Origin of the sequence: Nitrosopumilus sp. b3, from assembly GCF_014078525.1 — an archaeon.
Lineage (GTDB): Archaea > Thermoproteota > Nitrososphaeria > Nitrososphaerales > Nitrosopumilaceae > Nitrosopumilus.
The window spans coordinates 1-230,686 of sequence record NZ_MU078693.1 but is presented as its reverse complement, the minus strand read 5'-3'; the positions used below and the strand labels follow the sequence as shown (position 1 = coordinate 230,686).

The following is a 230,686-nucleotide window of genomic DNA, read 5'->3' as shown; positions in this document are numbered from 1 at the left end:
CCTCTTGATGGTTCTCCAAACTCTATGAGAGGATTAGATAGAGCAATTGAAATTGCAAAAGGTGGAAATGCTGAAATAACTGGATTTTATGTATTTCATTTACCATTAGCTGCAGGGATAAAGTATACTGCAAAAATGAAGGATGAAGCACAGAAAAAAGCTGTTAAAGCAATTGGTCCTGCAATGAATAAAACTCAAAAGGCTGGTGCCACATTCAAATACAAAACCGGTGGTGGTCATACTGGATCTGAGATTGTTAAAGCCGCAGAAAAAGGAAAATTTGACATGATAGTTCTTGGAGCACGAGGTATAGGAGGAGCTAAGGAGACATTCCTTGGAAGTACCTCAAATTATGTAATGCACAAAACAAAGATCCCGGTATTAATTGTGAAATAATTCATTTCTAATTTTTCCATTTTTTCACATCCTTGATATTCTGTAAGTAAAAACCTACAAGTATAAGGAATATGAAAATTAAATTTTGATGGTGTAAAAAATGGTAGAAAGTAATTATGATATTTTAGGTATTGTAGAAAGTTCAACGGAGAAGGAAATTAGAGATGCGTTTAGAAGATTAGCACTTCAATATCACTCAGATCGTGGGGGAGAAAACGATCAATTTATCAAAATTAAACAAGCATATGAAGACATCAAAATTGGTAAAAAATATCCTGACACTGATCTTGAAAAACTAAAAAATTCTAAAGTATATTCTGGTGATTCAGAAGCTGATATTAGACGAAAAAATCAGATTCTAGGTCAAGAATTATCAAAAGAAATGAAAACTGCCGAAGAATGGGCAGCAGCTTTGAACAGGTCAGGTGCCACTGGAACAAGACTATTTGGTTCTAAAACTCTGGGAGAAATTGAATTAGAAAGGAAAGCAAATGGTGCTCTATCAATTAAAGGGAATTTTATGGCTGGAAATCTAACTTATGATGGTCCAATAATTATGCAAGGAAGTGTTTCAAGTCCTTCATGGACTGAGGAATTTAAAACTAATATTCATCTGACTTCAGGAGATTTCAAATTTGTTGATCCTGTTGAAAATAAATACAGAATTGAAAATGGCGCTACAATTATTGCAGATAATGGAAACATTGTAGTTGGAAATGTTTTTGGAAGAAAATTCAAAGTTGAAGATCCACAAGGAAGAGTTGGTATTTTTCAAATCATTGAACATAGAACACATCTCTCTGCACCAAATGGAAAAATTATAGCTGAAAACCTTGTAAATTCAGTATCAATAGAAGCAGATACTGCTATTATTCTAAATGTAGAAGATGATGTAACAGTAACTGCACGTGAAATTTTATTTTATGGTGGAAAGTTTACTTATGATTCAACTATTGAATTAAAACAAGGTGGAACCATTAGATTCTTTGAAAATTTTTCAATTCAAGGATTAAGTGGTGATGCAATTATCAGACTTGAAAATGGAAAAAAAATTCGTCTGTTTGATGTAAAAACTAAAAAAATCAGAGACTTATCGGATGAATTTGTTACCAATAAAGAAAATTATGGTAAAGATGACACAATGGTTGGGCATGGATTTACAATTACTTATGATATGCTAGATAACCTTTCAAAGAAACCATCTAAAAAACAAAAAAGCAGTTGGAAATCTAAATTTGGATTATAAGAAAATTGATCATTTTGGTTCTAATTGGTTGTATACTTTAGCAAAAAGTCTATTTTCTTTCTAATTATCCCAATTTCCTTTTTACTTCATATACCCTATAATCATATTTTTGTTTCAATTCAGCCACAACTAATTCATCAAAACTGTATTCTGAAAAACTTTTTGAAATATTATTCATGTTCTCTCCAATCACTATGCTGTTTTTTGGACATAATGAATTAATCTTAAAACATCGATTCACTGTTGGGCCGAAAATATCACTAATATTTGAAGTTGTACTCTCAGCAACTTTGACAGAGCCATATGTCAAACTAATTTTATAATCAATTTGAGGCATATTTTCAGCTTTGAGTTTCTCTTGTAACTTTTCATGTGATTCAATCATTGATAAGCAACATTCAAAAATATTTTTCAAAACTTTTTGATCTGCAATATTTACATTTGGGAATCTAAACATTAGAGCATCACCAATGTTTTTTACCACTTCACCATTATACTCTCGAATAATTTTTGCCATAAAGTTTAGGAAAATTTCATATAACTTTGTAACATCTTGATCAGATAATTTAGATGAAATTCTTGTCGAGTCTGACATGTCAATCACCCCAACACAATCATTTTGCTCGTGCTGAGAAAATTTTAACAGCATATCGCCTTCAAGTTGTTTGATTACCTTCTCTTTGCGTTTAATCTCAATTATTGAGTCTTGAAGCTTTTCAGCCATTGAATCAAATGCATGAGACAATTCACCAATTTCATCGCCTGTATTAATCTCAGTTCTTACATCAAAGTCTCCACTTGAAATTTTATTTGCAGCATTTTTTAATTTAGTTAGTGGCCTTGATAGTGATTTAGAAATACCAAAAGCTACAATTCCCATTATTATTGTAATTACTATTCCTGTTTCTAGTATTCTCTCTTGTAGAATTATTATTGGTTTTTCAACTTCTGATTCGTCAATTTCTGCAAGTAAAGTAATTCCTAAATCATCTGCACAATATGATGAACCAAATATTGGAATTCCTCTATAATCTTTGTAAAACCCAATGTATTCTTCACCCTCGTTGAAGCATTTTTGAACTGGCAAAGTATCTACTTTTTGTTCAAACACAGCATTTTCAAAAAATCTAGATTCCGATAACATCATAAACTTGTCATTTACGATGTACACTTCCCCTGTTTCTCCCAATCCACTTCTACTAATCAAAACATTATCTATTGATGCTGTCCTCATTCTTGAAATGATTACACCAATTGGTTCATCTCCTTTTTTACTATCACTTGCAACAATTGGTGAAACAACAATCATTTTTTTACCAGACTCTGCTGGTTCAAATTCTATAAAAGATTCTTTTTGACCTCTTTGAAAAAATGGATCATTAGTGAAATCTTCATCACTATTTGCTCCAAGAGAAAAGAAAACTTTTCCATTAGCACCAATAATTTTTACATCTTCAAACCCAATGGAAAATCCAATAAGCTTCTGAAAAGCTTGAATCTGAATTAAAAAATCTCTACGATTGTTTTCTTTTAATTCTTGAAATTCATTTTCAGAAGATTGATTCATTTGTGAAACTAAAAGTTGAATCATTGGATCACTTGCAAGAATATTATTTTGATCAATTCTTGATTCAAAAAGAACCCTAAGTGAATCTCCGCGCACACTTGATTCTCCTAATAATTGATCTCCTGCTCTTTGTTTTAGTATTTGATCTGCATAATTGAAACTAAGAAATCCTGTAATTGAAAGAGCAACAACTGATACGATCATTACCAAAAAAATTAGTTTTTTACCAAGATTGATTGAAATTACCATTTTAACTCTACATTCATTTTATGTTAATATGAAACCTTCTACAAATCTTGAGTTAATATATTTGGGTTAATTCTTTGATTTGATAATTACTTCTCATCGATGAAAATTAAATCAAGTATTTATTTAATGAGCTAATAATTTTAAAATGTGAAGTTTTTAATATTTTCAATAATTTTTACAATTTTAGCCTCAATTCCTGTCGTTTCTGCAGATGAGTACATTATTGATATTCCACTAGGAGCATATAATCCAGAATTAAACACTCCTGCTGAAGTATGGTATGATCCACCACAACTATACGCCACAGTAGGTGATACAATTACTTGGTATAATGATGACAAAGAAGGTCATACTGTTACAAGTGGAGAAGGATCTGGGAGATTTGGATGGATGAGTGATAACTTTGGAACTCCAAATGGAATTTTTGATAGCGGTAGATTCATGCCAGGAGAATCATGGTCATACAAATTTGAAGAATCTGGTACTTTTTCTTATTATTGCACTATTCATCCATGGATGGAAGGAGTGCTAATTATTGAAAAAGAAATTCCAGATTATCCACATGATGCAACTGGTGCAAAAATAGATTTTCCATTATTACAATATACACCAGATTTATCTTTGGAAGTTAATCTATCATGGGATCCACCTGTGATTAAAACTCATGAAAAAATACAATTTGTATATCAATTCTATGATCCTCAAACGAATTCAAATCTAGCAGAAATGAAATACAATTTTGTAATATTTCAAAATGGAAAAGAGATTTTCCGAGATGAAGGACTAAGTCAGATTGGAGGTGATTACAGAAATTTTGTTTTCAGTGAGTCTGGTTCAATCATAGTAAGGATTGAGGGAATTCATACTCCCTCTATATTTGCAGAAGAAAGTGTAACTGTCTTTGGAGATGTACAAAATAAAGAACAAAGATCAGTTGATTTTACTACTGCAGTTTATGATAATCCAAAAAAAACATCTCATGAAACCTATCACATTAAACCTGCTCAAAGACTTACCACTTATTACGAATTAATGCTATTCATTATTCTAATTCCAGGCATTCTGTTTATTGGAGCGTTGATTTGGTTAAAGAAAAAACCAAATATTTCACAGGAAAAGACTGGTTCTGTTAAAATCTAAAATAATAAAAAGAAATTAAAAATTGATGAATTAATCTAATCGATTAATTCAGTCCAACCTTTGACGAAGACTGAGTTCTTGTAGAGTGGAACTGGTTGTCCAACAGTAAAGTCCATTGGTCTCATCCAAAAGATTGCTTTTGTTGGGCATACACCGATGCATGCACCATCAGAAATACATCTTTCTGGGTAGAAAACAAATGCTTTACCTCTCTTCCAGCCTTCAACTGGTTTTACTCTAAGGACATCTGGACCTAATGTTGTACAGATTTCTACACATAGTGCACATCCGATACACATTTGTTCGCTGATGTCTGGAATAATTCCTACTGGCATAACAGAATTCAATCTTGATTTCTTCTTAATATAATTTGCCTTAGAATTTCTTGTTATAACGGCGTTTCAAATTTTATAACGGCGTTTAAAAATCTGATCGCAGTTGTATCAGAGTTTTTGATGTTCTATTATGAATGATTTGCGATCATTTTCTTTCAAACTAGTAAAAATCAGATTGCTTTGATTTTTTTTAATAAAATAGACACCTGTTTTTCCAGATTTAATAATCTGCTTTCCTCCTGGCGAAATGATCCATCCGACATTTTCTTTCTTTCTTGCCATTCCAGAAATGACAATTGATGAATTTGTTTGATTTGCCAGTGATGATAGAAGCATAATGCATGAATTTACAAATCTTGCAGATTCTAGATCATCAAACATGTTGTAAACTCCGTTAAATGAATCAATCACAACCAGAAATTTTTCCGTTGAAACTTTGGAGATAATTTCAGTTAATTTTTCTTCCCAGTTTTCTTTCTCAGGATGAAAAATTATTACATTATTATTTTTTGGGATCATACCAGATTTAACATAACCAGTGTAAAGTAAATCCAAGTCTACAAAGATAATCTGATGTTCGATAGAATTGATTAATCTATAAAGAAATTCGGCTTTGTGAAAAGGTTCAGAGCACAAAACTAAACTTGGAATATTTAGCTCAAACTCATTTTTGATATGTGCCAAATCATTATCTACAATTAACTCAGGATTTTTATCCAACACCACTTTAGCATTTAACAGATATAATAATGAATTTAACTTCAAAAGATATTTCTAATGATTTTCCAGATTCAAATAAAATCTATCTCAATAATGCATCAGTATCCTTGATGCCCACTCAAAGTATAGAGGACATGAAAGAATTTTTAATCTCATACAATTCAATTGGCCCTGATTCAAAGGATTCAGAGCCATTTGTAATTGAAAAACTACAAAATGTTAGAAAAATAATTGCAAAAATAATTTCGTGTCAGCCTGATGAGGTAGTTCTTACTCAGAGTACAACTGATGGAATAAATTTTGTAGCAAATGGTCTTTCTTTTGATGAAAAATCAAATATAATCATTCGTGGAATGGGACATGAACATCATGCAAATTATTATCCCTGGATTAAACTCAAAGACAAAATTTCTGTAAAAAATCTTACTATCGATAAAAATGGTTTTTTCGAATTAGATGATTTAAAATCTCTAGTTGATCAAAACACAAAACTAGTTGCTTTGAGTCATGCATTATACAATACTGGCTCGATATTACCTGTAGAAGAAATTGCAAAAATTCTTGATGATAAAATTCCATTCTTTATTGATAGTGCACAAACTGTAGGATGTTTAGGTGAAATGGATGTATCAAAGATAAAATGTAATTTTATGTCATTTAATGGCTCAAAATGGCTTTGCGGACCAATGGGTACTGGATTATTTTATTGCAATAGAAGATCAAGCGAATTACTGAAACCTATGACTATAGGAGGTGAATCTGCAATAATTTATGATGAAACTAATCTTGCTTTCAAAGAACTTCCCGACAAATTTCAAACTGGTTTTAGAAATTATGTCGGAATAGTCGGCTTGGAATCATCTGCAAGGTATTTGATGAAATTTGGTTTGAATAACATTAGACAAAAGAATCAGTACTTGTCAAATATGTTCAGAGAAGAATTATCAAAAATTCCTAATATTATTTTGTATGGACCTGATGATCCAAACGAAAGAACAAGCATAGTATCTTTTAATGTGAAAGGGCATGATTCCCAAAAAGTAGTAGATAGACTTGAAAAACAAAATATTATTTTAGCGGTTAGGGAAATTATGGAGCAAAAAATTATCCGAGTATCTCCTCACTTTTTTAATACTGAATCTGAAATGCTTCAGGTAATTGATGAAATAAAGAAACTATAGATTTTCTTGTTCTTCTATGACCATCATGGTCAATGTTGATTGAACTTTATTGATTTTTCTGATCTTGTTAGTGATAATTCCACGTAGTTTTTCTGCATCATCAGATGTCAATTTTAATACAATATCGTATACGCCATAGACACCTTGAACCTCATATTTGATATCCCCATCAGCTAGAATCTGTTTTACTTCGGCAATTATTGATTCATCTGAACCTAAATCAGAATTTAATAGAACATATGCAGTAGGCACAGGATGATTTTCATCAAAGAGTATTTAACTTTTCATAGTTCATAAATTGATTAATTACCAGTAGTTTCTATTGATATGAAACCAATAGATCTTACACTTACAATTTCAAAATCTATCCCAAGTTTTCCCGGTTCCCCAAAACCTCAATTCATTTTATGGTCTGATATCAAAGATGATGGATACAATCTTGAATTATTGTTCCTAAGTTCTCATACTGGAACTCATATTGATGCACCATATCATTTTGTTAAAAATGGAATCAAGATACATCAAATTCCTATTGATAGACTAGTTGGAAAAGCCATTCTAATAAAACTCAAAAAAACTAGAAACTGCCCTATTACAAAGAAGGATATTATTTTATTTGAAAAAAAAACTGGAAAAATTCCAAATGAATCATCGATTTTCTTCTTTACAGAATGGCAAAAAAATCTGACAAAGAACAATTATTTTACTGAAAATCCGGGACTGGACAAATCAGCTGCAGATTATCTTGTAGCAAAAAGAATCAATCTTGTTGGAATAGATTCTCCAAGTATAGATCTAGGAAAAGATGAATCATTTACTACTCACCATATTTTCTCAAAAAATAATATTCTGATAGTAGAAAATCTAACAAATTTGAATAAGATTCCTTCTAGGGAATTTAATTTTACAATTCTACCACTAAAACTAAAAGATGCAACAGGCTCACCTGTAAGAGCGGTAGCATCATAATTTTATTCAATATTTCGCAATGCTAAAAATACAGCAGTTTCCTATTACTCATATGAGCAAACCTGGGAATTTATGGAGAAAAGTTCATGGAAAAATTACAAAAAAACCAACAAACTTTTCTTGGTTGATCGAAGAACAATTAGCTGGTTCGGGATTTCCCACAACTTTTGATGAATTTAATTGGCTTTTAGATCAAGGAGTAAAATCAATTGTAACTATGACTGAGAATTCATTACCAGATGATTGGATAGAAGATATTGGTTATCTTCATGTTCCCACACCTGATCTAACTGCCCCTGATATGGATAAAATTGATTTAGCAGTGGATTTCATTCATGAACAAATTAGCAACAATCAATCTGTAATGGTTCACTGTGCAGCTGGAATGGGAAGAGCAGGAACAATCCTTGCATGTTATTTTGTAAAATATAAAAAATATGCAGCAAAAGATGCAATTAAAAAAATTCGAGATGAAAGACCTGGTTCTATTCAATCTGAAGTACAAGAACTAGCTATTGGTTTTTATGAAAAACATGTAAAAAATTAGTTCTTAGACAAATTCAGAAACTAATTTTCCATCTACAACTTTAATTTTCAAAGTTTTATTTTCTTGGAAAATCATAGTTAATCCTCCGTCTGAATCAGGATCTTCAACTTTTACAAGTTCTAACATTTTGATTGCATCAAATTTTTCCATTCATATCACCTATTCTGGAATTGACACGGTCTCAATTTTTCCATCAATTGCTTTGATGAACAAAAACCTGTTGTCTTTGAAGATAAAGGTAATTCCGTCTTCTTTATCAGGTTCTTCAACTTCAAGAATTGGTTGTCCTAACAGACCATCATATTTTGCCATATTGAATCTCTCAAAAAGTTCCTTATATCCCTAATTGACCTTGATATTTTTTTATAATAACCGTATTTCTAGGCATGTTTTTCAATAAAATTAGAATACAGAATTAATTTTCTACATATTTGGATAGCAAATGATACTTTGTTAAGTAATTTTTATAAATCTCAATTGTATTTTTACCTCTACTTGGAGTGACACAAAATGAGTCAGGAAGTTACTGCATTAACAAATCAAGCCAAAGAATTTTCAGTCACCCTCCAAAGTCTCCAAAAAGAAATCTCAAAGGTAATTGTAGGCCAAGACAAAATTATTGAAAAATTAATTGTTGCATTGTTATCTCGGGGACATGTTTTACTTGAGGGAGTTCCTGGTTTGGCAAAGACATTACTCGTCCAAACAATGTCTAATTGCATTAATTCTCAGTTTGTTAGATTGCAATTTACACCTGATCTTCTCCCTGCAGACATTTTGGGAACTAAAATCTATGATCATGCCTCAACTTCATTTAAAACAATCAAAGGTCCTATATTTTCAAATTTCATACTTGCCGATGAAATCAATCGTGCACCGCCAAAGGTTCAATCTGCATTACTTGAGGCAATGCAAGAGAACCAAGTAAGTATTCAGGGAGAAACGTATCAATTAGAAAAACCATTTTTTGTAATGGCTACACAAAACCCAGTTGAATCTGAAGGAACATACAAGTTGCCTGAAGCTCAGGTAGATCGTTTTATGTTTAAAATTCTAATTTCCTACCCAACAATAGAACAAGAATCAGAAATTATTCAAAGATTCACTGAAGGAATTTCATATCAACCAGCAAAAATTCTATCGAATGAAAAACTTTTAGAAATGCAAGATTTTATACCTAAAATTTATGCTGATGAAAAAGTTAGAACATATATCACACAAATTGTAGATGCAACAAGATTTCCAAATAAATATGATCTACAACTTTCTGAACTAATTGAATATGGTGCATCTCCAAGGGCATCATTATGGTTAACCATATCTGCAAAAGCAAATGCATTTTTACAAGGAAGAGGATACGTAATTCCAAAAGATGTACAAGACGTAGTTAATGATGTATTGCGACATAGAATTATTTTAACTTATGAAGCAGAGGCAGATGAAGTCACAACAGATGAGATCATAAAAAAAATTATTGATAAAATTACAATTCCGTAATATTAGAATATTTTCTGGTGAGAAAATGCTCCAAACAAAAGAAATGTTAAAAAAAATTAAAAAATTAGATATTAAAACAAAACAACTAGTAGATGGAATAATTACTGGAAATTATAATTCTATTTTCAAAGGACAAGGAATTGAATTTTCTGAAATAAGGGATTATAGAGCAGGTGATGATATACGAGCAATAGATTGGAAAGTTACTGCCAGATTTAATCATCCTTACATCAAGGAGTTTATCGAAGAAAGAGATTTGCAAGTATATTTTATTATTGATATTTCTGGTTCTGGAAGTTTTGGTACAAACATCTCAAAAAAAGAAAAATCTGTTGAGATAATTGCTAGTCTAATGTTTGCAGCACTTCGAAATAATGATGGTGTTGGAATTTTTCTGACTACAGAAAATGTTGAAAAATTCATTCCAGCAAAGAAAAGAAGAAAACACATCATCCAATTATTGGATTTTCTGACCACTTTTACGCCTAATTCTAGGAAAACTAACCTCAAAAAATCACTTGAAGAAATATCAAAAATAATTAAAAGAAAAAGCATTGTCTTTGTAATCTCTGATTTTATTGATAATAGCGATTATCTTAAACCACTCAAACTACTACGAAGGCGTCATGATGTAATTGCTTTGAGAATAATTGATCCTAGAGAAAGAGAGATTCCTGATGTTGGGATGATAGAGCTAGAAGATGAGGAGACAGGTGAGCAAATTCTAGTAGATACATCAAATGAAGAATTTAGAAATTCATATTCAAGATTGATATCTGAAAACGATTCAAAGTTTCAATCTAGTATGATGAAGATAAAAGTTGATACCGTTCCCTTATTGACCGAACAAGACTATTCAACATCACTGAAAAAATTCTTTAAGAAAAGGAGTAAGTAAAAATGGCAGGATTTGATAATCAATATGTTCTAATTTTTCTTTTGGTTATACCTGCATTATTTTATTTCTACAATAAAATTCTAACAAAAAAGAAAAAAGCAGCAATACAATTTAGCAATTTATCATTTATCAAATCTGCATTAGGAAACAAGAAGAAAACTAAACGAGACTCTTTGTTGTTTTACATATCAATTTCAGTAATTGTATTGATGATAATTGGATTTGCAGATCCTCATATCCCATTAGAACAAACTAAAGAGGGTGTGAACGTAGTTCTAGTGATTGATAATTCTGGAAGCATGCAAGCAGAAGATTACCCTCCTAACAGATTGGAATCTGCGAAAAAATCTGCTGAAATTTTACTAGATTCTCTTCAACCAAAAGACAATGCAGGTATTGTAACTTTTGAAACAGGGGCTACCACTGCTGCATATCTAAGTCCATACAAGGATAAGGTGATAGATAAACTCAGAGATATTCTGCCAAGGGAAGGCAAAACTGCAATAGGTGATGGATTGAGTCTTGGAATTGATATGGCTATATCCGTACCAAATAAGCAAAAAGTAGTCATCCTCCTCAGTGACGGTGTTAACAATGCAGGAGTGATTACTCCTAGTGAGGCAGTTGCATTTGCCAAATTAAATGACATTCAAGTTTACACCATTGGTTTAGGTTCAGAAAATAAGGTAGTTTTGGGATATGATTTTTTTGGTAGGGCTCAATATGCAGAACTTGATGAAACAACCCTTAAGACAATAGCTGAGAATACTGGTGGAAAATATTTCAAGTCAATAGATTCTATGACTCTTGAAAACATCTACAAAAATATCAGTCAAGATATTAAACGAGAGCAAGAAGATACCAGCATAAAAGACTGGTTCTTTGCAGCATCACTTGGATTGTTCTTTTTACAAATCTACATGAGATATGGTAAGGGGAGAATTATTCAATGAGCAAAATATGTTTATTATTTTTATTATTTTTAATTGAATTTCCATTTGTATTTGCAGAAGACATTGTGATGTCTGTTGAACAATCACAGTATTATTTCAAGATTGGAGAAAATGCTGTAATTCCTCTGGAAATTCAAAATAATTTCAATCAACAAATATCTGGCATGCTACAATACACTATAACTCAACAAATTAGACAAGCAAACACACAATTTTCAAGCTCTAACACACAAGCATCTATGTTTACCGTTAATGAAGGAACCCAGATAGTTTCATTAGACTTTGGAACTAGTACCTCACCTGCTATTCTTTCAGTAAATCTGAATTTCATTTACAATGATGGAAATCAAATGAATGTCTCCTTTGATCCAATCACAATTCATTTTGTTACAGATGAATCTCAAAAAAATAACGTACAAAATAAAATGCAAAGCTCATCTCAGCAAGGAGCATCTGCTCAGAATAACCCCTCAAGTACACAACAATCTCTTCAACAAAAATTAGATCAGATAATGAATCAACCGTCTCCTATAGCCCAAGATCCACAACAAAGACTTCAAAATAATCAATTAGCACAAGACAGCAATGCTTTAAAAAAAGAAATTCAAGAGCAATTACAAGAAGAAAATAGCCTCAAAAAAACATTTGAAAATCAACTTGCATCTGCTAAAGATTTTCAAAAATCTCATCATGAACTTTTGAAACAGGGATACAACGTAACTGGTGGAAATCTGAATCCTAGTTCTGATTCAACAGGAGATTTTGAAGTAAATTATCAAAATGAGCAAGGAAAATGGGCAAAAATTGAGGGAAGTATGATAAATGGAACCATAACTAAGATCCAAAAGCAAACTCAGGAAGAACAAGAAGGATTATTAGCTAAACTCAGAGCAGATCCTACTTTTCAAGACTATGAGAACCAATTGATTCAAGATACATTTGTAGAGCAGAATTTAGAATTTATTTTTGATCAAAACATGACTTCTATCTCATTAGTTTACAAAAATGATGAAACACAGACTGCAACAATTGTAGCAGATTTTAAAAATGATGAATTGGTAAACATTCAACTTGAGAAACCATGGAAAGATTACTCACATCTGTATCCACTTTTGATACTCGTACCTGCAGGTATCATTGCATATTTTCTATATGAAAAATTAAAAATTAAAAAGAAAATTCCCTCAAAGCCCCCCATTTCTAAAGAATCAAAAAAATTTGATTATGTCTTAGAATCAAATAATTTACTAATTGAGGCAAAAGATAATTTCAATAAAAAACAATACAAAGATGCTTATGGTAAAGTCAGTCAAGCAATCAGACTTTTCTTGAGTTATGAATTAAAATTAAACAAGGAAATTACAAACGAAGATCTAATATCCCATCTGGAGAATAGTGTTTATCCTATATCTGATATTAGATATTGTTTTCAACTTTCAAGCTTAGTTGAGTTTGCAAAACTTGATGCAACTGACGAAGATTTCAACAAAATGATTAGTATTGCTCAACAACTTTTTCATAGAAAACATAACAACCTGAAAAAATAATCAAAATACTGCTATAGTTATTTTTAGTAAATATTCAAACAGGTCCTAATTGATTGTGATTTCAATTTCACTAGAATTATTCTTGATACTACCAGTTTCTGTATAGTCATGCTTTTGCCATGATGCAAATGCCTCAGCGCTAATCTTGTGCTTGCCTTTTCCTAAATCTGAAGCTTTGAATACAAATTTCTCATCAAAGTCAAAAAGTTCTTGCCTTACCTCTTCTTCAGTTAGTCTGATAAATGGCTCAAAATTTTTGGCTACCTGGACCCAAATTCTTCTATCTTTCATTGGATTGACTAGTTTTGGATTTCTGGTCCAAAAGATTGATGCCTTTCTATAGGTATCAATGGTCCTGCCTAATTCCTTCTTTCTGAATCCACCTGATGTCAATTTAATACCATATTTCATTTTGAAAGAAACATCATTGTTATTGTAGGCTTTAGTCCAATTTGCTTCATTAAACGCATTTCTGAGGTCTCCTTCAACTGAAAATTGTACATTAATCTCCACATTTTCATCAGATGAGTACTCATCCTTGGAATTTACTAGTTTTATCTCTGAAATCTTACTTTCTGCCATTCCTACCGCTCATAATGATTTATATCCGCAATAAGTGCTTTTTCTGAATACATGAACGCACAAGTGATCAGTTCTGAACCAAAAGAAATCAGCCTTTCTATCACTGAGACTGATATAGGAATCTTATACATTATTCAACATGAACTCCTAAAAGGATCAAATATTGATTTTGCAGGAGTTATAGTAAAACATCCCCTTACCAATGAATGCTGGATGAGAATTAACTCCAGTACAAAACCTCTGGGAGAAATTAAAAAAGCAACAGATTCCGCAATAAAAATGGCAGAAGAGTTCAAGCAACTATTTAATTCTAAAATTAAGGTAAATTAGATTGAAATTTTGCCCCAAATGTGAGGTCAAATTAAAGAAGGGTACTTCTGGTCTTGAATGCTCAAAATGTGGCTACATAGAAGGACAAAAAGTAAAAGAGACAAAAAAAATTGTTGAAGAAGAAAAAGAAGATTTTTCACTTTTAGCTTTTGAAGGAGATGAAGGAGAAGATATTCATCCAACAATCAAATTAGAATGTGAAAAATGTGGTCATGATGAGGCAGTTTGGTGGATGTTTCAAACTAGAAGTGCAGATGAACCTACAACAAGATTTTATCGCTGCCAGAAATGTAAATACACCTGGCGAGATTACACATAACGTTTAACTGGAACTTTAAGTCAAGAAAATTGATTTGACTTTTGGAGCAAAAACAAGTGGTTCTGATGATCTAAAGGCAATCATATCTGCAATATCTACACTTGTTGAAGAAGCTACTTTTGTTGCAACAGCAGAAGGAATTACCTTCAGAGGGATGGATCCATCTCATGTCGCTTTAATTGATATTTCTTGGCCAAACTCTGCATTTGAAAAATATGAATGTGATAGTGATATTAAATTTGGAGTTAGAATTGATGAATTTTCAAAACTTATCAAAAGAGCTGACAAAAAAGATAGCATAGAGATTAGCATCTCTGAACAAAATATGTTACTAGTTACTGTTGGAAAAAATAAAAAATACAAAATGCGTTTAATTGAAAGTTCTGCAACAGATACACCATTACCAAAAATTCCGTATGATTCTAAAATAATTTTATCCTCCTCAAAGTTTGATAAAATTCTCGGCGATGTGCAGGTAGTATCTGATTATCTAACAATCCATACATCTGATTCTAAGGGTGACTTTTCAGGTAAAGGAGATTCCGGAGAGGTAGTGATAGATTTGGATAAAGAAGATGAAGAGATTGAAGAAATCTCCTCAAAAGAAGACAGTATTGGAACTTACAGCCTTGAGTATCTGAATCCTGTAGTAAAGGCAGTAGGTACCACTGCAGGCTTTATCACATGTGAGTTTTCAAGCGCAAAACCTCTCAGAATTGAATTTAAGGTAGCAAATATTGGCAGAATTCACTTTTACTTGGCCCCACGCGTGGAAAGTTAAAGCATTTAAAGATTAACTAATTCAGGTACTTTGAATTGAGACTCGTAATAAAATATGGCGGAACATCAATCTCTGCTACCAAAGACATTCAAGCAATAGCTAAACAGATTAACTCTTTATCAAAGAAACATCAAATTGTAGTTGTTTGTTCTGCTATTAGTGGAACAACTGATGATCTAATAGAGATATCTGAATCAATAAAAAAAGAAAATAAATCAAAAGCTGAACAACTTGCATCAAAGATTACAAATCGACACAAACAGTTAGCAAAACAGACAATCAAAAAATCTGATCTACAAAAAAAATTATTAAGAAAACTAGATGAAGATTTTTCAGAACTTCTTGCTTTAATTGATGGAATGGTATTACTTGGTGAGGTTACATCAAGATCAATGGATTATCTCATTTCATTTGGTGAAAGACTATCGATAAAATTAATCTCAGCAGCAATCAATGATTCAGGAAAAAAATCAATTCCTCTTACTGGAAAGGAAGTTGGAATAATCACTGATTCAAATTTTGGTGAATCAAAACCATTAATGGATACTACCAGACTTAGAGTATCAAAGACTGTAGATAATTTATTCTCAAAGAAGATTGTTCCTGTAGTGGGAGGATTTGCAGGTGCAGATCAACACGGACATGTAACTACATTTGGTAGAGGTGGTTCAGATTATTCTGCAACAACTATTGGTTCTTGTATAAAGGCAGATGAAATTTGGTTGATGAGTGATGTTGACGGACTAATGACTGCTGATCCAAAAATAGTAAAGAATGCAAAATTACTAAAAGAAGTTTCATACATTGAAGCAGTTGAGATGGCTATGTTTGGTGCCAAGCAAATTCATCCAAGAACCTTTGAGCCCTTACTATCAAAGAAAATTCCAATGAAGATTAGAAATTCATTTAATGTCAAAAATGAAGGTACCTTAGTAACTGTATCACCATCAGCATCAGTAAAAAATACTGTCAAATGTGTAAGTAATATTCAAAATAATGGACTAATTGATATTCGAGGTGGCAGTATGGTTGGAACTCCTGGAACTGCAGCAAAAATATTTGAAACATTAGCAAAATCTGGCATTAATGTAATGATGATCTCACAAAATCCATCCGAATCAAGCATAACAATTGTGGTAAAAAATACTGATCTTGATAAAGCAGTCAGTGCACTAGAGATGGAATTATTGGGAAAAATTATCAAAAAATTGGAAATTACTACTAATGTGGCCATTATTGCATTGATAGGTTCTGGAATGAGAGGAACAGTTGGAGTAGCATCAAGAGTATTTGGAGCAATTGAGAAAAATAAAATCAACGTATCCATGATAACCCAAGGTTCATCAGAACTAAATCTTGCTTTTGTTGTTAAAAATTCTGATACAAATGCAGCAGTTCGAGCACTGCATAACGCATTTGAACTAGACAAAATCAATTGAGACAAAATCATTTAAGGGCATAAACCAAAATAGATTTATTGAAAAAACTAATTGCTGTTTTGTTAATTGGAGTTTTAGCCATTGGTCTCATTTCACTTTCTTCCATTTCTGATCAGTTTGCAGATGCAGGTTCAAGAAAAAAAATCCATTTCACTCAAACTATAACCTCTTCTCAAGATCCTGGGCTAGGACATGAGAATCATCAGTTAGCACTAATTCTTTCTCCAAATGAAGGAACTTTGTATGATGGCTCTATGACATTTACCTCAAGTTCACCTGTTCAGATAGTTGTTTTACATGAAATTAATCCTCAAGATTCAAAAGGACAGCCAACATGGACTGTTGATGGAAAAACAATTTATGGATTATCTCTAATTGATTTACAGGAAAAATCCGGATCTTTTGAGTTTACAGGAGCTGCACTTGCATTACATTCTCCAACATCAAAAGAATTTACTTCAACTGTAAGTGTTGATGGATGGATTAGAGGACAGCCTACTGAAGTGATTATGCAAAAAATTGAATTAGAAAAAGAAGAACCATCATCACTACTTTCAAGAACTAATGTGCCTGCTACCATTCCAATGCATAAAGGAATCTACAATGGAAATCAAATTCTTTACATCATTACAGATGGAAGTGATAAAGAATATGCAAAAGAATTATCTGAAAAACAAGAATGGAATGTAGAGGTAGCACCTGTAATTGCAGATGTTCCTAAAGATACACTACAAAAAATATTCATTTTTAAAAATGGAGTAAAAGGTGATGGAATCTATGGATTCCAAGATGAAGTATTTTCTAGTACTCCTTCACAAGAATCTGAATATAGTGCACTAAATTCTGTAATTGAAGTTACCTGGAAAAAAGGTCAAAAAGAAATAGTATTTGAATCTGCTACCGATATTATTGATGCTCAAGAAAAAGGTAGAATAGAATTTAATGAAACAGGAATAGTACTAAACTCTCCACAGATTACTTGGCCTGATGGACAGATGAAGATACGTTCTGACAAAGAAATAACTGATGATATGCCATATGGTGGGGGACAAATAATAGAAATCAATGAAGAAGAATTGACAGTTACTTTTGTTGCTCATAGAGGTTGGGGACCTGATGGAAGAACAATTTACTACATTGTAACTGATGCTACTCCTTTAGGACCTGCAGAGACAATGGGTGTTGTATCATCTCCAAGTTCTGCAAATCTGATTGCACATTCTGGAGCAGTAGATCTTTTCCAATTTAAAAATGGAATTAAAGGTTCTGGTCCATTAGGATTCCAAGCAGGAATTGCGGGTGCATCCCTTGATGATAAAAATTACAGTCCGATGTGGCGAATTTATCTAGTTGAATGGAATAATCCCGAATCAGCAAAAATTTTGGAGACAAAATCAGATATTGATGCATTTCGTGCTGATGGTTTACTTTCAGTTAGTATTGCCAGACCACTAAACAGTGATCATATAGTTAATTGCCCATTCATAGATCCATTCCAATAACATATTCCACTAAACGGATAAATTACTTGGCAGAAAAATTATTCTTAATTGACTGGTAAACTCAACATTGTTGGTGTTGGCCCCGGACATCATGATCACATGACATTTAGAGCCAAAGAAGTAATTGAAGAAAGTGATACTATTGTTGGCTATGAAACCTATGTAAATTTAGTACAAGATCTAATTGAAGGCAAAACAGTATATCGTTATGCAATGACACAAGAAGTTGAAAGAGCTCACCAGTGCATTGATCTTGCAAAGTCTGGAAAAATTGTTTCACTTGTATCAAGTGGAGATCCAGGAATTTATGGAATGGCTGGATTAATTTATGAAACACTTGCAGAATCTAACTGGGATCCTAAAGAAGGTCTGCAAGTAGAGATTGTACCAGGCGTATCGGCACTAAATTCATGTGCATCAATTATTGGCTCACCTCTTATGACTGATTTTGCAGTAGTTAGTATGAGTGATCTATTAGTTCCATGGGAAGTTATTGAAAAAAGAGTTGAAGCAGCAGCTCAAGGTGACTTTGTAATTGTTATTTACAATCCTGCAAGCAAAAAAAGAATTCATCAATTACAAGATACAAGAAAAGTTCTTTTAAAATATAGAAAACCTACTACCCCTGTAGCAATAATTAAAGGAGCATTTAGAGAATCTGAAACAATTGAAATGACTGATTTGGAAAATCTACCTAACCACTCTGACAAATTAGGAATGATCAGTACTGTAATTATTGGTAATTCATCAACATATACTTACAAAGATTTAATGATTAACCCAAGAGGATACAAATCAAAGTATAATTTAGAAGAACAAACTAATCCAGATCTTAAAGTCTAATAGCTTTTCTTAATTGCTTCATTAACTTCTTCACTCAGATTTAGCTTTTCTCTAATTGGAGAAATTACTTTCACCAAATAATTTCCAACAGTTTGTTTCAAATCTCCTGGGTGTAGTTTCTTTTGAGCAAAATCTGCTTCAAGTTGTTCATATTCAAAATATGATACATTTCCACCAAATTTTTCAGGTCTTTCAACTTTCATCTCATTAAAATCATGAAAGATTATAGTTCTTGAAATTTCTAACAATGGGTTATTTTGAATATTTGCTTCCTCACACCAGGCTTTGCTAATTTTTTTCTTTATTTCTTCATCTGAATTATGAATAAAAACCCCAGAATTTGGATCAGATTTACTCATTTTACCTAATATTTGAGAATCATTAGTGTCTGCAGGTTTTGAAAGTCCAGGTAACAGTTTGTGATGTACCGCTACAGGAACCTTCCATTTCATTTTGGGAAAAATTTCTCTAACTAACATGTGAATTTTTCTTTGATCCATTCCAGCATGTGCAATATCGACATCTAATGAATGGATGTCTACTGCCTGCATTGCAGGATAGAGTAATTTAGCAAGATCTATTTTTTTATCATCTTCAGAGCGTCCCATTATTGTAAGAGTTCGCATAGTTCTTGCAATTGACATATGTTTTGTAAATTTTACAAGTTCAGACCAATACTCAGTTTTTTCTTCATACAATTTTGAGCCTAAGATAATTTTTGCATCAGGACATACTAACTTGAATGCATCTTGATAATATTTTGAGACTTTTGATATTGTTTCCCAATCCCCTCCAAGTTTATCATTAATTAGCGTGTGCCAATCTGCAAGAAATATTGTACAGTTTACTCCAGCTTTTACAAAATCATTAATTTTGAAACCTGTGCTGATTAAACTACCAAGATGCAAAAATCCTGAAATTTCAAGACCAATGTAGTGTTTTGGTGATGAATTTGATTTGAATAACTCGATTAACTCATCATGAGTGACAACTTCTTCAGTTGGTGGTTTTTCAATCAGATCTACTTTTTCTGTAATATCCAAATCAAAACAAGTTTTATGATCTAAACGTATAAAGTTATTCAAAAAATTTAGACGACTTTGGAAACTTTGAATATGGGATGTCTTTGTTCCATATATGACTCTTGAAGATGGATTAAATCTAATTGAAAATTACAAAAAAGCACTTCAAAAATTTCTAGATACGTTACCTGAGCAATCAGTACAACTAGGTTCAGAAATGGTAAAAACACTTACAATGAATTCAAAAAATGAAATTGCAAACTTGGATGCAATTGAAAAAGCACTCAAAAAACCTGCAAAATATGAATCAGGTTTGTCAGAATAATTTCTGAACCCTACTTACAATTCTTTTTGTGTTTTCTCAATTCATCTTGAGTGTCAAATTCAGTTCCACACACTCGACACTTTTCTTTTTTCTTATTGTGTGCTTTTTCTTGATGCTTCTTTAATCTTTCAGAATCAGGAAGAACTGTTCCGCATTTTTTACATTTTAAATCATTACTACTAGAACCAAATAACCCCATACTGAAAATACTCGTTCATACTAGAAATAGTTTTTATGAAAAAATCTTAAACTCACTATTCTATTCCTGATTCATCTAGACTTTTCCGTGGTTTTATGCTAAGATAAAATGCATGGGTACTGATTATAAACGCCGCAAGAAATACCTTGGTTGCAAAAACCAAATTCCATGGTCTATCAGGATCTGGATAAGCAACTGATAATCTATCTATATCTGGAACCATTCCATCTACAATCCCTGCCGTAATTTGTGCATTCAATACTGTAAAATTGTATATCACTTCATAAAGTGTAATTATTGAAAATCCTAAAAGCATTAACTGAAGTAATGCCATCTTTGTTCCAACAATTTTATTTCCTGCAGTTCTTCTCCAACCAATTCTTGAAACACAATACCATCCAATTATTGTAGAAAAAAATATCCATGTGGATACTCTTGCAAAGTTTTCAAACGGAATTGTAGTATTATGAATTGCTTCTCCCATCACATATGTTCCATTTTCAATCCATTCTATCATTGTAACATACACTCCAAATACTAGAGTGGATAACATAATTACTCCACAAACATAGAAAATATACAGATAGACTTTGTAGCCTGAATCTGTTTTTTCAAGATGACGTGGTTTCATAATGCCGTTTGCCAATTTTTGAAATATAAAAATTCATGTTTCACCGATGAGATTTATAGACTAGTTATAAACAGCATTACTGTTGAAGATTGCAATTAACATCCCAATTGTAGGTAAAGAAGAGATATCTGCAGTCACTAATATTCTCAAAAATGGCGCTTTAACATCATCTGCTAGTCAAGGTGGAAAACATGTTCAAGATTTTGAAAAAACTGCTGCCTCTTTTGTAAAATCCAAATACGTTATTGCTGTTAATTCAGGTACTGCTGCACTACAAGCCGCACTACACGCATTAGAAATTAAAAAAGGAGATGAAGTTTTAGTTCCGTCGTTTACTTTTGTTGCAACTGCAAATGCTGTTGTCTCAACTGGAGCTAAACCAATTTTTGTTGATATTCTAAAAGAAAATTATACAATTGATCCTGATGATTTAGAAAAGAAAATTAATAAAAAAACTCGTGCTATCATACCTGTTCATCTTTATGGTAATGTGGCAAATGTAGAAAGGCTTTCTGAAATTTCAAAAAAACATAATATTCCAATTATTGAAGATTCAGCACAATCTTTAGGTTCAACTTACAAAGGTAAACATACAGGAACTTTCTTTGATATGGGTTGTTATAGTATGTATCCTGCAAAAGTAATGACTGCTGGTGAAGGTGGTTTTATTGTTACTAATAATAAAAAACTTCGAGATAAATTACTGATGATTAGGAATCATGGAATGGTTCATGGATATGATACTAAGATTTTTGGACTTAACTTACGATTACCAGAAATAAATGCTGCAATTGCAACTGTTCAAATGAAAAAACTTTCGAACTTTTTAAAATCTAGACAGAAAAATGCACAACTACTATCAAACCTAATATCTGATCTAAATGTTATTCTTCCAAAACAACGAAAAAATGAAAATGTGAATTGGTATCTCTATACAATTGCAACTCAAAACCGTGATAAAGTTTTGAAAAAACTAAATGAAAATGGGGTTGGCGCTGCATCTTACTATCCAATCCCAGTTCACAAAACACCATATTACAAATTAAAAACAAAGCTTCCAATTACTGATTGGGCAGCATCTCATGTAATTTCATTACCAATTCATCCAGGTGTCACTAAAGCAAATATTGAATTTATTGCAAAAACCCTACATGAAATACTATGAATATCATAGCAGAGGCCATTGGAGAACTCTGTAAGGTAGTTTTACCTATACCTGTGGAGTATTTTAAAGGAAATCCAAATTCATCCATAGCTATTTGCACCCTTTCAAGCATGAATTTGCTCAAAAAATTCTCCAATTCTGAGATTTTAAAAGATATTTCTATAGTGGGGAGACTCTTAACTGAAAATAAAGGAATTGATTCTATCATTGAATATGTAAACAATCATCAAAAAATTAACACCATTGTTGTTTGTGGAAAAGAAGTTTGGGGACATAAATCTGGTCACTCGTTATTTGAATTACACAAAAATGGAATTGATAAAAATAATAGAATAATTAATTCATCTAGTCCGGATCCTTATCTTACAGTTTCTAGATTAAAAATAAAATATTTTCAAAATAATGTGAATCTTGTAAATTTAATTGGCGAAACTGATTATGAAAGAATTGTATCTAAAATCAAATTCACTTAATAGCCATTTCGTTGTCTTTCTCTATTGATTTCATTTTTCTTTTTGTATTCATCTACAATATCATCAGGTGTAAGATCAAGCTCTAGTGATGCTTGAACAACAAAATGCCAAATATCAATTAATTCCTCTCTTGCTTCAGATTCATTAAATTTTGTTGGTGTTTTCCACCATTTCCAATTTGTAGTTCTTTGAAGTTCTACAGCTTCATGCATTATTGCAGTACACAATGCAGAGACCCTGCCTTCAGAATCTTTTGGATATCTATCTAAATTCATCATTTCAGATAGACCTTTTTGAAGTTTGAATATTGTATCTAGTCTATCTTCAGACATTTCTTGTGTCAAGGATGAGTTATTTTGAGAAATAATTGAACTTAAGTCTTTTTAGAAGCGGATCATTTTTTCATAAATTTTAATTCGCTTTGAAATATCTCCATTTTTGATCCCAAGTAATCCATCTAATCCGTATTTTTCAACTGCAAAAGATCCTAATACATTTCCGTACACTACTGCTTTTTTTATTTCAGAAATACTAGTAGATTTTTTACTTGCAAGATATCCTATCATTGCACCTGCAAAAGAGTCTCCTGCACCTGTAGGATCTACTACATCCTCTAAGGAAAAACCTGCTGTAGGAAATATCACATCATCATAAAACATTAGCGAACCATGCTCTCCTTTTTTAATAATCACGTATTTTGCTCCCCATTTCATCATTTTTTTAGCACATTTTATCAAATTGAATTCTTTTGTAAGAAGTTTGGCCTCTTCATCATTAATGACAACTGCATCAACAGCTTTAATCATTTTAATCACTGCATCTCTTTTTGTAGAGATCCAAAAATCTATCGTATCACACATAGAAAATTTAACATTATCAAATTCTTTGATTAATGACGTATTTTGTTCAGGATCATTATTTGCTAGATACACAAATTGAGATTTTCTGTAATCATCGGGTACACTTGGTTTAAAATCAGCTAATACATTTAATTCTGTTTTCAAAGTTGATCTAGTGCTTAATGTATCGTCATATTTGCCATCATAGCGAAATGTTTTACCATTTTTGATTGTTAATCCCTGTAAATCCAAATGCTTTGATAGTATCTTATGGTGATCTTTAGGAAAATCTTTGCCAACTACAGCAATTAATCCTGTGTTTACAAAATTGCTTGCTGATATTGCAGCAAAAGTTGCTGCTCCTCCTAAAACATTTTTTAATGTTTTTTTTGGTGTTCTAATTGTATCAAGTGCTGTAGAACCAAAAACAGTAAGCATTTACAACGAAATTAATTTTGATGTATAAATTCTCTTGCCTGCTCTTCTGTTGGATAATAAACAAATGGTACATCAATAGAAGTAATTATCAAATCATATTTTGTTATACCTGTAATTTTTACTGATTCGGATTCTTCATTATTGGAATCTGTATGAAAAGTTCCTTTTACAAAACTACTGTCTAATGGGTGTAACGTAAAAGGTTCTAACTTTCCTTTTCCAATCATTTCATTATTTGAAATCACAAAAAATTCTGTCTCACCTGCAGTCATTAATAATAATGATGGATTCTCAAATTTTAATTCGATATTATAGTTTGAACTACTTTCATTTTCATCTAATAACTCACTTTGTGCAACACTGACTCCAATTTGTGATGCAGAAGCATACTGTGAATACCCAAAAATACTCATGGCTAAGACAAAGAGAACTAAAAGACCACCTTTTTTTGATGATTTCATGACTAATTTCAGAAAAATTACATTTTAACTCAAAAGGGAAAAAATACCGATAAATTGTGTAAAAGTTTTGATCTAATCTCTAAGCTCCTTAGAGCTAACAGAATAAATCAAAATTAAATGATTATTTTATGATGGCTAGAATTAAAGTAAAGCTAGGTGAGAATGAAATTGAAGTTGATTCTAGAGATTTCTATGTTGATAATCAGACATTAGGTGAAATAATTGATAATATTTCAAATCATTTACCAGAAAATCAAGCAAAAATTGTATACGAAACAGAATCTGCCCCAAACCCATCTGAAACTGAGCAAGTGGCTCAATACGGTTTAGAATATTTAGATAATGCTGAAGCAAACGAGCCAGAATTTGATGAACCAATATCTATCACCTCAAATGAAATTAAATCAAAATTAAGAATTCTAGAAACAAGCAGATTTTTTGATTCCCCAAGAACAGTAACTGAAACAGTTCAACAACTTAGAGAATATGGCTGGTCTGCAAGTCCATTAGATGTATCAACTGCTTTAGCCAAGATGGCATCAAATAAAGAAATAATGAAAAATTCATATCAAAATAGGACTCGCTATTTTAATGAAGAAGCATTAGTTGCTAACTAGAAAAATTACATTTCTCACAATTAGAAAAAGTTTCGCCATCTAAATGATCAAAATGTGTATTGCATTCATTACATGTATGATGCATGTCAAAATACCCATCCTTTTCCACTTCACCTATCTGATTAGATTCAAGATCTGTACTCTTACACTTTATACAATGACAACCACATTCAATTTTCATGATTTGTATCCGATATTCATGTATAGATGGAATACATATACAAATCATTGGAAAAGAAACGAGAAATTCCTATAGAGATTGATGATCATTTCAAGCTTTTTGGAAAAGAGCCATGGGAGGTAGATTATGGTGAAAAATGCCCTGTCTGTGATGTTAGGATTGATGAATATGGTTTTTGCTCGTGTGGTTCTAGTGGAGATTAACTTTTCTAATTAAAGGAGCAATTACAATAACTAAAAACCCAATTGCCAATGGTGCTAATATTGAAAATTCAGGAACTGCAGTAGTCCCAATAATAGTAACTTCTCCAGTTGTTTCAGGTCTTATGTTAAGCCATACATGAGTTCCATTATTGATATATTCATGAAAATAAATTTTCTCATCATCAAGAAATACAGCATATGGTCCCCATAACAATTCTAATGGAATTATTGTTGTAACAAATCTATTTTTTTCAGAGACATCAAATGTAATACTTTTTGTTGGTTGATCAAATGTAAAATCATTTATTTTTGAATAACTTCTAATTTCAACTAGAAATTCTTTATCTTCCCATTTTATGTTTTGATAAATTTTTGGTTCATCAAGAGAATACTCCAAAACCATTTGACAACCATGACATGTAATTCCTTTCTTTTCATCCAAATACACTGGCCTTTCATTTGCAAAGATCAAATCTGCTTCTTCAGGTAAAATAAAAGAAGTGGTCTCAAGATATCTGAAACTCCAAGTCCATACATTGTCTTTTTCAGTAATTGCATGCTCTAGATCATATTCTACAATGGATCTGTTTTGAGAAGGAAAAATTAGTACTCCTGTATTATCTCCAATAACTGAGAATTGTTTTTCTTCTCCTTCTTCATCTGTAACTGTGATATTTGAAACAGTTCCATAAATTAACTCAATTTGCTTTGGCAAATTTGCTGGACTAACCACATGTTTGACATGAACATCTCCAACTGAATTTATGACTATTTCAACTGATTTTTGTGAAGCCTTTTCACCAAATGAAATCTGTGCATCAACTGTGGGAATAACTGATATTATTAGAAAAATTACTAAAAATCCACAAATCTTACTATTCATTTATTCCACTGTTACATGAAGCATTTGTGCTTTTTCTAAAGGACAATCATTGCCATCTCTTTGAAGATTAACAATTTTATCTGCAACATCCATACCTTCAGTTACTTCGCCAAACACAGTATATTGTTTATCTAAAAATGCACTGTCTGAAGTAACTATGAAAAATTGTGAACCTGCACTATCTGGATCCTGTGATCTAGCCATAGAAACTATGCCTCTTAAATGGGATCTTGAATTAAATTCGGCCTTGATATTGTATCCAGGTCCTCCCATTCCCCAGGAACCTTTGTTGTCTGTTTTTGTATTTGGATCTCCTCCTTGAATCATAAATCCAGGAATGACTCTATGGAATAGAGTACCATCATAGAATCCATCTTTAGCCAATTTTTCAAAATTTCTAACTGTTTCAGGAGCTAATTCAGGTAGAAGTTTAAATGCAATATTACCAAAATTAGTTTCTATATTCACATTGCTCAATAGGACTCTTTTATCGTCTTATCATAAGAGTCTTTTGTGAAATTTATTTTAAAAATCATAATTAATATTTTAACTATGTTGAAAATTTCATATCTATCTGTACGTTTTTCGTTGATGAATTAATTTGGTTGAGGACTTTGAAAAAAATAATTATTTGTAAAAAATAAAATTCAAATTTTTTATATGATGATTTTTAGATTTCATAAAGTTATAGTCTTATATAGAACAATTAAAGTTTAGAATCTGTTGAATCGTACAAACCAAAGCACGATAATTAAAGAAGCAATTAATTCTTATCTTGACAAAGGGGTAACGGACAAACAGGATATCTACACCAAAGTAGTTGATGAGCTTGGTGTTCCAAGACCAACTGTAAGAAGAGTTGCAAGAGATCTTAGAACTGAATTATTGCAAAAAATCCAAATCTTACAATCAGATATGCCCAAAGTATCTAGTACCACTGAAGAAGACGAATAAATTCGGCTCCTTTTTCTTTTTAATTCTTATATTATTTTCTGGTATTCATCATTACTGTTATAAATAATGAATTTTTTAAATTATTATGGGATATTTGGGAAACCATTTGGCCACTGTTTCCACAGGAATTTTTGCAGCAGTACTTACAGGACTTTGGGCTTTTTGGGATTTATCACCAGTTCTAGATTTTGTCTTTCTTATGGCAGTTCCAATAACATGGTTCATGACTTTTACATGCTGGATATCTCAAAAAAGTACTGATTACATGCACAGTCATGGCTCATCTCATGCTCAAACAGAAAAAAAAAGCTTGAGTAGCACACAAACCATTCAAACTTCAACTAGTGGTAATCAAATTGGTCTTTCAGAAATCAAACAAGTTCAATCAGAATTATCTGCAGAACTTAACACTCTCAAGGAGTCTGTTAAACTCAAAGATGGTGAAATTGAAAGATTAAATCAAGAAATTTCAAATTTACAAACACTTGTTCAAATTGAATCATTAAAAACAGAATTAGCTAACCTGAAAATGTTAGCCTCTAAAAGAAAATAATTCATTTTAGTCTACTTTTTGCAATGTGAGCATTCTATACCGTGATTTTCCTTACAACCAGGACAACTAACTGCACCTCCAAAATGACATTTGCAAGAACATAATTCAGTTGGATCTTTTTTTACACTCACTAATTATGAAAAGTAATGTTAGTATTTGATTCTTCCAATTTTGAGTAAATTCACTAAATTAGATCACAAAAATCTACTATCACAAATTTTATCATAGTAAAATTATTCCTTAAAATTTCTAAATAATTATTGGTAGAATGCACATATGACTAATAATAAAATTAATTTAGATTTAAAAAATTCCTTGTTAGAATTAATTTCTCATTTTTTTCTAAAGAGATCAATACAAGTATTATTAATTTCCCATAATTCAAATCACATTAATATTTAATTTACAATTTAGACTGTTTTCATAAATCTATTCTCAAAAAAATTTAAAATATTATGTTCATATAGTAATTCAACATTATTTTTTTACTAAAAAAATTACTATGTGAAAAAATTAATCTAGATGTAATTTAGAGGCAATCTCTAAAGTTTCATCTACCATTTCTTTTAATCTATTTTGTGCATCTTCATCTGATACAGCGTTTTCATTAATCGATTCTGTGGTTAAAAATACTGCCTTTGGATTTGCTATTACTCTAAAATATGATAATAATTGAGTGATTAAATTCTGTACGTTAACAAAACCAATATTTCCAGAAGCCAAAATTGTTATTCCAGCAACCTTTCCGGCAGTTTTTTTATAATTAATGTACTCAAACAGATTTTTTAATGATGAACTAAAAAATGAATTGTAGATTGGTGAACCAATCAACCACACATCTGCATCCATAATGTCATTTGCTGCAGTCTTTGTGGGCTCATTATACTGTTCATCTGGTCCCTTATAGCATTCTATTTGGCCTTCTGATAGATTAATCAATTTTGTATCTTGATTTTTTGATTTTGCATACTCGTAAACATATTTCATAATAATTTGCGTATTGGCATTTTTTCTTGGGCTACCTGAAATAACTATAACTTTCATGTATCAAGCAATTTGTTTTTGTATTTAAGTTTCAAAAAATTTTAAAATTAACGGGCTTGGAGGGCTTCGATCCCTCGACCTGTAACTTAGGAGGCTACTGCGCTATCCATGTTGCGCGTCAAAATGACTCTGCGCCACAAGCCCAGCAAAAAAAATACTCTTAATTATTTAAGCGTAATCGAGATTTTCATTTATCATTTTCTTAATACTCATCCAGTCTTTGTTTTCTTTTTCATTCCATTTTTCAAAATAAACTACATCTTTCAATTCAAGTCTTGGTAGCCATCCAGCAGCTTCAAGATCTGGTTTTTCAGCAAATTCATCAACATATCCTAAACACAAGTAAGCAACAGGAATAACATGCTCAGGCAATTCTAGAACTTCTTTTAATACTTCATTTGATAAAATACTTACCCATCCAAGACCAACACCTTCTGTTCTTGCTGATAACCATAAATTTTGAATTGCACAGCAAACACTGTATAGACCTGCTTCAGGAATACTTGATCTGCCTATCACAAATGGACCAAATTTTGTAGGATCATATGTTACACATACATTTACTGGAGCTTCTGAAATTCCTTCTAACTTGAATGAAAGATACTTTGATCTTTTTGGTTCATCAATTAATTGTGACGAGCGTTTTTTTTCTTCCTGAAAAGATTCTTTTATCTTCTTTTTTGTTTGATTATTTTTAATTAAAATAAAATTCCATGGCTGTGAAAATCCAACAGATGGTGCATGATGCGCAGCATGAAGAATTTTTGATAAAATCTCATCTTCAATGGGTTTAGAGGTAAAGTGAGATCTAACATCTCTTCTTGAATAAATTGCCTTATAGAAGCCTAGTTTTTCCTCTTCAGTAAAATCATCTGTCAATGTATTTCTCCTTCATTCTTCTTTTGTTAAACGTTAATAATGTCAATCTTTAGTTTTGTACTTCAATGGGCCGGTAGTCTAGCTGGTTAGGATACCGCCTCGACACGGCGGTGATCGTGAGTTCGAATCTCACTCGGCCCACTTTTAATAACCAGTCTGAAATTCATTTTCTGCTTCACTCCACGAAGATTGAGTAATGATAGTTCCATCGGCACTAAAACTTGTGATTTTATTATCTATCATTGCTTGATATATTTCTGAATTAATATCTCCTTTACTTAGAAGAAATATGTTTTTCAAAGGAATTTCAGCACCTGAACTAAACAAAGCTCTTCCAGGTAAAGAAATATCTGCTGTTGAATATAACCCTGAACCCAGTAAAGTTCCATCTCCATAAAGATTGTATTCTATAACTGAAACTGTGAATGTCTTATCACTGGGGTTTTTTATTAGAAAAGTAACACTGAACTTTGCTTGATTATTTATTTCATTTACATCAATTAATTCAACATTGGTTAATTCTATCTCAACTTGATTGAGTTCATCATTATCAAGACTAGCATAGAAAACAATTCCTCCCATTAATGCGAAAACACCAGCTACTGCTGCATAAACTGTCATCTTGCTTTGAAGTGCCATTCCAACGTAACAGACTATGTACAACTAAAAAACGTTGTCAAGATCCAAATACATAATATTTAATCAAAGATATCATTATCTATGACAGCACTAGAACAAGCAATTCTAACATGGATTCATCTTGTTTCAGCTGCAATATGGGTAGGAGGTTCACTTTTCATTGGAATTGTTTTCTCTCCACTTCTCAAAACAATGACAAATTCAATAGAAGAAAGAATGCAAATTATGATTCGTGTTGGAAGAAGATTCAACAAAGTTGCTGTTCCATCATTAATAATTTTGATGGCTACGGGATTATACAGTTCACATATGTTGCTTGGTAAACCTGAGCTACTTGTAGCTACAAGCTATGGGACATTCCTAATAATCAAAATTATTCTTGTTGTTGGGTTAGTTGTTACATATGCAATACATGTAAGGGTAATTCGTAAAGATGTTGAAGAAAAAATTATGTCAAACCAAATGTCAGAACCCCAAATTCAAAAATTAAGAAAAAAGATCATTATTCTTGGAGAAATTACCGTCGTTTTGTCAATTGCAATTTTATTTTTTGCATCTTTACTTGATGCTGGAGTTTGAAACTCCCTCAATTATCACTTCAAAGCCATTGTCTAATTTTCCAATTCCATATTTACATCCTGTAATTTTTGATGTTACAAACAAATTTGTTTCTAGATGTTTTGTGATTTCTTTTACCAAAAATGTTGTTCTTCCAGGGCATAAACTTGCAGGAACTACAAGCATATCAGCTAAATTCGTATCTATTCCTTGTGTTTTTTTAATAAATTTCTCAAAATTCAAATCAAACCTTTGCGTTTTTTTATCAAATAAACAATCAACTCCGATTATAGAGTTCTCATCAATGCTGTAAATTAATAGAGATGCTCCAGAATCCATAGCTTCTTGATTGGTAATTTCTACTTCAACTTTAAAACCTTCATTGGTAAATTTATTTTTCATTTGCTGAATTTCTCTTTCAATTATTTCAATTGCAATTTTTGAAAATGTACAAATTATTTTTACATTATTTGTTTTCCTTTTTGCAAATGATGTTAATTTTAGTTTCGAAGGAAAAACCTGTAATTTTATTTCTCCACCTCCCTTTGGATAGTAACCACGTTTAATTAATTCTAGAGAAAATTTTATTCCCATTCTAGAAAATGCTTCTTTTAGAACATACTGTGTATAATCAATGCAAGGACTCCAGAGAACATCCGTTCCACCCTTAATTGTTAAACTTAGTTTTTTTTGAGCAATTGCAACTACTGGAATTAAAACTTGTAAAATTAAAGATATACTTCCAGCAGTTCCAACATCTTCACTTAATTCTAAACTATCAATGTCTCCTGGAATAAATTTTAATTCTGTAGAACCAATCCCCGCACCAATCACTTTTGCATTTGAAATTTTTTGAAGAATTCTAATAGATGTTAGATGTTGTGGTCTTAATCCAGAAACTTTTCTATTTTTTCTTATGTTTTCTAAATGAATTGATTGTTTTGTAATACATGCAAGTGCAATTGCTGAACGAATGATTTGACCTCCTCCTTCTCCATGACCACCATTAATTTTTAAAAAATCCACAAATTTTTACATTCAATACTCTTTATGATACTTTTTTTACACTGGTATTTTCTACATTTTTGTATGAATGGATTGTTAATAGGGAGATTTCAGCCCTTTCACTTGGGTCATCTTGAAGCTTTGCAGTTTGCACTATCTAAAGTTGATAAATTATGGTTAGGTTTAGGTAGCTCAAACAAGTCTCCAGAAAAAAATAATCCATTTTCTGCTGAAGAACGTAAAGAAATGATTTTATCATCAATTGATGACTCTATGAAAAATAGAATTGAAATTTATTTTATTCCTGATTTGGACAATCATATAAAATGGATAGAAAAAATCGATTCTATTGTACCAAAATTCGATATAGTTTTCTCAAATGATGAATTAACAAAACATCTGTATTCAAAAAGAACTGTTCAAGTTATTTCTATTCCATTTTTGAAGAGGGATGAATTATCTGGAACCAATATACGAGATCTAATTGCTAGCGATCAAAAATGGGAACATCTTGTTCCTGAAGGTTCAAAAAATTTTTTGATTAACACTAGTGCTAATGAGCGTTTGAAAAATCTCTAATTATAAATAAACCCCATATGATATTGATTGTAGATTACACATGGAATATCTTTCAATGCTTCCTGGTCCAACAAATGTACCTAATCGAGTGATGAGGGCTATGCTTGCACCAATTATTAATCACAGAAGTGATGATTTTGTTGAACTCTACACTGATGTAGTAGACAAAACTCAACAAGTGTTTGAAACACAAAATGATATCGTAGCTTTATCCGCATCTGGAACCGGTGCAGTAGAAGCTGGCGTTGTAAATTTAGTTAAAAAAGGTGATAAAATCATCATACCTGTCAATGGAGAATTTAGTAATAGATTATCCCAGCTAATTGAAGGACAAGGAGCTAATGTTGTTAAACTTCAAACTCCACCAGGAGAAAATGCAACTTTTGATCAAGTAAAGGAAGCATTTGATAACAATAAAGATGTTAAAGCATTCTATGTTGTCCACAATGAAACTTCTACAGGAACCATGGTCAATTATCTTGATAAAGTATCTGACTTGACATCCAGAAATGATGCATTCTATGTTGTAGATTCTGTTTCATTACTTGGAGGTGCTCAACTACCAGTTGATAAATGGAATATTGATGTATGTATGACTGGCGCACAAAAAGCAATTGCTGCTCCACCCGGTATTTCACCAATTTCTGTTAGCGCTAAAGCCAAAAAATACATGATGGAAAATCCACCACCTACAATGTATTTCAATTTAGCCAGATATTTCAAATATTATGATGAGGAAAAACATACACCTTTCACACCAGCACTTCCACTGCTTTATGCATACAGGGAAGCATTATCAATAATGTTAGAAGAAGGATTACAAAATGTCTTTAAACGTCATAAAGTTTGTTCAGATGCATTATACTCTGGTCTAAGTGCAATGGGTCTTTCTCCATTTGCAAAAGAAGAAGATCGTTCAATCTCAATTGTTGCATTGAATTATTTGGATGGACTAGAAGACAAAACTTTCAGAAATACACTTGCTGATAAATTCAAGGTTTTAGTTGCTGGTGGATTTGGTAATCTTAAAGGTAAAGTATTCAGAGTTGGATGTATGGGAGAAGTAAGTCCGTATCATGTAATGAGAACCATTTCTGCAATTTCATCCACCTTAGCTATGATGGGATATGATGTTGATGCTAAAGCAGGACTCAAAACTGCAGAAGAAAAACTAAAAGCTCTCTAAATCCTGTTAACTTAATATAAGGAAATTCGAGAACGATCCCATTGACTTTCGATAAAGGTTCATTAATTCTAGTCGATTATACTGCTAAAGTAAAAGATACTGAAGAGATTTTTGATACCACTATCGAGGAGGATGCAAAAAAACATTCTATCCATGAACAAAACGTAAAGTATCAACCAAAACTAGTTTCAATTGGTGAAGTTTCTTATCCAGTTTTAAAAGGATTGGATGAAGCACTTGCAAAAACTTCTGTTGGAGATAAACTCACAGTTGAAGTAACACCAGACAAAGGTTTCGGTGAAAGAGACTCTGGTAAAGTTAGAATGATTCCACTTAGAAAACTAGGTGAGGATGCAGAGAAAGTTTCAGTAGGTGACACAATTGAAGTTGATAATAAAAGAGGAATAATCCGCTTTATTGGTTCTGGTAGAGTCCAAATAGATTACAACCATCGGTATGCTGGAAAAACTATCTTATTTGATGTCAATGTAATTAAATCACTTGATTCTCCAAATGACAAAATTGATGGAATTCTAAAAAATAGATTGCCTGTTGAGGATACAAAAATTTCATTTGAATTAAAAGATAAAGAAACTAGCATCACAATTCCTGAAGAAATTTTACGTGCTGATGGTTTACAAATAATGAAACACTTTATTCAATTAGATATTTTCAAATTTGTTCCAACATTAGAAAAAGTGAATTTCGTTGAAACACATGTTAACAAACAAACTCAGGAAAAGAAAGTAGAAAAAACCACTGAAAAAACCACTGAAAAAACCACTGAAAAAACCACTGAAAAAACCATTGAAAAAACACCCGAACAAAAAACCGCTTAAATCACTTTAGTACTTTTCGCAAGATTCATTGCCTTTCTTTCTGTCATTTCTATCTCTTTTAGAATAGTATATCTTTCAGGTCTCAAGTCTTGTGCAATTACAAGTGCATCAATAATTTGATCTTCTGTTAAGCCAATCTGTTTTGCAGTTGTTGGGGCACCAAGGTCTTTGAGAGTCTTTACAATTTTTTTCCAATCTTGACCTTGAAGTTTTGAAATCAAAATAGATCCTAATCCACATTTTTCACCATGCAATCCTTTTCCTGGTGCAATCTTGTCTAATGCATGAGAAAAAAGATGTTCTGCTCCAGAACATGGTCTGCTACTTCCTGCTATACATGATGCAACCCCTGCACTAATTAGAGCCTCTACAATCACTCTTGCATCAAGTCCTTTTTTGGCATATTTACTTGAATTCTCCATTACAATATTTGCACTCATTAGAGCCAGATCTGCTGAATATCTACCATAATACTCTCCAGTTTTTTCATGACCTAATTGCCAATCTTTTACAGCAATAATATTTGCAATTAAATCTCCACATCCACTTGAAAGTAATCTGGTAGGGGCTTTTTTTATAATATCAATATCTACAAAAACTCCCAAGGGGGCACTTGCTATAATTGAATGTGGCTTGTCTGTTTTAACTGAAACAAACGGACTTGCCATTCCATCATGTGATGCTGCCGTTGGCACACTCACAAACGGTATATCCAAATTAAAAGAAACCATTTTTGCAGTATCAACAGAACGACCTCCTCCAATCCCTGCTACAATATCACTATGATCTTTTTTGACGTCTTTTTCAATTTTATTTAGACTCGTAATCATATTATCTTTTGATAAATGCCAAACGAACTGAATTTTTTTTGATTTCAATGATTTCTCAATTTTTTCTTTGAGAATTTTTTTTACATGAATTCCTGAAATTAGAGATACTTTCTTCGGTTTCGTAAGATTGTGGAGAAAATCACCAAATTCGGAGATATTTTTTTCCCCTACTACAATCTGTCTAGGTAATTCCATGGTATGTGATTGCATGCGATCTTGATTTTTTGTCATTATTTATGATTTCAAGTGATCAAAAAGTTATTTAAAAGGGTGAGATGCCATTCACTTTATCTTAAAAGGTGTATTTTTGTCAAATAATGTTGAAGAAAAAATTCTGCACGGGACTACCACTGTAGGTATCAAGGCTAAAGATGGTGTTGTATTATGTGCAGATATGAGAGCCAGTGCAGGCTATTTTATCGCAAATAACAACACTATGAAAATCCAGAAAATTGATTTACACGCAGGATTGACACTGGCTGGTGGTGTTGCAGACGCACAAAATATTGTTGATATTTTACGTTATCATTCCAATCTTCATAGAGTCGAAAAACAAGGACCAATTTCTATTCATTCACTTTCAAGACTTTGCTCATTGATATTCCATCAAAACCGAGGTTATCCATTCATGGCTGATATTCTGGTTGGTGGTTATGATGCAAATGGTCCTGCTTTATTTAATATTGACATGTTTGGTTCGGTTGAAGAAAAATCATATGTTACTACTGGTAGTGGATCACCAGTTGCCTATGGTTTACTTGAAGAAGAATATAGGGAAGATCTTACAGTCGAGGAAGCAAAAAAAATAGCTCTCAGAGCTGTAAAAGCTGCAATTGTTAGAAACATTGGAACAGGCGATGGAATTAACATCGCAATAATGGATAAAGATGGATTCCGTCTTTTGACAGATGAACAAAAGAAAGCAGTTATCGAACTTTAGTGATTTAATGCAAAGAAAACAACAACAAAAAGAATTACCTCCTAGTAGCCAGAATATAATGGCAACCATACTGCAAAGTATTCCAAAAGAGGCAAGTGTTACAAAAATAGAATACGAAGGTCCAAGAATTGCACTTTATACAAACTCTCCTAGATATCTTATGGAAAATAATGAAACAATTTCAAATCTTGTGAATATTATCAAAAAAAGAATAGTTGTAAGAACTGATGAATCAATTAGAAAACCTGAAGATGAAGCTAGAAGAATTATTGCAGAATGTGTTCCAGAAGAAGCAAAACTACAAGGAACAATATTTGATACTGCTACAGGTGAAGTATCAGTTGAAGCAAAAAGGCCTTGGTTGTTACAAAGAAATGCAAAAGAATTCAATCATGCTGAAGTAACAGAAAAAATGGGCTGGAAATTACGTATTAGAAAAGCTACAACTATTCCCTCAAGAACCATTCAAACTATCAATGCAACCCTCAAACAATCATCTGCTGAGAGAAGCAAACAACTCAAACAAGTAGGTGATGAAATTTTTCGACCTCGATTATCTCAAAGAACTGAAGTTTCTCTTTATACCCTTGGTGGCTTTGGCCAAGTTGGAAGATCCTCACTATTACTATCTACTCCTGAAAGCAAGATCTTAATTGACTGTGGAATTAATCCAGGTGCACGCTCCCCAATGGATGCCTATCCTAGATTAGATTCTCTAAATATCACTCTAGATGAACTTGATGCAATAGTCATTGGACATGCACACTTGGATCATACAGGATTTTTACCTGCTTTGTGCAAATATGGTTACAAAGGCCCAATCTATTGTACTGAACCAACTTTACCTATGATGAATCTGATTCAATTAGACGCAATCAAAGTGGCTGCTGCTCAAGGCAGAACCCCAATTTATTCTGAAAGAGATGTAAAACAAATCATGAGACAGACTATCACATTACCCTATGGAACTGTAACTGATATTTCTCCTGACATTAAACTGGTTCTTGCAAATGCAGGTCACATTCTTGGTTCTGCGTTATGTCATTTTCATATTGGAAATGGAGATCATAACTTTGTTTATTCTGGAGATATTAAATTTGGAAAAAGTATTTTGTTTGAAGCTGCAAGCTGGAATTTCCCTAGAGTAGAAACACTATTGATAGAAAGTACATACGGTCTTAAAGAAGACATTCAACCAACAAGACAAGAGGTAGAATCTGCTTTCATTAATGCAGTAAACAATACTTTAGCAGATGGAGGTAAAGTTTTGATTCCAATTCCAGCAGTTGGACGTGCACAAGAAATCATGATGGTGATTGATCACTATATGAAATCAGGAGAAATGATTGAAGCGCCAGTATTTACAGAAGGAATGATTTCTGAAGCATCTGCGATACATGAATCATATCCTGAATATCTTGCAAGAGAACTAAAACAAAAAATCTTAGAGACTGATGATAATCCATTTGATTCAGAATATTTCACTAACATTGAACATGGTGATGCTAGAGAAGAACCAATGAGAGAAAACTCACCATGTATTATTTTGGCAACATCTGGAATGTTGGAAGGAGGGCCTGTTTTAGAATATTTCAAAAATATTGCACCTGATAAAAAAAGTAAAGTCTTATTTGTTTCATATCAAGTTAATGGAACTTTAGGAAGAAGAGTTCTTGATGGTTCTAAACAAGCAACCATGTTAGGAAAAGAAGGTAAAGTAGAAGTTGTCACAATCAATTGTGGTGTTGAAAAACTAGATGGATTCAGTGGTCACAGTGATTATAACCAATTAATGTCATTTGTACAAAGATTGAGACCAAAACTTAGACGAGTACTTGTTAATCACGGTGAACGTAAAAAATCAGAAAATCTTGCAATGAACATTAGACGAATGTATAGAGTACCAGCTCATTATCCTCAAATTCAAGAAGCAATAAAATTATTTTAGATCGTACTCTGGTTTCCAAATTTTTATGTTAGATGGAGCAACAATAATTCTCTCTTCACCTAATCTTGCAATATCTGCATTAGCAGCTTTTGCAATAGAATACAGCTCTTCAACAACTTTTCTTAATTGGTCCACATCCTTCTGAGCTAAGGGAGTGACTCTTAAAATCAAAATCATCTCCTTTTTGATATCTTCTTTTATGGAATGAACATCGCTGATATCTCTAATCGTTATAGCCTTGAGATATGTTGGACTTTCTTGTTTTTGCATCCTATTGAAAATCTGATCTACTCCTTCAAAAACTCTTCTTTAGTTACGACTAATTTTTTTAAAAATTCACGCCTACATTCTAAATTTAATGTAAGATTCTTCTTTAGCACATTGAGAGATTACTTCTTCAATTAACTCATTATTTTTTACTGTAACAACACAATCTTGATTTTTTGGAGCATCTGAATATCTTAGTGTAACAGAAGCTGCAAACTTTACATGAGATTTTGAATTATTACCTCGTAAAATTGATACTGGTCCTAGATGATCTTTTGCTTCAAGTAAAATATCTCCAGGTAACGCAATTGCTTTTATCATTTCATTTTCATCTTTGTTTCTTCCAACAACAAATTTTGTTTCTTCATCTAATCTGAAATGTCTGCCAATTTTTAACAAATCAATATCATTTATTGTTGGAGTTTCAACATGTTCAAACAAATCTTTAGCTTTAACCCCAAATTGTGGTTCTGTTAATAGACAACCACCTCCTGCATTAGGTGGATTTTCAATTCCATATTTTTTTGCCATTTCTAATTGATTTCGTCTTGTTCTACCTCTTATCATTCCAAGATCTTCTCTTTTGATCAATCCCTCTTTTTCTGGATCAGTTTCTGGAAGTAATCCAGCTGATAATGGTCTTACAATTTTTCCAACTAGACCTGATTCTTTTTCAATAATACTTAATGAAGGTGCATGTTGACTCATTGGACGTTGTCCTAATACTTCACCTGATATGATAAACTCTGCACCAATTTCTTCCATGTGTTTTTTTGCAGCATCAAACATCATAGTTCTACAATCAACACACGGATTGAAACCAGCACCAATTCCATGTTTTGGATGCTTTAACATCTCAATGTATTCATCACCGAGATAGACAGTTTTTAAATTAACATTTAGATCATCAGCACGTTCTCTAATTTCAAATCCACACCCTCTTCCACAATCAAAATCACAAAATGGTGTTTTTATTGCAACAGCTGAAACATCAAATCCCTGTTCTTGCATCATACGTACTGCAAGCTGACTATCAAGACCTCCTGATAGTAATGCAACAACTTTTTTCTTTTCTTTTTCTTCTGTCACAGCGATCAACTTTAATTTTCCATATACAAACTTTACATCATACATAAATTGAGAATGTGAGTGTTGTTCTTGTATGAAAGATAGAAGAAAGAATCTTCTAAAATTTGCTCAAAAGATCGATTGTGATACATTAGTAACATTTGAGCCTGAAAATTTGTTTTATCTGACTGGATTTTGGGGTGAAGCAATTGGATTGCTAGAAAAAAATGGAAAAACCACAATCATTGCTCCAGAGTTAGAAATAGGAAGGGCACGAGAAGAATCTGAAGATTGTGATGTTATTACAGCAGAACGTGGAACAGGCTTGATTTCTTCTTTAATTGATAAAATCAAAAAAAATCGAGTTTGTACTGATTGTCAAAATTATTCTGTAATGATGTCTTTGAAAAAATCAATTCCAAAAATCAGACCATCAGTTGAACCATTTTACAATTCACGCATTATTAAAGATGAAAAAGAAATCAAAACTCTCAAAAAAGCATCTAAAATTATAGATGAAATGTTCGATATTTGCTCAGAAAAGATGAAAGTTGGTCAAAAAGAATCTGAATTACAAACAATTCTAATGACATATGCAATGGAGCAAGAAATGTTTGACACTGGTTACAAATCTACCCTTAATCCACTGATAATTGCTGGTGGTCCAAACGGTGCACTTCCTCATGCACAAGTAACTCAAAGAAAATTCAAAAAAGGTGATTTGGTTGTAACTGATCTTACGTTAAGATACAAAGGATATGTCTCTGATGCTACTAGAACTTTTGCACTTGGAAAAGTTTCACAACAAGCAAATGAAGCATATGAAATTGTAAAAGAATCACAAAAACTTGGTCTAAAAGCTGTAAAACCTAATGTATATTGTAAAGATGTAGATCTTGCTTGCAGAAAATACATTGAAGATAAAAATTTTGGAAAATACTTTATTCATTCCACTGGTCATGGTATTGGATTAGAAGTACATGAACTACCAACCATTTCTTACAGAAGTGAAACAAAATTAGAAAAGAATATGGCAATTACTGTTGAACCAGGAATTTACATTGAAAACAAATTTGGGATTCGTATTGAGGATTCATTGATTGTTAAAGAGAAACCTGTTGTAATGCATAAATTTACAAAAGATTTAGTTCAAATTTGAGCCTAATCATAAAAATCTACTAAATCAATTATATGTTTTGAATCTTGATTGTTTGATGTAATTTTTCCTAAACTTTTATCCACATTCCAATCATAATTTAATTCACCTTTGTAAGATTTGAAATTCAATATTATGTTGTATTCCTCACCATTAATTTTTGATATGGCTAAATCAACTATAGTTTTTTTATGATCAAAAATTTTCTCATCAGGATACTCTTCACTAATTTTATTAGTTATTGCGTCCATTACAGTCAAGCCAAAATCATTCGGTCCATTATAATTCATTAAAAGATCCAATACCTGTCTTTCTTCAGATGTGAGTTCTGGAAAACTACTTTCAAGGTCCCCTTTTGTTAATTCCGGAACTACAAATACAATAAGCATTGCAATCAAAGCAAGATAAATCGGAGCTCTTTTTTTGAGAAATGATTTAAAATCATTCTTTTTTGGCTTTCCTTCTTTTTTCTTTTCTTTTACCATTTCTTGAATCCTAATATTTTGCAGTTAAAATTAAAACTTGCCAAGGAAATAGAATATTCCCATCTTTCTTTGTATATTGAGATGTCTTTTCTTTTACCATCTCTTTCAATTCTTTTCTTTTAGAAGATTCTAACTCATCAAGTTTCGTTTTCAATGGTTTAGCTACGTATTTGATATAATTTTTCCAGTAATCCTCAAATTTTCCAGGACTATAATGAAAAACAAATTCTTTCACTGAAATTTTTGAGAATCCTGCTTTACTAATTTCTTCTCTTAATGCAGATTTTGTACCAAATCTATCAAGATCTGGAGATCCCGGTGGAATATAATCTGGAATAAACTTGGTTACAGAATCTAAAATATTGCTAAAGAATGGAACTTTTTCTCTTTTACCATGAACTGAGATTCCAATTTTACCTGATTTTTTAAGGCTATTTCTCATATTTTTTAGTGCTTTACTTGCATTTGGAAAGAAAAATAATGCATATTGGCATGTAATAATATCAAATTTTTTTGAAAAGCTAAAATTTTCAGCATCAATGTTTAAAAAATCTAAATTAGATTTTTTTCCATTCCATTTTCTTGCAATATTAATTGCAGTACTAGAAGTATCAGCGCCTATAACATATCCTAAACTACCCACTTTTTTCCTAATTTCTTTTGTAACAACTCCAGTTCCAGATGCAACATCCAATACAGAATCCCCTTTGCTAATGTTTACTAATTCTACTAACTTTGAAGTGCTTTGAAAAGGACCTTCACTCACACTTGCCCATCTTTTATGATAACGTGGTGCAACCTCATTCCATATACTCATGTTTCTTTTTTTGTATTCCAATGATTTTGGATTTAACAACTTTGACTATTCCATTAAATCTGATTTTAATGTTCGTCCTGTTTCATGAAAATATTTATGCTCAATTTCTTTTAATGTTTTTTCAATTTTAAAACTGTCAGCATGCTTCTTGTTCTTTTTTTCTCTAAATTCTTTGTATTGTGAAATTAATTTTTTCAGCTCAGAGTTTTTCATTTTAACTTTTTTTCAATTTCTTTTCTAATTAATTTTACAATCTTTTCTTTCTTTTTCAATCCTGAAGATACGATTTTCTTATTATCAATAATTAATATCTGATTATAATCAGGATTTTTTTGATATTTAATTCCAATATCATTTGCAATGATAATATTTGCATCAACATCTTTTAGCTTTTTTTTGGCAGATTTAATTAAAGCACTTTTTGAAATATTTGATTCAGCTTTGAATCCAATAAGTATAGCATCATTCTGAAATTTTCTTACCAGATCTATGATTTTTGGAGCCTTTTTGAGCCTAATTGTCAGAGATTTTTTGTCGCTTTTTATTTTGGATTTTGATACATTTTCTGGAGTATAATCTGATACAGCTGCTGCCATAATTACAACATCAAATTTTTTCTTTAACTCATTTTTAACAACATCAAACATTTCTTTTCCTGTTTTCACATTGATTATTTTAGCACCCTTTGGTGGTTTTTCATTCCCTGGTCCATAAACAATAGTAACTTTAGATCCTGCAGAAATCAACTCAGATGCTAAAAGAACTCCAGTTTTTCCGGAACTAAGATTTGTAACTACTCTTACTGGATCTATGTATTCTAGTGTAGGACCTGCAGTCATTAACACTCTTTTATTTTTTAATCGAGATGTGAATCCAAATTTACTTAAAACAATATCTAAAACATCTTCTGGTTCTGGAGCTTTTGCTTTTCCTTCAATCATTTGTGGACTAAGAAATTGAATTTTATTTTTTAGAAATTCAATATTCTTTTTAACTGCTAAATTATCATACATTGATTCATGCATAGCCAAACACATTAGAATTGGAATCTTTGAACCAAATCCTACTGTAAGAACTGTTGATACAGGTGTATCATCAATTCCATTAGCAAGTTTTCCAAGTGTATTTGCTGTTGCAGGATATACAATTATCAAGTCTGATTGTTTATAATCGGCTAATTTGATATGCTCTAATTCACCAGTAAGTTTTGTTATGACTTTGTTTCCAGTAGCCCATTTAAAATAATCTGGTTGTATCAGTTTTGTAACTGCATTACTTGCAACACATGTGACATCAGCACCATGTCTCATCAATAATCTTGCTAATTCTATTGCTTTGTAAGCTGCTACACTACCTGCAACACACAGAACTATCTTTTTACCTGAAAGCTCCACACCTTTTGATGAAACGATATCCAGTGATGGATGATCTTTTTTCTTAACCACCAATTTGCTCACGTAATTTTTCTAACTCTTCCTCCTCCATCGAAAACCAATTTTCTTCTGCAGGAAACGTGCCTGAAATTACATCATTTTTGTAATCTTTTAATGATTTCACAATATCTTCAGACAAATTCATGTATCTTTTAGCAAATTTGGGTTTGATTTTCTCGTACATCCCTAGTAAATCTTGGACAACTAGTACTTGCCCATCACATCCTACACCTGAACCAATTCCAATAATTGGCACACTTACTGTTTGAGAAATTATTTCTGCAACTTCATGACTGACCATTTCTAGGGCAATACTGAATACTCCTGCATCTTCAAGATCTTTTGCATCTTCAATTAACCTCATTGCAGCATCTTTTGTTTTTCCTTGAACTTTGTATCCTTGTGAAAGTGTAGTTGTTTGTGGCTGAAATCCGATATGTCCCATAACTGGAATTCCAACATCTACAATGGCACTAATTGTTTCGGCCATAATAGAACCTCCTTCAAGCTTTACAGCATCAGCTCCTGCTTTGATTAATTTACCAGAATTATTGATGGCATCTTCAATGCTTGCTTGGTATGACATAAATGGTAAATCAGATACTAATAATGAATTTTTTCTTGCTCTACTAACTGCTTCAGTAAACATACACATTTGATCCATTGAAACATTGAGTGTATTTTCATATCCCAACATTACCATCCCTGCACTATCGCCAACTAGCAGTACATCAATTCCTGCTTTATCACAAAGAGAAGCTAAACTATAATCATAACTAGTAATAACTGAAATTTTTTTCTTTTCTTTTTTCATATTGATTATGTCTTGAACTGATTTATGCAATTCTTGCTCTCCTTGTTAAATTATTTTTTATTTGAATAATATTTTCACCCAAGTTCTTTTTATTATCAAATTCATCTATAATTTTCTGAAGACTATTCGTATTTTTCTTTGAGAGTTTTTTACATTCTTCAATTAACAAAACTATTCCACGAGTTACATTATCCACAATTGTTATGTTTGCAGTATGTGAAGTTCTAGAAAGTGGATTTAGATCAAAAGTGATCACAATCTTCCCTGCATTTCTTAGTGCCATTGTTCTATCTCCATCTTCTAAAGGGACAACAACTACATCTGCTGCAAAAATTCCATTTTTATCAACTATTCTTCTTGCAGAATCAATTCCATGTAATTTTGTAGAAGAATTGGGATTTGAACCTAAAATTTCTTTTGCACCAGATTTTTTGAGTGTGTTAATGATTGCCTTTTTTCTGATTTTATTTGCATAAAACAAATTTACCTCAAGTTTAGCCTTGATTTGCTTTGATAGTTTGACAATATCTTTGGGGCACAGTGCTGCTATATTTCCATTAACTGAAATGACCGGTCTTTCAGCAAGTAAAAGTTGCGCAGCTGCAGCCCTAATTGCATTTTTTGCAAGTCTTCCTGTTTTTTCTCCTAAAAGATAATCAAAAGCCTCACCCCTACCTTGAGCAAGTAATCCTTCTTTTGCAACCAATCCATTTTCAAATCCTTTTACAAGTTTCTCCCGAATAAATAATGATTTAGCTCTTGGATGTGATTTTGGAATTAAAGACATGTAATTTCAATTAATTAAAAAGAACTCGTGCTCCTTGATTATCTAATTCTGATTTGATAATTATTCCCTCTGGATATTTCTGTAAAATATTCAAAACAATACTTTCTTTTTCTTTAGGAATCATTGAAAAAACTGTTTCACCAAATAATGCAATTCCACATTTAATTTCATTCTTAGATAATTCATCAACTAATTTTTGCATTCTTGGAGTCATAACATCAACATATTTAGCAAATTCTAATGACATATCTTGAAAATGCTCGTAGTTTTTTGATTCTAATAATTTGTTTACCATTTTTCCACCAAGACCATTGATTTGAGACAAACGTTCTTTGATGAATTTATTTGTAGAAATTGGAGAAAAACATATCATCATAATTACAATTTTATCTGTAATTATTTTTTCAACACTTCCAATTCCTGGCGCTCCAGGTTTAATACGAATTTCAAAACCTCCATGATATGATGCTAAAACATCTCCGAGCCCTGTTTTACAATTTACTTCTGCATTATGTGCTATTTGTCCAATTCTTTTTTTATCTAATTTTGTATTAAGAGCTTGATCTAATGCATAAGATAGTGATAAAGCAACAGCGCTACTAGAACCTAGACCATATCCTACTGGTATCAATATTTCATGTTCAATATCAAAAAACTTATCAGAAAATTCCCCAAGCTTTAAGAATTCATTTAAGACATACTCTGACACATCAGTTTTATCTGATTGATGCCCTTTTGTTGAAATGCAAAAATGTGATTCTTGATTATTTTTTGTTTCAATTTTTACTCTAGTAGTTACTCCTTGTTTAATGGAAAAACCTGCACCCATAGAACCCAGATGCTCTAAATCTTGATGAGGGTCCTCTATGTGTGCTGTAAAAAAGCCTGTAATGTGAGCGGGACAAAATGCCTTAGCCTCCATTGATCTGAGTTTAAATTTTACACAAAATATAAGAATATGCTTTAAATTAATTAAATTAGTATAAATTGACTAAATTCATTCGACGCCTACAAAAAATTGGAAGTACCATCCTAGTATCACTTCCAAAAGAATGGGTTGATGAAAATAATCTAGACAAAACTAGTCAAGTTGAACTGGAAACTGGACATGATAGCATCTCAATATCCCTTAACAAAGAATCTCGTCGAACAAAAGAACTAGTAATATCCTACCCATTACCAAAAGAAGAAAATATAGTAGCTGACATTACGGGAGCTTATCTTTTAGGATATGATGTATTCAAGATTAATTCTAAATCTAGTATACCTGGAGAAGATAGAGAAAAAATTCGTAATTCAATGAGACGATTAGTAGGGATGGAAATTATTGAAGAAGATGCATCTCATATTGACATGCAATTTCTTTTAGATGCAACAACCCTTGATCCTCAGAAAATTCTAAAAAGAATGAGTTCAATTGCACTTGGAATGTATGACGATGCATCAAAAGGATTGATTTTAGAAGATAAATCCAATTTGGAAACACTATCAAAACGTGATGTTGAAGTAAATCGCCAATATTTTTTATTGGTTCGTTTAATTCGTAGTGCACTAGTTGATAAAAAATTAGCTAATGCATTTAATTTAGAAAATATTGATGTTCTTGATTATAGAGTAGCAGCCAATCTTCTTGAAAATGCGGGAGATTCTATTGTTGAACTTTCAAATTTCATTTACAATTCATCTTTATCAGAAGAACATTCAAAAAAGATTTTTGATATTGTAAAAGATTTTGGAATATTTGCAGAAAAATCAATTGATGCATTTGCAAAACCTGATAGACTCTTAGCCATTGAAGCAATATCCTTACATAAAAAATATGAACAAAATCTAAGTAGATTAAGATCTACATTAGGTAATAAAAAACAAATTCCAATTGAATTTCTTGATTTAGTATACATGTATGAAAAGATTGCACAATCTTGGGCTGATGTTGCCGATCTTGTAAAACCAATTTACAATAAATAGCTAGTAAAGTTTCTTTTTTGCAGCATATGTCAGGACTGCACATATTGTTTTTGAATCTTGAATTTTTCCAGTTTTGATCATTTTGATCAATTTCTTCAAATCCATTTTTACAACAGATAAAATCTCATCATCGTCTAGCTTCAAATCCGCAATTTTCTTTAATCCCGAGGCTACAAAACAATGAATTACTTCTGTATTATATCCAATTGAAGGATAGTAAGTAATTAGATGTGTCATTTTTTTTGCTCTGTATCCAGTCTCCTCTTCTAATTCTCTAAATGCACATTTTACTGGCTCTTCTTTTTTTTCTAATGTTCCTGCAGGAATTTCTAAAACATACCCATGTGGAAATCTATGTTGCTTCACAAGAATAACTTTTTTTTCTTCATCAAATGCAAGCATTGCTGCTGCACCTCTATGCTCTATCATTTCACGTTTTACTTTTCTTCCTTCTATTTTTCCATCATAAACACTAAGACCTAAAATTTTTCCTTCATAGATCTTCTCTTTTCTCATTCTAAATCTTATAATTTGTTATTATTTAATTTGTTTGATATGCTAGATGTAATTTAGATGATTTCTTAAAATCCTTAATAGCTTTTTCTAACCATTTAATATGGAATGAAATTTTTTTTGGAATGAACAAATCTGCTGATTTTACATTTTTTACAGTTCTAACTTTTTGTGTTATTTCATCCATTTTGAAAATATTATCACTATACATAAACAAAACAATTTGATTTTTAGCAATAAATGGAATTTGTAAATATGATTTTGAAAATATTTTATTCATTTTCTCAAGTGTCTGCTTAAGATCTCCATTAATCCATGTAAGTATTGCATGTGGAATGTAATTTTTAATTTTTGTAGGGTCATAAATTATTGTAAATTGAACTCCATCATTTTCTTGTAATTTTTCAATGCACCTTGTAATTGTTTTTGTTGATAAATTTGTCCTTTGAGCGATTTTTTCAATTCTTGATCTAGGATCTTTGATTAATTCTTCTATAATTTCTAAATCTGTCTTTGTAAGATTTGCATTAAATCCTGGATTTTCTGCCTCAAAAATTGATAAAACTCTAACGTCTTTCATCAATTTATTTGCCAGCTGAATTTTTTGTTTCATATTCTCTTTTACTACAATACTGCAAACAGTGATTCCGCCTACACATAGTACAACAAAAAATGGTTCACCCACAAGACTGATCTGTTCTAAAATTTCGTCAATGTTTTCTCCTGACACAACAAAATACAAAACTCCATAACCCAATACTGGAGGCTCAACTTTTATGAAAAATTCTTCTATGATCTTTTTTTCTTTCATTTTTTTAATTCTAGCTCGTACTGCTCCCCCAGAAATTCCTAATTCAATTCCAATTTGCCTGTCTGATTCCCTACAATTATTTAATAATCTACTTAGGATTTTCATATCTAAATTGTCCATTATATCACCTAAAACCTCTCAATAAAATACAGAATCTACTAATATGATATAAAACTGTCTATAATGTTAGCACTATTCATCAAATATATTAAATATTAGACTATTTCATTGATTTTGTGGAATATCGGCTACGATTAGCAAAAAGAATGCTTTTCAACAAAAAGGGCAGTCTAATAGGTGCTGTATTGGCAGTAACCATTGGAATTTTAGTTATTCATGTAAACTTTGTAATTTTTCAGGGACTCTTTGATGCCATAGTTCGAGATATCAGCGATTATCGAAATGGAGATATTCTTGTAACTGATGACGCAGATTTTATTGATAAATCCGATCTATCCCTTGTAAATTGGTTTGAGAGAATTCCATATGTTGAAGCTGCAACCCCGCGGCTTTCATCGACGGCAGAAATGAATATGACTAAAAATGGAAAATTAATTGAAGAAACTAGAGTTCCAATTGTTGGCGTTGATCCTTTTAGAGATATTCTGGCATCTACTGTAGCTCAGACTGTAAAAGATGGTTCCTATGTCTTCTCTAGAAATTCTATTGTGTTAGGATCAAATGTTGCAAGAGATCTTGGTGGAGCTCAAGTTGGAGATAGTGTCAAAGTTCTCGTAGTTGATAGATATGGCCAAGATCAAATTCGAAGATTTACTGTTTCTGGAATCGCACAATCACCTGGAGGTCAGGGGTTTGATTATACAGCTGTTGTACATATTGATACATTACGTGATATGATGAATAGACATGGTGATTCAGGATCATTAATAGTAAAACTCAGTGATCCCTCAAAGGCATTTGAAGTAAAAGAATTCTTTTTACGATCATTCCCAAATGATGATTTCATTGCAGAAACAATTGAAGAATCAGCAGAACAACAACTAGCTGGTTTTAGATCAGGTATTGCAATGATTAACATGATTGGATATTTTGGAATGATGTCCTCAGCGTTTGCCATTGTTACAATTCAGATGATGTTAGTTAATGGTAAAACAAGAGAAATTGGTGTAATGAGGGCAATAGGAGCTAAAAGAAAAGATATTCTCATAATTTTTATTTTCCAAGGAATGATAATTGGAGCAATAGGAGCTGGAGTTGGAACTGCCACAGGATTAGGTTATACATTTTATGCAAAGGAAACAAAAATGTCATTTAACAACAGTCTGCCTCTAGAAGTATCATATAATTGGGAAAAAATCATTCAAACAGCCTTAACCTCATTTATTCTTGCAATTATTGCATCATTGTATCCGTCTTATAGGGCGACTAAATTATTACCAGTGGAGGCGATGAGAACTGTCTAAGGTACTAGAAATTACTAATCTATCCAAAATTTATGGTGAAGAAGAAAATAAAGTAAAAGCTCTTGATAATGTTTCTTTTTCAATAGAAAAAGGAGAGATTGTCCTCATAGTTGGAAGCTCAGGTTCAGGAAAATCTACATTACTTAACATGATTGGATTATTAGACCACCCTACAAATGGAAAAATTTTCATTGATGGAGTTGATACTACAACACTTGATGACAATAACATTTCATCCTTTAGAAATAAAAAATTAGGATTTATTTTTCAATTTTCAAATTTGTTGACTGATCTTTCAGTTCTAGAAAATATTTTACTACCAAGGCAAATTGCAGGTACAAATCACACCGCAGAAAATGATGCAAGAGATTTACTAAAGGCAGTTGGATTAGAAGATCAAATTAATAAACGTGCAAATAAAATTTCTGGTGGGCAAGCTCAAAGAGTTGCAATAGCCCGAGGATTAATTAACAAACCTTCCATAGTTTTAGCTGATGAGCCAACTGGAAATCTTGATTCTGTCACTTCAAAAACTATTGTTCAATTAATGAAATCAATGGCCAAAAATCTCAATCAAACATTCATTATAGTAACTCACGACAGAGAACATTTTGGTGATGTTGACAGGGTTATCACAATCAAAGATGGCAGGGCATTTGAAGGTGATCAACCATCAGAGATGGAGGTTATTGCAAAATGATTCTAAAAATATTGTTTGCACTCTTTGTAATTGGATTAATGCCTTTTATTTTTGAAAACTCCTATGCTCAAATAAAATCTGGAGGGTTTGGTGATTCTCCATTTGAGCGAGACTTTGGTGATGTCAAATTTTTAGATGCGTATTTTGGTACCATTAATGATAAAATCGAAATTGAAGGAGGAGATAGTAATGTTCCATTTACAGTGGTATTTGCAAATGTAGGAACTCAAGATATTACAGGGATTCGTGGGCAATTGTCATTACCATTAGGATTCTCAGCATCTGATGGCCCAGGCTCAATTATTTTTGCAGATAGCGACTCTAATTCATTAGCTGGAGAAAACTTTCATCTTACATTTTTTGTTAATATCGACAAAAATGTAAAAATTCAGCAGTATCCTGGGACCGTTAAGGTAGATTATTCTAGATTACGTGAGTCTGGAGTAAGAACTGCCTTTGCTGATTTTAATTTTAAAATCACAGGTGATAGCATAATTAATGTTAGAGCATTAGAACCATTTCTTACATCATTACAAACAAACAATGTCTCAATTGAAATTTCAAATGATGGAACAGCACCAATCTCTGGAGTAGATGTAGTTGCAGCAAATACTCAGACTGAACTTCCATCAACATCAACTTCTACTACAAATGTTGAAAATGTAGTTATTCTTGAATCAAATTGGGATGTCGGGCAAATTAATCCGAAGACATCAAAATATCTTACAGCAACTGTATACGTTCCAGAGGGATTGAAAGGAGATACCTTAAGAATTCCTTTGTTAATTTCATATTATAATCCACATGGGGATTTAAAACAGATCTCAAAAATTGTTGATTTTTACATTAAAGGATTAATTGATCTCACAGTTTTCAATGTAGAAGTTATTGAATTATCTGACACCCAAATGGTAGTTGGAGAAATTATTAACGAAGGAAATCAGGATGGATTATTTGGATTTGTAACTGTTGAACCTCGTGGTGATTCAAACATACTTTCCAATACTCAATTCATTGATGAAATTGAAGTTGATGCACCTGTTCCATTTAACGTTCCAATAGAATTTGATGGTGAACCAAGATATGGTGAACATGAAATTACAATTACTGTAAGATACAAAGATAGTACAAGAGATGAGGTATTTTTAACACATGATACAACCATCTTTGTAAAAGAACTAACAAATGATAATGAAGGTGGTCCTGACTTGACCATGATTTTAATTCCAATTGCTTTGGCAACTGGTGCTGGAATCTTTATTATTCGTAGGCGTAAAAAAGCCAAAATTGAGGCAAGTTAGAGATTAATTTTTAATTATACTGGGAGAATTAAGGTCAGTTCAAATTGAGGTTAAGTATTCTTGTTTTAATTGCAGCTATTGCAATAGGCAGCACAGTAATTATTTTGGGTTTTTTAACAAATCACGAATATGTTGAAATCTCTGATCAATATAAAAAATTAGAAAATTACAAAATCGAATTAGAAAAAATAAATCAACAGAATCAACAAATTCTAGAAGATTTACAAAAACAGATTGAAAATTCTGATGATACCTCCCTGGAACAAATTCGTAAAGAAATTGATGTAGCAAAGCGTGTTATTGAAGATAATAAAGCAGAACTTGAAAGAGTAATTGAAAGACTATCCCAAATAGAACCTACGACCTAAAATACTGATTCCATTTTTGGGAAATTTACATCATAATTATATCAAATCTAAAGAAAACCCATTTGGGTATGGCAAAGGGAATTTTTCTATTTCTAGCTGGTAGTATAGTTGGATTTATCACAACACCTCTTCTTTGATATATTTTGAAATTTTCTTAATTCATATAGTTACAAAGAATATTTTTCTTAATGGAGACTCATCAAAAATTATCAATAATTGGAGCAGTTTTACTTGTAATTACTTTTTTGATAAATTACTATCACCAACAAGTTCATCCTGATGAAGAGCTAAATTATGCATATGTTACAGGCATTGCGATGTTAGTTGCATTCTCAATTAGTTTTGTAATGTTTACAAAAGATAGATTAAACTCTTAAGATTACTATATCAAAAATCAAATAGATGGTGTAAGGTCTCTTTTAGGGAAAAAGCCTCCATCCTATCTATTTGTTGAAAATACTTTTAATTTGAATATAAGACACACGTAGAAATTATCAGTGATCTCTAAATATGATTTTACAAAATCTAATCTAACCGTCACCAAAGTACAATTCGTTTTTGGTCTTAGGTTACATTACTTTCAAGACCGTAAGATTATAAGCAATTACTAGATCTTGCGAATATGCCTGGGGATGAGATTGAAGTCCCAAAGGAATTGCGAGAATTCATGCTAGAAGGAGCGGAAGAAACATTCCTTGGACAAAAAAATGGAGCCAACAAGCAATATCGTTATGGCAATTTACACATTAGAGAATATGATGAAAAATTTTTAGTTCATACTGATAAAATTGATCCAAGAAAAGATCCAGTTGGACATTTAATTTATGATGCACCAGAGATCTTAATTGGTTTAGCATGTGCAATTTTTGGGGGATCACAAATTACAAAAAAACTAAACAAAAATTCAAAAAAGAAATCAATTACAGCAGGATTACTTTCATCAATAATTAGTGGATATCTTGGATATACAGCAACTAAAAAAATTAAAAAACATGTGGAGTAAATAATGACAACTGCAAGAACAATCCATGTTTTAATCAAACTCTTACCGTCAATACTTGCATTACGTAAAGATCGACAAAAATGGATTCATCATGAAGGAAATGAAATAGATTTAGAACAATTTAGAAAGAATGCACGTAAAGTACTTACCACATTTATCTCACTAGGACCTGTCTACATAAAATTAGGACAATGGCTTTCTTCTAGAGCAGATATTTTACCTCAACCATATTTAGAAGAACTATCAAAACTTCAGGACAGTGTTCCTGCAGCACCATTTGATCAGGCAAAATCAATTATTGAAAAAGATCTTGGTCCAATTGATAAGAAATTTGATCAAATAGATCCTAAATCAATTTCTGGTGCATCATTAGGTCAAGTATATCGAGGCTCCATTTCTGGTAAACAAATTGTTATCAAAGTCAAAAGACCTGGAATTGAAAAAATTGTCACAGAAGATATCAAAGTTTTAAAAAAAATCCTTCCATTAGCAATGAGGTTTGTTGATCCCAATTTGCGTTATTCTGCAAAAGCCATGCTTTCTCAGTTTATTGAAACAATCCATGAAGAAATGGATTATACCAATGAATCAGAAAATCTCAAAAAAATTAAAAATGATTTATCAAATAACAGCAAAGTTGTTGTTCCTTCAGTATATGATGACTATTCATCAAAAAACATCCTCACGATGGAATACCTTCCAGGAATTAAAATAACTAATGTTGAAGCCCTAAATGAGAAGGGAATTGATAGGCAAAAACTCGTAATTGATGTCCATAAGGTATTCTTTACGATGCTTCTAAAACACTCCATATTTCATGCTGATCCGCACCCAGGAAACATTTCAGTCACTGATGATGGTAAATTGATTCTGTATGATTATGGAATGGTGGGTAGATTAGATAATGAGACTAGGTTACGATTGATTCGACTGTATCTTGCATTAGTTGAGAAAGATCCTCCGAGAACTGTAAATGCAATGAATGATCTTGGAATGCTCACTCCTGATTTTAATCGGTCAGTAATTGAAAAAGGGATTGAACTGACTGTTCGTGCAATGCATGGAAAAAAACCTGATGAAATGGAAGTGGAAAGTTTGATGGAGCTTGCAAACAAAACTATGAGTAAATTCCCCTTCATTCTTCCAAAAAATTTGGCTTTGTATATGAGGATGGCATCAATTATTGAAGGAATTTACAAAACACACCAAGTTAATTTCAAATTTGTAAAAATTGTAAGGGAAATTTTAGAAGAAGAAAGTCTCATCAAAGATGCATACATTGAAGAAATCAAACGTTCGTTTGATAGATTCGCAAAATCAATTGATGCTACAATTTCTATAGCACCTGAGCTCAAAAAATTCCTTGATGAAAATAGATCATTGAATCTCTTAAATGCAAAACCTAAATCTAATGTTTTACTTTCTGGAAGTATTCTTTCGGCAGCAATTTTTATCGGCTCATCTGTTTTATATGCTACAAATGAATCCATTGGAATTACTGGAATGATTGGTTCATTAATTATAATGAGTGTATTTGCAATTTTTAGAAAACGATAACTATTCTATTTTGATATCTTTTCCATGTTTTTTAACAGGAACAATAATTGTCAAAACCCCTTGTTCATATTTTGCAGAATTGACAGACTCCTCTCCTTCTTTTAACTCAATTGGCAATCTAATTTTTTTATCAATTATGTTTGGTCTTTGATTACAGATAACACTGTGCTTATCTTTTTCAGGAATTTCTTTGCATGCCTGAATTGAGAGAATATTTGCATTGATAGATAATTTGATATCTTTTTTTTCAAATCCTGGAATATCTATCACTACTGTTAATTTATCATCATCAAGATGCATATCTACAGGAGGCAAAACAAATTCATAAAATTCTCTTGACTTGTTTCCAATTTCCTTCATCATTTCATTTGCCATTGATTTTACTAATCCCATTTTGAGGTATATGCTCAATTTTTGGTTATAAACCTTGATAGATTTTTAATCAATTAATTTCTCTGTTTTGATAACTTATGATTATTGTAATAGAAGGTGGAGACCAGGCAGGAAAGTTAACTCAATCAACTCTACTAGAAAAAGCGCTAAAAAAAAGAAAGATCAAAACTAAACTATTTCATTTTCCTGACTATAAAACACCCATAGGACAAGAAATAAGAAAATATTTGGATGGAAAAAGAAAATTTCCTCCACAAGTAATTCACTGTTTGTTAGCTGCAAATAGATGGGAAAAACTCCATGAAATCATAGTAGCACAAGAAAAAAATTCTATTTTAATTATGAATCGCTATTATCACTCTAATCTAATTTATGGAATTGCTAATGGCTTGAAACCTAAATGGCTTGAGAATCTTGATACAGGTTTACCAAAAGCTGATCTTGTAATTTTGCTTGATGTAACACAAAAGGAATCATTCCATAGGCAAAAAACTCACCGTGATAAATTTGAAAAAAATGAAGAATTCTTGCAAAAAATTTCTAAAATCTATAGAACTACAGCAAAAAAGAAAAAGTGGAAAATAATTGATGCCTCAAAATCTAAACAAGAAGTACATGAAGAAATAATGAAAACATTTTCAAAGAAAATTGGATTATGAAAAAAAATTATTCAGACATTATTGATCCTATTCATGATTTTATTCGTGTATATGATCATGAATTATCAATTATTGACAATCCAATTTTTCAAAGATTAAGACGAATAAGACAACTTTCAGGAGCCCATTTAACATATCCTGCAGCTCAGCACACAAGATTTGAGCACTCCTTGGGTGTAATGCACATTGCAAGTCAAGCAGGTAACGCATTAAATGAAAAAGGAATTTTAAAATCAAATGACATTGAAATTCTTAGATTATCTGGACTCTTACATGATATTGGACATGGCCCGTTTTCCCATCTTTTTGAGGAGATTATTCAGGAAAGAAAAATTTCTCATGAAGATTTTGGTAAAGAAATTATTTTAAAATCTGAAATTGGTGATATATTATCCAAAAATGGTTTTGACAAAAGACTTGTTACTAAAATTGCATTTGGAGATTCTAAATTTCAATATCTAAATGAAATTGTTTCAGGTGCACTTAGTGCAGACATGATGGACTATTTACTTAGAGATGGTTATTTTACGGGAGCTGAGCATGCAAAAATTGATCATAAAAGGATTACACAATCCCTTGATGTACATAAGAAAAAATTAGCTTTAGAACGCTCAGCACTGTATTCCTTTGAATCTATGATGCACTCAAGATATCAAATGTTCAAGGCTGTATATTTTCATAAAACTGTAAGAGCAGCAGAAGTAATGTTACTGGAGGCATTAAGATTATCTGATGATGAATTTGGTTTTACTACTTTTAATCTCCATGAATTTGTAAACCTTACAGATGAATACGTTTTATCCAGTCTTATTTCATCAAAATCTACAAAATTAAAACGTGCTAGACAATTTGCTCAAGACTATCAAAATCGAAAATTACTAAAATGTGTATTTGAGAGAATATTGACAAGTCAAACAAATCTTAAAAAAACCAGAACTGATGAACTCAGATCTGAAATTTCTAAAAAATCCAAAGTACAAGAAAATGAAATCTTTGTGGATAGCTCAGTAACCCCATCAATTCCACTAGCACCATCAAAAAATGAGTCAAAATCCATAATTCTCATTTCAAATGAGGATGGTAGATCATCTGCCAACGAGATGCCAATATCAGAAATTCCAGTTGTTTCTGCAATTTCAGGCTTTATGAATATCCTTAGAATTTATACTCATGATAAGAACAGAAAGAAAGTTGAAATTGCCGCAAAATCAATTATTGGAGATCTAAAATGAAAAAAAGAATTGTAATTAAATTATCAGGCAAGATTTTTGGTATAGATAATGCCAAAGTCTTAAAAGATTATGCAGAATTCTTAGTAAAAATTAGCAAGACTTGTCAGCCTATAGTTATTGCTGGAGGAGGAAATATTGCCCGACATTATATTTCTCATGCAAGATCTTCTGGTGCAGATGAATCAACTCTTGATGAATTAGGAATTGAAATTTCAAGGCTTAATGCAAAATTACTGATTTATGCCCTAAAAAATAAAGCATATTCTCATCCACCAACTACATTACAAGAAGTCAGACATGCTGTAGATGATGGATTAATTGTTGTTGCTGGTGGTTTACATCCTGGTCAAAGCACTAATGGTACTGCAGCTTTGATTGCTGAAAAAGTTCAGGCGGATCAATTTCTCAATGCAACTGATGTTGATGGGGTATATGATAAGGATCCAAATAAATTCAAAAATGCAAAAAAATTCCGACGCATTGATCTCAAAAATCTGAAAAACATGCTTGTTCATGAAGATTCAGTTGCTGGAGGATATGATTTGATGGATATTGTAGCCTTGAAAATTATAGAGCGATCCAAAATTAAAACCAGAATACTCAAAGCAACTCCAAAAAATATTGAAAATGCCATTAAAGGTGGAAATATAGGTACAGAAATTATTCTTGGTTCTAAATAATTACTCAGTTTTCTGGTTTTGAATTGTTGGTCTTGATTCAGACCAAATCTGAATCTCTTTTTCTGGATATTCCTCAATTCCCGTATCTCGAAGTTTTTTGTAAATTGATAAGGCTTCTTCTTTTTCTACGGCCTTTGATTGTGCCTTTGTAAATCCATCTTTGTCTACTATTACTGCTACATGTCCATCTGGGGAATTAATTACTGCTGTAAACTCTTCCTCTCCAACAGGATGAAATTTTCCATCAATTTTTTTGGTAGTTAGTGTTAACATTGCAAATCCAGCTACATCAAACATCTTCATTTGTGATTTACTAGCTCTTAGTTTTCCTTGCTGAACTGCTTGAAAGTATTGCATTATTTTTTTCTGGCTCCAATGGTATAATAACTATCTCAACATTTAAGATATCAAGAGGAAATAGAAAAATAATGAATCCTAAAATCTTTGTTGGTGTTGCAGTTGCAGCACTTGCAGTAATATTGGGTAGTATTCTTTTAGTCGGTCCTACAATGCAGGTTTCATCTTCAGAAAATATTCCTACTAATTCTCAAATTGAATTGGTTAAACCTCTTGAAGTAGAATTGGAAGACATTTCAGTTTCAAAAATTTCAGAACGTACCGCAACAATTGAGATTGCATTTAAAATTTCAAATCCTAATCCCCGCTCTGTAATAGTTCAAACCATGGATTACCAATTATTTGAAACGGGATATTCTGAAAATGAACAAATTTCAGGCGGTGAAATTGGTAGCAGGCCTGAAGGAATGGTAGAATTTGGCTCAAATTACTATACTCTTCTAGGAGAGAATTCTATTGTACTTAGAGATAAAATAACCTTGAAAAATACTGGTAATACTCCAGAACTATGGAGTGACTTTGAGGATGGCACAAATACATGGAAAGTTTCCGGTACAGTCTATTACAATCTTAGTTCAATGACTAGTGGACAAGAAAATCAACTTGATTTTGAGTTTACAAAATAAACTGTTATAGTATCATAATATTCCAAAATTATGATATTTTGTTTTTAGAGAAAAAATATTGGCAAAGTTATAAAAGCTCGTAGAGTGGTTTTTTATCAAATGGCAGAAGCAGGTATGGCCGCATTTGGCGCAGCAGCAGGAGTCGCAATTGCACTAGCAGTAGTGTGTTTCGCTCTTCGTGGTAAAGGACATCCAGAACCACTCGATTAACCAAAAGGAATTTTTCCTTTACAATATTTTTAATTTATCTAACTAATCTTTGTCGCCCATTCCTAACATCTCAGCTAGGGACACCTGTTTGGAATTCTTCTTTTTCATGTAACATCTTTCATAATATTGGCATTCAGAACATTCAGTAGATGGCTCTAAGATTGGCAATTTTTGCTCTTTTAGAAGATCATTTAGAACTCTAACTCTTCTAATTATTTCTTCAAACATTTTTTTATTTCGTGTAAGTGAGAATGTTGTCTCTTTTCTATCTCCCGAGATATACACCACGACTCCATCTTCCTTGTCATATATCCACATACATGCATTAAGATACAAAACGTCATTTGCTAGAGGATTTTCCAATTCAGTTGCTGCTGGTCTGAATAAAAGTATAGTATCATCTACTATCATATCGACTTGCCCCTTTAGTTTGATGTCCTCTATAGCAAATTCTTTAGGACCACTTCCGTATTCTAATTTTCTTAGTAATCCTGAAAGAAGCTCATTGAATCCCCGTCTTTCAATCTCTTGTGGATCTACCCTATCATAATAGGAACGTCTGAGACATTGAACCACTTCATGCAGATGAATAGTCTGAATATCCTTTGAATCAATTTGAATTTCTAACTCTTTTCCTATTGATTCAACTGCGCTTTTGATAACCTTTCGAAAATCCCTGTCCCCCATCATGACATTTTACCTTCTTTCATGATCCCTTTTAGTCTAGCTCATCAATTTGGTAATAATTTTTGAAATTCTTCCTGAAAATGCTAATATCACAAAATGAACTCCAAAACCAATTACTGCGCCTATGATTAATTCGCCTGTAAGATAGTAAATACCCAAGAAAAGTCCTAATGGTGGTAATGTGAAAATCATTGCCAAAAATGAACTTACCCAAATGAATCTGACTAAAACTTCAGTTGAAACTTCAGTTTTTTTCTTTGGAAACTTAAACATACTATATTTCCTATTCTTCTTCTAGGATTAACTTTGACATAGTAGTTTCAGTTGGTATTTTTTGTTCAACAGCAAAAGCAATTGCTGCTAGATTTCTAACTTCAAACGAAGTCAATTTAGTAATTCCAACAATTGTTGCAAAACTAAACATCTTTGTGAATGATCTAAGTGATGAACTGTATATTGCCATCTCAAATGCTCTCTCAAATTCTGCAATAGCATCTAATTCATTTTCTACTTGTGGTACAAGATCCTTGTATTTTGTACTTGATAATTCATTAAATGCATCTCTTACAGTAGCTGCTGCCATCATTCTTCCAAGTAGTTCTCTTGCAGGAGGACTGGTATTGATTATTAAATCCTGGATTTGCTCTTCTTGCAATCCCCAAAACTTTCCTCTAATAACACTCAAAATATTGTAAAAGTCAATATCCATTGAAACTAGTTTGGTAGCTTCTTTGTCAGAATAATTTTTCATAGCACCTGCAAGATGTTGATATAATATTTTATCAAAATATGTGTCAAAAATTTGCACATTCTTTTTTTCATTGTACAATGCTGCAGCCTTTGCAATCTCTTCTCCAAATTGAACTGAATTCAAACTTGCAACAGCTTCTTCAAGATCTTTTGAAACTAATGCTTTAATCACAATGTCTCTTTGTTTGATTAATTCTTCAGCATGAAGATTAACGTGAGTTTCAAGCTCTTCTTGAGATTTACCTAAGACTTTGCCTTTAAGAATTAATTTTAGATTTGATATGATGAATTTCATATAGTATGCATCTAACACTCCTGAATTTCCTGATGTCTTAGCAATAGAGTAATGAATATCTGCTAATTTACTTCTAAGGGCTGACTCTATACTTTGTGAAGAATATGGTTTTTGCACATCTGCCACAGCATCAGCATATACTGTGTTCTTGATTCTAGTCATTAATTCTTCTAAATCTCTTGATTCGGCAAGTGTTTGAAAATCAGCCTTTGTAAGTAATTTGCCTCTTTTACTGTATGCTTTAACGGAGGCATAGACATTCTTTGAACCGCCCATTTCGATCAATCTCAATAGGCAACTGATTTTAATGTTTGGCGATCTATACCTGAGAACTAATCCTAGGTAATCTTATCTAAAAATATTATGGCATCATCTTTTTCTTGCTTTGATAGTTTAGAAAAAGCCAAAAGAATCTCTTTTTGAATTGCCAATGATTCATCAGAAATATCCCTTAATTTTGAGAGATCAAAAGGGAGTAATTCCTCAATTTTATTATCGCAAAATGCCTTGACATATTTTTGAAAAATAGAGTAAGTAAAATTGGGACTTGTTTGTAAAAGATTCACCAAAATTCTCTCAAATTCTTTTTCAGAAGATTCGGACTGGGAAAAAAACTGTTTTAGCAAATCTTCTCTATTCTTTATTTCACTAATTGATAGTGCTATCAAAATTCCTTTTTTTGTTAAATGATAGTATGGAATTCCTTTTTCTTGAAGCGCCTTTGGGCCTCTTTTTAGAGGGAGTCTGCCGTCTTCTTCTGCAATTTCCATTGGAAGTAAAATTTCATCCAGATCTCGAAATATCCCTGAATAGATATTCTTCCAGGCAATACCATGTTTTTTTGCAATTCTTTGAGAAATTCCTGTACGTGTTCTTTCTGCAGGATTTGCATTACTTCCAAGAATCGTGATGATCGCTCTTTGTCTATTAGCCTCTCCTGTTAAATCGTCACCCTTTGTCTTGAATGTGTCAAAAATTGCTAGTTTCGTGTTCGATTTAACTTTCATTTACTTCCCCTTATCATAATTTTCATATTTTATGTTACTATCAGAATATACTAAAATATAATAATTTACTTTTTTGATACCTTTCCAGTCTCCAATGCTTAAATAATTTTCAATTTCGATAAATTTAATGAATTCTAGGAACTACAAGTATGCTCTATTACTTGTAGCCGCAGTATCAATCACAGCAGCAGGTGCTATGTCACAAGCATATGCACAGCAAGTTGAGGATGGTATGGACGGATATGTAAAGGGAACCAGTGGAATTTACACTGGTAACCCTAACGAATGTTGGTATGAAGAAGATGGCAGCATGCTACCTTGTAAAATAGATACAGGTGATACAGCATGGATGCTAACTGCAACTTCATTAGTACTCTTCATGTCCCCAGGTGTCGGTTTCTTTTATGGCGGATTAGCCAGATCAAAGAACATCGTCAACGTACTTGGTATGACCTTAATCGTAATGGGTCTAATGTCAGTACAATGGGTTCTATGGGGTTACTCACTAGCATTTGGCGGAATTGATTCAGATGCAAACTTGTTTATGGGAAATCTCGATTATGTCGGATTTAACATGGTTTCACCATACGCACCATTAGGTGAAGCAGGCGCATGTGGAGACACATGGTCAGCGGCTTACCAGATGAATGCAATGGTGGAAGGCGATGTTTGTAGTCAAGGTTGGCCTGGTACAGTACCTCACCAACTATTTGCAATGTTCCAAGCAACATTTGCAATTATCACACCAGTTCTAATCATTGGTGGATTAATTGACAGAATCAAATTCAGCGCATTAGTCATATTCGTACTCTTATGGGGAACCTTCGTTTATGATCCAATAGCACATTGGGTCTGGGGAGGCGGATACATAGGAGGAGGTTCAATAGATCTCGATCCAGACTTATCACCTTCATATGCATTAGACTTTGCTGGTGGTACTGTAGTACACATATCTTCAGGATTCGCTGCATTGGCAGGTGCCTTAGTCCTTGGTAGACGACTTGGATATGGCAAAGTTCCAATGGAGCCACACAACATCCCAATGGTAGTCCTCGGCGCAGGAATCCTATGGTTCGGATGGTTTGGCTTCAACGCAGGAAGTGAAGTTATGGTAGACGGCATTACCGTCAGCGCATGGACTGTTACAAATACAGCAACTGGTATGGCTGCAGTCACTTGGGTGCTCATGTCTTGGGCACATACAGGAAAACCAAGTGTCGTAGGAGCTGCATCAGGAGCAGTAGCAGGATTGGTAGCAATCACACCAGCCTCTGGTTGGGTAGGTCCAATGGCTGCGATTATAATCGGTATTGCAGCTGGTACAATTTGTTATGCAGCAATTGCATTCAAGAGTGCACGCAAATGGGACGACGCATTAGATGTATGGGGAGTACACGGAATGGGTGGTCTTACAGGTGCAATTTTGACTGGTACATTGGCTAGTCCACACATTTGGGATACTGGAGACGGTATCGGTGCATGGACCGGAACTGCAGAAGGAATGGAACAGCAAGCAATCAGCATCATCGGTGCTGCAATATCAATAGGCTATGCCTTTGGTGTTACTATTGTAATCCTGAAAGTAATGGATGCCGTATGGCCTGGCGGAATCAGAGTCACTCCAAAAGAAGAGGAGATTGGTCTCGATTTGGCACAGCATGGCGAAAGAGCATACGTAAACGAATAAGAAAAACCCTTTTCTTTTCTTCTTTTTATTATCCAACCCAAATCAATTTAGATTTGATCATTTTACCCAAATCATGTTAATCTCTACAACTGATCTAAATTCAATTCTTGATGATCCTAATGTAATCATAGCTGACACTCGTTCTTTCAAGGAATATTCTGAAGGTCATATACCTGGAGCGGTTCATTTGGATTTATTTGCATTTCATTGGATTGATACAACAAAACAAGGAATAGAAAATTTTAACAATCAAACTCAAAACCTTCTTTCAATTCTTGGAGTAACCCCAGAAAAAAAAGTCATTTTTTATGATTCTGTTTCTGGAATGCTCGCAGCAAGAGGAGTTTGGATGTTGATGTATTTTTCTCATGAACAAGTATTGATGTTGGATGGTGGGATAACAAAATGGACAAAAGAAAATCTGCCACTTGAGACAAAACCCAATGGTTTCAGACCATCAAAGTTTTCAGGAAAAATTAATCCAGATATTATTTCAGGATATGAACACATCAAAAATAATCTTGATAAAATTAAAATCCTTGATGCTCGCTCAATTGCGGAATATGATGGAAGTATGATTAGAGCTGCTCAATCAGGGCATATTCCAAATGCTATCAATCTTGATTGGAATCAAAATATCAATGATGATGGTACTTTCAAAAATAATGAACAATTATCCAAAATGTATGATTTTCCAAAAGATTCAGAAATTATCACTTATTGTCAAGGTGCGTATAGGGCTGCCAATTCCTTTCTTGCTTTGAAAAAACTTGGATTCAAAAATGTTCGAGTTTACCTTGGCTCTTGGGGAGAATGGGGAAACAAACTAGAATTACCTGTGGAAAAATAATCTATGAGTAAAGATATGAAAATTTTTCTCTATATTGTAATTCCAATTTTTGCATTTTCTGTAATATTTGTAAATGCCTTTTTTGGTCATTTGATTTTTGCATCAGAAACTCAGCAGGTAATAAACAAATATTCTGTATATGTTCATTTACTATCAGAATGGCAAAGTGATTCAAAGAATATTATTTTTGAGGTGACAAACTCTTGGCACAAATCCAATAAAGATTCTGAAATAAATCATGTATTTGATGCAGAATCAAAAGAATACAATACAAATCAACTTCAAGAAATTAATGGTAAATCATTTGTTGAATTGAAACACGAATTTAGTGAATGCCAAGAAGATTGGCAACCCATGCTCTATAGAAAAGCAGTAGATGCTGTAAGACATGAAATTGAATATATTCAAGGAAAGCAACTAAGTTCAGATCCAGACATCTCATTATATCCAAACGTTGAAAACACAAATTATGATAATTTAGAACAACAATTAAAAATTAAAAATGGATATGCACAATTTTTCCCTATATGCACATCTAAAGAAATAACATCATATGATTATAGTGTAAAAACTGATAACAAAGATTTAGGGTTTGATGTGTATTTTGTTTCATCATTTGAACAACGTGAAAACTTTGCCAATTCTCAGTTTTACTCTTATACTGAATTAGGCTGCTTTGGACAAAACAAACAAAGCTTTAGTGGCTCTTGTAAAAATATTAAAAAAGATAGTGGATTATTGGTGGTATTGCCTGATGAGCTAAAACCATGGACTACCAAAGTCACAGTAAATCTTTATGAAACCAACTAAAGCATTTTTTAATTTATTTTCTTTTCCAGATGAATTGATTGTAAATTAACTCTGGTCTAATCTGTCTGAATGGTTGGGAACCACCAACATACCATTTTGTAAAGAATTCATACAAGTGCAATCTGAGTGACTGGATATACACAATCAATCCTTCAATCATCATAATTCCTAAGTTACCGCCGATGATCATAGCCATTGCTCCTCCTGATGCAGCACCTCCTAATGATGAAAATGCATTATTTACAGTCAACAGCAAAGCCGCATGTACAAGTAACATAATTCCAAGTCGAGCGTAGCTAATTGTATGAGCTAAACTTTCAACCGTTTTTCCTAAGAGCACTTCCATAATCACACTAGCAGGATCTGCTCCATCTTCTGGATGCTTCTTTGCATGCATCACACCTCCAACCATCATGATTACCATTGATGCAATTACAATGATTACGGAAATTCTTGTAATAATCCAAACTTGTGCCCAATCACCTAAGAACATTGTAACCCATGGAACTGCTTCGGTGTGGACTTTGGAATACATGTTCATGACATCATATTGTGAACCAATTGCACACATCATGATAACTACAATTCCGCCGTAAAGTGTAATGTTTGGAATTGCTTCAGTAAATACTACCATCTTGTGTCCTTCTTTTAGTAATCTGATTACACGTAGAGCCATTGCCCAAACTAAATGTACAATTCCGATGAATAATGAAACTTTGAGGATATTGATTACTTGTTCAAATGTTAATTCAGCAACGCTGAGAATACCAACTATCCAACTAACAGAATGCAATGCACCTCCTTTCTCTAATAATCCTTCAAATGGACCCATATGATCAAGATGATATCCAAACGCTTCTCCTGCACCAACACCCGCTATGGCAGCTGATGCGCCAGAGATTGCAATTAGCATTCCCCATCTTGACAGCTCACCTTGTCCTTTGAACTTGAATAGTAATCCAAGTGCCATTAGTAGCAATCCGTGACCCATATCCGCAAACATCAATCCATAAAATATTGGCCACATCAAAGCAATCATTGGAGTTGGGTCTGGTTCTCCTGACTTTGGAATACCTTGACTTTTTGTAATTACTTCAAAAGTTCTAACGAATTTTTTATTATCAAATAATGTGGGAATCTCTTCTCTTAATTTTGGATCTGTAATGTCTTCTACAACTGACATCCATTGTTTTGTGGACTCTGTGAATTTTCCTTCCATTTTTTGTGGAATAAATCCTTGAATTACTGCAAAGTTTTTTGTCCCGCCTGGCTTTCTCAACGTCTCAAGCACATCTTTTGCAACTAGTGCTTTTTCATGCAGAGAAAGAATATCTCGTCTTACTTTTTTTGTTAATTTTGCTAAATCTTTTTTGATTGATGCTTGTTTTGCTGTTAATTCCTTTATTTTTGATTCTGCAAGTTCGTATGCCTCACTAGGAATTTGTGGAAAACCCTCTGGAATTTTGAAAATATTGGAATTAAAACTTCTTAGAACCTTTAGAACTTTCTCAGAATCAGCAGTATCTGAAATTATCAGAATTGCAGATTTTTCCTTATTTTCTAAATCATACTTGTAAATTGTAATACCCTCAAGTGAGCGACTAATCTCATCAAAATCAGCAGAATTTATGACAAATAAATTAGTGAAAAAATATTTCATTAAACCAAATCCAGAAAGATCCATCTTCATTTTTCTGATTACTTCTAGTGTGTCTTTGAGTGAATTGTATTCTTCAATTGAAACTCTAGTGTTTGCAGCATCTTCTAACAACTTTGCAGGTTCGTCAATAATTGATGGTGCCTCTTTACTTAACTGCTCTACCATCTCTTCAATTTCATTAATTTCATAATCCTTTTTCTTGATTACAGTACCCTTGAACAAAATCTCCATAATTCCTACAGTTAGTGGAATTCCCATTCCTTTTATGACATCATCAATTGATTGGTAAGTTTGTTGAGCCTTTAGTAGAAGATCATCAATTTCTGGAGTTACTAAATCATTAGCAGAATCTATTTTGTGATACCACTCAAACTCTGTTAATCTAGAAATTGCTTTAGGGGACTCACTTCTAGGTAATATGACGGTTCCTAGTTTTAGATCGGCTGTTCCCAAGACAAATTTTGGGTGTTTTCATTGAGTTTAATATCTTTCTGATTGTATCTTTCCCAAACATTAAAATCCATTATGGGTCAACGGCACCCATTGGCATCTAATTCGGCTTTAGAAACTACGATTGACAAAATTCTCAATAACACTGAAAAAGATATCCTTTCAAACATTAAAACAGCACTTGGCGAATCTCAGCAAAAACTAGAGGATTCTATACCAAAATTAGAAAGTGAATACGATAAAATTATTTCAGATGGTAAAAAAGAGGCTGATAAGATCGAAAAACAGATCATTGGAAGTTCTGATATTGAGGCCAGAAATAAACAACTCACAATATTAGAAGAGGCAGTTGAAAAGGTCTTTTCAAAAGCACTTGATGAAATAGCAAATACTGATAGAAGTGGCGATTATTCAAATTTGATTAAAACAATGTTAGAAGAATCAACTCAAATTTTGGGTACTACTGAAATTACAGTTTTTACAAATGCTAAAGATAAGGATGTAGTACAATCTTCACTATCTTCATTCTCAGGAGCTGAGTTATCCCCTAACACAATTGATTGTCTTGGTGGAATTATAGTAAAGTCAAAAGACGGTGCCATGACATTTGATAATACAATTGATGCAAGAATTGAACGCCTGAAGCCTTTAATAAGGAAAGACATTGCATCAAAATTCGGAGTAGGAAATTAGATGGCAGCTCAAGGTAGAATTGTGTGGGTAAGTGGCCCAGCTGTAAGAGCAGATGGTATGTCTGATGCAAAAATGTATGAGACTGTAACTGTTGGTAATTCAAAATTAGTAGGCGAAGTAATTCGTTTAACTGGTGATGTCGCATTTATTCAAGTTTACGAGTCAACAAGTGGATTAAAACCAGGTGAACCTGTTGTTGGTACTGGAAACCCACTTAGTGTATTATTAGGTCCAGGAATTATTGGACAACTTTATGATGGAATTCAAAGACCACTGAGAGAATTATCAAAAGCTTCTGGGTCTTTCATTGGAAGAGGTATCACAACTACTCCAGTAGATATGACAAAAAAATATCACTTTGTTCCAACTGCTTCTAATGGCGATGTAGTTCATCCAGGATTTATCATCGGCACTGTTCAAGAAACTGATCTTATTGAACACTCCATCATGGTCCCACCAGATCATCCAGGTGGTGTAATCTCAAATTTGGTATCTGAAGGTGATTATGATTTAGAAACTGTACTAGCTACTACTGAGAAAGATGGACAATCCATTCAACTCAAAATGTATCACAAATGGCCTGTACGAAAACCACGTCCATACAATAAAAGATATGATCCTACAGTTCCATTACTTACAGGTCAACGTGTTATTGATACATTCTTCCCAATTGCAAAAGGAGGAACTGGTTCAATTCCTGGTGCATTTGGAACAGGAAAGACAGTTACATTGCACCAAATTGCAAAATGGGCAGATTCTCAAGTTGTAGTCTACATTGGTTGCGGTGAAAGAGGAAATGAAATGACTGAAGTTTTAGTTGAATTCCCACATCTTAAAGATCCACGTAGTGGAAAACCACTTATGGATAGAACCGTTCTTGTTGCAAATACTAGTAATATGCCAGTAGCAGCAAGAGAGGCTAGTATCTATACTGGTGTAACAATTGCAGAATATTACAGAGATATGGGAAAAGACGTTGTACTTGTAGCAGATTCAACAAGTAGATGGGCTGAAGCACTCAGAGAAATGAGTGGTAGATTAGAAGAGATGCCAGCAGAAGAAGGTTATCCATCATATCTTGCATCAAGATTAGCAGAATTTTATGAAAGAGCAGGTCGTGTTCAAGCAAGTGGAAGTCCAGAACGTGACGGTTCAGTTACTTTGATTGGTGCTGTATCTCCATCTGGTGGTGACTTTACAGAACCAGTTACAACTCACACAATGAGATTTATCAAAACTTTCTGGGCTTTGGATGCAAAACTTGCATACTCTAGACATTACCCATCAATTAACTGGATGAACAGTTATTCTGGTTATCTTGCTGATATTGCAAAATGGTGGAGTAAAAACATTAGTGAGGATTGGTTTAACATAAGAAGTGAGACATATGGTATCTTACAAAGAGAAGACACACTAAAAGAAATTGTCAGACTCTTAGGACCTGAAGCACTACCTGATGAAGAAAAGTTAATTCTTGAAGTTGCAAGAATGGTAAAGATTGCTCTGTTACAACAAAACTCATTTGATGATGTTGACACCTATTGTAGTCCTGAAAAACAATTCAAATTAATGAAATTATTAGTTGACTTTTACAACAAAGGACAGCAAGCACTCAAAGAAGGAGCAGCGCTATCTGATATACGTGAATTATCTGTAGTTTCAAGTATACTCAAAGCAAGAATGGATATCAAAGATGATGAGATGCCAAAACTTGATCAATTAGATAAAGACATGCAAGAACAATTCAAATCAATTACAGGAGTTAAAGTTTCAAATTGACAACAGAAGGCGGAGTTCAATATAGTAAGATTGCAGAAATTAAAGGTCCTCTGGTTGTAGTTGATGATGTTGAAAATGCAGCATTTGATGAACTAGTTGAAATTGAAACTTCTGATGGCGAAAGAAGATTAGGTAAAGTTCTCGAAGTAGGAAACGGTAAAGCAATTGTCCAAGTCTTTGAAGGAACAACTGGATTATCAATTTCTGGAACTAATGCAAAATTTGTAGGTAAAGTAATGGAAATGCCAGTATCCAAAGAGGTACTAGGTAGAGTATTTGATGGATTAGGCAGACCAAAAGATGGGCTACCAGATCCAATCGCTGATCAATTTATTGACATTAATGGTGAACCAATGAATCCAGAACAACGTGAATATCCAAAAGATTTCATCCAAACTGGTGTATCTGTAATTGATGGATTGATGACTCTGGTTAGAGGACAAAAACTTCCAATCTTTTCAGGCTCTGGTATGTCTCACAACCTTTTGGCAGCACAAATTGCAAGACAAGCAAGTGTTGTAGGTACCAGTGATGACTTTGCAGTAGTCTTTGCAGCAATTGGTGTGCAATACAGTGAAGCAGAATATTTCAGACGAAGTCTTGAAGAATCTGGTGCATTAAAGAGGAGTGTTCTATTTCTAAATACAGCAGATGATCCTGCAATTGAAAGAATCATTACTCCTCGTGTAGCATTAACTGTTGCTGAATATTTGGCATTTGAATTGGGAATGCACGTTTTAGTTGTAATTACTGATATGACAAACTATGCAGAGGCACTAAGAGAGATTAGTGCAGCAAGAGAGGAAGTTCCTGGAAGAAAAGGATATCCTGGTTATCTCTATACTGACCTTTCAACACTTTACGAAAGAGCAGGAAAACTTAATGGCAAAAAAGGAAGTGTAACACAAGTTCCAATTTTATCAATGCCATCTGATGATATCACCCACCCAATACCTGACCTTACCGGTTACATTACCGAAGGACAAATAGTAGTTGGAAGAGATTTGTTTAGACAAGGCGTTTACCCTCCAATCAATATTTTGATGAGTCTTAGTAGACTAATGAAAGACGGAATTGGTGAAGGAAGTACTAGGGATGATCATAGTGAAGTTGCAAACCAAGTTTATGATGCATATTCAAGAGCACAAGAAGTAAGAGCATTAGCAGGTATTGTAGGTAAAGCAGGACTAACTGAAATTGACCTCAAATACATGGATGTTGGTGATACTTTTGAAAAAGAATTCCTTACTCAAGCAACTGATGAGAACAGAACTATCGAAGAAACACTTACTCTAATGTGGAAGATTGTATCAAAATTACCAAAGAATGAGATTACTAAAATTAAAGATAAATTCGTAGATCAATATTACAAGGAAGAGTAACTAAATGTCATTTGGACAAAACGTTGCAGCAACAAAAATTGAGCTTTTCAAATACAAAAAATCAACTCAGATTGCTGTAATGGTTCAGCAAATTTTAGATGATAAGCGTAAAGTTCTCCTAAAAAATATTGAAGAGATGATTCAAGAAGCTTCAAAAGCTAGAGGTGGAATCTGGGAACCCTTGCAAGATATCTACAAATCTGTTAACGAAGCATATCTTGCACTTGGTACCAACACCGTTGATTCTGTTGCAGAATCAACTCCACCGGTAATGGAAGTAGAACTACACGTTAGAAGAGTAGTTGATGTAAAAATTCCTGCACTTACAGTTACTGAAAAAGATACAAAATCAATGCCATATGGATTTGCAGATACTAACTCTTCAATTGATAGAGCTTCAAAACAAATCAAAGAATTAATGCCAAAAATTTGTAAAGCTGCAGAATATGAAAACTCAATTTTTAGCCTTGCAAAAGCATTAGAAAAGACTCAAAAATTGTTAAATGCTCTTGAAAATGTAATTATTCCGCAATACAAAGATAACATTCGATTTATTTTGTCTACTCTAGAGGAAAGAGAAAGAGAAGAATTCGCAAAGTTAAAAAAAGTGAAAGAAAAGATGGAGAGTGGAAAGTAATGGGAAAAGAAGAAATTAAAAAAGTACTTGAAAATTCAAAAAAAGAATTAGATGCAGATTATGATAAATTTGAAACATCTATCAAAGACGAATTGAACTCTTTCAAAAAGAAAGCACTAGATCGAATTTGAGACAATTACCTCATCATGATTTAAATATGGACCTAGAGGAGCCACAACATCAATGAAAACTATCGTCATGTTACTTTTGGCAGCATCAGCAATTTCAATTCTAGGTTCAACTGGGGTTGCATTTGCTCAAGAAGATGGTGCATCTAGTGGCGACTCTATGAAACTCCTCGGTGCTGGTCTAGCATTTGGTATTGCAGCAGGTGGAGCAGGAATAGGTCTTGGCCAAGTAGGTGCAGCAGGTCTTGCAGTCATTAGTGAGAACCCAGCTTTACAATCTAAGGTGTTCATCTTCGTAGGTATGGTCGAATCAATTGCTATCTACGGTATAGTTATGATGTTTATCATCTTAGGACAATAGTCCTACAACATCTTTTTCAAATTTTTGAATTTTTTAATTAATTATATTTTAGCTTATTTACATCTAGAACTCTGGCACAGTATCTGCATTTGAGCACTCTTCCGTCTTTGTCAATTACATCCATTATGGATTCAATGTGTTCTGTACTGTTTGTAATGCAGTCAGGATTTGAGCAACGAAATATTCTGTCAATCTCATTTGGAAGTGATACCCTTCTTTTCTCTACAAGCTTGAAATCCTTTATCATGTTGATTGTTGCTTTTGGTGCAATTACTGCAAGTTTGTTTGTGTCGTCATCTTTGAGAAATTTATTTTCAATTTTTATGATGTCTTTTTTCTTAAATTTCCCACTTGGAACATTTAGTGCTATAGTTATTAATTCACCGTCTCCACCATCAATTCTTAATGCGCTAAGAACCTGAAGGCCCTTACCTCCATCAATATGGTCAATTACAGTGCCTTCTTTGATTCGTCGAACCATAAGTTCGGACTGTTCCATCAGAATACTTTGTATAGTCACCTGTATATATTATTGAAAGAATGAACCAGTTCTACCAAAAAGATATCATCTCAATTAAGGACTTTGAGAAGGAATCACTAGAAACAATATTTTCAGCAACCAACAAAATAATGCAATTAGATCCTGCTGACAGAAGAGAGATATGTAAAGGTAAAACTTTGGGGTATTGTTTTTATGAACCAAGTACTCGTACACGACTCAGTTTTGATGCTGCAATGGCATCTATTGGGGGAAATTCCTTAGGAATTTCAAATGTATCTTCATCCTCAACTCAAAAAGGTGAGAGTCTTGCTGATACTGTAAGAATTATGTCGATTTATTCTGATGTTTTGGTATTGAGACACACTTTGGATGGATCTAGCAGATTTGCAGCTGAAGTTTCTGACAAACCTGTAATTAATGCAGGTAGTGGAACTGAGGAGCATCCAACTCAGGCAATTCAAGATTTATTCACAATCAAAAAAGAAAAGAAAAAGATTGATGGTCTAAAGATTGGAATTGTAGGTGATCTTAAATATGGACGAACAGTTTACTCATTACTTTATGGACTTGGAAATTATGATGTTGATGTCAGATTAATTTCTCCGGAATCATTGAAAATTAGATCTGATTCTGTTTATGAAATTAAAAAGAGATTAGATTTTGCAGAATCAACTGACATTACAGAAACAATAGACGAACTTGATGTTCTCTATGTTACAAGAATTCAAAAGGAGAGATTTCCTGATGAAGAAGAATATCTCAAAGTTAAAGGAAGCTATGTAGTTGGATTAGATTTGATTAAGCAGATGAAAGATGATGCAATTGTAATGCATCCACTTCCAAGAATTGATGAAATTTCACCAGATGTTGATAAAACAAGGCATGCAAAATACTTTGAGCAAGCTGAATATGGAAAATATACTCGTGCAGCCATTTTGGGCTTGACACTTAACGAAAATGAATTTTAATTTATTTTAAAATCCGTATTCCATATATCTAGAGAGATTTCAATAGAACTGTTGACACAAACTAAAGTAATTCCAATTTTTCCATTAGACTTAGTTTTATTTCCACGACAAGAACTTCCACTTCGAATTTTTGAGCCACGATACAAGCAATTAGTTGATGACTGTATGATAGGTGATGGTCAGTTTGGTGTTTGTCTTCTTGATGAAAATAATACTGTAAATGGTTGGAATTCCCCTAAATTAGTTGGAACTATTGCAAAAATTACAAAATGTGAGGATGTTGAGATGGATGGATTACAGCTTCACATTGAAACTATAGGAAGAAATTCATTTAAAATAAAAAAAATCATACCTCCATCTATTTCCCAACCTGAAAACTATGATCCACTTTCAGTAGAAGGACATCAGGAAATTTCTAGCATTCATGAAAAAATTGGAACAGAAGAAAAAATGTACATTCAAGCAGAAGTTGAAATGATTCCAGAAATTGATGAAAATATTTCATTAGAAAAATGGGAGAAATTAGTTGAATTGTGGAAAAAGAAAATTGTAAGGCAAGCATTACCGCAAGTTGTTGAACCTCATGCTTTAGATCATGTATTAGAGCAATACTACCTAACTACTGAAACACCAACTGTTGATTACATCTATTCATTATCTGCACTTGGTGCAAAAGATCCAAATGAACTTCAACCCATTTTGGAGGCCACAACCATGGATGAATTAATTCAAAGCGTAGAAGAATTACTGACAGTAAAATAACCCTTGAATGTCTGAAATTATGTTGTCTCTGAAAAAATATTCTGCATTTGTTATTGTGATGTGTTTACTATTCCCTGCAGGCAGTGTATATGGACATGGATTTGGAATTGACACGATTTCTTCAGTTAATGTTCAAGGAAAAAATTTGTCAATTTCAGTGGAGATGCCAATGTATTTTGAAAATGCTCAAGAGCAAATCACAATTACTGCAACTGAAGATGATACAAAAGAGAATGCAAAAAATGTTACATTTCTCATTGGCTTATTTCATAAAAATGAAATGATTTTTAGAAATTATTTTTTTGCCGATAATGGAGTATTGGAAATTAAAGTAAATCCTACACAAGATGAAAAAATCACAATTCATGGAGAACAAGATTCGCTACTAGGAGCATGGCATGGAACAGAATCAAAACCAATTGAAATTACAGGCCCATTGTTTACGTCGTCTGGTATCTATAATTTTGAGATTGAAATAAGAACTATTGATGAACCCACAAACATCATAGAGAATGCGGGTGTCTATAATGCTGATTTGAGCCTAATTGAGACTGTCTCTTTCATGCAAAAGGATTCAGAAAATAATGATGTAGAATTTAGATCAAAATCCTATTTTGATTCAATTTCAAATTTCAAGTATGATTTTAAGGCTAAAGAAGTTACATTTGAAATGCCATTTGATTGGAGTGAAAAACAATTATCGCACGTTTCAGTAGTTCATGTCGAAACTCATTTTCCAAAAGATTTTGTAGAGTTTCTGTCTCCTAGCTATTCTGCATATGTAAATGACATTGAATTATTCAAATCTTCAGTATCCGTTGACGATTACACTGAAGACCATGAAAGAATAGTTCACCTTGTAATGTTGGAGGATCATTTACGATTTTTGAAAAATGAAATGAAAAAAAATGATGAACCATTACCAGACAATATGAGTTTTAGAATATCTGCTAGTACAGACACAGCATTTCCATTAGAGGCTTTTACAAAAAGTGAGGACTTTAAAGTAAATCTTTCGTGGGATCCATTAGAAGTTGAACCAGGGATTGATACTAATTTTATTTTTACAATTAGGGATGGAAGGACAAATGATCCATTAAGAAATTCTGATTATACATTTGTATTAATTCAAAATGGAAAAGAAATTCATCGTGTATCTGGTACAGCCCAAGTTGGAGGTGAGTTTGAAAAATTTACATTTGCTGAAGATCAAACTGGTCCAACAATAATTAAATTTGAAAACATTAGAAATTCAGGACAAGAAACAGAGTTTGCTCTAGTTGTTGTACCTGAGTTTGGAACTATAGCAATGATGATTCTTGCAATTGCCCTTATTGGGACTATTGCATTAAGAGGAAAATATCCTACTTTATCCCTGTCTTGAGTGAATTTCTTAGTAAATCTATAAATTTCTAGGCTCAAAAATCACTTTTATAATTATATATGAGTTTCTAGTGGAACTAATGGTCATACCTTGGATAAGAAGGAACTGCGTAAAATTGTCGGTGATGTAAGAAAACAAAATTCCATATTTTCTAACAAATCATTTCTTGATAGTCTGATGGTTCCAAATTCAATAGTTGGACGAGAATCAGAATCAAAAAAATTAGTAGACTATTTGCTTTCATATGAAAAGGGCCTGGTTGTTCCGCTAGTTTCAATTTATGGTAGAAGCGGATCTGGAAAATCAACCATTGTCAAATTCGTTTGTGAAAATTTAGATTTAGATTTTTGTTATGTAAATTTCAGAAAAGCAAAGACCGTATTTGGATGTATCAACCTAATCTTATCTGAGATGGGACATCCCAACCTAAAAAATGCCCAAGGAATAAACTCTGCATTTTTAATTTTGGAGGGATTGATTAAAGAGACACTTGAGAAATCTGGAAACTCTCTATTTGTTTTATGTCTTGATGAATTTGATACACTATTTTATGACAAACGAGGCAAGCCTTCAGACTTTGTTTACAAACTTGTCGTCCTTGTAGAAAAACTCCGTACATTAAAAAAACACATGTGTATTGTAACAATATCAAACAAAGTGTTATCTGAATTTAATTTAGATGACAGAGTCATATCTAGAATTGGCGCTTCGGAGATTTACTTTGATTCTTATTCTCAAAGTGATGTGCTAAAGATAATTCGTAATAGGGCAAAAAAATCATTTTTAAAAAAAATAGATGATGACGTTTTGCAGCATTGCGCCAATATTAGCTCAGAAGAACACGGTGATGCAAGACGTGCAATTGATCTTCTTAGGACCAGTGGCGAGATAGCTGGAATTGAAAACAAGAAAATCTCAAAGAGGCATATAGATGAAGCAGTTTCCCAGCTACAAAAAAATCAGATAACTACTATAATTTCTGGTGGCTCGTATCATTTCAGGCTTGCGTGTGCTGCACTATCTAGGCTCACATATGTCAATGATGAAGGATGGCATAGCACATCTGATCTATTCAAGCAGTATCAACAAATTATCTCCTCTGATACTAGGCAGATATCTTACAGACGATTCTCAGAGATGTTAGTTGAATTGGTAAACTCTGGCATTGCAGTATCAAAAACAGAATCCAGGGGACGACATGGGTATGGTAGCCAATTCAAGCTTTCAGTTGATCCTGATTTGATTGGTAACTCTTGTTTTCCTGACTGGTGGCCTAGTGTTGTAGAATCAAAAAAGAGAAAAGATGATGCAATTAGAAGTATGAAAGCACTCAAGTCGCTTTCTTTTGGAAGACGTCGTTCACGATTTGGTAACCTATATGGTGATCTTGGATTGTGAAAAGTGCAACATGGTTGCTGGTTAACTAAACTCCTAAAACAAAGATTGATCTGTGAATTACATATCATCAATATGTTTACATTTTAAATGACCAAATCCTAATTTATTGCCTGACGATGATGATTTGCCAAAAGATCTTGCACACATTACACCTGCATACAAACGCGCATTATGGGTTGTTGTTTTAATCAATGTAGGCTACGGGATTGCCGAAATAATTGGGGGATTCTTGGCAGATTCTCAAGCACTAAAAGCTGACGCACTTGATTTTCTAGGTGACGGTTCAATCACATTTTTGGGATTGCTTGCAATAGGATGGGGTTTGAAATTACGTGCTCGCTCAGCTTTTTTACATGGAATCTTTCTAGGGGTAATGGGAATTGCAGTACTTGGTTATACAATATATCGCACACAAGTTCTGCATGTTCCAGAAGCTGGAATGATGGGAGTCTTTGGATTTGGTGCACTTTTGATAAATGTACTTGCTGTTATCATATTGCTTCCACATAGAAAGGGTGACGCTAACGTTCGTGCAGTATGGCTCTTTAGCCGAAATGACGCACTAGGTAATATTTTGGTAATAGTTGGTGCAGGTTTTGTCTTTTTGACAGGAACCTCATACCCTGATCTTATAGTAGCTGGAATAATTGCAAGTCTCTTTTTACAATCATCATTCTCAATAATTAAAGACGCTAGAAATGATCTAAAACAATCTAAATCAACGTAATCTGAGGATTCCTATTCTATCATTTTAGAATCATCAATGAAATATGGTATATACTTTAAATTTAACAAAAATACTATCAAAAAAGTATGAAAAATGCATTATTTTCTATAATCTTAATTTTTGCTATTGCTACAATTTCACTATCGTTACTTTCTGAACAAGTCATGGCACAAACCATGATGAGTCCAAGACAACAAATGATGATGGGAACAAACCCAAATCAAGTCACATGTGCTGATGGTCTAGTACCAATGATGAAAAATATGGGGATGACTGCATGTGTTAATCCTGATAGTTATCTGCGATTGGCAGATAGAGGATGGGGCAATTGGGATATGAATATGATGACAAATGATCCTCAACAAATGCAACGTGTAATGAATAGTATGCTAAACAATCAGCAAACTGGAAAACTTTGGTATGATGTAATGAAAAATGATCCTCAGCATTTGCAGACAATGACTGATCAAATGAAAACAACCATGATGAACAATCCTCAGATGATGAGTCCTATGATGAATACAATGATGGATGATCCAGAACTTCGTCAACAAATGATGGACATGATGACACAACACCAACCAATGATGCAGACAATGCGAGGAAATAGCACTATGATGAATATGATGATGGGCGGTTCAATGAATCATGGAATGATGGGAATGATGGATGATCCAGAATTACGTCAACAAATGATGGATATGATGATGAACAATCCTCAGATGATGCAAGACATGATGAACAATGGAATGATGATGAATATGATGAATGGTAAAATGATGACTGGAAATATGATGGGCAACATGATGATGAACAATAACATGATGGGAAATAATATGATGAATGGTAACATGATGGGTTCTGGAATGAACCAAGGCATGATGGGTAACAACATGATGAACAATAACATGATGGGTAATTCTATGATGGGCAAAGGAATGATGATGGGCAACATGATGGGAATGAATCATGGAATGATGTCAAATATGAATAACATGAGTACTATGGGAACTGCAATGAATGATCCTGAACTAAGACAACAAATGATGTATGACATGATGAATCATCCACAAATGATGTATGATATGATGAACAATAATCAAATGATGAACATGATGAATATGGGAACTATGATGAACAGTAATTGGACTATGAACAATCCACAAATGATGAATAACATGATGGGTCAAATGATGAATGATCCTCAAGTAATGCAGAACATGCATGATATGATGTTAAACAATCCTTGGCATATGCATGGAATGATGGACAACATGATGAGTCCAATAATGAATGCCATGATGGATGATCCTAAATTACGTCAACAGATGATGGATAACATGATGATGCACCCTCAGATGATGAATAACATGATGAATAATCAACAATTTATGCAACAGCTGATTCCGTAATCTTGGAATCTAAGAAAAAAGTATTTGTGGCCAGTGCAATTATAGTAGTAATAGTAATTGTAGCAATAACTCTGGATGGTGCCTCCATTGTTTCCGAACCGATTGAAAACACTGACAATTCTAAATCAACTGACTCACGAATAATTGATTGGCGTCATGTTCACGGTGTTGGTATAGATCCTGAAGATAGTTCTATTTTGTACATTGCAACACATGGTGATTTCTATCAAAGTATCAGTGGTTCTCCTCCTGTCAAGGTAGACAAGGTAAGAGCTGATTATATGGCATTTAATGCACCTCCAATTCCAGGCATTCCACTTTATGCAAGTGGCCATCCATCTACTGGGGGAAATACTGGATTGATCAAAAGTAATGATGGCGGAATTACTTGGGAGCATGTTTCAAATGTTATAGAACCTCCTGTTGATTTTCATGCAATGGCAATAAGCAAACAAACCCCAGAAATGATAATTGGGTTTGATAGTGGTGCAAGAGGCTTGTTCAAAACTATAGATGCTGGAAAAACTTGGGACACTCTAGAATATCCAGAATACATTTCTGCACTGGCAATATCACCTAATAATTCTGAACTAATCTTTGCAGGAACTGGCAAAGGAATCTTCAAATCAGAAAATGGGGGAAAAACTTGGATTCAGCTTGATGCATATAGGGATTTGGCTGTGTTTGCATTGGCATTTGATGATGATGGGAAACTGTTTGCGTCAGTCAAAACATTCGGTCTTGTACAATCAGATGACCTTGGTGATTCGTGGGAAAGCTTCCAGCATGTTGATCTTACAGTTACAAGCATAGCTGCAGATTCACAACACAAAGAAATCTACGTTGGAGGTTATTCATCTGAAGGATTCCAAGAAGTCTATAAAATAAAATATGATTCAAGCTCTTATGATCAGATTGGAACCAACAAAGGATTGAAATAATTGAAATCTTAACGTGGCCAATAAAACATGATTGCAACCCCTATCAAGACAATCACAGAACCTATAATTTCAAATCTGTCTGGCCTTTTTTTGTCAATCCAGTATCCCCAAATAATTGAGGATACAACAAAGATTCCTCCATACGTTGCATAGACTTTACCAAACTCAGCAGGTTGAAATGTCATGATAATACCATATGAAAATAAAATCAAACCCCCCATCACTCCAAATATTATTCCTCTATCGACTCTCAACCATTTCCAAACAAGATATCCTCCACCAATCTCTAATAGTGCTGCAAAAAAGAAAATACCTAGACTAGATGCTACTTCGATCAAACCTTCTCTCCCTTTCTTGGATAGTAGAAAATTATTGCAACCCCAATCACTGCAATTATTGTTCCAATAATGTCATAGGTATCTGGTGGTACACCTGCAATTAACCATCCCCATAAAATTGCCATTACAATAAAGACTCCTCCATAAGCTGCGTAGATTCTGTGAAAGTGGGTTTTCTGAAACGTTGGAACTATTCCGTACAAGAATAACACAAAACCACCAATTGCACCTAACATCCAACTAAAATCCTCACGCAACCAAAGCCAGACTAGGTATCCTCCACCAATCTCGCAAAGACCAGCTAGAACGAACAAGAGAATTGAACTGAAAAAATTCTTTGATTTCTCACCCATATCATTTCAATAAACTACAATTACAATGCATTTTGAAATTACCTTTCTTTGTAGCCCATTTTAGTATAGGAATAATTGCTGTACGTAATTCCTTTCCTCTCTTTGTTAGAGTATATTCTACTCGTGGAGGAATTTCATTAAATGCTTCTCGTGAAATAATGTCTTCTTTTTGAAGTTCCTTTAGCATTGACGCTAGAGTTGAGGGACTGATCCCTTTCAATTCTTCTAAAAGATCATTATATCTAAGAGAACCATGATTACCAATCTCATTTACCAATAATAAAGTCCATTTCTTACCAATCGTTTCAATTACTCCATCAAGTGGGCATAAACAAACTGCATTACTATGATGATTCAAAGTCACTACACTACTTCGAACTTTGGATGTTAAATACTTTGAATTTTGTAGTAATCCATTGCAAATTCAAAGTAACAAGTCAGAATTAGGATTGACAATACTAGTAATAATTCTCAGTGGGGCGTCTACAAGCTTGCTATTGCTTCCACCTTTAGGAATAATTTCTTATGCAGATTTTAGAGACGTGGCAATAATTCCATCAGTTGTAATCATATTTGCAATAGGGATACTTGCACGCTCAAAATATCCTCGATTGACAAGTAGATTGTTCAAGGGAATGGTGGCTGGAGCTATAGCCTCATTTGCACTTGAGGCAATACGAATCCCTGCGTACATGCTTACAAAATGGATTCCAATGGATAGCATGATTTCATTACCTGCACTATTACTTACTGAAAAAATTTCTTCATTATCTGAAGTTAAACAAGTAATCATGCAGTCTGGTGTTCCGATGAATTTGTATCATGCACCAATAGACATATTTTTTGTAGGTGGTTTGTGGCATTTTTGGAACGGAGCTACATTTGGAATAATCTATGCATTAATCATTGGAAAAGGAAAGTGGTGGTATGGAATGATCTGGGCTGTAGTAATTGAAATAACTATGATGATGGCACCATACTTGATAATGATGAAAGGTGCATTTGGTATGGAACACATGGATGGTTACAATATTTTTGTAGTTACATTGATTGCACATTTGGCATTTGGTGCAATATTGGGAATAATCGTACAGAAATGGAAAAAAGATTCTATATCTATTACTGATTTAGGAAAGGGGAAACAATGAAATCAAAGAAAAAGCAATTTTGTGGTTATTGCCCTGAAGACAAATGTCTACTTGATTGCAAAATATGCAATCCCAAGTTTGGCAAGGACTGTAGTTATGACTGTTAAATTATAGTTAGGACTAACATGTTAAATTCTCTTCATCATTTAACATATTCCAAAAGTCAAATGCAGTGTATTGTTCTGATACTACATATGGAATCCCAATAATTGTGGTTTGAAATTGTGTTACTACATCCATCTTTCTAGGATCGATTCTAACGGTATTGTCACTACCACTAAACAAATGATCAAAGTGCATAAAAAGAGTTTGCGAATACTCTATTGAATCCGAAACATATTCTCCATTTGCTTTAACTATTGAATTTGGATTGATGGTTGCAGAATCAATTACATAAGTGCCTAAAAGTTTTTTTTCAAAATAGATCAGTATGTCCAACTCATTAAAACTTGCAGGAATCCATGAGTTGTTACAGATATTGATTTTAGTATCTACAGCATACAATGAAAAAAATCTAAAAAGATTATCGATTCCACCAAATTCAAGTTGTTCTAAAGCATAGACATTCAATAATGAATATCCTACTGTGCCAAGTATGACTATAATTGCAATAAAACTAATTATTTTTTGTTTTTCCATATCTATCCAGTAGGATTCATCAGTATTGCTCGTTCATTAATTTTAGAGTCATAAGTTCCAACTACAATATCCCCTGCTTTTGCATCACATGGACCAATATTTACAGAGAATCCATCAAAGGATTCGGCAATACATCCGTCAGCAGTATTTGCAATCACTTTGACTTTTTCAGTTACTTCATCAGGTGCAACATACCAATTTAGATATCCAACTAATGAACCTGCTACTCCTACTATTGCAATTACAAGAAAAATTGTAAACTTTGAGTTTTCAAACAATACCACGAATAGAAAAAACCAGTATAATAATTACAGATATGTTTTATGGTTGTACTAATTTAATATTCTAAAAAATCTGATATTCTAACAGTTGTTGACGAAAAACATTACATTAATCATCAAGATCCATTAATCCGTGCTCACTTTCTATTTGAACTGTACAATGGATTATACCAAATTTTTCATTCATTCGATGATTGATTTTTTTTAAGATTTTATCTGGTTGCTGTAATGCCTCTTGTTTTATTTTTATGTGAACTGTCATTGAAAAAAGATTCGAAGTTAATGTCCATATGTGAAGATCATGTACTTCTATAATTTCTTCTATGTTCAAAAGATCTTTTGTTATGTCTGATACTTTGATCTCTTCTGGCGTACCTTCCATGAAAATATGAAGACATTTTTTACACAATATTATTCCAGAACGTAAAATAACTAATGCAATGCCAATACTTACAACTACGTCAACTATAAAGTTATTAGATAACATCATTATTACTGCACCAACTATAACTCCGATAGAAGAAAGAAGATCACCTAATACATGAAGATAAGACCCATGTACATTTAGATTTGAATGACTATGTTTTTCAAGTCTTTTAGCCATTATGATGTTAGCAACAAAACCTACACTGGCAAAAATTATTAGTATTATTGTATCAATTTCTGGTGGTTCAAAAATTCTTTTGTTGGCTTCAATTATAATAAATACTGATGTTGCAACAAGTGAAATTCCATTTACAAACGCTGCAATAATTTCGGCTCTGTGAAATCCAAATGTAAGTGCTGAAGTGTGTTTCTTTTTTGCTATTCTAAAAGCAACTAATGAAATTCCTATCGCCACAAAATCTAACATTACATGAAATGAATCAGCAATAAGGGCTAAGCTATTTGATAGTATGCCTCCCACAAATTCAAATACAAATAATGATACTGCTATGATAAAAACAATACTGAGATGTTTTTCTACATCTGAATGTATTTTGATCAATTAGTACCTGAATGTATTTTCATATTAAAATCAGATGATCCTTACTGAAACATATGATGATACTACCACGTCTTGTAGTTGTATACTTAACAGAATTTTATAATCTCCCTGATGTGCTTTTTCGTCAACGATTATCAAAATTGGGATCTTCACCATCCTGTCTGAAATTTGTGTTGGTTCTGGGTTTGTTTTGATTTTGATTAATTCAGAATTTGAATTTCCAGATAAAACTAAATCAATATTCTGATTTGTTTGAGGTATAGCGGTAACAAAGATTTCTTTTTGTCCTCCTTGTTTAATTGCAATGATCTCCTTTTCTATCTCAAGTGAAATCGGAATTGTAATCGAAGTGTCTAAGACCCCAATGTTATTTTCTACCCATTCTGTAAACCAAACTTGTTTATCTTTGAAGGCAAACCCAAAACTTTGAGACAAACCGCAGTCAGTTAAATCCCCGCAATCTGACCAACTAGGATTTTTTGATGGAATATCGTATTCTATTAGTGATTCAGAATCTGGATCAAACACTGCCAATCTGTTCCCTGTTTGTTGATTAAACCACATTTTTCCGTCTGAATCAAATGCATTCCAATATGGACGAGTAATTGGCGTTTTGATTAGTCCTGAGGCATTTCCATAAGTCAAAACTGATGGCTTTGATGTGACAAATTCTATCACTTTTTTATCCTCTGGATTGAACTTGTAAAATGAATTTCCTGCAGTATCTGCAATCCAAATTCCTCCTAATGGTCCAATCGCAACACCATTTGGAGCTTGAATTGACTCTGGTAGTGTATATTGCTCTACTTTTTGTGAAATGGAATTTGTTTTAACAAGAATTATTTCTTTTTGATATTTCCACATTACAAACCACATATTTCCTTCGCTATCAACAACTGCCTGACTTGTGAAGAACCCCTCTGGAATTGAAAGAGTGGAATTTGTATATTGTCCCTCATCTAATTTTTCATGATTTAAAACAACCATTTGATTTCCTGTGAAATCATTAATTACAAAATTATCATTGTAAAGAGCAATTTTTTGGGGAAATGCTTTTTTTGTTTTACCTTTAATTTCAAACTTTGAATATGTTTCATCTGGAATAGAAAATCTCCATATTGCTCCATACTTGTCATCTGTAAACCAAATCTCATTATCATCTGTATATGCAATTCCCCACATCATTGATGCACCATTCAACGACCACATTTCGTTTTGATACTCTGTAAATTCTTCAGATTCAGGATCAAACATTGCTATTTTTCCTGTATTAGTTTGTGTAAACCATATTTTACCTTCAGGGTCGGCAATTATGGAAAGGGGTTGAGTACAAGGAGTTGGGATTTCAAATTCTTTGATATATTGATTTGTTTTAGCTTTTGAGCTTCCACAATGTTGCTCTCTTTCATCTAGAGAATATTTCTCAGCAGGAGTTACTACAATTTCTGTTTCATGCTCATCATTGTCTTTTTGAGTTTTGGTTGATTCATCAAATACTGTAACTGATAGTGTCACTATAACTAAAAATGCAAATCCAATGACAAAATAAATTGGTTTTTTCACATATCAAACAAACTTCGATCAGTTATAATTGATAAGTATGTTCTATCATTGTACTAATGGATACATCTGGTATAACTATAGAATTTTTGGGAATATTTTTTATAAACTTGTTAAATCAGGATTGTGGTATTGATGGAACCTGATGATTTTCTTAGAGATGAGTATGCTAGATTAATTCTCAAATCAACAACTACCTACAAACCTGTCTCTGAGATACACAAAGAAACTGGAATACCTCTTGGTACAATTTATCGTAGACTAGAACTTCTCAAAGACGCTGGATTATTACAGGTTGCAGGATATATTGAAAATGGTGTTAAAGTGAAAACTTATCACAACAAACCTAGAAGATACCATGTTTCAAATCCTAGAATTTCACGAATTTTGGAAATTATTCAAAAAAACCCTGCTATTTCATATCGAGACATACAAAAAATATCTGGATATCCTTTTGGTACTTTATCTAATTCCTTGTCTAATCTAGAAAAAGACTCTAAAATTACTGTCAAACGTTTCACAAGAAGAACTCATTATTTTCCCTCACACATCCCATCTGCTGAATATCCTGTGTTAATTAATTTAAGAAAAGAAACAGCAAAGAAAATTATAATTTTTCTTGCAGAAAATAAAAAAGGTACGTATGCAGACTTTAGAAAATGCACAAACAGAGCTCCTTCTACGATTTCTATTACCCTAACTAAGTTAATTGAAGAAAAAATAATTAAAAGAATTTCTGATTTCACACCTTATTTTATTTTAGAAGAACCACAATTTGTACAGAATATCTTGGCCAAAATTTCTCCAAGTAATACTGATAAAATGAAAGATAGATTTGCAGATACCTTTTCTTATTTCTAGTCTGATCTAAAAACACCTATTATGAAAAAAGACAGCATTACAAGAATTAAACTATGGGTGACATAACCGTGTATGCCATACGAATTTTCAAAAAATGGGTAAAACAAATTAACCCATGATGTACTTTCAGCTATTGTAATTGCAACAAATGCACAAAATACCATTAACAATCTTGTACTTTTAAATTCTCTATATGTAAGAAATCCTAATACCGATAAGAACGAACCAAAAATCAAACTGACAACGTGAATTGCGTAATATCCTCTCTCTGACAAATCTATTTTCTCAAATCCTATTGGAACTGAAATAAAAAGAACTGCTACTGCCACTATCAAAAGAACATTTGTTTTATCTTTGATTGAAAGTGTTGGCTTTTGCAATATGTTTTTCTAAAGTTATTTTATTTTAAATTCTTTGGAACAATGATAAAACAATCTCATCATTAATTAGAGTTGAAATAAATAAATTATTCATGAGTATGTTTGAAAAAAACTATAGAGCATATGCCATACATACTCTTTTTTTTACCTCTGTAGTCTTTTTGTTAGTAATTGGTAATGGTAAATACTCTCACGCTGAAGACTATACAATTAGTATTCCGTTTGGAGCCTTTAATCCTGAACTAAATACGCCTGCAGAAGTCTGGTATGATCCTCCCATACTCTCTATTCATGTTGGTGACTCTGTAACCTGGGTAAATGATGATCGTGAGGGACACACAGTAACAAGTGGTGATGGTGCTGGTAGATTTGAGTGGATGGATACAAAGGAATTAGGAGAGCCAGATGGAATATTTGACAGTCAGCGGTTCATTCCAAATGAATCATGGACATATACATTTGATAAGGCAGGAACTTTCAATTATTTTTGCATAATCCATCCTTGGATGAGTGGCGTGGTAAATGTACAACAAACTATTCCTGATTACCCTCATGATGCAAAAGGCAATAAAATTGAAACTTTCCCATTAATTCAGTTCACTCCAGATAAGTTAATAGAATTTGATCTTACTTGGGAGCCAAACATTATCAAGACTTTTGAAAAAACAACATTTGTTTTTCAAACTTATGATGCGTTAACAAATTCCAATCTGGACAAGATGAAATATGACATGATAATTACCCAAAATGGTAAAGAGATATTTCAAGATTCAGGTATTACCCAAGTTGGCGGCGATTACAGAAATGTAATTTTTGAGACCTCTGGTCCTATAGAGATAAGATTTCAAAATATCGTAAGCGGTGGAACTTCAGGTATTGATAGTGCTGCAAGAGAATCTGTAACCCAATCTCTCTTTCGTACTGTTGTATTCTCTACAATAGTATATGACAATCCTGAAAAGTTTAGTGCAACCGAAACTATGGTACAACCTGCACAGAGATTAGATATCTATTATGAATTGCTAGTGGCAATAATAACAGTTCCTGCATTAATGCTATTGGGAATTGTCATTTACATGAAATTCAAAAAACCTGATATACGTTCACAGGGGATGTCCACCCCTATCTAGCATTATGGAATTACACACTGAACGTCGACTTGTCAGATATGCAGTGATTGTTTCTATAATATGTGGAGTATCGTGGATGACTATATGGGAACTTTCAAGTCTCATGGATTCTCAAAATGATGTAAATTTAGGCACACAAATAGCAGTTTCTGGATTTGGCGAGATAACTTTGTTTGATCCACATAAAGTGGGCTTGTTTTCTGCAAACGTCTATCAGGATTCACAACTAGGATTTCAAATATCAAAACCAAATGATATCTGGGAAATTCATTCTGTACTAGATGATCTAAGTTCAGATGTGTTGGTCTCATTGAAGACTAAGGGGTTTCTTGATGGAGTATATGTGGAACAAAATCATGACAGACGATTTATGGTGACGGTTTTTGATATACAACAAGAAAATTTCTCACTTCATGATTATATTGATAATCAAATTGCTCTAATGGAATCCAAAAATGCAATAATTCCATTTGAACAAGTTTCTCCCCAAAATGATTGGGCACTTTTTGCTGTAGAGATATCTGATATCACGAATCAATATGGAGAACAGATGTTATTTCTAAAAGACAATAGATTGTATATGCTACAATATTCTGGAACATCTCCTCAATCGCTTAGCTCTGATCAAAAAGATGACTTTAAACAAATAATGGATTCATTTGAGGTAATCTAGATGATATATTCAACTCCACTTACAGCAATATTTCTAATTGTTTGTTTAGGATTTTCTGTAAATTTAGCATTTGGACATGGGTTGGGAGGAGAGATGCATCCTCCAACTACTATTGGAGATAGAGATGCAACACTTTCAATAGACATTTCTCCTTCTACATTTGATCCTAAAGATCCTGAGAATTTTATTACATTGAAATTATTTGATTCAAAAACTGAAGCAATAATCGAACATGTCACATTCATTTTGGAATTAAAAAAAGACGGAGAGAGAATTTTCAGATATATGTTCCATGATGAATTTGGAAATCTCAACTTTCGTGTTATTTCCAATGATTCAGAAAATATCGATGTAAAAGGAGTCCCAGAACCACTATTAGGAGGTTGGATGAAAGGAAATGACCAACCTCTTACTCTTACTGGACCTATTTTTACTTCGGGTGGCCTCTATGAGTATAAAATTGAGGTACTAACTGTTGATTCTGATACGAATATCTTAGATGTAAGAGTGGAATTGGAAGGTGCAATCAGTCTTGCAGATGTAAAATCCTTTAAAGCGACTGACTCTAAAAATCAGTCTCATGATGTGCAAATTATCTCATATTTTGATACAATAAAGAATTTTGATTTTAATTCAAACCAAATGAGCTTCTCAATGCCCTTTGATTGGAATCAAGACTTGGAACAACTAAGTGTGGTTCACGAAGAAATCAGAGTTCCAAACACCTTTGGAGAATTTCTATCTACAAAATACAATTCTTATGCTAATGGAATTTTACTGCATGAAGATGTTGTAACTATTGATGACTATTCATTTGATGATAGAACTGTTCACATGGTGATTAATCGTGAACTAATCAAACAGATTAAGGATGAGGCAACTAAAAAATCTGATTCTCAAATAGATTTCAGACTGGAGACAAGTGACAAAGTCCAGTTTCCATTAGAGTTTACAACTCCTGATATTAGATTCAAAGTATTCTTGTCTTGGGAACCTGAAATTATTAGAGCAGGTGAAGAAGTAACATTTTTTGTTGATTTTCAAGAATTATTCAGTGATAAAACTAAAAAACTTGCAGAATATGATCTTACAGTAATTCAAAACGACTCTGAAATTTATAAAAAGCGTCTTACTGGAAATGTAAATTCTGATACTCCTAACTCACATACTATAACATTTGATTCAGAACACTCTGGAGCTGCAAATCTGTTTTTTTCAAACATTGATGGTAATTCTCTCTCAAAGGGAAATTTTATCATAGTGATTGAACCTTCGTCAAACTTACAAGAAGCTAAAATCTTTGATTCTGACATTCCAACTTGGATTAAGAACAATGCCAGTTGGTGGGCTGAAGATTCCATTGATGATGAGACATTTGTTCAAGGAATACAATTTTTAATTAAACAAAACATCCTACAAGTTCCAGATACTATTCGACAAGAATCAAACTCTAGTGATATTCCTTCTTGGATTAAGAACAATGCTGGATGGTGGGCTGATGGACAAATAGATGATGAAGCATTTGTTCAAGGTATTCAATATTTGATCAAAAATGGAATTATTGTCAGAAGTTGATTTGTACAAAAATATGGCGGAATTGATATGAATTTTTGTAAAGGTGTTCGCGAACGGTTTTAAGTTAAGAATTTCAATTGCAAAAAAACAAGATATGATGATAATCCAAAACAATGTCTTGTATGTGGAGTTTACATAAAATACCCTGAATGTTATGTATTGGGAAAATAAAGTAAGATAAATTATGTTGTGATGTTGTAGTAAATAAAAGACTATGAAATTCAGATCTTTCAAACATGCACGGGACTACGTACAAAGTTTACAATTAAAAAATGAACGAGAATGGATTTTATTTTGCAAATCAAACAAAAAACCTAGCGACATCCCTTCTGTACCAAGACAATATTATACAAATGAATGGAAAGGATTGGGAGATTGGTTAGGTACATACACTATAGCACCACAAAACAAAAAATTCCGAACTTTTAAAAAAGCAAGAAAATTTGTTCAATCACTTAATTTAAGAACTTATTATGACTGGTTAGATTTTTGCAAATCAAACAAAAAACCTAGCGACATACCTTCTGTGCCAAGACAATATTATACAAATGAATGGAAAGGATTTGGAGATTGGTTAGGTACATACACTATAGCACCACAAAACAAAAAATTCCGATCTTTTAAACAGGCTAGAATTTTTGCAAGGAAATTAAAATTGAAAAATCATCTTGAATGGGTTCAATATTCTAAAACCCCTAATTTTCCTGTAGACATTCCAAGCACTCCAAATAGAACCTATCAAAACAAAGGATGGATTGGATGGTCAGACTGGCTTGGAACTAAAAAGAAATCACTACAAAAAAATTCTTAAAATTAAATAGTCCGGGCTTGTATAGAAAATATCTAGAAATCTCCACTGATTCAATATTTCTATGATGTACTAGATCTAATTATCTTGTCAATTGACAAGTCAAATTGGTACTTTAAGCAGATCCACCAAAATATTGATGAAAAAAACAATGTATTTTTTTGAAAAATTTGATGAAAACATTGTCTAAAGAGGAATTATTATATAGGAATCGTAGTCACCGGTGCTTAATGAATAGAAGAATAAGCACACTCTTTACAATTGCAGCAGTAGCTGTAATGGGTGCAACTCTATTCGGAAGCACATACACACAAACCCAGATTGCTGGTCAATCTCTTGATGCCTCTAAAATGGATGTCAATGTTTATGATCAAATTCGCAATATGGGCGGTTTACAGCTTGTAATGCCTCAAGCATTCGCAGAAACTGATTGTGGTGTTCTAGAAAGTTCTGGTAGAACAGTAGTCAACTTTGATTTGACTGGTGAAAGTGTTGAACTTCCAATTATGGGAGGAAAAACTTACAACGCCATGACCTTTAGTGGACAAGTCCCAGGACCAACACTAAGAGTTACACAAGGTGATGTAGTCAAAATGACACTTACAATTCCAGACGATGAAGTTACTGGACACGGTAACGACATGCACGCATCACAAATTTCTGCAAGCGCTTTTGAGTCTGTCAATCCTGGCGAAACAGCACAGTATTGTTACATCGCAGAAGCAGCTGGTGTCTTCAAATACCATTGTTCTGGTGTCAAACTAATTGGCATGGACCAACACGTACTTTCCGGCATGTACGGAATTGCAATCGTTGATCCTGTTGATGGATACAAGAAATTAATGGTTGAGAAAACCAAAGTTGATGGTAGCGGTGAAGTGTCGCTAGACAGAAAGTTCTATAGTGCAGATGCATTAGAGTTCCAACTCCAATACAACCAATTGTACCTAACACCTGAAGGCAACTATGATGCCGGAGCAATGTTCAAGCATCATAACACTGCAACAGTTGTTAACGGAATGCAATTCGGTTATGTACCAAACATGGCTCATAACTTACTCGTCAATGGCGATGTAAACAAGAACATCTTTGTTGCACAACCATGGAATGGAATTGAACACAAGCAATACCAATCACAACTCTTGTTTGTTGAAAATGATCAACACGTGAGACTCTTTATCGAGAATGCTGGTAACGAACCAGTATTTTTCCACATTGTTGGAGAAATCTTGGACAGAGTAGTTCAAGGTAACAGAGTACAATCCGCAGCAACTGAAACATGGTTGATTGGCGGTTCACAGAATGCAATTGTTGACTTGGTCTTTGATGAACCAGGTGCATACGCAGCAGTAAACCATGATTATGCAGCAATTTACACTGGCGCAGCTACAGTCTTTGTAGCAGGTGATCCATTTGGCTTGAACCCAGTTCTAGTTGAGAAAGGAGTTATCCCAGCACCAGTAGCATCTTATGCATATGCTTTAGGCAATCCAAGTGATGCTGTCCCACCAATGGGAAAGAACAGTATTGCTCATCCTGCACTAAACATTCACGGTTTATACACTGATGAAGTAGCTTCTGAAATGCAAGCAAGTGGCGATTATGTCGCATTATGGGAAGTAATTCCTGTAGTAGCAGAAATCCTTACTTCTTGATCTTTTAACATCTTTTTTTTCTTTTTATTTTACTGTTAGTAGAATACAATGTTTAGTATTGTTTCAAATATTTTCTAATTGGTGATTTTATAGTTATAATGATTGGAGTTTTGAGTATCGAAATTTAGATTTTGTTGACTCTGAAATTCATGCAACAGTTAGAAAAACTGGATCAATTCCAGTTGAAGTTGTTATGGCTGATGTAAATGACAGAATCTAACCCGCAGCTGTAGAATCTGACAGATTCCTAGAACGATAAAACGCAGGCATTCTTGTTTAGTATTTGACAAAAGAATTAGAGATTTGGTAAATTTAACAAGTAACACTACCAAAATTCATCAGAAATAAAATCTCGTTAACTAATTCTTGTTTTTCAATCTTAAATTCATACTCTAAAAAAATTAAAAACCTGGCATCTCAAGACTTTGTTCTTGAGCAAATTCTAACATGTAAAATTCGATATATCCTCCTGCCAAAAGAAGTGCTAGCATAATTCCAATTTCTATTGCCGTTGGTTTGATAAGTGGAATGAGATTAATTTTTTTATAAATTACTCTGATCAGAATAAAGCTTCTAGAGATTCCCATTGAATATGCAACAAGTTCCATTAATCCAAAGGGGGATAAGAAAAGAATTGAAAGTGGTGGAATGCTTTCTAGTTCAGGTGTTGTGGCAGATATTGCAGCAAAGGCAAATCCCGTTGACCATGAAGAGAAGAGTCCCCATGCAACTCCAAATCCTGGAATAAACATTGGTAGAGCAATTGTTGTATTATGTACAAAAATTCCAAATGCATCAATATTTGAAACAAGTTCTTCGAATTCATCCATGAAGATATTTGCTTCATCTTCACTTACATCTGACATTGAGCCAATTTGATATGTGACAGAAAAAACCCCTAGAAAAATGAAAAATAAAATTATTCTGATTTTATTCACATTGTAGTTCTCAGTTGATTGTATTAGAGGTTTATGTTGATGAGTTGTTTGAATTAAATCTATTTTTTAAAATCATTTCCACAAAAAATTAGTACAACAATAAAACGTAGTGAATAAATATTCAAAAAAACTATTACTAACAGTGAAATTTTTTTTTGGAAGATGAATCTGTAAAAAATACAATCAACGATTCAAAAAATATTATGATTAAAAAATCAACCCTCCAATCAGACCCAAAACCTTTCCTTTGTGATCACGCAACCACTTCCATACAAGATATCCTCCACCAATCTCGCAAAGACCTGCTAGAAAGAATAACAGAATTGAAATGAAAAAATTCTTTGGCTGTTTACCCATTTAATACCAAAATGGAATAAAGATTCTATATTATAACTAATTAAGATTAATTGGTTGGAATCAAAGAAAAAGCAGTTTTGTGGTTATTGTCCTGAAGACAAATGTCTCTTAGATTGTGAAATTTGTAATCCAAAGTTTGGTAAAGAATGCAAATGTGATTGTTAGGTTCTAGCACTACTATTTGTCAAGTTCCAATCGTGCAATTTCTACAAACTCTTCAATTGATGCATCACAGATTTCTATGGAGTGATTTTCTTTTAGGCAATTTTCGATTTGAAGTGAAACAAGATCTTGTATTTTTTCTATTCTTTGAGGATCCGATTGCGGGTTATTGATAGAATATGCACTGTATATCACAAAGGATATTACAAATACTAAAACCCCAATTATGATAATTTTAACTGCCATGAATAGATAATTTTTTTATGAACTTAAGAGTTTAGTGTTTAAAAAAACTAAACCCAAGTTCCCTCTATGTTTTTCTATTCTCAGTTAAGGATCTAAATCGTATGCGAATCCTAAATTATATTGCATCCTAGATGTTTCAATCTTGATTGTTGGTGCATAGGCCAACTACTGTAAAATGATTGTTTGTCTGTGAACCAAGAGTTCTGATCTGACTTGATTACGATCTTTGAAAGCTTAATTGTCTCTACAATAAGATGAGAATTAGAAGTGAAAACAAAATGAAATTCCTAATTATTGTCTCAATAGCAATTGTTTGCTCAATAACTGATTGTTGATAGTTTTTTGGTCGAGTCTTCAGATTCAGAAAAATTACAAAATTCAAATAATGAATGTACTAAATATTGACAATATGGATACATCTAGCCGTGATTTGGAAACGTTGGGATAATACATACAATCAACATGGTAGTGAAGAACAAAAACAAAACTGGTTTGATGTAGAACATTAATGATATTGCATTACAATTGTAAACTGAAAATAATAATAAGTTCTAAACCTAATTTTTGATCTTGAAAAGATATTTTGTGGTGATTTTATTAATAATCATCGGATTTGCAACATATGCTGTTTTTCTGACATCATCTAATGTCTCAATTGTAACTAGTAAAAATTTTGGAACCATTACTACGTCGTTAGGTTCTCCATTTTTGGGTTCACCTGTAGCACCCATTACACTGATTGAGTTTGGAAACTATCAATGTATGGAATGTCAAAAATGGTTTCAAGAAACTAGACCATATATAATCGCAAATTATGTTGAACAGGGAAAACTCAATATGATTTTCATAGATACACAACTTACAAAAAATACCCCCTTTGCTTCTTTTGCATCATATTGTGCTAATGATCAAAAACAATACTGGAATTATCATGATGTATTATTTCGTGATTTTGCAGAAGACAAATTTGATGTTGATCGTCTTAAACAATATGCAATAGATCTTAATTTGGATTCCAAATCATTTGAAGAATGTCTAGATTCTAAAAAATATGAAAAAAAGGTAAAATATAGCACATATGAGGCAAAAAAGAATGGAATTAATAAAATCCCAACATTCATAATGATAGATTCAGATGGTAATTATGAAAAAATTGTGGGATTGCAATCCTTATCTATATTTGAAGAAAAGATAAACTTGCTTCAAAATTAATTTAAAATAAATAGTATCAAAAATTGATTGTGTTATTTGCTAATACATTCTGTTTACATTTGTAAATATCCTGATTTATTTATCATAGACTATTTTTTTCAAATGTAAATATTACAATCTAAGTATGTCCATTTCCTAAAATAAACAATGCTGAAAAATACAACCTGTGTGAATGTGTACAAAAAATTCATTAATACTTGTAGGAGATGATAATATAGAATAAACTCAACACTCTCCAAGTTATTTTATCTAATTTAGGAATTACACTTCATTCCAGTGTACAATCAATAGCTTGTGCTGATTAATTTTTTTCCAACAATAATTAATCTCATCATTTCAAAAATTTTTTTTATTTTACACTAGTTAAAACAATACAGCAGTAGTAAATGATCACTACTGCTGAAATGAAGACTATGCAATAAATGCATAATCAGATTACAATGACAAGTTTTTTATGTCTACATAAAAATGTTCAATCAATGAAAATGCAAACAAATATTGTGTTTCTACTTGCAGCTGTTTCTGTATCGGCTATTATGTTAGGTACTCCAACAGCTTTTGCACAAGTAACAATCGAACCTGCTGTAGGTTCTGGCGCACCAGGTTGTGAAGAAACTGCAGATGGATGTTACATTCCAAGTACTGCAACAGTTGATGTTGGTGGTGTCGTAATTATGACAAACACTGATAGTGCAGCACATACATTCACATCAGGAACTCCAGATGGTGGACCTGATGGAATATTTGATACTAGTCTACTAATGGTAGATGGTTCATACGAATGGAGTCCAGATACTGTAGGTGAAGTACCATACTTCTGTATGGTTCATCCTTGGATGCAAGGTTTGATTGTAGTGCAAGAGGCAGGTGCACAACCAGCAACTTCAGCTCCTTACTCACTAGATGACATAATTGCAGAAATTCAAACAAGTGATGGTGTTGCAAATGAAGTAATGACAATTGATCTTACTCTTACTGACTTAGACGGTAATGGTGTAGAACATATTACTTACAACATCAAGGCTTTACAGGATTCTCAAATTGTACTAGATGAGGAAGGACACATGCACAAAGGAACTTTGACAAATAGTCATACTACAACTCCTTTGTCAATGGATGCTTCAGATTCAATGCCTGTAAATATTACCATTGAATCTGTGGGATTTGGTCATGATGAATTGTATGTTACCAGCCCTGGAGAAATCACTACAAAACAAGTAGTACCTGAGTTTGGTACAATTGCTGTCTTGATAATGGTTGTTGCAATCACATCTGTAATTGTAGTATCTGCAAAATCTCGACTAAGTTTAATGCCAAAACTTTAGGCAATACTCTTTTCTTTATTCTTTGTATCTATTTTATCATCAGATAGTAAAAATCTCTATGGACTTATTTTGAAATTTTTATTAGTTTCACAGGCCTAATATCTTTGATACCTCATAGAAGAAGAACAAATTGGAATATTGACTCCCGTATTAATAATTGGGTTTGGACTTGCAGTTGGGATCCAACATGCATTTGAACCAGATCACATATCTGCAATAAGCACTCTCATATCAAAATCTAATCTCAAACAAAAATCAAGAAAATAACTTATCCGAAAATCTGTTTCCAAATCATCAATACTTGGAGCATTTTGGGGTAATGTATCAAATCAGTTTGGTTGGACATCTGTTTAAAATCTAAATTGATAACCTCCTTGAAGAATTTAAATTAATCCTATGTTCAATTTTTGTAATTGTAAAGTATATGAATTAAATATCCACTAACGTTATTTTGATTATGGTTAATTACGCACATCCCGAAGTTTTAGTTGATACTGAATGGGTATCACAAAATCCCCCAAATGAAAATAGAAAATTAGTAGAAGTTGACTATGATCCCGTTAATGGATATCAAAAGGGTCACATTAAAGGCGCAACTCTGATTTGGTGGAAGCGTGACATTAATGATCCTGTTACAAGAGATATAATCGGTAAAAAACAATTTGAGGACTTGATGGCTAAAAATGGAATTACAGCTGATACTGAAGTAATTCTATATGGCGATTTTAACAATTGGTTTGCAGCATTTGTTTTTTGGGTTTTCAAAATTTACGGTCATGAGAATCTCAAAATCATGAATGGTGGAAGAAAGAAATGGGAATTAGAAAATAAAGATTACACAACTGATGAACCACAATTGCCCCCAACAAAATACATTGCACAGCCTCCGGATGAGGGACTAAGAGCTTATCTGTTTGATGTAAGTCGTGCATTAGACAAAGAAGATACTGTGATGGTTGATGTTAGATCTCCTGCAGAATTCACTGGTCAAATTACAGCTCCTCCAGAATATCCAATGGAGCATGCACAAAGGGGTGGACATATTCCTGGAGCAAATAATATTCCCTGGGCAACTGCAGTCAATGATGCTGATGGAACTTTCAAAGCAGTCGAAGAACTAAGACAAAACTATGAACCAAAAGGTGTTACTCCTGATAAAGATGTAATTTGTTATTGCAGAATTGGAGAAAGATCTTCTCACAGCTGGTTTGTGCTAAAATACCTACTTGGATATCCTAAGGTTCGAAACTATGATGGTTCTTGGACTGAATGGGGTAACATGATAGGAAATCCTGTGGAAAAATAAAAACAATTTATTTTTCAGAATTCCACATTACTGAATCTCCAATTTCAATATTGTTCATCATAACAAACCCTGCGTTGACTTCCAGTACATATTTTGAAGGAAGTTTGGAAGGATAACTTGGACAAGTTTCAGTTTTACATGGTTGTACGTTTTCTTTAATGTCAATTATTCTAAAATCAGTATCAATAAACAACATATCTAATGGAATCAGAGTATTCTCCATCCAAAACGATCTCTTCTTTTCACTTTCATACACAAATAACATGCCATTACCCCAGTCTAAATCCTGTCTAAACATTAGTCCCTTGATTTGTTCTTGAAGTTCGTCTGCAATTTCTGCCTCTACCAAAATCATTGAATTTTTTGATTGTATTGATAATATTGCTTTATCTTGAATATATGAAGGACTATTGATTATTTCAGTACAACTTAAAATTCTAATTTTTTTATCTTGAGATGAACAATCAGACATAATTCCAATTTTTAATGATCCAAAAACAATCCCTACAGTAATGATGATAAGTAGAAAAAATTTTCCACGTGATAGATTTAGTTTTTGATAGATCATGATGTATATTAAAACCAAAAAATCCTAATTACTTTTTCAAATTCATATTGTCTGCCATATCTAATTGCGCAGACAGTTCTGCAGAACTTGGATTTCCATATGTAACTAAAATTCTGTTATTTTCATTACCCACATAATCTTGAATGTTATTGATAGGTTCTCTATTTACAAAAAATTGCCAAGAGTTATTTTCATCTGAACAAAACTCATCACCTTCAAAAGAGATACAATTATCATCAAATCGGAATCCAAGAGTTTCTAAAAAGTATCCTACTGGAACACCTGTAGCATGTCTATGAATGGTGTATCCTTCCTGTCCTTCAAAATGCATCAACCTATCGCGTACCTGAAAATCTGTGGTACTGAAATCCATAATCTCTCCATTTATCATTGCCATTATTCCTTGGTGAGAATGTTCACTTCCCAATACGCCTATTCCTGATGGAGGAACTGGGGCATTACTCATGTTTTCAGAAAACACAAAAGCAGAATAGCCTACAATTGCTACGACGGCACCCAGCATACCAAACATGATAATTTTACTCTTTAGTTTTTTGTTAGCTAAATCTCTTACATGATTTTTTCTATTCTGCACTCTTTCTTTTCTTGCCTGTTTTCCCACAGAATTTCTAAAAAAATTTAATATTAAACAATAGTACTTTACAAATGAAAGATTTGAATCAAACAAAGAAACAGTTTTGTGGTTATTGTCCTGAAGACAAATGTTTGTTAGATTGCAAAATATGTAATCCTAAAAAGGATAATAACAGTAACTGTAGTTGTTAGATGTGATGATTTTGCATAAACAAACTCTCAAACTAGTTTATTCTAATATTTCCTCTTGGATAATTTCTAGTTCTTTATTCTCTGTTCTTTTCATATTCATGTTGTCTGCTAGAGATTTCTTATTCTTTGAACCATTTTTTGCGTTCCAGCTTCCTGTAGATTGGATTCTAAGCTTTGTTCTAATCATAATAGTTTCAGGGCTTATTGCACTAGTTACTAGTTTAGCTGTTTTTCAAATGAGTACGATAAAAGTAAATTCTAAGAAGACTGGAACAGGAGTAATCGGTTCTGTGATTGGTGTAGGTGCAGGAATATGTACTAGTTGTGGGCAAATAGGATTTACCATAATCTCAACATTTGGAGTTGTAGGAGCAACATCACTATCATTTCTAACAGAATATGAGATTCCGATTAGATTAATTGCCATAGCAATATTGTCTGGCACATATTTTGTCATGATTAATGGAATCACAAAAGGATGTAAAGTAAATCTGAACAACAATACAATGATGAGATGAAAGATGTTGGAACACTATTCTTAATCAAAAAAACTTTACAATTGTAAAGTCCTGTAATTATATTTCTTGAGAAATTGCATATTGTGTGAAAGATTTTGAATTTATTGAAGATAAAAAATCAGATAACCAAATTACTGTAAACAAGTCAACGTTTAATCGATTAATTATGGCAATTGTTGCAGTAGCTGTTGTTTCTGCATTTTTAGGTGGCTATGTAGTTGGGGGAGAAACAGCAGAACCAAAAGAAGTCATTGTTAGAGAAGCCGTATGAAAGGAAATCCTGATGCATCAATTAGTATTATTGAATTTTCTGACTTTCAATGTCCGTTCTGTGCAAAGTTTCATGAAACAACCCTTCCGCAACTAGAACAAAACTATATTTCCACAGGAAAGGTAAATTTTGTGTACCGAGACTTTCCAATCCAGAGTATTCATCCAAATGCGATTCCTGCTGCACTTGCATCAGAATGTGCTGATGATCAAGGAAAATTCTGGGAGATGCATGATGAGATCTTCAAAAATCAGAGAATATGGCAAGATCTAGAAATTCTGCAATCTGTAGCCCTCTTCAAACAATATGCATCTAATTTGGGACTTGATGAAAATGCTTTTGACTCATGCCTAGATTCTGGAAAATATCTTAATGAGATTACAAATGATCTTAATGATGGTCGTGCATATGGTGTTACTGGAACTCCTGCATTCTTTGTTGGAAATGAAAAAATTGGATTTACACATATTACAGGCGCACAACCATATTCTACATTTCAGAGAGTCATAGATGGACAGCTTAATCAATAATCATGGAATCACACCAATTTGACTTTACAAATGTAAAGTCAAGTTCATAAATATCTAGAGATGGTAAAGATTCTCATGCCACATGAATTAGATGACGTAGATATTGGTATTGTGACATCACTACAACAAGATGGGAGGAAATCATTTAGACAGATTGCAAGAGAACTTAACATTAGCACCCCTACAGTACAAGCTAGATATCAAAGATTACTCAATATAGGATTAATAAAATCAGTTTCTCCTGTAATTGATTCTTCTAATGTTATAGATGGACAAAAGAAACAACTCCAAACATGTGATTGTCATGAGTCTCATGATGTAGATTTAAAATCAGGAATGTCTGTAACTATGAAATGCGATTTGTGTGATGGTCCTATAGGGGATAAACCTCATGTTTACAAATTTGCAAATTTTGAGAGATTTTTCTGTTGCAATACCTGTAAAACTCAATACAAGGAAAAAAACAAAGGACGAATTCAATCTATTATAGAAAAAGATAAAGGAAAAAACTGATTTTACAAATGTAAAATACCATTGTTATCTATCTCATAATTTACAATCTATGTGTATTAGATTGTTTTATTCGGTTAATAATAGATCAAAGATTTTGCTTGGAGGAGTAGTGTTTAGTATTGTTTTGCTGTCTGGAATATCCGTCGTGCTTCTGTCACCAGTTTTAGCACAAGACAATTCCTACTCCTCTGAGAATCTACAAACTACAATTGAATCCTCAAAAGATCTTTCCCTTATTGAAATCTTTGAACGTTCAGAATTTGGTGTAGTGAGTATTACTGTAACAAAAACATCTCCTTCTGGTGGTAATTCTAACAGTGTAGGCTCTGGATTTATCTTTGATAAAGAAGGTCATATTATTACAAACAATCATGTGGTAAAAGACACCAAAAAAATCGATGTGACTTTTATTGATGGAACTTCATATCGTGCAGAGATTATAGGTACAGATCCTTATGCTGATATTGCAGTAATCAAAATAGATGTGAATTCTAAAAAACTCTATCCTATTCCAATAGGAGATTCATCAAAACTCAAGGTAGGGGAGCAGATAGCAGCAATTGGTAATCCATTTGGGTTATCAGGTTCAATGACTTCAGGAATTGTGAGTCAATTAGGAAGGTTACTTCCATCAGGTTCTGGGTTTTCAATTCCTGATGTAATTCAAACAGATACTGCGATTAACCCTGGAAATTCTGGAGGACCGTTACTTAACATGAAAGGAGAAATAGTCGGAGTTAACACTGCAATCTATTCTAATGATGGTAGTTTTTCAGGTGTAGGTTTCTCTATTCCATCAAATGTTATTTTAAAAATTGTGCCTGTATTGATTAAAGAAGGAGAGTTTCAACATCCGTGGGTTGGAATATCTAGTGCAAACATTACTCCTGATCTTGCAGAACTATTGAATCTACAAGATGCAAAAGGAGTTTTAATTATGACTGTAGTAAAAGATAGTCCTGCAGATAAGGCAAATCTTAGAGGTTCATCACAAACTGCTACTGCAGATGGAATAGAGTATATCATAGGTGGAGATATTGTATTGTCAATTGATGGAAAAGAAGTACGAAAGATTGATGATATTTTGACTCATTTACAACGTGAGAAAAATGTTGGTGATACACTAAACCTTGGAATACTACGAGACGGAAAATCAATTAATATAACTTTGACACTTGAAGAAAGACCTGAATCATAATATTTTGGCATTCAAGTATTTTGTAATATTTTTTTCATGGCTTTAATTGTAAACTTTAGCATTGCAAATGCTGAAACTGTAAGTATTCCTAAATGGGTTTTTACAGTACATAATTTTTGGATTGAAGAAAAAATTTCTGATGATGAATTTACTACCATGTTAAACTATCTAGAAAAACAAAATATAGTTGATCTCATTTTGCATAAATCCTATGATGTTAAAACCAACTTTTTACTTAGTATGATGCAAAACCAAGATACCCAACGATTTGTATCTTGTACTGATGGTTGGTATGTAACGGGGTATTTTGTACCTGTAGAGAAAGATTACTCTGATGAATTTATCATAATCAACATTGGTGAAACACAACGAGAATTTCGACAAGATTTTGTTGATGCAATAAAGATAGAAGGTTGGGGAAAAACATTATCTGGAGATTATTTAGGTTGGTATGATAATTCCTTTCACATAAATGAAACTGCATTAGATCAAAATGGACAACCACTTGTTGCAGGTATGATAGCTGTCGATAATACCATAATAGATAGGGAAACTGAATTAATAATCTCTACACTCCCAGAACCGTGGAACGAAATCATTCTTATTTCTGCAGATGAAGGACCTGCAATCAAAGGAAAACATATTGATTTGTTTACAGGAGAAGGAAAACTAGCTGAAAATGAAACTTTTCGTGTTACTGGTTATGATAACAAAGTATGCAAATAGTTATGATAGTTTTTTGAACAATTCTTGTTTTTTTGGAACCCCTGTGAATTCCAGTTTATCATCAATTACAATTCCAGGTGCAGTAAAAATTGGATATTTTTCCAAATATTCTGGTTTTTCTGTAATGTCAATTACATCATATGATACTTTCATTTCATCTAACATTGTTTCAACAACTTTACAATTACCACAAGAAGGTGTTGTTAGAATTTCGATTTTATGACTCATTTTCAAAATGCTCGGGATTGTTTTCAAATGCCCATCTACAACTAGCACAACAGAATCGATATTCCTTTCCTTTGTAAGGAAATACTTCACCTTTCTCCCCAACTTCCATTCCACATACAGGATCTTTCATGCATTCACTCCCCTTATTCTTCTGACTGAACGTACAAAAAGTGGACTAAGGATCAAGACTGCCAACAAAGCACCATAAAATATTTTGAAGTCTCCCTTAACATGTACGTGCTCATGATCATGCTCATCCATCTCAAACTCTGATGGAATTGGAGTCATTTCAATTATACTGTTCCATCCCTGATGGATAAATGTCTCCTCATACCATTCATGACCTTCTGGAAGACCATTAATTATCAAAAAGGCACCAATAACGATCAGCATCCATCCAGAAGCCCTTTCAATTGATTCTCTTTTGAGTGTAAGACTCTTTGTTGCATTGATTCCAATTACTGCAAGAACTGACATCAAAATCAAAGGAATTGCTCTTCCTACTCCATGCACAACTCCTAATGATGCACCTACCTCTATACTTCCAGTCCCTGCAATGTAAATCAAAAGCCAATAAAATAATGGATTAGGACAACCTACTCCTGCATTTCCAAGTAACAATCCCATGAAAAATGATTTTGTATATTCTCCACGATTCTGTATGAACTTTGGAGTTCCTGAATATGACGGCAGTCTAAGAGAAATTATTTTTAGTTGAGATAAACCAAAAACAAAGGCTGCTATTCCTGCAATCAAAAACATTGCAGTTGATGCTTGATCTAATGATGCACTTTGCCCAATTGCAGCAATTGCCATTCCATAAGCTGCTATAGTAATTGTTAGACCTACACCAAAAAGTAATGCCATACTCAAACCTTTCTTGTAACCTTGACCCATACTTAGTGGAACAATAATGAAAACAAGGGGTAATGTACATGGTAGAACAATCATTGATAAACCTGCAACATATGCAATAACAATCCATGAAAGATACGTTGTATGCTCTTTTCCTTCAATTGTAAAAGTTGTTCCAAGCGAAAAAATTATTCCAAGAAAAATTAATGAAAACAATACAAATGCAATCATTACCATTGATTTTTTTGCAATTACAACTGAAGACATACCTCATATTGTTTTAGTTTGATACTTAATTAGTGGACTTTACAAATGTAAGGTACTAATCAAATACCTAATTTTGATTATGACATGGATTCAATTATTTTCTCAAATACTGGATATGGCTGTGGTCCAACAATTTTCTCTTGAATGCCATCAGGACCAACAATGAAAAATGTAGGAGTGCCTGTTACTCCATTTCCCTGTGCCTCATTTGTGTTAAATTGCACACGTTTTTGATATTTTGCCGAATCTAGGCAACTGACAAACAAATCCATATCCAATCCTAAATTGTAGGCGTATCCTTTTAGACTGTCTGAGTTTGCCCAGCCACTGTCAATTGATAATTGATTTGAATACAAAAATCCATGATAATCCCAGTATTTTTCTTGTTCTTCTGCACAGTAAGTTGCTATTGATGCAGGAACCGAATCTTTGCCTAAGAATGCAATATCTACAAAAATCAGTTTTGCTTTTCCTGTTTCAATGTAATTAGTTACAATGTCGGGTTTTGTATCTAGAAACCATTTCTTACAACTAGGACATTGATAATCTCCAAATTCAATTATGGTGATTGATGCATTAGAGGAACCCATAATTGGTGAACCAAGCGAGGTATCAACAGTACCAATTTGTCTATTCATATCAAGATTAATGGATTCTGAATTTGTAGGTATTTGATAAAATAATACCAGTGCTACTAAAACAACTACAATACTTACAGCAAATATAATTTGCTTAGGTTTACTTTTCTTACTCTTTTTCATGTTTGCCATATTTTAAAAATTGAACATACTTAATCTCTGTACTTTACAAATGACAAAGATACTAGAACCTACTCTTTTCTACAGTAATTGTTCCTGTCATCCATGGATGTGGTTGGCAGTGATAAGAAATCACTTGTTCTTCAGTAAATAGAAATTCGTATGTATCGCCTGGCTTTAACACTCCCGTAGATCCAAAGTCTCCGCTATATACGTCAGATTGACGATGATCTGGAGTTACAGTATGAGCAGTATCATCATTATTCTGCCAAATCACTTTGTTTGTGAATCCCAATAAAACAGTAGGTTTGTTTGGAACATAGTTTTCATTTCCTTCAATTACAGCACCAGGAACAATTTCAATGATAAATTCATCTTCAGGATTCAAAATATGTTCAGCCACGGATGGTTTTGCCAAAGATTCAGGAAGGTAAAATGATGTGTAAAATACTACAGTTGCAGACATGCCAATAATTAATGCAAGCATTCCAATCCCATATGCATGACTAGATGTTGGAGTATCCAATATCAAATTTGATGAATTAACATATTTAATGTAAATACTTTACAATTGTAAAAATTATTTCCAATAATGATTTTTTCTTACAAATGTAAACTATATTCGTTAAGTATCTTTTTGATTTACACAATATATGCTTGATAACTTAGCGTTAGATTCAACATGTTATTGAGCAAATAAATTTTGAAGGGATTTTTGATCCTTATCCTAGAAGGGATCTCCCTTCAAATCTATTTTCTTTAGATTTTATCTTTGTAAAATACATGTCTTTAATATTTTTCAATTTATTGTTGGCACATTTAGTTAAAGGCGGGATTAAGTGAAATTTTTGAAGTTACTGTAAACCGACTTCAGAATTAATACCACACACAATTTCTTTCACTCTGAATTTCTTTTCTGGCCTTATTACCTCTAGGTGTGGTTCTTAGTTTTACACTACAGCAAGGACACCGGATACCGAGATATTTTAGAAATTCTTCACATACTGGACATCTCTTCTGTCCAATATTGTATCTGTGTTTACCTTTGTATCCTACAGCTTTGTATTTGATACATACTCCTTTACACACATTTGTCATCTTATTGTTCAACATTTTTGTAGATATTTAACAACTGGACTTTACAGTTGTAATTTTCTCTATTTGTATAAGATATGTTGAAAAATTAAAATGATACTGAAATAAAAAGAAAATGTTGAAATCTCTTACAATGTTTGGAATTTTGATTGTTTTTATTTTTGCAATGGGGATAGTTTCTTCAGCAGAGGCACATCCTCATGCAACCATAGATCTAATGGACTCTCATTCTCATGAAATAGGAGATAAAGGACTTCAAGAAAATTTTCTAATACATACATTTGAGCAAGTAGTATTTTCAATAGTTGATTTTGTTAATGGCATTTTATCTAGATAGAAATTATAAATTAAAAAACTTGGAAAGGGATGTTAATTATTTTATCTCATTATCACCTCCTTCCAAATACTTTTGAATTTTTTGCATCTCTTTACACTGGTCTGATGTTTCAGCATTGTTTGATTTAAGAATATGATATACTTAGATTGGGATCTTTACATTTGAAAAAGTTAGTTTGGGATTATTAAATTCAAGACTTTACATTTGTAAAATCATTCAAATGAATTTTATGTACATGTATTCACATTAAACTAGAATAAATGAAATCTATGCTTGGTGTAACTATTGGAATAATTTTAATCGGTATTGTAGGAATGCTTTATTTGCAAAATAATTTAGATGAGAAGCCTGAAAAAATATTTTTTACATTACAAGGAGATAACACTGTAAATTCTATCCCGAATGAAAATAATTGGATTGCAGGTGAAAAAATGACATATGTTTCTGCAATCAAAAACGGTCTTTTGGTTCTTGCAACAAGTAGTGCAAATGATACTGTTTTTGCGTTTAATGGCGAAACAGGAGAAAGCATAGACACATTTCTAGTTGGGAAAACTCCAAAAGGTGTTAAAATCCGTCCTGATGGTAATTTTGCATTTGTTGCAAATGAAGGATCAGATTCTATTTCTGTAATTAATTTAATCTTGGGAAAAATTCACACTGAAATTCCTGTAGGTAAAACTCCTCACAACATAATTTTCAACCCTTCAAGTGATCTTGCATTTATAACATTACAGGGTGAAGATAAGATTGCAATTGTAGATGCTAAGAAATTTGAATTAATCTCAACAATACCTATAGAAGGACTACCACATAATTTGGATATTTCTCCTAATGGCAAATTTCTTTATGTTACACGGATTGCAACAAACGATGTTGCGGTTGTAAATTTAGAAAATCAACAAATCATTGCAGAAATTCCTGTTAGTGCTGGTCATCACGGAATAGATATATCTCCTGATGGTAATAGAGCATATGTTTCAGGAATTGCAAGTGATGTTATCACAGTTATTGATACACAGTCCTTTGATGTTATTGATCAAATTAAGGTGGGGAATGGTCCTCATGGTCTAAGAACTAATTATGATGGTTCTATACTTTATGTTGCAATATCACAAACAAATGAAATTGTAGAAATTAATACAAACACATTAGAAATTATAAATTCTAGAAAAACAGGTAATGTCCCATTCTGGGTTGCAATACCGGGTAATCCATAAGAAAATAATTATGTGTATAGAGTAAATTTATACATTTAAAATTACTGTAACCAATTCGATTCTATCTTCTTAAAACATTCATAATTTTTTTTTGAAATCTAGTATATTGTAAAGATGTTAAGTATTAAACAATTGAAATCACTTCAGAAATTTTCAAAAATTAACTCTATTCAAAGCGCAACAAGTTTTACAGTGTCCATGTTCTTATTTGTTTGAAAATCTTTTGTAATCGTAGACACCTTTTCAGCATCACCATTTATCAAAAAGAGCTCCATGCATTTTTCTTTCTCAATTTTACTATGAAGATGTGTTGTGATTAAATCCTCAAAATTATGTGTAATACCTGAAACCACATGATCAAACTCATCATTGTGAACAACCAAAAGAATTGCGTGGATATTTCCTGACAAATCTTCCTTTTGCTTTTCTTCAGATACAAATGATCTGATTCCAGCTCTGATTGCTTCAGACCTACCTGAAAACCCCATAGTTTTTTGTAATTTGTCTAATTCTGATAGAATCTCATCGTTTAGTGAAATTGAAACTATTGGCATATGCCTAATGTTATTAATTATCTTATAAGTTTAGCAATTAATCTTATTAAGATTTTATAGATTTATTAATAATCTGGAATGAACTGCAATGTGAATATTCAGGTAAAGATGGCAATAATTGCAATAACAATCGTAATTCCATTAAGCTCAATTGCTGTATATGGAACTGAATCAAATCAGCGATTTGCAAATATTGATAATTTAAAACTCCAAGTCATTTCATCGTTTTATCCTCTTCATGAATTTTCACAAAATGTAGGAAAAGAAAAAGTTGATTCAATTTTACTTGTTCCTGTTGGAGTGGAACCTCATGATTGGGAACCCACTGTTAAAGATGTTCAAAGGATGCAAGCAACTGATCTAATAATTATCAATGGAATTGGTTTTGAAAATTGGGTTGATGATTTAGAACAAGCAGGTTATACCGGTGAGATAGTTGATACAAGTAATGGAATTTTAATTAAAACTCATGAAGAAGAAAATCATTTAGAAGGTGATCCACATATTTGGTTAAATCCTGTCTATGCAAAAATTCAAGTACAAAATATTGCAGATGCTTTTTCTAATGCAGATCCAACAAATCAACAATTTTACCAATCAAATGCTGCAGCATACATAAAAGATCTAGAACTACTTGATTTAAAAATTAGAAATGATTTATCAAACTGTAAAAATGATTTTATAGCTTTTCATGATGCATTTTCCTATTTTGCAGATGAATACAATCTGAAACAACATACAATAATTTCATCAAATGATTCACATGGAGAGGCTACTGCAAAAACATTAGAAAATATAATATCTACAGCTAAAAAATTAAACATTAAAGTTATCTTTGCAGAAGAAAGTGTTGATACTAGGACATCTAAAATAATTGCAAATGAAATTGGCGGCGAAGTCTTGGTGTTATCCCCATTAGAGACTTCATCTGATGGGACTTACATTTCTAAAATGACTAAAAATTTTGAAAATCTAAAGGAGGCGTTATGTTGAAAATAGTTGAAATTGAAAATCTAACTGTTCAATATCCTGATGTAAAAGCTCTTGATGATGTTAGTTTTGAGGTTAATCAAGGAGATTTTTTAGGCATAATAGGCCCTAACGGTGCTGGTAAATCTACTCTTTTTGATTCCATGCTGGGATTAAATACAAAGTACAAAGGAACTATCAAATTTTTTGGGGAGGATATTAGAAAATCAAAAAATTATCTAAAGGAAATAGGATATGTGCCACAAAAACCAATTTTTGAAAAAAACTTCCCAGTAACTGTAACTGATGTTGTAAGAATGGGATTGAGAAATGAATCTGATGAAAACAAAATTGATAAAATTCTACAACAATTATGGATACACGAACTGCGAGACAGAAGAATTGGTGATCTATCTGGAGGTCAACAACAACGTGTGTTTATAGCCAAAGCCCTGATTTCAAATCCAAAAATTTTGATTCTTGATGAACCTGTAACTGGAATTGATCAACAAAGTATTGATTTGTTTTTCAGTATTTTGCGTGAACTAAACTCTAAACAAAAAATTACTATCATTTGGTCATCTCATGATTTGGATGCAGTAAATCAATTGGCAAATCATGTTGCCTGCCTAAATAGAACACTCTTCTTCCATGGAAAATCTGAAAAATTCTTTTCAAATGATGAACTGGTAAAACAATATTCTGAAGCCTCAATGCAGGAACATATGCATCATCACTAAATCATGTCTCTAGAAATCCTCACTTTCAGTTTTATGCATAGAGCATTAATTTCAGGAATTGCAATTGCAATTCTTTGTTCGGTTGTTGGATTATTCCTTGTTTTAAGACGTTATTCATTATTTGGTGATGCAATAGCCCATTCATCATTTGGTGGAATTGCTATAGGATTGCTAGCTGGAGTCTACCCGCTATGGACTGCATATGGTGTTTCAATTGCAAGTGCATTAATTATTACAAAAATTAAAGACAAATACAATATCTCTGGTGACGCATCAATTGCTGTACTTTTATCTACTGGGATCGCAGTTGGTCTTGTAATTATTGGATTATCAGGAGGCTTTACGATTGATATCTTTAGCTTTCTTTTTGGGAGTATTCTTCTTGTTAGTGTAGATGATACTGTTCTAATTTTGTCATTAACAGGTGGAATTTTAATCGTAATTTTATTGCTATATCGTCAAATTCTTTATTCAACATTTAATGAAGAGCAGGCAAAAGTAAGTGGAATTCCTGTTGAGAAAATAAATTATTTGATTGTATTTATGGCAGGAATTACTGTTGTTACATCAATACAACTTGTAGGGGTATTACTAATTTCAGCTTTGTTTGTAATTCCTAATGTTACAGCAATAATGTATGGGAAGGGATTCAAGCAAACTGCAATTATCTCTATGAGCTTTTCTATTTTTTCTGTAGTTATAGGTATTTTACTCTCATACATATTTGATATAACTCCTGCAGGAACTATTGTTTTATTGGCAATCAGTTTACTTGCAGGAACTATGGGAATAAAATCATCTGGATTATTATCTAAGAATTAATCAAAGAATTCAATCTTCTTTTATCCTGAACACTCTTTACAAAAAATAATGACGTTGCAATAATACCTAATGCAATTAGTGGAGATGCTATTTCTGTATACTTTAATTCAAAACCATTTGTTTTTTGAATTTGTGATTGAATAATTGGAGTTTCTGTAATTTTTACAGTTCCAATTTTGTTTGATTGTTGTTCCACAAACCACACATTCTTGTCTCCATCTGATGTCATAAATTGAACAAATGATGATTCAGTTGGAATTGGAACTTCGATCAAATTATTGTTATCTGGATCATATACTCCAAGACTATCTACTGTATGTTGTGCAAACCACACATTTCCATATTTATCAAATGCCATACCAAATGGTAATGCTTCTTTGTCTGGAACAGAAACCCTATCAAATGATTCTAAAACTGGATTGAATCTAGCAATTCCCAATCCTGTGTGCTCTGCAATCCAGATATTTCCTTCATGATCAAACAATAATGCCTCGGGACCTTGCAATGGTGGATCAGCTGAGAATTCCCTTACCTTGCTATTTTCAGCATCAATGTATCCAATTTTCCCTGTACCAGTTGTTGTATACCATATCTTCCCATCATCGTCAATTGCTAGAGCAAATGGTAATGATTCTTTTTCTGATAAGACAATTTCTTCAAATTTATCCAATTCTGGTGAGTATTTTACTATTTTATCTTTGTTGATTATTGTAATCCAAATGTTCCCATCAAAATCTGCCTGAATGAAAAGTGGAGTATTTTGTGAAATCACTGGATCTAATTTAGGAATAGGTTTTGTAGTAATTTCTTTAGTGTGAGGATCTAGAAATCCAATTTGGTTTCTAGGCGTATCTGTAAACCAAATGTTTCCTTTGTTGTCTTGTGTTAGAAATGTTGTAGTTAACCCATCGAAAGAATATGATGAAAATTCTTGAGTTTCAAGTGAAAATTGCCACAATCTTGGAGCTGATGCATCACTAATCCAAATAGAATTACTTCCATCATACAATGGATAGAGTGGTTTTGCATCCTCTGGTAATTCGTATTCTATGATTTGTGTTTGAATATTTTCTAGTCTTGGTTTTACAAGTAAATTCAAAAGCTTGGATTCGTTTGCATTCTCTGATCTTTGAGCTTCAATCTCTACTAACCATTCTCCTGAAAATCCAAATGTTAATTCACCTTGAAATTCCATTGGACTATCTTTACCTTGTTTAGTTAATTTCATAGGAACTTCAATTGGTGAAATACCTTTTGAGGGATTAGAAAGTTTTACTTTAATTTGATTTGAATCATGAATTTGGTTTCCATCAAAGTCACTAACTTTTACCATAATTGTATTTACTCCACTAGAAAATGGTGTAATATCCACATCAAATTTCACATTATCTGTAAACTCAATGGTTTGAAATCTGTAAATAATTTCTTGAGCATCAACTTTTTGAATTTCACCAGCAGGTAATGTTCCATTTGCTAACAGTGCAACTACTCCAAGAAGAATAACCCCTAAAGCAGCTTCCACCTTTAGTGATCTTTTTAATTTTTTATGGACAAAAATTTCCCCTGACTGAAAATTCTTTTCAGCCTTTTTCTGAACTTTAAACTGCAATAATCCTCCCAACCCAATTATTATTCCTGCAATAGCAATTTTTAGAATAATTAGTTGGCCATACACAGATTCTGTAATTAATCCTACATCACTTTCTAATAACCACATTAGAGTTGGGCCTGTTATTATTACAATTCCTACTGAAATAATGAATGCAATTGAAAATCTAGGAATTAATACCAGGCTCATCTTTTCTTGATTTTTTTCTTTTAACTGTGAAAATGTTGGAAGCAATGTAAAAACAAAATAAATAATCCCTCCTATCCATACTGCTGCAACTAAATTATGTACGTAATCCAATGCAAGTGCGGCTATTTGGCCACTTGCAGCACCATGTCCAATCAAACTTGTAGTTGAAATTAATGCAAGCGAAGCTACTAACATTGAAATCTGATTCTTTTTTGATAGGATTTTTTTCCTATCCATTCCAAACCAAATACCAAGTAAAATAATTGTAATAATCATCCTAGCTAACCATATAGTTCCAAAGTCTGTTTGAATGGCATTAAATGGGGATGTTTCTAACCTGATGGTTTGAATTGCTATCATTAGAATATCTGAAATGAAAACAAGCACCAATCCAATCCCTGTAATTGACATGAATTTACCATGGTGGAAATTTTCAATCTTTTCTAACTCTTCTTTGATTATCTGTTTGTTTTGTGTTCCCCAAATAATTAGTGATGCAATTACTGCACCTAAAACAATAGTTTGACCTACTAACCCTGGAAATCTTGCACCAGCTTCTGGCAAAAATACAAGTTCTCCTTGACTCTCTTGATCTAACAAAGAAGGATTAATTATTACATCTCCAACTGCAAATTGAAATGCACTTGGAACTAGATGACCGTCAACTTTGGATAAAACTTTAGTTGACGCTGTGTATATTCCATCTTCTAGTGGTGGGGTTGTAACGATTAACGATAATTCATTTTCATAATAAGCTGTATCTCTATTATCGATTTGATTTCCTTCACTGTCAAAAACTTTGATTTCACTAAAGTCAATGTCTACTGGTTCTGAATAAAATACAATTACTTGAGTAGTTCCCGCAGGGGCATTTGATGCTAAACTGGGAATAGTTTCTTCTGTAAATGGATGTGCTGATACAAATGGTATGGATGTAATTGATAAAATTACTAAAACTAAAAGAAATTTTTTCATTTGATCTTATGAACAACACTGATAATTTAAACAGTTTTCATATGTTCGTTATTTGTACCAATTCACGTAAAGATAATAATGTGTAATAGTAGTATGATAACTGTGAAAATAATAATTTTTGGATTTCTTGCATTAGTGTTGAGTATAGGAATGATTTCTACTTCTTTTGCACATACTACTGTTGAAATTGATAATTACAAAATTGAAGCAGGATGGGAAATAGAGCCTCCAGTTGTAGGAATTAGAAATGATCTTATCTTTAAAATTACTGAGCCTGGAGATTCTGAGGGATCATACAAGGGAGTAACTAATGTCTTCAAAAATGTTGAAGTTACCGCAATGTATGGTGGAGCAACCAAAAAAATTGATATAAATTCCGATCCTAGACCTGGATACTATTTTTCACCAATAATTCCAACTAAAACTGGAAGTTACATTATGGATTTTAAAGGTGACATTCGAGGTACGACTATTGACATAAAAATTCCAGTTGAAGATGTAGAGCCAACTGCAGTTTTAGATTTTCCTCCTACAAGTAGTCAAGGAACCTCTGATATCACTGCACTAAAAAATGCAATTTCATCTATTCAACAAGATGTATCTAAACTAAAGTCTGGGGAAACTTCTGTGCAATCTGATGGTGGTGCGGCTTATGACTTTGCAATATTTGGACTATCAATTGCAGCAGCAGCTATTATCTTGGCAATAATTGCTTTAATAAAAAGAAAATAGAAAAAGAGGATTCCTAAAATCTTGGAATGACTCTAGATTTTGCAGTTACTGCAACTATGCTTATGATTGCAACAGCTAGTACCATCATTGCAATTGTACCAAATTCTGGAACAACTTTTGCTGATGCTACTTCACCCATTGGTCCTGTCCAATCTGCTTCAGAACCAGGAGGTCCAATACCAAGAGAAACTATTTTGATGTCAATTGGATTTTCATCTGAACCAACGGCATCTACCATGTGACTTGCAGTCATTTCCATGGCATGTGCAGTTTCTTGTAGGACTGTTTCACCATTTTGCATTGCAGTTATTTCATAGTTGACATGTAATGTACTGAATTCAAGATCAACTTGAGTTCCGCCTTTAACAGCTGAGTCGGTAATTGTTACCATTAATTCTCCAGCCATGCCATCTTCTTCTGCTTCAACTTCTTGTACTACAATCAAGCCTTGCATCCAAGGATGAACCATGCAGAAGTAATTGATTTCACCAACTGTATCTGGAGAATATTCAAATGAATTTCCTGCCATTAACAGTCCGGTATCAAATTCACCACTGGGACCATCTTCAGGAGTTCCTGCTGTGAATGTATGTGCTGCTGTATCAGTATTTGACATTATTACTTTGCCGCCTACATCAACAGTTGCAGTACTTGGAATGTAACATCCCTCTGCAGTATCTTCACATCCTGGAGCTCCAGAACCTGCTGCTGTCTCAATTGTGACTTCTGAGTGATCTGCAAAAGCAGCTGGTGTTGTTGCAACAATGCCAGCTACAATAGCAAATAGTACGAAGAAAGAGCAAATTGCTTTAGTCTTCATTAGATTGAATACTTGCTCAGATACATAAAAACCTCACTGGAATTCCCAGATATAGTATTAGTCTTTTCTAAACTGGTACAACTTTAGAATACCAAATGCTGGAATTCCAATATACATTCCAATGTTTAGTAGGACTATGGAGATCCCATATCCTAACATCTCTCCTTCGGAATCAATATTTGCGTGATTCAATAATGATAATGATGTCAACATAGGAGTAAGTGTTATTTTCATAATTTCTTTGAAAACTGGTTGTTCTCTCTCAAAGTCTGCAACCGCTGGTGAAAATGAATAATAGAATTGGTTGAATGTACTCATAAATGCCATTCCAGATTCTGTTGATAGAATGGTATTATCTCTAAGTTCTCTTAGTTGTTGAACTTGTGGTGCAAGTTCAGAACCATATGTTGCAGTTGCAATCAGACATCCACCGTTCTCTCCATTAACTTCGTTCTCAGGTGGTGAAATTGGTTGAGCATTAGCCTCGCCAACTGCAATGTCAAAAGAAACTGTCTCAGGTGGAATTGGTTGGAACAAAATTCCTTCAACTACAAAGTCCATAGAATATACTCCTTCTCCTAGATTGAATTCAATTGGAATCTTTACAGAACCTACCGATGTATGTGTTAGTGGAATTGGTCCAAACACTGTTTCATCATCTTTTAAAACAGATACTGAATAATCAATATGCTCTTGGATTTTTTGTGTTTGAGGATTAATAAAATCGATATTAATTTTGGTTTGAATGTTTGGTTGTATTTCATCATATGTTAATTTAACATCTAATGTTCCTTTTTCAGTTGGAAGTGTTTGTGATTCAGCAAATGCTGGTACCAATAATAATGGAATAAACAGTAACGCAAATAGATATTTCATATTTTATTTCTGAGAGTCATGAATAAAAGTTATACCCATTTTATCAAAAAAATTCTCAAGCATAGAAATCCTATATCATCTTTAAATATGGAAATATCAGAATTTTAGTATTGTACAAGTTTGCATTATTAATTACAATTATTGGCATTTTTACAATCTCTGCAGTTGTTCCTGATGCTTTTGCACATGGACTTGGAGGTGATCAAGCTGCCCCTATTTCATTTGGTGATATGGAAGTAACTGTACGTACACAGCTAAGCCCATCTGATATTACCGTTGGAGAAGTTGATTCAGCAAACATGCAAGTACGCTTCTTTGATACATTAACTGACAAAAATCTTGACAAAGTAACATACAGAATAGAAGTTTGGCAGAGTGGCGAACTTTTAGCTAGAAATCTATTTTATGACATGGATGGAAGATTAGATGTAAAAATTAAACCAAAAGCTGATTGTAATAAAGATCTTCTTGAAGAATGCTCCATCTATGGAGGTTCAGAACATGTTAGTGCTCCAGGTGCATTATTTGTTCATGGTGAAGCATGCACTGATGATAATTTAGACATATGTGGAAGACCGTCAATTACAGGTCCAATTTTTGTAAAGGGTGGATTATACAAAATTAGAGTTGACATTGAGGCTGCTACGAGTCCCAGAACAGTACTAGCTAATTTACTAAGTTACGAAACATTTGTCAGTGTTGCACAAGAGCAAGACTTTTTCATAAAGACTGCTAGCGCTGAAGAAATTCCAGTTATAATAAAAACATACTATGATGATGTTGACAACTTTAAGTTTGATACCGCTGATGATTCAATTTCATTTGATATGCCGTTTGATTGGAGTCCATCATATGTTGACTTGGTTCAAGTAGTACATGAAGAAGTACGAGTACCAAAAACATTTGCTCCTTATGCAGAAGGAAAACAATTCAAGGGATATGTAAATGGTGTAGAGATTGATCAGCGAGCATTACTAAATGATCCATATTCATATGAGGATACAAACATTGTTCACTTTCTAATTACAAAAAATGAATTACAAAAAATCAATGAAAAACTAGGTCCAGGAAACTATGATAAGCAAAAAATGGATTTGAAGCTTGTTCCATTATCTGAAGCATCAACAAGTTCTACAGAATTTTATCTGGTAGATACTGAAAACTTTGAAAAAGTTCCAACCACTGTAAAAATTTCATGGGATGGAAAATATGGTGCTAATCAAGAAATTCCATTTGAATTTGCATTCTTTAATGAAAATAAAGACCTTATCAGAGATATCAAGTATGCATACTTTGTTTTTGATGAATTCGATAATGAAATAGCCAGTAATGTTGGTCAAAGTTCTACCGAACTTGGTATTTCATCAACTGAAGGAATCGATGTACAAAGAATATTTGTTCCATCTCAAGGACAAATTAGAGTTGATGTTAAAGTTTTAGGAACTGGATTAGATTATAATCCAAAATATGCTGGAATTGGAACTGCGATTATTGAAATAGGTCCAGGTGCACCTGTATCTACACCTACAAAAGCTGCCATACCTGATTGGATTAAAAATAATGCAGAATGGTGGGCAGCAGGACAAATTGATGACAATTCATTTGTTCAAGGAATCCAATATTTGATTAAAGAGGATGTTCTAAAAATCCCTCCAACAACACAGGGATCAAGTTTAGGCTCTAGTGAAATTCCAGCATGGATTAAAAATAATGCAGAATGGTGGGCAGCAGGACAAATTGACGATGATTCATTCATTCAGGGAATTCAATTCTTAATTAAAGAAGGAATCATGAGAATTCAATCATAGGTTTTTAAATAAATTCTGTTAAGTGATAGTATAATGAAAGACATCAATGACATAATGCCCAAAGTTCCAAACATGAAATGGGGAGCTTTGATGAATACACCACCTACAAATGATAAAGTTGAAGAGATGAACAAAATTTTCCCAAGTAACGGTAAATGGCATACTGTCTTTGAAGAACAAGATCTAATCACAATTGACGGAAAAGAGATTCGCAAAAAAGATCCCAACAAGTGGACCTAGTTTGAAAAACCAAACATTACTTTTACTTTTATTATTTCCAGCTCTACTTGCATTAACATTTGATAGTGTATATGGCCATGGAGTCGGTAGCGAAACCTTCCCTCCTGAAGAACTAGATGGTAGGTTGGTCACACTAGAGGTTTCATCTTCCCAAAGTGACCCAACTGCTAATGATGATCAACAAATATCAATTTCATTCATTGATTTTGATTCAAAAATTACTCTAAGAGATGTCACTTTTTTGATAAAATCACAACGTGGAGAACAATTTCTATTTGAGCAAGAATTCAAAGCTGATAATGGATTCCTAGTTTTCAATTTTGTCTCAGAAGATAGAGATTCTATATTAATTGAAGAAGAAAATGGAGGAAACTTGTTTGGCTCATTATTAGGATTAGATAGTAGATTGATTCATGTCAAAGGACCAAAACTCAGTGAAGGAGGTTTATACAAATTTGATGTCACAATACTTACAGCAGATGGATATTCAAAAAAATTAGCAGAGCCACTAGTTTTTAATGCTGGAATATCAATTGCACAAACCACTCAATATGATTTCGTTGATGAAAATTTTGGCGAACAATTCATTCAGGTAATCTCATACTATGATGAGATTTCTAATTTCAAGTATGACTCAAATTCAAGAGAAATTAGCTTCTCCATGCCATTTGAATGGAGTCTATCTAACATAAATCAAACATCTGTAGTACATCAGGAAATTGTAGTTCCCAAAAACTTTGGTGATTTACTAGTATCTGGATATGATATGTACATTAACCATGTTAAAATTTCTGAGGATGTTGTAAACATTGATGATTTTTTCTCTGAAGAACGTGTAGTGCACTTTATCATATATCAAAGAGAACTTCTGAATGTATTTCAATATAATCAAAATGAAGACAGAATGAATTTTATCATTAAACCAGATCGTGATTACACTCATTTAAGCTCAGTTACTGAAAATGGACAGTTTAGAGTTTTAGTTTCTTGGGAGCCAGAGAACCTAAAATCTAATTCTGATGCAAAAATAATTTTTGATATTACAGATATTTTCTTAAAGAATAGACCCGTTGCAACAGAGTATGAATTTTCAATGACTCATAATGGTAAAATAATTTATGAACAAAGTGGAATTAGCAGTGATTCAAAAGAAGAACACAATGTTGCAGAATTTGTGATACCACAAGATGTCTCAGGAATTGCATACCTGAATTTTAAAAATTTAGATAACAATGATCTTGCAAAATCAACCATTCCAATAATAATTGATAGAGTAACTGATGAAATTTCAATTCCTGATTGGATTAGAAATAATGCATTATGGTGGTCTGAAGAACAAATAGACGATAATACATTCATCCAGGGAATTGAATACTTGATCAAAAACAATATCATTGTAATTCCACAAACACAACCAGAATCATCAACATCACAAGAAATCCCACCATGGATTAGAAATAATGCAGCCTGGTGGGCAGCAGGGCAAATTGATGACACAACATTTGTTCAGGGATTGGAATTTTTGATTCAAAAAGGAATCATTCGTGTCTGATCGATTCTTGTTCGAAAATTGAACCAGTCGCTTTAAATCTGAAAAACAGTAATTTTGATTACTTTGTTTAGGCCTGAAAAAATAGTTGAAAGAAAATCTACATTATTCTCAATTGTAGTAACTGGTGTAATTGCAATTTTAGCACTGCCTATAATCATCCCACATCTTTTACATGGATATCATCTTGTTCACATTTTCTTACATATTGGAGGAATTACACTATCTGTTTTTATTTCTGTGTTAGCAGGAATTGCATATTACAGGCTACGAACAAAACGTCTCCTACTAAGTGCTATAGCATTTACCACCTTTATCGGAGCAGAAGTTGTTTTGCTAGTAGATGCTACCTGGCCAAATATCTACGATATTGGAGACATGTCATTTTCTGAGGTAGGACATTTATTGACATTTGTAACATTGGGATTACTAGCATTAGGAGTGTTTAGAAATGACTGATAGAGATTCCAAATTACAACAAATCATTGAAGAAAATCCTGGAATTCAATTCCGAGAGATTATGCGCTCATCTGGATTAAAAAATGGCGTGCTTAGTCATTATCTTGGAAAATTAGAAAAAAACGGAATCATCAAAGTTATTCGTGGTCCACGCCAAGCAAGATTCTATCCCCCTCAAATTACTGAAGAAGAGTCTATTGTGATAAAAGCATTAAGAAAACAAACTCCACGTGACTTGTTACTTGCATTAATCAAAGAAGACGGCTTAGAGTTTAGTCAATTGGTAAAAGAGGTTGGAAAATCACCATCAACTGTTTCATTATATCTCTCACAAATTGTAGATGATGGACTAGTTGAAATAAAACTAATTCATCTCAAAAAGAGATATTATATTAAAGCAAAAGAGCTCATAGATAAATTAGTTGAAGACTATAGACCAAGCTCAATTGAGAAACCGACATCTGGATTCGAAGATATCATCAACTCTTTCTAATTCTACTCTTTGCATTTTTGCAATTGTATCTTTTTGCCTAGTAATGTTTTTTCCAGTTGCTCATGCTGATGTTTTCATACCTGATTCTGAATACGCTGGCTATTATGATTATGAAGGAATTTACACCGTTGTTGGTAATGTTAAAAATCAAAATGATTTTGCATTAATCCCAACGATCACTATATCAATAATTGACGATGAAACAAAAATCACCAAGACCCTTAATCACGTTCCAATTCCTCCAATGACTGACATTCCATTCAAACTAAAATTTCCAGAGATTAATAGTAAAAATCCTGATGTATTAAAAGCAGAATTAAAATATATCAAGACTGAAAAATCTCCAATTCCCATACAAATTATCTACGATAAAACTTTGATAACTCATGATGATGGTCATGTCACTGGTAGAATCATAAATATTGGAAATCAAACTGTATACAATCCCAAAATCTTTGCAATTGTACATGGATATGAAAAATACATCTTAGATGTTGCTCAAAACATTGATCGTATTGAAAAAATCAAACCTGGAGAAATTCTAAACTTTACAATATATCCTGATCCATCTGTTTCTGAACCCGTTCGCTTTTACTCTTGTTTTGCACCTGTAGATACTACAGTAATTCCTGTTACTACAAAAAAAGATGATGGGAATTTTGATTTCAGATATGACTCTGGTGCATGGTATTCTGCTGCAAAATTTGATGAAACAGGAACTATACTTAGCATCAAAGGATACAATAGCTATCCATTGGAAACATATGCAAACTTTGAATTTCCACCAATTTCTGGGAATGAAAAATTTTCTGTAACTCTAAATGATGAACCTATAGAATTTATTCAAAGCATTGATGAGATGGGATTTTGGCATGTTGCATTCAAAGTTGGGCCAACCTCACAAGGAGTTTTGAAAATTTCAGGCTTTGAAAAAGGATTGCCTCCAGAATTCCCAAAAATCCCACAATGGATCAAAGTAAATACAGAATGGTGGATTACAAACCAAATCTCTGATTTAGAATTTCTTGAAGGAATAGATTTTTTGTTTGAAAAACAAATAATTTCAGTTCCTGAACGAGATGTACTTTCTGAATCTCAATGGAAAATTCCACAATGGGTAAAAGTCTCTGCTGGATGGTGGTATGAAGAAAAAATCTCTGATGATGATTTTTTAAATATAATTGAAAATCTTGTTCAAAGAAAAATAATTGTTGTATAATTGGTACATTCGACGAATATCCCAAATCTGTTTAATAAAAAAACTAAGAATTATTTTCAATGCAAACAAAAACAAATGTGTTAGTATTTTCACTAGCTGCAATTCTTTCTTTATCTGTTGTTGCAATGGGAGAACTCCCTCAAGCAATAGCAGACAAAGATTATGATGATGGTGAGAAAAAACTCAAATTCAAGAAAAAAGCAGATTTCACAGCTGACTGTGCTCAAGTTAATACTGGAGTAGGAACAGATTGGGGATGTGAAGCCTCATTTTGGCTTGACAAAAAAGGTGAAAATCTAAAGTACAAAATCCGTATCAACAATATGGATTTGACTGGATGGCAAACTATTGACGATGTTGCCGATAATGTTGGAAAAGTTCATCTTCATACTGATGCTGATGGTCATGTCCTAAATGTATGGAAGGCACCGATAGAAGATGATGCACAAATGAAAGCAATACCATCAAAGGGTATTCTCAAAGGCATCTATGATGATAGTGATGTTACATCTGATGAAGATGCAGCAGCAGGTAACATTGGCCATCATGATACATCAAAACCACTAACTGCAAATCTTGATGATTTATGCAATGGTAGTTTTTTTGTAATGATTCATGAAGCAACAGGTCCCGGTGTTCTAAAAGGATATCTTGATACAACAAAACAAGGCGAAAAAGTCTGTAACAAATTAGGTTTCTAAAACCTTTTTTTCTTTAGTTCATCCTACGAATGTACCAATTTTGTTTTTATCTATTCTGAAATAGCATTACTATACAGGCCATAGTTAGGTGAGAAACGTTGGAGTAATCTAGTTTCTCATCTTATTTTTTCAAAATTGAATAATCTTATTATACAAATTTCTTTCAAACAAAATTACAAATGTTTCCATTAAGAGATGAGAATCCAACTGCTCCTGGATTTCGACCAACAGTAACTTATGGATTAATCATAATCAATGTTATAGTATTTTTTATCGAAGTTGCCTATACTGGACAATTCTTTGATTTTACAAATCAAAATGCATTTAATCTGTTTTATAATTGGGGTGCTGTTCCAAGCTGCATTACAGGATCAAGTGTATTGAATATTGATTTTGGTTCTGGACCAATTAGTGTTTCATGTCCTCAAGAGCCCTACTTTTCTTTACTTAGTTCAACTTTCTTGCATGGTGGTTTGATGCATCTTGGAGGTAACATGTTGTTTTTGTGGATCTTTGGAGACAACATTGAATACAAATTTGGAAAAATAAAGTATCTTGGAATTTATTTAATGTGGGGAGTTGTAGCTGGCTTAATCCACATTGCTGGTGATACTAACAGCGCTATTCCTGCTGTTGGTGCATCAGGTGCAATCTCTGGAGTATTGGGCGCATATCTGATTATTTTCCCAAGAGCTAAAATTCAGACGTTTCTTATGATGGGATTCTTTTGGAGAATGCTGCATATCCAAGCTAAATGGTTCTTACCTTTCTGGTTAGTTTTTCAAAATTTATTGCCATTTTTCATTGGAGGATTCGGTGTTGCTGGCGGTGGTGTAGCATATCTTGCTCACATTGGTGGATTTGTTATAGGATTGGCAACAGGATATCTCTACAAAAAAACTCACAATTCAGAGTTTACCTATGGTACAAGATATGGATACAGACCAGATTATTGAACGAATAAATCTCCGAGTTAATTTAAAATTTCCATGCCGTTGATTACAGTATCAATGTATCCTGGTAGGACACAGGAACAAAAAGACGAGTATGCAAAAGCAATAACAAAATCTGCAGTAGAAATTCTAAAAACAAAAGAAAGTCACGTAATTGTTGTTTTTGAAGACAATCCTAAAGAAAATTGGTTTTTAGCAGGAAACCAACTTTAATTATTTTTAAAAATAATTGACTGGAAAAATTCCCCCAGTCCGGGATCGACATACACACTATGATCGGTTTGATTTCTTTTATTAAAATCAGAATATGAAGAAAATGGTACATTTAGCGTTTGTACCAAGAGTTTATCCTTTTATTGTGATTCAATTAATCAATTACATGAAAGTAGCTGTTGTTCAATTCAAAGCATCAACTAAAAAAGAAGACAATCTGAAAAAAATCCTTTCATACATTTCAAAAGCAACTGCAAAAAATGCAACACTATGTGCATTTCCAGAATTTATGATGTTTTACACAAACTCCTCACAAACTTCTAAACAACTTGCAAATTTAGCTGAAACGATAAAAGGAAATTTTGTAACAGCCATTTCAAATGCTGCAAAAGAAAATCATATCCAAGTTGTAGGCTCATTTTATGAAAAGAGTAGAAAGAAAGATCGTGTGTATGATACTTCGTTTGTAATTGATAAATCAGGTAAAGTAATCTCTACATATAGAAAAATTCATCTCTATGATGCATTAGGATTTAGAGAATCAGACAAAATGACATCGGGTTCTAAAATTGCAAAGCCTGTAAAGACATCGATTGGAAAAATTGGTATGATGATTTGTTATGATTTGAGATTTCCAGAGATGTCAAGATCTTTAGCTGTTGCAGGTTCTGAGGTATTAATTGCACCATCAGCTTGGGTTAAGGGAAACATGAAAGAGGAACACTGGATTACAATTAACAAAACTCGTGCAATAGAAAATGGTTGCTATGTCATTGCACCTGATCAAGTTGGAAATATCTACTGTGGAAGAAGTTTAGTAGTTGATCCATATGGAAAAATCTTACTTGACATGAAAAAGAAACAAGGAATAGGTTTTGTAAATATTGATTTGAACAAAGTAAGACAAACACGAAAAGTTTTACCATTGCTTAAAAACAGAAGAACAGATGTGTATACTACTTTGAAGGCTTGACTAATCTGCTTTCACAATTAAAATTTGAGCATTGTTTAGTCCATTTTTGATTTCTTGAATAACGAAAAATTACCATTGGCCATCTACAAACATCACATGGATTTTTTGTTGCTCTAAGTCTTGCTTTTTGTAATAATGGTGAGGATGCCTTGCATCCACCATAAAAGTTTGAGCAACCCATGAATCGTTTCCTTGTAGTTCTGGATCTAATTACCATTAGCTGCCCAAGATTGCACTGAGGGCATGAAACAAGTCCATTTTTTGGAGAATTTGTTCCAAGAATAATGTATTTTTTCTCTTTTGATGACCAAGAAAGATACCCGTTTGAATCTAAATACTGTATGATCTCTTTTTTGAAGATGCTGGTTTTGGATTTTGTAGTTTTTGCAATGTGTCTAACAACGGGCTTTTTGACCTGGACTGTTCGAAGTGATGATCTCTTTGATGGTTTCTTCAATGATGAATTTACTAAAACGATTTTTATAGGGACTTGGGTCAGTGACATTTGTGGAAAAGGTCTGCGTTCTTGGTGCTGGTAGTACCAAATATGGAAAATTATCTGAAAGCATTGCTGATATCACTACTCAGGCATCAGTTGCAGCCATAGATAGCGCCGGTATTTCTCCAAAGGACATCAAAGCATCTTACATTTCTAACGTCTTTGGTGTTGCTGACAAACAGGTCCATATTGGTCCTGTCTTAATGAGTAGATTGGGAATTCCAGATAAACCATCATTAACAATAGAGTCTGCATGTGGAAGTGGCTCTGTATCTTTTAGAGAAGCATATGCCAATGTTGCAGCAGGATTTTATGATTGTCTGCTAGTTACTGGTGTTGAAAAAGTAACTCACACAGGAACTGAATGGACTACAACTTACTTTGCATATTGTTCAGACTTTTTTTATGAAGGTCAAGCTGGTGCATCATTTCCTGGATTATTTGCATCAATGGCAAGAGCATATCTCAATGAGTTTGATGCAACTGAAGAAGATTTTGCAGCAGTTGCAGTAAAGAATCATGAGAATGGTTTTCTTAATCCAAAAGCTCACATGCAAAAGAAAATTACTATTGATGATGTAATGAAATCTGCAGTAGTTGCAAGTCCTCTAAAACTTTATGATTGCTGTCCTTTCTCTGATGGTGCAAGTTCTGTTATTCTTTGTTCTGAAAAGTTTGCAAAAGAACATGGTGGTGACTATGTTGAAGTGATCGGTTCAGGAAGAGGTGGTTCACCTGCTGCATTGCAAGGACGTGAACACATGACAACTATTCCAAGTACAAAGATTGCAGCAGCAGACGCATACAAAATGGCAGGAATAACTGCCAAAGATGTTGACTTTGCAGAAGTACATGACTGTTTTACAATTGCAGAAGTTGTTGACACTGAAGACTTGGGATTCTTTGAAAAAGGTAAGGGTATTCAAGCTGTTCGTGAAGGCAGAACAAAATTAAATTCTGACATTTCTATTAATCCATCAGGTGGTCTTAAATCAAAAGGACATCCAATTGGCGCAACAGGTGTTGGACAAGTAGTAGAAGTATTTGATCAACTAACTGGAAAAGCTGGTGAAAGAACTGTTAAAGATGCAAAAATTGGTTTAACTCATAACTTTGGTGCAACTGGTGCAAGTTGTGCAGTTCATGTATTCCAAAGTGTATAACATGACTATTGAAGAACAACTAATTGAATATGCCAAACAAGGCAAACTCTTAACTCACAAATGTACTAAATGTGGCTATCTTCACTTATCCACTGCATATTATTGCCTAAAATGTGGCAGTCAAGGATTTGAAGATGTAATTTTAGATGGTGTAGGCACAATTGCCACATACACCATAATTACCGTAGCACCTGCAGGCTTTGAAAAATACACTCCATACGCCTTTGTTGTAATGAAACTCGATGACTCTGATTTGAGAATTTCTGGATTTATGGCAGGAATTGCAACCCCTGCAGATCTTCCAATTGGAACCAAAGCCAAAATTACTGGTTTTGAGGATGGATGTGGAATCATCATTAAAAAACAGTAAAATAATTTGTTTGAATTATTAAAAAAAATCATAATTGATTCTTAATAATTTTGCATAACTGATCATCTTCATGTCTGTAGAAATTACATGTGGAAAATGTGGAGAGAAGATCACAAATATGAAAATGTTAAAATCGCTAAAAGATGTTTTGAATCCAACTAATGGCAAATGCCCATCATGTGGACAGAAACTTTCTACATCAGAATTCTCACTTGATGTTCAAGAAAAGTGATCTAAAAAGATCTTAAAGTGGATCATTTTTTTAGTTTTTTTTAAAAAAATACCATTTGAGTTTCAAATTATTGATCTGTAAATTACAAAACTGATCCAAAATGTTCAGAAATGATCTCGACACAAGTCTTATTTACTCCTTAGTCAAGAAAAAAAACATGAAAATGAGTGATGAGGATTTAGAATTAGATATTGATGTTGGATTAGATGAAGACGATGACGATGATCTAGAATTAGAATCTGACATGGACTCTGACTCTTCACCAAAGCGAAGTGGTATTTTACAATCTACATCAAAACGTGTCAGAATGATCTTCTCTGTCATGGCTAGTCCTAACAGAATTGATATTCTCAGAATCCTAAATTCTAAAGGACCATTAACTTATTCAGAGTTAAAATCTCTGGCCGGATTCAAATCCAAAAAAGAGAGTGGTAAATTTGCATACCACTTGAGAAAATTACTCAGACAATCACTTGTTGCACTAAACAAATCTGAAAGACGATACACCATTACAAATCTTGGAAAACTTGTTTTGAGTTTGGCAAGACAAATCGAGGAAAGATCAATTATTGAAAGTGGAAAAATGTATGTTAGAACATCACACCAATCAATTGAGGAATTTAATTCACACAAAATTATTCAATCACTAGTTCGTGAAGGAAGCCTCCCATTGGAGCTTGCACAAAAAATAACTGAAGAAGTTGAAAATAGAATTTACAAATATCAGACTACCTATCTTACAGGCTCACTTATCAGAGAAATGGTAAATTCTGTTCTCCTTGAGCACGGTCATGAGGAATATAGGAACAAACTTGCACGCCTAGGCCTGCCTGTGTATGATGTCCAGGAGATGATCTCTAATCTAGATAATGTGGACAACGGTGCTGAAGGACTTCTCTTTAACACAGGACAAAAAGTATTTGCTGAGCATCTGCTTACAAACATCCTACCAAAAGATGTAGCAGACTCTCATCTTTCTGGAGACTTGCATATCACGAATCCTGGAATTTGGTCTATGATTCCTGATACAATATTTGTAAACGTAAAAGAATTAATCGAAGATGGAATTAATCTTGGCGGAAAATATCTTGATGTATCAAGAATTCCTGCATCAAAACAACTAGATGAGATTACAAGCTCATTATCTATTGTTATTGCACTTCTTTCAAAAGAGGCTTCACAAGAAGTTGTAATTGATGGCTTGGTGCAATTATTCACAAAACATTCAAAGTCACTTCCAGAACTAGAACAAAAACTCACAGATGCATTTGCGACTGCATCTACAACTGCAAAATATAACAAAACAAGCACAAAGGTTTCAATTAGATTGCAATTAGGAACTGATGCAAAAATAATTAATTCAATTATTAATGCATACAAAAATTACACAAAGATAACTCCTATTCCAAAAATTGGTTTGATAATTGATGCAGACAAAGGAAAAATTACTGATATTTCCGAATCAATAGCTGAAATTATTTCTATTGGCGGACACGTAATGTTTGCAAAGGGTCAAACTTCTAGCTCTGGTGTTACAAATGGATCTACAAAAGTTACAGCCCCACTTTCAATAAATTTGGAATCTGTTTCAATCAATCTTCCAAGACTCGCATTTGAATCAAACAAAGATGAAACTTACTTTAGAGCAAGATTGGCATTATTAATGAAGCCTGCATTAGCATCTATGGCATTAAGAAAGAAAGAGATCTCAGATCTTACAAGAAGAGGACTAAACCCAATCCTTGCAAAGAACACACAGTACATGCAACGAAGTTCAGTTTCACTTGTTGTAAATCTGGTAGGACTCAAAGAATCTGTCTTTAACATACTTGGATTCCAAGATAACAAAGAAGGACGTGATATTCTTCATAAGGTAATTGAAACTGCAGTTGATGTTGGATCCAAAAAAGGCAAAGAGTTGGGTGATACTGTTGCAATTTGTATGACTGAAACTGAAGCATCTACTCGTTTTGCTACTTTAGATGGAGAAAAATATGGCAAAAATTCTGCCTTAAATTCAATGGAGGGTGATTCTTATTCCCAAGGAATAGTGATTAATGCCTCTGAAATTGCCACTTTTACTAACAAAAGTGAGCCTATAGCCGAGGCAAACAAGCTCTCAAAAATTCTAAGTGGAGGATTACTAGTAACTTTACAAATTGACAGTGATGCAAAGGTTGCAGATATCAAAAAATCACTAGAGAAAACAGCAGCCCTTACAACTTCTTTCAAGCCTGTAAGAAAAATTGCAATATGTGGTGAATGTGGATTTAAGGATGAGCCATTTGATGACAAGTGTCCCAAGTGCAAGTCCCCATACGTTGTCTGAAATTCGTAAATGAAAAACTAGTTACGATCATTTTCAATTCTTTTAGATCATAATTCGATGTGGCGATCTTCGTTGAAACTGTAAAAGTTATGCCAATATGAATTTCATAGTAGCGGTGTTAAAAAAATTGACTCATTAACGGGACAAGATCAAAACTTTTCGAGCACACAAGTTATATCCACATTAATTCTAAGCATGGAGGGGAGATTATATTGGACAATTCACAAATTGAAAATACGATCAGTGAGATCCGTAAGCGCAGTGGCGCAGTAACGGCTTTCAATCAAAATAAAATTTCAAATGCCATATTCAGGGCATTGGCCGCCACCTCTAAAGCCGATCGTGGTATGGCAGATCAACTAGCAGAGAATGTAGTAAACAAACTAGTTGAGCAAGGATTTACAAGCAGTAGGACGCCTACTGTTGAGGATATCCAGGATATTGTAGAATCTACTTTAATTGATAGTGGAAATAGCGATATTGCAAAAGCATACATTGTTTACAGACATGAGCGAAGAAAGCTAAGAGAGGAGAAAATGAAGGTCTTGAATCTAAAGACCCTTGATCCTGTTTCCAAAAAGTTTGATCTGAATTGTCTTAGAGTTCTAGCATCTAGATATCTTTTCAGAAATTCAAAAAATGAAATCATTGAATCACCAACTCAAATGTTTGAGCGTGTTGCAATCCTGGTGGGAATCGGTGATGTTCTCTATGATTCACAAGTCTTTGACAAATCAGGAAATATCAAACAAGATATTGAAGAAGCAAACTCGTATCTTGAAAAACTAGATGCATTTGATTATAAATTCAAAGTAGGAAATTATTTCCTCAACAAATGGCATTTTAGATCTTTAATCAACCACTACGTAACTCTAGCAAACAAAGGTCAAATGAAAGTTAGCTTCAAAGATCTTTTGACATTACTAGCAGCAAAGAAACTTGATAGTTATGCAGACAAAATCACCGAATACTTTGATTTGATGGTTGCACAAGACTTTCTACCAAATTCACCAACAATGATGAATGCAGGTGGTAGATTAGGCCAACTATCTGCGTGCTTTGTACTCGGAATGGAAGATGGAATGGAACAAATCATGAAATCAACTTCTGATGCAGCATTAATCTTCAAGTCAGGTGGAGGTGTAGGAATTAACTATTCTGATCTTCGTGAGGAAGGCGATATTGTAGCATCCACTTCAGGTGTTGCATCAGGACCAGTATCTTTCATGAATATCATCAATACTGTAACTGAGGTAGTCAAACAAGGTGGAAAAAGACGTGGTGCAAACATGGGAATTATTGAAGCATGGCATCCTGATGTTGAAAAATTCATTACAAACAAAACAGAACCCGGTATTTTAGAGAACTTTAACGTAAGTGTTGGTATCTGGGAAGACTTTTGGCATGCACTAGTCAATACTTCTGATGGCAACTATGTTTTACGTAGTCCACGTGATAAAAAACCCGTAAAAGAAATCAATGCACACCAGCTAATTGATCTGATTGCACTTTCTGCATGGAAGAGCGCAGAGCCTGGATTGATCTTCTTTGATCAAATTAACAAGTACAATGTATTTGCAAAAGCAAGAAAAGCACCCCTAAGGGCAACAAACCCATGTGGTGAACAAAGTCTCTATCCATACGAGTCATGCAATCTTGGTTCTATCAACTTGGTAAATCTTGTAAAGAGACAAGCAGATGGAACTTATGAATTTGATTGGCAAAGATATGAAGAAACAATACGAAAGACAACAAGATTCTTGGATAACATAATTGATGTCAACACATATCCAGTACCAGAAATTAGTGTAGCATCAAAAGAATCAAGACGTATTGGACTTGGGGTGATGGGAGTAGCTGATCTCTTATACAAACTAAAAATCCCATACAATTCCCATGAAGGATATGAGCTACAATCAAAACTATCTGAAGCCCTGTCATACTATTCAATGGAGGAGAGTGTTGCCCTTGCAAAATCTCGAGGTGAGTTCCCACTCTGTTCTAAAACAGAATATCCAGAAGGTAAGATTCCTATTTCTGGATACTATGAGAAACCAAAAACATCTCATTCATATGAATGGGATCCACTCATTGATAAAATCAAAAAACATGGTATTAGAAATGTCTTGACTACAACTGTAGCTCCAACTGGAACACTCTCAATGATTGCAGACTGTTCTAACGGAATGGAACCTGCATTTGCACTAGTATTTGAGAAGAGAGTAACCGTTGGAAGATTCTTCTATACAAACAAGATTCTAGAAGAAGCTCTCAAAGAAGCTGGTCTATACAATGATGAAATTCTTGAAAAGATTGCAGACAACTATGGTTCATTGAAAGGATTAGATGAGATTCCTCAATGGATGCAAGATGTCTTTGTTACAGCAATGGATATCCATTGGGCTGATCATCTGATGGCTCAAGGTGTATGGCAAGACTGGATTGGAAATGCAATTGCAAAAACAATCAACATGCCATATGATGTAACAGTAGAAGATGTAAAGTCTGCATATCTACTTGCACACGAACTAGGACTAAAAGGAATGACTGTTTATCGTGACGGTTCTAGACACAAACAAGTCCTTCACATGACAAGCGAAAATGCAACAAAGATCTTTGAGGTATCACCAAGTGCATACATGACTGCTTTTGTGACTGAAAATATCACAAATCCATACATAAAATCTCAAGTCAATGCATCACTTGCATTAAAAGTCCATGATGAAGAAATAACTATGGAGCCTCTCAAACATGAGGAGGTTTCAGAAGATCGTCTATGTCCAACATGCAAAAACTCTCTAGTCTTTGTAGAAGGTTGTAGTATCTGCATTGAATGTGGATACAGTGGTTGTACTTCTGGATAGAAAACAGAATCACAACTTTTTTACTTCCTTTTTATTTTGAATTCATGTGGACAAGAAACTTGTAGGCATAATTGCAGGCATAGCAGTAATAATTGCAATTGGAATAACAGTTTTAGCAATACCAAATTCTCAAATCACTCCACAAGAAACTAATGAAAAAATTGGCCTTGTAGTTAATTCTCCAAGTCAATCAGTTACACTACAAAGCCTGGATCAAATTTACTCCGAAGCTGCAAGCTCTGGTATTGGAAGAAGTAATGTCTATCTTTTTTGGAATTTAGTTGAACCAGTACGTGGAGAATTTGATTGGAAACAATCAGACGCACTAATGAGCTTTAATAAAAAAAATAATCTAAAAGTTACTCTTTACTTTTCTGTAATTAATGGTGAAACACTAGGACCATTCCCAAGTTGGATTGGAAAGCCACCAATCATCTCAATTGGGGAAGACAGAGTTGTTAGTGTGCTTGATGCGATATTATCAAGATATGATATCATTGATACCGTAATTCTTTCCGGTCAGACAGAATCTCAATTCAGATTTAATGAACAAAATATACCTGTATACAAGGAATTATTCAACGGAGTTTATGAAAAAACTAAAGAAAAACATCCTGATGTCAAGATTGGAAATTCATTTGCCCTACATCAAGTGATAAACAAAAATCTAAGATATATTGTGACTGATTTGGCCATGGGTGACTTTGTTGCATTCTCTTATTCACCAGTTGATACTCTAAATGACATTGTAAAAACTCCGCAGGAAGCAAAAGAAGATTTACAACAGGTTTTTGATTTGGCAGGAGATAAAAAAGTAGGAATTTTTGAACTTAGCTGGAGTACCTCTGATTTTGTTGGAGGAAATTCTACAGAACAAACAGAATTCTTAGAAAAATCATTTGAATTTTACACTGAAAATGAATCTGAATTAGAATTTTTTACTTGGTATAGGCAATATGACAGACCTGATGGAACATGCCTATTTGAAGAACATGAAATTGGTGAGGACAAATTATCGGTTGGTGGTTCCGGTTTTGGAAGCAGTGAGCATGTAATTGAGAGATTAAATCAGTATATCTGCAGCGCAGGATTGATCAATAGCGATGGAACACCAAAACCTGGTTGGATTGAATTTAAAAATCAAATAGAAATGATAAACTAAAATGATTTCTTTAGTTCTATCAGAATCTTCATTGGAACTAGTACCTTATGAACTACAAGATCATCCTTCAGTAATTTCCCATGCAAGAAAACTTGGTAAACATCCTTCAGAAATTTTACTAGATAATTCATGGCATTTTGCAGCTATGAGAGGAATTGAAAATGAAATGAAGAGAGGAAGGCCTGATTTAGTCCATTTTTCAATTCTTGAGGCCACTACCATTCCATTATATCTTAAAAACAAAATAAAAATTTACATTCATACACTTGATGATAAAGTAATTTACTTTGGTCAAAATGTCCACATTCCAAAATCTTATCATAGATTTGAAGGAGTAATAGAAAAACTCTATCAAGATAAAAAAATTATGCCAAATAATGAAGTACTGCTAGAAATTAAAGAAAAAACTTTTTCAGAACTCCTTGATGAAATTAATCCATCCAAAGTAATTGGTTTTTCTACAAAAGGAAAACCTGGTTCATATGAAAAAATTGCAGATAAGATGTCTGATGATTCCTGTATTGTTGTAGGGGGATTCCAGAAGGGACATTTTTCTAATTTTATTGAAAACAAAATCACTGAAATGTATTCTGTTGGCGATGAATCATTTGAAGGTCATGTTGTAGTTGCCAGACTACTTTATGAGTGCGAAAAAACCATTTTTATGTAGGACCGGAAATTTTCATTCTGTTGCAGTCATAGTATAGCCTGGTTAGTATTCGGGGTTTCCAACCCTGTGACGCGGGTTCGAATCCCGCTGACTGCATTTTTACATTATAATGAGAACTAATTTTTAGGTCCAATTTCAGACAGTATTGTGAAATCTGCCGTACGAAAAATTGCAATGGAGAGAATGCAAATTCTTATAGAAAATGCAATAACTAATGCAAAAACAAACCCAAAGCTTTCTGAGCGTCAAGCATATATTGCTAGAAGAATAAGTACTAGACATAAAATTCGAATGCCTTATGAACTTAGGATGGTTTTTTGTAAAAAATGCAAGTCATTTATTGCCCCTGGAATAACTTCTAGAATTAGACTAGGTAGAGCTTCTGTTAGATCAATTAGAATTACATGCAATCTTTGTGGTCACACTTATCGCAAAATTATATCTGATCCTATTTGAAAATTTGTTAATACAATCAATTTTCATTTATTTTTATAATATTTTTTACTCAAAAAATAATTTCTAAAAAAATACACTGCAATTAATATATAATTTGAATACAAATCTTGTATGAAAATTAAAACACGTCTTTTTATAGGATTTTTGTTAATAGGCGGTTTTGTTGGGTTAATGGGAATCATTTCCATTTTTCAATTACAGGAAACTTCTGAACATCTTAATTTATTGGATGACAATCTAGACACACTAAAGACATCTGAAAGATTACTGTTACATGCAAATAAAATACAATATTATGATGAGGTGTTAACTCAATCTGCTCGAAATTATGCATTCACTGGAGATGAAATATGGGAAAAAAGGTATTTTGAAATAGAACCATTATTGTCCGAAGAATTATCTGGAGCATTAGATTTAGGAAACAATATTGAAAAATCTTTTTTTTCTTCAGTAAATGATGCTAATTCCAATCTTGTAAATCTAGAATTAGAAGTAATTGAATCTGTAAAAAATGGAAATTTGAAAAATGCTATTTCAATTTTAGAATCTCAAGAATATAAGAGCAACAAAGAAATTTATCAAAAAAGCCTAATGAAATATCTTGAAAATAGAAACTTAGAACATACATCAATAATGGAAGATTCAACTACTGATGTAGACATATCTCTGGAAATTATTTTTGAAGATATTTTATTTGGTATTTCATTTCTAGTGATATCCATCACCATAACTGTTGTAGGTTTCCTTGTTTTAGGATATTTCCTTTCACAATCCATTCTAAAACCAATACTAAAACTTGAAAATGCCTCCAAACAAATTATTGATGGAAATCTAGATGTAAAAACTGGTATTTACTCAAAAGATGAAATTGGTGAATTATCTAGATCTTTTGAATTTATGTTAAATCATTTAAAGAAAACTACTGATATTGAAACTCAATTATCATTACAACATAACTTAAGAAAAGCATTAGATGAATCTTCAATTGTAAGTATAATTGACAAAAATGGAAAAATCAAATATGCAAATGATAAATTTTGTCAAGTTTCAAAATATTCTAAAGATGAGCTTATTGGTCAACGTCAAGATATTCTAAGATCCAGTAAAATCCATCCCCCAAGTTTCTATGCAGATTTGTGGAGTGTAATTTCCAAGGGAAATATCTGGCATGGTGAAATTTGCAACACTGCAAAAGATGGAACTTTGTTTTGGAATGACACAACAGTTATACCATTTTTAGATAAAGAAGGAAAGATATCTGAATATGTTTCAGTTAGAAAAGATATTACTGAACAAAAAAACCTCACTAAAAAATTACTCCATGCTGAAAGATTAAGTGCTATAGGAGAACTATCATCTAGAATGTCTCATGATATAAGAAACCCTCTTTCAATTATACAAAATGAATTTGAGTTATTAAAACGAAAAAAGATTCTTGATGAAAAGCAAATAGAAAGAGTTACCACTTCAATAAATAGAATTACTCATCAACTAAATGATGTCTTAGATTTTTTGAGAGATACTCCGGTAATATCAAAAAAATTTAATCTTTCAAATCTTTTAAGTAAAGTTTTATCTTCACTTAATGCACCTTCTGGAGTAAAAATCAAAACATCAGGTGATGAAATTTTTATGTTTGGTGATGAAAGTAAAATGAATGTTGTTTTGGTAAATCTAATTTATAATGCAATTCAGGCTGTTGAAGAATCTGGAGAAATAGATGTTTTCATATCAAAAACCAATACGGAAATAATTATCAAAGTAACAGATTCTGGTCCTGGAATTACCATCAAACCACTTGAAAAAGTATTTGATCCATTAATCACATCAAAGCAAAAAGGAACAGGATTAGGACTTGCAAGTGTAAAAAATATCATAACTCAGCATAACGGAACTATTTCTGTAAAAAATAACCCAACTACCTTTATAATTAAAATTCCACAAAAAGAAGAGAATGACAACAGTAGTAATAGTTGATGATGAAATTGCATTAATTGAATTATTTTCTGATTTGTTTAAATTAGAAAATATTGATGTTGTAGGAGTCGGATATGATGGAAATCAAGCTGTGGAATTATGTTCAAAACATAACCCTGATTACCTTCTATTAGATTTGTCAATGCCTGAATTTGATGGATTTTATGCCCTTGAAAAATTACAAAATTCTACTACAAAAATAATTGTTACAACTGGATTAGTTGAAGAAAACATTTTGAATCAATTAGATCAATTCCCAATACTATCAATACAAAACAAACCTGTTAATTTTGATGAAGTTTTGAAAGTAATGACCCCGATCTGAGAAATTCATGGTAAATTATCTTGAATACGCTAGATACATTACCTCAATGATTTATAAGACGATTATCGATTTTTGCACTTTATGGCAAAGGTATACGATGTACCATCAGATGTATTGATAAAAAGACTCGCAGAAATTCTAAAGAATGAAGATATTCCTGCACCTACTTGGATTCCCTTTGTCAAAACTGGGGCTCATGCTGATAAACCCCCACAAGAGAGAGACTGGTGGTATACTAGATGTGCCTCAATTATGAGAAAAATTTACTTTCATGGTCCAATTGGAATTAATGAATTAAGAAAAGATTATGGTGGAGGTAAACCATCTGGATACGGTGCAGCACATCACAAAGATGCAGGTGGTGCAATCATTAGAAATGCTATTCAAGGATTAGAAAAACTTGGTTATTTAGAAAAGGTTGAGAAGAAAGGTAGAATAATTTCTAAACATGGAATGCAAAAACTAGACAGATTAGCTACTGAAATACTAAAAGAACTCATTGTTGAAAATCCTCAATTGAAAGTTTACACATAGATTCAAAATGAGTTTCCCAGAATCTAATGAAGAATCCCCTTACGATAATAAGAATAATGATCCATCTGCACAAAAAGAACAGATTCTAAAACAAATCCTTTCACCTGAAGCAAGACTGAGACTCAATAATATCAAAATGGTAAAATCCGAATTATCTGATCTAGTTGAACAGTATTTGATCGGAATGGCAACCCAAGGTAAACTTCCTGGCCAAATCTCTGATGATCAACTCAAACAAATATTGCTCTCAATTCAGCAACCAAAACGTGATTTTAAGATAAATCGTGTCTAATTCAGAAAAAATATAATTATAGGTAGCGTGTGGCTTATTTCATGAAAGCCGTAGTATACAATGAATATGCACCAGATGATAATTATGCTAAAATCCTCAAAGTCCAGGATATAGATGAACCAAAACCAAAAGCAGATGAAGTAGTCTTTAAAGTCAAATCTGCTGCTCTAAATTATAATGATATTTGGGGAATGAGAGGAGTACCTGTAGCTGTTCCATTACCACATGTTTCAGGTTCTGATGCAGCTGGAGACGTAATCGCAGTTGGTGAAGATGTTAAAAATATCAAAGTTGGAGATAGAGTTGTATCTCATTCAAACATGTCTTGCAGAGTTTGTAAAGCATGTACTGATGGACGAGAATTTGATTGTGTTAAAAGAACCATTTGGGGATTTCAAACTGGTCCAACATGGGGAGCTTTTCAAGAAGTTACTCACTTACCTGAAGTCAATGTCTCAGTTATTCCAGAAGGCGTATCCTATGATGAAGCAGCGGCAGCATCTATGACTATACTTACTTCTTGGCACATGTTAGTTGGTAGAGCCAAAATTACTCCCGGACAAACTGTCTTAATTATGGGTGGTGGTTCTGGAGTTGGAAGCTTTGGAATTCAGATAGCAAAATTATACAATTGTGATGTTATTGCAACAGCAAGCCCTGACAAACTAGACAAATGTCTGGAACTTGGAGCTGATTATGCAGTTGATCATAGAAAAGAAGATTGGAGTAAAGAAGTCTTTAAAATTTCTAAAGAACTTGCAAAGAAAAAGGGTGAAGCACCAGGAATTGATCTTTCCTTTGATCATATTGGTGAAACACACTGGAACAAGCAACTTCAACTTCTAAAATATGGTGCAACACTAGTTTCATGTGGCGCAACAACAGGATATGATGCAAAAACTGATCTAAGACATATCTTCTTTAAAGGAACTAACATCTTGGGTTCAACACAAGGAACCAAAGCTGAATTAGATCAAGCTCTCTATTGGATGAGTCAGGGTAAAATTAAAGCCGCAATTGATTCTACATATTCCTTTGAGCAAGCAGCAGAGGCACATACAAAGATGTTAACCGGTAAGGGACTCTTTGGCAAAATCTTAATGAAGCCTGAAGGCGCTTAATCATTTAATGACACAGCTTTTCAGAAGCCTCATTTTTGTTCCTGGGAATAATCCCAGATTTCTTGAAAAAGCAAAAAAGCTTCAAGCTGACATTGTTTGTTTTGATTTAGAAGATTCTGTTCCAGATGACAAAAAAGTTCATGCAAGAAAATTAATCAAATCTGCATTAAAATCACGAAAATCCTACGAGTCTTCAATCTTTGTGCGTACAAATTCCCCTACTTCGGGAAAAATTCCTTCAGACCTCAAAGAAGTAATTCAAAAAGGAATTGATGGAATTGTGATTCCAAAAGTAAACAATGTAAAAGAAATGAAAAAAATAGTAAAAACACTATCAGGATTAGAAAAATCAAGAAAATTAAAACCAATTCAAATTATTCCTTCTATTGAATCTGCAGAAGGTGTAGTTAACACGTATAACATTGCATCTTTTGGTAGAAGAGTCTCTGCAGTAGTCTTTGGAGTTTTTGATCTTCTCAATGATTTAGGTGTTGAATATACTAAAGAAGCAAAAGGTGCTTCCTATTCGAGAACTAAAATACCCGTAGATGCACATGCTGCAGGAATTATAGCAATAGATGCTATTTGGCAAGATCTCAAAGATTCTAGTGGATTTGAAAATGACTGCAAGCTTGGCAAAAGTTTAGGTTATTCAGGAAAAAGTATTATACATCCAGATCAAATTCCTGTGGTACACAAATTATTTCATCCAAATAAAAGTGAAATTTCATGGGCAGAAAAAGTATGCAAAGTCTATCTTGAATCAACAAAGAAGGGTAAAGGAGCTACTACTGTTGATGGAAAAATGATAGATGAGGTTCATTTTAAACAAGCAAAATCTCTTCTTGAATTAGTAAAGTAATTACTTTCATGCATCTATTGAATCAAGAATTACTTTCATGCTGGTACTTTTTTCCATCATTTTCTGAGATATGATTCCATTAACGATAGTTTTCCCTTTTTTAATTTCTAAATTAATTTCTTGAAAAACACATTGAAGCTTTGATATTTTTTTACTTTCACTCAGTATTTTACCCGTTTCAATAATTAATCCATTGATTATCATATTCTCAATTTTTCTATATCCTGATGTTTTAGGAGCTTCAGATTCCTTCAAGATTTGTGGAATAGTAAATTCTTTTTCTAATAGAGTTGTAATTATCTTTCTTGAATCATTCTCTCCAAAAAATCCTAAGATTAAATCTGATAAATTGGAATCTAATATAGTGACAAAATACTTTCCATCTGTTTTTTTTATTCTAAGTATTTTATTAATACAATCTCTTTCAAATTTATTAACATCGAGATTTGAATTTTTCTTCAAAACAGAACTAAATTTTTGAAAGTGTTCAATTGAAAGCTTTATTGACATCCCATGCTCTAAAAATAATTCACGTTCTACTTTACTAAGAAGTTCCATATCCATCTCTTTCTTTATTTCAGATGATAAAGCATTGGAAACTAGTCTATCAATTCCTCCCATATGGGAATTCTAAATTATGGAAAATATTAAAGCACTCCTCTTTTTACTACCGTCAATGTCAAAATCTGTTATTGTTATCGATGATGATGAAGATACAGTTAGACTATTTACTGAATTTCTTGAAGAAAATGGAATTAATGTCATTGGAAATGGATTTAATGGAAGTACAGCAGTTAAACTATTCAAGGAAACTAAACCTGATGTTGTATTAATTGATCTTAACATGCCTAATGGCAGTGGTTTCTATGCGATAAAAAAAATTCAAGATATTGAACCCAAAGCACGAATTATTGCTGTTTCTGCAGATAGTGATTACACTACTGAGGAAAAACTAGAAAAGCTAAACATACCTCTAATTCAGAAACCGTTCAAAATGGATAAAGTAATTTCTATTATTCAAAGCTGATCCCACTTTTGGAACATTTCACATAGTGTTATATTCTAATTTTCATAAATTTTTTCATATGAGTAAACGTGTAACAATAATGATTGATGAAGATCTTGATAAGAAATTGCGACTTCGTCAAGCAAAATTGATTCAACAAGAGCAATCATCATACAGTTATTCCAAAGTATTGAATGAGACCCTTCGTAAAGTTCTAAAATAATCCCATTCTTACTCTGCATTTTTCTATAGTCAGAATAGGTTAAAGATAATGATTTTCATAATAATATTGTAAAATGATTGATCTTTTAGATCCTACAAATGTGATTACTAGGATGTTTAATGCGAAAAAGTATGAGGAAATGTACAATTATTGTAAAAATCTCTTAGAAAAAACTCCTGATGACATGGTAGCACTTCAGAACATTTCATTGTCTCTAATTTATCTAAAAAAATATGAGGAAGCAATTGAATACTGCGATAAGGTTCTGCAAATTAAAAATTTGGATACCTATGCATTGAAAAACAAGATCTATGCCCTTGAAAATTTAAATCAATATGAAAAAGTTTTAGAATTATGCAAACAAATTCTTTCTACAAATCCTAAGGATATATGGACACTAAATAGCATGGGTTTATCACTCAATGAATTAAATCAACATCAAAAAGCACTTGAATGTTATGAAACTTCACTATTAGTTGATCCAAATGATGTGACAGCTTTGATGAATAAAGCCATATCTCTTAGTCATCTTGGAAAATACCAAGATGCAATTGAATTTTATGACAAGGCTCAGGTAGTTGATCCAACTCTTAAAGAAATCCCACGTGCAAAATCTAGATTATTTGAAAAATTAGGGATGGAAGATGATGCGTTTTTAGCTGCACAAGGTGTTTTAAACAAAGATATGGCAAAAATTAAAAATGACGCTAAAGAAAATGATTCTACTGTATTTCATCAATTTTGTGAGGATGAATTTAATGAATATAATTCAAAGTAATTTATACAAATAATATCAATCATCTAAATCATTTTATACGTATATCTAATAGTAAATTTTGATGTTTACTGGTATTGTTGAAGGAGTTGGCAAAGTTGAAAAGATTTCAAAAAATACCAAAAATCGAAGTGCAATTGAGATGACTGTGAATCTTGGGAAACATTCTAAGGGATTAAAAACTGGTCAGAGCGTTGCTCTTAATGGTGTCTGTCTTACTGCTACAAAATTATCTAAATCTAGCTGTATTTTTGAAATGATTGAGGAGACTACAAAAAAAACAGACCTTGGTAATCTAAAAGTTGGTGGAATTGTAAATATTGAAAGAAGCTTAAAAGCAGGTGAGAGACTCGAAGGTCATTTTGTTTTAGGTCATGTAGATGGTGTTGGTATAATTAAAAAAATTATGAAAAAACCAAAAGAAGTTCAAGTTTGGTTTGAAATTCCAAAAAAATTATCAAAATATGTTGTAAAAAAAGGTTCTATTGCTGTAGATGGAATCAGTTTGACAGTTGTAGATATCAAAAATACTCTAGCATCAGTTTCATTAATTCCTCACACCATTGAGATTACAAATTTTCATACAAAAAAAATTGGCGATAAAGTTAATATTGAAACTGATATTCTTGGAAAATACATTTTAAAATAAAGCCAATTATCTACCAATTTAGTGGTAATTACCAATTTTTTAGTAAACTTTATAATCAGAATAACGACATTTTCTCGTATGTCTCTAGAATCAGCACTACAATCGCTAAAGCGTGGCGAATTTGTTCTTTTATTTGATTCAGCTGGAAGAGAAAATGAAATAGATATGGTAGTAGCTGCAGAATTTGTTACTCCTGAGCATGTAGCACGAATGCGTCAACATGCTGGTGGATTACTATGTATTGCAATTGATAATAACTTTGCAAAATCTCTTGACTTAAAATACATGCATGATATTCTTGCTGATTCTTCAATCTCAAATAAAGAAATGATCATGGGTTTGGCACCATATGGTGATCATCCGACATTCTCATTATCAATTAATCATTATCAAACTTATACTGGAATTACCGATAAAGATAGGTCATTAACAATTAGAGAAATGGCAAATATCTTTAATGTTGAAAATAAACAGAAAAAATTTGCTTCATCATTTAAAACTCCAGGACATGTTCCGTTATTGATTGCATCTAAAGGATTATTAGCTGCACGACAGGGACATACTGAAATGTCAGTTTATCTTGCTCAAGTTGCGGGTTTGACACCTGTAACAGCAATTTGTGAAATGATGGATGCTGAAACATATTCTGCATTGTCCGTAGACAAGGCAGAAAAATTTGCAAAACAAAATGGGATTCCATTAATTGATGGAAAGGAACTTTTAGAATACGCTAAGGTGCATTAGCTTTGAATATTGCAATAGTAGTTTCGGAATTCAATGAGGAAGTGACATCTAGGATGCTTGCAGTAGCTCAAGAAAAAGCTAAATCACTAAAGTTGAAAATATTACATACATGTACTGTTCCTGGTGCTTTTGATATGCCTATAATAGTAGATTCATTATTGCAAAAAAATGATGTGGATGCAGTAGTTACTTTGGGTGCGATAATTAAAGGACAAACAAAACATGATGAAGTAATATCACATTCTGCTGCTCAGGCATTAACCTCTTTATCAATAAAATATCAAAAACCCGTTTCTTTAGGAATTTCTGGTCCAGGAATGCAGGAAAGACACGCCTATGCTAGAATAAGACCTGTTGCTGAAAGAGCAGTAGAAGCTGTAGTGAAAATTTCAAATGAATTAAAGAGGATTGAAAAATGATTCAACTCAGTATACTCAAAATTATTGGATATGGTCCTTGGACTTTGACATTAGGCAGTGATAGAGAGCATGAATTACAGATGCTTCAGGCATCACTCTACAAAGAAGTACAAAAATTATTTTCTGAAAAAAACTGCCTAGTTTTTCTTAATCGAGCTGATGAATTTTTTGTAGTTTCTAATGGACTTGGTTTAGATGAGCATCTTGAAATCCAAAAAATTCTTGAAAAATCGTTTGATATTAGATTAGATATTTCAATTGGATTTGGAGACTCTCCTTTTGATGCAAATTTAAAAGCATATGATGGAAAGAAAAATAAAATTATTCTAAACCAAGAGCATAAAATTTTTGGATATGTAAACAATTCATCTGATTCAAAAGTCACAATAATGCATTTGGATGTAGATGATCTCTCTTCACGAAGAAAAAGTAATTCACCATATGAAATAACAACAATAATTTTTGGATTGTTTTACAAAATGTCACAATATTTTCTTGAAAAAAATTCTCTAACATTTTTTATGGGTGGAGATAATTTTATGGTAGTTGCAAGTGATGATGGGAAAAATTCTGTACAGGAATTCATTAACATGATAAAAAATAATGATGATATTTCTCTGAATTGTGGAATAGGAATTGGACACACTAGTAGAGAAGCCGTAAAATTCGCCACAAAATCACTTGATACTATACGTGAAATTCGAGATTCAGGAAAGGAAAAACCTGAAGTTTATGAATTATCATGTTGATAAAAAATATTAGCGTATTACAAGGATCAGAGTTAGATTTTATTCTAAGAACCAATGTAAAAATTGAACATAATAGTTTCAAAAAAATTCAATCAAAAATTCAACCAGATACAAACGAAGAATGTATCGATGGAGAAGGTCTATTATTAATTCCAGGTTTCATTAATGCACATACACATATTGGTGATTCTATTGGAAAAGATGTCACACTCAACAGTTCGGTGGATGAAAAAATTCATCCTGTGTTTGGAGTTAAATCAAAAATTCTAAAAAATACTTCACAAGAAAATTTATCAAATTTTATGAAAAATACATGCCATTCAATGCTTCGAAAAGGAATAACTACATTTGTAGATTTTCGCGAAGGTGGATTAGATGGAGTAATTTTACTCAAAAAAGCATTATCTGATGTACCAATTCACTCTATAATTCTAGGAAGACTGGATTTTTATCAAAAATCTCCCGAAATTAGAAAAAATCAGCCTTTACCAGCAGACAAACTTGCCGTTCTTGATGAACTTCTCAGACAATGTGATGGAATTGGTATTAGTGGAGCTAATGAGAATAGTACTTCAGTTTTAGTTCAATACTCAAAAACAACAAAACTTAGGGCTATTCATTCCTCAGAAACTGAACAAAGTGTTTCTAAATCAAAGAAAATCACGGGAAAATCTGAAACAATTCGAGCCTTATCCATGAAACCTCATTTTCTAGTTCATATGACATTTGCCTCAAAAAGCGATCTAACTAATACAGCAAAAAAAACTCAAGGGATAGTAATTTGTCCCAGAGCTAACTCTTCACTTGCAGAAGGAATTCCTGATATTGTAATGATGCAAAAAGCAGGATGTGTCTTAGCATTAGGCACAGATAACGTGATGATAAATTCTCCAGACATGTTTAGAGAAATGGATTTTCTTTGGAAAGCAACTATGGGAATTCATAAGAAAAGAATTGATCCAAAAGAAATTCTTAAAATGGCTACAGTAAATGGAGGCAAAGTTTTGAAAAAAGATATTGGAATTATTGAAAGAGGGAAAATTGCAGATTGCATATTTCTTGATAAACATACTATAGATTTAGAACCCATGCATAACCCGTATGCTGCTATTGTTCATAGAGCATCAGAATCTGCAATTAGAGCAGTCATGATAGGAGGAAAAATAGTACATGGTAAAATCTAGACCCCATGTAACTTTGAGTGCTGCAACATCTATTGATGGAAAAATTGCTACTGATACAGGAGATTCAAAACTATCATCAAAGCAAGATAGTGTTAGATTACACAAACTAAGATCTCAAGTAGATGCAATACTTGTAGGAAAAAATACTGTTTTAATTGATGATCCTATGCTAACTGTTCGCCACATTAAAGGTAAAAACCCAATTAGGATTATTTTAGATTCTAAAGGAAGTATATCTAAAAATTCAAAAATAATTCAAACAAGTAACAAAATACCAACAATTATAGCTGTATCACATCAAATTAGTAAATCAAATCTTGATAAACTCAAAAAATTCCCTATCGATATAATTGTTGCAGGAAATGATTCTATTAATATTAAATTATTATTAAAAAAACTTTCAGATAAAAAAATTAAATCAGTTTTAGTTGAAGGAGGTGGAATCATTAATTGGGAATTTATAAAATATGATCTTTTTGATGACTTGATTATTACTTTGTCCCCATTTCTAATTGGAGGAAAAAATGCTGTATCTCTAATTGAGGGAGATGGTTTTAAAAAAATCTCAAATTCACCTAATCTACGTCTTAAACATATCAAGAGGCTCAAAAACCACCTTGTGTTGAAATATTCAAAAGTGTAAGTTATTATAGTTTCTTTGAAATAAAATTACAAGAAATTGGCAGTAAAAAAGAAAGCTACAACAAAAAGAAAAACTACACCAAAAAAGAAGGCTGCACCAAAAAAGAAGGCTGCACCAAAAAAGAAGGCTACTAAATCAAAAACAAAAAAACCAGCATTTGGCGGATATGCAATCAGTTTTGCAGGTCGTAAAGAAACTGTAGAACAAGTATTTGGCAATAAACCAATTGCTCCAAGTGAAATGACCAAAAAGATTTGGGCATTTGTAAAATCAAAGAGCCTCTCTAATCGTTAAAATGATTTGTTAACGATTAATCGTTAACTAATTTCTATCTTTTAATTATTTTTTAAAATAAATAAGATATAGATATTGGATTTTCTCTAAAATAATTATGTCCACAGCATCATTACGACGAGATCATGATTTGATAGAAAAAGTGATCAAAGCAATGGAATCTACTATTGAATTATTAAATGATGGTAAGCAAATTCCAGAATCAATCTTGCTTCCTGTAATAGATTTTTCAAAAAACTTTACTGATGTTTGTCATCATACTAAAGAAGAAAAGTCATTGTTTCCTGCATTAGAAAAAGCTGGAATGCCTAGTAATATGGGTCCTATTGCAATGATGTTAATTGATCATCAGCGTTCACGAGAAATTGGAACTGCAATGGAGGAATCTGCTAAAGTATATCTTTCATCAGGAGATTCTACAAAACTAATCAGTGACATGCAAAAATATGTTGAACATGTAACAGAACACCTCTGGAAAGAAAATAATAGATTATTCATGATGGCAGAAGCACGTTTACAATATGTTTCCAAAAAAGTTGATGACGAACTAAATGAAATTGAAAAAACTCAACTTACTGATTTGGGAAAATCAAGAGATCATTATGAGAAATTGGCTGAAAACCTTTCACATGATTTGTCAGAACAGGGTAGTTAGATTTGTCTAGTAAATTTGGTCAAGTAATGGGAGTTAGAAAATATGTTAATGGTGATATTGAATTAGATTTTTACCATGATGATGAAATTATTGAATATCGATATTCCTCAGATCCGAGTAGATTGGGAAATTTCCCTAAAGAATTAGCTGAAACATTGGCTAATACACTGGCTACAGATATTTGTGTTGAAATTTTCTTTGGTGAAGATGGAAATCCAACTTATGTCGAATTAGAAGAATGTGAGGATGATGATGATGAGGATGATGATGAGGATGATGATGATGATGAGGATGATGATGATGATGAGGATGATGATGATGAGGATTAATCTGCCTAAACTTAACCCTTTTCTAATGTAAAATCTATTCTACGTAATGATGATGTGTTAGATTATCGTAAAATCTGACCGATTTTAAATTTACAAATTCAAGCATTCCGTATCTTGATAGTTCTCTTCCAAATCCACTATGTTTTATTCCGCCAAATGGAATTCTAGGATCTGAAATTACTACATTATTTACACTTACAATTCCTGAATCTATTCTTCTTGACATTTTATCTGCCTTAGCAAGATCTTTTGTCCATATACTGGCACCTAAACCAAATTCACTTTCATTAGCTAATTTGATTGCCTCACTCTCATTTTCAACTACTGTGATAGGCGCTACTGGTCCAAATGTTTCTTCTGTTGCAATCCTCATGTTAGGTTCAATGTTTTTAAGAATTGTTGGTTGATAGAAGAATCCTTTTCCATCAATCTCTGAACCTCCTAAAAGAATTTCGGCACCTTTTTGTTTTGCATCCTCTACAATTCCGGAAATTGTTTCTAAACCTTCTTTGTTTGAAATTGGTCCAATATCAGTTTCTATGGACATAGGATCTCCTACTTTGAGTTGAGATGCTTTTTTGATAAATAATTCAGTAAATTCCTCTGCAATGTTTTTTCCCACAAAAAATCTTTTTGAGGCTACGCAACTTTGACCACAATTGATGAATCTTCCTTTAACTGCACCTTCAGCTGCTTTTTCAATTATTGCATCATCTAATACTATGAAAGGATCACTTCCTCCTAATTCTAACACACATTTTTTCAAATTTTTTGCAGCCCTTTCTCCAACTTTTGCACCAGCGTTTGTACTTCCAGTAAAAGTAACAGCATTTACATCTGAATCAATTAGATTATTTGCAGATTCTACACTTCCTACTACTGTTTGGTATATTCCATCAGGCATTCCTGATTCAGTAAATGCTTTCTCAATTTCAATTCCTGATTGCATGGTTACTCTGGATGGTTTCATTACGATAACATTTCCTGCCATTAAACATGGAGCTGCAAAACGTAATGCTTGCCAATAGGGAAAATTCCAAGGCATTATAGAACCAATTACTCCTAGTGGTTCAAAAGTCAGAAAACTCTTTCTTGCATCTGAGCTTAAAACCTCATCAGATAGAAAACTATCTCCATGATCTGCATAAAATTCTAATGCCCATGCACATTTTTCAACTTCGCCAATTGATTCTTTGAGGGCTTTACCCATTTCCGATGTTGCAACTTTTGCAAGATCTGTTTTGTGTTTCTTTAAATATTCTACTAAGTTGTAAACATAACTCCTTCTTTTTTCATAGTCTTTTTTCCATTCAGGAAAAGCTCGTTTAGCTTTTCTAACTAGATCATGTACTTGGTTTTTATCCATTGGAGTGAAAGTCTTAATATTCTCACCTGTTGCTGGATTTACCGTAGTTATTTGGCTCAAGGATTTTTCAAAGAATTTCTCCTATTTAATCTCTAACTTATTTTTTGATATTTTTTGATAAGTTAGAAAGTGTTTTTGAATAGGAATCCATCATTGTATGAATGAATTCTTCATATGATTTCATGCCTGAAATTCTCATTTGAGAATACCATTTTAGATAATTATCATAATTTTCAATTTGTTTTATTGAAATACTACTAAGAAAGTCTGAATACTTTCCAAGACTTTTCAAAAAATTCGGATCAATATTCAATTTATCAAAAAACTCCTTTTCTGATAAAACACATGTACCAAAAATATCATCTATTGCACGAAGATATTCTTTGTACATGTCTGAATATATTTGAAAATGTGAGGGTATTTGAGATTCTAATTCATTGATAATTTTTGATGTATTTCCTTTCCAAACATTACAGATGGATATTGAATCATCTTCAGGCATACTCATAATACTCTGATTTTGTATTTATCATTATACGCATCTAATCAAAATGTCTGCTGCATATCTTTTTTTATCTCATCAATTTTCTTCGAATATGCTTTCTTAGATTTATCATTTTTCTTGAGATTCAAAACATTGCCACATGAAGGACATTTGAACATCCCATCAAGTGCACTCTCAAATGTTACTCTTGGGCAATCTTCATTTCCACAATGATAAAAGTCAGAAGCATTTTCATAATCTAATCTTTGCTGTAATCTTTCCTCGATTTTCTTTTTTTGGTTTTCAATGAAATGTTCAACCTCTTCTCTTCTAGTTCTCCATCTGTAGACAAACCATCCTTTTCTCTCATCTTTAACTCTGATTCCGGTAATTAGTGATTTTCCAAACAAATCATACAATACTTTTCTTACCATATTGATTCTAAGACCTGTAGAGCTTGCAATTTCCTCATCAGTTGCATCTTCGGCTTTGAGTAATGATCTTGCAACTTTGAGATACTCATCTCCTCCGATCATGGAGGCGATTCTAACAAAAGGATCTTCATATTTGTCTACCAACTCTAATGACTCCTGATTTTCTACTATTAATCCCTTGTTTCTTTTACTTGCACGTTTTTACCATTTTTCGTGGGTATGATCTTTCTTTTTGCATTTGGAAAGTCCTTCTCAAATTGTTTACCTTTTTGAATACGATCTAAGAGAATTGCCAAAGCACTAATCTCTGAATGAGGTTGACTTCCAACCCCCACATTGTAGTCTGCTAATTCATAAATCTCTCTTGGAACTTTTTCAGCCCCAACAACAATTAACAAATTCTCTTCTTTTTGGAGTTCCTTTTGAGCATTGTTGATATTTTGACCATACATTGAAAGGTGAACAACTTTGAAGCCTTCTTCCTTTTTCTTTTTAACAACTGATTTCCATTTGTCAATAAACTCTATTTCGAATTTTCCTCCCCAAGTTCCATTGATTTTTTCTATAGTATCCTTAATCTCTGGATTTATTTCACTCATGAAAATTCTTTCTGCACCAAATGCTCTTGAAACAAGTGCAACATGAGTTGTTACTCTATCATCTCTAACTAATCGCTGTCCGATTCTTACCACTTCAATAACCAAGTGTATCTTTAACTCCTAAAGCTGAATTTTTATTGAATTTGTATGAATTATGACTATCTGAAATATTTTTTATTAGTTTTTTCAACTCCTTTACATTTTTACCTGTTTTTGCTGAAACTGAAATCAGTTTTTTATTTTCAGATAAATTAAGTATTTCAATTTTTCGAATAACTTCATTTTGTTTTAACAAATCATTTTTGTTTAATACATAAACTATCTTATCTTTCTGAACACCCAATTCACTCAACGTTCGCATACAACTAGAAAATTTCTTTTTTAATTCAAATACAGAATCACTAATATCAATTACTAGAATAATGATGTCTGTGTATGTTAGTTCTTCTAATGTTGATTTGAATGCATCAATCATGTATGCAGGTAGTTTACTGATGAATCCAACTGTATCTGCAATTAAAAATGGTTCCTGTTCAATTGTTACTCTTCGTGTTGTAGTAGTTAGTGTTGTAAACAGTTCTTTACTTTGAGCTCTTGATTCACCTGTTACTTTATTAAACAATGTTGTTTTTCCTGCAGATGTATATCCTGCTAGAGAAATAGTTTTGAATCCCATTCTCTTTCTTCCTTGTCTATGAAGTTCTCGTTGTTTTCCTGCTTTTTCAAGTTTAGATCTTATTGTCTGCATTCTATGTTTGATATCATTATAGTACACATCTACCTCAAACTTTCCAATTCCCATAAAACCTGGTTGCTCTCCCATATTTGCTAGACGAACTTTCTCTTTTGCTCTAGCCATCTCATATCGCAATTGAGCTAATTTTACTTGTAATTTTGATTCAGCACTGGATGCTCTACTTTCAAAAATCTCAAGAATTAACCCTTCTCTGTCCAAAATCTCTCGATGTAATGCCGAGGCTAGATTATAATTTTGACTTGGCTTTAAAATTTCATCAAATATGATTACATCTGGTCTAAGTTTCTCTGATATTTCCTCTAGTCTCTCTAAAACTCCACCACTAATTCCATACTTTGGTTTTTGTAGGAAATCTTGTTGGATGATGTGAACTAATTCATATCCTGCAGCATCACATAGTCCCTTAGCCTCGTTTATCGAATCTTCCTTATCATATGTGATTAAAATTGCTGATTTCATTTCTTTTCAATCTTAACCTATATCTGATAATCATTCCGTTTTTTTCAATACTTTTTCAATATTCATATTCAATACAATTTCTGCTATATCACTAGCATATTCAGAAACTCTTCTAATATTCTCAGACATTCTTCTTATCCTATAAATTTCCTCATCATCTTTCAATGATTTTGAAGCATCCCTTACTTTTTTCTCATATTTGGCAATCTCAGCTGTTTTTTCAATAGTTTTTTCTGCTTGTACATAATCTTCTTTGAATAAAGCCAGACATGATTCATCCAATACTGATAAACAAAATTCATTCATATCTTGAAGCTTATCTAAAATCTCTTTTTTAACTGGTTTTTTAAACTCTAAAAGATCTTTTGCAATAAATGATGCGTGATCTCCTGCCCTCTCAATATTTTTTACAACCAGTCTGTATCCAAGACAATTTCTTGCATTTCTGAATCCCATCTCTTTTAGCATATGTTCATTTTGTATTGCTATCTTTAATTGACGAATAATGTAAAATCCAAATCTATCTACTTCATCATCTGTATTGATCACTTCTTGTGCCAATTCTAGATTATTTTCTTTAACAGCTAAAATTGCATCGCTAGACATTGATTTTGCCAAATGTATCATTCGCTTAAAGGCACCATCAACTGATAATTCTAATAGGTTTACAAGAACTTGAACTGTTATTCCTCCGCTAGAATCAGAAATAATTTCTGAACCCATTAGCATTCTTTTTACTGCTTCTTTTACAGTATTCCTTTGATTGGGACTTAATCTACCATTTTTTGGTTTAACATTAATTGTCTTAAATCCAAGAAAATACAACGAAATTAATTTTCTAATAATTGAGGAATCTTTTTCTTCTCCATCTATTTCAATTACTGCATCATCTTTTTTTTGAATGCGAGATTCAAATTTTGGAGGATATAGTTCTAAAGTTGATGACCCTTTTCTTACCATCCTGATTTGATCCCCTTGTTTTAGCCCTAACTCCATAATCCATTGTTTTGGAAGTGAAACTATGTAAGATGATTTCCCAGTAAATTGAATTTTCCTTGTTTCCTCTCTTTCTTCCATATTCTAAAGAGATTAAACCCATCTATATAGTTTAAAAGTTGTAATATGGTTTAACATTGAACTAATATTTAGAATAAAAAATATCATGGGTATGGAACAAATTCTTAAACTTCAGTATTCGCTTGATGCATTATTTGGAAATGGCGTTTCAAAGCATCTACCAAAAAATATTGAAATGACATTTTCACGAAAGACTGGAAGAATACGAACTGTTTTACATGATGGAAGAATATTGTGCACTTTGAGAATAGATGGTGGTTTAGCAATTAGCCCTTACTTTGCACAAATTTTACTAAAAAGTAAAGCATTCAAAGAAAATTGTGTTGAGATTAACCAGGATGCTGCACCTTTTGTAATGGAAGGCAAATCGGTATTTTGTAAGCATGTGATTTGGTGTGGAAATAAAGTAAGAATTTCTGCTGATACTCCAATATTGTTTAAAGACAGAGTCATTGCAGTTGGCAAAGCTGTCTTATCCCATGAGATGATATCTGATTTTAATAGAGGTGTGGCAATTAAGGTCAGAGATAGTTTAAAAAGTCCTAAAGGGGAAATAGAATCATGATGCGTGGAGGCGGAAATCGCGAAATGCGAAGGATGATGGATAAGATGGGTCTAGATATGAATGAATTATCAAATGTTCAAGAAGTTATAATTAAGACTGATAAAAAAGAGATCATTATCACAAAACCTGCAGTTACTGAAATGAAAGCAAAGGACAACTCAATTTTTACAGTAACTGCCAATAGCTATGAAGAAAGAGAATTAGAGGTTCCAATTTACTCTGAAGAGGATATTCAACTTGTTAGCCAACAAGCTGGAGTTGATGAAGAAAAGGCTAAAAATGCTTTAGAGGAAGCCAAGGGCGATCTTGCTAGAGCAATCTTACTTTTAACAACTGGATAATCTCAATCTTTTATTATTTTGTGCCTAAAAATCAACTAAAAATGAATGATTTAAGTATTGGATTTATCGAATTTGAGGTATAATGAGTAGTATGGCTGAATCCAAAGTTACCGGAATTATCAAATCCCTAAATGCCTTGGAAGATGATTTAGATTCTTTAAACAGCAAAGTTGGTGATATGAAAAAACAATTGAATCTAAAAGCTCAGAATGAAATTGATACATTATTAGAAAAGACTAGAGAAATGGCTACAAAGGAAGCTGAAGTAATAATTAACGCATCTAAAGAAAAAGCAACTTCTGAATCTTCAAGAATTTCACAAGAAGGAGAGGCTAAATTATCTGAAATCCAATCTACAATTGATGCCAATTTTGATGAAGCAGTGAAACATGTGGTGTCAACTGTTTTGAAGGCATAAACCTAAATTTCATATTTCATAAAATTGCTTATAGATCCCTTACTCAATACCCGTATTGGAATTGCTACTACATATGGTAAACCCTACTATAGATTTTCAACATACCTTAAGAAACTAGAATTGTCTTTTGATTCAATACTACCTGAGGATATCTCTGGTTATTCTGGACATCTAATTTTCACTACCAAGAAAGAATCCCCCAAAAAATGTAAAAAACTAATACTACATGAGGATATCTTTGAGCATCATTCAACTGTAATTAGAGGTATAATGATACAAAAACTAAATCTAGATTTTGAAGATGAAATTTTAATTTTAGGAATTGATCCGGGACAAAGAATTGGTTTATCTGTTTTTTATTATGGACAAGAAATTGAGAGCTCTTTTCATTTATCTGTGGAAGATCTTATTTTCCATATTATTCAAATTTTGAGTGGTCTAAGAGCAAAAAGAAAAATCATCAAAATTGGAAATGGAAATATGGAAATTGCCAAAAAAATAGTTTCAATGCTGAATCTAAATTTCTGTTCATCCTTTGAATTAGAATTTGTTGATGAAAGTAGAACTAGTTTAAAAATCAAAAATTTTAATCAACGTGGGAAACGTGATATGCTTTCTGCAAAATATATCTCTCAGCGAAATGGTTTTAGACATTCAATACTACCTCTATCAATTACTGGCTGAAAAATCAAAAATTTATTGAATTTTTTGATTAATTCATGAATACTTAATTTGTGTAGTGATGAAAGTATGATGATTTTTTCTAATTTTTTTATTTTTTATGCTATTTCATGAAATTTTTTCTTAAACAACTATATGTGTACATATTATTTTTTCAAAAATCAAGGTTTTGAAATAAGCTATACATATTTATGGCAGATTTCTTGGTTTTTTTTGCAACTAATTCTGTTGATCGTTACATAATAGATAATTATTACAACTTTTTAATTTTTTATTGTAATTATTATCGATCCATGCTTATATAGTTATGATTTCTATATTAAAATACCAAGATGACTTGTAAAGGAATTTGTGTTAGATATAAGGCTCAAAAGCCTGTTGGAACCGGAAGATATGCTTCAGGACAACGTCGATGCCAAATTTGTGAGATTTTCATCAAATGGGAAGGACTTTGGTGTCCATGTTGTGGATATAGACTAAGAACAAAACCACGTAATCTAAAATACAAAGCAAAATTACGTGCTAGAGTTGAGGCTGATTCTATTGAAGCTAAAGCAGTTGCTGATACCCAACCAGAAGAAATTGAAGTTGAAGTAAAAGCAAAAAGTAAATCAAAAGCAAAAACTGCAAAATCCAAAGTTGCAACAAAAACTAAAGAAAAAACTCCATGCAAACACTGTGAAAAACTATTTGTTTATCCAGATAAACATGAAAAGAACTGTAAAAAGAATCCTGAGGTTAAAGTTGCATCTTCTCATGCGAATGAATCAATAGCAATAAAAGCATAAGACTTGTTCATAGCTTATTGAACTCTCCAGATGGATTTTTCCAGAAAACGGTAAATTTGGAGAGCCGTAACTTCTTTTTACAAATTCAAAAATTTGAAAATGGATATTTTATTTCAATAACTGAAGGTTCTAAAAAAATTGGTTCAATTGTTGCTTCTTTAGCCACAGGACCCACCCCAATTACTACTACTGTTATTCCTGCAAGAACTGACTCTCTTTTCTTAAAACTCGTAGCTGAACGCATAAGTACTAGAATGCGAGGAATTGCTTTAGTTTCAGTATTCATTCAAAAAGAACTGGAAACAGATACTGCAAAAGCCTTAATGTCTGAAATTATGGAAATGATTGAAAATGAGTGATTTAAGAAATTATATTTCTCAAGTTAAAAAGATTCACGATCTCAAAACTGTAAAAACAAAGGTTTCGACCAAATATGAGATTGCTGGAATTACTGCTAAAGTTGATGGCTCATATGCTGTTTTATTTGAAAATATTAAAGAAAGTAATTTTCAATTAGTTGCCAATTTGGTTGGAACGAGAAAAAGATTTGCTTTGGTAGTTGGAGGAAATGAAAATAATATCCATGAAAAAATTATTGCGGCAATTAAAAAAGCTAAAAAACCAAAAATTATCACCTCGGGAAAATTCATGGAAAACAAGTCAAAAAATTTGCTTTCCATGCCTATTGTAACTCATTTTGAAAAAGAATCAGGTCCTTTTATCACATCTTCTGTAGCATATGCCAAAAATCCTGAAACTGGAAAACAAAACTCCTCATTTCATAGATTAATGCCAATTGATAAAACTCATTTTTCTATCCGAATGGTTGAAGGACGACATCTTCACAGGTGTTTTGTTGATGCTAAAGAACATGGGGAAGATCTCAAAATCGCAATTACTGTAGGTGTTCATCCAGCAATTTCTATTGCAGGTGCATATCAAGCTGAATGGGGAAAAGATGAGATTGATATTGCAAATTCACTTTTGGGTGGAAAACTAACTTTAACAAAACTTCCTTTTTCAGGATTGAATGTACCATCAGGTTCAGAATTTGTAATGGAAGGAAAAATTCTTCGCGATAAAACTCATCCTGAATGGATGGTTGAAATGCTTCAAACATATGATCATAAAAGATCTCAACCTGTTTTTGAACTTGAAAATATGTTCTTTAGAAATAATCCTATTTTTCATGATGTTCTTTCGGGATATTCTGAGCATAGATTACTTATGGGAATGCCAATTGAATCAAAGCTAAATGGTGAACTGAAAAAATCTTTTCCTCAAACACTACAAGTCTCTATGACTAATGGTGGATGTAATTGGCTACATGCAGTTGTTCAAATTAAAAAGCAAAATGATTCTGAACCTAAAAAAATAATCAAAAAAACATTTGAATCCCATCGTTCATTAAAACAAGTAACTGTAGTAGATGAAGATATTGATCCAAATAGTGCAGAATCAGTTGAATATGCAATGGCTACAAGATTTCAGGCTGACAAAGATCTAGTAATTCTTAAGAATGTACGTGGCTCAAGTCTTGATCCTTCAAGTGACCAAAAAAAATTACAAACTGCTAAAATGGGAATTGATGCAACGCGTTCTCTGTCTAAACGTCCAGAAGGTTTTGAATTGGCGAAAATCCCAAAAATTGATAAAATTAACCTAAAAAAATATCTCAAATAAACAAATCAACTGATTAAATTAAATTGGATGAACAAAAAATCATTTTGAATTAAAATATGTCCCCAGAAGAAACCCAAATCCGTGAAAAAAGTCCTTCAGAATCTCATGCAGAAGTAATTGTTAGGATGTTCCCTTCTGATGCAAATCCTGCAGGAAATGTGTTTGGTGGTGAAATTTTAAAGCATATTGATATGGTTGCAGGAATTGTAGCTCAACGACATTCTCAATCAAATGCAGTAACTGTTTCTATGGATAGTGTTAATTTCCTAAAACCTGTATTTGTTGGAAATGTTTTAACATTGAATGCAAGAATTAACTATGTTCATAATTCCTCAATGGAAATTGAAGTTCGTGCAGAAGCTGAAGATATTGTAACTGGGATAAGAACACTTACTGGAACTGCATTTGTAACATTTGTGGCCCTTGACAAAAATGGAAAACCAACACATGCACCAAAATTGGCCCTCAAAACAGATGAAGACAGAACAAAATTTGAGGAAGGCAAACTTCGAATGGAAAAACGTCTAAGAAACCGTCAAAAATAAACTTCGATTTTCTATAGATCCATTTAAGAATAGCATAAACTATCAATAGTTATTGTCTGAACAAGATAAAAATAATGAATGGGATTCTTTGTGGCAAGAATATACAAAGTCACTTGAAAACTGGAAAACCGTTTATGAACAAATACAAAAAGCAAGTAGTGACATGCAAGAAAAATTCAACCAAGTATGGGATAAGGCTACAGTTGAATCTAGTACTGAAACCATGAAATTATTTACTGAAAACTGGCAAAAATCAATGGCTGAAGCCGGAATGAATTCCTTCAAAGAATTTACTGAAAACTGGCAAAAAGTCGTTAGTGATTCCAATGCTTCATCTTTCAAGCAATTTACTGAAAACTGGCAAAAAACCCTCAGTTCATCTGGATTAGAACAAATGAATGCATATGGTGAAATGATGAAAAAATTCGCTGAAACTTGGAGTTCAATGTGGCCAAAATCTTAATTCGCTGAATCGAGACAAAAGTTACTCTTTTTTTGTAGTTGTACTGCTATAGAAATAATGACTGCTATTGGAGTTACAATGTACTTATTTTATCTTGGTGAATCTACCTTGGCATTAATCTCAATGGTGGTTTTTGGTAAACTGATTGTTTTTCACTTTGTAATGGATTACTTTGATAAACAAAATCTAAAAAAAATTGTAAAATCTTCAAAACTTTGAATATTTCTTGATTACCAATTTCTGAATTTACTATAATTATTTCTATTTTTTATACACGAAATTATGAATTTTATAAAATTATCATTTTTAGAATAAATAAATGGCATAAAGAAAATAAAAAGAAAAATCAATCATACTAGTTTTTCTGTATGATTGGATTAATCCAGGATTGAATTGTATTTTTATTCAATTCAGCAAATGCGTTTATGTTATCATTGAATGCTTTGAAATTTTGTACGGTTGCATCAATTGTTGTTTTTACAAATTGATTGTTTGTTGTAGTTGCTTGAACAATTTGCTTGTTAGTATCTATAATTGCAGTTTTTGCAGCTTCTGGAATATCAGTTGTAATTCCAGCTTTTTTTGCAAATTCTTGTTGAACAGATACAGATGCATTGATTGTTTTCTCACAAGTTTTCATACATTCTTCTTGCAATTGTGTCATAGCTTGAAAATACTGTGGGGTTATTTTTGAAATATTTTCAAAGTATTTTTGCACATTTTGCTTGTACATTGAATATACATTGTTTGATTGAGTTTGTGTACTCATACCATTCAATTCTCATACCAGTATATATACTATTGGTAATGATTGGTAATAATTGGTAATGATTGGTTTAGAGATAAACCTCTAGATTAGACCTATGTTTGCACTTTCAAAAGAATAAAACACAATTAATTTAGAATTTTGTAATGGAATCTACTCAAAATGAGTGCTATGTTGAATTATCAAGTTTTGACGATTTAGCAAGATATGCTTGTGCATTTCGGGAATATCCTAGAAGAGTATACTCTCAAGATCTAAATGGATTGAAAATTATTTCAAGCAGTTTTGCCCTTGCAAATACTTTGTTGATTTTTTATACCCCTGTGCCAAAAATTGGTAGTTATGTTTCATATCAAGTAAAAGGTGATAAAGAAATTTGTGATATTGTGGAATCTACAAAAAATATCTCTCACTATGCCCCAATTGTTCATATGAAATCAGAAATTTCACCTCTTCCAGTAAAATCCAAAAAACTCTCAGATCAGTTTCATCCGATTCAAGTAAAAGATTTAGGAAGTTTAGCCCGATTAACATATGATCCAGAATTTCCTGATGAATCTAATCTTACACTATATACACTCCAACAAAATGAATCTTGGGTTATTGGATATATCACATCATTGGATATGGAACAAGTATTCTATAATTTTAATTATGTCAAATTAGATTCTGAGCCTTCAAAACATTTTCTAAAATATCAAGGAAATCAAAAAAAATCTCCAGAGTTTTCTAATACTATTGAACATGGGTTCTCGTATTTTCCAATAATTAAAATCAAAACTACACCATCAATTTTTGGATTTTAAACATTTTCATTATTTCCATATTGTTAATTCTTTAATTTTCCCCCTTGATTCATCAACTAATCGTTTCATTACAGAAATGTAAATTTCAGATGCATATGCAATTTCAATGTCAATATCATCCCCAATATCTAAAAATGCTGATGCAATTACTTGATTTTGGCCAACTTTAGGCTCATTTTTTTCATTTCTTTTATGATTGATTATTTCTAAAAATATTGGTAATTGCCTTTTTATTTCAATATCTAACTCTTCTTTCATTCGCAGTTTTTCATTACTTAGATTAACTTTGATCTGTTGATTAATGTCATCTTTGTAGCGGTCTGATGCTCTAATCATTATTTTAATTTCAGGAATTTTTTTTGATTTACTCTTAAATTCACATATTTTTTTCATAAAGTTTGGATATGGACTTTCATGTTCTTGATTAAATTTTTGTGAAAACCATTCTGAGAATTTTATTGCATTTTCATCATTTTTCATTATAGCTTTTTCATAAAATTTTTTTTTTGTAATTTTTCCAACAATAAATAACCCAAAATCCCTATCAGCTTCTTTGAAAATATCATCATAAGTATTCATTACTGAATCGAGGAATTCATTAAAAAAATGATTTACATAAAATGGATCAGGATCATATTTTTTAATTTGTTTTAGAAAAATTTCACAATTTTTTATTTTTTCTTCAATATTCATTGATCTTTGCCAGATTCAAGGTTTAGATATTTTGATTGAGCTTTCAAACTTGTTGCTAATTCTTTGAAAATCTCATTTACGCTAACATCTACCAAATTTATGGTGGCATTTTCCTTAACAATCTGTTTTTCAAATTTTTCTTTAATTGCAAAAGATACTGACGACCAGTGTAAAACCCCTTTTAATTGCTCTTCGGCTGTGACATTTGTAGTAGGAAAATTTGCTGGTGAAAATACAATCCCATTTGTCCATTGCATTGTAGGTATTCCTCCACCTGAAGATCTTGTGCTAAATGCTATCTGTTTTACCCAATCATCAAATTGGTATTCGATTACTTCATGAATTATCAATTTTTTCCAAGGTTCTATTGATATTTCCATTTGATTACTTACGATATCTACCAATTATAATCTTATTTCCATCTATTTTATTTTTTCAAAATCCCATTGACAAATAATTAGATCAAAATTTTCTTAATTCTAATTGCTTATTTACTAGACATCAATCATTATTTTTTATAATGGATAAATGGGCTGACTATTTAATTTCTGAAGTCAGTTATGATTCTGAGCATTTGATCAATGTTGCACTACGGCATCAAGAAACAAAACAAGGCATTACAAAAGGAAAACCTGTAGATCGTCTAACAATTGCATCTGATATTAAAAATGGTTTAGTCTACATCACAATTTACAGTGGAAAAAATTCTTGGAAAAAAGGGCATAAAATTGAAACATTTTCAATTAAAGGTACTCCGTATCTCAGAATTGATGGAAATAAAGTAAAACTAGATTACCTTGGTGACATACAAGAATTCCCAATTCCTAAATCTGAATTAACCGAAAAATTAGAATCACCACCAGAACCCGTCACTGAACCAGAACCACCTTCCAGTCCTAGAGGCTCATTGCCAAAAGATTCAACTGAAGAGCTTCCTCAAGAACTTGATCTTGCACCAGAACCCGTCACTGAACCAGAAGAGGAAGATGCAACTCCTGAACAACTAGCTAGATTAGAACAATTAGAAAAACAAATTGAGAAATTAGAATCACCACCAGAACCCGTCACTGAACCAGAACCACCTTCCAGTCCTAGAGGCTCATTGCCAAAAGATTCAACTGAAGAGCTTCCTCAAGAACTTGATCTTGCACCAGAACCCGTCACTGAACCAGAAGAGGAAGAAGCAACTCCTGAACAATTATCTCAATTAAATGAATTACAACAACAAATTGATGACTTGGAAAATATCTTATCTGCCAATTCTATATCTACATCTGAACCAGAAGAGGAAGAAGCAACTCCTGAACAATTATCTCAATTAAATGAATTACAACAACAAATTGATGAGTTAGAAAAAATCTTATCATCCAAACTAAATCCCACTAAGGAACCCTCTACCAAATCAACTTCTAAGGCTAAAAAATCCTCAAAATCAACAGATAAAAAAATTGAACAAAAAATTATCAAAACATTACAAAAACAAAATCAAAAACTTGATGAGATTGAGAATAAACTCCATAAATCAACTACTGAAAAAACTACAGACTCCAGTCCACTTGATGCATATTGTGTAAAATGTAAATCTAAAAGAATCATTGAGAATCCTAAAGATACAACTATGAAAAATGGTAGGCCAGCAATACGTGGAATATGTTCAGTTTGTAAATGTAAAGTATTTAGAATTATTAAAAAGAAAAAATAATTTAATTACATCTGACCTGATTGCCATGCTTGATTGAATCTTTTGATAGCTTCCTGATATGCTGTAATTGAATCATCTCCTGATGTTGAAAGAAATTTTTCCCATTGCTCATTAAATTTCTTAATTGATTCAATATTGGTCTCTTTGAAAATACCTTCAATCATCTTTGTTTGTTGTTTGATATATTGAGGGCCGATTTCTTCCCAAGTAGTCTCCCAACTCGAGCTTACTTTTTTTAATAATTCTGCATCCGATTCTAATGCTTTTTGACATGCATCATGATACGTCATCAAAGTTTCATTGGTAGCTTTTTGCCACTGTGCTAGGGATTCTTTCCATCCATTTAATGCAGAATTATATTCCTTCCATGCTTTCTCAAATTCTGGCTTTTTTGATGATGTACTTTTAACTTGTTTTTTTGGCTTGGTTGCTGCTTTTTTAACTGGTTTCTTTTTAGCAGTTACCTTCTTTCGTGCCGCCATATCTTAGTTAAAAAATAGTAGATGTTAAATCTTTCAAAAATTCCTGGATTTTAAAAATTGTTAAATATTTTGTTAAAACTTTGAGGCCTTGGAAAATTTTGGCATGTGTTTTTTATCTTTATTTTTAAATAATCGTAAGTGTTCTTTGCAAAGATTCCTTGTTTCTCTAAAACTTATACTAACTGTCTCAATTGCTTTTAATTTGCATTCTGAAATACTACATTTCAATAAGTTGGATTATTCTCAATTAGTAATAAAACTTTGAAATTACATAATTACCAATGGTAACTTTTTATCAATGCAATATCTCAAAAAAATATGAATGATGATGAAAAAGGAAAACGATTTTTAGAATTAATTGATAAACAAAATAATCTTCAATGGAGCACTATTGCAAAATTATCTTCATTAATTAAATCAAAATGGAATTCAACTGAACTCCAAAATGAACTTGAAGAATTAGTGGAAGAACATTCTAAGATTACTAAAGAACTTAACAGTCTTGATGAAAATAGCAGTATTTTATAACGCTGAATCTACCATTAATGCAATAAACAATACTGCCAAATAGGGACTTGAAAATTTAAACAATGTCCATGAAGCCTTTTCCATAGGTTTGGCAATAACCCATATTGATAAGCCAATCATTAATGCACCAGATGCAATTGCAGTCCATAGATATACACTACCAACCATTGCATCCCCACTTTCTGTACTAATAAAAAATGGCGCAATTGAAAATAATACCATGACAACAGTAGAACCTGCAATAGCTCTTGCTGATGTTTTTTCAGATTGTACTGCTGTAAGCATTGGGACATTTACTTTGTTATAATCATCTTTGAAATGTAATGTCAAAGCCCATATGTGCATTGGAATCCAAATGAATACTAATCCTGCCATTGCAAGACCCATTGTCCATAAATCTGACATACTGACAGCTACCCATCCAATCATTGGAGGTGATCCCCCACATAGACCTCCTAAAATTATGTTGGTTCTAGAATTTCTTTTCAAGGCATATGAATAAACTAGAATATTATTTACTAATCCAAATGCAATGAATCCAGTTGCCCATAATCCTTGTTCAAATGTTGTAGTAAAAGAAATACCAAATGCTAAAACTAGTGATATTCCTGCTAATGCCAGTCCAAAATTCCTTGCTTTTTCTGCAGGGTAGATTCTTTTTGATGGAAGAGGTCTACCTTTTGTTCTTTCCATAATGGCATCAATATCTCTATCATGATAGTTAGTCAATGTATTTGCAGCAGCTGAACCTGCAGCAACTGAAAATAGCATAAGTAGCCATGTTGCTGGAGAAATCTCAATATCATAAATGTTAGATGCTGTTAACGCTGCGCCAAATGCAGTAAATACAAGAAGATACCAAATCTTTGGTTTTGTTAATTCATAATAAACTGCAACTCGGGATTCGGACTTTTGTTTTTGCAATATTAGTCACTACCCTTTGATGGCATATATGGCATTGCTTTCATTCGTGATTTCATCTCAATAAATGATTCTGAAGACTGAATTCCTTCAATTCTACCAATACGTTCTGATACCATCTTGTGCATCTGATCCAATGATTTTGAATACATGGTTACCAAAATATCAAATCTTCCCGTGACTTCTGCCACTTCTCTTACTCCATCAATTTTGAATAATTCTTCAATTATATGATCTCGTTTTTTTGTATCCATATTAATTCCAGTTAATGCTTTAACATTATACCCAAGTTCTGCATCATTAACATCAATTGTAAATCGTTCGATTAATTTTCTTTTTACTAACCTTTTGATTCTTGAATATACGACTGATGAATTAACATTAATTTTCTTTGATAATCGAGGTACTGAAATTGATGCATCATTAGATAATTCTGATAAAATTTGTAAATCTAAATCGTCTACTTTTACCGTCTAAAACACCTGAGTCGATCTAGATTTCAGGTTCTTATAAAGTTATTATTGTAAAAATTACAAAAAATTATCTAAATCTTGCCTTTTTTGTATAACATTTCTGCAAGTAATACTGCACCTTTTGCTGAACCCATTTTTTTGTTGTGAGAAAATAGCATGTATTTGAGACCATTATCAAACAGTTCTTCTTTTTCAACTCTACCTATTGTTGTAGTCATTCCATCACCAACAGTTCTTTCCATTCTAGGTTGGGGTCTTGTTGGATCTTCGTGGAATGCATAGAAATCTTTTGGAGCAGAAGGTAGACCTAATACCGAGATATCTTTGTTACATTGATTGTAAGTCTCTTTTGCCTTTGCCGGATCAATTTCCTTTGTAGTTTCAACAAAAACTGATTCAGTATGTCCATCTATTACGGGAACTCTAGTACAAGTACAACTTATTCTAATGTCTGCCTCTTCTATTTTTCCATCAATTAGCTTTCCTAGAATTTTCCTTGTTTCCAGTCTTACCTTACCTTCCTCTTTTGGAATGTATGGAAGAATGTTATCTGTAATTCCCATTGCAGATACACCTGATTTCCCACCACCTGAAATGGCCTGCATCGATGTCATCATGACTTTCTTTGCACCATATTTTTCAAGTAATGGTTTTAGTGTAATTGCCAAACCTGTTGTTGTACAGTTTGGAAGAGGTGCTACCCAACCTTTCCAGTTTCTATTCTTTTTTTGAACTTCAAGTAATTCTGTTTGTTCATCGTTTATTCCTGGAATTAGTATTGGAACATCATTCTCATATCTATATGCTGAACTAGTTGAGATTACGGGTAAATCAGCTGCCATTTTAGTCTCAATATCTCTAGCAGCTAGTGACTCAACTGCAGAAAAAACCAAATCTAGTTGTGAGACATCTAACTCATCAATTGATTTTACTGTCATTTCTTTGATATATTCTGGGATTTCTCCTCCAACATCCCATGCAACAATTCCATTTGCATCCTTTATCGCATCCAAGTATTTCTTACCTGCAGAGCGCTCAGATGCTGCAATTTGAGTCACCTCAAACCATGGATGGTTATTCAATGATTGTACAAATTCTTGGCCAACTGCTCCTGTTACTCCAATAATTGCAACTCGTTTTTTAACCATAATGTGACTATTGTCTTCTTTCAATTAATAATCGTTTTCTGAATTACCACAACATACTAAATCGGCTAATTCTATTTGGAACTGTGAAAATAAGAACAAAATCTTCCATAATTAGACATATTCCTGTGATCCATGGAGGCAGAAATCCTTTAAAAAACCCTGATCCACAAATATTGGATTTTAGTTCAAATATCAATCCCTTGGGAATTCCTAATTCTGTAAAAAAAATACTGAAAAAAAATTTTGATACAATTGAAAATTATCCTGATTTAGGCTCATCTGAATTAATTTCTAGTATAAAAAAATACACAGGTTTGGATAAATCCAATTTACTGGTCGGTAATGGCGCAATTGAAATAATCTATAATTTTTGTTTTGCATTTTTATCATCAAAAAAAACTTTGATATCCATACCCACTTTCCAAGAATATGAAACAGCTGCAAAATTAAATAATGCTAAATTATCATATTTTAAAACACTAAATTTATCTGAAAATATTGATTCATTTATTTCACAAATTCCAAAAAATGGCTGTGTCTTTATTTGTAATCCAAATAACCCAACAGGAAAACTCTTATCAAAAAAATATTTACTTAAAATAATCAATAGGGCAAAAAAACTTTCTTCTATCGTATTTGTTGATGAATGTTTCATTGAACTTGTTCCTGAATCAAATGAATCGGTTATTTCGTATGTCAAAAAACATGACAATCTTTTTGTTTTACGCTCTTTGACTAAATCATTTGGTTTCCCAGGATTAAGAGTTGGATATGCTGCAGGTTCAAAACAAATGATTGAAATATTAAAGAAAATAAAAATTCCTTGGAGTGTTAATTCATTAGCACAAGATGCAGCAAAAATCTCACTTCAAAATAAATCCCACTTAACACAATCAAAATTAATTATTAAAAAGGAACTCAAATACTTAAAAAATAAAATAAATAAATTAAATGGTTTTCAATGTCATGATTCATCTACAAATTTTATTTTAATCAAAACAACTCATGATTCTACAGAAATACAAAAAAAATTACTTAAAAACAAAATTCTAATTCGTGATTGTAAAAATTTTAGAGGATTAAACAATCACTATTTTCGTATTGCTGTAAAATCTCATAAGGATAACCTAAAACTAGTAAAAGCTTTGGAGAGTATTGTATGAAATCATTAATGATTCAAGGAACATCTTCAGGTGCTGGAAAAACAACACTAGTTGCAGCGCTTTGTAGAATTTTCTCAGACAAAGGAATCACTGTTGCACCATTCAAATCTCAAAATATGTCAAACTTTGCATATATCACGCCTACATTTGAAATTTCTCGTGCTCAAGCTATTCAAGCAATTGCTGCTAGATGTGAAATCGCTCCAACATTGAATCCTATTCTGCTAAAGCCTTTGGGAAATTACAATAGTCTTGTATATCTAAATGGCAAACGCTACAAAAAAATGCATGCCAAAGATTATTATGAAAAATTTGTAAATACTGAAGGAATTAAAATCGCAACAAAATCCTTGAAAACTTTGCAGAAAAAATTTGATTTGGTTATTATTGAAGGAGCAGGATCACCAGCTGAAATTAATTTACAAAAATTTGATATTGCAAATATGAGAATTGCAAAAAAAGCAGATGCTTCAGTATTACTTGTTTCTGATATTGACAAAGGCGGTTCTTTTGCAAGTCTTGTGGGTACGATGTCTCTAATAGATAAAAAATATCAACATCTTGTAAAAGGTTTCATATTAAACAAATTTAGAGGTGACATAAACGTACTAAAACCGGGATTTAAAAAACTCAAAAGCATCACCAAGATTCCGGTTGTAGGAACTATTCCATTAATAAATTTGGATTTACCTGAAGAAGACTCTCTTAATGCAAAACCCAAAAATATTGCATGGACTAGGAAAAATCTCTCAAAAATTGATATTGAATTAGATAGATTGGCAAAAATTGTCAAATCAAACATGGATATCAAATCAATTGAGATGATGTTACAATGATTGTTGAATCTGTTTCCATCATAAGCATTGCAATTTTTATTGATTTATTATTTGGAGATCCCAAAAGCAAATATCATCCCACTGCTTGGATTGGAAAATTAATTGCAATTCTGACCCCAGTTGCAAAAAATCAAAATGCTATGTTTGAAAAAGCTGGAGGTATTTTGATAATCACTATTACATCCATTATTGTAATTTCATTACTTTTTGCTTTGAATGTTGGAATATCTATGATCACATTTGATGCTATTTCTATAGTTGTGTCTGTGATTGTAAGTGGATTATTACTAAAAACAACAATTGCTATTAGAGGAATGGAAAAACATGCAACTAGTGTTCTTGAATCACTTGATGAAGATAATCTAGCCAAGGCAAGAGCAAATCTATCTATGATTGTTAAGAGGAATACTAAGAATTTAGATAAAAATCATGTACTTTCGGGCGTACTTGAGAGTATTAGTGAAAATACTGTTGATGGAATTACTGGTCCATTATTCTATTTTTCAATTTTTGGCTTACCTGGAGCATTTGTGTATAGAGTTATCAACACTGCAGATTCAATGATTGGATACAAGACGCAACTCTTCAAAAATATTGGATGGTTTGCTGCAACTTGTGACACCATTTTAAATTACATTCCATCTCGTCTAACTGGATTAGTTATGATCATTTCAGCTGCCATACTTCAAAATAATTGGAAGGAATCATACAAAATAATGATTCGTGATGGTAAAAAAACTGAAAGCCCTAATGCTGGATATCCAATGGCAGCACTTGCAGGAGCTTTGGAAACAAAATTTGAAAAGATAAATCATTACAAGTTGGGTGATGGAGAAATTATACTAACAAAAGAGCATGTGTACTCTGCACTAAATATGATGAAACTTACTTCGATTCTTTTCTTTGGAATTGTCACAATTCCAATTATTACTATCTCATCATTAATTGGATGGTGGATTCATGCTTAAAGAGATTGGATCTGTTTTTTCCTTCTTGACAATATTTCCTGCTTCAAATGCAACATTAGAAAATATTGCAAAATTCATGTATCTTTTCCCTATTGTTGGAATTGCTATTGGTCTTTTAGTTGGTTCCATAGGCTTTGGTCTGTCCTTCTTTTTAGATCCATTACTTGTTAGCTTGCTAGTGGTATCATCAATTGCTATTGTAACTGGAATTCATCATGCAGACGGATTAGCTGATTTTGCTGATGGGTTGATGGTCAAAGGTAGTAAAGACAAAAAACTCAAAGCAATGAAAGATCTTTCTACAGGTTCTGCTGGAATTGTTGGTATTGTATTATACCTAATTGGTTTGATAGTTACAATTTCTCTTACTACTGGATTTGATCTGTTTAAAGCTATTTTGATAAGTGAAATTTTAGCAAAATTCTCAATGGTATTGATGGCAAGTCTGGGAAATTCAGCATCATTAGGATCAAATTCATCTTTTGTCCAAATAATGAAAGATAAGAAAAAACTTGCTGCTGCATTCATAATTATGCTTATTCCTGTGATTGCTATTGGAGAAACTACTGGATTAGTAATGCTTGGAGTAACAGTAACTTTAACTATTTTTCTTTTAGCAATTTCTACTCGTAGTTTTGGAGGAATTACCGGTGATGTACTTGGTGCAACAAATGAACTTACAAGATTGGCTTCATTGATGGTGTTTGTATCTATATGATTGGTATTGTAATGGCTGGTGGCAAGGGTACTCGTATGAATTTAGATGGCGAGAAACTTTTACTCAAATACAAAAAGCCTATCATCTTACATGTAGTTGATTCATTAAAAAATTCAAATTTATTTTCAAAAATTTTAGCCATCACTAGTATTAATTCACCTAAAACAAAAAAATTACTAGAAGAAAATAATATTGAAATTTTTGACACTCCTGGAATTGGATATGTTGAAGATCTAAATTTAGTTCTAAAATCCTTAGATGATAAAGTTTTGATTACTTCTGGTGATTTGCCGTTACTGGATGATGTAATTATTCAAAAAATTGTAAATCAATTCAAGTCTGATAAAACATGGACTAGCATTCTTGTAACTAGAAAATTTTTATCTTCACTTGGACTTGAATCTGATTACCCACTAAATTTTGATAATCAAGTATGCTATTACACTGGAATCTCTTTAGTAAATTCCAATAAAATTTCATCACTAGATGATATGAAAGAAGATTATGTCATTATAGATGATAAAAGAATTGCATTTAATCTAAATTCAAAACAGGATTATGATTTACTCAGCACTGCCTGAGACTTTGCCATTTATTTTAGCTTTAGAACCTGTTGCTTCTGCTAAAGCATTTCCACAGGAATTACATGCAACTTGAGTTGATGCGTGCGAATAAACTACCTGTAATTCACCACATTCATCACAGTTGACTTTTTGGAATTTACTTGATGGTTTTGGAATTTCAATATGATCTTTCTTCATGCTGCCACCAACTCAAATTTCTTAATTCTAACACCCACTTTATTGTATTTCTTTTTACAAACAGTACATGTCATAATAGGAGTAACTTTCTTTGTAACTTTAGCTGGTTTTGCTAATTTTGGAAATTTCTGTCCGCCATATCCCTTTTTACGCTCTGCGTGTCGGCGTTCACCTCTAGCAGAACCGCGTCTTTTTCCAGCCTTGTAAATGGAGACCTTTTGTTCAGTATGTGTTTTACATTTTGCGCAATACTTTCTGATCACCTTAGGGATGTTCATATCAAAAAAACCTCTTCAACCGTAATTTAAGCATTGAATCTATAATAGGCGCAAAATCCAATTAACAACTGTGACTTCGAGCCTAGCAACTTCGATCTCCTCATTGAATTCAGTGGCAATGGGTGACAAAAAAGCCGATCTCATTTTAATAAATTGTAATTTACTTTCAGTGTATACCAGAGAAACTCTTCCAAAAACTCAGATTGCAATAATTCATGATAGAATTGCATATGTTGGTCCCGATGCTTCTCACACTCAAGGTCCAAAAACAACTGTGATAGATGTAAAAAATAGATATGTTTCTCCAGGATTTGCAGATCCTCATTTACATATTGATCAATTTGTATTGCCTTCTGAATTTGTAAAACAGACACTTCTTTGTGGTGTCACTTCTTTATTTTCTGATCCAATTGATATTGTTAGTGTTGCAGGGTACAAAGGTTTTCAAGAATTTCTTAAACTTGGAGAAGATCTACCGGTAAGAATTTTTCAAGTTGTACCAGGGGGTTTACCTGTTGATGCAAAATTTAGTAACAGTAACTCACTTACATTATCACAGGAAAAATCTGCAATAAAACATCCGCATGTTCTTGGTTTGGGCGAAGTTTTTTCATGGACCAAAGTAACTCTTCGTGAACCCAAAACAATGAAATCTATTTCATCTATGCTAGAGCTCGATTGCATAATAAATGGTCACACAGCTGGTGCAAGTGAAAAAAAACTTAATGCATACGTCTCTTCTGGTATACTCTCATGTCATGAACCAATCAATTTTGATCAAGTATTAGAAAGATTACGTCTTGGAATGTGGATTATGATAAGAGAGGGTTCTATAAGACGAGATCTGAAGGAAATAATTCCACATGTTTTGTCTCATGGAACCTATCTCAATCGTTTAATGTTCTGCTCTGATGGTCTTGATCCACTTGATATTAAAAAATTCGGTCATATTGATCATTGTGTTAGAGAATCTATCAAACTTGGCCTCAAACCAATTGATGCAATTACAATGGCATCAAAAAATAATTTTGATTATTACAACATGGGCAAAGATCTGGGTGGAATAGCACCTGGGAAATTAGCCGATATTCTAATCTTTGATGATCTAAAATCAATAAAGCCAAACAAAGTCTTTGTGGGAGGAAAATTAGTAGTAGATAATGGAAAGATTGTAATTCCTATCAAGAAAAAAGCAATATCTCCGTGGTTCAAAAAAACTATTAAACTAAAAAAATTCTCAAAAAATGATTTTGCTATAAAATCAAAAAAGCAAGATGTACTTGCAAATACTATTTCTATGCAAACAGAAATCATTACCAAATTAGGTTCTGCCGAACTTCATTCTAAGGAAGGTCAAATTTCTGCATCTTTAGATTCTGATATATGGAAAGTTGCAGCCTTTGATCGAATCCATGGTACAAATCAGCACTCTATTGGATTTCTTGAAAATTTTGGAGCTGATATAGGTGCATTTGCTTCTACTTGGAGTTTTCATGAAAATGATATGATTGTAATTGGTTCTGATGATTCTGACATGGCTTTTGCTTCAAATCATATCATAAAGAATCAAGGTGGACTAGTTGTAGTAAAATCAGGCAAAATTCTGGCATCTTTACCATTACAATTTGCAGGAATTGTTTCTACAGATTCATTTGAAAAAGTTTCATCAAATTTTGAAAAAATCAATAACGCTATTGTTGATTTAGGGTGTAAATTCTCTAGACCTCACCTGATTCCGTTATTCTTGCCCTTCTTGGCTTTACCTTCAGTTAGAATTCTCTCGGGAGGAATTGTTGATGTGAAAAAACGAAGTTACATTCAGCCGATCAACTAAGTAATGTTAAAAAGGGGGATTCAGGGGATTGAAGCTGAATCTAAATGGCATCAATTCAACAAGGACCAAATGGACCTGTTTTAGTTCTCAAAGAAAGTGCACTACAGCAAAAAGGTAAAGACGCACAGCAGAATAACATTGCAGCAGCAAAATTAGTTGCAGAATTAGTAAAAAGCAGCCTTGGACCCAGAGGCCTTGATAAAATGTTAGTTGATTCCTTAGGTGATGTTACTATTACAAATGATGGGGCAACCATCCTTAAAGAAATTGATGTTCAACATCCAGCAGCAAAAATGATTGTTGAAATTTCTAAAACTGTTGATAATGAGGTTGGAGATGGTACAACATCTTCAGTAGTTTTTGGAGGTGCACTACTGGCACGCGCAGAAGATCTCCTCAAAAAAGATGTTCATTCATCAACCATTGTAGATGGTTTTCAAGCAGCCGCTGATAAAACTCTTGAAATTTACTCTCAATTAGCAAAAAAAGTTCTACCTGATGATAGAGAATCTCTTATGAAAATTGCAACAACTAGTATGCAATCAAAATTAATCTCTGAAGACAGCGGTATTCTATCAAAAATCGTAGTAGACGCAATTCTCAGCATTGCTACTAAGAAAGGGGATGTTTATTCTGTCGATCTTGAAAATATTAAGGTTGAAAAGAAATCAGGTGGTTCTATTCAGGATACACAAATTGTCAAAGGAATTGTTTTAGACAAAGAAATTGTTCATAGTGGAATGCCTACAAAAATCGAAAATGCACATATTGCATTAATTAATTCTGCATTAGAAATTGAAAAAACTGAAATGAGTTCTGAGATTAGAATTACAGACCCAACTCAAATGCAGATGTTCTTAGAAGAAGAAAATAGAATGATAAAATCTATGGTTGATAAATTACATGATGTTGGCGCTAACGTTTTGATTTGTCAAAAAGGAATTGATGATATTGCACAACATTACCTTGCAAAATATGGAATAATGGCAGTTCGTCGTGTTAAAGAAAGTGACATGATTAAACTATCTAAAGCAACAGGTGGTAGAGTAATTAGTAATCTTGATGATCTTTCAGAAAATGATTTAGGTTCTGCAAAATTAGCTCATCAAAAGAAAGTTGAATCTGATAAATGGGTATTCATTGAGGGCTGTAAGCATCCGCAATCAGTTACTATGTTGATTCGTGGTGGCTCTCAAAGAGTTATTGATGAAGTTGATCGTTCAATTCATGATTCTTTAATGGTTGTAAAAGATGTAGTACAAAAACCTGAAATCGTTGCAGGTGGTGGTGCCCCTGAAGCATATGCTGCATCATTACTAAAAGACTGGGCAGATAATTTTGATGGAAAAGAGCAACTTGCAATTAAAAAATATGCAGAAGCCTTGGAGGTAATCCCATTAACTATTGCTGAAAATGCAGGAATGGATCCTATTGACACTATGGCTAATCTACGAGCAAAACAAAATCAAGGTCGTAAATGGACTGGAATTGATGCTAGAAATACACAGATTGCAGATATGATGGCAATTAATGTTATAGAACCAATTGCAGTTAAAGAGCAAATAATCAAATCAGCTACTGAGGCAGCATGTATGATTCTAAGAATCGATGATGTAATCGCTACATCTGGTGCTCCAGGTGGCGGAATGCAGTAAATGTATAATTTAGTTAAAACTAAAACCTTCTAATCTTCATAAATTACTAATGTACAAACTTGGTGTAGATTTAGGTGGCACTAAAACTGAAGCAATTTTACTTGATGAGAATCTAAATGTTATAACAAGAAAAAGAGTTCAAACACCAAAAAATGATTATGAACAAATAGTTAACACTATTTCATTATTAGTTTCAGAACTAACTGAAAACATTTCTAATTTCTCCATAGGTGTATGTACACCTGGTGCTATCTCTAACCAAACTGGATTCATTAAAAACAGCAATACTCAGTGTTTAATTGGAAAATCAATTAAAAAAGATCTAGAGAATAAGATAGGAAAAAAAATTTCTATTGAAAATGATGCTAATTGCTTTGCTATGGCAGAAGCTAAGATGGGTGCTGCAATTGATTATGGTTTAGTTTTTGGTGTTATAATGGGCACAGGTGTAGGCGGTGGGATTGTAATTGATAAAAAACTTCATTCTGGCAGAACCAATATTGCAGGAGAGTGGGGACATCACATCTTACATCGTAATGGAAATTTATGCTATTGTGGAAAAAACGGATGTGTTGAGACATACATAAGCGGTCCAGCTTTAGAAAAAGAATGGACTAACCAAACTGGCAAATTCTTGTCTTTGATTCAGATTCTATCTGATATTGATAATGAGACTGGTAAGAAATGGAAAGAAGACTTTCTAGAAAATTTTGGATATGCACTTGCAAATGTAATTGATATTTTAGATCCTGATGCAATTGTAATAGGTGGCGGATTGTCAAACATTGATTTTTTATACACTGAAGGAAAAAAATCAGTTTATGATAAAGTATTTTCAGATTTAGTTGATACGCCGATTTTGAAAAACAAATTAGGTGATTCTGCAGGCGTGTATGGTGCTGCTCTCTTAACTTAGTCTTTTGGACATCCATCTATTTTTTGGATATAGTATCCATTAGTCATTATTTCAATTTCCATATCTTCTGGAACTGACTGTGTATGGCAAAATCTGCATTCTTCAGTGGTTACCTTTGCAGTTTCTTCCCCGATTCCCTTTAACCATTCTTTTGCAAAAGAAATTGCTTTTTCTGTATCGCTATTGTCTGTAACTACATCAAAATGCATTGTATGCCCATCTTTAGCTATTACATATGTGTCAAAAACATGAAAATCCATATCAATTAAAATTTTTAGGAATATTTATTTTTAATTTTTAAAATTTTTTCCACTATCTCAATAACATCTGCATCTAATTCGGTGCTGATCAAAATTAATCCTGCACCTCCAATAGGGATTGTAATACGAAATATTTTCTCATATTTTGCTAATGCAAACACTGGCTTACCAATTTTTTCTGATGTTTTTTTACGTGTAGACCATCTATAAACTGCTTGAGATAATGACAGTTCAGTTTCTTCCCTTGACAAATGACTTTGTAATCCCTCTTTCATCTTATCATGGAGTTCACCATAATCATAAACCCCAACATATCTGATTTTTTCATCACATTCTAAAATATCATCACAAATTTTTTCATATTCCAAAATTATCCCTACTGTGGCTCAATTGTTGCAGGTGGTTTGCTTGAAATTGTATATGTCACCCAAGTAACATCTTCAATTTCATTTGTTATTCTATTACTCATCTTTTCTAAAAGACCATGTGGCAATCTAGTCCAATCTGCAGTCATTGCATCAATTGAATCTACAACTCTAATCATAACGATATTGCCATATCTGCGCTCATCACCGACAACTCCTACTGCTCTATCGTCACCTACAGCAGCATATGCCTGCCATACTTTATCATACAAATTTGCCTCTAGTAACTCATCCTCAACAATTCTACTTGCTACTTTTGCAATCTTTAGTTTGGTTGGATTAACTTCTCCTATTATTCTAACAGCTAATCCTGGACCTGGAAATGGATGTCTCATGAAAAGTTTTTCTGGAACTTCAAGAATTTTTGCAATCTTCCTTACTTCATCTTTATACAATTCCTTCAATGGTTCTAAAATTTCTAAATTGAGCCAATCTGGTAGTCCGCCTACATTGTGGTGAGATTTTATTACTGCTGCAGGCCCTTTTGAAACTCCACTTTCAATTATGTCTGGATATAATGTGCCTTGAGCTAACCATTTGAAAGGACCATTTTTTTCAGCAAACTCGGTAAAAACATGAATAAACTCTTCCCCTACAATCATCCTTTTCTTTTCTGGATCTTCTATCCCTTTGAGCTTTCCAAGAAATTGTTCAGCAGCATCAATTGAGGTGAAATCAACTTTGAAATTATCTTTGAACATCTCCTCAATCTCTTTTTCTTCATTTAGTCGTAAAAGTCCATTATTTACAAAAACACACTTTAGCCTATCACCTATTGCTTTGTGAATTAACAGTGCAACTACTGTGGAATCTATTCCACCACTTACTCCACATAATACATTCCCTTCAATTTTAGAAATTTTTTCCACTGCCGAATCTATGAATCCTTCCATAGTCCAATCTTGTTTTGCCCCACAAACTTTTAAAACAAAATTCTTAAGAATTTCAGTTCCTTGTTCTGTATGTACTACTTCGGGATGAAATTGAATTCCGTAAATAGATTGATCTTGAGATGCAATTGCGGCAGCTTTTGCACCTTCAGTATGCCCAATTACCTGAAATCCAGGAGGAATTTGCTCTGCCTCATCTCCGTGACTCATCCATGCTCTAACTGATTCCCCAATCCCATTTAGAAGATCTTTATCATCATCTATTGTAAGTAACGATGAACCATACTCTTTGTTTGCTTTTTTTACTTTACCACCATACTTGTTTACAATTAATTGGTGGCCATAACAAATTCCAAGCAGTGGTAAATTCATTTCAAAAATTTTATTTTCGGGAACTGGTGCATCTGAACTGTAAACACTTGATGGCCCTCCTGAAAAAATTATTCCTTTAGGATTAAGTTTCTGCAATTCCTCAAAAGTAATATCAAAAGGTACAAGTTCTGCATAAACAGAAAATTCTCTAATTCTTCTACAGATTAAATGACTATACTGTGAACCAAAATCTAAAACTACAATTTTATCCATATTATCACTTTTTGATATTTTCAAGCATTCTGGTTAATGACCATCCTGCTGTATTGATTAACTCATTGACTCTTTCTTTTTGTCTGTAGTTTTTGATTATAATTTCTCGAATATCTGTTCCGTTCTTGTTAACTATATAATCAATTATTGATTCCTTTTGGATTTTTCCACTCTCTGCTTCTTGACAATCCTTCTTTTTCATTTCTCCAATTATTCTATCTAAAAAGAATGATTTGAAGGGTGGAGTGTCTGCGTTTATCACAATTTCATTGTCTAAAACTATGGATAGTTGTTCTGGTGTGACATATGCATTGGCAATGATTTTGCCGTCATTTACTCTTTTAATTGGAATTGAAGTTTTCACAGGTTTTTCAATTTTTTTTGGTTCGGGTTGAATTTCAATCTCTTTTTTAATTTCTAACTGAGAAGCTTTTGTAAAACTAGAATCTTTAAGAAATGAATCTAAAACTGTGATGTTTTTTTCTAACATTTCGATGGATTCTTGATGTCTATCAATTTGTTCGATCAAACTTTCTTTCAAAGCGGCAATTTCCTTAACTTGTTCCGCTGAAAATTTCATAATTTGGTTAATGGGAGATGGGTATTAAATGCATTCTAGGTAATTATAATATCAAGTTCTTTGTATGATATTTTTTTAAATCCTTTAATTGACTTTGATGTAGTAAATAATTCTGATTTTGTGCTAGTTGATAACCATTCTAAAAGATTTTCTCCTTTTTTTAATTTCAATAGTTTCATTTTCCTTTCTATTTTTTTTGTATTAGAAAATTTACCAATTTTTTCCCCAAAATCCATTCCAAATAAAATAATTTTCTTTGCCTTGAAATAACTGGCTAAGAAAACCCCTCTGTCCCCATCAGTGAATCCTCCAAAATTATGAATTTTGTTAAAAGGTTTTGATTGTGTTGTGCCAATACAATTTTTAAATTTTTTTACAAATTCTAGTTTTTCAATATTGTCACCATGTGCATGCACAACAAAAATAGATTTTGTTTTTGCAATTTTCTTCATAGTTGCCTCATCACCATCTAAATCCGTAATTATTAAATCTGGAATAATTCCATTTTCTACAAGTGGTTTTAGTGCACTATCAGCCACAATTTTTATAGCTTTTTTGTATTTTTTTAATTTTGGAATTGCAGTTGACAATGATGGTCCTGAACCAATAATAAAAATAGTGTTCCCTTCAATTAATTTATTTATTTTTTCAATGGTATTTGATTTTTTTAAAAGAAAGTCTAACTGAATAGCTGACTCTGTATCTTTTTTTTCAGAATAATTGAATTCCTTTAAAATATCCGTGTATCTCTTTTTCCAACCTAAAACCATCATATGACTCAAATTGCATTAGATTTGATAAACCATGTGGCAAAAATTGCAAATGTAGGCGTAGGTGGAAAAAACCCCGTACGTATTATGGGAATTCTAAACACAAGTCTTGAATCTTTTTACAAGAAATCCATTCATACAAGTGCAATTCAGATCAAAAACTCCATAAAAGATATGGAAAGTAATGGTGCTGATTTTATTGACGTGGGTGGCATGTCTACTGCCCCCTATCTGTCTACATTAGTATCTGAAAAAACTGAATCTAAAAGAGTTCTTTCTGCAATTAAGATAATCCAAAATGTCTCCAATCTTCCAATCTCAGTTGATACATGTAGGGCTAAAGTGGCAGAAGATGCATTGAAAAATGGAGTTGAAATAATTAATGATATTTCTGGATTAAAATATGATCAAGAAATGCAAAAAGTTGTATCAAAGTTTTCTCCATCAATAATTTTATGTGCATATGACTCTAAAACAGTTTTAGGTAATCCTGTAACTGCAACAAAAAAACTTTTTAGAGAAAGCTTGAAAATTGCCAAAAACTCTAGTATCTTATCAGAGAAAATTGTGTTAGATCCAGCTATTGGATTTTTTAGAAAAACGGGAAAAGGACCATTTTTTACAAAAATTAAATCTGATTGGATAAAAAGGGATCTGACAATTATTCAAAATTTGAAATCTATAAAACAAAAATTCCCAATTTTAATTTCAGTATCTAACAAATCTTTTCTGGGGAATATTTTGGAAAAAGAAAATCCATCTGATCGATTATTTGGATCTATTGCAGCAGAGGCTATCTCTGTAATTAATGGGGCTGACATAATTCGTACCCATAATGTACTGGCAACCAAAGATGCAATAACTGTAGCATCTAAATTATCAAAACAACACAAAGGCTTATAATCAATATTCAACTTTCTTAACAAGGTTTCATTGGAATTCAAAGAAGGATTAACTTTTGACGACGTTCTTCTTGTACCCAAATATTCAGATATTACAAGCAGAAGTCAAACCGATCTATCTACAAAACTATCTCGAAATATCACAATAAATATTCCCTTCGTGAGTGCAAATATGGATACTGTAACAGAGTCTTCTATGGCTGTTGCCATGGCTCGAGCAGGTGGTATTGGTATAATTCACAGATTTTTGACTATAGAAGAGCAGGCACACGAAGTTCTCAAAGTAAAGCGCTCAGGAAGTATAATGATAGAAAATCCATATTCTATTACTTCTGATAAGTCGGTTCAAGATGCTCTTGACTATGCCAGTGATATGGAAATTTCTGGTCTATTAGTAGTTGACTCAAATTCTAAATTAATTGGAATAGTTACTGAGAGAGATCTATTGTTTGCTGATCCTAAACTTCGAATTGAAGATATAATGACTAAAGATGTTGTAACTGCAAAATTTGGAGTTTCTCTAGATGAATCTAAAGAAATTTTACATCAACACAGGATTGAAAAATTACCAATAGTTGATGATTCAGGAATTATCAAAGGATTGATTACAAGTAAAGATATTACAAATAATGCAGATTTTCCAAATGCCTCAAAAGATAAGAAAGGTCGTCCTTTAGTTGGATCGGCAGTTGGTGTAAAGGGTGACTTTTTAGAAAGAAGTGAATCTCTTTTAGAAGCAGGTGCTGATGTACTTGTTGTAGATATTGCACATGGTCATAGTGAAAATGCAATGAGCACAATTCGTAATATCAAAAAAGCATTTCCAGACTGTGAACTAATTGCAGGAAACATTGCAACTGCTCAAGGCGCTGAAGATTTGATTAAAGCCGGTGTTGATGCTGTAAAGGTTGGTGTTGGGTCGGGCTCAATTTGTATTACTAGAGTGATCACTGGTTCAGGAGTTCCACAATTAACTGCAGTTATGGATTGTGCAAAAATTGGAAAGGAATATGGAATTCCAATAATTTCTGATGGCGGCACAAGAACTTCTGGTGATGCAACAAAAGCATTAGCTTCGGGAGCTTCGTCTGTAATGGTTGGTAGTATGCTGGGAGGTACTGATGAATCCCCTGGAACTGTTTTGACCAAAAATGGGAAACGCTTCAAAGTCTATCGAGGAATGGCTTCTTTAGCTGCCTCAATTGGTAGAAAATCCAAAGAAACAGGCTCTATCTCACTAGATGATGACCTTAATGATTATGTTGCAGAAGGAGTTGAAGCTATGGTTCCTTACAAAGGTACAGTTACTGATATTCTAAAACAACTGACTGGTGGGGTTCGATCTGGTTTGAGTTATTGTGGTGCACATTCTATTCCTCAAATGCAAGAAAATGCAGAATTTATCAAAATGTCAAGAGCTGGATTTGCAGAAAGTCAGCCTCATGATGTTTCTTTAATGTAGATAATTTTTTAAGCAGTATCTGAAACAATTCAAACATGTTATCCAAAAGAACTATCATAGGACTGATAGTTGGTAGTGCAATTATTGCAATTGGAGGATATTCTTTAATTTTACATATTGGAACAATTACTATTAATGAAAATTATGTTGTAGCTGTTGGTGATTCAACTATCTATACAATTCCTGCACCAGCACATACACGACAAACCATGACTATTACTGGTGATGCATTTGATATGAAACTTCAAAGTCCTGGAGATGGCTTACAGATTCCTACCACTTCATACAAAAAAGAAGTGAGTTTAGATTGGACACATTTGATTGAGGGCGAAACAAAAATACAAATTCAAAATACGGGAAACACTGAATTAACAATTACTGGAGTTCTTATTAGAAGCTCTGATCCAATATGGTTTACATATGATCTAATGGTGATAACAGCTGGTATGGTAATTATAGGATTTAGTATGGGTTTTACACTAAGAAAGCCAAAAGGATTTTAGCTTAGTTTGGCAGAAGGATAAGAACCTAAAACTTTCATAAATAATGTATCATGTTTTATTTTTTCTAATATTTCTGAAATCTTTGAATCATCTTGATGCCCTTCAAAATCTACATAGAAATTATATTCCCATGTGTTTGTTTTTGTTGGTCTTGATTCTATCTTTGTAAGATTGACATTATTTCTATGAAAATTTTCTATGATTCTAAATAATGAGCCTGGTTCATGCTTTATGGAGAAAATTATTGATGTTTTATCGTTACCTGAAATAGGACTAGTTATTTTTGATAAGACCAAAAATCTTGTATAATTATTCAAATTATTTGCGATGTTGTTTGAAACAATCGGCATATCATAAATTTCGGCAGCATCTTTACTTGCAATTCCAGCACAATTTTTATTTTTTAATTCTTTAACAATTTTTACACTACCGGCAGTATCGTATGTTGGAATTGTTTTCATTTTATGTTCCTCGATAAATTTTCTACACTGACCTAAAGCTTGTGGATGCGAATAAACTGTTTCTACTTCATCTAATACTCCAATTCCAATCAAACAATGTTCTATTCTATGATAAATTTCTCCAATCACGTTAAGATCTGTTGAATACAGTAAATCATAACTTTCACCTACACTTCCTTCAATTGAATTCTCTACTGGTAAAACCGCATATCCTGTTTTGTCTGTAGAGGTACTCTCTAATACTTCTGCAAATGTTGATAGTGGAACAGTAGTAATTTCTTTCTTAAAAAACGCCCTTGCAGCAGCTTCACTATATGCTCCTCGTTCACCTTGGAACGAAACCTGAATCATTTCTTACTCTCTCAACTTTATAAAATCACTATTGCCAAAATCAGAAGAAAGTTTTCTTTCATCTATCCATGCACATTCAGTACATTTTATGGCATCGCGCATTGGAACAACTTTTCCACCACATTTTCTACATTTTGTAAATAAAATTCCTAAACCTGGTTCGTTAATTGCTGCATGAATTGTACCGTTAAGATGATTTAGAATTTTTAATTTTACTATGTCATTGACAAGCGCAACATTTCTAATTCTCAAGTTTCGAGTTGAACAGACACATTCTACTTTAGATGTAGTAGGTTTTCCATTAATGTAATCAATTGAAACTGCAATCATAGATGACATTACTGCTGCAACTGTTCCAATAATAATATCGCCTACTTGAGGAATTGATAGAAGTTTTGGATGTTTAATGTTGGCAATACGTGTTTCCTTGTTGATGTCTTTTTCACCTACAGTTGCTGCTCTAACCATGTCTCCATCATCAAAGGTATTGTGCCCTGCCTCGTATTCTTCAATAGACGCTATTCTGTCACCTGGGAATGTTGCATTTTCAGACATGCTGAGATTTTTGTTTTTATGATTATAATTGTTTGTGGTCTGAAATTAGCTGGTAAATCATATATCTCCAAAAATCTCAAAAAAATCATGAAAGCACTAGTCTATGATGAATATAGTGTTGATGATGATTTTTCTAAAATATTAAAAATTAAAGACCTTCCTATGCCTAAACCAAAACCTAATGAAGTTATCTTCAAAGTAAAAGCAACAGCATTAAACTATGATGACATTTGGGGTATGAGGGGAAAACCATTAGCAATTCCATTACCGCACATTTCTGGAACAGATGCTGCAGGTGAAGTGGTAGAAGTTGGAAGAGATGTAAAAAACATCAAAGTCGGTGATAGAGTGGTATCTCATGGAAATATGTCATGCAGAGTTTGTAAAGCATGCACTGATGGACGAGAATATGATTGTAGAAAACGAACAATTTGGGGTTTTGAAACAGGTCCTCTTTGGGGGGGATATTGTGAATTTACACATCTTCCAGAAGTTAATGTTGTCAAAATCCCAGAAGGTATTTCATATGAGGAAGCAGCTGCTGCATCAATGACAATGCTGACATCATGGCATATGTTAGTTGGAAGGGCAAAGATTCAACCTGGGCAATTAGTTTTGATTATGGGTGGTAGTTCCGGCGTTGGAAATTATGGCATTCAAATTGCAAAACTTTTTGGATGCACAGTAATTGCTACTGCAAGTCCTGACAAATTAAATAAATTATTAGAACTTGGAGCCGATTTTGCTGTAGATCATAGAAAGGAGGATTGGCATAAAGAAGTTAGATCGCTTGCAAAAAAAATTCCAAAACCCTATGGAAGTGTATCTGGTGTTGATATAATTTTTGAACACATTGGTGGCACCCATTGGAATAAAGAACTAACATTGCTAAGCTATGGTGGAACTATTGTTACCACTGGGGCAACTACAGGATATAATGCAAAAACTGATCTTCGTCATATTTTCTTTAAAGGAATTAACATTTTAGGCTCAACTCAAGGAACAAGGGCTGAATTAGAACAGGGTCTATATTGGATGTCACAAGGAAAAATAAAATCAATAATTGATTCAGTGTATCCTTTAGAAGATGCAGCGGAGGCTCACAAAAAAATGCTTACAGGCAAAGGACTTTTTGGAAAAATCATTATGAAACCTAGTTCTGATTGAAAATGTCAGATCCTAAAATAAACTCAATTTTAGATGAGGGAAATAGGTTATTCTTACAAGGCAAATTAAAAGAAGCAATTGTCTATTATGATAAAATTCTAAATGACAATCCATTGCATCTTAGTTCCCTAAATAATAAGGGATATGCCCTAAGTAAACTCAAAGATTTTGAAAATGCTTTGAAATGCTATGATTCTGCATTAGGAATTTATCCCGACGATCTTTCTGTATTGGTAAATAAAATATCATCATATCGTAAACTAGGAAAATTTATTGAAGCATTATCCTTATGTGATAAAATTCTAAAGAATAATCCAAATTACAACATTGTATTATATCATAAAGAGCGAATTTTATTTTCCATGGAAAAATTCAATGAATCCATCTCTTGCTGTGATAGTATATTGAATGATTATCCAGAAAATGGGGATGTGTTATTTGACAAATCTTGTAGTCTTGTAATGCTCTCAAAAATAGATGAAGCACTTGAATTACTAGAGCGAGCAATTTCTCATGGATTACAATATAAAATAAAGGCAAAAAAATCAAAATCTTTTGCAAGATTATATGATAACACTAGATTCAAAAAACTAGTATTCTGATTACAACCAATGTGGAATTTCTAAATATTCTTCAATACTTTCGTTTCGTAAAATCTTAAGAAGGGCATTTGCTTGAGGAGTTGATAAAACAGGCTTGTCAAACTGATTATCCGTAGATATTCTTGGACATGCAACTTGAACAAAAGCATCAATTCCTTTTAGATTTTGTAATCTGTCATTTGTGATGTCGGTTAATCCAAACAATTGAACCTTCTTTCCTGCTTTTTCTAATTCTTTTTTGATTTTTAACGCAAATACTTTGGATAGCTGACCTTCTTTGAGTCCAACTATTACTCCAAAGGTTTTAGCTTCAGCCGCTTTGTATATTGCAAGTGATGCCTGCTTTTTTAATTTCTGAGCAAATTCTGTTATTTCTCTTACTTCATTAAAGTAGGGATCTAAAATGTATGTTGGCAAATTAGTGGATAGTGCAATTCCTGCAGCATGAAAATTACTTTGGCCTAAAAACACATACGCATCTACTTCTTTTTTTAGTTGTGATGCAGGATAAAATTCACAACCAAATACCTGACCGTCATTTAATTGCCCTTTACTCTTTCCAATTTTTACTTTGATTCCATTCTCTGTTAGAATTTTTTCAACTTTGTCAATCTGATGCAAATGTTGACTATCTGTAACTAATGAGATAGTTTTCCCTTTTAATATCTCTGGACATTTTTTTGCAACACTATCAAAATCTACATCATCAAATGCATCAATTAAAACAAGATTCTCTTCTAATGATTCTGTATTAATTGTGTGTCCTATATTGAATTGAATTTCTGCTCCAAGAACTTTAGATCCATTTGTGTTAAGATCACATGTTCCCCATGTTGTATCTGCTAAAACATATGCAGGAATTCCAAACTTCTCTGATATTCTCATAGCAGTTTCTTGAACTTGAGGTAAGATTCCGTCTGGCCCATTTAATGAAACTGAAGCTGGATTTTTGGTCTCAATTTCTTTGAAAATCCTCGCTTCATCTATTATGATCAATTCAGCTTGGAATGTGACTTTATTAATTTAAATCAACTGAACCATCCAACAACTAAAAATGTCTTTATTTTCAAAGTGAATTGTGGAAAAAGAAACAATTCTTAATATTGGATTTGATGACACTGATTCTCCAAAGGGAATGTGTACTACATTTCTAGCCTACAAAATTGTTGATTTACTCAAAAAAGAAAAAACTGAATTTATGGATTTTCCAAGATTAATTCGATTTAATCCCAACATCCCATGGAAAACTAGAGGTAATGGTGCAGTTTCAATTAAAATTAAGACTAAAAACCCATCAAATGTAAAAAATAAAGTAAAAAACTTTGTTTCAAAATATTCTGATGTTAAAAATGGAGCAAATCCTGGATTGGTATTTTTTGAGAGTGATTCAATCCCATCTGATTTTATTGATTTTAGTAATTTAGCTTTATGGAGATTAATTAATAGAAACAATGCAAAAAAATTTGCCAAAAAAAATAATCTTGAATTTTTTTACAAAGGTAATGGCCAGGGATTGGTCGGAGCCATTGGTGCAATTGGATATGATTTTCACGATCATACATTAGAACTTTTGAGCTATCGAAAAAGATCAAAATTTGGAAAAGAGAGAAGAATTACTTCTGAGAGTGTAAAAGAAATGCAAGAAAAAACTTTCCCAAATACGTTTAATAGTTTTGATACAAAGAAAGGACGAATTCTAATCACTCCTCATGGACCTGATCCTGTTTTTTATGGTGTAAGAGGAGAGAACATTGATTCATTGCTTTATGCAACTAAGATTCTAAAAAGTGAAGAAAAATTGGATGGATACATGATTTTCAAATCAAACCAAGGTACAGGGGATCATTTGAAAAATGAATTAAATATTGAAACTATGCTGCCCTATGCTTCGGGAAAAATTACTGGAATTGTATTGAATACTCCAAAAATTGTTAAAGGAGGACATGTATTCTTTAAAATCAATTCAAACAATCATGATTTTTGGTGTGCCGTTTACAAAGAAACTGGACTCAATACTATTGCTTCAAATTTAGCTAAAGGAGATAAAATTTGTGTGGGCGGTGGAGTTAGAAAAGCATCAAAAAACTTTCCACGTATAATTAATCTTGAATTCATTGAAATTATTAATCTTGGGAAAAATATTTCATTATCAAATCCATTTTGTCAAAAATGTAATAAAAAAATGAAGTCCAAAGGTAAGAATCAAGGATTTCAGTGTATACGTTGTGGTAGAAAAGCAATGAAAAAAACCACTAGTGTTATTTCAAGAAAACTCAAAAAACAACTGTATATTCCAAAAATATCTGCACATAGACATCTTACAAGACCTTCACAGCGTATGGGGAAAATCAACAAATCCACGAAATTTGATAAATCTCTTCCATGGTTTTGTGTTTATAGAAATTAGTAGCGGGGAGTAGATTTGAACTACTGAACTGCGGGTTATGAGCCCGCCGGGATGACCTAGCCCTAATTAGTCTGGCTTCCCCACCCCGCTGAACATAAATGAAGTTGAGCCGTATATACGCTTTATCAAATTCTTGAAAGTAATTAATAGGATTTGAAAAGATCACTTTTCTGTGAATAAAAAAATTCAAATCATTGCAGTTGTTGGAGCTATAATATTTTCAGTATTGGTTCTAACATCACCAAATGATCCTATACCATTACCAAAACCCATTTCTAATTCACAAAATGATTTTGTAACTATTCTAGCTGAAAATCTTGACAAACCTCGTGCAATTGCAATTTCAGATGATAGGATTTTCGTTACAGAAAAAGATGGGCTAATCAGAGTAGTTGAAGATGGAAATTTATTAGAATCGCCACTTGCCGCATTCCGTTCTGCAAATGTATTTGATGGAGGATTATTAGGAATTACACTACATCCTAATTTTTCAAATAATCATTACATCTATGTATTTTTAACATATGAAGAAGATGGAGACTTGTGGAATAAAATTCTGAGAATTACAGAATCTGAAAATAAATTACAAGATGCTGAAACAATTTTTGATAAAATTCCAGGTTCCTCATTTACCAATGGCGGTTTTATCAAATTTGGACCTGATGGAAAATTATATGTTGGTACTGGAACCATTTCAGATGCATCACATCTTCCACAGAAACTTGATTCTCTATCTGGAAAAATTTTAAGACTAAACGATGATGGAACAATTCCTGATGATAATCCCTTTCCAGAATCATCTGTTTACTCTTTAGGACACAGGAATCCACAAGGAATGACATGGGATAATAATGGAAATATGTTTGTAGCAGAATTTGGACCTGAAAAAAATGATGAAATCAATATTATTCAAGCAGGAAAGAATTATGGTTGGCCTGAACAGGAATGCTCAGGCAATAAAAATTATGAAGATGCTATTCTCTGCTATGATCCGAGTATAGAGCCTGGAGGTATCCTATTTTACACTGGTGATAAACTTGATTTTGAATTTCCATTCATTATGGCCTCAATGAGATCTGCAAATCTGTATCAAGTAGACTTTGAGGAGGGTCTAAGTTCACAAAAGTCTATTCTTAGTGGAATTGGTCGAGTTCGTGATGTCGTTGAGGGAAATGATGGTAGTCTTTATGTTATTACTTCAAATACTGATGGAAAAGGTTTTCCAGATAGAGCAGATGATAAATTATTGAGGATAGTAAAATAAAATGTCAGATTCATCAATTTCAAAATTATTTGAAAAAACAAGAAAAGAAAGACTAGAGATTGTTGCAAATTTTGCAAATCTATCTAATGATGACATAACTATCTTAGAAAGCGAAAATGGTGGAATTTCTTTTGATAAAGCAGACAAAATGGTTGAAAATGCTATTGGAACATTTTCTTTACCTTTGGGTATTGCAACAAATTTCAAGATAAATGGTAAAGACTACATAATTCCTATGGTGATTGAAGAGCCATCAGTTATTGCAGCAGCTTCCAAAGGTGCAAAAATTGCCAGAATTAAAGGTGGGTTTGAAGTTTCAGCAATAGAATCTTACAGTATAGGTCAAATACAAGTTTTGGATGTTGATATTCCTGCAGCAATCAAAAAAATTAAAAATTCAGCCAATGAAATTTTAGATTTGGCAAATTCTAAAAGTAACACTTTATCTAAAATGGGAAAAGGTGCAAAAGAGATCTCTTGTAAAGAAATTGATACTCCTTCAGGCAAAATGCTAATTGTTGAACTCTTAATTGATGTTGGCGATGCGATGGGGGCCAATGTTACAAATACTATGTGTGAGGCAGTTTCCACATTAATCGAAAAGATATCTGGCGGTAGAACACTTCTTCGTATATTATCAAATTATTCAACTAGAAGAATCGCAAAGGCAAAAGCAGTGTTTGAAAAAGAAGCAGTTGGAGGAGAGGAAGTTGTTGATAATATTATTTTAGCGTTTGAATTTGCTGACAATGATGTGTATAGAGCAGTTACTCACAACAAAGGAATTATGAATGGAACAATAGCTGTTGCAAACGCTGTTGGTCAAGATAGTAGGGCTATTGAAGCTGCCGCAAACGCCTATGCTGCAGAATCTGGAAGGTATCGCTCTCTTAGCAAATGGAGTAAAGATAATGAAGGCAATTTAGTTGGAACTCTTGAAATTCCACTATCAGTTGGAATTGTTGGTGGAATTGCCAATGTCCATCCTGTGGCTAAAGTATGCACAAAAATTCTTGGAGTAAAAACTGCACAAGAATTAGCATGTGTTATGACTGCTACAGGACTGGCACAAAATTATAGTGCCATTCGTGCTCTTGCTACTGAAGGAATTCAAAAGGGGCACATGCGCCTTCATGCTAGGAATCTTGCAGCAGCCGCAGGAGCTACTACTGAACAAATTGATGATATTGTTCAAAAAATGATTGAAGAAAAGAAAATTTCACTTGATAGGGCTAAAGAATTACTTGAGCAAATTTAAACATGCGATTATATAGCTAAAAAGTGAAAAAATTGAAAATGACTGAAGTAAAATTTGCAATTCCCAAAGGAAGTTTAGAAGATGCAACTTTCAAATTATTAGAAAAATCTTGGACTAAAGTTAATCGAAAGAGTAGAACTTATCGAGTATATTTGGATGATCCAAATATTATCGTAAAGATGCTTAGGCCTCAAGAGATTCCAACCATGGTTGCAGAAGGATTGTATGATGTTGGAATTACCGGGAAAGATTGGGTAGGAGAAACAAATTCTGATGTTGAAGCTATGTTGGATTTGGAATATGGAAAAATAAGATTAGTAATTGCATTTCCTGATCAATATCGTTATAAAAATCTCGATGAAATGATTGCAGATTATGGAAAAAAGAAAAAAACACTTCGCATTTCATCAGAATATCTCACAACTGCTTCTAAGTTTTTAAAACAATCAAAATCTTACAAAAAATATCATGGTTCCAAAGATCCTCTAATTGTAACACCGTGGGTACGATTGGGAACAAACAAAAATGTTCAGATTCATTTATCCTTTGGCGCAACTGAAGCAAAACCTCCTGAGGATGTTGATGCCATAATGGATGTTACTGAAACTGGAACAACACTAAAACAAAATAAACTAAAAATTGTTGATGAGGTTCTAACATCTACAGCACATTTGATTGTAAACAAACAATCTCTAAAAGATCCAAAAAAACGTGAAAAAATATTCGATATTGTTACTCTGTTGAGAGGTGCAGTTCATGGTAGAAAATATTTGCACATTTACCTTAATGTAGAGGAAAAAAATCTCAAGAAACTTTTAGCAGAGATGCCTTCGCTCAAAAAGCCAACTGTTAGCCCATTAAGTGAAGAAGGATGGTTTGGAATAAACACAGTCATAAAAAAAGAAGAATTTCACAAACTTATTCCTAAACTCCGAAAGATTGCTCAAGGTCTTGTAGTTCACGAACCCCGCCAAATTCTTGAGCTTGAGGAGATCAAGCGTGACGAAGAAAATTGATGAGAATAATCAAAGTAACTAATATTGAAAAATTTGCATCTAAAATTCTTCCAAAACAGCCTCAAAAAAACAAATCAATTGTTGAATCTATCATTAATGATGTAAAAAAAAATGGCGATAAGGCATTACGAAAATATGAAAAAAAATTCACCAAGGCAACCATCTCTTCATTTCGATTATCTAAAGTTGAAATAAAAAATGCATATTCTAGTATATCAAAATCTGAACTTGATGCATTACATTTAGCAAAAAGAAGATTGGAAAAAACTGAATCTACAATCAAGTCACTATTAAAAAATAAAACAATTAACAATGATGGAATCAAAATTATCAAAAAATTCATTCCAATTCAAAGTGTCGGTTGTTACGTTCCGGGAGGTTTGGCCAGATATCCAAGTTCTGCCATAATGTCGATAATTCCCGCAAAAGTTGCAGGAGTGCCTAGAATTGTAGTTGTATCTCCACCAAACTCTGAGGGTAAAATTGATCCATTGACAGTTGTTGCTGCAGATATTTGTGGTGCACATGAAATTTACAAAACTGGTGGCGTTCAGGCAATTGCTGCATTATCAAATGGAACAAGAACAATCCCTAAAGTTGATAAAATAGTCGGACCTGGTGGTGCACTTGTAACTAGTGCAAAATTTCTAGTTAGTGAACAAACTGGAATTGATATGCTTGCGGGTCCTACTGAATTAGGGATTATTGCAGATAATTCTGCAAATCCAAAATTTATTGCGTTGGATTTGATTTCACAGGCAGAACATAGCAGCGATACTTTTTGTTATCTAATTACAACCTCAGAAAAACTTGCAAAGTCTGTAAACAAAATGGTTTCTGAATTATTACCAAAAATTCAAAGGGCAAATTTTGTAAAATCTAGTCTAAAAAATAATGGGTTTATTGCAATTTGTAAAACACAATCAGATATGATCAAACTTGCAAATATTTTATCTCCTGAACATCTACAAATAATGACAAAAAAACCTGAATCAATTTCCTCAAAAATAACTTCTTCTGGTCTTATTTTACTTGGAAGTGATACTCCCTCATCTGCTAGTGACTATATTTTAGGCTCAAATCACATACTTCCTACCAGTGGATTTGCTAAAATTCGAGGATCTCTTTCAATTTTGGATTTTATTAAAATCAGCACACAAGTAAAATGCTCAAAACCATCGTTGTCAAAACTTTCAAAACCTTTACAAATTTTAACAAAAGCCGAATGTCTATTCAATCATTATGAGTCAATTAGAGGAAGATTAAAATGAAAAAAAATTGGTTTGATGAAAAAATTAAAAAATATTCTTCTATTGGAGGATACAAAAAACCTGAACTTCTCAAAGATGCTGTAAAACTTGATTCAAATGAAAATTATGTTATTCCTAAACAATTTCAAAATGACATACTATTATCAGCTAAAAAAAATTCTGATGTAAGAGAATACCCTTTGGGTGGAGTAGAACGATTAATTGAGATGATATCTAAATTCATAAAAATTCCTTCTTCAATGATTGGTGTTGGAAATGGCTCTGATCAAATTTTAGATTTATTACTTTCTAATTTTGCATCAAAAGATACCAAAGTCCTTACATCCAATCCTACATTTGGATTTTTTGAAGAACGTTGTAAATTATATTCAATTCCAATCATAGCAATTCCATTTTCAGATGATATGGAGTTAGACATTAAAGATTTCATTGAACAATCCAAAGATGCAGATATCCTTTATCTTGACTCACCAAATAATCCAACTGGATTTCAATTTCCAAAAAATGTATTACAAAAATTCATAAAATCTTTTGAGGGTCTTGTAATAATTGATGAAGCATATGGAGAATTTGGTGATTACTCTCTTGCTAACATGGTAAAACATCATGAAAATTTGATTGTTGTTCAGACAGTATCAAAATCATTTGGTTTGGCAGGACTACGATTAGGATATTTTATTGCAAATAAGAAATTCACTGATACTTTCATGAACGTGCTTCAATATCCATATCCTCTAAGTACTATTACTATAGAATCTGGAATTTTAGCTTTAGAAAAATCAAATCTAATGAATGATGCAGTAGAGAACATCAAAACTGAAAGAAAAAGAATTATCGATACTTTACGAAAATATGATTCCTTTGAAGTCTTTGATTCCAAGGCTAATTTTGTCCTTTTTGATGCTAATGGTTCTTACAAAAGGGTCTTTGCAGCACTTGCAGAGCAAGGAATCTCGATTCGTAAATTAGGAAAAATTGGCAATCATGAAGGATGTCTTAGAGTTTCAATTGGTACTAAAGAGATGAATTCAAAATTCTTACTTGCAATTCGTGATTTATTGAGATGACTTTAACAAAAGAATCTAACGGGATCTACATTGATAACTCAAGTATTGATGTATTAAATGAAATTGATGCAGTAATTTTTGATTGTGATGGTGTTTTAATTGATATTACAAAATCTTATGACTTGGCAATAATTAAAACTACTAAATATATTCTGGAGACTTTTGCAAAAATTAATGATACTATAGATATTGATTTTCAAATAATTGATGGATTCAAATCTACTGGTGGATTTAATGATGAAGTTGATCTCACATATGCTGCAATAATTTCCCTTGTTGCAGCAAAAAAATTACAAAAAGATCCTTCTAGTTTTATTTTTGATGTAATAAAAAATTCTGATTCATCAGGTATTGAATCTGTAGAAAAATATCTTGAAAGTCTAACTGACATATCTGAAATTAAGAATCAATTATCTTATCCCGGCTCACATCATGAAAATATTTTATATCAAAATTTTGATCAAATTTTTTATGGTCCTCAATTGTATCAAAAATTATTTGGAAAACCATCTAAATTCACTTTTCCAGGTTTAATCGATCAAGATGATGTGATTTTAAATGATTCTTTACTTGAAAAATTACAAAATAAATTTGATTCAAAAATTGCAATGGTTACAGGTAGAGGAAAAGAATCTGTAAGATACTCATTAAAGGAATTATTAGAAAAATTTAATTTAAAAAATTCATTTTTTCTTGAGGATGAATCAAGAGAGCTTGCAAAACCTAATCCTAAATCACTTTTAGATTCAATAGGTGGTATGAATAGTGCTTGCACATTATATGTAGGAGATTCAATGGAGGATTTTATCATGGCAAAAAAAGCCACTGATTTGGGACATCCAACTATTTTTTGTGGAATAATCGGTACTAGCAAAAACCCTCAAGATAAACTTGAATTATTTGAGAGAAATGGTGCTATGTTGGCATTGGACTCAATTAACTTACTTCCAAAGGTATTAAATTTAGAATAAAGCAAATTCTATAGTCTGAGAGAAATATGGCCCCAAGAAAAGCATCAATCAATCGAAATACCAAAGAAACTAGCGTTCAAGTTGCTGTAAATATTGATGGATTTGGTAAAACAAACATCAAAACTGGCATTAATTTTCTTGATCACCTGATTGTATCTTTTGGAAAACATGGTATGATGGATATAAAAATTAATGCAAAGTCTAATGATGGAATTGAACATCATCTAATTGAAGACACTGCAATTACATTGGGACAAGCAATTGATAAAGCACTGGGATCACGAGTAGGGATTACTAGATTTAGTTATGCATCAGTTCCGATGGATGAATCATTAGCTGAAGCATCAATTGATTTGATAAAGCGCCCCTTTTGGAAATCAACTCTATTAATTAAACGAAGTAAAATTGAAGATGTTTCTAAAGAAGATCTTGAACATTTTTTTCAATCATTACTGCAAAACCTGAACAGCTGTATTCATCTTACTGTAAAGTATGGGGATAATGATCACCATAAAGTTGAAGCTGCCATTAAATCACTTGCTGTTGCATTTAGAAATGCTTCTACAAAGGATAAAAAGCAAAAAGGAATCCCAAGTACTAAAGGTTCAATGTAATGACAAGTGTTGCAATCTTTGATTATGGAGCTGGAAATATTTTCAGTTTGAAAAATTCTTTAGAAAAAGCAGGTGCCACAGTTGATGTAATTACAAACTTTGATGAACCAAACAACTATTCTGGATTACTACTTCCCGGTGTAGGGAACTTTGATCCTGCCATTAATAGTATTAGAAATTTTTCTAAAACCGATTTCAAAGACTATGTGGGAGGTATACCAGTTCTTGGAATTTGTCTTGGAATGGAAATGTTTTTTGAAAAGAGTGAAGAAGGGAAAGAAAAAGGATTGAATGTAATTAATGGTGAAGTAATTGTACTTCCACCAACACTAAAAGTCCCACATATGGGTTGGAATGATCTTGAAATTAAAAAACCAGGAAAAATACTTGAAGGTGTTGATGATGGTTCATGGGTTTACTTTGTACATTCTTATAGAGTCAAACCAAATTCTGATGATGTAATTACTGCTGTCTCTGATTATGGCATCAAGGTTCCTGCAGTAGTTGAGAAAGATAATTTTATTGGTACTCAATTCCATCCAGAAAAATCTAGCTCTGTTGGAAAGATAATGATTAAGAATTTTCTAAATGTGTGTAAAAAATGAAAATAATTCCTGCAATTGATCTAATGAATGGACAAGTAGTTCGACTTTACAAGGGTGATCCCAAACAAAAAACAGTATACAGTGATGATCCTGTAGAAATTGCAAAAAAATGGGAAGCCGACGGTGCTGATATGTTACATATTGTGGATTTAGATGCAACTTTGGGATTGGGCTCAAACATTTCAATTATAAAGAAAATCTTGAAGCAAGTTTCAATACCTGTTGAAGTCGCAGGTGGGTTGAGAAATAAATCATTAATTTTTGATGTAATCAAAATATGTGACAGAGTTGTAATTGGAACTTTGGCATTTAAAGACAAAAATTTACTAAAAAAATTATTGTTATCTTTAGGACCTGAAAAAATTGTTATTTCTGTTGATCACAAAGATGGGAAAATTGTAATTCATGGTTGGCAAGATAAAACTGAAATTAAATTAATTGACTCTATCAAAGAATTCCTTGAAATGGGTTTTACAGAATTTTTATTAACAAATGTAAGTCGTGATGGTACAATGGAAGGCCCAGACTTGGAATTTTTAGAACAGGCTTGTAATCTTGATAAAATAAATGTGATAGCCAGTGGTGGAATATCAAATGTTGGTGATGTTAAAGATGTTAAAGAAAAAAATCCATATGGTGTAATACTGGGTAAGGCTCTATATGAAAATAAGATCACGATAGGGGAAGCAAAGAAAATAGCATGACCTTAACAAAACGAATTATTCCATGTCTTGATGTTAAAAATGGCAGAGTAGTAAAAGGACTAAATTTTGAATCAATAAAGGATGCCGGTGATCCAGTCGAATTGGCTAAAAAATATAGTGATGAGGGTGCTGATGAGTTAGTATTTTTAGATATTACTGCATCAGATGAGCAAAGAGAAACAATCAAAGATTTAGTTAGAAGTGTTGCATCAGTAATTGATATTCCATTTACTGTTGGGGGTGGCGTTAAATCATTAGAAGATGCCAGAAATATTTTACTTAATGGTGCTGACAAAGTTGGGATTAATACAGGAGCAATAAACAATCCACAAATTATTACTGAACTAATGGAATTGTTTGGTCGTCAATGCATTGTAGTTGCAATTGATGCAAAAAGAAACTATTATGTAAAAGAAAATGTGACTATTTTTTCCGACGATGATAGAAAATTCTGGTTTGAGGTTTTCATTTTTGGTGGAAAGAAAGGAACTGGAATCGATGCAATACAATGGGCAAAAAAGGCAGATCAATTAGGTGCTGGAGAAATTTTACTTACAAGTATTGATAGAGATGGTACTAAAGATGGTTATGATATATTACTTACAAAATCAATTGTCGACTCTGTTTCTATTCCTGTAGTTGCATCAGGTGGATGTGGAAAACCAAATGATATGGTTGATGTATTTCAAAAAACAAATGTGGATGCAGTTTTGGCAGCTTCAATTTTTCACTATCAAACTCATGGTGTGGAAGGAGTAAAAATTTACCTAAAAGAAAAAGAAATTCCTGTAAGGTTATAAAACCTATTTCAAAATTAACTACATGAAAAAATCCATTGATGATATAGATTTTGAAAAAAGTGGAGGCCTTGTTCCAGTAATTGTTCAGGATGCAAACACAAAAGATGTTTTGACTCTAGCTTATACCAACAAAGAATCTCTGGAATTAGCAAAAAAAACTGGGAACTCATGGTTTTGGAGCCGTTCTAGAAATAAACTTTGGATGAAAGGTGAAGAATCTGGAAATACTCAAAAGATTAGAGAAATTTTAGTTGACTGTGATTCAGATGCAATAATTTATCTTGTTGAACCATCAGGACCTGCATGTCACTTGGGTGAAAGAGTTTGTTTTCATAATACACTCAATTAGCAAACTGGTTGATAATCTTCTTCTTCACCTGGCAAAATCTTTTCGTTTATTTTAAATTCTAAATTTGGATAATCAGTTCCTCTAAAAACAACTCTCCAATCACCAATAAAAGCATCAACTGAACAGTAACCATTTCTTTTTGATAGTTGAGGCTCCAAATAGTAATTGAATGCAGATTTCTCAGAGCCATCAAATGGAATTGTAAAATAAACTGAATAATGCGTACTATTCATTGGTCTTAGAAAAACAATTTGTCCTTTTTCATCAAACCCAAGACCTCCCATTCTCAGAAAAATTTTCTCACCTAGAACATACTCACTTCGATCAATCTGAAATGGACCTGAAGTAATCCATTCCCTTTCTTTTGGAGTATATTCATTTTCTAAATTAATTTTTTCTATTTCATCTAGTTTTGATTCTATCTCTGGATTGCTATCTTCATTCTGTCTTACTTCTTTATCTAGGATATCTTCTACTTCCATGGTTTTTGATTCTTGATTAGTTGTAGCAAAAATTACTATACTGAAAATTATTATTATTCCAACGGGGATTATGATCTTGCTATATTTCACACCAAGCAGTATCTCAAAAATCAGTAAAAACCTTACTCATAATAGAAATTCTCAAAAATTTTTCATATTGATTATTTTTTTTCAAAATTTTATTATTTTTTGTATTTTTCATATTGATTATTGGTTTTTTTCATTATACTTTTTATTATGGAAAATTAAGTACTACTTAACTTGATATTAGGATTTTTTATCTATACTTTGATGGAAAGAATTAGTCTTGACTAGAACTTCATTACAATGCAGGGAATGCAAAAAGGAGTATGAAAATGCATTCAAGTATATTTGTGATGAGTGCTTTGGACCACTTGATGTAAAATATGACTTTCCTACAATCACCAAAAATACATTTGCAAATCGTGAACATACCTATTGGAGGTATTTTGAATTACTACCTATAGAGAAAAAATCCAACATTGTCAGTATTGGAGCTGGAATGACCCCTCTAATCAAAGCTGATAATCTTGGAAAAAAATTAGGATTAAACAACCTCTACATCAAAAATGACTCTGTCAATCCTACATTTTCATTCAAGGATAGGCCTGCAGGTGTTGCAGTATCAAAAGCCCGAGAGTTTGTATTGTCTGCTGTTGGATGTGCATCTACTGGTAATTTGGCCTCAGCTACTGCTGCCCATGCAGCAAAGGCTGGATTACCCTGTCATGTATTTGCTCCAAGTAATATAGAAATGGCAAAAATTGCACAAGCATTGTCCTATGGTGCAAACTATATCGCAGTTGATGGTACATATGATGATGCAAACAGAATTGCTGCACAAATTGGTGATAGCAAAGGAATTGGTATAGTAAACATTAACATGCGATCCCATTATGTAGAGGGATCAAAAACATTTGCATTCGAAGTTGCCGAACAACTTGATTGGCAACTACCTGATCAACTGGTGATTCCAGTTGGAAGTGGTGCAATGCTTAATGCTATTTGTAAAGGCTTTGAAGAATTACAAACCGTTTCATTACTTGATGATGTTTCCAACATGCATATGATTGCAGCACAACCACATGGATGTGCACCCATAGTTGATGCATTTAAGAATAAATCTAAAGAAGTAATCCCAGTAGAGAATCCAGATACTGTAGCAAAAAGTTTAGCAATAGGCGATCCTGGTGATGGCAGGTATGTTCTAAAACGATTAGCCCAATACAATGGTTTTGCTGAAGAATGCAACAATAAAGAAATCCTTGATGCAATTTTACTGCTTGCACAAACTGAAGGAATATTCACTGAACCTGCAGGTGGGGTCTCAATATCGGTTCTTCAAAAAATGGTAGAGCAAGGAAAAATTGATGCAAATGATAAAGTAGTATGCTATGTAACTGGTAATGGTCTGAAAGCAACAGAATCAATCATGGAGGTTTTGAAGAAACCTGAAGTAATGAAAGCAGACATATCTGAAATCTCGGCGGTAGTAAACTAGTGGCAAACATCATATTCACAATACCTTCTGTGTTGAATCAAAGTGGAGGCGAGAAAAAGACTGAAATTTCAGCTGATTCACTTACTGATGCATTTACCAAAATTTCTGAGTTGATGGGTGATGATTTTAAGAGGCGTGTATTGGAAAGTGATGGAACACCCCGCTCATTGATTAATATCTATATCAACGGAAAGAATGCAAAATTCTCTGATGGCATGAAAACAGATCTAAAAGATGGTGATGAGGTTTACATTTTACCTGCAGTTGCTGGAGGCTCTGAAGAACTATCTGCAAAAGAACTTGATAAATTTTCACGTCAAGTAATGTTGGAGGAAATTGGTTATAATGGCCAACTAAAATTAAAAAATGCTCAAGTTTGTGTTGTTGGAACCGGTGGTTTGGGAAATCCCATTACATCAAGACTAGCTGCGATGGGAGTTGGAACTTTGAGAATTGTTGATAGAGATGTAATAGAATTATCAAACTTGCATAGACAAACAATGTTTGATGAGGGTGATGTAGGTCAAGTTAAAGTAGAAATAGCTGCAAAAAAATTACAAAAATTAAATCCTGAATGCAATATAGAAGCACTTGCAGTTTCTGTTAATGATTATACTGCACTTGAAGTTGTTGAAGGGTGCGATGTTGTAATTGATGCACTTGATAGTGTTAATGCACGATATGCATTGAATAAGGCTTGTGTGAAGTTTGGAATTCCGTTTGTTACAGGAGCTGCAGTTGGGGTTTCAGGACAAGCTTTTACTGTAATTCCAAAAGTATCTGCATGTTACTATTGCATGTTCCCTGATCTTAATGAGGATACAATGCCAACATGTAGTATTGAAGGTGTACATCCATCAATTCTTTCAATAGTTGGTGGAATTGAAGTTGCAGAAGCTGTAAAAATTATTATTGGAAAAAAACCATCCCTTTCTGAAAAAATTTTACACATTGATTTGGAAAATCTAGATTTTAATTCTGTTAAAACATTTAGGGCTGATGAGTGTCCAATTTGTGGAACAGGAAAACTTGAAGTTGTTCCAAAAGAGGAATTGATCTTGGAAGAATTATGTGGAAGAAACAGAGGAAAAAGAACTTACTCTATTACTCCTACTGACACATTTGATCTTGATGTAAATGCTGTAACTAACATTGCAAAAGAAAAAGGATTCATTATAGATAATCAAGGGGGACTTGGTTTGTCTCTAAGAACTAATGAGTTATCAGTAAGTTTTATGAAGAAAGGCTCAGCTGTTGTAGTTGGACCTAAAGATGAATCTGATGCTATTGCATTATACAAAAGTCTCCTAGGCAAAGAGATCAAGGCTTAAAAATAGCCTGTAATATTTACATAAATCAATTAAAATAAATGCAAAATATACAGATCATTAATATAATTTAATGATATTTAGAATTAAATTAGTAAAATATTATGAGAATTATAAAATAATTAAAAAATATATGAAATTATCTCAATATTTGCCTATATTGTGGACAAATTGTCCATTAGGCTTAAATACAAACTTTAAAGAAAAATGCTAATAACATGAATAACGAAATAGGACGTAAAATAACTAGTCTTACATTAATGACAATTATGGTTGCCGGTGGACTGACATTTGCTATTCCAGGTGTAATGCCTGCAGCTCATGCAGCCAACGCTAACCTATTTGTTTCCGCAGAAAACTCACAGTTTGATAACTACATGTCAGGACCTCAAGTAATTGAGGTCGTGATCATTGATTCAGATATTAACGACACTGATGAGGCAAAAGGTGAACCAGATGTTACTATTAACGGCAAGAAACTTAGAATGATTCAAGCAGTTGATGGTAACTGGTATGGTTACTTTGCAGACAGAAAACAAGCATCCATTGCAGACTCTACTGTTACTGGTGTATCAGGTCAAGGATTAGACTTTGGTACATTTTGTAACAACTCTGATACCACTGATGGTTACATCGGTTTCGATATTGGAGAAACTGTTGGTATAGCTATCCCAGCATCAGGTGCAGCTGGCTTCGGTCAGAACGGTACAGCAACTGGCGGTGCAATCACCGTCGCATGTACTGCCGCTGGTCCTGGACTTGGTGGTAACGGAACTAACAATGTTGTTAGAGAAGCAAAAGATCCAAATACATCACTAACAGGTGATGCTATTGGACAAATTGGTCTTGGTGCCGGTACAGAAACTACTGCACAACTAACTGGTCTGTGGCCATTCATCCAACTCTATCAATTAAACCCAACTGGTAACGTTGTTGTACAGTACAACAAAGGTGGTGGTGTTCAATCAACAACACTTACTTTTGATTCTGTAGATCAATTTGCCAGTGCAGAACTAGATAGATCAGTCTATACTAGAGATGCTCAAGTACACGTTACAGTTACTGATTTATGGTTAAACATAGATCCAACTGACGAAGACTCTTGGACATTTGGTACAAACTCTACTTATGATGCTTCAGATGTTGCAGCATCAGATAGTGATGGTGTATCAGTAAACTACCAAGTCTTTGATGAAAACGGTGTTGAAGATGGTGCAGGTACAGCAGGTGGTATAATTAACATTAAACCAACCCTACCTAATATGATGATAGAGGATAATGGTATCCTCATAGTCAATGTTAATACCCAAGGCTCAACTGCTAATGTTTTGACACTTCAGGACAATGATGACTCTGTCATTACTTGTACTAGTGCTCAATCAGCAGCAACTTGTGCCACCTCTACAACTGCAGCAGGTTTAGGTATTAGCACTCAGCCAGTCACAATAACTGAACAAGGACCAAACACTGGTGTTTTCGGAACATATGATGAATCAGATGATTCCGTACTCAAAGTTACAAGCACTGCCAAAAGAGGCACCTCTGCAACTATTGATTATAACGAAACTCCAGTTACAGTTCTAGTAGGATTTGAATTTGGAACAATCGATATCCAAAGCGTTGATGACGAATGGAACTCTGGTGAAGAGATTCCTCTAGTCCTCGTTGATAGTGATGCTAACAAAAACAGTAGAGTAGATGAAGATTTAGACCTAAATGATCCAAATGTATCATTGATCCCAGCACTACAAACTGGTGATCCATTTACACTTGGTGAAGTAGGAACTGGATCTGACACTAAAGCTCAATTTGTATTTGCTAACTTCAGTACCAACACAGTCGCTGCTGGAAATACATATGACCAGCCAAACACTGGATCAGCACTTGATGCTACAAATTTCGCCAATATTACAGCAACTACTACTGTACAAAAGTTCTCACAAAGAGCTATTGTACAAAATAGTACTTCCTTTAATATTGAGGGAAATAATGAGCAATCCCAAGTAAACGCAACATGGATCGATTTAGAAACAACAATCGCAGACTTAAGATCAACAATTAAAAACGGTAATAGTACAGCATCTCCACGTTTCCATGGATTTAACTTCCTTAATGTAGATGTTAGAAGTATGACTACTACCGGTACTCTTGATGTTTACTTACTAAACGTCACCGCAGGCTCCGAAATCATTGTTGGAACCTCTGGCGCTGGTAACCTAACAGATGGAACAATTGGTATCTTTAAGATTGCAGATGACATCAGCCCACAAAGTGGATTAGTCAATCTAAACTCCACAGCTGATATTGCAAGAGGATTATTTGAAACAAGTTTCACAACTTCAACAGATCAAATTGGTCTCTTGCTTGCATTTAGCGACGAAATAACCGTTGATGCAAAAGAATCATTTGTTGTTGACTTCATGTCTTTCGGATTCGAGAAAGATGGTTTGGCAGCAGGCACAAGAATTGCCAACCAAATTATCAGAGCCGAATTGGAAGAAACTGGTGATAATACAAGTACCTTTGAAGGTTCACTTGAATATATCATGATTAATCAGCTCAATGTACTAGACGCATCAACTTACACAGGCCTATCTCCAATTGCCAGTGATCCAACTTTCATTGTAATTGAAGATTTGACTGATGAGGATGCTCCAAGAGTCAATTATCTTGATCTTGGTGCAGATGGTGTATCTACACAAATAGCTGATCAAGAAGAAGCACCAAGTCACTCTGGTGTTGTTTCATTTGATGGAAATTCCTACAAAACTGCTGACACAGTTACAATTACACTTGAAGACTTAGACCTTAACGTAGACTCTGATCTTATTGATATCTATACAGTAGTACAAGCAGCCGGTGATCAAAACACTGATGCAGTTGGTTCAGGTAACGTCACAACTGGCGGTACCTCCATCACACTGTCAAACGGTGATGAACTCGGCAGACTACTTGATGTCACATTTGATGATCAAAGATGGACTACTCCAACAAATGCATGTCTTGGAACCTTAACTGGTGCATCATCTGATGATACCGGACTTGGTGCAACTGGATTTACTCTAGTTGAAACAAGCAAGGATTCAGGCGTCTTTGTTGGTGACTTCCAGATTCCAAACCTATGGTGTAGAGCCGATGCCACTGCTGCTGAAACAGTAACTGGCCTCGACATTGAAGTTAACTATGTTGACTTTAGAGATGCATCTGGTGAGGTCATTGAAGTTGGCGACTCCGCAGGAGTTCGTGCAAACACAGGATCAGTAAGTCTTGATAGAACTGTCTACCCAGTACCATTTGGTGTTGAGTCAGACTTTACAGCCCAAACAACTGAGACATCACCAAACGGAAGAGCCCTTTTCCCAATCCATGCAAGTGGAATGAACACTGCAGGTACAGCAAGATCTAGTACCAGTGGTGGAACCGGAACTCAAGGCTTAGACAGTGGTGAATTCTTAGCTGATGGTGACCTTACTATCCACGTTAGAGTTAACGATCCAGACTTTGATGTATCCGCATCTGGTGAAGACACTATTGCCCAAAACAGCACAGCAGGAGTAGGACCAGTGAAAGTCTCTGTTATCAGAGGTGCTTCACAAGTCACACTCGGTTATGCTGGTGGTCCTGATGCATTGGACGGTACAATTGATACTGACCAATCAACAACAGGCGATGCTCACAAATCAACAAGAGCATTTGGTCCAATAAGTGAAATTGCCCCAGACGCAGGTATCTTCGAAATCGATATCACAGTCAGATATACTGATGGCCCAGCAAGTACAACATGTCCAAGTACAACAGATACCTGGACTGCACTTAATGGTGCCACCACAACAGCAGAAACAGACAGATTTGATATTGCCGCAACATCAGGTGATTACTGTATCTTACAAGGAGACATTCTCCAAGTAGAATACACTGATCCAGCTGATGCATCAGGTGATGTCAATACTGTTACTGACTCTGCTACATTTGACCTAAGAAACGGTGTACTGCAATCCGACAAATCAGTTTACATTATTGGATCCGACATGATCTTGACCCTCATTGAGCCAGACTTAGATTTGGATAATGACCAGGCTGAGACCTATGACTTGGACTTGATTGAATGGGACTCTGATGCCGCTACTGTCACCATGGGTGACGCTGACGGCGAAGGAGCAACATTTGACCCAGAACCACTTAACTTTAGAGAAACAGGTGACTCTACTGGTATCTTCCAGATTGTTATCGAAATCCCAGAAGAATTAGATGGTGACAAGTTAGAAAGAGGAGAAGAAATTGTCCTCGAATATACTGACTGGGGTCCATCAGGAGCTGACTATGTAGGCAATGAAGATGAAGATGTCAACTTGACAATATTCACTTCTAACTTCGGAGCAACTGTAGAACTTGACCAAAAAGTTTACACATGGACTGACAAAGTCTATATCACTATTGTAGCACCAGATCACAACTTTGATAGTGACTTAGTTGACGAAATCGGTAACACTGATCTCGATCCAATCAAAGTCGCAACCAGAGGCGCTGATCTAGACAAGTATAAACTTGTTGAAACTGGAACTGACACAGGCATCTTTACTGGTGAGGTTATCCTTACTGGATTTACACATGATGCTGATGGTGACAGTACCACAGGTACTTCAGGTAATGATGTAGTAACCACAACTTCCTCAGGTAGTGGTCCAACAGATGGACTATTGTCTGCTGATGATGATGACGGAATTACTGTCTCCTTTGAATTCTCAGAGGATGAAACTGTAGTCGGTTCAGCACTTATCAGATGGAATATTGGTGAGGTTCAGTGGCTTGAAGCAAGTTATCCAGCAAGCGGAACAGGTGTTGTAAGAGTAATTGATCCAGACATGAACTTAGATCCAGAAGCAGTCGACAACTTCGATGTCGATGTGTGGTCTGACTCCGATGCCGGAGGTATTGACCTTACTGTAACTGAGACTAATGAGGCAACCGGAATTTACGAAGGTACTGTGTTCTTCACAACTACTGACGAATCTTCAGGTCACAGACTCAGAGTCGCAGAAGGTGACACTGTCACCGCAGAATATGAGGACAATACACTACCAGATCCGTACACAACTGCAGATGAACTTGATATTACTGCCACTTCACTAATCGGCACTGTAGTACCACCTCTCGAGAGAGCACCAGCTGCTAACTTGAGAACCGTTGATGCATTCGGTAACAGTTTAGATACTGTCTCCGTTGACCAACAGGTACAAATCAGCGCTGACTTAGCAAATGGTCAGGATAGAGAGCAAGCATTCGCATACTTGGTACAGATTCAAGATGGTAACGGTGTTACAGTCTCACTAGCATGGATTACAGGTTCACTATCTAGCGGTCAATCATTCAGCCCAGCATTATCATGGATTCCAACCGAAAGTGGTAGCTACACAGCAACCGCATTTGTATGGGAATCAGTTGATAATCCTACGGCATTATCACCACCAGTTAGTACAACAATAACTGTACAGTAAGAAAACTAGTTCACATTATCCTTTTTTTCTTTTTTTTGAATCCTCTTTAACGTAAGTTATGAATAATTTTTCCAGAAGTAATATCTAGGAGATAATTAACAATTAATTAAAATGAAATTTCAAATTCTCTTTTCTGTTTTAATTGTATTATTAATTATCAATACTCCGAACTCATTTTCAGAAGAACTGGAATTATTCACAAATAGCAAGGTGTATGCACCTTCTCATACTTTACAGGTTTATGGAAAAGGATTGCCTGAAGAAAATCTAATACTACGAATATTTGCACCTGATGAATCTATTGCAAAATTTGATCAAATAACAACCGAGTCAGATGGCTCCTTCAATTATGGATTACTTACATGGCCACAACCATCCACGAATTTTCCTTATGGTACATACACTGTAGAAGTAATTAGTACACAACAAAATGGAATATCCCAAAAAATCGATGTAAAGTTTTCATCCACAACAGAACTAGTTGATGTGCCTGTTGAAAGAATTGTAAATACTCTAGTATTTGCACCTGAAACTGCTGCAATTAATCATCCTATTCGAGTATTTGTGCAAACTACTAGTGATGGTCTCTTAATTGGAAATGAACCTTCAAAATTATTAGGAACTACACATGTACACCTGCCTTCTGGAATTTCCATTCCTTTATCAAATTCATTTAAGACTCTTCATCAGGGATTATACTTTGTTGATTATGTTCCAAGAGAAGAAGGAACTCATGTGTTTCATGTAGTTGCATTTAGTCAGGGAACAACATCGCATGGTTCTGCGGCAACTAACGTTCTAAGACAAGATCTTGGTGGAATTTCAGAACAAATTATCACATTAAATTCTATTCTAGATGAGACCTCAGAAGAACTCAATGTACTCAAATCAGAAATTGCAGGATTTGATACAACTTTAGATCGTGCAAGTGTTCAGATTGATGAAAATATTGGGACGATTTCAACTTCTGTTGAATTCATTACGGAGGCATCTTCTCAACTTAATGCATTAATGTTGCCAATTATAGCATCAATTGGATTAATTGTTGCATTACAGGTAACTATTCTTACCAGACGAAGATAGTTATAATAATACAAGTAAAATAAATTAACTGATGCCCAGAGCGGCTATTTTCTTTTCAATAGTTCTTTTCTCTTTTGTATTGACTAATTCGTATGCATTAACTCCTGGAGATTTAATTTTAGATAAAAATGAAAATAAAATTATATTTGATTCGGAAATATTAAAAATAGATTCTAATTTTTTTAAAGAAAACGATTTTAAAAGATATCTAATTTTTGGAGCAAACACACAAGATACTGATTTTTTAAAAAATAATTCATTATATGGAATTCAATCAGAAAATGGATTTTTTTATGTCTCGGTTCTTTCTGAACAATCAGCTACTAATTTGATTTCCCAAGGCTTCAATGTTATTGAGGATTCAAAATTAGATTTTCATTTGTCTGCAAATATAATTTCAGATTCTTCTCGAATTGGTGAGATCACAGGTTCCAGTATTGCTAAAAAAAAATATGATGCATCAGGAAATGGTACTGTAATTGCAATTGTTGACACTGGAGTTGATTTCTCAAATCCTGATATTCAACACTCACTCGCACGAGATAAAATCAATCATCCTATAATGCTTGATCCTGATGGACAGGGGATTGTTCTAACAAATGCAACTTTTTTTGCCTATATTGATAATAGCGAAATTATTAGAAATTACAGCAAACCAGTTCCATCAGAAATGACTTCATCAGCATATGTGACTAAAGATGGAGTTTTTCTAGATGTCTCTCAAGGTGGTAAAGGAAGTAAAATCCCAATTTACAATTCATTTTTTCCACAAATTGGCTCGTCCCCTATTTTTAATGGAACTTTAGACAAAGATATGAAAATTGGAAATGACAATAGAAATTATATAAAATCAAAAAGTGGTGTGTACCATCTCGGTGTTATTTATCAGGGAGGATTACAAGGACCTTTAGCTAGGATTCAAGTCGTACCAGTTCTTGTAGTTGATTCATTCATTTCAGGTGTTTATGACACCATGATTCCTGATCTTAGTACGTCGTGGGAAGATTACACTAGATTTGATCTAAAACCCGGTCAGAAACCAAATTATGATTTTGATTTTACTGATGAAAAGCCAATAGTGTTAGGTAGTGGCAAAGAATTCCTTGTTTATGATTCTAATAATGATGGAAAAAATGATTATAGTGCAGGAACATTTGGTGCACAAGTTCTTGATGTTTATGGTGTAATTAGAAATAATGTGACTGACATCGATGATACACTAAAGGCAATTAACGGTACATTATTGCCTGGATTAGATCCGGAAGGAAACTTTTTTGGGATAATGACTGATTTTATGGGTCATGGAACCTCCAGTGCTGCATCAATTACTTCTAGAGGTCAAGAAATCTATGATATCTATAACAATACCGAAAAACATTCTATTATTGGTGTAGCACCTGATGCAAAGATTGTACCAGTAAAAGCATTATGGTTTGGTGATACAGTTTATGGATGGCTATGGTCTGCAGGATTTGAAAATGAAGATCACTCTTGGAAATTTTCAGGTAAACCAAAAGTTGACATAATTTCTAATAGTTGGGGAGTTTCAAATTTCCCATCTTTTAATTCATCACCTGGAATGGATGTATTATCATTAATTCTCAGTGTACTTGTTACTCCTTATTCATTAGATGATGATTATCCTGGAATTACAATAATCTCCAGTGCAGGAAATTCTGGACATGGATATGGAACAATTGGGTTACCTAATGCATCACCTTTTGGAATTTCAGTGGGTGCAACAACAAACAATGTATTTGTTGGATATGGTCCATTCAAAGATCAACCACGATTTGGAAATACTACAACCCATCATGATCATGTTGTTGATTTTTCAAGTAGAGGTCCTGGAACCATAGGAGATCCAAAGCCTGACATAATGAGTATTGGTGCTCATGGCTTTACACCATCAAATGTAATCAAAATTAAAAAAGATTCCAAAGATGAATCTTTTTCATTATTTGGGGGAACCAGTATGGCAGCCCCATTAGTATCTGGAAGTGCTGCAATTCTAATGGAAGAATTGAAAAAACAATCCCAAGAATATGATCCATTTTTGATTAAAAATATTCTAATGTCAACTGCAACAGATCTACAAAATGATGCATTCACTCAGGGCTCAGGACTGGTTAATGTTGAATCTGCCTTGGATTATGTTCATGGAAATGATGGTATTTTCATAGTGCATAATGATAAATCATATGATAATATCAAAAAAGTTCTTGAGCCTGCAATTGAAAACATCAATTCAACTGCAATTGGATTTGAACAATTCCAACTCCCATCTCATTCTATTTCAATGACTAGTTGGTTTGGAGGTCAATTGAGTCCAGGTGATAGAACTACTGCGACTTTTACTGTTAATAATCCAAACAATGAAACACTTTCTATTAATGTAAAATCACAAACTTTGTCATTAATCACAAAAAATCAATTTGATGGGAAAACAATTCCACGACAGCAAGACTCTATTTTGAATAAAACTGATACATTCATTCCAAATTATGTAAAACTATCAGATGTAACCAATCATAAAACAGTTGGTGATTTTTTTAATGAACAAAATCCAATCCCTGATGATTCATCATTAATGATAGTAAATGTTAATTTTCCATTTAGTAATTTTATGAATAGTACATCTAAAGTATATGCAGACGATCTCAAAATTTCTTCATTGTATCTTTATGACTGGATTGATAACAACAATGATACAAAAATCACCAGTGATGAATTATCTATGATAAATAGAGCTGGTTCTTGGGGAACAGTTCAAGAATTAAGAGTTTCAGATCCTAATGAAAAATTTGATGGTATTCCATTAGTTGGAGTTTATCCAGTCCCTACTAGATATTCCTATTGGTTAGGTGACACAAAACAAAACTCTACCTCTATGGATTATACAATTTCTACAAGTTATTATCAGAAAGATAATTGGTCTATGTTGTGGCCAGAATCTGAAACACTATCTGTTCCTGCAAAAGATTCAGCTACTGTTGATGTCACATTGATAACTCCAAATGATCTTCAAACTGGTGTTTATCAAGGATTTTTAACATTTGAAAGTGATAGACATACTGTAAATGCCCCAGTATCTTTTGTGATCAAACAACCTGTAATTGAAAATGAAACTACGATACTGATTAAAGGAAAACAAAGTGATGACATACTTTATGGAAATGGGTACACCAAAGGTGCATTTGATATGGTTAATCGTTACATGGCAGGTGATTGGAGACAATATTATTTTGATATTCAAAATGAATCGATAAATTCTGGTGCAATAGAACTATCCTGGATTAGTGATGATACAAATCTTGCAGTATTTGTAATGGATCCCTCAGGCAAAATAATACAGACAAATGTTCCTTCAGGAGTTTTTGGTCATTTTCTTAAATGGCCTTCCCTTGATTGGTTGGGCAATTCTCTTTTCAGTCAAGGGGGTGGCTTTTTCCCTGTAAAAAATAAAGATGATACTTCAACAGTAATTTACGTCCCAATAAATCAAACAGGTACATACACACTTTTGACTCATTCAACCTTGTTTGGTGGAAATTCAACAACTGAATCAATTACACTATCTTCTAAATTCACTAATATTTCTCCAGAGATGTTGTCAAACAATCAACAAACCAAAGTTGAATCTGAAACTATGATTCCTGATTTGAAAGATGAAAATAAAACAACGCCTCAGAAAATCTCTGAAAATATATCTACTATTCAAACCAAATCTAATTCATCTACAGAATCTGATTCATCTTTTAGTACAGGAATTGCAATTGGTGTTATTATTGGAATTGCGATCGGAATCATGTTTATTTTCATCGTTAGACAAAAACCTCCTAAATAATTGAACAAGGTTTATAAGCAATTTGGCGAGTACGTCAGCTTGAATGTCAGAGCTTGGGACAAAAAAGTCTGGCGGATTATCCCGAAGAGACTTTCTAAAGTTAATGGGTGCCGCAGGGACAGGATTAGCATTTGCTCCGTTTGTCCCATTTGGTAATTTCATGCCAAATCCTAACCAGGCAACTCTTGAAAAAGTTCCAGTAATTTTGCCTGATGGCACTCAAGCAAATATCAATACTTATCCAATTAATCATGCAGAAGTTATCACATATCCATCAACTGGTGATGCTGCACTTGATGCAGAAGCTTTTCGTAAATGGCAATTCATTAGACTTCCTGAAGAATTAGGTGGAGGTAAAAAGGATACTACTTCAATTCGAGCTTATAGTATGATCTGTTTGCATCTTTGGTGTTTGTGGAAATATTGGCCTGATGAGGGAAGAAAGAGAGGAGAATGTCCTTGTCATGGTAGTATGTATGATCCTGTTACAGGAACAGCTTTTGTAGGTCCTGCATCTGTACAAGCTGCACCATCAAATACATTAGCCCAACTGACTCTTGAAATTGATTCAGACGGATTTGTATTTATTTTACCACCAAAGTTTAATGCAAATGATAATGGAGTGATTGGATATGGCCGTTTCGCTTGAAAGAAGAACTGGAGCCGTTGGCTTCCTTTACTGGCTTTGGGACGGTGTGGATAGAACTATCTTTACTGCAATCAAGTTTTCATTTCCTGCAAGATTTGTAAGTCCATTTGGATTTTTGGGAATGCTCACATTTACTGTGTTTATCATTCTAGGTGTTTCAGGAGCTCTTCTCATGTTTTACTATCAGCCGATTTTAGATAGGGCGTGGGATAGTGTTCAATTCATTAACGATGAAGTGCCATTTGGTTTTCACATAAGAAACATTCACTATCACGGTTCCAATGCAATGGTACTCTTAGCTGTTCTTCACATGTATTATCAATACTTTAGTGGAAGATACAAAATCAGAAATGAAGTTTTGTGGATGACTGGTGTGATTCTTGGTGTTGTTACAATTTTAGAAGCATTTACCGGATATGATGTAATATTTAGTGAAAGAGCAGAACTTGCAATTAGTATTGCAGCATCGCTTACAACATCAATTCCTGTTGCAGGACCGACGATTCGTGATGCGGCGTTGGGTAGTGGCTTTTCAGACTTTGTATTAAGATTCTATGCTCAACATGTCTTCTTGTTACCTATTGTAATGCTAGGTCTAATGGCAGTTCACTTCCCAAGGTTCTTGGTCTTTGATGTGCCAATGGTAATGGCAATTGGAGGTGCAATCCTAATCACTGGAGGTGTATTCCCAATTGATATGGGTTTCAAGTTTGAACCTACAGTACCGCCGGGTGTAACTGTACCTGAGTGGTATCTTACAGGAATTTACGCATTCATGAGGACTCAATATGACAAGTTTGTCACTGGTTTGCTGTGGCCGTTGTTGTTTATCATATCACTGGTGCTGATTCCATTCATAGATAGATACAAGAAATTCTCATGGCGAGACAGACCAATTATTACTGCATTTGGTATTACTAGCCTTGCTCAAATTATGGTTACTACCTACTGGGGATTCTATATCTCACCAGACGTATCTGTTCCACTAGTAGAGCGTTTGGTAATCGATCCAATATTCTTCTACTCTACAATGATATTGATGGTACCTCTTGGCTTTGGATTTACTTACATGATGATCAAACTTGCAAATGAAGCTGAAAGAAAATCAAAACTTGCAAAAAGTACTGGTCCAAAGAAGGTGGCAACCATAAATCTTTCAGAAAAATGGATTAACTGGTTACTAGTTGCACTTTTGGCATTCCAAGTATTCCTTAACATTGCAGCTTACAATGCAGCACTAATTGGCATGAAAAACATTTCATTATTCTTTGTTGGAATTATTTTGCTAGTATTTGCAGCATTCTTCCACATCTACAGATATGCTCTAAGTCAAGAAAAGAATGCACCACCACCAGCACCTACTCCAGTACAAGATGAAAAACCAAAACTTGTAGAACCTGAAGTATCTGCTGAACAAAGCAAACTTCCTGAAGGTGATTCTACACCACAAGGAAAACCTGAACCAAAAGAATTAGCTCCTGAGGTTCCAACACCCAAGACTCAGGCAGATTTAGGAGTTGGTGCAAATAATGATTCAAATGTTGGTTCTGGAGATCTTACAAAATCATGATCACAATAATTCTAAAGAAACTTTATAAGAACTTGAGAGGCGTAAAAAAATTATGAGTTCTCCTACTTCAAGTCATGCATATGGAATAGGATTGATTGCACTAATTATAGGAATGTCTGGAACTTTTGTCTTTTACACTTCATTTTATCTTCCAGAATCTTTGGCAAAACCATCAGTTGATGAGCATATCTTAAATCCTGAAAAAAGTTTACTGATTGAAATTGTTCCAGGTGCAGTCATTGAAGGAAACCAAAACTATGTTCCAAATAAAGCCGATGCATTACTAAGTGTAAATAATCTTGTAGTCTGGCAAAACAATGATGATACTGCACATACGGTCACCCCTGATCATAGACACTCTGATAGTTACAGTGGTGATTTTGGTTCTGAAGGCGTTCTTAAACCAGGCGATACATATGAATTCTTATTTACTGAACCACAAGAAGTTCATTATCACTGTCAACCTCATCCATGGATGACTGGATCTTTAATTGTAGAAGTAAGTAGATTCTAGACTGAATACTTTGCAAAAATTATTTGACTTTCAATTTCTTTGTGTTGCTCAATAATTGATGCTCTGAATTTTACTTCATGCTCTTGCTCTGGTTTGAATTTAATTAATGCCGTAAACTCTGCTTTATTTTCTGGCATTACATCTTTGTTGATAAATAATCTTGAAACATTCTGTGAGATATTTTTTCCATTGTATGATTTGTAAACTATGTGTTCATTTGAATCTAAAATCTGTGTATTGATCACAACTCCGTCATATCTACCTGGGTATGAAACCAAAATTGTTCCTTTGATTTCTGAATTAGGATGAATCTCAGTTGAATCCAGTTTGAATTCTATGTCTTTCACAAAACATCCCATACGAATCAGAATAAATAATTTTGTTAAGTGGGCCCAAAGGGCTTCGATCCCTTGACCATTGGATTAGAAGTCCAACACTCTATCCATGCTGAGCTATAGGCCCAAAAACCTAGAAATTAATTGCCATTTTAAGGGTTTAGCAAAAGAGACTGGCAAGTTAAATTCTACCAAGTGGCTTTAGATCTCTGATGGTAAAACAGTATTACCGAGTTATTGAGGAATTTGATCCAAATAAAGAATATGGATTACAAATTCGCAAACAATATGCAAAATGTCTCTCTGTACTAAAGAAGGGACAAAAAGTAAATCCATTAGAATTTACTGAAGAGCATCTCAATGAGTTTTGCAACAAGATACGATCTTTTAAGACAAACAGACTTGTCACGTATCATAGCTTTACTATAGGAAAAAGAATTGGGATGCTCGCCGAAGTTCCAATAGAGGAGAAAGGAATTGCAATTCCTCTTGTAGAATTTCGTAAATTAGAAACTGTTTCGTATTTTATGGATCAGTTAAAGGGTTCAAGATATCGTAACATTGATCCACAAAAAGAAGTTGGAACATCTAGTGCGTATTCGTATCGTTTATGGCACTTTAACAACTGGATTTCAGGCAAGAAGTTTGAGTTCACTACTGAAGTTCCAACAGGAAAAAATACCTACAAACGAGAAAAAGAGTTCATTACAATTTCAAGTGTTGAACAACTTCTCAAAATGTATCAAGAACCATACAGTGTAGCATCAGACTACATCAAAGTAATCAAAAAGTATATACTTGATCCAATTCATGAAGGAAAAAGAGCAGGTTCAATCAAAATTGATTATTGTGCAATAAAGTCATATTTTGAGAGAAATGATTCACCAATTCATTTCAAGTTTGATCCTGCAAATCGCTACAAAACCACCAATGGCGAAGACGAACAGCCAAGTTTGTCACTAGATGAATTCATGGAGTTACTAACTACAGGAAAACCAACTCTAGTTCAAAAGGCAGTGTTTTTGTGCAAACTTCATCGAGGTCTTGATACATCTACTCTAGTTGATAGATTCAACTTCCATGTTTGGGGACAACTAGTAGAGTATTTTGGAACTGCAAACTATTCTCAGTGGGATGTAAAGAACTGCCCAGTTCCAATAAAACTGACTAGAATGAAGACTGACTATACCCATACAGGATTCCTAGACAAAGACGCAATAGTTGCCATTCAGAAATATCTAGAGTTTAGAAAAAACAAGACTGGACTTGAAATGTCAGATGGTCAGGCACTATTTCTGAATGCAAGAAACGAACCAATTACAAACAACTGGATAGGAAATAGTCTCAAGAAACTTGCAGACAATGCAGGAATGCGTAAAGTAATTGATGGCTACAAGCAGGTTCGTTATACCATAAACTCCCATGAGTTACGTGACTTGCTAAAATCTACACTGATTGATTCAGGTGTGAGGATTGATTTGGCTGATGAATTCATTGGACACAAACCAAAAGATACCTATGAGAAACAAAGTATCCTATACACTGAGACAATGAGAACTGAATACAGCAAAGCATCAGATAGACTCAATGTGTTTTCAAATTTCTCAAGTTTTGTCAAAGGCTATGAGAACACTGAGGAGATGAAAGCAAAACTTCGTTCACTAGAAGAGCAGCAAATTGAAACAAACAAGGCAATGCTTACAATACTGAAAAACAAGGGAATTATCCCTTAGTTTTTTATTTTTATTAACCCATAACTCTGCATTCTACAGTTGATTCTCCAGTGGATCTACCTGTACATTTTATCACAATCCAAAATGTATACCACTTTCTTTCACATGTTACAGTTGCTGGATTTACAGTTGTTTGTGGAGGATTCATCAGACATCCATTTGCGCAACTTGAATTATTAATTTGAGAAACTAAATCACTACTCACAGCATTTTCTGCTCTAGTTTTTGCAGATCTTCTATTTGATTCCCGAAAAACCCCCCAACTAGTTCTAGTTTTGTTTGAGGTAAATGTATGAGAACCAGGACAAGGAATTACTACCATGTTCTGTAAATTTATTTTCTTTTTAAAAGTATTATGATATTACTTCTCATGAATATTGGAATAATACTTAATTATCTTAATACTATATCATTTCTATTGAGTTTTGAATCTTCAAATGATCCTTCTGTTGTAAAAAAATTAAGATCAATTGGAGAACGTGTAAGAGTTTTTGAAAAAGATCTATCTGAATTTAATGAATTTGTTAAAGAAAACATGCCAACAACTGAGGTAAATGAAGATTCTCTAAAACTTGAAACAGTTGAGATGCTAAACAAAGGTATTCCGATTCGAAATTTTTCTATGAAAGGTATTCATTTTCCATTGGATATCATTCCTATTGCATCTCCTATACTAGCAGGTGTTACTAGTGCTCTAGTTCTTCCATCAAATGTTAGACAAACTAAACGAGATGGATGGTGGCCTCCACTCCCTGCAGGACCACCTCCACCACCACCTAATGCTCCACCACCATTTCCTCCACTCCCCGCAGGTTTTGGTGATATCACACTTGATGATGGTGATCCTGATATGCCAGGTTGGGATCCTGTTAATCCAACTCCAAATGGTCATGGAAAAGTAATAGAGTACGATGATCAAACTGGTAAATTATCAATGTCTTCTGCTGGTCAATCAGTTGAATTAGATTGGGAAGATCTGAAACCACCACAACCAATTGATAGCGTACCACTCCCACCAGAACCTTGTCCTGATGGAAGCCCTCGTCCAAAACATGATCAAGTATCTGTTGAAGTAGATGAAATCAAAGCATCCATTAGAGAATCAAATTGTCATACCACAATTATCATTTCAATAAAATGGAAGATTACCCGTGTTCGTTTTCGATGTAGTGGTACAGGCCGTAATCGCAGATGGACTAGAGATCCAAATCAACCACGAAATCCTCCTAGAGAAGAATTCTCATCTAATCATACTTCAACTAGAGTCTCACTGCCACAAAACTAGAAAATTGACAAAATTTTGCTACACGAAAGCATAAAATCACACTGAACCTATACAATGTATGGCACATAGAATAAAAAATCTTGTTGATTTTTACTCAGTCATAAGCGGCAGGAAATGCCGGGGTAGTGTGGTTGAGTAAATCAATTAGATGCAAGAAACATAAAATTGAAATTCAGTTTCCTACAGAAGATTCTGAATTTACAAGATTAGCCGCAGAAGTCAGCGAACTAATCAAACACATTGAGAGAAACCCTGAATGCCGATTTTTTGAGGTGAAAGCATGAAAACAGTCAGAGATCTCTCTATAAAGGAAAAAAAATTACTAACCAAACTGATATTCGTCAGGACTCAGACAACTTCTGGACTGAACAGTCTGTCATTTCATCAAGAATACAAAACACTGTGTTTTTGTTGTTTGAAAACCAAGAAAATCTCAAATGAATTCTCATGTCTTAGAGAATTAGATCAACATCTATTTGATTTTCATAAAGATCTTAGTCTTGAAAATCAAATTGAGAATGCAATAATTGTGAGAGAAATATGCAATTATCTAACAAAAAAAAGAGGTGATTTCAAATGAATATTCTAGATGAAATTACTGCAATTTGCAGCAAGGAAATTAAAGATGAAGAAGAAAACATCAGACAAATTCTTCTAACTCTTTTTTCTGCGTGGACTGAGAGTCCTCAAAACACACGAATACTGGCACCATCTGGAGAAGGTAAGACCTACTTAGTCACAAAATTGGCAAATCTTTACTACATTAAGGGTTTACAGCCACTTTTTTTGAAAATTCTCTCTTTCCATTTTAAAGAGAAATTGTTGTGAATAACCTGCATATACTCCAAAATGATTTACAATTTTTTCATGTAAGCAATCATACTGTCTTTCTGTAATTGTTTTAGTGCTAATTTGAAATTCATTAGAATAGTATTTTTCTAAAATTCTAATCATCCATCTATCTAAAGGAAATGCTTCTAGTTTTTCTAATGAAAACAACATTACACAATCTGCAACTTTGTTTCCAACTCCAGGAATCCCTTGAATGATTTCTTTAGTTTCTTGATAATTACAATTTTTCAAGTATTCAAAATTAATTTTTTTTGATAGGATCATCTTTGATGCTTCTTTGATAAATTTCGCCCTATATCCCACCCCGCAACTCATAATTTCATCAATTGATGCTTTAGCAAGTTTCTCTGCTTTAGGAAATAAAAAAAACTCTTCATTGTCATATTCTACTTTGATTCCAAACTTCTTTGATAATTTCTCCAAACTCATTTTGATTTTTTGTATGTTGGAGTTTGACGAGACAATAAAGGAAATCAAACACTGGAAAGGATCTTGCCTGAGAATTCTCAGTCCTGGAAATTGTTTGACAGCTTTTTTTACTGTTTTATCTTTTGAAATGGATTTTACAATGTCACCTAAATTGTCATCTTTTCTCAAAAAATCCACTTTTGAATTTTGAAAAGAATTGATATGACCACTTTTATTTATGCGTATAATGTCTTGACCGTTTATCCCATACCAAAAATCATCCTTTTTCTTCCAAAGAAATACTTGGCCGCTATTAATAGAATCCTCAACATTTATTGCAAAATTTTTTTGCATCTTAGACTGTAATTTCGTCATTAACTGCTGGTGAATATGCCTCTAAACCAAACTTCTCATGAATCTCTCGTGCAAACATATCGCATGATTCAGAATCCCCATGTACAGTCCATACTTTGGGATTTCCCTTGATTTTTTTGATCATATCAAATAATTCTTTTTTATCTGCATGTCCTGAAAATTCAAATTGTTTTACCTCTGCCTCCACATTAAGATCTCTTCCTCTAGTTGATACCTTTCCCGTATCTAGCAATTTTTTTCCTGGTGTTCCTTCTCCTTGATAAGAAACAAGGGCTATTCCATTTTTACTATCAAAAGATAACTGTTGTAGATAATACACTGCATTTCCCCCAACTAACATTCCAGCTGGTGATATTACAACACATGGCTCTTCCATTGCACGTTTTCTATCTGCATGCTCTGTAATTGCAGTTGCACTCTTTATTGCATCTGAAAATATTTTTGGATCTCTTAGATACTCTGGATGCCTAAACATTATCTCATTTACCTTTAATGCCATTCCATCCATTATGATTTTATGTTTAAAATTTGCACTTCTTAAAACACATGCAATCTCTTGAGAACGCTCAACTGAAAATGATGGGATAAACAATATTCCTTTTCTATCCATTACTTCATTTGCAAATTCAATTAATTCCGCTTCTGATTCTTTTCTAGGTTTTTGTTCATTTTTTGCATATGTACTCTCAGTAATTAACAAATCAATTTCTCCAATATCCAAATCCATCTCTCGAAGCATTCTAGACCCATGAGTCTTGATATCCCCTGTGTAAAAGAGTCGTTTTTTCTCTGATTCCACTAGAACGGTACTTCCTCCAATTACGTGACCTGATTCTCTTAACTCAAAAGTTGCATTACCTTTTGTAATTTTTTGTCTAAATCCAATCTCTTTTGCATTTTTCATCATGTTATTTACTTCAGGCAAGTCAAATGGATGTGAATTTTTTTCAATTTTTAGCATATCTTCAATTAATAATTTTGATAAATCAAATGTTGGTGGAGTGGCATAAACCTCTGTGTTCCCACTTACAAACAATGATGGGACATTTCCTGAATGATCCAAATGAGCATGAGTGATAATTATGGCATCCAAATCTTTGGGTTTTACGTGAAGTGGGTATTGTGGGGGTGTTCCTCTTCTACCAAATAAGACTCCGTAATCCAGCAAGAGTTTTGTTCCATTACAATTCACCAAAAACCCTGATCTGCCAACTTCGTTTGCAGCTCCTAAAACTTTCACATTCAAGAATTATGATGATTTTTTATCGACGTTAAAACCTTCTTAGAGATAGCCCGATCATTATGCCTATCATGGAATCTACACAAGCTTTAATTAGTGTAAGCTAAGATTCGATCCTCATGGGAAGAAGCTTCCAAGAATGGTTAGGACAACAAGATCAAGCCGTCGTCGCTAAAACACGTGCTGGTGACGAAGCAAACAAACCACTCCTAAACCAAATTAACTGGATTTGGGTAAACAATCTGATGAATCAGAAAGCAGACCTTAATCCATCTTCAGCTGAACTACTTGACTGGGTAACCTCTGGTCAAATAGATGCAATGAGAAAATAAACGTGTAAAACACGTTATCTTTTTGTTTTTTAAATTCTTGAATCTAGATTCTGCGCATTTATTTTGAGTCGATCTTTTTCATAACAGAGTTATGAATTTCGATCATGGTTTAAATAGTGACCAAGCAATCTAATCATTGTAATGCCAATAGCAATACTTCCAGACATTGATGAACAAAGATGTATCGGATGTGCACTATGTGTAGAAATCTGTACAACTCTTGGTCCTGATGTCCTTAGAGTAAAACCTGTTGAAGGCTGGAAGAGAGGTAAAGCATTTGTATTTTATCCAGAAAGATGTATTTCTGATGGTGCATGCATCGGTGTATGCCCAACAAAATCAATCTTTTGGATGAGACCAATGAATTACACTGCTGGACAACCAGTACCTCTTCACAAAAACGGTATCTTCATCAAAGGTTGGGCAGAAGACGCAGCACTATAAGCTGAATCTTTTAGCACATTCTTTTTTCTTATTTTTAATTTAAGCAATTGCTTTTCGCTTGATTTCTTTTGAAATTGTTTTTACAAAATGTTTTAGATAATCATCTTTTTTGTCATAATGAATTTCTGAAAACTTGTTGTTTGCAAAAAACTCATTCCATGTCTGCTCAAATATTGGGAATTCTTTTGGTTGAAATTCAATTCTAGCCGTTTCATGGTGTGCTGCAGGAAATATATCTGAAATCTCAATTGGAATTAATCCCAAAATGGGATTGTACTGACATACTTGGAATGAATCAAATTCTTTGAATTTCCTTTTTAATCCCAAATACTGATTTGATAAATATCCTGGTTTTGTACTTGATTCTCTTGTAATGATCAGCTTCTTTTTCATTGATTTAAATTTTCTAACAATTCTATGATATGACTGAACTTCGGGACGATACTGATCTTCTTTGGAGAATAAGAAAATGGCTTTTTCTTTGAATTTTGGTGTACCCAACCCAAGAAATTCAGAGTTCTCAATCATCACCTCTACCATTTCAAATAATTTGGGATGAGCCCTTGCTTTCTTAATTACATATTCCCATAATCTGCCCTCATAAATTGCCTGTTTTACCCTATCAACTTCAAGTTTGATTGCATGCAGATTATGAATTGCCAATTCATTTGTTCTCTGTTCTTCATCAAGATGGCGTAATTCATCTGGTGAATATTTTGAACAGATTTCACAATTGCAAGGAAAAACTGTAATATCTGACAAATACCTAGTTCCATCATCAGTAATGTATCTAGATTTTTTAGCATAAAGCATGTATGATGCTGAATCAAACGTATCACAGCCCAATGCTATGGCAAAAGGAATTGTTAGAGGATGACCAGCACCAAAAAGATGTAAAGGTATTGAATGGGGCATCTGTTTTTTTGCAGCAACAATCATCTGTGCTAATAATCTATATTCATATGACTCCATAAACTCAACAGGACTTCCCAAAGCTAGCATCTGAAAACCAATCTTGACTAAACTCTTTGTAGACTTTGCAACAAGTTCAAAATGTTCTCCTCCCTGAATTGGCCCAATCCAAATTTGACCATTCTTTTCACTACTCTCAAGTGTTTGCTTTGATACTTGTAGAGTGTGTTTGACATATGCTTCTGCTTTTTTAATTGGCATTCCATATCCAGTTGGCTTATCAAGTGGAATTGCAAAATCCGTCAATATTCCTTTTTCAAATTTTGCCATTTCTGGAGGTGTTACTTTAACATCACCATATTCTAAAACCTGATAGCCACCAGAGTCCGTCATTATTGCGCCATCAAAATCAATTATCTTGTGTATTCCTTTCTTTATGGCATCATCACCATAATTATTTCTTGTAATGTATGCATTTGTAATAACTAAATCAAAACCAATATCACGGATTTTTTTTGATGGGATGGTCTGTTTAACTGGATGAATTACTGGAACATAAGCTGGCGTCTCAATTTTACCATGATTTGTGTAAAGAGTTCCTATTCTTCCAGCTAAATCCGTTTTTGATATTTCAAACAAGTAATTTTACAGTCTTAAAGGCGTTATTTAATCAATCAGCAAAAAATTTTCTCAAATCATTATTTTTTGTAACTAAATCAAGCCAATCAACATCTTCATTTCCTTTGTTATTGGAAATTATAGACATGATTCTTTCTTCACTTTCTTCAATAGTTTTACCTGTAATATCCATTTGAACTGCCTTCTCTTCAAATCTATTAATTGCATCATGTGCAATAACTCCTAAAATTTCACTACCGGCATTGTCTTTAATTTTTTTATCTGAATATTTTCGATTTTTGTAGACTGCAATCAAATCATATGGACTTTTTCTTAAAACAATCATTATTCTTACTTGTTTTTTGTCTAACACATATGGTGCTAAATGTCCTACAATCAAATTACTATCCAAAATTTTTTGCCCTAGTATTATTTTCAGCTTATCCGTATCAACATCTTTATTTTCTTCAAGTAATCCTGATTCTTTTGCAATATTGTTAATGTCAATAATGTGTAATTTCAATCTCTGAGCAATCTTTTCAGCTACAGTATGTTTTCCTACCCCTGGATTCCCAGTAATTACTATTGACATGATATAAAATCATCATGAACCAGATTAAACGATTTCTGCAATACTAATAAGTAGAATTGAGTTTTTGACAATATTGCAAATTGGCTTATTAGGTAAAGCAAATGTTGGAAAATCTACATTTTTCTCTGCAGCAACTCAAACTTCTGTAGCGTCAGGAAATTTCCCCTTTACAACTATTGAACCAAATGTTGGTGTGGCATATGTCAAAGCTGATTGTGCCTGCAAACACTTTGGGATTAAACATGAAAATGATTATTGTATCAATGGAACACGTCTTATTCCTGTCAAACTAATCGATGTTGCAGGATTAGTTCCAGGGGCTCATGAAGGAAAAGGATTGGGAAATCAATTCCTTGATGATGCAAGACAAGCTGAAGTCTTGATTCATGTAGTTGACATTGCAGGTACAACTGACATTCAAGGACAACCAGTTCCAGCTGGAACTCATGATCCTTTAGAAGATATAGCATTTGTTCAAGATGAATTTGATCAATGGTTTGCAGATATTCTAAAAAGAGAATGGGATAAGATTACTAGAGAGATAGATCAAAAAAGAGCAAAACTTACTGACGGTATTGCAAAGCGATTTACTGGTTTAGGAATTAAAGATTTTCAAGTGCAAGAAGTATTACAAAAACTTGGGCTTATGGCTAGAAATCCAAAGGAATGGAAAGATTCTGATATCCAAACCTTTGTCAAAGAGTTAAGAAAAAATACAAAACCAATGATTATTGCTGCAAATAAAGCAGATTTATGCACTGATCTTAGCATCATTGATAAAATATCTGACTGTGTTATTCCCTGTAGTGCTGAGACTGAATTATTATTGAGAAAAGCATCAAAAGCTGGAATTGTAAATTATTCTTCAGGTGATACAGGTTTTACCATTCCTAATGGAAAAGAAATTCCACCTCCGCAACGAAAAGCACTGGATCTGGTAAAGTCTGTTTTTTCTAAAATCCAATCAACTGGAATACAAAAAATTCTAAACACTGCAGTTTTTGATTCATTAAAATTCATTGTTGTATATCCAGTTGAAGATGAAACCAAACTAACTAACAAAGACGGTGTGGTATTACCCGATACTAAATTACTCCCTCTAGATTCAACTGCAAAAGATTTGGCAAGTTTAATTCATGCTGATATTGCAAAAGGATTTTTACACGCAATAGATTGTAAAACAAAGCAAAGAATCAGTGGTGATCAAAAACTAAAAAATGGCGACGTCATCAAAATTATATCAACATTAAGTCATGGATAATATGCTAGGTTTAGGAATTGAAAGTACTGCTCATACTTTTTCGTGTGCAATAATTGAAAAAAAAGGAAAAAAAGGAAAAATTCTTTCAGATGTCAGAAAAATTTATCGTCCTGCAGATGGGGAAGGCATTCATCCTCGTGAGGCCTCACGCCATCATATTGAACATAGCTCCTCTGTGTTATCTGAATGTCTAAAAGAAGCAAATTCATCTATCAAAGATTTAGATATTATTTCATATGCTGCAGGACCTGGATTGGGCCCATGCTTACGTGTAGGTGCTGTCGTTGCAAGATCTTTATCTTCTTTTTACAAAATTCCAATCTATCCTGTAAATCATGCATTAGGACACATTGAATTAGGAAAATTACTTACTGGTGCATCAAACCCTTTGGTACTTTTGGTTTCTGGAGGACATACAATGCTTTTGGCATTTCTAAATAAACAATGGAGGGTTTTCGGTGAAACTCTTGATATTACACTTGGTCAACTGCTAGATCAATTTGGAAGATCCATTGGATTTCCTTCTCCTTGTGGGAAAAATATTGAAGAGTTGGCATCAACATCATCAAACTATGTTACTTTGCCATATTCTGTAAAAGGAAATGATGTATCTTTTTCAGGTTTATTATCTGCAACAAAGGCTGTTGCTAAAAAAAATAAAATCGATGCATGCTATTCTCTTCAAGAAACTGCTTTTGCAATGATTAGTGAAGCTGTTGAACGTGCATTATCATTTACTCAGAAAAGAGAGTTAATGATAGTTGGAGGAGTTGCAGCAAACAAAAGATTGTCTGAAATGCTCAAAGATGTTTGTAAACGCCATAATTCCAAATTTTTCGTAGTTCCATTACGTTATGCAGGTGATTGTGGAAGTCAAATTTGTTGGACTGGTCTATTAGAATCCCAAGTGAAATCAGGTTCTTCTCTAAAAGATACTTTTGTGACTCAATCTTGGAGATTAGATACAGTCAAAGTTAATTATTAATTTCATCTATTTGCTTTTCAATACTTTTAGTCCAATCTTTTGTATTGAAAACTCCAAACTTGAAAGTCTCTTCGCCTTCATTTGTTTTTGCAGTAAAACATACTTTTTTCATTAGTAATCCTTCTTTCCATACTTTAATGACATCTTCTAATTTAATGTCTAATATAGTATCTCCAAAATGTTTTGAAAAATCCATAATCCTTGCATTAGTTTTATCAAATGCTAATCTCCTATTTGTTAATGTCAAAATTCCAGCTCCTAAATTGTCTTCAGCACAATCCTCTTGTTTAATTCTATTTTCTCCTTTTTCCATGATTAATTTTTATTGAATTCTTCTGGATATAACGTTAATGAAATTAATCAAAAAAGGTGCAGAAGCTGACATCTATCAAACCATCTGGCAAAACTCAAAAGCAATCTTAAAAATTCGAAAAGTAAAAAATTATCGAAATCCCTCACTTGATACAAAAATACGTAAACAAAGAACAATTAAAGAATCTCAAATGATATCTCATGCTAGAACATTTGGAATACCAACACCCTTAGTTTATTTTGTAAATTTAGAAAAATCATACATCATTATGCAAGAGATTCCTGGAACTCCTGTTCATGATTTATCTGAATCTAAAATTATCAAATTATCAAAAGAAATTGGAAAACTAGTTGGTAAATTACACCAAAATGGTATCATGCATGGTGATTTAACAACTTCAAACTTTATTCTGTTCAAAAACATGGTTTATGTAATCGATTTTGGATTATCTCAAAATACAATAAAACCTGAAGATCACGCAGTTGATTTGAGACTAATCAAAGAAATTCTTAACAGTGCTCATGCAAAAATTATGAAAAATGCTTGGAAAAATTTTCTTCTAGGTTACAAATCTGTAGTGGGTAATTCTAATTATGCAAAAATCACTAAATTGGTTACAGAGATAGAAAGTCGTGGTAGATATGCAGAAGTCGTTTGATCTATTCTTTGTATCCTCAAACAATCACAAATATGCAGAAGCCAAAAGCATTCTAGAAACTTTTGGAATCAAACTTGGTTTTCTAAAATCAAACTTGGAAGAGATTCAATCAAATTCACTTGATGAGATAGCAGTTAGAAAAGCAAAAGATGCATTTTCTAAATTTAAAAAACCTGTAATTATTGAGGATGATGGACTATTCATTAATTCATTATCTGGTTTTCCTGGCCCATATTCATCATACGTTTTCAAAACTATCGGTAATGACGGAATTCTTAATCTGCTAAAAAATAATAGAAAAGCAAAATTTGTTTCAATCATTACATATTGTGATAAAACAAATTTGCAATCCTTTCATGCAAAACTAGATGGAATTATATCGAAATTCCAAAAAGGTAAAGGTTGGGGATATGATCCGATTTTTATTCCAAAAAATTCACAAATAACATTTGCTCAAATGAATGAAAAAAATAAATTTTCTCACAGATACAAAGCTTTGAAAAAATTTTCTAATTGGTATTTACATAAGTAGGGATAAAACGATCAATATATCGTTCATTATTTTGTAAAATTGAAATTCTTGACACTATACTTTCATCCATTATTGAAAATATCTTACTTTGCTTTGAAATTTCTTCACTAAATTTTTTCACTTCTTCCATTTCTAACATGTTTGCATGTTCCAATCTATTTGTCGAACGTCCAATATGCATATATGATTTTATTTCAATAAAGTGGGGACTCGCTTTTCTAAACATTTCAGCAAATGCTGGAACCATTTCTTTTTGGTCATTATAATTTCTGATTAATGTGACTCTAAGTACTGTCCTTGTATTAAGATCCTTTAGCATGTCTAAAGTTCTATTCCATCTCTCCCATGAGTCATCATATTTTGGCTTGTTAATTCTGATAAATGATTCATAATCTGCAGCATTTGTTGACAAATACAATTGAGTAGGTAATGCATCTTCATCTTGTAATTTTTGAATCATGTCTGGCTCTTGTCCATTTGTTACAAGGAAAATTGATTTTGTTGCCTCTAGTGAATTTAGATATTTAATTAATTCCGGCAATTTTGGATACATTGTTGGTTCACCCGATAAAGAAATTGCGTAATGACTTGGTAACAATGATTCGTCTAACCTTTGTTTATCATTTCTAGAATCGCCATAGTATCCATTGATCAGTTTTTTTCTTTCAGCCATTAGTTTTGTTAGAATTTCTTTTGGTTCTGCAACTTGCTCTGGTTCCATTTTCATTGAATCATAAAATTCCATAGGTCTCCAGCAATACACACAACGATTCTCACAATGCATCCCTGCAGGAGAAAACTCCATGCATCTATGAGTTGAAATACCATAAAACTTGTGTTTGTAACAACTTCCTTCATGTTTGAATGATTTTTTTGTCCAATGACATAATTCTACTGTAGAATGATCTGCAACACCATACTTTGCTTTTTTTAATTGAGCAGAGATTGCAGGCTTGATCTGAATTAATGGATCATCTGCTTCAACTACTTCGCCTGAGCAACTCATATTCCAAATCTTGCTCTGGTTTACTTAAATTGATCGAGTTTTTCTCCAAGATGGAAAATATTTTCAAAATAATTAAAAATCTAAGCCGATTTCAGAGTGAGGTTTAATTACTGGATCCTCTGGGTAATTTTAGGCATTGAAAAAAATACACATTTTACCATTCCTATTGTTGCTTGTAACTACATTAACCAGCATGCCTATCAGTCCAGCTTTTGCTGATGATGACTTGGACAAAGATGGTGTTGATGATTCAATTGATGCTTGTCCTAATCTACGAGAAGATAATGAGGGCGCAATTGATGGTTGTCCGTCAAATTTTGTCCCATGGTATGATGAAGACTTTGATGGAATAGAAGATCATCTTGATCAATGCCCAACTCTTAAAGAGAGATATAATCAATTCCAAGATGAAGACGGATGTCCTGATTTATCTCCAAGTGGAGGACCAGGTGGATTGCCAGATTCTGATGGTGATGGTTTTACTGATATTGTAGATAATTGTCCTAATCAACCTGAAACATTCAATGGTGTCTTAGACACAGATGGTTGTCCTGATGATTTTGGTAAAGGTGACCGAGATAGAGATGGTGTTCCAGATGCTGCTGATAAATGTCCACTAAGTGCTGAGACTTACAATAGATTCCAAGACTTGGATGGTTGTCCTGATTCAGTTAGTGATGCTACTTTCATTGATACTGATAACGATGGTTTACAAGATAAAGTTGATTTATGTCCTACAGAACCTGAAGTGTATAACGGTTACAGAGATACAGACGGTTGCCCTGATGTTTTACTAGATACTTCGTTTAATGATAAAGATGGTGATGGAATTGCAGATAGATTTGATACTTGTCCTAATCAACCTGAAACTTTTAACAGATTTGCAGATTATGATGGATGTCCTGATTCAGCTCCGTCATTTGATGGGACACTAAATGATGCAGATGGTGATAGAATTAAAGATGTTAATGATACATGCCCATTAGAACCAGAACGATACAACGGATTCCAAGATGAAGATGGGTGTCCTGACATTCCACCTTATTCAAGTGATGTAGATTCTGATCTTGATGGAATTCCTAATAGTATTGATCAATGTCCTGAAGTAAAAGAAACTTACAATAGATTCCAAGACTTGGACGGTTGCCCTGACTTTGTTGGTGTTGACAAAGGAATGCCAGATACGGATGGTGATGGAATTAATGATTACACTGATCTTTGTCCTAATCAACCTGAAACATTCAATGGTGTGTTTGATAGAGACGGTTGTCCTGATACATTATCTACACAAGATAGAGATAGAGATGGCGTTCCAGATGGTTTAGATAAATGTCCCACTGCAAAAGAAACTTACAATACATATCAAGATGAAGACGGTTGTCCTGATAGTGTATCTGGATTATCTAACTTAGACTTTGATAGAGACGGAATTTCTGATTTGTCCGATAAATGTCCACTTCAACCTGAAACTGTAAATGGATATCATGATTTGGACGGTTGTCCTGATGTTGCAGTGTTAGATTCTGATGGTGATGGAATTAGAGATGATTTAGACAAATGTCCTACGTCCGCTGAAACTTGGAATAGATACCAAGATCATGATGGTTGTCCTGATAACCCATCAGAAGCAGATTCTGACTTTGATGGTATTTTAGACTCAGTAGATCAATGCCCACTTGATAGAGAAAGATACAACGGATTCCAAGATGAAGACGGTTGTCCTGATTACCCTGATTATATTACAAGCTTAGATTCTGATTATGATGGAATTATTGATTCAAAAGATCAATGCCCATTAGCACCAGAAACTTACAACAAATTCCAAGACTTGGATGGTTGTCCTGATTCTGTTGCAGATAACAAAGGAATTCCAGATACTGATAAAGATGGTATTAATGATTATAATGATCATTGTCCTAACCAACCAGAAACCTATAATGGAATTCTTGATAGAGATGGATGTCCTGATGATTACATTGGAAAGAATGACCGAGATCTAGATGGCATTCCAGATGCAATTGATGCATGTCCAACTGCAAAAGAAACTTACAACAAATTCCAAGATGATGACGGTTGTCCTGATACTGTGTTTAAAACACTAGTAGTTGATACTGATAATGATGGCATCAATGATGTTTATGATGATTGCCCACTAGTTGCTGAAAATTATAATGGATTCTTTGATGAAGATGGATGTCCTGATGTTGATGATACCCAACCAGATTCTGATGGTGATGGTGTACCTGATGTGATGGATATGTGTCCAAAACAAGATGAAGTTTGGAACAAATATGTTGATTATGACGGCTGTCCTGACACATTACCAATTGGTGAACTAAGAATTGATTCTGATGGTGATGGATTCTTTGATGATATTGACTTGTGTCCTAATGAAAAGGAATCATGGAACAAGTATCTAGATGATGACGGCTGTCCTGATATTGTACCTGAACAATCAAGATTCAAACATGATTCTGACTTGGATGATATTCCTGATGGCTACGATTTCTGTCCTCTAGAACCTGAAGATTATGATGGTGATACAGATTCTGACGGATGTCCTGACAATTAGGAGTGTCTGAAAATGAATAAACAATTTCTTTTAGGATTTTTGATTTTACTTATTTCAACTATGGGTATGCTGCCAAGTGGTGTTTCTGCTGCTTCTGGAATTGATACTGATGGAGACGGTGTCCCAAATAATATTGATCAATGCCCTAACCTTTTAGAAGATTATGATCCACAATATGGAAACAATATTGATGGATGCCCTGCTGATTTTGTTCCATGGTATGATGCTGATTATGATGGTGTAGAAGATCATATTGATGATTGCCCAACTGTCAAAGAAACTTACAATAGAATTTTAGATGAAGACGGTTGCCCTGATTTGTCTATTTATGCTGAACAAAAAATAGCTGATTCTGATAATGACGGTTATCCAGATTATATGGATTCTTGTCCAAACCAACCTGAAACTTTTAATGGAATTGATGATAAAGACGGCTGTCCTGATAATTATAACACAATTAGAGATACTGATAGAGATGGAATTTCTGATTCATTAGATGATTGTCCATTACAACCTGAAACTTACAATAGATACCAAGATGAAGACGGTTGTCCAGATACTACTGATTCCACAATTCTACAATATCAATTCCCAGATTCTGATGGTGATGGAATTATTGATAGATGGGATTCGTGTATTGATGAGCCTGAAAACTTTAATGATTATTTAGATTGGGATGGTTGTCCAGATATTCCTGGAGTTAATTCTTTAGAGGCACCTGATGCTGATTATGATGGTATTCCAGATGATAAGGATCAATGTCCATTAGACCGTGAAAATTATAATAAATTTGAAGATTCTGACGGTTGCCCAGATAGTATTGTTTACAAAACAGTTGGTGATGTTGACGGTGATGGACTATTAGATCAAAACGATTTATGTCCATTCAGTCCTGAAACTTATAATAAATTCCAAGACTCAGACGGCTGTCCAGATTATGTAGCAGACAACAAATTTGCATTTGATACTGATAATGATGGAATTATTGACAACTTAGATTCTTGTCCTAACCAACCTGAAACTTACAATGGATTCCAAGA

The 230,686-nt window shown here is 33.1% G+C and carries 269 protein-coding genes and 5 tRNA genes (1 of these 274 cut by a window edge); 175 read left to right on the top strand and 99 right to left on the bottom strand.

Translation table 11 applies throughout. The features are described 5' to 3' along the window. Both C6990_RS01365 and C6990_RS01360 read left to right on the top strand, forming a co-directional pair. On the top strand, positions 1-396 hold the 3' portion of the coding sequence (locus C6990_RS01365) for a universal stress protein (protein ID WP_182127941.1). 27 nt of this gene lie to the left of the window's left edge; 396 of the gene's 423 nt are visible here — the last part of the coding sequence; its start codon lies off the left edge, out of view; its stop codon occupies positions 394-396. 100 nt (positions 397-496) lie between these two features. Continuing rightward, on the top strand, positions 497-1,642 hold the full coding sequence (locus tag C6990_RS01360; protein WP_182127940.1) for a J domain-containing protein: 1,146 nt from the start codon (positions 497-499) through the stop codon (positions 1,640-1,642). A 64-nt stretch (positions 1,643-1,706) separates the two neighbouring features. On the opposite strand, the gene C6990_RS01355 is transcribed toward C6990_RS01360, so the two are convergent. After that, positions 1,707-3,458, bottom strand: a complete 1,752-nt coding sequence (locus C6990_RS01355) for a HAMP domain-containing protein (RefSeq protein WP_182127939.1) — start codon at positions 3,456-3,458, stop codon at positions 1,707-1,709. A 147-nt stretch (positions 3,459-3,605) separates the two neighbouring features. Here C6990_RS01355 and C6990_RS01350 point away from each other — a divergent pair, with 147 nt between their 5' ends. Further along, entirely contained in the window at positions 3,606-4,598 is a 993-nt protein-coding gene (locus C6990_RS01350) for a cupredoxin domain-containing protein (RefSeq protein WP_182127938.1), read from the top strand. A gap of 35 nt (positions 4,599-4,633) precedes the next feature. Here the strand turns inward: C6990_RS01350 and C6990_RS01345 are convergent, their stop codons facing one another. Together C6990_RS01345 and C6990_RS01340 are read right to left on the bottom strand one after the other, a co-directional pair. Beyond that, the gene (locus C6990_RS01345; protein ID WP_007402606.1) at positions 4,634-4,933 is read right to left on the bottom strand and encodes an ATP-binding protein; all 300 of its coding nucleotides are present in this window, start codon (positions 4,931-4,933) and stop codon (positions 4,634-4,636) included. Between the two features lie 108 nt (positions 4,934-5,041). Further along, positions 5,042-5,656: a DNA repair protein RadA family protein gene (locus tag C6990_RS01340; protein ID WP_182127937.1), complete on the bottom strand. Its 615-nt coding sequence runs from the start codon at positions 5,654-5,656 to the stop codon at positions 5,042-5,044. Between the two features lie 26 nt (positions 5,657-5,682). Between C6990_RS01340 and C6990_RS01335 the strand changes: the two genes are divergently transcribed. Continuing rightward, positions 5,683-6,834, top strand: coding sequence for an aminotransferase class V-fold PLP-dependent enzyme (locus C6990_RS01335; protein WP_182127936.1), 1,152 nt, complete (start codon positions 5,683-5,685; stop codon positions 6,832-6,834). On the opposite strand, the gene C6990_RS01330 is transcribed toward C6990_RS01335, so the two are convergent. Further along, positions 6,829-7,086, bottom strand: a complete 258-nt coding sequence (locus C6990_RS01330; RefSeq protein ID WP_182127935.1) for an Lrp/AsnC ligand binding domain-containing protein — start codon at positions 7,084-7,086, stop codon at positions 6,829-6,831. The genes C6990_RS01335 and C6990_RS01330 overlap by 6 nt on opposite strands. A 75-nt stretch (positions 7,087-7,161) precedes the next feature. Between C6990_RS01330 and C6990_RS01325 the strand changes: the two genes are divergently transcribed. Together C6990_RS01325 and C6990_RS01320 are read left to right on the top strand one after the other, a co-directional pair. Then, positions 7,162-7,803 carry a cyclase family protein gene (locus C6990_RS01325; protein ID WP_182127934.1) on the top strand — a complete coding sequence of 214 codons (642 nt, stop codon included), beginning with the start codon at positions 7,162-7,164 and terminating at the stop codon, positions 7,801-7,803. A 52-nt stretch (positions 7,804-7,855) separates the two neighbouring features. Then, a complete protein-coding gene (locus C6990_RS01320; RefSeq protein ID WP_182127933.1) occupies positions 7,856-8,350 on the top strand; it encodes a dual specificity protein phosphatase 23 in 495 nt (164 codons plus the stop codon). Between the two features lie 3 nt (positions 8,351-8,353). Here C6990_RS01320 and C6990_RS01315 read toward each other — a convergent pair whose 3' ends face one another. After that, positions 8,354-8,500 carry a hypothetical protein gene (locus tag C6990_RS01315; RefSeq protein WP_182127932.1) on the bottom strand — a complete coding sequence of 49 codons (147 nt, stop codon included), beginning with the start codon at positions 8,498-8,500 and terminating at the stop codon, positions 8,354-8,356. Between the two features lie 9 nt (positions 8,501-8,509). Next, positions 8,510-8,662, bottom strand: a complete 153-nt coding sequence (locus tag C6990_RS01310; protein ID WP_182127931.1) for a hypothetical protein — start codon at positions 8,660-8,662, stop codon at positions 8,510-8,512. Between the two features lie 198 nt (positions 8,663-8,860). Between C6990_RS01310 and C6990_RS01305 the strand changes: the two genes are divergently transcribed. The 4 genes from C6990_RS01305 to C6990_RS01290 are packed head-to-tail and all read left to right on the top strand — an operon-like array spanning position 8,861 to position 13,245. Next, on the top strand, positions 8,861-9,847 hold the full coding sequence (locus C6990_RS01305) for an AAA family ATPase (RefSeq protein ID WP_182127930.1): 987 nt from the start codon (positions 8,861-8,863) through the stop codon (positions 9,845-9,847). Between the two features lie 25 nt (positions 9,848-9,872). Beyond that, complete coding sequence (locus C6990_RS01300; protein ID WP_182127929.1) at positions 9,873-10,745, top strand: DUF58 domain-containing protein; 873 nt, start codon at positions 9,873-9,875, stop codon at positions 10,743-10,745. A gap of 2 nt (positions 10,746-10,747) precedes the next feature. Further along, the gene (locus C6990_RS01295; RefSeq protein WP_182127928.1) at positions 10,748-11,698 is read left to right on the top strand and encodes a vWA domain-containing protein; all 951 of its coding nucleotides are present in this window, start codon (positions 10,748-10,750) and stop codon (positions 11,696-11,698) included. Beyond that, positions 11,695-13,245: a hypothetical protein gene (locus C6990_RS01290; RefSeq protein ID WP_182127927.1), complete on the top strand. Its 1,551-nt coding sequence runs from the start codon at positions 11,695-11,697 to the stop codon at positions 13,243-13,245. Before C6990_RS01295 ends, C6990_RS01290 begins: the two co-directional genes overlap by 4 nt. A gap of 45 nt (positions 13,246-13,290) precedes the next feature. Here C6990_RS01290 and C6990_RS01285 read toward each other — a convergent pair whose 3' ends face one another. Beyond that, positions 13,291-13,827 carry a hypothetical protein gene (locus tag C6990_RS01285; RefSeq protein WP_182127926.1) on the bottom strand — a complete coding sequence of 179 codons (537 nt, stop codon included), beginning with the start codon at positions 13,825-13,827 and terminating at the stop codon, positions 13,291-13,293. A 51-nt stretch (positions 13,828-13,878) separates the two neighbouring features. Here C6990_RS01285 and C6990_RS01280 point away from each other — a divergent pair, with 51 nt between their 5' ends. Genes C6990_RS01280 through cobJ form a run of 6 tightly spaced genes read left to right on the top strand, consistent with a single transcriptional unit; the run spans position 13,879 to position 19,041 of the window. Next, positions 13,879-14,157: an RpoL/Rpb11 RNA polymerase subunit family protein gene (locus C6990_RS01280; RefSeq protein WP_048114616.1), complete on the top strand. Its 279-nt coding sequence runs from the start codon at positions 13,879-13,881 to the stop codon at positions 14,155-14,157. A 1-nt stretch (position 14,158) separates the two neighbouring features. Then, positions 14,159-14,476, top strand: a complete 318-nt coding sequence (locus tag C6990_RS01275; protein ID WP_182127925.1) for a transcription factor S — start codon at positions 14,159-14,161, stop codon at positions 14,474-14,476. A 34-nt stretch (positions 14,477-14,510) separates the two neighbouring features. Next, complete coding sequence (gene pcn / locus C6990_RS01270; RefSeq protein WP_182127924.1) at positions 14,511-15,257, top strand: proliferating cell nuclear antigen (pcna); 747 nt, start codon at positions 14,511-14,513, stop codon at positions 15,255-15,257. Between the two features lie 35 nt (positions 15,258-15,292). Beyond that, on the top strand, positions 15,293-16,696 hold the full coding sequence (locus C6990_RS01265; protein WP_182127923.1) for an aspartate kinase: 1,404 nt from the start codon (positions 15,293-15,295) through the stop codon (positions 16,694-16,696). 38 nt (positions 16,697-16,734) lie between these two features. Continuing rightward, on the top strand, positions 16,735-18,198 hold the full coding sequence (locus C6990_RS01260; protein ID WP_182127922.1) for a DUF7482 domain-containing protein: 1,464 nt from the start codon (positions 16,735-16,737) through the stop codon (positions 18,196-18,198). Between the two features lie 48 nt (positions 18,199-18,246). Further along, on the top strand, positions 18,247-19,041 hold the full coding sequence (gene cobJ / locus C6990_RS01255; protein WP_182127921.1) for a precorrin-3B C(17)-methyltransferase: 795 nt from the start codon (positions 18,247-18,249) through the stop codon (positions 19,039-19,041). On the opposite strand, the gene C6990_RS01250 is transcribed toward cobJ, so the two are convergent. Continuing rightward, a complete protein-coding gene (locus tag C6990_RS01250; protein ID WP_182127920.1) occupies positions 19,038-20,084 on the bottom strand; it encodes a tyrosine--tRNA ligase in 1,047 nt (348 codons plus the stop codon). The genes cobJ and C6990_RS01250 overlap by 4 nt on opposite strands. Before the next feature lie 94 nt (positions 20,085-20,178). On the opposite strand from C6990_RS01250, the gene C6990_RS01245 reads away from it, so the two are divergent. Further along, positions 20,179-20,388 carry a hypothetical protein gene (locus tag C6990_RS01245; RefSeq protein WP_048114637.1) on the top strand — a complete coding sequence of 70 codons (210 nt, stop codon included), beginning with the start codon at positions 20,179-20,181 and terminating at the stop codon, positions 20,386-20,388. Between the two features lie 10 nt (positions 20,389-20,398). Here the strand turns inward: C6990_RS01245 and C6990_RS01240 are convergent, their stop codons facing one another. Both C6990_RS01240 and C6990_RS01235 read right to left on the bottom strand, forming a co-directional pair. Then, a complete protein-coding gene (locus C6990_RS01240) occupies positions 20,399-20,587 on the bottom strand; it encodes a C2H2-type zinc finger protein (protein ID WP_182127919.1) in 189 nt (62 codons plus the stop codon). A 55-nt stretch (positions 20,588-20,642) separates the two neighbouring features. After that, entirely contained in the window at positions 20,643-21,218 is a 576-nt protein-coding gene (locus tag C6990_RS01235) for a hypothetical protein (protein ID WP_182128061.1), read from the bottom strand. A gap of 82 nt (positions 21,219-21,300) precedes the next feature. Here C6990_RS01235 and C6990_RS01230 point away from each other — a divergent pair, with 82 nt between their 5' ends. Both C6990_RS01230 and C6990_RS01225 read left to right on the top strand, forming a co-directional pair. After that, positions 21,301-22,383, top strand: a complete 1,083-nt coding sequence (locus tag C6990_RS01230; RefSeq protein ID WP_182127918.1) for a DegT/DnrJ/EryC1/StrS family aminotransferase — start codon at positions 21,301-21,303, stop codon at positions 22,381-22,383. Further along, a complete protein-coding gene (locus C6990_RS01225; RefSeq protein ID WP_182127917.1) occupies positions 22,380-22,856 on the top strand; it encodes a tetrahydromethanopterin S-methyltransferase subunit A in 477 nt (158 codons plus the stop codon). Before C6990_RS01230 ends, C6990_RS01225 begins: the two co-directional genes overlap by 4 nt. On the opposite strand, the gene C6990_RS01220 is transcribed toward C6990_RS01225, so the two are convergent. Genes C6990_RS01220 through C6990_RS01210 form a run of 3 tightly spaced genes read right to left on the bottom strand, consistent with a single transcriptional unit; the run spans position 22,853 to position 24,594 of the window. After that, positions 22,853-23,188, bottom strand: coding sequence for a dUTPase (locus C6990_RS01220; protein WP_182127916.1), 336 nt, complete (start codon positions 23,186-23,188; stop codon positions 22,853-22,855). The genes C6990_RS01225 and C6990_RS01220 overlap by 4 nt on opposite strands. A gap of 51 nt (positions 23,189-23,239) precedes the next feature. Continuing rightward, positions 23,240-24,133 carry a PfkB family carbohydrate kinase gene (locus tag C6990_RS01215; RefSeq protein WP_182127915.1) on the bottom strand — a complete coding sequence of 298 codons (894 nt, stop codon included), beginning with the start codon at positions 24,131-24,133 and terminating at the stop codon, positions 23,240-23,242. A gap of 11 nt (positions 24,134-24,144) precedes the next feature. Beyond that, a complete protein-coding gene (locus tag C6990_RS01210; protein ID WP_182127914.1) occupies positions 24,145-24,594 on the bottom strand; it encodes a hypothetical protein in 450 nt (149 codons plus the stop codon). Positions 24,595-24,725: 131 nt separating this feature from the next. Between C6990_RS01210 and C6990_RS01205 the strand changes: the two genes are divergently transcribed. Further along, positions 24,726-25,211 carry a hypothetical protein gene (locus C6990_RS01205; protein ID WP_182127913.1) on the top strand — a complete coding sequence of 162 codons (486 nt, stop codon included), beginning with the start codon at positions 24,726-24,728 and terminating at the stop codon, positions 25,209-25,211. A gap of 228 nt (positions 25,212-25,439) precedes the next feature. Continuing rightward, the gene (locus C6990_RS01200) at positions 25,440-25,595 is read left to right on the top strand and encodes a hypothetical protein (RefSeq protein ID WP_182126214.1); all 156 of its coding nucleotides are present in this window, start codon (positions 25,440-25,442) and stop codon (positions 25,593-25,595) included. On the opposite strand, the gene C6990_RS01195 is transcribed toward C6990_RS01200, so the two are convergent. Together C6990_RS01195 and C6990_RS01190 are read right to left on the bottom strand one after the other, a co-directional pair. Next, a complete protein-coding gene (locus tag C6990_RS01195) occupies positions 25,582-26,478 on the bottom strand; it encodes a hypothetical protein (RefSeq protein WP_182127912.1) in 897 nt (298 codons plus the stop codon). The two genes, C6990_RS01200 and C6990_RS01195, sit on opposite strands and share 14 nt — an antisense overlap. Next, positions 26,479-26,955, bottom strand: a complete 477-nt coding sequence (locus C6990_RS01190) for a peptidylprolyl isomerase (protein WP_182127911.1) — start codon at positions 26,953-26,955, stop codon at positions 26,479-26,481. Between the two features lie 246 nt (positions 26,956-27,201). On the opposite strand from C6990_RS01190, the gene C6990_RS01185 reads away from it, so the two are divergent. Together C6990_RS01185 and C6990_RS01180 are read left to right on the top strand one after the other, a co-directional pair. After that, the gene (locus tag C6990_RS01185) at positions 27,202-27,432 is read left to right on the top strand and encodes a hypothetical protein (RefSeq protein ID WP_048114657.1); all 231 of its coding nucleotides are present in this window, start codon (positions 27,202-27,204) and stop codon (positions 27,430-27,432) included. 85 nt (positions 27,433-27,517) lie between these two features. Next, the gene (locus C6990_RS01180; protein WP_182127910.1) at positions 27,518-27,985 is read left to right on the top strand and encodes a hypothetical protein; all 468 of its coding nucleotides are present in this window, start codon (positions 27,518-27,520) and stop codon (positions 27,983-27,985) included. A gap of 513 nt (positions 27,986-28,498) precedes the next feature. Here C6990_RS01180 and C6990_RS01175 read toward each other — a convergent pair. The 3 genes from C6990_RS01175 to bluB all read right to left on the bottom strand — a co-directional run bounded on the left by C6990_RS01175 (position 28,499) and on the right by bluB (position 29,908). Further along, positions 28,499-29,029: an NADPH-dependent FMN reductase gene (locus C6990_RS01175; RefSeq protein ID WP_182127909.1), complete on the bottom strand. Its 531-nt coding sequence runs from the start codon at positions 29,027-29,029 to the stop codon at positions 28,499-28,501. A gap of 51 nt (positions 29,030-29,080) precedes the next feature. Beyond that, a tRNA-Arg gene (locus tag C6990_RS01170) sits at positions 29,081-29,173 on the bottom strand. 24 nt (positions 29,174-29,197) lie between these two features. Then, entirely contained in the window at positions 29,198-29,908 is a 711-nt protein-coding gene (gene bluB / locus C6990_RS01165) for a 5,6-dimethylbenzimidazole synthase (RefSeq protein WP_182127908.1), read from the bottom strand. A 67-nt stretch (positions 29,909-29,975) separates the two neighbouring features. Here bluB and C6990_RS01160 point away from each other — a divergent pair. Continuing rightward, positions 29,976-30,049: transfer RNA gene (locus C6990_RS01160), tRNA-Val, on the top strand. Positions 30,050-30,052: 3 nt separating this feature from the next. Here the strand turns inward: C6990_RS01160 and C6990_RS01155 are convergent. Then, complete coding sequence (locus C6990_RS01155) at positions 30,053-30,547, bottom strand: hypothetical protein (protein WP_255465079.1); 495 nt, start codon at positions 30,545-30,547, stop codon at positions 30,053-30,055. Positions 30,548-30,628: 81 nt separating this feature from the next. On the opposite strand from C6990_RS01155, the gene C6990_RS01150 reads away from it, so the two are divergent. Further along, a complete protein-coding gene (locus C6990_RS01150) occupies positions 30,629-31,126 on the top strand; it encodes a CopD family protein (protein ID WP_182127907.1) in 498 nt (165 codons plus the stop codon). On the opposite strand, the gene rtcA is transcribed toward C6990_RS01150, so the two are convergent. Continuing rightward, on the bottom strand, positions 31,106-32,131 hold the full coding sequence (gene rtcA, locus C6990_RS01145; protein ID WP_182127906.1) for an RNA 3'-terminal phosphate cyclase: 1,026 nt from the start codon (positions 32,129-32,131) through the stop codon (positions 31,106-31,108). The genes C6990_RS01150 and rtcA overlap by 21 nt on opposite strands. 63 nt (positions 32,132-32,194) lie before the next feature. Here rtcA and C6990_RS01140 point away from each other — a divergent pair, with 63 nt between their 5' ends. From C6990_RS01140 to C6990_RS01130, 3 genes are read left to right on the top strand one after another with little or no spacing between them, the layout of a single operon-like run. Continuing rightward, positions 32,195-32,689 (top strand): nicotinamide-nucleotide adenylyltransferase, encoded by a 495-nt coding sequence (locus C6990_RS01140; RefSeq protein ID WP_182127905.1) that lies wholly within the window; start codon positions 32,195-32,197, stop codon positions 32,687-32,689. Positions 32,690-32,729: 40 nt separating this feature from the next. Beyond that, positions 32,730-33,875: a pyridoxal-phosphate-dependent aminotransferase family protein gene (locus C6990_RS01135; protein WP_182127904.1), complete on the top strand. Its 1,146-nt coding sequence runs from the start codon at positions 32,730-32,732 to the stop codon at positions 33,873-33,875. A 41-nt stretch (positions 33,876-33,916) separates the two neighbouring features. After that, the gene (locus C6990_RS01130; protein WP_255465077.1) at positions 33,917-34,714 is read left to right on the top strand and encodes a peptidylprolyl isomerase; all 798 of its coding nucleotides are present in this window, start codon (positions 33,917-33,919) and stop codon (positions 34,712-34,714) included. On the opposite strand, the gene C6990_RS01125 is transcribed toward C6990_RS01130, so the two are convergent. Further along, positions 34,711-35,775, bottom strand: a complete 1,065-nt coding sequence (locus C6990_RS01125) for a sn-glycerol-1-phosphate dehydrogenase (protein ID WP_182127903.1) — start codon at positions 35,773-35,775, stop codon at positions 34,711-34,713. The two genes, C6990_RS01130 and C6990_RS01125, sit on opposite strands and share 4 nt — an antisense overlap. 76 nt (positions 35,776-35,851) lie before the next feature. Between C6990_RS01125 and psmB the strand changes: the two genes are divergently transcribed. Beyond that, positions 35,852-36,484, top strand: coding sequence for an archaeal proteasome endopeptidase complex subunit beta (gene psmB, locus C6990_RS01120; RefSeq protein WP_182127902.1), 633 nt, complete (start codon positions 35,852-35,854; stop codon positions 36,482-36,484). A gap of 7 nt (positions 36,485-36,491) precedes the next feature. After that, entirely contained in the window at positions 36,492-38,432 is a 1,941-nt protein-coding gene (locus tag C6990_RS01115; RefSeq protein ID WP_179371633.1) for a beta-CASP ribonuclease aCPSF1, read from the top strand. On the opposite strand, the gene sepF is transcribed toward C6990_RS01115, so the two are convergent. After that, positions 38,424-38,702 carry a cell division protein SepF gene (gene sepF, locus C6990_RS01110; RefSeq protein ID WP_182127901.1) on the bottom strand — a complete coding sequence of 93 codons (279 nt, stop codon included), beginning with the start codon at positions 38,700-38,702 and terminating at the stop codon, positions 38,424-38,426. The two genes, C6990_RS01115 and sepF, sit on opposite strands and share 9 nt — an antisense overlap. A gap of 72 nt (positions 38,703-38,774) precedes the next feature. Further along, positions 38,775-39,788: a tRNA (5-methylaminomethyl-2-thiouridylate)-methyltransferase gene (locus C6990_RS01105; protein ID WP_255465076.1), complete on the bottom strand. Its 1,014-nt coding sequence runs from the start codon at positions 39,786-39,788 to the stop codon at positions 38,775-38,777. 73 nt (positions 39,789-39,861) lie between these two features. Here C6990_RS01105 and C6990_RS01100 point away from each other — a divergent pair, with 73 nt between their 5' ends. Beyond that, positions 39,862-40,926, top strand: a complete 1,065-nt coding sequence (locus tag C6990_RS01100; RefSeq protein WP_182127899.1) for a M24 family metallopeptidase — start codon at positions 39,862-39,864, stop codon at positions 40,924-40,926. 2 nt (positions 40,927-40,928) lie between these two features. Here C6990_RS01100 and C6990_RS01095 read toward each other — a convergent pair whose 3' ends face one another. Genes C6990_RS01095 through C6990_RS01065 form a run of 7 tightly spaced genes read right to left on the bottom strand, consistent with a single transcriptional unit; the run spans position 40,929 to position 46,181 of the window. Further along, positions 40,929-41,408: a hypothetical protein gene (locus C6990_RS01095; protein ID WP_182127898.1), complete on the bottom strand. Its 480-nt coding sequence runs from the start codon at positions 41,406-41,408 to the stop codon at positions 40,929-40,931. A 10-nt stretch (positions 41,409-41,418) separates the two neighbouring features. Next, complete coding sequence (locus C6990_RS01090; protein ID WP_182128059.1) at positions 41,419-42,225, bottom strand: methyltransferase domain-containing protein; 807 nt, start codon at positions 42,223-42,225, stop codon at positions 41,419-41,421. A gap of 45 nt (positions 42,226-42,270) precedes the next feature. Beyond that, positions 42,271-42,438 (bottom strand): hypothetical protein, encoded by a 168-nt coding sequence (locus C6990_RS01085; protein ID WP_182127897.1) that lies wholly within the window; start codon positions 42,436-42,438, stop codon positions 42,271-42,273. After that, positions 42,435-43,673, bottom strand: a complete 1,239-nt coding sequence (gene coaBC / locus C6990_RS01080; protein WP_182128058.1) for a bifunctional phosphopantothenoylcysteine decarboxylase/phosphopantothenate--cysteine ligase CoaBC — start codon at positions 43,671-43,673, stop codon at positions 42,435-42,437. The genes C6990_RS01085 and coaBC overlap by 4 nt, the downstream gene beginning before the upstream one ends. Next, entirely contained in the window at positions 43,663-44,502 is an 840-nt protein-coding gene (panB, locus tag C6990_RS01075) for a 3-methyl-2-oxobutanoate hydroxymethyltransferase (RefSeq protein ID WP_182127896.1), read from the bottom strand. The genes coaBC and panB overlap by 11 nt, the downstream gene beginning before the upstream one ends. Next, positions 44,495-45,259, bottom strand: a complete 765-nt coding sequence (locus C6990_RS01070; protein WP_182127895.1) for a phosphopantothenate/pantothenate synthetase — start codon at positions 45,257-45,259, stop codon at positions 44,495-44,497. The genes panB and C6990_RS01070 overlap by 8 nt, the downstream gene beginning before the upstream one ends. 10 nt (positions 45,260-45,269) lie before the next feature. Beyond that, entirely contained in the window at positions 45,270-46,181 is a 912-nt protein-coding gene (locus tag C6990_RS01065) for a pantoate kinase (RefSeq protein ID WP_182127894.1), read from the bottom strand. Positions 46,182-46,246: 65 nt separating this feature from the next. On the opposite strand from C6990_RS01065, the gene C6990_RS01060 reads away from it, so the two are divergent. Further along, the gene (locus tag C6990_RS01060; RefSeq protein WP_182127893.1) at positions 46,247-47,227 is read left to right on the top strand and encodes an AbrB/MazE/SpoVT family DNA-binding domain-containing protein; all 981 of its coding nucleotides are present in this window, start codon (positions 46,247-46,249) and stop codon (positions 47,225-47,227) included. On the opposite strand, the gene C6990_RS01055 is transcribed toward C6990_RS01060, so the two are convergent. Both C6990_RS01055 and C6990_RS01050 read right to left on the bottom strand, forming a co-directional pair. Continuing rightward, positions 47,228-47,743: an NUDIX hydrolase gene (locus C6990_RS01055; RefSeq protein WP_182127892.1), complete on the bottom strand. Its 516-nt coding sequence runs from the start codon at positions 47,741-47,743 to the stop codon at positions 47,228-47,230. 25 nt (positions 47,744-47,768) lie between these two features. Next, positions 47,769-48,671 (bottom strand): AsnC family transcriptional regulator, encoded by a 903-nt coding sequence (locus tag C6990_RS01050; protein WP_182127891.1) that lies wholly within the window; start codon positions 48,669-48,671, stop codon positions 47,769-47,771. A 146-nt stretch (positions 48,672-48,817) separates the two neighbouring features. On the opposite strand from C6990_RS01050, the gene C6990_RS01045 reads away from it, so the two are divergent. The 7 genes from C6990_RS01045 (at position 48,818) to C6990_RS01015 (ending at position 54,904) form a co-directional block, all read left to right on the top strand. Further along, a complete protein-coding gene (locus tag C6990_RS01045; protein ID WP_182128057.1) occupies positions 48,818-49,975 on the top strand; it encodes an ABC transporter permease in 1,158 nt (385 codons plus the stop codon). A gap of 106 nt (positions 49,976-50,081) precedes the next feature. Continuing rightward, positions 50,082-50,675, top strand: coding sequence for an ABC transporter ATP-binding protein (locus tag C6990_RS01040; RefSeq protein WP_255465099.1), 594 nt, complete (start codon positions 50,082-50,084; stop codon positions 50,673-50,675). Next, entirely contained in the window at positions 50,672-51,976 is a 1,305-nt protein-coding gene (locus C6990_RS01035; RefSeq protein WP_182127890.1) for a COG1361 S-layer family protein, read from the top strand. The genes C6990_RS01040 and C6990_RS01035 overlap by 4 nt, the downstream gene beginning before the upstream one ends. Positions 51,977-52,020: 44 nt before the next feature. Further along, positions 52,021-52,344, top strand: coding sequence for a hypothetical protein (locus tag C6990_RS01030; RefSeq protein ID WP_182127889.1), 324 nt, complete (start codon positions 52,021-52,023; stop codon positions 52,342-52,344). Between the two features lie 188 nt (positions 52,345-52,532). Then, the gene (locus C6990_RS01025; RefSeq protein ID WP_182127888.1) at positions 52,533-52,721 is read left to right on the top strand and encodes a hypothetical protein; all 189 of its coding nucleotides are present in this window, start codon (positions 52,533-52,535) and stop codon (positions 52,719-52,721) included. Positions 52,722-52,966: 245 nt separating this feature from the next. Continuing rightward, positions 52,967-53,347 (top strand): hypothetical protein, encoded by a 381-nt coding sequence (locus C6990_RS01020; protein WP_182127887.1) that lies wholly within the window; start codon positions 52,967-52,969, stop codon positions 53,345-53,347. A 3-nt stretch (positions 53,348-53,350) separates the two neighbouring features. Next, positions 53,351-54,904 (top strand): ABC1 kinase family protein, encoded by a 1,554-nt coding sequence (locus C6990_RS01015; protein WP_182127886.1) that lies wholly within the window; start codon positions 53,351-53,353, stop codon positions 54,902-54,904. On the opposite strand, the gene hsp14 is transcribed toward C6990_RS01015, so the two are convergent. Then, the gene (gene hsp14, locus C6990_RS01010; RefSeq protein ID WP_182127885.1) at positions 54,905-55,297 is read right to left on the bottom strand and encodes an archaeal heat shock protein Hsp14; all 393 of its coding nucleotides are present in this window, start codon (positions 55,295-55,297) and stop codon (positions 54,905-54,907) included. It abuts the gene before it with no gap. A 77-nt stretch (positions 55,298-55,374) separates the two neighbouring features. Here hsp14 and tmk point away from each other — a divergent pair, with 77 nt between their 5' ends. Genes tmk through pyrH form a run of 3 tightly spaced genes read left to right on the top strand, consistent with a single transcriptional unit; the run spans position 55,375 to position 57,868 of the window. Further along, entirely contained in the window at positions 55,375-55,956 is a 582-nt protein-coding gene (gene tmk, locus C6990_RS01005) for a dTMP kinase (protein ID WP_182127884.1), read from the top strand. Continuing rightward, complete coding sequence (locus tag C6990_RS01000) at positions 55,953-57,188, top strand: HD domain-containing protein (RefSeq protein ID WP_182127883.1); 1,236 nt, start codon at positions 55,953-55,955, stop codon at positions 57,186-57,188. Before tmk ends, C6990_RS01000 begins: the two co-directional genes overlap by 4 nt. After that, on the top strand, positions 57,185-57,868 hold the full coding sequence (gene pyrH, locus C6990_RS00995; protein ID WP_182127882.1) for a UMP kinase: 684 nt from the start codon (positions 57,185-57,187) through the stop codon (positions 57,866-57,868). Before C6990_RS01000 ends, pyrH begins: the two co-directional genes overlap by 4 nt. Here the strand turns inward: pyrH and C6990_RS00990 are convergent, their stop codons facing one another. Beyond that, positions 57,869-58,225: a hypothetical protein gene (locus C6990_RS00990; protein WP_182127881.1), complete on the bottom strand. Its 357-nt coding sequence runs from the start codon at positions 58,223-58,225 to the stop codon at positions 57,869-57,871. Between the two features lie 71 nt (positions 58,226-58,296). Between C6990_RS00990 and C6990_RS00985 the strand changes: the two genes are divergently transcribed. Beyond that, positions 58,297-58,851: a hypothetical protein gene (locus C6990_RS00985; protein WP_182127880.1), complete on the top strand. Its 555-nt coding sequence runs from the start codon at positions 58,297-58,299 to the stop codon at positions 58,849-58,851. Positions 58,852-59,103: 252 nt separating this feature from the next. Here C6990_RS00985 and C6990_RS00980 read toward each other — a convergent pair whose 3' ends face one another. From C6990_RS00980 to C6990_RS00965, 4 genes are all read right to left on the bottom strand, one after another. Then, positions 59,104-59,751 carry a hypothetical protein gene (locus C6990_RS00980; RefSeq protein WP_182127879.1) on the bottom strand — a complete coding sequence of 216 codons (648 nt, stop codon included), beginning with the start codon at positions 59,749-59,751 and terminating at the stop codon, positions 59,104-59,106. A gap of 33 nt (positions 59,752-59,784) precedes the next feature. After that, complete coding sequence (locus tag C6990_RS00975; protein WP_182127878.1) at positions 59,785-60,021, bottom strand: hypothetical protein; 237 nt, start codon at positions 60,019-60,021, stop codon at positions 59,785-59,787. A 10-nt stretch (positions 60,022-60,031) separates the two neighbouring features. Further along, on the bottom strand, positions 60,032-61,069 hold the full coding sequence (locus tag C6990_RS00970) for a V0D/AC39 family V-type ATPase subunit (protein WP_182127877.1): 1,038 nt from the start codon (positions 61,067-61,069) through the stop codon (positions 60,032-60,034). A gap of 62 nt (positions 61,070-61,131) precedes the next feature. Next, entirely contained in the window at positions 61,132-61,800 is a 669-nt protein-coding gene (locus C6990_RS00965) for a hypothetical protein (protein ID WP_182127876.1), read from the bottom strand. A gap of 127 nt (positions 61,801-61,927) precedes the next feature. Between C6990_RS00965 and C6990_RS00960 the strand changes: the two genes are divergently transcribed. From C6990_RS00960 to C6990_RS00950, 3 genes are all read left to right on the top strand, one after another. Beyond that, a complete protein-coding gene (locus tag C6990_RS00960) occupies positions 61,928-63,487 on the top strand; it encodes an ammonium transporter (protein ID WP_182127875.1) in 1,560 nt (519 codons plus the stop codon). A 73-nt stretch (positions 63,488-63,560) separates the two neighbouring features. Next, positions 63,561-64,337 (top strand): sulfurtransferase, encoded by a 777-nt coding sequence (locus C6990_RS00955; protein WP_182127874.1) that lies wholly within the window; start codon positions 63,561-63,563, stop codon positions 64,335-64,337. 3 nt (positions 64,338-64,340) lie between these two features. Next, on the top strand, positions 64,341-65,147 hold the full coding sequence (locus tag C6990_RS00950; protein WP_255465073.1) for a hypothetical protein: 807 nt from the start codon (positions 64,341-64,343) through the stop codon (positions 65,145-65,147). Positions 65,148-65,160: 13 nt separating this feature from the next. Here C6990_RS00950 and C6990_RS00945 read toward each other — a convergent pair whose 3' ends face one another. After that, a complete protein-coding gene (locus tag C6990_RS00945) occupies positions 65,161-67,260 on the bottom strand; it encodes a V-type ATP synthase subunit I (protein ID WP_182127873.1) in 2,100 nt (699 codons plus the stop codon). A gap of 72 nt (positions 67,261-67,332) precedes the next feature. On the opposite strand from C6990_RS00945, the gene C6990_RS00940 reads away from it, so the two are divergent. The 6 genes from C6990_RS00940 to C6990_RS00920 all read left to right on the top strand — a co-directional run bounded on the left by C6990_RS00940 (position 67,333) and on the right by C6990_RS00920 (position 72,237). Next, a complete protein-coding gene (locus tag C6990_RS00940) occupies positions 67,333-67,950 on the top strand; it encodes a V-type ATP synthase subunit E (protein ID WP_182127872.1) in 618 nt (205 codons plus the stop codon). Then, a complete protein-coding gene (locus C6990_RS00935) occupies positions 67,951-69,729 on the top strand; it encodes a V-type ATP synthase subunit A (protein WP_182127871.1) in 1,779 nt (592 codons plus the stop codon). It abuts the gene before it with no gap. Continuing rightward, positions 69,726-71,111 (top strand): V-type ATP synthase subunit B, encoded by a 1,386-nt coding sequence (locus C6990_RS00930; RefSeq protein WP_182127870.1) that lies wholly within the window; start codon positions 69,726-69,728, stop codon positions 71,109-71,111. Before C6990_RS00935 ends, C6990_RS00930 begins: the two co-directional genes overlap by 4 nt. A gap of 4 nt (positions 71,112-71,115) precedes the next feature. After that, positions 71,116-71,748: a V-type ATP synthase subunit D gene (locus tag C6990_RS00925; RefSeq protein ID WP_182127869.1), complete on the top strand. Its 633-nt coding sequence runs from the start codon at positions 71,116-71,118 to the stop codon at positions 71,746-71,748. Then, positions 71,748-71,879, top strand: a complete 132-nt coding sequence (locus C6990_RS10925; protein WP_255465071.1) for a hypothetical protein — start codon at positions 71,748-71,750, stop codon at positions 71,877-71,879. Before C6990_RS00925 ends, C6990_RS10925 begins: the two co-directional genes overlap by 1 nt. Positions 71,880-71,946: 67 nt before the next feature. Beyond that, positions 71,947-72,237 (top strand): ATP synthase subunit C, encoded by a 291-nt coding sequence (locus C6990_RS00920; protein ID WP_179373023.1) that lies wholly within the window; start codon positions 71,947-71,949, stop codon positions 72,235-72,237. A 37-nt stretch (positions 72,238-72,274) separates the two neighbouring features. On the opposite strand, the gene pyrI is transcribed toward C6990_RS00920, so the two are convergent. After that, positions 72,275-72,736: an aspartate carbamoyltransferase regulatory subunit gene (gene pyrI / locus C6990_RS00915; RefSeq protein ID WP_182127868.1), complete on the bottom strand. Its 462-nt coding sequence runs from the start codon at positions 72,734-72,736 to the stop codon at positions 72,275-72,277. A gap of 41 nt (positions 72,737-72,777) precedes the next feature. On the opposite strand from pyrI, the gene pyrB reads away from it, so the two are divergent. The 7 genes from pyrB (at position 72,778) to C6990_RS00880 (ending at position 80,331) form a co-directional block, all read left to right on the top strand. Continuing rightward, a complete protein-coding gene (pyrB, locus tag C6990_RS00910; RefSeq protein ID WP_182127867.1) occupies positions 72,778-73,707 on the top strand; it encodes an aspartate carbamoyltransferase in 930 nt (309 codons plus the stop codon). 51 nt (positions 73,708-73,758) lie between these two features. Beyond that, positions 73,759-74,469, top strand: a complete 711-nt coding sequence (locus C6990_RS00905) for an LON peptidase substrate-binding domain-containing protein (protein WP_182127866.1) — start codon at positions 73,759-73,761, stop codon at positions 74,467-74,469. 7 nt (positions 74,470-74,476) lie between these two features. After that, positions 74,477-75,853 carry a PEFG-CTERM sorting domain-containing protein gene (locus tag C6990_RS00900; RefSeq protein ID WP_255465069.1) on the top strand — a complete coding sequence of 459 codons (1,377 nt, stop codon included), beginning with the start codon at positions 74,477-74,479 and terminating at the stop codon, positions 75,851-75,853. Positions 75,854-75,943: 90 nt separating this feature from the next. Then, the gene (locus C6990_RS00895; RefSeq protein ID WP_182127865.1) at positions 75,944-77,251 is read left to right on the top strand and encodes a Cdc6/Cdc18 family protein; all 1,308 of its coding nucleotides are present in this window, start codon (positions 75,944-75,946) and stop codon (positions 77,249-77,251) included. 106 nt (positions 77,252-77,357) lie between these two features. Then, on the top strand, positions 77,358-77,978 hold the full coding sequence (locus tag C6990_RS00890; RefSeq protein WP_182127864.1) for a cation efflux transmembrane domain-containing protein: 621 nt from the start codon (positions 77,358-77,360) through the stop codon (positions 77,976-77,978). Positions 77,979-78,064: 86 nt separating this feature from the next. Further along, positions 78,065-79,390, top strand: coding sequence for a hypothetical protein (locus C6990_RS00885; protein WP_182127863.1), 1,326 nt, complete (start codon positions 78,065-78,067; stop codon positions 79,388-79,390). A 2-nt stretch (positions 79,391-79,392) separates the two neighbouring features. Next, positions 79,393-80,331: a WD40/YVTN/BNR-like repeat-containing protein gene (locus tag C6990_RS00880; RefSeq protein WP_182127862.1), complete on the top strand. Its 939-nt coding sequence runs from the start codon at positions 79,393-79,395 to the stop codon at positions 80,329-80,331. An 8-nt stretch (positions 80,332-80,339) separates the two neighbouring features. Here the strand turns inward: C6990_RS00880 and C6990_RS00875 are convergent, their stop codons facing one another. From C6990_RS00875 to C6990_RS00865, 3 genes are read right to left on the bottom strand one after another with little or no spacing between them, the layout of a single operon-like run. Next, positions 80,340-80,669, bottom strand: a complete 330-nt coding sequence (locus C6990_RS00875; RefSeq protein WP_182127861.1) for a YnfA family protein — start codon at positions 80,667-80,669, stop codon at positions 80,340-80,342. Then, complete coding sequence (locus C6990_RS00870; protein WP_182127860.1) at positions 80,666-81,022, bottom strand: YnfA family protein; 357 nt, start codon at positions 81,020-81,022, stop codon at positions 80,666-80,668. The genes C6990_RS00875 and C6990_RS00870 overlap by 4 nt, the downstream gene beginning before the upstream one ends. Position 81,023: 1 nt before the next feature. After that, positions 81,024-81,386: a winged helix-turn-helix transcriptional regulator gene (locus tag C6990_RS00865; RefSeq protein WP_220463361.1), complete on the bottom strand. Its 363-nt coding sequence runs from the start codon at positions 81,384-81,386 to the stop codon at positions 81,024-81,026. 52 nt (positions 81,387-81,438) lie between these two features. Here C6990_RS00865 and C6990_RS00860 point away from each other — a divergent pair, with 52 nt between their 5' ends. After that, on the top strand, positions 81,439-82,170 hold the full coding sequence (locus tag C6990_RS00860; protein ID WP_182127859.1) for a hypothetical protein: 732 nt from the start codon (positions 81,439-81,441) through the stop codon (positions 82,168-82,170). Between the two features lie 120 nt (positions 82,171-82,290). On the opposite strand, the gene C6990_RS00855 is transcribed toward C6990_RS00860, so the two are convergent. The 4 genes from C6990_RS00855 to C6990_RS00840 form a co-directional block, all read right to left on the bottom strand. Beyond that, on the bottom strand, positions 82,291-82,809 hold the full coding sequence (locus C6990_RS00855; protein ID WP_182127858.1) for a hypothetical protein: 519 nt from the start codon (positions 82,807-82,809) through the stop codon (positions 82,291-82,293). 2 nt (positions 82,810-82,811) lie between these two features. After that, positions 82,812-83,093 carry a hypothetical protein gene (locus tag C6990_RS00850; RefSeq protein ID WP_255465066.1) on the bottom strand — a complete coding sequence of 94 codons (282 nt, stop codon included), beginning with the start codon at positions 83,091-83,093 and terminating at the stop codon, positions 82,812-82,814. 106 nt (positions 83,094-83,199) lie between these two features. Further along, positions 83,200-84,078, bottom strand: coding sequence for a cation diffusion facilitator family transporter (locus C6990_RS00845; protein WP_182127857.1), 879 nt, complete (start codon positions 84,076-84,078; stop codon positions 83,200-83,202). 30 nt (positions 84,079-84,108) lie between these two features. Further along, complete coding sequence (locus C6990_RS00840) at positions 84,109-85,641, bottom strand: Vgb family protein (RefSeq protein ID WP_255465065.1); 1,533 nt, start codon at positions 85,639-85,641, stop codon at positions 84,109-84,111. A 132-nt stretch (positions 85,642-85,773) separates the two neighbouring features. On the opposite strand from C6990_RS00840, the gene C6990_RS00835 reads away from it, so the two are divergent. Further along, entirely contained in the window at positions 85,774-86,499 is a 726-nt protein-coding gene (locus tag C6990_RS00835) for a winged helix-turn-helix transcriptional regulator (RefSeq protein ID WP_182127856.1), read from the top strand. Here C6990_RS00835 and C6990_RS00830 read toward each other — a convergent pair. After that, a complete protein-coding gene (locus C6990_RS00830; RefSeq protein WP_182127855.1) occupies positions 86,496-86,879 on the bottom strand; it encodes a hypothetical protein in 384 nt (127 codons plus the stop codon). The two genes, C6990_RS00835 and C6990_RS00830, sit on opposite strands and share 4 nt — an antisense overlap. A 92-nt stretch (positions 86,880-86,971) precedes the next feature. Between C6990_RS00830 and C6990_RS00825 the strand changes: the two genes are divergently transcribed. The 5 genes from C6990_RS00825 to C6990_RS00805 all read left to right on the top strand — a co-directional run bounded on the left by C6990_RS00825 (position 86,972) and on the right by C6990_RS00805 (position 92,720). After that, a complete protein-coding gene (locus tag C6990_RS00825) occupies positions 86,972-88,009 on the top strand; it encodes a cupredoxin domain-containing protein (protein WP_255465063.1) in 1,038 nt (345 codons plus the stop codon). 4 nt (positions 88,010-88,013) lie between these two features. Then, positions 88,014-88,682 carry a hypothetical protein gene (locus C6990_RS00820; protein WP_182127854.1) on the top strand — a complete coding sequence of 223 codons (669 nt, stop codon included), beginning with the start codon at positions 88,014-88,016 and terminating at the stop codon, positions 88,680-88,682. Continuing rightward, positions 88,683-90,257 (top strand): peptidase, encoded by a 1,575-nt coding sequence (locus C6990_RS00815; protein ID WP_255465062.1) that lies wholly within the window; start codon positions 88,683-88,685, stop codon positions 90,255-90,257. It begins immediately after the preceding gene. 214 nt (positions 90,258-90,471) lie between these two features. Continuing rightward, complete coding sequence (locus C6990_RS00810) at positions 90,472-91,068, top strand: integrase repeat-containing protein (RefSeq protein ID WP_182127853.1); 597 nt, start codon at positions 90,472-90,474, stop codon at positions 91,066-91,068. Between the two features lie 227 nt (positions 91,069-91,295). Next, the gene (locus C6990_RS00805) at positions 91,296-92,720 is read left to right on the top strand and encodes a multicopper oxidase domain-containing protein (RefSeq protein ID WP_182127852.1); all 1,425 of its coding nucleotides are present in this window, start codon (positions 91,296-91,298) and stop codon (positions 92,718-92,720) included. 401 nt (positions 92,721-93,121) lie between these two features. Here C6990_RS00805 and C6990_RS00800 read toward each other — a convergent pair whose 3' ends face one another. From C6990_RS00800 to C6990_RS00790, 3 genes are all read right to left on the bottom strand, one after another. Continuing rightward, the gene (locus tag C6990_RS00800) at positions 93,122-93,640 is read right to left on the bottom strand and encodes a stage II sporulation protein M (RefSeq protein WP_255465097.1); all 519 of its coding nucleotides are present in this window, start codon (positions 93,638-93,640) and stop codon (positions 93,122-93,124) included. Between the two features lie 225 nt (positions 93,641-93,865). After that, positions 93,866-94,015, bottom strand: a complete 150-nt coding sequence (locus C6990_RS00795; RefSeq protein ID WP_182127850.1) for a YnfA family protein — start codon at positions 94,013-94,015, stop codon at positions 93,866-93,868. 177 nt (positions 94,016-94,192) lie between these two features. Then, a complete protein-coding gene (locus C6990_RS00790) occupies positions 94,193-94,423 on the bottom strand; it encodes a hypothetical protein (RefSeq protein ID WP_182127849.1) in 231 nt (76 codons plus the stop codon). Positions 94,424-95,011: 588 nt separating this feature from the next. Here C6990_RS00790 and C6990_RS00785 point away from each other — a divergent pair. The 3 genes from C6990_RS00785 to C6990_RS00775 all read left to right on the top strand — a co-directional run bounded on the left by C6990_RS00785 (position 95,012) and on the right by C6990_RS00775 (position 98,266). Beyond that, positions 95,012-95,635 carry a DsbA family protein gene (locus tag C6990_RS00785; protein ID WP_182127848.1) on the top strand — a complete coding sequence of 208 codons (624 nt, stop codon included), beginning with the start codon at positions 95,012-95,014 and terminating at the stop codon, positions 95,633-95,635. Between the two features lie 479 nt (positions 95,636-96,114). Then, complete coding sequence (locus tag C6990_RS00780) at positions 96,115-96,960, top strand: PEFG-CTERM sorting domain-containing protein (RefSeq protein ID WP_342752454.1); 846 nt, start codon at positions 96,115-96,117, stop codon at positions 96,958-96,960. 457 nt (positions 96,961-97,417) lie between these two features. Beyond that, positions 97,418-98,266 (top strand): sulfurtransferase, encoded by an 849-nt coding sequence (locus tag C6990_RS00775; protein WP_182127847.1) that lies wholly within the window; start codon positions 97,418-97,420, stop codon positions 98,264-98,266. 7 nt (positions 98,267-98,273) lie between these two features. Here C6990_RS00775 and C6990_RS00770 read toward each other — a convergent pair whose 3' ends face one another. Together C6990_RS00770 and C6990_RS00765 are read right to left on the bottom strand one after the other, a co-directional pair. After that, positions 98,274-98,834, bottom strand: a complete 561-nt coding sequence (locus C6990_RS00770) for a DUF192 domain-containing protein (RefSeq protein ID WP_182127846.1) — start codon at positions 98,832-98,834, stop codon at positions 98,274-98,276. Between the two features lie 28 nt (positions 98,835-98,862). Beyond that, positions 98,863-99,456, bottom strand: coding sequence for a protein-disulfide isomerase (locus C6990_RS00765; RefSeq protein WP_182127845.1), 594 nt, complete (start codon positions 99,454-99,456; stop codon positions 98,863-98,865). Positions 99,457-99,631: 175 nt separating this feature from the next. Between C6990_RS00765 and C6990_RS00760 the strand changes: the two genes are divergently transcribed. From C6990_RS00760 to C6990_RS00735, 6 genes are all read left to right on the top strand, one after another. Then, entirely contained in the window at positions 99,632-100,138 is a 507-nt protein-coding gene (locus C6990_RS00760) for a hypothetical protein (protein ID WP_182127844.1), read from the top strand. 85 nt (positions 100,139-100,223) lie between these two features. After that, on the top strand, positions 100,224-100,409 hold the full coding sequence (locus C6990_RS00755) for a hypothetical protein (protein ID WP_182127843.1): 186 nt from the start codon (positions 100,224-100,226) through the stop codon (positions 100,407-100,409). Further along, positions 100,406-100,939 carry a DsbA family protein gene (locus tag C6990_RS00750; RefSeq protein WP_182127842.1) on the top strand — a complete coding sequence of 178 codons (534 nt, stop codon included), beginning with the start codon at positions 100,406-100,408 and terminating at the stop codon, positions 100,937-100,939. The genes C6990_RS00755 and C6990_RS00750 overlap by 4 nt, the downstream gene beginning before the upstream one ends. 60 nt (positions 100,940-100,999) lie before the next feature. Next, on the top strand, positions 101,000-101,452 hold the full coding sequence (locus C6990_RS00745; protein ID WP_255465060.1) for an AsnC family transcriptional regulator: 453 nt from the start codon (positions 101,000-101,002) through the stop codon (positions 101,450-101,452). A 109-nt stretch (positions 101,453-101,561) separates the two neighbouring features. Then, positions 101,562-102,650, top strand: a complete 1,089-nt coding sequence (locus tag C6990_RS00740) for a S1C family serine protease (protein ID WP_255465059.1) — start codon at positions 101,562-101,564, stop codon at positions 102,648-102,650. A 36-nt stretch (positions 102,651-102,686) separates the two neighbouring features. Further along, positions 102,687-103,376 carry a 3D domain-containing protein gene (locus tag C6990_RS00735; protein ID WP_182127840.1) on the top strand — a complete coding sequence of 230 codons (690 nt, stop codon included), beginning with the start codon at positions 102,687-102,689 and terminating at the stop codon, positions 103,374-103,376. On the opposite strand, the gene C6990_RS00730 is transcribed toward C6990_RS00735, so the two are convergent. The 6 genes from C6990_RS00730 to C6990_RS00705 all read right to left on the bottom strand — a co-directional run bounded on the left by C6990_RS00730 (position 103,377) and on the right by C6990_RS00705 (position 106,582). Then, entirely contained in the window at positions 103,377-103,604 is a 228-nt protein-coding gene (locus tag C6990_RS00730) for a glutaredoxin family protein (RefSeq protein ID WP_182127839.1), read from the bottom strand. It abuts the gene before it with no gap. Beyond that, positions 103,594-103,734, bottom strand: a complete 141-nt coding sequence (locus C6990_RS00725) for a YHS domain-containing protein (RefSeq protein ID WP_182127838.1) — start codon at positions 103,732-103,734, stop codon at positions 103,594-103,596. Before C6990_RS00725 ends, C6990_RS00730 begins: the two co-directional genes overlap by 11 nt. Beyond that, positions 103,731-104,726, bottom strand: a complete 996-nt coding sequence (locus tag C6990_RS00720) for a cytochrome c biogenesis CcdA family protein (protein WP_182127837.1) — start codon at positions 104,724-104,726, stop codon at positions 103,731-103,733. Before C6990_RS00720 ends, C6990_RS00725 begins: the two co-directional genes overlap by 4 nt. Before the next feature lie 77 nt (positions 104,727-104,803). Continuing rightward, positions 104,804-105,487: a DsbA family protein gene (locus C6990_RS00715; protein WP_182127836.1), complete on the bottom strand. Its 684-nt coding sequence runs from the start codon at positions 105,485-105,487 to the stop codon at positions 104,804-104,806. A 61-nt stretch (positions 105,488-105,548) separates the two neighbouring features. Beyond that, positions 105,549-106,010, bottom strand: coding sequence for a cupredoxin domain-containing protein (locus C6990_RS00710; protein WP_182127835.1), 462 nt, complete (start codon positions 106,008-106,010; stop codon positions 105,549-105,551). A 350-nt stretch (positions 106,011-106,360) separates the two neighbouring features. Then, positions 106,361-106,582, bottom strand: a complete 222-nt coding sequence (locus C6990_RS00705; protein ID WP_182127834.1) for a hypothetical protein — start codon at positions 106,580-106,582, stop codon at positions 106,361-106,363. Positions 106,583-106,697: 115 nt separating this feature from the next. Between C6990_RS00705 and C6990_RS00700 the strand changes: the two genes are divergently transcribed. Continuing rightward, positions 106,698-106,916 (top strand): hypothetical protein, encoded by a 219-nt coding sequence (locus C6990_RS00700; protein ID WP_182127833.1) that lies wholly within the window; start codon positions 106,698-106,700, stop codon positions 106,914-106,916. Positions 106,917-107,176: 260 nt separating this feature from the next. Next, a complete protein-coding gene (locus C6990_RS00695) occupies positions 107,177-108,136 on the top strand; it encodes a YncE family protein (protein WP_182127832.1) in 960 nt (319 codons plus the stop codon). Positions 108,137-108,306: 170 nt separating this feature from the next. Here C6990_RS00695 and C6990_RS00690 read toward each other — a convergent pair whose 3' ends face one another. Next, the gene (locus C6990_RS00690) at positions 108,307-108,690 is read right to left on the bottom strand and encodes a CopG family ribbon-helix-helix protein (RefSeq protein ID WP_182127831.1); all 384 of its coding nucleotides are present in this window, start codon (positions 108,688-108,690) and stop codon (positions 108,307-108,309) included. A gap of 90 nt (positions 108,691-108,780) precedes the next feature. Here C6990_RS00690 and C6990_RS00685 point away from each other — a divergent pair, with 90 nt between their 5' ends. The 3 genes from C6990_RS00685 to C6990_RS00675 are packed head-to-tail and all read left to right on the top strand — an operon-like array spanning position 108,781 to position 111,221. Further along, on the top strand, positions 108,781-109,683 hold the full coding sequence (locus tag C6990_RS00685) for a metal ABC transporter substrate-binding protein (protein ID WP_182127830.1): 903 nt from the start codon (positions 108,781-108,783) through the stop codon (positions 109,681-109,683). Then, on the top strand, positions 109,677-110,399 hold the full coding sequence (locus C6990_RS00680; protein WP_182127829.1) for a metal ABC transporter ATP-binding protein: 723 nt from the start codon (positions 109,677-109,679) through the stop codon (positions 110,397-110,399). Before C6990_RS00685 ends, C6990_RS00680 begins: the two co-directional genes overlap by 7 nt. A gap of 33 nt (positions 110,400-110,432) precedes the next feature. Continuing rightward, positions 110,433-111,221 (top strand): metal ABC transporter permease, encoded by a 789-nt coding sequence (locus C6990_RS00675; RefSeq protein ID WP_182128046.1) that lies wholly within the window; start codon positions 110,433-110,435, stop codon positions 111,219-111,221. On the opposite strand, the gene C6990_RS00670 is transcribed toward C6990_RS00675, so the two are convergent. Then, a complete protein-coding gene (locus C6990_RS00670; protein ID WP_182127828.1) occupies positions 111,211-113,994 on the bottom strand; it encodes a copper resistance CopC/CopD family protein in 2,784 nt (927 codons plus the stop codon). The genes C6990_RS00675 and C6990_RS00670 overlap by 11 nt on opposite strands. Positions 113,995-114,087: 93 nt before the next feature. Here C6990_RS00670 and C6990_RS00665 point away from each other — a divergent pair, with 93 nt between their 5' ends. Further along, positions 114,088-114,726, top strand: coding sequence for a hypothetical protein (locus tag C6990_RS00665; protein ID WP_182127827.1), 639 nt, complete (start codon positions 114,088-114,090; stop codon positions 114,724-114,726). 13 nt (positions 114,727-114,739) lie between these two features. Here the strand turns inward: C6990_RS00665 and C6990_RS00660 are convergent, their stop codons facing one another. Together C6990_RS00660 and C6990_RS00655 are read right to left on the bottom strand one after the other, a co-directional pair. Then, positions 114,740-115,546 carry a PEFG-CTERM sorting domain-containing protein gene (locus tag C6990_RS00660; RefSeq protein WP_182127826.1) on the bottom strand — a complete coding sequence of 269 codons (807 nt, stop codon included), beginning with the start codon at positions 115,544-115,546 and terminating at the stop codon, positions 114,740-114,742. Positions 115,547-115,603: 57 nt separating this feature from the next. Continuing rightward, positions 115,604-116,422 carry a CFI-box-CTERM domain-containing protein gene (locus tag C6990_RS00655; protein ID WP_182127825.1) on the bottom strand — a complete coding sequence of 273 codons (819 nt, stop codon included), beginning with the start codon at positions 116,420-116,422 and terminating at the stop codon, positions 115,604-115,606. Between the two features lie 110 nt (positions 116,423-116,532). Between C6990_RS00655 and C6990_RS00650 the strand changes: the two genes are divergently transcribed. The 10 genes from C6990_RS00650 (at position 116,533) to C6990_RS00605 (ending at position 125,030) form a co-directional block, all read left to right on the top strand. Beyond that, the gene (locus C6990_RS00650) at positions 116,533-118,230 is read left to right on the top strand and encodes a peptidase (RefSeq protein WP_255465057.1); all 1,698 of its coding nucleotides are present in this window, start codon (positions 116,533-116,535) and stop codon (positions 118,228-118,230) included. 33 nt (positions 118,231-118,263) lie between these two features. Continuing rightward, the gene (locus tag C6990_RS00645) at positions 118,264-118,470 is read left to right on the top strand and encodes a hypothetical protein (protein WP_048114838.1); all 207 of its coding nucleotides are present in this window, start codon (positions 118,264-118,266) and stop codon (positions 118,468-118,470) included. A gap of 1 nt (position 118,471) precedes the next feature. Continuing rightward, positions 118,472-120,022 carry a peptidase gene (locus C6990_RS00640; protein WP_182127824.1) on the top strand — a complete coding sequence of 517 codons (1,551 nt, stop codon included), beginning with the start codon at positions 118,472-118,474 and terminating at the stop codon, positions 120,020-120,022. Positions 120,023-120,085: 63 nt separating this feature from the next. Beyond that, complete coding sequence (locus C6990_RS00635; RefSeq protein WP_182127823.1) at positions 120,086-120,478, top strand: hypothetical protein; 393 nt, start codon at positions 120,086-120,088, stop codon at positions 120,476-120,478. Further along, complete coding sequence (locus tag C6990_RS00630; RefSeq protein ID WP_182127822.1) at positions 120,471-120,971, top strand: winged helix-turn-helix transcriptional regulator; 501 nt, start codon at positions 120,471-120,473, stop codon at positions 120,969-120,971. Before C6990_RS00635 ends, C6990_RS00630 begins: the two co-directional genes overlap by 8 nt. 43 nt (positions 120,972-121,014) lie before the next feature. Then, positions 121,015-122,190: a peptidase gene (locus C6990_RS00625; RefSeq protein ID WP_255465056.1), complete on the top strand. Its 1,176-nt coding sequence runs from the start codon at positions 121,015-121,017 to the stop codon at positions 122,188-122,190. A 59-nt stretch (positions 122,191-122,249) separates the two neighbouring features. Then, entirely contained in the window at positions 122,250-122,891 is a 642-nt protein-coding gene (locus tag C6990_RS00620) for a CHRD domain-containing protein (RefSeq protein WP_182127821.1), read from the top strand. A 179-nt stretch (positions 122,892-123,070) separates the two neighbouring features. Then, positions 123,071-123,847, top strand: a complete 777-nt coding sequence (locus tag C6990_RS00615) for a rhomboid family intramembrane serine protease (protein ID WP_182127820.1) — start codon at positions 123,071-123,073, stop codon at positions 123,845-123,847. A gap of 33 nt (positions 123,848-123,880) precedes the next feature. After that, on the top strand, positions 123,881-124,057 hold the full coding sequence (locus tag C6990_RS00610) for a tautomerase family protein (protein ID WP_048114848.1): 177 nt from the start codon (positions 123,881-123,883) through the stop codon (positions 124,055-124,057). A 166-nt stretch (positions 124,058-124,223) separates the two neighbouring features. Beyond that, entirely contained in the window at positions 124,224-125,030 is an 807-nt protein-coding gene (locus C6990_RS00605; RefSeq protein WP_182127819.1) for a carbon-nitrogen hydrolase family protein, read from the top strand. Here the strand turns inward: C6990_RS00605 and C6990_RS00600 are convergent. Further along, the gene (locus tag C6990_RS00600) at positions 125,014-125,535 is read right to left on the bottom strand and encodes a topoisomerase DNA-binding C4 zinc finger domain-containing protein (RefSeq protein ID WP_182127818.1); all 522 of its coding nucleotides are present in this window, start codon (positions 125,533-125,535) and stop codon (positions 125,014-125,016) included. The genes C6990_RS00605 and C6990_RS00600 overlap by 17 nt on opposite strands. On the opposite strand from C6990_RS00600, the gene C6990_RS00595 reads away from it, so the two are divergent. The 15 genes from C6990_RS00595 (at position 125,529) to C6990_RS00525 (ending at position 139,886) form a co-directional block, all read left to right on the top strand. Further along, positions 125,529-126,692: a thiolase domain-containing protein gene (locus tag C6990_RS00595; RefSeq protein ID WP_182127817.1), complete on the top strand. Its 1,164-nt coding sequence runs from the start codon at positions 125,529-125,531 to the stop codon at positions 126,690-126,692. The two genes, C6990_RS00600 and C6990_RS00595, sit on opposite strands and share 7 nt — an antisense overlap. Position 126,693: 1 nt before the next feature. Then, positions 126,694-127,062 carry a Zn-ribbon domain-containing OB-fold protein gene (locus tag C6990_RS00590; RefSeq protein ID WP_182127816.1) on the top strand — a complete coding sequence of 123 codons (369 nt, stop codon included), beginning with the start codon at positions 126,694-126,696 and terminating at the stop codon, positions 127,060-127,062. Between the two features lie 70 nt (positions 127,063-127,132). Further along, complete coding sequence (locus C6990_RS00585; RefSeq protein ID WP_179360698.1) at positions 127,133-127,294, top strand: hypothetical protein; 162 nt, start codon at positions 127,133-127,135, stop codon at positions 127,292-127,294. 157 nt (positions 127,295-127,451) lie between these two features. Next, a complete protein-coding gene (gene nrdD, locus C6990_RS00580) occupies positions 127,452-129,623 on the top strand; it encodes an anaerobic ribonucleoside-triphosphate reductase (protein WP_182127815.1) in 2,172 nt (723 codons plus the stop codon). 212 nt (positions 129,624-129,835) lie between these two features. After that, a complete protein-coding gene (locus tag C6990_RS00575; protein ID WP_182127814.1) occupies positions 129,836-132,487 on the top strand; it encodes an adenosylcobalamin-dependent ribonucleoside-diphosphate reductase in 2,652 nt (883 codons plus the stop codon). Positions 132,488-132,533: 46 nt separating this feature from the next. Further along, positions 132,534-133,649, top strand: a complete 1,116-nt coding sequence (locus C6990_RS00570) for a hypothetical protein (protein ID WP_182127813.1) — start codon at positions 132,534-132,536, stop codon at positions 133,647-133,649. A gap of 1 nt (position 133,650) precedes the next feature. Next, complete coding sequence (locus tag C6990_RS00565) at positions 133,651-134,319, top strand: ribosome biogenesis protein (RefSeq protein ID WP_182127812.1); 669 nt, start codon at positions 133,651-133,653, stop codon at positions 134,317-134,319. A gap of 22 nt (positions 134,320-134,341) precedes the next feature. After that, positions 134,342-134,415, top strand: a tRNA-Gly gene (locus tag C6990_RS00560). Between the two features lie 51 nt (positions 134,416-134,466). Then, a complete protein-coding gene (locus C6990_RS00555; protein ID WP_182127811.1) occupies positions 134,467-134,775 on the top strand; it encodes a ribonuclease P protein component 4 in 309 nt (102 codons plus the stop codon). A gap of 171 nt (positions 134,776-134,946) precedes the next feature. After that, positions 134,947-136,752, top strand: coding sequence for an ATP-binding protein (locus C6990_RS00550; RefSeq protein ID WP_182127810.1), 1,806 nt, complete (start codon positions 134,947-134,949; stop codon positions 136,750-136,752). Continuing rightward, entirely contained in the window at positions 136,730-137,077 is a 348-nt protein-coding gene (locus C6990_RS00545; RefSeq protein ID WP_182127809.1) for a response regulator, read from the top strand. The genes C6990_RS00550 and C6990_RS00545 overlap by 23 nt, the downstream gene beginning before the upstream one ends. A gap of 81 nt (positions 137,078-137,158) precedes the next feature. Then, positions 137,159-137,611, top strand: coding sequence for a 30S ribosomal protein S19e (locus C6990_RS00540; RefSeq protein ID WP_182127808.1), 453 nt, complete (start codon positions 137,159-137,161; stop codon positions 137,609-137,611). Between the two features lie 7 nt (positions 137,612-137,618). After that, positions 137,619-137,903: a DNA-binding protein gene (locus tag C6990_RS00535; protein WP_182127807.1), complete on the top strand. Its 285-nt coding sequence runs from the start codon at positions 137,619-137,621 to the stop codon at positions 137,901-137,903. 41 nt (positions 137,904-137,944) lie between these two features. Further along, positions 137,945-139,024, top strand: coding sequence for a zinc-binding dehydrogenase (locus C6990_RS00530; protein ID WP_182127806.1), 1,080 nt, complete (start codon positions 137,945-137,947; stop codon positions 139,022-139,024). A gap of 7 nt (positions 139,025-139,031) precedes the next feature. Next, complete coding sequence (locus tag C6990_RS00525) at positions 139,032-139,886, top strand: HpcH/HpaI aldolase/citrate lyase family protein (RefSeq protein ID WP_182127805.1); 855 nt, start codon at positions 139,032-139,034, stop codon at positions 139,884-139,886. Between the two features lie 6 nt (positions 139,887-139,892). On the opposite strand, the gene C6990_RS00520 is transcribed toward C6990_RS00525, so the two are convergent. Continuing rightward, on the bottom strand, positions 139,893-140,507 hold the full coding sequence (locus C6990_RS00520; RefSeq protein WP_182127804.1) for a transcriptional regulator: 615 nt from the start codon (positions 140,505-140,507) through the stop codon (positions 139,893-139,895). Positions 140,508-140,562: 55 nt separating this feature from the next. Between C6990_RS00520 and C6990_RS00515 the strand changes: the two genes are divergently transcribed. The 12 genes from C6990_RS00515 to C6990_RS00460 all read left to right on the top strand — a co-directional run bounded on the left by C6990_RS00515 (position 140,563) and on the right by C6990_RS00460 (position 147,556). Next, positions 140,563-140,913 carry a response regulator gene (locus C6990_RS00515; RefSeq protein ID WP_182127803.1) on the top strand — a complete coding sequence of 117 codons (351 nt, stop codon included), beginning with the start codon at positions 140,563-140,565 and terminating at the stop codon, positions 140,911-140,913. Between the two features lie 58 nt (positions 140,914-140,971). Next, on the top strand, positions 140,972-141,115 hold the full coding sequence (locus C6990_RS00510; RefSeq protein WP_179360687.1) for a hypothetical protein: 144 nt from the start codon (positions 140,972-140,974) through the stop codon (positions 141,113-141,115). 73 nt (positions 141,116-141,188) lie between these two features. Continuing rightward, positions 141,189-141,893, top strand: a complete 705-nt coding sequence (locus C6990_RS00505; RefSeq protein WP_182127802.1) for a tetratricopeptide repeat protein — start codon at positions 141,189-141,191, stop codon at positions 141,891-141,893. Positions 141,894-141,954: 61 nt separating this feature from the next. Beyond that, positions 141,955-142,539: a riboflavin synthase gene (locus tag C6990_RS00500; RefSeq protein ID WP_182127801.1), complete on the top strand. Its 585-nt coding sequence runs from the start codon at positions 141,955-141,957 to the stop codon at positions 142,537-142,539. A 78-nt stretch (positions 142,540-142,617) separates the two neighbouring features. Next, positions 142,618-143,283: a 3,4-dihydroxy-2-butanone-4-phosphate synthase gene (gene ribB, locus C6990_RS00495; protein WP_048114879.1), complete on the top strand. Its 666-nt coding sequence runs from the start codon at positions 142,618-142,620 to the stop codon at positions 143,281-143,283. A gap of 2 nt (positions 143,284-143,285) precedes the next feature. After that, complete coding sequence (gene ribH, locus C6990_RS00490) at positions 143,286-143,702, top strand: 6,7-dimethyl-8-ribityllumazine synthase (protein WP_182127800.1); 417 nt, start codon at positions 143,286-143,288, stop codon at positions 143,700-143,702. Further along, positions 143,699-144,451 (top strand): GTP cyclohydrolase IIa, encoded by a 753-nt coding sequence (locus C6990_RS00485; RefSeq protein WP_182127799.1) that lies wholly within the window; start codon positions 143,699-143,701, stop codon positions 144,449-144,451. The genes ribH and C6990_RS00485 overlap by 4 nt, the downstream gene beginning before the upstream one ends. After that, complete coding sequence (locus C6990_RS00480) at positions 144,445-145,635, top strand: amidohydrolase family protein (RefSeq protein ID WP_182127798.1); 1,191 nt, start codon at positions 144,445-144,447, stop codon at positions 145,633-145,635. The genes C6990_RS00485 and C6990_RS00480 overlap by 7 nt, the downstream gene beginning before the upstream one ends. Continuing rightward, positions 145,622-146,278 (top strand): 2,5-diamino-6-(ribosylamino)-4(3H)-pyrimidinone 5'-phosphate reductase, encoded by a 657-nt coding sequence (locus tag C6990_RS00475; protein ID WP_182127797.1) that lies wholly within the window; start codon positions 145,622-145,624, stop codon positions 146,276-146,278. The genes C6990_RS00480 and C6990_RS00475 overlap by 14 nt, the downstream gene beginning before the upstream one ends. Positions 146,279-146,314: 36 nt before the next feature. After that, on the top strand, positions 146,315-146,572 hold the full coding sequence (locus C6990_RS00470; protein ID WP_182127796.1) for a hypothetical protein: 258 nt from the start codon (positions 146,315-146,317) through the stop codon (positions 146,570-146,572). Between the two features lie 97 nt (positions 146,573-146,669). Then, positions 146,670-147,227 carry a hemerythrin domain-containing protein gene (locus C6990_RS00465; protein ID WP_182127795.1) on the top strand — a complete coding sequence of 186 codons (558 nt, stop codon included), beginning with the start codon at positions 146,670-146,672 and terminating at the stop codon, positions 147,225-147,227. 26 nt (positions 147,228-147,253) lie between these two features. After that, the gene (locus C6990_RS00460; protein WP_182128043.1) at positions 147,254-147,556 is read left to right on the top strand and encodes a hypothetical protein; all 303 of its coding nucleotides are present in this window, start codon (positions 147,254-147,256) and stop codon (positions 147,554-147,556) included. Between the two features lie 34 nt (positions 147,557-147,590). Here C6990_RS00460 and C6990_RS00455 read toward each other — a convergent pair whose 3' ends face one another. From C6990_RS00455 to C6990_RS00430, 6 genes are read right to left on the bottom strand one after another with little or no spacing between them, the layout of a single operon-like run. Beyond that, the gene (locus tag C6990_RS00455) at positions 147,591-148,982 is read right to left on the bottom strand and encodes an NAD-dependent succinate-semialdehyde dehydrogenase (RefSeq protein ID WP_182127794.1); all 1,392 of its coding nucleotides are present in this window, start codon (positions 148,980-148,982) and stop codon (positions 147,591-147,593) included. 37 nt (positions 148,983-149,019) lie between these two features. After that, positions 149,020-149,430, bottom strand: coding sequence for a hypothetical protein (locus tag C6990_RS00450; RefSeq protein WP_255465052.1), 411 nt, complete (start codon positions 149,428-149,430; stop codon positions 149,020-149,022). 38 nt (positions 149,431-149,468) lie between these two features. Next, positions 149,469-149,984 carry a transcription factor gene (locus C6990_RS00445; RefSeq protein ID WP_048114906.1) on the bottom strand — a complete coding sequence of 172 codons (516 nt, stop codon included), beginning with the start codon at positions 149,982-149,984 and terminating at the stop codon, positions 149,469-149,471. 26 nt (positions 149,985-150,010) lie between these two features. After that, on the bottom strand, positions 150,011-150,544 hold the full coding sequence (locus C6990_RS00440; protein ID WP_182127793.1) for a tRNA (cytidine(56)-2'-O)-methyltransferase: 534 nt from the start codon (positions 150,542-150,544) through the stop codon (positions 150,011-150,013). Further along, a complete protein-coding gene (hflX, locus tag C6990_RS00435) occupies positions 150,534-151,655 on the bottom strand; it encodes a GTPase HflX (protein ID WP_182127792.1) in 1,122 nt (373 codons plus the stop codon). Before hflX ends, C6990_RS00440 begins: the two co-directional genes overlap by 11 nt. Positions 151,656-151,685: 30 nt before the next feature. Continuing rightward, positions 151,686-152,732 (bottom strand): phosphate signaling complex PhoU family protein, encoded by a 1,047-nt coding sequence (locus tag C6990_RS00430; RefSeq protein WP_182127791.1) that lies wholly within the window; start codon positions 152,730-152,732, stop codon positions 151,686-151,688. A gap of 91 nt (positions 152,733-152,823) precedes the next feature. Between C6990_RS00430 and C6990_RS00425 the strand changes: the two genes are divergently transcribed. The 10 genes from C6990_RS00425 (at position 152,824) to C6990_RS00380 (ending at position 158,435) form a co-directional block, all read left to right on the top strand. Then, entirely contained in the window at positions 152,824-153,297 is a 474-nt protein-coding gene (locus C6990_RS00425) for a PUA domain-containing protein (RefSeq protein WP_182127790.1), read from the top strand. Beyond that, the gene (locus C6990_RS00420) at positions 153,294-153,638 is read left to right on the top strand and encodes a nascent polypeptide-associated complex protein (protein ID WP_182127789.1); all 345 of its coding nucleotides are present in this window, start codon (positions 153,294-153,296) and stop codon (positions 153,636-153,638) included. Before C6990_RS00425 ends, C6990_RS00420 begins: the two co-directional genes overlap by 4 nt. 91 nt (positions 153,639-153,729) lie before the next feature. Beyond that, positions 153,730-154,056, top strand: coding sequence for a hypothetical protein (locus C6990_RS00415; protein WP_182128041.1), 327 nt, complete (start codon positions 153,730-153,732; stop codon positions 154,054-154,056). A 120-nt stretch (positions 154,057-154,176) separates the two neighbouring features. Beyond that, entirely contained in the window at positions 154,177-154,740 is a 564-nt protein-coding gene (locus tag C6990_RS00410; protein ID WP_182128040.1) for a hypothetical protein, read from the top strand. 329 nt (positions 154,741-155,069) lie between these two features. Next, positions 155,070-155,525 carry a hypothetical protein gene (locus C6990_RS00405; RefSeq protein WP_182127788.1) on the top strand — a complete coding sequence of 152 codons (456 nt, stop codon included), beginning with the start codon at positions 155,070-155,072 and terminating at the stop codon, positions 155,523-155,525. A 17-nt stretch (positions 155,526-155,542) separates the two neighbouring features. Next, positions 155,543-155,884 carry a proteasome assembly chaperone 4 gene (locus C6990_RS00400; RefSeq protein ID WP_182127787.1) on the top strand — a complete coding sequence of 114 codons (342 nt, stop codon included), beginning with the start codon at positions 155,543-155,545 and terminating at the stop codon, positions 155,882-155,884. Further along, on the top strand, positions 155,877-157,208 hold the full coding sequence (locus tag C6990_RS00395) for a UbiD family decarboxylase (RefSeq protein WP_182127786.1): 1,332 nt from the start codon (positions 155,877-155,879) through the stop codon (positions 157,206-157,208). The genes C6990_RS00400 and C6990_RS00395 overlap by 8 nt, the downstream gene beginning before the upstream one ends. A gap of 56 nt (positions 157,209-157,264) precedes the next feature. Further along, the gene (locus C6990_RS00390) at positions 157,265-157,753 is read left to right on the top strand and encodes an acyl-CoA thioesterase (protein WP_182127785.1); all 489 of its coding nucleotides are present in this window, start codon (positions 157,265-157,267) and stop codon (positions 157,751-157,753) included. 52 nt (positions 157,754-157,805) lie between these two features. Beyond that, the gene (locus C6990_RS00385; RefSeq protein WP_182127784.1) at positions 157,806-158,216 is read left to right on the top strand and encodes a hypothetical protein; all 411 of its coding nucleotides are present in this window, start codon (positions 157,806-157,808) and stop codon (positions 158,214-158,216) included. Positions 158,217-158,273: 57 nt separating this feature from the next. Continuing rightward, on the top strand, positions 158,274-158,435 hold the full coding sequence (locus tag C6990_RS00380) for a hypothetical protein (RefSeq protein WP_182127783.1): 162 nt from the start codon (positions 158,274-158,276) through the stop codon (positions 158,433-158,435). 136 nt (positions 158,436-158,571) lie between these two features. Here C6990_RS00380 and C6990_RS00375 read toward each other — a convergent pair whose 3' ends face one another. Then, positions 158,572-158,985, bottom strand: coding sequence for a hypothetical protein (locus tag C6990_RS00375; protein ID WP_182127782.1), 414 nt, complete (start codon positions 158,983-158,985; stop codon positions 158,572-158,574). A 143-nt stretch (positions 158,986-159,128) separates the two neighbouring features. Between C6990_RS00375 and C6990_RS00370 the strand changes: the two genes are divergently transcribed. Beyond that, complete coding sequence (locus C6990_RS00370) at positions 159,129-159,788, top strand: hypothetical protein (RefSeq protein ID WP_182127781.1); 660 nt, start codon at positions 159,129-159,131, stop codon at positions 159,786-159,788. Between the two features lie 9 nt (positions 159,789-159,797). On the opposite strand, the gene C6990_RS00365 is transcribed toward C6990_RS00370, so the two are convergent. Together C6990_RS00365 and C6990_RS00360 are read right to left on the bottom strand one after the other, a co-directional pair. Further along, positions 159,798-160,481 (bottom strand): hypothetical protein, encoded by a 684-nt coding sequence (locus C6990_RS00365; RefSeq protein WP_182127780.1) that lies wholly within the window; start codon positions 160,479-160,481, stop codon positions 159,798-159,800. Continuing rightward, the gene (locus C6990_RS00360; RefSeq protein ID WP_182127779.1) at positions 160,478-160,861 is read right to left on the bottom strand and encodes a hypothetical protein; all 384 of its coding nucleotides are present in this window, start codon (positions 160,859-160,861) and stop codon (positions 160,478-160,480) included. The genes C6990_RS00365 and C6990_RS00360 overlap by 4 nt, the downstream gene beginning before the upstream one ends. A gap of 140 nt (positions 160,862-161,001) precedes the next feature. Here C6990_RS00360 and C6990_RS10920 point away from each other — a divergent pair, with 140 nt between their 5' ends. After that, positions 161,002-162,183 carry a DUF5679 domain-containing protein gene (locus C6990_RS10920; RefSeq protein ID WP_255465049.1) on the top strand — a complete coding sequence of 394 codons (1,182 nt, stop codon included), beginning with the start codon at positions 161,002-161,004 and terminating at the stop codon, positions 162,181-162,183. A 5-nt stretch (positions 162,184-162,188) separates the two neighbouring features. On the opposite strand, the gene C6990_RS00350 is transcribed toward C6990_RS10920, so the two are convergent. After that, entirely contained in the window at positions 162,189-162,665 is a 477-nt protein-coding gene (locus C6990_RS00350; RefSeq protein ID WP_182127778.1) for a hypothetical protein, read from the bottom strand. A 318-nt stretch (positions 162,666-162,983) separates the two neighbouring features. Here C6990_RS00350 and C6990_RS00345 point away from each other — a divergent pair, with 318 nt between their 5' ends. Beyond that, a complete protein-coding gene (locus tag C6990_RS00345; protein WP_182127777.1) occupies positions 162,984-163,193 on the top strand; it encodes a hypothetical protein in 210 nt (69 codons plus the stop codon). Here C6990_RS00345 and cyoE read toward each other — a convergent pair. The 3 genes from cyoE to asd all read right to left on the bottom strand — a co-directional run bounded on the left by cyoE (position 163,188) and on the right by asd (position 165,735). Beyond that, positions 163,188-164,117 (bottom strand): heme o synthase, encoded by a 930-nt coding sequence (cyoE, locus tag C6990_RS00340; protein WP_182127776.1) that lies wholly within the window; start codon positions 164,115-164,117, stop codon positions 163,188-163,190. The genes C6990_RS00345 and cyoE overlap by 6 nt on opposite strands. Positions 164,118-164,119: 2 nt before the next feature. Continuing rightward, entirely contained in the window at positions 164,120-164,527 is a 408-nt protein-coding gene (locus C6990_RS00335; RefSeq protein WP_246282225.1) for an Lrp/AsnC family transcriptional regulator, read from the bottom strand. A gap of 131 nt (positions 164,528-164,658) precedes the next feature. After that, positions 164,659-165,735: an aspartate-semialdehyde dehydrogenase gene (gene asd, locus C6990_RS00330; protein ID WP_182127775.1), complete on the bottom strand. Its 1,077-nt coding sequence runs from the start codon at positions 165,733-165,735 to the stop codon at positions 164,659-164,661. Between the two features lie 83 nt (positions 165,736-165,818). On the opposite strand from asd, the gene cobD reads away from it, so the two are divergent. The 5 genes from cobD to C6990_RS00305 are packed head-to-tail and all read left to right on the top strand — an operon-like array spanning position 165,819 to position 170,001. Then, a complete protein-coding gene (gene cobD / locus C6990_RS00325) occupies positions 165,819-166,898 on the top strand; it encodes a threonine-phosphate decarboxylase CobD (RefSeq protein WP_182127774.1) in 1,080 nt (359 codons plus the stop codon). Beyond that, positions 166,895-167,734 carry a cobyric acid synthase gene (locus C6990_RS00320; RefSeq protein WP_182127773.1) on the top strand — a complete coding sequence of 280 codons (840 nt, stop codon included), beginning with the start codon at positions 166,895-166,897 and terminating at the stop codon, positions 167,732-167,734. Before cobD ends, C6990_RS00320 begins: the two co-directional genes overlap by 4 nt. After that, the gene (locus C6990_RS00315) at positions 167,731-168,702 is read left to right on the top strand and encodes a cobalamin biosynthesis protein (RefSeq protein WP_182127772.1); all 972 of its coding nucleotides are present in this window, start codon (positions 167,731-167,733) and stop codon (positions 168,700-168,702) included. Before C6990_RS00320 ends, C6990_RS00315 begins: the two co-directional genes overlap by 4 nt. After that, positions 168,695-169,420, top strand: a complete 726-nt coding sequence (cobS, locus tag C6990_RS00310; RefSeq protein WP_182127771.1) for an adenosylcobinamide-GDP ribazoletransferase — start codon at positions 168,695-168,697, stop codon at positions 169,418-169,420. Before C6990_RS00315 ends, cobS begins: the two co-directional genes overlap by 8 nt. Continuing rightward, a complete protein-coding gene (locus C6990_RS00305) occupies positions 169,417-170,001 on the top strand; it encodes an NTP transferase domain-containing protein (RefSeq protein ID WP_182127770.1) in 585 nt (194 codons plus the stop codon). The genes cobS and C6990_RS00305 overlap by 4 nt, the downstream gene beginning before the upstream one ends. Here the strand turns inward: C6990_RS00305 and C6990_RS00300 are convergent. Together C6990_RS00300 and C6990_RS00295 are read right to left on the bottom strand one after the other, a co-directional pair. Next, entirely contained in the window at positions 169,984-170,181 is a 198-nt protein-coding gene (locus C6990_RS00300) for a 30S ribosomal protein S27e (RefSeq protein ID WP_048114948.1), read from the bottom strand. The two genes, C6990_RS00305 and C6990_RS00300, sit on opposite strands and share 18 nt — an antisense overlap. After that, entirely contained in the window at positions 170,178-170,459 is a 282-nt protein-coding gene (locus C6990_RS00295; protein ID WP_109877403.1) for a 50S ribosomal protein L44e, read from the bottom strand. Before C6990_RS00295 ends, C6990_RS00300 begins: the two co-directional genes overlap by 4 nt. A 118-nt stretch (positions 170,460-170,577) precedes the next feature. Here C6990_RS00295 and C6990_RS00290 point away from each other — a divergent pair, with 118 nt between their 5' ends. From C6990_RS00290 to C6990_RS00280, 3 genes are read left to right on the top strand one after another with little or no spacing between them, the layout of a single operon-like run. Then, positions 170,578-172,293, top strand: a complete 1,716-nt coding sequence (locus C6990_RS00290; RefSeq protein WP_182128038.1) for an adenine deaminase — start codon at positions 170,578-170,580, stop codon at positions 172,291-172,293. 44 nt (positions 172,294-172,337) lie between these two features. Then, positions 172,338-173,948, top strand: coding sequence for a thermosome subunit beta (thsB, locus tag C6990_RS00285; RefSeq protein ID WP_182127769.1), 1,611 nt, complete (start codon positions 172,338-172,340; stop codon positions 173,946-173,948). A 49-nt stretch (positions 173,949-173,997) separates the two neighbouring features. Then, on the top strand, positions 173,998-174,864 hold the full coding sequence (locus C6990_RS00280) for an ROK family protein (RefSeq protein WP_182127768.1): 867 nt from the start codon (positions 173,998-174,000) through the stop codon (positions 174,862-174,864). Here C6990_RS00280 and C6990_RS00275 read toward each other — a convergent pair. From C6990_RS00275 to C6990_RS00255, 5 genes are read right to left on the bottom strand one after another with little or no spacing between them, the layout of a single operon-like run. Then, positions 174,861-175,124, bottom strand: coding sequence for a DUF2024 family protein (locus tag C6990_RS00275; RefSeq protein WP_182127767.1), 264 nt, complete (start codon positions 175,122-175,124; stop codon positions 174,861-174,863). The genes C6990_RS00280 and C6990_RS00275 overlap by 4 nt on opposite strands. Positions 175,125-175,138: 14 nt before the next feature. Then, complete coding sequence (locus C6990_RS00270) at positions 175,139-175,492, bottom strand: hypothetical protein (RefSeq protein ID WP_182127766.1); 354 nt, start codon at positions 175,490-175,492, stop codon at positions 175,139-175,141. Positions 175,493-175,500: 8 nt separating this feature from the next. Then, entirely contained in the window at positions 175,501-177,024 is a 1,524-nt protein-coding gene (gene guaA / locus C6990_RS00265; RefSeq protein ID WP_182127765.1) for a glutamine-hydrolyzing GMP synthase, read from the bottom strand. Between the two features lie 4 nt (positions 177,025-177,028). After that, entirely contained in the window at positions 177,029-177,604 is a 576-nt protein-coding gene (locus C6990_RS00260) for a hypothetical protein (RefSeq protein WP_182127764.1), read from the bottom strand. A gap of 35 nt (positions 177,605-177,639) precedes the next feature. Beyond that, positions 177,640-178,377 carry a 6-hydroxymethylpterin diphosphokinase MptE-like protein gene (locus tag C6990_RS00255; RefSeq protein ID WP_182127763.1) on the bottom strand — a complete coding sequence of 246 codons (738 nt, stop codon included), beginning with the start codon at positions 178,375-178,377 and terminating at the stop codon, positions 177,640-177,642. A gap of 33 nt (positions 178,378-178,410) precedes the next feature. Here C6990_RS00255 and folP point away from each other — a divergent pair, with 33 nt between their 5' ends. The 3 genes from folP to C6990_RS00240 are packed head-to-tail and all read left to right on the top strand — an operon-like array spanning position 178,411 to position 181,241. Further along, positions 178,411-179,277 carry a dihydropteroate synthase gene (gene folP / locus C6990_RS00250; RefSeq protein ID WP_182127762.1) on the top strand — a complete coding sequence of 289 codons (867 nt, stop codon included), beginning with the start codon at positions 178,411-178,413 and terminating at the stop codon, positions 179,275-179,277. 30 nt (positions 179,278-179,307) lie between these two features. Next, a complete protein-coding gene (gene guaB / locus C6990_RS00245; protein WP_182127761.1) occupies positions 179,308-180,738 on the top strand; it encodes an IMP dehydrogenase in 1,431 nt (476 codons plus the stop codon). Positions 180,739-180,773: 35 nt separating this feature from the next. Further along, complete coding sequence (locus tag C6990_RS00240) at positions 180,774-181,241, top strand: hypothetical protein (RefSeq protein ID WP_182127760.1); 468 nt, start codon at positions 180,774-180,776, stop codon at positions 181,239-181,241. On the opposite strand, the gene pheA is transcribed toward C6990_RS00240, so the two are convergent. Next, on the bottom strand, positions 181,238-182,053 hold the full coding sequence (pheA, locus tag C6990_RS00235; protein ID WP_182127759.1) for a prephenate dehydratase: 816 nt from the start codon (positions 182,051-182,053) through the stop codon (positions 181,238-181,240). The two genes, C6990_RS00240 and pheA, sit on opposite strands and share 4 nt — an antisense overlap. 3 nt (positions 182,054-182,056) lie before the next feature. Beyond that, on the bottom strand, positions 182,057-182,608 hold the full coding sequence (locus tag C6990_RS00230) for an exosome complex RNA-binding protein Csl4 (protein ID WP_182127758.1): 552 nt from the start codon (positions 182,606-182,608) through the stop codon (positions 182,057-182,059). Between the two features lie 87 nt (positions 182,609-182,695). On the opposite strand from C6990_RS00230, the gene C6990_RS00225 reads away from it, so the two are divergent. After that, positions 182,696-183,775 carry a zinc-binding dehydrogenase gene (locus tag C6990_RS00225; RefSeq protein WP_182128037.1) on the top strand — a complete coding sequence of 360 codons (1,080 nt, stop codon included), beginning with the start codon at positions 182,696-182,698 and terminating at the stop codon, positions 183,773-183,775. 2 nt (positions 183,776-183,777) lie between these two features. After that, positions 183,778-184,377, top strand: a complete 600-nt coding sequence (locus C6990_RS00220) for a tetratricopeptide repeat protein (RefSeq protein WP_182127757.1) — start codon at positions 183,778-183,780, stop codon at positions 184,375-184,377. Here C6990_RS00220 and dph2 read toward each other — a convergent pair whose 3' ends face one another. Continuing rightward, on the bottom strand, positions 184,378-185,373 hold the full coding sequence (gene dph2, locus C6990_RS00215) for a diphthamide biosynthesis enzyme Dph2 (protein ID WP_182127756.1): 996 nt from the start codon (positions 185,371-185,373) through the stop codon (positions 184,378-184,380). A gap of 82 nt (positions 185,374-185,455) precedes the next feature. Here dph2 and C6990_RS00210 point away from each other — a divergent pair, with 82 nt between their 5' ends. After that, positions 185,456-186,784 carry a tRNA(Ile)(2)-agmatinylcytidine synthase gene (locus C6990_RS00210; protein ID WP_255465047.1) on the top strand — a complete coding sequence of 443 codons (1,329 nt, stop codon included), beginning with the start codon at positions 185,456-185,458 and terminating at the stop codon, positions 186,782-186,784. Here C6990_RS00210 and C6990_RS00205 read toward each other — a convergent pair. Beyond that, a tRNA-Met gene (locus tag C6990_RS00205) sits at positions 186,785-186,874 on the bottom strand. A gap of 82 nt (positions 186,875-186,956) precedes the next feature. Between C6990_RS00205 and C6990_RS00200 the strand changes: the two genes are divergently transcribed. From C6990_RS00200 to hisI, 11 genes are read left to right on the top strand one after another with little or no spacing between them, the layout of a single operon-like run. Next, on the top strand, positions 186,957-188,048 hold the full coding sequence (locus C6990_RS00200; protein WP_182127755.1) for a PQQ-dependent sugar dehydrogenase: 1,092 nt from the start codon (positions 186,957-186,959) through the stop codon (positions 188,046-188,048). A 1-nt stretch (position 188,049) separates the two neighbouring features. Next, a complete protein-coding gene (locus C6990_RS00195; RefSeq protein WP_182127754.1) occupies positions 188,050-189,306 on the top strand; it encodes a hydroxymethylglutaryl-CoA reductase, degradative in 1,257 nt (418 codons plus the stop codon). A 38-nt stretch (positions 189,307-189,344) separates the two neighbouring features. Next, on the top strand, positions 189,345-190,322 hold the full coding sequence (gene hisG / locus C6990_RS00190) for an ATP phosphoribosyltransferase (RefSeq protein WP_182127753.1): 978 nt from the start codon (positions 189,345-189,347) through the stop codon (positions 190,320-190,322). Then, positions 190,322-191,593, top strand: a complete 1,272-nt coding sequence (gene hisD / locus C6990_RS00185) for a histidinol dehydrogenase (RefSeq protein ID WP_182127752.1) — start codon at positions 190,322-190,324, stop codon at positions 191,591-191,593. Before hisG ends, hisD begins: the two co-directional genes overlap by 1 nt. Then, positions 191,590-192,660, top strand: a complete 1,071-nt coding sequence (gene hisC, locus C6990_RS00180; RefSeq protein WP_182127751.1) for a histidinol-phosphate transaminase — start codon at positions 191,590-191,592, stop codon at positions 192,658-192,660. The genes hisD and hisC overlap by 4 nt, the downstream gene beginning before the upstream one ends. Next, positions 192,657-193,631, top strand: coding sequence for an HAD family hydrolase (locus tag C6990_RS00175; protein WP_182127750.1), 975 nt, complete (start codon positions 192,657-192,659; stop codon positions 193,629-193,631). The genes hisC and C6990_RS00175 overlap by 4 nt, the downstream gene beginning before the upstream one ends. A gap of 26 nt (positions 193,632-193,657) precedes the next feature. Further along, positions 193,658-194,245: an imidazoleglycerol-phosphate dehydratase gene (locus C6990_RS00170; protein ID WP_182127749.1), complete on the top strand. Its 588-nt coding sequence runs from the start codon at positions 193,658-193,660 to the stop codon at positions 194,243-194,245. Next, positions 194,245-194,850, top strand: a complete 606-nt coding sequence (hisH, locus tag C6990_RS00165; protein ID WP_182127748.1) for an imidazole glycerol phosphate synthase subunit HisH — start codon at positions 194,245-194,247, stop codon at positions 194,848-194,850. Before C6990_RS00170 ends, hisH begins: the two co-directional genes overlap by 1 nt. Continuing rightward, positions 194,847-195,554: a 1-(5-phosphoribosyl)-5-[(5-phosphoribosylamino)methylideneamino]imidazole-4-carboxamide isomerase gene (gene hisA / locus C6990_RS00160; protein ID WP_182127747.1), complete on the top strand. Its 708-nt coding sequence runs from the start codon at positions 194,847-194,849 to the stop codon at positions 195,552-195,554. Before hisH ends, hisA begins: the two co-directional genes overlap by 4 nt. Next, the gene (gene hisF, locus C6990_RS00155) at positions 195,551-196,354 is read left to right on the top strand and encodes an imidazole glycerol phosphate synthase subunit HisF (protein ID WP_182127746.1); all 804 of its coding nucleotides are present in this window, start codon (positions 195,551-195,553) and stop codon (positions 196,352-196,354) included. The genes hisA and hisF overlap by 4 nt, the downstream gene beginning before the upstream one ends. Positions 196,355-196,376: 22 nt before the next feature. After that, positions 196,377-196,703 carry a phosphoribosyl-AMP cyclohydrolase gene (hisI, locus tag C6990_RS00150; protein WP_182127745.1) on the top strand — a complete coding sequence of 109 codons (327 nt, stop codon included), beginning with the start codon at positions 196,377-196,379 and terminating at the stop codon, positions 196,701-196,703. Here hisI and C6990_RS00145 read toward each other — a convergent pair. Beyond that, the gene (locus C6990_RS00145; RefSeq protein WP_182127744.1) at positions 196,700-197,275 is read right to left on the bottom strand and encodes a hypothetical protein; all 576 of its coding nucleotides are present in this window, start codon (positions 197,273-197,275) and stop codon (positions 196,700-196,702) included. The two genes, hisI and C6990_RS00145, sit on opposite strands and share 4 nt — an antisense overlap. 217 nt (positions 197,276-197,492) lie before the next feature. Here C6990_RS00145 and C6990_RS00140 point away from each other — a divergent pair, with 217 nt between their 5' ends. The 8 genes from C6990_RS00140 (at position 197,493) to C6990_RS00105 (ending at position 213,193) form a co-directional block, all read left to right on the top strand. Then, positions 197,493-198,707: a threonine synthase gene (locus C6990_RS00140; RefSeq protein ID WP_182127743.1), complete on the top strand. Its 1,215-nt coding sequence runs from the start codon at positions 197,493-197,495 to the stop codon at positions 198,705-198,707. Next, positions 198,707-200,038, top strand: a complete 1,332-nt coding sequence (locus C6990_RS00135) for a ThiF family adenylyltransferase (RefSeq protein ID WP_182127742.1) — start codon at positions 198,707-198,709, stop codon at positions 200,036-200,038. The genes C6990_RS00140 and C6990_RS00135 overlap by 1 nt, the downstream gene beginning before the upstream one ends. 215 nt (positions 200,039-200,253) lie before the next feature. After that, on the top strand, positions 200,254-205,530 hold the full coding sequence (locus tag C6990_RS00130; RefSeq protein ID WP_182127741.1) for a beta strand repeat-containing protein: 5,277 nt from the start codon (positions 200,254-200,256) through the stop codon (positions 205,528-205,530). Between the two features lie 111 nt (positions 205,531-205,641). Beyond that, the gene (locus C6990_RS00125) at positions 205,642-206,613 is read left to right on the top strand and encodes a methyl-accepting chemotaxis protein (protein ID WP_182127740.1); all 972 of its coding nucleotides are present in this window, start codon (positions 205,642-205,644) and stop codon (positions 206,611-206,613) included. Between the two features lie 31 nt (positions 206,614-206,644). Continuing rightward, positions 206,645-210,460, top strand: a complete 3,816-nt coding sequence (locus tag C6990_RS00120) for a S8 family serine peptidase (protein ID WP_182127739.1) — start codon at positions 206,645-206,647, stop codon at positions 210,458-210,460. 43 nt (positions 210,461-210,503) lie between these two features. Continuing rightward, positions 210,504-211,109, top strand: a complete 606-nt coding sequence (locus C6990_RS00115) for a Rieske (2Fe-2S) protein (protein ID WP_182127738.1) — start codon at positions 210,504-210,506, stop codon at positions 211,107-211,109. Beyond that, positions 211,093-212,679, top strand: coding sequence for a cytochrome b (locus C6990_RS00110; protein ID WP_182127737.1), 1,587 nt, complete (start codon positions 211,093-211,095; stop codon positions 212,677-212,679). The genes C6990_RS00115 and C6990_RS00110 overlap by 17 nt, the downstream gene beginning before the upstream one ends. A 52-nt stretch (positions 212,680-212,731) precedes the next feature. Continuing rightward, positions 212,732-213,193, top strand: a complete 462-nt coding sequence (locus C6990_RS00105; RefSeq protein ID WP_182127736.1) for a cupredoxin domain-containing protein — start codon at positions 212,732-212,734, stop codon at positions 213,191-213,193. Here C6990_RS00105 and C6990_RS00100 read toward each other — a convergent pair. Both C6990_RS00100 and C6990_RS00095 read right to left on the bottom strand, forming a co-directional pair. Continuing rightward, on the bottom strand, positions 213,190-213,540 hold the full coding sequence (locus C6990_RS00100) for a hypothetical protein (RefSeq protein WP_182127735.1): 351 nt from the start codon (positions 213,538-213,540) through the stop codon (positions 213,190-213,192). The two genes, C6990_RS00105 and C6990_RS00100, sit on opposite strands and share 4 nt — an antisense overlap. 40 nt (positions 213,541-213,580) lie before the next feature. Next, positions 213,581-213,655, bottom strand: a tRNA-Arg gene (locus C6990_RS00095). Between the two features lie 85 nt (positions 213,656-213,740). On the opposite strand from C6990_RS00095, the gene C6990_RS00090 reads away from it, so the two are divergent. Further along, a complete protein-coding gene (locus C6990_RS00090) occupies positions 213,741-215,261 on the top strand; it encodes a tyrosine-type recombinase/integrase (RefSeq protein WP_182127734.1) in 1,521 nt (506 codons plus the stop codon). Between the two features lie 13 nt (positions 215,262-215,274). Here the strand turns inward: C6990_RS00090 and C6990_RS00085 are convergent, their stop codons facing one another. Further along, the gene (locus C6990_RS00085) at positions 215,275-215,583 is read right to left on the bottom strand and encodes a hypothetical protein (protein ID WP_182127733.1); all 309 of its coding nucleotides are present in this window, start codon (positions 215,581-215,583) and stop codon (positions 215,275-215,277) included. Between the two features lie 96 nt (positions 215,584-215,679). Between C6990_RS00085 and C6990_RS00080 the strand changes: the two genes are divergently transcribed. Beyond that, entirely contained in the window at positions 215,680-216,546 is an 867-nt protein-coding gene (locus C6990_RS00080; protein WP_182127732.1) for a hypothetical protein, read from the top strand. 131 nt (positions 216,547-216,677) lie between these two features. Then, positions 216,678-216,830, top strand: coding sequence for a hypothetical protein (locus tag C6990_RS00075; RefSeq protein WP_182127731.1), 153 nt, complete (start codon positions 216,678-216,680; stop codon positions 216,828-216,830). 487 nt (positions 216,831-217,317) lie between these two features. Here C6990_RS00075 and C6990_RS00070 read toward each other — a convergent pair whose 3' ends face one another. Together C6990_RS00070 and C6990_RS00065 are read right to left on the bottom strand one after the other, a co-directional pair. Continuing rightward, complete coding sequence (locus tag C6990_RS00070; RefSeq protein ID WP_255465044.1) at positions 217,318-218,160, bottom strand: DNA-3-methyladenine glycosylase family protein; 843 nt, start codon at positions 218,158-218,160, stop codon at positions 217,318-217,320. A 1-nt stretch (position 218,161) separates the two neighbouring features. After that, positions 218,162-219,427, bottom strand: coding sequence for an MBL fold metallo-hydrolase (locus C6990_RS00065; RefSeq protein ID WP_182127729.1), 1,266 nt, complete (start codon positions 219,425-219,427; stop codon positions 218,162-218,164). 113 nt (positions 219,428-219,540) lie between these two features. On the opposite strand from C6990_RS00065, the gene C6990_RS00060 reads away from it, so the two are divergent. Both C6990_RS00060 and C6990_RS00055 read left to right on the top strand, forming a co-directional pair. Further along, entirely contained in the window at positions 219,541-219,753 is a 213-nt protein-coding gene (locus C6990_RS00060) for a hypothetical protein (protein ID WP_012215921.1), read from the top strand. A 141-nt stretch (positions 219,754-219,894) separates the two neighbouring features. Beyond that, positions 219,895-220,197 (top strand): ATP-binding protein, encoded by a 303-nt coding sequence (locus C6990_RS00055; RefSeq protein WP_007403030.1) that lies wholly within the window; start codon positions 219,895-219,897, stop codon positions 220,195-220,197. A gap of 39 nt (positions 220,198-220,236) precedes the next feature. Here the strand turns inward: C6990_RS00055 and tgtA are convergent, their stop codons facing one another. Together tgtA and C6990_RS00045 are read right to left on the bottom strand one after the other, a co-directional pair. Further along, positions 220,237-221,748, bottom strand: coding sequence for a tRNA guanosine(15) transglycosylase TgtA (gene tgtA, locus C6990_RS00050; RefSeq protein WP_182127728.1), 1,512 nt, complete (start codon positions 221,746-221,748; stop codon positions 220,237-220,239). Between the two features lie 31 nt (positions 221,749-221,779). Further along, entirely contained in the window at positions 221,780-222,319 is a 540-nt protein-coding gene (locus C6990_RS00045) for an adenylate kinase family protein (protein ID WP_182127727.1), read from the bottom strand. 73 nt (positions 222,320-222,392) lie between these two features. On the opposite strand from C6990_RS00045, the gene C6990_RS00040 reads away from it, so the two are divergent. Both C6990_RS00040 and kae1 read left to right on the top strand, forming a co-directional pair. Beyond that, entirely contained in the window at positions 222,393-223,580 is a 1,188-nt protein-coding gene (locus tag C6990_RS00040) for a redox-regulated ATPase YchF (protein ID WP_182127726.1), read from the top strand. A gap of 1 nt (position 223,581) precedes the next feature. After that, on the top strand, positions 223,582-224,565 hold the full coding sequence (kae1, locus tag C6990_RS00035; protein ID WP_182128035.1) for a KEOPS complex N(6)-L-threonylcarbamoyladenine synthase Kae1: 984 nt from the start codon (positions 223,582-223,584) through the stop codon (positions 224,563-224,565). Here the strand turns inward: kae1 and C6990_RS00030 are convergent. Continuing rightward, positions 224,555-224,878, bottom strand: coding sequence for a hypothetical protein (locus tag C6990_RS00030; RefSeq protein ID WP_182127725.1), 324 nt, complete (start codon positions 224,876-224,878; stop codon positions 224,555-224,557). The two genes, kae1 and C6990_RS00030, sit on opposite strands and share 11 nt — an antisense overlap. Positions 224,879-224,915: 37 nt before the next feature. On the opposite strand from C6990_RS00030, the gene C6990_RS00025 reads away from it, so the two are divergent. Further along, positions 224,916-225,536, top strand: a complete 621-nt coding sequence (locus tag C6990_RS00025) for a KEOPS complex kinase/ATPase Bud32 (protein WP_182127724.1) — start codon at positions 224,916-224,918, stop codon at positions 225,534-225,536. After that, positions 225,520-226,068 (top strand): RdgB/HAM1 family non-canonical purine NTP pyrophosphatase, encoded by a 549-nt coding sequence (gene rdgB / locus C6990_RS00020; protein WP_182127723.1) that lies wholly within the window; start codon positions 225,520-225,522, stop codon positions 226,066-226,068. The genes C6990_RS00025 and rdgB overlap by 17 nt, the downstream gene beginning before the upstream one ends. Here the strand turns inward: rdgB and twy1 are convergent. Further along, positions 226,046-227,074: a 4-demethylwyosine synthase TYW1 gene (twy1, locus tag C6990_RS00015; RefSeq protein ID WP_182127722.1), complete on the bottom strand. Its 1,029-nt coding sequence runs from the start codon at positions 227,072-227,074 to the stop codon at positions 226,046-226,048. The genes rdgB and twy1 overlap by 23 nt on opposite strands. A gap of 193 nt (positions 227,075-227,267) precedes the next feature. Here twy1 and C6990_RS00010 point away from each other — a divergent pair, with 193 nt between their 5' ends. Both C6990_RS00010 and C6990_RS00005 read left to right on the top strand, forming a co-directional pair. Next, complete coding sequence (locus tag C6990_RS00010) at positions 227,268-229,646, top strand: thrombospondin type 3 repeat-containing protein (protein WP_182127721.1); 2,379 nt, start codon at positions 227,268-227,270, stop codon at positions 229,644-229,646. Positions 229,647-229,658: 12 nt separating this feature from the next. After that, on the top strand, positions 229,659-230,686 hold a 1,028-nt coding region (locus C6990_RS00005; protein WP_182127720.1), incomplete at its 3' end, for a thrombospondin type 3 repeat-containing protein.

Coding starts and splice junctions, on each gene's coding strand:
- C6990_RS01360 (WP_182127940.1), top strand. CDS start 497: ATGGTAGAAAGTAATTATGATATTTTAGGTATTGTAGAAAGTTCAACG.
- C6990_RS01355 (WP_182127939.1), bottom strand. CDS start 3,458: ATGGTAATTTCAATCAATCTTGGTAAAAAACTAATTTTTTTGGTAATG.
- C6990_RS01345 (WP_007402606.1), bottom strand. CDS start 4,933: ATGCCAGTAGGAATTATTCCAGACATCAGCGAACAAATGTGTATCGGA.
- C6990_RS01335 (WP_182127936.1), top strand. CDS start 5,683: ATGAATTTAACTTCAAAAGATATTTCTAATGATTTTCCAGATTCAAAT.
- C6990_RS01325 (WP_182127934.1), top strand. CDS start 7,162: ATGAAACCAATAGATCTTACACTTACAATTTCAAAATCTATCCCAAGT.
- C6990_RS01320 (WP_182127933.1), top strand. CDS start 7,856: ATGAGCAAACCTGGGAATTTATGGAGAAAAGTTCATGGAAAAATTACA.
- C6990_RS01315 (WP_182127932.1), bottom strand. CDS start 8,500: ATGGAAAAATTTGATGCAATCAAAATGTTAGAACTTGTAAAAGTTGAA.
- C6990_RS01310 (WP_182127931.1), bottom strand. CDS start 8,662: ATGGCAAAATATGATGGTCTGTTAGGACAACCAATTCTTGAAGTTGAA.
- C6990_RS01305 (WP_182127930.1), top strand. CDS start 8,861: ATGAGTCAGGAAGTTACTGCATTAACAAATCAAGCCAAAGAATTTTCA.
- C6990_RS01300 (WP_182127929.1), top strand. CDS start 9,873: ATGCTCCAAACAAAAGAAATGTTAAAAAAAATTAAAAAATTAGATATT.
- C6990_RS01295 (WP_182127928.1), top strand. CDS start 10,748: ATGGCAGGATTTGATAATCAATATGTTCTAATTTTTCTTTTGGTTATA.
- C6990_RS01290 (WP_182127927.1), top strand. CDS start 11,695: ATGAGCAAAATATGTTTATTATTTTTATTATTTTTAATTGAATTTCCA.
- C6990_RS01285 (WP_182127926.1), bottom strand. CDS start 13,827: ATGGCAGAAAGTAAGATTTCAGAGATAAAACTAGTAAATTCCAAGGAT.
- C6990_RS01280 (WP_048114616.1), top strand. CDS start 13,879: ATGAACGCACAAGTGATCAGTTCTGAACCAAAAGAAATCAGCCTTTCT.
- C6990_RS01245 (WP_048114637.1), top strand. CDS start 20,179: ATGACTCTTGAAGATGGATTAAATCTAATTGAAAATTACAAAAAAGCA.
- C6990_RS01240 (WP_182127919.1), bottom strand. CDS start 20,587: ATGGGGTTATTTGGTTCTAGTAGTAATGATTTAAAATGTAAAAAATGC.
- C6990_RS01235 (WP_182128061.1), bottom strand. CDS start 21,218: ATGAAACCACGTCATCTTGAAAAAACAGATTCAGGCTACAAAGTCTAT.
- C6990_RS01225 (WP_182127917.1), top strand. CDS start 22,380: ATGAATATCATAGCAGAGGCCATTGGAGAACTCTGTAAGGTAGTTTTA.
- C6990_RS01220 (WP_182127916.1), bottom strand. CDS start 23,188: ATGTCTGAAGATAGACTAGATACAATATTCAAACTTCAAAAAGGTCTA.
- C6990_RS01215 (WP_182127915.1), bottom strand. CDS start 24,133: ATGCTTACTGTTTTTGGTTCTACAGCACTTGATACAATTAGAACACCA.
- C6990_RS01210 (WP_182127914.1), bottom strand. CDS start 24,594: ATGAAATCATCAAAAAAAGGTGGTCTTTTAGTTCTCTTTGTCTTAGCC.
- C6990_RS01205 (WP_182127913.1), top strand. CDS start 24,726: ATGGCTAGAATTAAAGTAAAGCTAGGTGAGAATGAAATTGAAGTTGAT.
- C6990_RS01195 (WP_182127912.1), bottom strand. CDS start 26,478: ATGAATAGTAAGATTTGTGGATTTTTAGTAATTTTTCTAATAATATCA.
- C6990_RS01180 (WP_182127910.1), top strand. CDS start 27,518: ATGGGATATTTGGGAAACCATTTGGCCACTGTTTCCACAGGAATTTTT.
- C6990_RS01175 (WP_182127909.1), bottom strand. CDS start 29,029: ATGAAAGTTATAGTTATTTCAGGTAGCCCAAGAAAAAATGCCAATACG.
- C6990_RS01155 (WP_255465079.1), bottom strand. CDS start 30,547: ATGGCACTTCAAAGCAAGATGACAGTTTATGCAGCAGTAGCTGGTGTT.
- C6990_RS01150 (WP_182127907.1), top strand. CDS start 30,629: ATGACAGCACTAGAACAAGCAATTCTAACATGGATTCATCTTGTTTCA.
- C6990_RS01140 (WP_182127905.1), top strand. CDS start 32,195: ATGAATGGATTGTTAATAGGGAGATTTCAGCCCTTTCACTTGGGTCAT.
- C6990_RS01135 (WP_182127904.1), top strand. CDS start 32,730: ATGGAATATCTTTCAATGCTTCCTGGTCCAACAAATGTACCTAATCGA.
- C6990_RS01125 (WP_182127903.1), bottom strand. CDS start 35,775: ATGACAAAAAATCAAGATCGCATGCAATCACATACCATGGAATTACCT.
- C6990_RS01115 (WP_179371633.1), top strand. CDS start 36,492: ATGCAAAGAAAACAACAACAAAAAGAATTACCTCCTAGTAGCCAGAAT.
- sepF (WP_182127901.1), bottom strand. CDS start 38,702: ATGCAAAAACAAGAAAGTCCAACATATCTCAAGGCTATAACGATTAGA.
- C6990_RS01100 (WP_182127899.1), top strand. CDS start 39,862: ATGAAAGATAGAAGAAAGAATCTTCTAAAATTTGCTCAAAAGATCGAT.
- C6990_RS01095 (WP_182127898.1), bottom strand. CDS start 41,408: ATGGTAAAAGAAAAGAAAAAAGAAGGAAAGCCAAAAAAGAATGATTTT.
- C6990_RS01090 (WP_182128059.1), bottom strand. CDS start 42,225: ATGAGTATATGGAATGAGGTTGCACCACGTTATCATAAAAGATGGGCA.
- C6990_RS01085 (WP_182127897.1), bottom strand. CDS start 42,438: ATGAAAAACTCTGAGCTGAAAAAATTAATTTCACAATACAAAGAATTT.
- C6990_RS01070 (WP_182127895.1), bottom strand. CDS start 45,259: ATGTCTTTAATTCCAAAATCACATCCAAGAGCTAAATCATTATTTATT.
- C6990_RS01065 (WP_182127894.1), bottom strand. CDS start 46,181: ATGGAGGCTAAGGCATTTTGTCCCGCTCACATTACAGGCTTTTTTACA.
- C6990_RS01055 (WP_182127892.1), bottom strand. CDS start 47,743: ATGAGAAAAGAGAAGATCTATGAAGGAAAAATTTTAGGTCTTAGTGTT.
- C6990_RS01050 (WP_182127891.1), bottom strand. CDS start 48,671: ATGGACAATTTAGATATGAAAATCCTAAGTAGATTATTAAATAATTGT.
- C6990_RS01045 (WP_182128057.1), top strand. CDS start 48,818: ATGCTTTTCAACAAAAAGGGCAGTCTAATAGGTGCTGTATTGGCAGTA.
- C6990_RS01035 (WP_182127890.1), top strand. CDS start 50,672: ATGATTCTAAAAATATTGTTTGCACTCTTTGTAATTGGATTAATGCCT.
- C6990_RS01025 (WP_182127888.1), top strand. CDS start 52,533: ATGGAGACTCATCAAAAATTATCAATAATTGGAGCAGTTTTACTTGTA.
- C6990_RS01020 (WP_182127887.1), top strand. CDS start 52,967: ATGCCTGGGGATGAGATTGAAGTCCCAAAGGAATTGCGAGAATTCATG.
- C6990_RS01015 (WP_182127886.1), top strand. CDS start 53,351: ATGACAACTGCAAGAACAATCCATGTTTTAATCAAACTCTTACCGTCA.
- hsp14 (WP_182127885.1), bottom strand. CDS start 55,297: ATGGGATTAGTAAAATCAATGGCAAATGAAATGATGAAGGAAATTGGA.
- tmk (WP_182127884.1), top strand. CDS start 55,375: ATGATTATTGTAATAGAAGGTGGAGACCAGGCAGGAAAGTTAACTCAA.
- C6990_RS01000 (WP_182127883.1), top strand. CDS start 55,953: ATGAAAAAAAATTATTCAGACATTATTGATCCTATTCATGATTTTATT.
- pyrH (WP_182127882.1), top strand. CDS start 57,185: ATGAAAAAAAGAATTGTAATTAAATTATCAGGCAAGATTTTTGGTATA.
- C6990_RS00990 (WP_182127881.1), bottom strand. CDS start 58,225: ATGCAATACTTTCAAGCAGTTCAGCAAGGAAAACTAAGAGCTAGTAAA.
- C6990_RS00985 (WP_182127880.1), top strand. CDS start 58,297: ATGAATCCTAAAATCTTTGTTGGTGTTGCAGTTGCAGCACTTGCAGTA.
- C6990_RS00980 (WP_182127879.1), bottom strand. CDS start 59,751: ATGATGGGGGACAGGGATTTTCGAAAGGTTATCAAAAGCGCAGTTGAA.
- C6990_RS00975 (WP_182127878.1), bottom strand. CDS start 60,021: ATGTTTAAGTTTCCAAAGAAAAAAACTGAAGTTTCAACTGAAGTTTTA.
- C6990_RS00970 (WP_182127877.1), bottom strand. CDS start 61,069: ATGGGCGGTTCAAAGAATGTCTATGCCTCCGTTAAAGCATACAGTAAA.
- C6990_RS00965 (WP_182127876.1), bottom strand. CDS start 61,800: ATGAAAGTTAAATCGAACACGAAACTAGCAATTTTTGACACATTCAAG.
- C6990_RS00960 (WP_182127875.1), top strand. CDS start 61,928: ATGAATTCTAGGAACTACAAGTATGCTCTATTACTTGTAGCCGCAGTA.
- C6990_RS00955 (WP_182127874.1), top strand. CDS start 63,561: ATGTTAATCTCTACAACTGATCTAAATTCAATTCTTGATGATCCTAAT.
- C6990_RS00950 (WP_255465073.1), top strand. CDS start 64,341: ATGAGTAAAGATATGAAAATTTTTCTCTATATTGTAATTCCAATTTTT.
- C6990_RS00940 (WP_182127872.1), top strand. CDS start 67,333: ATGGGTCAACGGCACCCATTGGCATCTAATTCGGCTTTAGAAACTACG.
- C6990_RS00935 (WP_182127871.1), top strand. CDS start 67,951: ATGGCAGCTCAAGGTAGAATTGTGTGGGTAAGTGGCCCAGCTGTAAGA.
- C6990_RS00925 (WP_182127869.1), top strand. CDS start 71,116: ATGTCATTTGGACAAAACGTTGCAGCAACAAAAATTGAGCTTTTCAAA.
- C6990_RS10925 (WP_255465071.1), top strand. CDS start 71,748: ATGGGAAAAGAAGAAATTAAAAAAGTACTTGAAAATTCAAAAAAAGAA.
- C6990_RS00920 (WP_179373023.1), top strand. CDS start 71,947: ATGTTACTTTTGGCAGCATCAGCAATTTCAATTCTAGGTTCAACTGGG.
- pyrI (WP_182127868.1), bottom strand. CDS start 72,736: ATGGAACAGTCCGAACTTATGGTTCGACGAATCAAAGAAGGCACTGTA.
- pyrB (WP_182127867.1), top strand. CDS start 72,778: ATGAACCAGTTCTACCAAAAAGATATCATCTCAATTAAGGACTTTGAG.
- C6990_RS00900 (WP_255465069.1), top strand. CDS start 74,477: ATGTCTGAAATTATGTTGTCTCTGAAAAAATATTCTGCATTTGTTATT.
- C6990_RS00885 (WP_182127863.1), top strand. CDS start 78,065: ATGAAAAATGCATTATTTTCTATAATCTTAATTTTTGCTATTGCTACA.
- C6990_RS00870 (WP_182127860.1), bottom strand. CDS start 81,022: ATGGGTGAGAAATCAAAGAATTTTTTCAGTTCAATTCTCTTGTTCGTT.
- C6990_RS00855 (WP_182127858.1), bottom strand. CDS start 82,809: ATGGAAAAACAAAAAATAATTAGTTTTATTGCAATTATAGTCATACTT.
- C6990_RS00835 (WP_182127856.1), top strand. CDS start 85,774: ATGGAACCTGATGATTTTCTTAGAGATGAGTATGCTAGATTAATTCTC.
- C6990_RS00825 (WP_255465063.1), top strand. CDS start 86,972: ATGAGTATGTTTGAAAAAAACTATAGAGCATATGCCATACATACTCTT.
- C6990_RS00820 (WP_182127854.1), top strand. CDS start 88,014: ATGGAATTACACACTGAACGTCGACTTGTCAGATATGCAGTGATTGTT.
- C6990_RS00815 (WP_255465062.1), top strand. CDS start 88,683: ATGATATATTCAACTCCACTTACAGCAATATTTCTAATTGTTTGTTTA.
- C6990_RS00810 (WP_182127853.1), top strand. CDS start 90,472: ATGAAATTCAGATCTTTCAAACATGCACGGGACTACGTACAAAGTTTA.
- C6990_RS00805 (WP_182127852.1), top strand. CDS start 91,296: ATGAATAGAAGAATAAGCACACTCTTTACAATTGCAGCAGTAGCTGTA.
- C6990_RS00795 (WP_182127850.1), bottom strand. CDS start 94,015: ATGGGTAAACAGCCAAAGAATTTTTTCATTTCAATTCTGTTATTCTTT.
- C6990_RS00790 (WP_182127849.1), bottom strand. CDS start 94,423: ATGGCAGTTAAAATTATCATAATTGGGGTTTTAGTATTTGTAATATCC.
- C6990_RS00780 (WP_342752454.1), top strand. CDS start 96,115: ATGAAAATGCAAACAAATATTGTGTTTCTACTTGCAGCTGTTTCTGTA.
- C6990_RS00775 (WP_182127847.1), top strand. CDS start 97,418: ATGGTTAATTACGCACATCCCGAAGTTTTAGTTGATACTGAATGGGTA.
- C6990_RS00770 (WP_182127846.1), bottom strand. CDS start 98,834: ATGATCTATCAAAAACTAAATCTATCACGTGGAAAATTTTTTCTACTT.
- C6990_RS00750 (WP_182127842.1), top strand. CDS start 100,406: ATGAAAGGAAATCCTGATGCATCAATTAGTATTATTGAATTTTCTGAC.
- C6990_RS00745 (WP_255465060.1), top strand. CDS start 101,000: ATGGTAAAGATTCTCATGCCACATGAATTAGATGACGTAGATATTGGT.
- C6990_RS00735 (WP_182127840.1), top strand. CDS start 102,687: ATGGCTTTAATTGTAAACTTTAGCATTGCAAATGCTGAAACTGTAAGT.
- C6990_RS00730 (WP_182127839.1), bottom strand. CDS start 103,604: ATGAGTCATAAAATCGAAATTCTAACAACACCTTCTTGTGGTAATTGT.
- C6990_RS00725 (WP_182127838.1), bottom strand. CDS start 103,734: ATGAAAGATCCTGTATGTGGAATGGAAGTTGGGGAGAAAGGTGAAGTA.
- C6990_RS00720 (WP_182127837.1), bottom strand. CDS start 104,726: ATGTCTTCAGTTGTAATTGCAAAAAAATCAATGGTAATGATTGCATTT.
- C6990_RS00715 (WP_182127836.1), bottom strand. CDS start 105,487: ATGAAAAAGAGTAAGAAAAGTAAACCTAAGCAAATTATATTTGCTGTA.
- C6990_RS00705 (WP_182127834.1), bottom strand. CDS start 106,582: ATGACAAATGTGTGTAAAGGAGTATGTATCAAATACAAAGCTGTAGGA.
- C6990_RS00695 (WP_182127832.1), top strand. CDS start 107,177: ATGAAATCTATGCTTGGTGTAACTATTGGAATAATTTTAATCGGTATT.
- C6990_RS00690 (WP_182127831.1), bottom strand. CDS start 108,690: ATGCCAATAGTTTCAATTTCACTAAACGATGAGATTCTATCAGAATTA.
- C6990_RS00680 (WP_182127829.1), top strand. CDS start 109,677: ATGTTGAAAATAGTTGAAATTGAAAATCTAACTGTTCAATATCCTGAT.
- C6990_RS00675 (WP_182128046.1), top strand. CDS start 110,433: ATGCATAGAGCATTAATTTCAGGAATTGCAATTGCAATTCTTTGTTCG.
- C6990_RS00670 (WP_182127828.1), bottom strand. CDS start 113,994: ATGAAAAAATTTCTTTTAGTTTTAGTAATTTTATCAATTACATCCATA.
- C6990_RS00665 (WP_182127827.1), top strand. CDS start 114,088: ATGATAACTGTGAAAATAATAATTTTTGGATTTCTTGCATTAGTGTTG.
- C6990_RS00660 (WP_182127826.1), bottom strand. CDS start 115,546: ATGAAGACTAAAGCAATTTGCTCTTTCTTCGTACTATTTGCTATTGTA.
- C6990_RS00655 (WP_182127825.1), bottom strand. CDS start 116,422: ATGAAATATCTATTTGCGTTACTGTTTATTCCATTATTATTGGTACCA.
- C6990_RS00645 (WP_048114838.1), top strand. CDS start 118,264: ATGAAAGACATCAATGACATAATGCCCAAAGTTCCAAACATGAAATGG.
- C6990_RS00630 (WP_182127822.1), top strand. CDS start 120,471: ATGACTGATAGAGATTCCAAATTACAACAAATCATTGAAGAAAATCCT.
- C6990_RS00625 (WP_255465056.1), top strand. CDS start 121,015: ATGTTTTTTCCAGTTGCTCATGCTGATGTTTTCATACCTGATTCTGAA.
- C6990_RS00620 (WP_182127821.1), top strand. CDS start 122,250: ATGCAAACAAAAACAAATGTGTTAGTATTTTCACTAGCTGCAATTCTT.
- C6990_RS00615 (WP_182127820.1), top strand. CDS start 123,071: ATGTTTCCATTAAGAGATGAGAATCCAACTGCTCCTGGATTTCGACCA.
- C6990_RS00610 (WP_048114848.1), top strand. CDS start 123,881: ATGCCGTTGATTACAGTATCAATGTATCCTGGTAGGACACAGGAACAA.
- C6990_RS00605 (WP_182127819.1), top strand. CDS start 124,224: ATGAAAGTAGCTGTTGTTCAATTCAAAGCATCAACTAAAAAAGAAGAC.
- C6990_RS00600 (WP_182127818.1), bottom strand. CDS start 125,535: ATGTCACTGACCCAAGTCCCTATAAAAATCGTTTTAGTAAATTCATCA.
- C6990_RS00590 (WP_182127816.1), top strand. CDS start 126,694: ATGACTATTGAAGAACAACTAATTGAATATGCCAAACAAGGCAAACTC.
- C6990_RS00585 (WP_179360698.1), top strand. CDS start 127,133: ATGTCTGTAGAAATTACATGTGGAAAATGTGGAGAGAAGATCACAAAT.
- nrdD (WP_182127815.1), top strand. CDS start 127,452: ATGAAAATGAGTGATGAGGATTTAGAATTAGATATTGATGTTGGATTA.
- C6990_RS00565 (WP_182127812.1), top strand. CDS start 133,651: ATGATTTCTTTAGTTCTATCAGAATCTTCATTGGAACTAGTACCTTAT.
- C6990_RS00550 (WP_182127810.1), top strand. CDS start 134,947: ATGGGAATCATTTCCATTTTTCAATTACAGGAAACTTCTGAACATCTT.
- C6990_RS00545 (WP_182127809.1), top strand. CDS start 136,730: ATGACAACAGTAGTAATAGTTGATGATGAAATTGCATTAATTGAATTA.
- C6990_RS00540 (WP_182127808.1), top strand. CDS start 137,159: ATGGCAAAGGTATACGATGTACCATCAGATGTATTGATAAAAAGACTC.
- C6990_RS00535 (WP_182127807.1), top strand. CDS start 137,619: ATGAGTTTCCCAGAATCTAATGAAGAATCCCCTTACGATAATAAGAAT.
- C6990_RS00530 (WP_182127806.1), top strand. CDS start 137,945: ATGAAAGCCGTAGTATACAATGAATATGCACCAGATGATAATTATGCT.
- C6990_RS00525 (WP_182127805.1), top strand. CDS start 139,032: ATGACACAGCTTTTCAGAAGCCTCATTTTTGTTCCTGGGAATAATCCC.
- C6990_RS00520 (WP_182127804.1), bottom strand. CDS start 140,507: ATGGGAGGAATTGATAGACTAGTTTCCAATGCTTTATCATCTGAAATA.
- C6990_RS00515 (WP_182127803.1), top strand. CDS start 140,563: ATGTCAAAATCTGTTATTGTTATCGATGATGATGAAGATACAGTTAGA.
- C6990_RS00510 (WP_179360687.1), top strand. CDS start 140,972: ATGAGTAAACGTGTAACAATAATGATTGATGAAGATCTTGATAAGAAA.
- C6990_RS00505 (WP_182127802.1), top strand. CDS start 141,189: ATGATTGATCTTTTAGATCCTACAAATGTGATTACTAGGATGTTTAAT.
- C6990_RS00500 (WP_182127801.1), top strand. CDS start 141,955: ATGTTTACTGGTATTGTTGAAGGAGTTGGCAAAGTTGAAAAGATTTCA.
- ribB (WP_048114879.1), top strand. CDS start 142,618: ATGTCTCTAGAATCAGCACTACAATCGCTAAAGCGTGGCGAATTTGTT.
- C6990_RS00485 (WP_182127799.1), top strand. CDS start 143,699: ATGATTCAACTCAGTATACTCAAAATTATTGGATATGGTCCTTGGACT.
- C6990_RS00480 (WP_182127798.1), top strand. CDS start 144,445: ATGTTGATAAAAAATATTAGCGTATTACAAGGATCAGAGTTAGATTTT.
- C6990_RS00475 (WP_182127797.1), top strand. CDS start 145,622: ATGGTAAAATCTAGACCCCATGTAACTTTGAGTGCTGCAACATCTATT.
- C6990_RS00465 (WP_182127795.1), top strand. CDS start 146,670: ATGTCCACAGCATCATTACGACGAGATCATGATTTGATAGAAAAAGTG.
- C6990_RS00460 (WP_182128043.1), top strand. CDS start 147,254: ATGGGAGTTAGAAAATATGTTAATGGTGATATTGAATTAGATTTTTAC.
- C6990_RS00450 (WP_255465052.1), bottom strand. CDS start 149,430: ATGAGTATGCCTGAAGATGATTCAATATCCATCTGTAATGTTTGGAAA.
- hflX (WP_182127792.1), bottom strand. CDS start 151,655: ATGAAATCAGCAATTTTAATCACATATGATAAGGAAGATTCGATAAAC.
- C6990_RS00430 (WP_182127791.1), bottom strand. CDS start 152,732: ATGGAAGAAAGAGAGGAAACAAGGAAAATTCAATTTACTGGGAAATCA.
- C6990_RS00425 (WP_182127790.1), top strand. CDS start 152,824: ATGGAACAAATTCTTAAACTTCAGTATTCGCTTGATGCATTATTTGGA.
- C6990_RS00420 (WP_182127789.1), top strand. CDS start 153,294: ATGATGCGTGGAGGCGGAAATCGCGAAATGCGAAGGATGATGGATAAG.
- C6990_RS00415 (WP_182128041.1), top strand. CDS start 153,730: ATGGCTGAATCCAAAGTTACCGGAATTATCAAATCCCTAAATGCCTTG.
- C6990_RS00405 (WP_182127788.1), top strand. CDS start 155,070: ATGACTTGTAAAGGAATTTGTGTTAGATATAAGGCTCAAAAGCCTGTT.
- C6990_RS00395 (WP_182127786.1), top strand. CDS start 155,877: ATGAGTGATTTAAGAAATTATATTTCTCAAGTTAAAAAGATTCACGAT.
- C6990_RS00390 (WP_182127785.1), top strand. CDS start 157,265: ATGTCCCCAGAAGAAACCCAAATCCGTGAAAAAAGTCCTTCAGAATCT.
- C6990_RS00380 (WP_182127783.1), top strand. CDS start 158,274: ATGACTGCTATTGGAGTTACAATGTACTTATTTTATCTTGGTGAATCT.
- C6990_RS00375 (WP_182127782.1), bottom strand. CDS start 158,985: ATGAGTACACAAACTCAATCAAACAATGTATATTCAATGTACAAGCAA.
- C6990_RS00370 (WP_182127781.1), top strand. CDS start 159,129: ATGGAATCTACTCAAAATGAGTGCTATGTTGAATTATCAAGTTTTGAC.
- C6990_RS00365 (WP_182127780.1), bottom strand. CDS start 160,481: ATGAATATTGAAGAAAAAATAAAAAATTGTGAAATTTTTCTAAAACAA.
- C6990_RS00360 (WP_182127779.1), bottom strand. CDS start 160,861: ATGGAAATATCAATAGAACCTTGGAAAAAATTGATAATTCATGAAGTA.
- C6990_RS10920 (WP_255465049.1), top strand. CDS start 161,002: ATGGATAAATGGGCTGACTATTTAATTTCTGAAGTCAGTTATGATTCT.
- C6990_RS00350 (WP_182127778.1), bottom strand. CDS start 162,665: ATGGCGGCACGAAAGAAGGTAACTGCTAAAAAGAAACCAGTTAAAAAA.
- C6990_RS00345 (WP_182127777.1), top strand. CDS start 162,984: ATGAATGATGATGAAAAAGGAAAACGATTTTTAGAATTAATTGATAAA.
- asd (WP_182127775.1), bottom strand. CDS start 165,735: ATGGTTAAAAAACGAGTTGCAATTATTGGAGTAACAGGAGCAGTTGGC.
- C6990_RS00320 (WP_182127773.1), top strand. CDS start 166,895: ATGAAATCATTAATGATTCAAGGAACATCTTCAGGTGCTGGAAAAACA.
- C6990_RS00315 (WP_182127772.1), top strand. CDS start 167,731: ATGATTGTTGAATCTGTTTCCATCATAAGCATTGCAATTTTTATTGAT.
- cobS (WP_182127771.1), top strand. CDS start 168,695: ATGCTTAAAGAGATTGGATCTGTTTTTTCCTTCTTGACAATATTTCCT.
- C6990_RS00305 (WP_182127770.1), top strand. CDS start 169,417: ATGATTGGTATTGTAATGGCTGGTGGCAAGGGTACTCGTATGAATTTA.
- C6990_RS00300 (WP_048114948.1), bottom strand. CDS start 170,181: ATGAAGAAAGATCATATTGAAATTCCAAAACCATCAAGTAAATTCCAA.
- C6990_RS00295 (WP_109877403.1), bottom strand. CDS start 170,459: ATGAACATCCCTAAGGTGATCAGAAAGTATTGCGCAAAATGTAAAACA.
- C6990_RS00290 (WP_182128038.1), top strand. CDS start 170,578: ATGGGTGACAAAAAAGCCGATCTCATTTTAATAAATTGTAATTTACTT.
- thsB (WP_182127769.1), top strand. CDS start 172,338: ATGGCATCAATTCAACAAGGACCAAATGGACCTGTTTTAGTTCTCAAA.
- C6990_RS00280 (WP_182127768.1), top strand. CDS start 173,998: ATGTACAAACTTGGTGTAGATTTAGGTGGCACTAAAACTGAAGCAATT.
- C6990_RS00275 (WP_182127767.1), bottom strand. CDS start 175,124: ATGGATTTTCATGTTTTTGACACATATGTAATAGCTAAAGATGGGCAT.
- guaA (WP_182127765.1), bottom strand. CDS start 177,024: ATGGATAAAATTGTAGTTTTAGATTTTGGTTCACAGTATAGTCATTTA.
- C6990_RS00260 (WP_182127764.1), bottom strand. CDS start 177,604: ATGAAATTTTCAGCGGAACAAGTTAAGGAAATTGCCGCTTTGAAAGAA.
- C6990_RS00255 (WP_182127763.1), bottom strand. CDS start 178,377: ATGATGGTTTTAGGTTGGAAAAAGAGATACACGGATATTTTAAAGGAA.
- C6990_RS00240 (WP_182127760.1), top strand. CDS start 180,774: ATGTTATCCAAAAGAACTATCATAGGACTGATAGTTGGTAGTGCAATT.
- pheA (WP_182127759.1), bottom strand. CDS start 182,053: ATGATTCAGGTTTCGTTCCAAGGTGAACGAGGAGCATATAGTGAAGCT.
- C6990_RS00230 (WP_182127758.1), bottom strand. CDS start 182,608: ATGTCTGAAAATGCAACATTCCCAGGTGACAGAATAGCGTCTATTGAA.
- C6990_RS00225 (WP_182128037.1), top strand. CDS start 182,696: ATGAAAGCACTAGTCTATGATGAATATAGTGTTGATGATGATTTTTCT.
- C6990_RS00220 (WP_182127757.1), top strand. CDS start 183,778: ATGTCAGATCCTAAAATAAACTCAATTTTAGATGAGGGAAATAGGTTA.
- C6990_RS00195 (WP_182127754.1), top strand. CDS start 188,050: ATGTCAGATTCATCAATTTCAAAATTATTTGAAAAAACAAGAAAAGAA.
- hisG (WP_182127753.1), top strand. CDS start 189,345: ATGACTGAAGTAAAATTTGCAATTCCCAAAGGAAGTTTAGAAGATGCA.
- hisD (WP_182127752.1), top strand. CDS start 190,322: ATGAGAATAATCAAAGTAACTAATATTGAAAAATTTGCATCTAAAATT.
- hisC (WP_182127751.1), top strand. CDS start 191,590: ATGAAAAAAAATTGGTTTGATGAAAAAATTAAAAAATATTCTTCTATT.
- C6990_RS00175 (WP_182127750.1), top strand. CDS start 192,657: ATGACTTTAACAAAAGAATCTAACGGGATCTACATTGATAACTCAAGT.
- C6990_RS00170 (WP_182127749.1), top strand. CDS start 193,658: ATGGCCCCAAGAAAAGCATCAATCAATCGAAATACCAAAGAAACTAGC.
- hisH (WP_182127748.1), top strand. CDS start 194,245: ATGACAAGTGTTGCAATCTTTGATTATGGAGCTGGAAATATTTTCAGT.
- hisA (WP_182127747.1), top strand. CDS start 194,847: ATGAAAATAATTCCTGCAATTGATCTAATGAATGGACAAGTAGTTCGA.
- hisF (WP_182127746.1), top strand. CDS start 195,551: ATGACCTTAACAAAACGAATTATTCCATGTCTTGATGTTAAAAATGGC.
- hisI (WP_182127745.1), top strand. CDS start 196,377: ATGAAAAAATCCATTGATGATATAGATTTTGAAAAAAGTGGAGGCCTT.
- C6990_RS00130 (WP_182127741.1), top strand. CDS start 200,254: ATGAATAACGAAATAGGACGTAAAATAACTAGTCTTACATTAATGACA.
- C6990_RS00125 (WP_182127740.1), top strand. CDS start 205,642: ATGAAATTTCAAATTCTCTTTTCTGTTTTAATTGTATTATTAATTATC.
- C6990_RS00120 (WP_182127739.1), top strand. CDS start 206,645: ATGCCCAGAGCGGCTATTTTCTTTTCAATAGTTCTTTTCTCTTTTGTA.
- C6990_RS00115 (WP_182127738.1), top strand. CDS start 210,504: ATGTCAGAGCTTGGGACAAAAAAGTCTGGCGGATTATCCCGAAGAGAC.
- C6990_RS00110 (WP_182127737.1), top strand. CDS start 211,093: ATGGCCGTTTCGCTTGAAAGAAGAACTGGAGCCGTTGGCTTCCTTTAC.
- C6990_RS00105 (WP_182127736.1), top strand. CDS start 212,732: ATGAGTTCTCCTACTTCAAGTCATGCATATGGAATAGGATTGATTGCA.
- C6990_RS00090 (WP_182127734.1), top strand. CDS start 213,741: ATGGTAAAACAGTATTACCGAGTTATTGAGGAATTTGATCCAAATAAA.
- C6990_RS00085 (WP_182127733.1), bottom strand. CDS start 215,583: ATGGTAGTAATTCCTTGTCCTGGTTCTCATACATTTACCTCAAACAAA.
- C6990_RS00070 (WP_255465044.1), bottom strand. CDS start 218,160: ATGCAAAAAAATTTTGCAATAAATGTTGAGGATTCTATTAATAGCGGC.
- C6990_RS00060 (WP_012215921.1), top strand. CDS start 219,541: ATGGGAAGAAGCTTCCAAGAATGGTTAGGACAACAAGATCAAGCCGTC.
- C6990_RS00055 (WP_007403030.1), top strand. CDS start 219,895: ATGCCAATAGCAATACTTCCAGACATTGATGAACAAAGATGTATCGGA.
- C6990_RS00045 (WP_182127727.1), bottom strand. CDS start 222,319: ATGTCAATAGTAATTACTGGGAATCCAGGGGTAGGAAAACATACTGTA.
- kae1 (WP_182128035.1), top strand. CDS start 223,582: ATGCTAGGTTTAGGAATTGAAAGTACTGCTCATACTTTTTCGTGTGCA.
- C6990_RS00030 (WP_182127725.1), bottom strand. CDS start 224,878: ATGGAAAAAGGAGAAAATAGAATTAAACAAGAGGATTGTGCTGAAGAC.
- C6990_RS00025 (WP_182127724.1), top strand. CDS start 224,916: ATGAAATTAATCAAAAAAGGTGCAGAAGCTGACATCTATCAAACCATC.
- rdgB (WP_182127723.1), top strand. CDS start 225,520: ATGCAGAAGTCGTTTGATCTATTCTTTGTATCCTCAAACAATCACAAA.
- twy1 (WP_182127722.1), bottom strand. CDS start 227,074: ATGAGTTGCTCAGGCGAAGTAGTTGAAGCAGATGATCCATTAATTCAG.
- C6990_RS00010 (WP_182127721.1), top strand. CDS start 227,268: ATGCCTATCAGTCCAGCTTTTGCTGATGATGACTTGGACAAAGATGGT.